This window comes from Providencia heimbachae ATCC 35613, from assembly GCF_001655055.1.
Taxonomy (GTDB): Bacteria; Pseudomonadota; Gammaproteobacteria; order Enterobacterales; family Enterobacteriaceae; genus Providencia; species Providencia heimbachae.
Map to the genome: position 1 here is coordinate 1 of NZ_LXEW01000031.1, position 188,517 is coordinate 188,517.

Annotated in this window: 159 protein-coding genes and 1 pseudogene; 68 read left to right on the forward strand and 92 right to left on the reverse strand. The window is 40.4% G+C overall.

The annotated features are described in order from the left end of the window. From M998_RS19655 to M998_RS10220, 14 genes are all read left to right on the forward strand, one after another. A partial coding sequence (locus tag M998_RS19655) for an O-antigen ligase family protein (protein WP_169817211.1) occupies positions 1-928 on the forward strand: 928 nt, incomplete at its 5' end. Then, positions 925-1,998 (forward strand): glycosyltransferase family 4 protein, encoded by a 1,074-nt coding sequence (locus M998_RS10160; RefSeq protein ID WP_068908684.1) that lies wholly within the window; start codon positions 925-927, stop codon positions 1,996-1,998. The genes M998_RS19655 and M998_RS10160, both read left to right, overlap by 4 nt. A gap of 6 nt (positions 1,999-2,004) precedes the next feature. Next, positions 2,005-3,081: a hypothetical protein gene (locus tag M998_RS10165; RefSeq protein WP_068908685.1), complete on the forward strand. Its 1,077-nt coding sequence runs from the start codon at positions 2,005-2,007 to the stop codon at positions 3,079-3,081. Between the two features lie 157 nt (positions 3,082-3,238). Continuing rightward, positions 3,239-4,189, forward strand: coding sequence for a glycosyltransferase (locus M998_RS19445; RefSeq protein WP_282956460.1), 951 nt, complete (start codon positions 3,239-3,241; stop codon positions 4,187-4,189). 122 nt (positions 4,190-4,311) lie between these two features. Next, complete coding sequence (locus M998_RS10175) at positions 4,312-5,466, forward strand: polysaccharide export protein (protein WP_068908687.1); 1,155 nt, start codon at positions 4,312-4,314, stop codon at positions 5,464-5,466. Positions 5,467-5,471: 5 nt separating this feature from the next. Next, positions 5,472-5,900: an arsenate reductase/protein-tyrosine-phosphatase family protein gene (locus M998_RS10180; RefSeq protein ID WP_068908689.1), complete on the forward strand. Its 429-nt coding sequence runs from the start codon at positions 5,472-5,474 to the stop codon at positions 5,898-5,900. A 34-nt stretch (positions 5,901-5,934) separates the two neighbouring features. Continuing rightward, complete coding sequence (locus M998_RS10185; protein WP_082913018.1) at positions 5,935-8,013, forward strand: polysaccharide biosynthesis tyrosine autokinase; 2,079 nt, start codon at positions 5,935-5,937, stop codon at positions 8,011-8,013. Positions 8,014-8,065: 52 nt separating this feature from the next. Next, positions 8,066-8,863 (forward strand): 3-deoxy-8-phosphooctulonate synthase, encoded by a 798-nt coding sequence (gene kdsA, locus M998_RS10190; protein ID WP_068908692.1) that lies wholly within the window; start codon positions 8,066-8,068, stop codon positions 8,861-8,863. Between the two features lie 82 nt (positions 8,864-8,945). Then, complete coding sequence (kdsB, locus tag M998_RS10195) at positions 8,946-9,695, forward strand: 3-deoxy-manno-octulosonate cytidylyltransferase (protein WP_068908694.1); 750 nt, start codon at positions 8,946-8,948, stop codon at positions 9,693-9,695. Next, the gene (locus M998_RS10200) at positions 9,695-10,618 is read left to right on the forward strand and encodes a KpsF/GutQ family sugar-phosphate isomerase (RefSeq protein WP_068908695.1); all 924 of its coding nucleotides are present in this window, start codon (positions 9,695-9,697) and stop codon (positions 10,616-10,618) included. Before kdsB ends, M998_RS10200 begins: the two co-directional genes overlap by 1 nt. Before the next feature lie 111 nt (positions 10,619-10,729). Further along, complete coding sequence (gene galE, locus M998_RS10205; RefSeq protein ID WP_068908697.1) at positions 10,730-11,755, forward strand: UDP-glucose 4-epimerase GalE; 1,026 nt, start codon at positions 10,730-10,732, stop codon at positions 11,753-11,755. A 160-nt stretch (positions 11,756-11,915) separates the two neighbouring features. Further along, positions 11,916-12,419 carry a tRNA (uridine(34)/cytosine(34)/5-carboxymethylaminomethyluridine(34)-2'-O)-methyltransferase TrmL gene (gene trmL / locus M998_RS10210; protein ID WP_068438120.1) on the forward strand — a complete coding sequence of 168 codons (504 nt, stop codon included), beginning with the start codon at positions 11,916-11,918 and terminating at the stop codon, positions 12,417-12,419. 85 nt (positions 12,420-12,504) lie between these two features. Then, entirely contained in the window at positions 12,505-12,759 is a 255-nt protein-coding gene (locus M998_RS10215) for a type II toxin-antitoxin system Phd/YefM family antitoxin (RefSeq protein ID WP_068438117.1), read from the forward strand. After that, positions 12,752-13,012: a Txe/YoeB family addiction module toxin gene (locus M998_RS10220; protein ID WP_068438114.1), complete on the forward strand. Its 261-nt coding sequence runs from the start codon at positions 12,752-12,754 to the stop codon at positions 13,010-13,012. The genes M998_RS10215 and M998_RS10220 overlap by 8 nt, the downstream gene beginning before the upstream one ends. Before the next feature lie 14 nt (positions 13,013-13,026). Here the strand turns inward: M998_RS10220 and cysE are convergent, their stop codons facing one another. The 4 genes from cysE to M998_RS10240 form a co-directional block, all read right to left on the reverse strand. Further along, complete coding sequence (gene cysE, locus M998_RS10225) at positions 13,027-13,848, reverse strand: serine O-acetyltransferase (protein WP_068438112.1); 822 nt, start codon at positions 13,846-13,848, stop codon at positions 13,027-13,029. Positions 13,849-13,857: 9 nt separating this feature from the next. Continuing rightward, complete coding sequence (gene gpsA, locus M998_RS10230; protein WP_068908699.1) at positions 13,858-14,892, reverse strand: NAD(P)H-dependent glycerol-3-phosphate dehydrogenase; 1,035 nt, start codon at positions 14,890-14,892, stop codon at positions 13,858-13,860. Then, positions 14,892-15,368, reverse strand: coding sequence for a protein-export chaperone SecB (secB, locus tag M998_RS10235; protein WP_068438107.1), 477 nt, complete (start codon positions 15,366-15,368; stop codon positions 14,892-14,894). Before secB ends, gpsA begins: the two co-directional genes overlap by 1 nt. A gap of 71 nt (positions 15,369-15,439) precedes the next feature. Next, positions 15,440-15,877, reverse strand: a complete 438-nt coding sequence (locus tag M998_RS10240; protein ID WP_068438104.1) for a rhodanese-like domain-containing protein — start codon at positions 15,875-15,877, stop codon at positions 15,440-15,442. 433 nt (positions 15,878-16,310) lie between these two features. Between M998_RS10240 and envC the strand changes: the two genes are divergently transcribed. Together envC and M998_RS10250 are read left to right on the forward strand one after the other, a co-directional pair. Next, entirely contained in the window at positions 16,311-17,603 is a 1,293-nt protein-coding gene (gene envC, locus M998_RS10245) for a murein hydrolase activator EnvC (RefSeq protein WP_068438101.1), read from the forward strand. 37 nt (positions 17,604-17,640) lie between these two features. After that, positions 17,641-18,669, forward strand: a complete 1,029-nt coding sequence (locus tag M998_RS10250) for a divergent polysaccharide deacetylase family protein (RefSeq protein ID WP_068908701.1) — start codon at positions 17,641-17,643, stop codon at positions 18,667-18,669. 67 nt (positions 18,670-18,736) lie between these two features. On the opposite strand, the gene tdh is transcribed toward M998_RS10250, so the two are convergent. After that, a complete protein-coding gene (gene tdh / locus M998_RS10255) occupies positions 18,737-19,762 on the reverse strand; it encodes an L-threonine 3-dehydrogenase (RefSeq protein ID WP_068438095.1) in 1,026 nt (341 codons plus the stop codon). Between the two features lie 11 nt (positions 19,763-19,773). Continuing rightward, the gene (locus M998_RS10260) at positions 19,774-20,970 is read right to left on the reverse strand and encodes a glycine C-acetyltransferase (protein ID WP_068908702.1); all 1,197 of its coding nucleotides are present in this window, start codon (positions 20,968-20,970) and stop codon (positions 19,774-19,776) included. A 289-nt stretch (positions 20,971-21,259) separates the two neighbouring features. Here M998_RS10260 and rfaD point away from each other — a divergent pair, with 289 nt between their 5' ends. The 3 genes from rfaD to rfaC are packed head-to-tail and all read left to right on the forward strand — an operon-like array spanning position 21,260 to position 24,216. Further along, positions 21,260-22,198, forward strand: coding sequence for an ADP-glyceromanno-heptose 6-epimerase (rfaD, locus tag M998_RS10265; RefSeq protein WP_068908704.1), 939 nt, complete (start codon positions 21,260-21,262; stop codon positions 22,196-22,198). Positions 22,199-22,207: 9 nt separating this feature from the next. After that, on the forward strand, positions 22,208-23,254 hold the full coding sequence (rfaF, locus tag M998_RS10270) for an ADP-heptose--LPS heptosyltransferase RfaF (protein WP_068438085.1): 1,047 nt from the start codon (positions 22,208-22,210) through the stop codon (positions 23,252-23,254). Next, entirely contained in the window at positions 23,254-24,216 is a 963-nt protein-coding gene (rfaC, locus tag M998_RS10275) for a lipopolysaccharide heptosyltransferase RfaC (protein ID WP_068908706.1), read from the forward strand. Before rfaF ends, rfaC begins: the two co-directional genes overlap by 1 nt. A gap of 67 nt (positions 24,217-24,283) precedes the next feature. Here rfaC and M998_RS10280 read toward each other — a convergent pair whose 3' ends face one another. Then, on the reverse strand, positions 24,284-25,744 hold the full coding sequence (locus tag M998_RS10280; protein ID WP_068438079.1) for an ArnT family glycosyltransferase: 1,461 nt from the start codon (positions 25,742-25,744) through the stop codon (positions 24,284-24,286). 227 nt (positions 25,745-25,971) lie between these two features. After that, positions 25,972-27,249, reverse strand: coding sequence for a lipid IV(A) 3-deoxy-D-manno-octulosonic acid transferase (gene waaA / locus M998_RS10285; protein ID WP_068908708.1), 1,278 nt, complete (start codon positions 27,247-27,249; stop codon positions 25,972-25,974). 214 nt (positions 27,250-27,463) lie between these two features. Here waaA and coaD point away from each other — a divergent pair, with 214 nt between their 5' ends. Continuing rightward, positions 27,464-27,955: a pantetheine-phosphate adenylyltransferase gene (gene coaD / locus M998_RS10290; protein ID WP_068438075.1), complete on the forward strand. Its 492-nt coding sequence runs from the start codon at positions 27,464-27,466 to the stop codon at positions 27,953-27,955. 4 nt (positions 27,956-27,959) lie between these two features. On the opposite strand, the gene mutM is transcribed toward coaD, so the two are convergent. Then, positions 27,960-28,769, reverse strand: a complete 810-nt coding sequence (gene mutM, locus M998_RS10295; protein WP_068908709.1) for a bifunctional DNA-formamidopyrimidine glycosylase/DNA-(apurinic or apyrimidinic site) lyase — start codon at positions 28,767-28,769, stop codon at positions 27,960-27,962. Between the two features lie 359 nt (positions 28,770-29,128). Here mutM and M998_RS10300 point away from each other — a divergent pair, with 359 nt between their 5' ends. Further along, positions 29,129-30,367 carry an O-antigen ligase family protein gene (locus M998_RS10300; protein WP_068908711.1) on the forward strand — a complete coding sequence of 413 codons (1,239 nt, stop codon included), beginning with the start codon at positions 29,129-29,131 and terminating at the stop codon, positions 30,365-30,367. A gap of 53 nt (positions 30,368-30,420) precedes the next feature. On the opposite strand, the gene M998_RS10305 is transcribed toward M998_RS10300, so the two are convergent. Beyond that, positions 30,421-31,395 carry a glycosyltransferase gene (locus tag M998_RS10305; protein ID WP_068438067.1) on the reverse strand — a complete coding sequence of 325 codons (975 nt, stop codon included), beginning with the start codon at positions 31,393-31,395 and terminating at the stop codon, positions 30,421-30,423. 525 nt (positions 31,396-31,920) lie between these two features. On the opposite strand from M998_RS10305, the gene M998_RS10310 reads away from it, so the two are divergent. Beyond that, the gene (locus M998_RS10310; protein WP_068908713.1) at positions 31,921-33,471 is read left to right on the forward strand and encodes a phosphoethanolamine transferase; all 1,551 of its coding nucleotides are present in this window, start codon (positions 31,921-31,923) and stop codon (positions 33,469-33,471) included. Between the two features lie 31 nt (positions 33,472-33,502). Here the strand turns inward: M998_RS10310 and M998_RS10315 are convergent, their stop codons facing one another. From M998_RS10315 to radC, 8 genes are all read right to left on the reverse strand, one after another. Continuing rightward, positions 33,503-34,480, reverse strand: coding sequence for a glycosyltransferase (locus tag M998_RS10315; protein ID WP_068908715.1), 978 nt, complete (start codon positions 34,478-34,480; stop codon positions 33,503-33,505). Between the two features lie 8 nt (positions 34,481-34,488). Then, complete coding sequence (locus M998_RS10320) at positions 34,489-35,493, reverse strand: glycosyltransferase (RefSeq protein WP_068908716.1); 1,005 nt, start codon at positions 35,491-35,493, stop codon at positions 34,489-34,491. Between the two features lie 23 nt (positions 35,494-35,516). Continuing rightward, complete coding sequence (gene rfaP, locus M998_RS10325; RefSeq protein ID WP_068908718.1) at positions 35,517-36,314, reverse strand: lipopolysaccharide core heptose(I) kinase RfaP; 798 nt, start codon at positions 36,312-36,314, stop codon at positions 35,517-35,519. Beyond that, a complete protein-coding gene (locus M998_RS10330; RefSeq protein WP_068908720.1) occupies positions 36,307-37,431 on the reverse strand; it encodes a glycosyltransferase family 4 protein in 1,125 nt (374 codons plus the stop codon). The genes rfaP and M998_RS10330 overlap by 8 nt, the downstream gene beginning before the upstream one ends. 1 nt (position 37,432) lies before the next feature. Next, on the reverse strand, positions 37,433-38,497 hold the full coding sequence (gene rfaQ, locus M998_RS10335) for a lipopolysaccharide core heptosyltransferase RfaQ (RefSeq protein WP_068438048.1): 1,065 nt from the start codon (positions 38,495-38,497) through the stop codon (positions 37,433-37,435). Between the two features lie 307 nt (positions 38,498-38,804). Then, complete coding sequence (rpmG, locus tag M998_RS10340) at positions 38,805-38,972, reverse strand: 50S ribosomal protein L33 (RefSeq protein WP_004265124.1); 168 nt, start codon at positions 38,970-38,972, stop codon at positions 38,805-38,807. Positions 38,973-38,983: 11 nt separating this feature from the next. After that, the gene (gene rpmB, locus M998_RS10345) at positions 38,984-39,220 is read right to left on the reverse strand and encodes a 50S ribosomal protein L28 (RefSeq protein ID WP_068438044.1); all 237 of its coding nucleotides are present in this window, start codon (positions 39,218-39,220) and stop codon (positions 38,984-38,986) included. A 250-nt stretch (positions 39,221-39,470) separates the two neighbouring features. Then, positions 39,471-40,136 (reverse strand): RadC family protein, encoded by a 666-nt coding sequence (gene radC, locus M998_RS10350; RefSeq protein WP_068438041.1) that lies wholly within the window; start codon positions 40,134-40,136, stop codon positions 39,471-39,473. Between the two features lie 186 nt (positions 40,137-40,322). On the opposite strand from radC, the gene coaBC reads away from it, so the two are divergent. The 3 genes from coaBC to slmA all read left to right on the forward strand — a co-directional run bounded on the left by coaBC (position 40,323) and on the right by slmA (position 42,813). Next, on the forward strand, positions 40,323-41,528 hold the full coding sequence (coaBC, locus tag M998_RS10355) for a bifunctional phosphopantothenoylcysteine decarboxylase/phosphopantothenate--cysteine ligase CoaBC (RefSeq protein WP_068908722.1): 1,206 nt from the start codon (positions 40,323-40,325) through the stop codon (positions 41,526-41,528). Further along, complete coding sequence (gene dut, locus M998_RS10360; protein WP_068438035.1) at positions 41,515-41,970, forward strand: dUTP diphosphatase; 456 nt, start codon at positions 41,515-41,517, stop codon at positions 41,968-41,970. Before coaBC ends, dut begins: the two co-directional genes overlap by 14 nt. Before the next feature lie 243 nt (positions 41,971-42,213). Further along, the gene (gene slmA, locus M998_RS10365) at positions 42,214-42,813 is read left to right on the forward strand and encodes a nucleoid occlusion factor SlmA (protein ID WP_068438301.1); all 600 of its coding nucleotides are present in this window, start codon (positions 42,214-42,216) and stop codon (positions 42,811-42,813) included. A 54-nt stretch (positions 42,814-42,867) separates the two neighbouring features. Here slmA and pyrE read toward each other — a convergent pair whose 3' ends face one another. Both pyrE and rph read right to left on the reverse strand, forming a co-directional pair. Then, the gene (gene pyrE / locus M998_RS10370; RefSeq protein WP_068438031.1) at positions 42,868-43,509 is read right to left on the reverse strand and encodes an orotate phosphoribosyltransferase; all 642 of its coding nucleotides are present in this window, start codon (positions 43,507-43,509) and stop codon (positions 42,868-42,870) included. Between the two features lie 109 nt (positions 43,510-43,618). Then, positions 43,619-44,332: a ribonuclease PH gene (gene rph, locus M998_RS10375; protein WP_068438028.1), complete on the reverse strand. Its 714-nt coding sequence runs from the start codon at positions 44,330-44,332 to the stop codon at positions 43,619-43,621. A 226-nt stretch (positions 44,333-44,558) separates the two neighbouring features. Here rph and M998_RS10380 point away from each other — a divergent pair, with 226 nt between their 5' ends. Together M998_RS10380 and dinD are read left to right on the forward strand one after the other, a co-directional pair. Then, complete coding sequence (locus M998_RS10380; protein WP_068438025.1) at positions 44,559-45,422, forward strand: YicC/YloC family endoribonuclease; 864 nt, start codon at positions 44,559-44,561, stop codon at positions 45,420-45,422. Between the two features lie 193 nt (positions 45,423-45,615). Further along, positions 45,616-46,439, forward strand: a pseudogene (dinD, locus tag M998_RS10385) (DNA damage-inducible protein D). 123 nt (positions 46,440-46,562) lie between these two features. On the opposite strand, the gene M998_RS10390 reads toward dinD, so the two are convergent. Genes M998_RS10390 through M998_RS10400 form a run of 3 tightly spaced genes read right to left on the reverse strand, consistent with a single transcriptional unit; the run spans position 46,563 to position 49,611 of the window. Further along, the gene (locus M998_RS10390; protein WP_068908723.1) at positions 46,563-47,822 is read right to left on the reverse strand and encodes a nucleoside permease; all 1,260 of its coding nucleotides are present in this window, start codon (positions 47,820-47,822) and stop codon (positions 46,563-46,565) included. Continuing rightward, positions 47,819-48,748 carry an EamA family transporter gene (locus M998_RS10395; protein ID WP_232007522.1) on the reverse strand — a complete coding sequence of 310 codons (930 nt, stop codon included), beginning with the start codon at positions 48,746-48,748 and terminating at the stop codon, positions 47,819-47,821. Before M998_RS10395 ends, M998_RS10390 begins: the two co-directional genes overlap by 4 nt. 44 nt (positions 48,749-48,792) lie before the next feature. Further along, positions 48,793-49,611: a purine-nucleoside phosphorylase gene (locus tag M998_RS10400; RefSeq protein ID WP_068438018.1), complete on the reverse strand. Its 819-nt coding sequence runs from the start codon at positions 49,609-49,611 to the stop codon at positions 48,793-48,795. A gap of 189 nt (positions 49,612-49,800) precedes the next feature. Between M998_RS10400 and M998_RS10405 the strand changes: the two genes are divergently transcribed. Then, positions 49,801-51,003, forward strand: coding sequence for an ROK family protein (locus M998_RS10405; protein WP_068438015.1), 1,203 nt, complete (start codon positions 49,801-49,803; stop codon positions 51,001-51,003). 82 nt (positions 51,004-51,085) lie between these two features. Next, entirely contained in the window at positions 51,086-51,865 is a 780-nt protein-coding gene (thiM, locus tag M998_RS10410) for a hydroxyethylthiazole kinase (protein WP_068908725.1), read from the forward strand. Between the two features lie 38 nt (positions 51,866-51,903). On the opposite strand, the gene M998_RS10415 is transcribed toward thiM, so the two are convergent. The 9 genes from M998_RS10415 to M998_RS10455 all read right to left on the reverse strand — a co-directional run bounded on the left by M998_RS10415 (position 51,904) and on the right by M998_RS10455 (position 63,889). After that, complete coding sequence (locus tag M998_RS10415) at positions 51,904-52,608, reverse strand: lipopolysaccharide core heptose(II) kinase RfaY (protein ID WP_068908727.1); 705 nt, start codon at positions 52,606-52,608, stop codon at positions 51,904-51,906. 214 nt (positions 52,609-52,822) lie between these two features. Then, positions 52,823-53,989, reverse strand: coding sequence for a nucleotide sugar dehydrogenase (locus M998_RS10420; RefSeq protein ID WP_068908729.1), 1,167 nt, complete (start codon positions 53,987-53,989; stop codon positions 52,823-52,825). A 58-nt stretch (positions 53,990-54,047) separates the two neighbouring features. Beyond that, positions 54,048-55,049 (reverse strand): NAD-dependent epimerase, encoded by a 1,002-nt coding sequence (locus M998_RS10425; protein ID WP_068438003.1) that lies wholly within the window; start codon positions 55,047-55,049, stop codon positions 54,048-54,050. Positions 55,050-55,359: 310 nt separating this feature from the next. Further along, the gene (locus M998_RS10430) at positions 55,360-57,018 is read right to left on the reverse strand and encodes an LTA synthase family protein (RefSeq protein ID WP_068908731.1); all 1,659 of its coding nucleotides are present in this window, start codon (positions 57,016-57,018) and stop codon (positions 55,360-55,362) included. A gap of 63 nt (positions 57,019-57,081) precedes the next feature. After that, positions 57,082-58,950: a selenocysteine-specific translation elongation factor gene (selB, locus tag M998_RS10435; RefSeq protein WP_068908732.1), complete on the reverse strand. Its 1,869-nt coding sequence runs from the start codon at positions 58,948-58,950 to the stop codon at positions 57,082-57,084. Further along, positions 58,947-60,338 carry an L-seryl-tRNA(Sec) selenium transferase gene (gene selA / locus M998_RS10440; RefSeq protein ID WP_068437995.1) on the reverse strand — a complete coding sequence of 464 codons (1,392 nt, stop codon included), beginning with the start codon at positions 60,336-60,338 and terminating at the stop codon, positions 58,947-58,949. Before selA ends, selB begins: the two co-directional genes overlap by 4 nt. Before the next feature lie 26 nt (positions 60,339-60,364). Then, on the reverse strand, positions 60,365-61,300 hold the full coding sequence (fdhE, locus tag M998_RS10445) for a formate dehydrogenase accessory protein FdhE (protein WP_068437991.1): 936 nt from the start codon (positions 61,298-61,300) through the stop codon (positions 60,365-60,367). A gap of 631 nt (positions 61,301-61,931) precedes the next feature. Continuing rightward, positions 61,932-63,125 carry a mannonate dehydratase gene (gene uxuA / locus M998_RS10450; RefSeq protein ID WP_068908734.1) on the reverse strand — a complete coding sequence of 398 codons (1,194 nt, stop codon included), beginning with the start codon at positions 63,123-63,125 and terminating at the stop codon, positions 61,932-61,934. Between the two features lie 17 nt (positions 63,126-63,142). After that, the gene (locus tag M998_RS10455; RefSeq protein ID WP_068437986.1) at positions 63,143-63,889 is read right to left on the reverse strand and encodes an FCD domain-containing protein; all 747 of its coding nucleotides are present in this window, start codon (positions 63,887-63,889) and stop codon (positions 63,143-63,145) included. A 277-nt stretch (positions 63,890-64,166) separates the two neighbouring features. Between M998_RS10455 and manD the strand changes: the two genes are divergently transcribed. From manD to M998_RS10475, 4 genes are all read left to right on the forward strand, one after another. Further along, positions 64,167-65,381, forward strand: coding sequence for a D-mannonate dehydratase ManD (gene manD, locus M998_RS10460; RefSeq protein ID WP_068908736.1), 1,215 nt, complete (start codon positions 64,167-64,169; stop codon positions 65,379-65,381). A gap of 41 nt (positions 65,382-65,422) precedes the next feature. Continuing rightward, a complete protein-coding gene (locus tag M998_RS10465; protein WP_068908837.1) occupies positions 65,423-66,436 on the forward strand; it encodes a Zn-dependent oxidoreductase in 1,014 nt (337 codons plus the stop codon). Between the two features lie 62 nt (positions 66,437-66,498). After that, positions 66,499-67,908, forward strand: a complete 1,410-nt coding sequence (locus tag M998_RS10470) for an MFS transporter (RefSeq protein ID WP_068908738.1) — start codon at positions 66,499-66,501, stop codon at positions 67,906-67,908. Then, positions 67,889-69,376, forward strand: coding sequence for a mannitol dehydrogenase family protein (locus tag M998_RS10475; protein ID WP_068908740.1), 1,488 nt, complete (start codon positions 67,889-67,891; stop codon positions 69,374-69,376). Before M998_RS10470 ends, M998_RS10475 begins: the two co-directional genes overlap by 20 nt. A 46-nt stretch (positions 69,377-69,422) precedes the next feature. Here M998_RS10475 and M998_RS10480 read toward each other — a convergent pair whose 3' ends face one another. The 10 genes from M998_RS10480 to fdnG form a co-directional block, all read right to left on the reverse strand. Next, the gene (locus tag M998_RS10480; protein WP_068908741.1) at positions 69,423-70,139 is read right to left on the reverse strand and encodes a YoaK family protein; all 717 of its coding nucleotides are present in this window, start codon (positions 70,137-70,139) and stop codon (positions 69,423-69,425) included. Beyond that, entirely contained in the window at positions 70,136-70,606 is a 471-nt protein-coding gene (locus tag M998_RS20080; RefSeq protein ID WP_197713315.1) for an ion channel, read from the reverse strand. Before M998_RS20080 ends, M998_RS10480 begins: the two co-directional genes overlap by 4 nt. A 520-nt stretch (positions 70,607-71,126) precedes the next feature. After that, positions 71,127-72,860 (reverse strand): nitrilase-related carbon-nitrogen hydrolase, encoded by a 1,734-nt coding sequence (locus M998_RS10490; RefSeq protein ID WP_068908745.1) that lies wholly within the window; start codon positions 72,858-72,860, stop codon positions 71,127-71,129. 296 nt (positions 72,861-73,156) lie between these two features. Further along, on the reverse strand, positions 73,157-74,413 hold the full coding sequence (gene frc / locus M998_RS10495; protein WP_068437970.1) for a formyl-CoA transferase: 1,257 nt from the start codon (positions 74,411-74,413) through the stop codon (positions 73,157-73,159). A 152-nt stretch (positions 74,414-74,565) separates the two neighbouring features. Continuing rightward, positions 74,566-75,510, reverse strand: a complete 945-nt coding sequence (gene yfdV, locus M998_RS10500) for a transporter YfdV (RefSeq protein ID WP_111751015.1) — start codon at positions 75,508-75,510, stop codon at positions 74,566-74,568. Between the two features lie 166 nt (positions 75,511-75,676). Beyond that, positions 75,677-77,380 (reverse strand): oxalyl-CoA decarboxylase, encoded by a 1,704-nt coding sequence (gene oxc, locus M998_RS10505; RefSeq protein ID WP_068437963.1) that lies wholly within the window; start codon positions 77,378-77,380, stop codon positions 75,677-75,679. A 64-nt stretch (positions 77,381-77,444) separates the two neighbouring features. Further along, positions 77,445-78,695, reverse strand: coding sequence for a formyl-CoA transferase (gene frc / locus M998_RS10510; protein ID WP_068437960.1), 1,251 nt, complete (start codon positions 78,693-78,695; stop codon positions 77,445-77,447). A gap of 701 nt (positions 78,696-79,396) precedes the next feature. After that, positions 79,397-80,062, reverse strand: a complete 666-nt coding sequence (gene fdoI, locus M998_RS10515) for a formate dehydrogenase cytochrome b556 subunit (protein WP_068908746.1) — start codon at positions 80,060-80,062, stop codon at positions 79,397-79,399. Next, entirely contained in the window at positions 80,059-81,003 is a 945-nt protein-coding gene (gene fdxH / locus M998_RS10520; protein WP_068437951.1) for a formate dehydrogenase subunit beta, read from the reverse strand. Before fdxH ends, fdoI begins: the two co-directional genes overlap by 4 nt. Before the next feature lie 11 nt (positions 81,004-81,014). After that, positions 81,015-84,062 (reverse strand): formate dehydrogenase-N subunit alpha, encoded by a 3,048-nt coding sequence (gene fdnG, locus M998_RS10525; RefSeq protein ID WP_082913019.1) that lies wholly within the window; start codon positions 84,060-84,062, stop codon positions 81,015-81,017. Positions 84,063-84,237: 175 nt separating this feature from the next. Here fdnG and fdhD point away from each other — a divergent pair, with 175 nt between their 5' ends. Then, positions 84,238-85,068: a formate dehydrogenase accessory sulfurtransferase FdhD gene (fdhD, locus tag M998_RS10535; protein ID WP_068908748.1), complete on the forward strand. Its 831-nt coding sequence runs from the start codon at positions 84,238-84,240 to the stop codon at positions 85,066-85,068. Positions 85,069-85,079: 11 nt separating this feature from the next. Here fdhD and M998_RS10540 read toward each other — a convergent pair whose 3' ends face one another. From M998_RS10540 to rpmH, 7 genes are all read right to left on the reverse strand, one after another. Continuing rightward, positions 85,080-86,399 (reverse strand): type II toxin-antitoxin system HipA family toxin, encoded by a 1,320-nt coding sequence (locus tag M998_RS10540; protein ID WP_068908749.1) that lies wholly within the window; start codon positions 86,397-86,399, stop codon positions 85,080-85,082. After that, positions 86,399-86,656, reverse strand: coding sequence for a helix-turn-helix domain-containing protein (locus M998_RS10545; protein WP_068437935.1), 258 nt, complete (start codon positions 86,654-86,656; stop codon positions 86,399-86,401). Before M998_RS10545 ends, M998_RS10540 begins: the two co-directional genes overlap by 1 nt. 157 nt (positions 86,657-86,813) lie before the next feature. Continuing rightward, entirely contained in the window at positions 86,814-88,178 is a 1,365-nt protein-coding gene (mnmE, locus tag M998_RS10550; protein WP_068437934.1) for a tRNA uridine-5-carboxymethylaminomethyl(34) synthesis GTPase MnmE, read from the reverse strand. 147 nt (positions 88,179-88,325) lie between these two features. Further along, positions 88,326-89,975 carry a membrane protein insertase YidC gene (gene yidC / locus M998_RS10555; protein WP_068437931.1) on the reverse strand — a complete coding sequence of 550 codons (1,650 nt, stop codon included), beginning with the start codon at positions 89,973-89,975 and terminating at the stop codon, positions 88,326-88,328. 2 nt (positions 89,976-89,977) lie between these two features. Continuing rightward, positions 89,978-90,238 carry a membrane protein insertion efficiency factor YidD gene (gene yidD / locus M998_RS10560; RefSeq protein WP_068437928.1) on the reverse strand — a complete coding sequence of 87 codons (261 nt, stop codon included), beginning with the start codon at positions 90,236-90,238 and terminating at the stop codon, positions 89,978-89,980. Then, the gene (gene rnpA / locus M998_RS19305) at positions 90,202-90,561 is read right to left on the reverse strand and encodes a ribonuclease P protein component (RefSeq protein ID WP_073889908.1); all 360 of its coding nucleotides are present in this window, start codon (positions 90,559-90,561) and stop codon (positions 90,202-90,204) included. Before rnpA ends, yidD begins: the two co-directional genes overlap by 37 nt. A gap of 21 nt (positions 90,562-90,582) precedes the next feature. Further along, positions 90,583-90,726 carry a 50S ribosomal protein L34 gene (rpmH, locus tag M998_RS10565; protein ID WP_068437925.1) on the reverse strand — a complete coding sequence of 48 codons (144 nt, stop codon included), beginning with the start codon at positions 90,724-90,726 and terminating at the stop codon, positions 90,583-90,585. Between the two features lie 853 nt (positions 90,727-91,579). Here rpmH and dnaA point away from each other — a divergent pair. The 6 genes from dnaA (at position 91,580) to M998_RS10595 (ending at position 102,624) form a co-directional block, all read left to right on the forward strand. Further along, a complete protein-coding gene (dnaA, locus tag M998_RS10570) occupies positions 91,580-92,974 on the forward strand; it encodes a chromosomal replication initiator protein DnaA (RefSeq protein WP_068437921.1) in 1,395 nt (464 codons plus the stop codon). Positions 92,975-92,979: 5 nt separating this feature from the next. Further along, the gene (dnaN, locus tag M998_RS10575) at positions 92,980-94,080 is read left to right on the forward strand and encodes a DNA polymerase III subunit beta (RefSeq protein ID WP_068437916.1); all 1,101 of its coding nucleotides are present in this window, start codon (positions 92,980-92,982) and stop codon (positions 94,078-94,080) included. Positions 94,081-94,089: 9 nt separating this feature from the next. Further along, complete coding sequence (recF, locus tag M998_RS10580; protein ID WP_068437913.1) at positions 94,090-95,184, forward strand: DNA replication/repair protein RecF; 1,095 nt, start codon at positions 94,090-94,092, stop codon at positions 95,182-95,184. Positions 95,185-95,201: 17 nt separating this feature from the next. Continuing rightward, positions 95,202-97,616: a DNA topoisomerase (ATP-hydrolyzing) subunit B gene (gene gyrB / locus M998_RS10585; RefSeq protein ID WP_068437910.1), complete on the forward strand. Its 2,415-nt coding sequence runs from the start codon at positions 95,202-95,204 to the stop codon at positions 97,614-97,616. A 280-nt stretch (positions 97,617-97,896) separates the two neighbouring features. Further along, positions 97,897-100,824, forward strand: a complete 2,928-nt coding sequence (locus M998_RS10590; protein ID WP_068908751.1) for an autotransporter domain-containing protein — start codon at positions 97,897-97,899, stop codon at positions 100,822-100,824. Positions 100,825-101,037: 213 nt separating this feature from the next. Then, entirely contained in the window at positions 101,038-102,624 is a 1,587-nt protein-coding gene (locus M998_RS10595) for a phosphoethanolamine transferase (protein ID WP_375342649.1), read from the forward strand. 103 nt (positions 102,625-102,727) lie between these two features. Here M998_RS10595 and asd read toward each other — a convergent pair whose 3' ends face one another. After that, positions 102,728-103,834, reverse strand: coding sequence for an aspartate-semialdehyde dehydrogenase (gene asd, locus M998_RS10600; RefSeq protein ID WP_068908753.1), 1,107 nt, complete (start codon positions 103,832-103,834; stop codon positions 102,728-102,730). 333 nt (positions 103,835-104,167) lie between these two features. On the opposite strand from asd, the gene M998_RS10605 reads away from it, so the two are divergent. Further along, positions 104,168-105,355: an MdtL family multidrug efflux MFS transporter gene (locus tag M998_RS10605; protein WP_068438284.1), complete on the forward strand. Its 1,188-nt coding sequence runs from the start codon at positions 104,168-104,170 to the stop codon at positions 105,353-105,355. After that, a complete protein-coding gene (gene yidZ / locus M998_RS10610) occupies positions 105,348-106,316 on the forward strand; it encodes an HTH-type transcriptional regulator YidZ (RefSeq protein ID WP_068908755.1) in 969 nt (322 codons plus the stop codon). The genes M998_RS10605 and yidZ overlap by 8 nt, the downstream gene beginning before the upstream one ends. A gap of 88 nt (positions 106,317-106,404) precedes the next feature. Here the strand turns inward: yidZ and ykgO are convergent, their stop codons facing one another. The 3 genes from ykgO to M998_RS10625 form a co-directional block, all read right to left on the reverse strand. Next, positions 106,405-106,545, reverse strand: a complete 141-nt coding sequence (ykgO, locus tag M998_RS10615) for a type B 50S ribosomal protein L36 (RefSeq protein ID WP_068437899.1) — start codon at positions 106,543-106,545, stop codon at positions 106,405-106,407. Further along, positions 106,542-106,808 carry a type B 50S ribosomal protein L31 gene (locus M998_RS10620; RefSeq protein ID WP_068437896.1) on the reverse strand — a complete coding sequence of 89 codons (267 nt, stop codon included), beginning with the start codon at positions 106,806-106,808 and terminating at the stop codon, positions 106,542-106,544. Before M998_RS10620 ends, ykgO begins: the two co-directional genes overlap by 4 nt. 176 nt (positions 106,809-106,984) lie before the next feature. Next, a complete protein-coding gene (locus M998_RS10625; RefSeq protein WP_068437892.1) occupies positions 106,985-107,545 on the reverse strand; it encodes a YagU family protein in 561 nt (186 codons plus the stop codon). Between the two features lie 276 nt (positions 107,546-107,821). On the opposite strand from M998_RS10625, the gene nagK reads away from it, so the two are divergent. The 5 genes from nagK to M998_RS10650 all read left to right on the forward strand — a co-directional run bounded on the left by nagK (position 107,822) and on the right by M998_RS10650 (position 117,630). Then, positions 107,822-108,733, forward strand: a complete 912-nt coding sequence (gene nagK / locus M998_RS10630; protein WP_068908758.1) for an N-acetylglucosamine kinase — start codon at positions 107,822-107,824, stop codon at positions 108,731-108,733. A 360-nt stretch (positions 108,734-109,093) separates the two neighbouring features. Continuing rightward, complete coding sequence (locus M998_RS10635; RefSeq protein ID WP_068908760.1) at positions 109,094-109,744, forward strand: OB-fold-containig protein; 651 nt, start codon at positions 109,094-109,096, stop codon at positions 109,742-109,744. A 77-nt stretch (positions 109,745-109,821) separates the two neighbouring features. After that, positions 109,822-112,017, forward strand: a complete 2,196-nt coding sequence (locus M998_RS10640; RefSeq protein WP_068908762.1) for a flotillin family protein — start codon at positions 109,822-109,824, stop codon at positions 112,015-112,017. Between the two features lie 93 nt (positions 112,018-112,110). Continuing rightward, the gene (locus M998_RS10645) at positions 112,111-117,051 is read left to right on the forward strand and encodes a DNA repair ATPase (protein WP_068908763.1); all 4,941 of its coding nucleotides are present in this window, start codon (positions 112,111-112,113) and stop codon (positions 117,049-117,051) included. 12 nt (positions 117,052-117,063) lie between these two features. Beyond that, a complete protein-coding gene (locus M998_RS10650; protein ID WP_068437877.1) occupies positions 117,064-117,630 on the forward strand; it encodes a rhomboid family intramembrane serine protease in 567 nt (188 codons plus the stop codon). Here the strand turns inward: M998_RS10650 and M998_RS10655 are convergent. Beyond that, positions 117,614-118,276: a helix-turn-helix transcriptional regulator gene (locus tag M998_RS10655; protein WP_068908765.1), complete on the reverse strand. Its 663-nt coding sequence runs from the start codon at positions 118,274-118,276 to the stop codon at positions 117,614-117,616. The two genes, M998_RS10650 and M998_RS10655, sit on opposite strands and share 17 nt — an antisense overlap. A 74-nt stretch (positions 118,277-118,350) precedes the next feature. Here M998_RS10655 and M998_RS10660 point away from each other — a divergent pair, with 74 nt between their 5' ends. The 8 genes from M998_RS10660 to M998_RS10695 all read left to right on the forward strand — a co-directional run bounded on the left by M998_RS10660 (position 118,351) and on the right by M998_RS10695 (position 127,284). Then, a complete protein-coding gene (locus M998_RS10660; protein WP_068437870.1) occupies positions 118,351-119,760 on the forward strand; it encodes an MFS transporter in 1,410 nt (469 codons plus the stop codon). 252 nt (positions 119,761-120,012) lie between these two features. Further along, positions 120,013-122,163, forward strand: coding sequence for a TonB-dependent receptor plug domain-containing protein (locus M998_RS10665; RefSeq protein WP_068908767.1), 2,151 nt, complete (start codon positions 120,013-120,015; stop codon positions 122,161-122,163). Continuing rightward, positions 122,105-123,004 (forward strand): heme/hemin ABC transporter substrate-binding protein, encoded by a 900-nt coding sequence (locus tag M998_RS10670; protein WP_074379436.1) that lies wholly within the window; start codon positions 122,105-122,107, stop codon positions 123,002-123,004. Before M998_RS10665 ends, M998_RS10670 begins: the two co-directional genes overlap by 59 nt. 5 nt (positions 123,005-123,009) lie before the next feature. Beyond that, positions 123,010-124,344 (forward strand): heme anaerobic degradation radical SAM methyltransferase ChuW/HutW, encoded by a 1,335-nt coding sequence (gene hutW, locus M998_RS10675; RefSeq protein ID WP_068908770.1) that lies wholly within the window; start codon positions 123,010-123,012, stop codon positions 124,342-124,344. Positions 124,345-124,355: 11 nt separating this feature from the next. Beyond that, positions 124,356-124,853: a heme utilization cystosolic carrier protein HutX gene (hutX, locus tag M998_RS10680; RefSeq protein WP_068908772.1), complete on the forward strand. Its 498-nt coding sequence runs from the start codon at positions 124,356-124,358 to the stop codon at positions 124,851-124,853. Next, the gene (locus M998_RS10685; protein WP_068908773.1) at positions 124,850-125,473 is read left to right on the forward strand and encodes an SDR family oxidoreductase; all 624 of its coding nucleotides are present in this window, start codon (positions 124,850-124,852) and stop codon (positions 125,471-125,473) included. The genes hutX and M998_RS10685 overlap by 4 nt, the downstream gene beginning before the upstream one ends. 54 nt (positions 125,474-125,527) lie before the next feature. Next, complete coding sequence (locus tag M998_RS10690) at positions 125,528-126,514, forward strand: FecCD family ABC transporter permease (RefSeq protein WP_068908775.1); 987 nt, start codon at positions 125,528-125,530, stop codon at positions 126,512-126,514. Beyond that, positions 126,514-127,284, forward strand: a complete 771-nt coding sequence (locus tag M998_RS10695; protein ID WP_068908776.1) for a heme ABC transporter ATP-binding protein — start codon at positions 126,514-126,516, stop codon at positions 127,282-127,284. Before M998_RS10690 ends, M998_RS10695 begins: the two co-directional genes overlap by 1 nt. Positions 127,285-127,337: 53 nt before the next feature. Here the strand turns inward: M998_RS10695 and M998_RS10700 are convergent, their stop codons facing one another. Beyond that, the gene (locus M998_RS10700) at positions 127,338-128,822 is read right to left on the reverse strand and encodes an MFS transporter (RefSeq protein ID WP_068908778.1); all 1,485 of its coding nucleotides are present in this window, start codon (positions 128,820-128,822) and stop codon (positions 127,338-127,340) included. 94 nt (positions 128,823-128,916) lie between these two features. Here M998_RS10700 and M998_RS10705 point away from each other — a divergent pair, with 94 nt between their 5' ends. Further along, the gene (locus M998_RS10705; protein ID WP_068437845.1) at positions 128,917-129,456 is read left to right on the forward strand and encodes a TetR/AcrR family transcriptional regulator; all 540 of its coding nucleotides are present in this window, start codon (positions 128,917-128,919) and stop codon (positions 129,454-129,456) included. Between the two features lie 78 nt (positions 129,457-129,534). After that, complete coding sequence (locus tag M998_RS10710) at positions 129,535-130,563, forward strand: hypothetical protein (RefSeq protein WP_068908780.1); 1,029 nt, start codon at positions 129,535-129,537, stop codon at positions 130,561-130,563. Positions 130,564-130,629: 66 nt separating this feature from the next. On the opposite strand, the gene M998_RS10715 is transcribed toward M998_RS10710, so the two are convergent. Then, entirely contained in the window at positions 130,630-131,706 is a 1,077-nt protein-coding gene (locus M998_RS10715; RefSeq protein WP_068908781.1) for a nitrilase-related carbon-nitrogen hydrolase, read from the reverse strand. Positions 131,707-132,261: 555 nt separating this feature from the next. Here M998_RS10715 and M998_RS10720 point away from each other — a divergent pair. After that, positions 132,262-133,551: an MFS transporter gene (locus M998_RS10720; RefSeq protein ID WP_068908783.1), complete on the forward strand. Its 1,290-nt coding sequence runs from the start codon at positions 132,262-132,264 to the stop codon at positions 133,549-133,551. Positions 133,552-133,605: 54 nt separating this feature from the next. On the opposite strand, the gene M998_RS10725 is transcribed toward M998_RS10720, so the two are convergent. The 3 genes from M998_RS10725 to M998_RS10735 all read right to left on the reverse strand — a co-directional run bounded on the left by M998_RS10725 (position 133,606) and on the right by M998_RS10735 (position 136,690). Further along, the gene (locus tag M998_RS10725; protein WP_068908785.1) at positions 133,606-134,253 is read right to left on the reverse strand and encodes a 3-keto-L-gulonate-6-phosphate decarboxylase UlaD; all 648 of its coding nucleotides are present in this window, start codon (positions 134,251-134,253) and stop codon (positions 133,606-133,608) included. A gap of 131 nt (positions 134,254-134,384) precedes the next feature. Further along, a complete protein-coding gene (locus M998_RS10730) occupies positions 134,385-134,852 on the reverse strand; it encodes a PTS sugar transporter subunit IIA (RefSeq protein WP_068908787.1) in 468 nt (155 codons plus the stop codon). A gap of 65 nt (positions 134,853-134,917) precedes the next feature. Beyond that, a complete protein-coding gene (locus M998_RS10735; protein WP_068908789.1) occupies positions 134,918-136,690 on the reverse strand; it encodes a PTS ascorbate-specific subunit IIBC in 1,773 nt (590 codons plus the stop codon). A 400-nt stretch (positions 136,691-137,090) separates the two neighbouring features. On the opposite strand from M998_RS10735, the gene ulaR reads away from it, so the two are divergent. From ulaR to M998_RS10750, 3 genes are all read left to right on the forward strand, one after another. Beyond that, positions 137,091-137,846 (forward strand): HTH-type transcriptional regulator UlaR, encoded by a 756-nt coding sequence (gene ulaR, locus M998_RS10740; RefSeq protein ID WP_068908791.1) that lies wholly within the window; start codon positions 137,091-137,093, stop codon positions 137,844-137,846. A 116-nt stretch (positions 137,847-137,962) separates the two neighbouring features. After that, entirely contained in the window at positions 137,963-139,030 is a 1,068-nt protein-coding gene (ulaG, locus tag M998_RS10745) for an L-ascorbate 6-phosphate lactonase (protein ID WP_068908793.1), read from the forward strand. A gap of 165 nt (positions 139,031-139,195) precedes the next feature. Then, entirely contained in the window at positions 139,196-139,411 is a 216-nt protein-coding gene (locus M998_RS10750; protein WP_145980636.1) for a hypothetical protein, read from the forward strand. 63 nt (positions 139,412-139,474) lie between these two features. Here the strand turns inward: M998_RS10750 and M998_RS10755 are convergent, their stop codons facing one another. The 29 genes from M998_RS10755 to asnC all read right to left on the reverse strand — a co-directional run bounded on the left by M998_RS10755 (position 139,475) and on the right by asnC (position 175,926). After that, on the reverse strand, positions 139,475-140,770 hold the full coding sequence (locus M998_RS10755; protein WP_068437834.1) for an SLC13 family permease: 1,296 nt from the start codon (positions 140,768-140,770) through the stop codon (positions 139,475-139,477). A gap of 396 nt (positions 140,771-141,166) precedes the next feature. After that, entirely contained in the window at positions 141,167-144,412 is a 3,246-nt protein-coding gene (locus M998_RS10760) for a type I restriction endonuclease subunit R (protein ID WP_068908796.1), read from the reverse strand. 12 nt (positions 144,413-144,424) lie between these two features. After that, complete coding sequence (locus tag M998_RS10765; RefSeq protein ID WP_068908798.1) at positions 144,425-145,738, reverse strand: DNA-processing protein DprA; 1,314 nt, start codon at positions 145,736-145,738, stop codon at positions 144,425-144,427. Next, complete coding sequence (locus M998_RS10770; RefSeq protein ID WP_068908800.1) at positions 145,735-147,849, reverse strand: RecQ family ATP-dependent DNA helicase; 2,115 nt, start codon at positions 147,847-147,849, stop codon at positions 145,735-145,737. The genes M998_RS10765 and M998_RS10770 overlap by 4 nt, the downstream gene beginning before the upstream one ends. A gap of 16 nt (positions 147,850-147,865) precedes the next feature. Then, positions 147,866-149,005, reverse strand: coding sequence for a restriction endonuclease subunit S (locus M998_RS19310; RefSeq protein ID WP_074379437.1), 1,140 nt, complete (start codon positions 149,003-149,005; stop codon positions 147,866-147,868). After that, positions 149,002-151,155, reverse strand: a complete 2,154-nt coding sequence (locus tag M998_RS10780; protein WP_068908802.1) for a class I SAM-dependent DNA methyltransferase — start codon at positions 151,153-151,155, stop codon at positions 149,002-149,004. Before M998_RS10780 ends, M998_RS19310 begins: the two co-directional genes overlap by 4 nt. 23 nt (positions 151,156-151,178) lie before the next feature. Then, positions 151,179-151,391: a helix-turn-helix domain-containing protein gene (locus M998_RS10785; protein WP_068908804.1), complete on the reverse strand. Its 213-nt coding sequence runs from the start codon at positions 151,389-151,391 to the stop codon at positions 151,179-151,181. A gap of 90 nt (positions 151,392-151,481) precedes the next feature. Then, positions 151,482-152,030: a PIN domain-containing protein gene (locus M998_RS10790; RefSeq protein WP_068908806.1), complete on the reverse strand. Its 549-nt coding sequence runs from the start codon at positions 152,028-152,030 to the stop codon at positions 151,482-151,484. Then, a complete protein-coding gene (locus M998_RS10795) occupies positions 152,030-153,133 on the reverse strand; it encodes a helix-turn-helix domain-containing protein (RefSeq protein WP_248846447.1) in 1,104 nt (367 codons plus the stop codon). The genes M998_RS10790 and M998_RS10795 overlap by 1 nt, the downstream gene beginning before the upstream one ends. Positions 153,134-153,220: 87 nt before the next feature. Further along, entirely contained in the window at positions 153,221-154,822 is a 1,602-nt protein-coding gene (locus M998_RS10800) for a Tn7-like element transposition protein TnsE (RefSeq protein WP_068908809.1), read from the reverse strand. Further along, positions 154,815-156,317, reverse strand: coding sequence for a TnsD family Tn7-like transposition protein (locus M998_RS10805; RefSeq protein WP_068908811.1), 1,503 nt, complete (start codon positions 156,315-156,317; stop codon positions 154,815-154,817). The genes M998_RS10800 and M998_RS10805 overlap by 8 nt, the downstream gene beginning before the upstream one ends. Then, on the reverse strand, positions 156,317-157,975 hold the full coding sequence (locus M998_RS10810) for an AAA family ATPase (protein ID WP_068908813.1): 1,659 nt from the start codon (positions 157,973-157,975) through the stop codon (positions 156,317-156,319). Before M998_RS10810 ends, M998_RS10805 begins: the two co-directional genes overlap by 1 nt. Further along, positions 157,975-160,047, reverse strand: coding sequence for a TnsB C-terminal domain-containing protein (locus tag M998_RS10815; protein WP_068908814.1), 2,073 nt, complete (start codon positions 160,045-160,047; stop codon positions 157,975-157,977). Before M998_RS10815 ends, M998_RS10810 begins: the two co-directional genes overlap by 1 nt. Then, positions 160,034-160,858, reverse strand: a complete 825-nt coding sequence (locus M998_RS10820) for a heteromeric transposase endonuclease subunit TnsA (protein WP_068908816.1) — start codon at positions 160,856-160,858, stop codon at positions 160,034-160,036. The genes M998_RS10815 and M998_RS10820 overlap by 14 nt, the downstream gene beginning before the upstream one ends. 140 nt (positions 160,859-160,998) lie before the next feature. Then, positions 160,999-162,831, reverse strand: coding sequence for a glutamine--fructose-6-phosphate transaminase (isomerizing) (gene glmS, locus M998_RS10825; protein WP_068437832.1), 1,833 nt, complete (start codon positions 162,829-162,831; stop codon positions 160,999-161,001). 183 nt (positions 162,832-163,014) lie between these two features. Then, on the reverse strand, positions 163,015-164,385 hold the full coding sequence (gene glmU / locus M998_RS10830; RefSeq protein WP_068908818.1) for a bifunctional UDP-N-acetylglucosamine diphosphorylase/glucosamine-1-phosphate N-acetyltransferase GlmU: 1,371 nt from the start codon (positions 164,383-164,385) through the stop codon (positions 163,015-163,017). A 125-nt stretch (positions 164,386-164,510) separates the two neighbouring features. Further along, positions 164,511-164,936: a F0F1 ATP synthase subunit epsilon gene (locus tag M998_RS10835; RefSeq protein WP_068437825.1), complete on the reverse strand. Its 426-nt coding sequence runs from the start codon at positions 164,934-164,936 to the stop codon at positions 164,511-164,513. A 21-nt stretch (positions 164,937-164,957) separates the two neighbouring features. Next, positions 164,958-166,340, reverse strand: coding sequence for a F0F1 ATP synthase subunit beta (atpD, locus tag M998_RS10840; protein ID WP_068908820.1), 1,383 nt, complete (start codon positions 166,338-166,340; stop codon positions 164,958-164,960). Positions 166,341-166,374: 34 nt separating this feature from the next. Further along, complete coding sequence (gene atpG, locus M998_RS10845; RefSeq protein WP_068437820.1) at positions 166,375-167,238, reverse strand: F0F1 ATP synthase subunit gamma; 864 nt, start codon at positions 167,236-167,238, stop codon at positions 166,375-166,377. 54 nt (positions 167,239-167,292) lie between these two features. After that, positions 167,293-168,834 (reverse strand): F0F1 ATP synthase subunit alpha, encoded by a 1,542-nt coding sequence (atpA, locus tag M998_RS10850; protein WP_068437817.1) that lies wholly within the window; start codon positions 168,832-168,834, stop codon positions 167,293-167,295. A 14-nt stretch (positions 168,835-168,848) separates the two neighbouring features. Beyond that, the gene (gene atpH, locus M998_RS10855; RefSeq protein WP_068437815.1) at positions 168,849-169,382 is read right to left on the reverse strand and encodes a F0F1 ATP synthase subunit delta; all 534 of its coding nucleotides are present in this window, start codon (positions 169,380-169,382) and stop codon (positions 168,849-168,851) included. Between the two features lie 11 nt (positions 169,383-169,393). Beyond that, complete coding sequence (gene atpF, locus M998_RS10860; protein WP_068437813.1) at positions 169,394-169,864, reverse strand: F0F1 ATP synthase subunit B; 471 nt, start codon at positions 169,862-169,864, stop codon at positions 169,394-169,396. A gap of 58 nt (positions 169,865-169,922) precedes the next feature. Beyond that, entirely contained in the window at positions 169,923-170,162 is a 240-nt protein-coding gene (atpE, locus tag M998_RS10865; RefSeq protein ID WP_004393045.1) for a F0F1 ATP synthase subunit C, read from the reverse strand. Between the two features lie 49 nt (positions 170,163-170,211). After that, entirely contained in the window at positions 170,212-171,030 is an 819-nt protein-coding gene (gene atpB / locus M998_RS10870) for a F0F1 ATP synthase subunit A (RefSeq protein WP_068437810.1), read from the reverse strand. 33 nt (positions 171,031-171,063) lie between these two features. Beyond that, positions 171,064-171,441, reverse strand: a complete 378-nt coding sequence (atpI, locus tag M998_RS10875) for a F0F1 ATP synthase subunit I (RefSeq protein WP_068908822.1) — start codon at positions 171,439-171,441, stop codon at positions 171,064-171,066. 600 nt (positions 171,442-172,041) lie between these two features. Further along, positions 172,042-172,665, reverse strand: coding sequence for a 16S rRNA (guanine(527)-N(7))-methyltransferase RsmG (rsmG, locus tag M998_RS10880; RefSeq protein WP_068908824.1), 624 nt, complete (start codon positions 172,663-172,665; stop codon positions 172,042-172,044). A 1-nt stretch (position 172,666) separates the two neighbouring features. Continuing rightward, on the reverse strand, positions 172,667-174,556 hold the full coding sequence (gene mnmG, locus M998_RS10885; RefSeq protein WP_068908826.1) for a tRNA uridine-5-carboxymethylaminomethyl(34) synthesis enzyme MnmG: 1,890 nt from the start codon (positions 174,554-174,556) through the stop codon (positions 172,667-172,669). Positions 174,557-174,932: 376 nt separating this feature from the next. Beyond that, positions 174,933-175,373 (reverse strand): FMN-binding protein MioC, encoded by a 441-nt coding sequence (mioC, locus tag M998_RS10890; protein ID WP_068437797.1) that lies wholly within the window; start codon positions 175,371-175,373, stop codon positions 174,933-174,935. A gap of 91 nt (positions 175,374-175,464) precedes the next feature. Beyond that, entirely contained in the window at positions 175,465-175,926 is a 462-nt protein-coding gene (gene asnC / locus M998_RS10895; RefSeq protein ID WP_068437794.1) for a transcriptional regulator AsnC, read from the reverse strand. A gap of 162 nt (positions 175,927-176,088) precedes the next feature. On the opposite strand from asnC, the gene asnA reads away from it, so the two are divergent. Beyond that, positions 176,089-177,081, forward strand: a complete 993-nt coding sequence (asnA, locus tag M998_RS10900) for an aspartate--ammonia ligase (RefSeq protein ID WP_068437791.1) — start codon at positions 176,089-176,091, stop codon at positions 177,079-177,081. Here asnA and viaA read toward each other — a convergent pair whose 3' ends face one another. Together viaA and ravA are read right to left on the reverse strand one after the other, a co-directional pair. Beyond that, positions 177,082-178,539 (reverse strand): ATPase RavA stimulator ViaA, encoded by a 1,458-nt coding sequence (viaA, locus tag M998_RS10905; protein ID WP_068437788.1) that lies wholly within the window; start codon positions 178,537-178,539, stop codon positions 177,082-177,084. Continuing rightward, positions 178,536-180,050: an ATPase RavA gene (gene ravA, locus M998_RS10910; protein ID WP_068908827.1), complete on the reverse strand. Its 1,515-nt coding sequence runs from the start codon at positions 180,048-180,050 to the stop codon at positions 178,536-178,538. Before ravA ends, viaA begins: the two co-directional genes overlap by 4 nt. A 299-nt stretch (positions 180,051-180,349) precedes the next feature. On the opposite strand from ravA, the gene rbsD reads away from it, so the two are divergent. The 6 genes from rbsD to rbsR all read left to right on the forward strand — a co-directional run bounded on the left by rbsD (position 180,350) and on the right by rbsR (position 186,244). After that, positions 180,350-180,769: a D-ribose pyranase gene (gene rbsD / locus M998_RS10915; protein WP_068437782.1), complete on the forward strand. Its 420-nt coding sequence runs from the start codon at positions 180,350-180,352 to the stop codon at positions 180,767-180,769. 7 nt (positions 180,770-180,776) lie between these two features. Beyond that, on the forward strand, positions 180,777-182,291 hold the full coding sequence (gene rbsA, locus M998_RS10920; protein ID WP_068908829.1) for a ribose ABC transporter ATP-binding protein RbsA: 1,515 nt from the start codon (positions 180,777-180,779) through the stop codon (positions 182,289-182,291). Next, a complete protein-coding gene (rbsC, locus tag M998_RS10925; RefSeq protein ID WP_068908831.1) occupies positions 182,288-183,250 on the forward strand; it encodes a ribose ABC transporter permease in 963 nt (320 codons plus the stop codon). Before rbsA ends, rbsC begins: the two co-directional genes overlap by 4 nt. 79 nt (positions 183,251-183,329) lie before the next feature. Then, positions 183,330-184,220 (forward strand): ribose ABC transporter substrate-binding protein RbsB, encoded by an 891-nt coding sequence (rbsB, locus tag M998_RS10930; RefSeq protein ID WP_068437773.1) that lies wholly within the window; start codon positions 183,330-183,332, stop codon positions 184,218-184,220. An 89-nt stretch (positions 184,221-184,309) separates the two neighbouring features. Continuing rightward, complete coding sequence (gene rbsK / locus M998_RS10935; protein ID WP_068908833.1) at positions 184,310-185,233, forward strand: ribokinase; 924 nt, start codon at positions 184,310-184,312, stop codon at positions 185,231-185,233. Between the two features lie 9 nt (positions 185,234-185,242). Further along, a complete protein-coding gene (rbsR, locus tag M998_RS10940; RefSeq protein ID WP_375342650.1) occupies positions 185,243-186,244 on the forward strand; it encodes a ribose operon transcriptional repressor RbsR in 1,002 nt (333 codons plus the stop codon). On the opposite strand, the gene mdtD is transcribed toward rbsR, so the two are convergent. Together mdtD and M998_RS10950 are read right to left on the reverse strand one after the other, a co-directional pair. Beyond that, positions 186,241-187,644 carry a multidrug transporter subunit MdtD gene (mdtD, locus tag M998_RS10945; RefSeq protein ID WP_068437767.1) on the reverse strand — a complete coding sequence of 468 codons (1,404 nt, stop codon included), beginning with the start codon at positions 187,642-187,644 and terminating at the stop codon, positions 186,241-186,243. The genes rbsR and mdtD overlap by 4 nt on opposite strands. Before the next feature lie 54 nt (positions 187,645-187,698). Then, positions 187,699-188,391 (reverse strand): FadR/GntR family transcriptional regulator, encoded by a 693-nt coding sequence (locus M998_RS10950; protein WP_068437764.1) that lies wholly within the window; start codon positions 188,389-188,391, stop codon positions 187,699-187,701. Positions 188,392-188,517 lie beyond the last annotated feature (126 nt).

Here is a 188,517-nt window from a genome sequence, read left to right on the forward strand (position 1 = left end):
ATCTAACGAGTATATTAATTTAAAATTAATCACACGAACATTTATTCTATTAAACTTAATCGGCCTTTTAGGATATATTATCACCCTCCTTTCATATAATTATGATGACATTATCACATATTGGAAATACAACGTAATTAGTAGGGCAGATATTGTCAATGACTTCCGCTCCTTCATTTATGGTGATTCGTTATTACCTAGATACAATGGATTTTATATAGATCCAAATAGATGGGCTTTTTGTTTACTGGTACAGCTAATTTTAATCGACTATTTATATAAAAAAACAATAAATATTAATTTAATTTCAAGGAAATTTTTATTCATTCTGATTTTTATATCGTTGCTTTTCACTAATTCTAGAGCCGGAATTATTGCAACACTAATTTATTATATTCTGACTAGAAGTAAAGGCAAAGTACTATTCTCTTTATTATTGTTATTAATCGCAACTGTATCATATTTAGGGTATAATCCTGAATTATACAATATAATTTATGATAAAATCACATATGGAATTTCTTTCAATAGTACAGGAAATAATCTCGGAGATAGCAGGGCTAGATTAGATATCTGGTATAATTACTTGCTCCATGTATTTTCAAATATCTCTACTTTTATAATGGGAGTCAATATGACTCTAGATCCATCTACAAGCATGGGAATCACCCCTCATAATTTATATCTTTATGCTCTTTATCAAGGTGGTATTGTTCTATTTACTATATGTATAATTACTCTATTCGTAACCTATATTAAATCTTCTAAATTATCTACCCATCTTAAGTTTGGAACTATTTCTATAATTATTATGACATTTACAGAAGATTATATAGCGCTACCTATTTTTTGGTTTTATGTTTTTCTTATATCTGCTTTATATAGGCATAAAATACAGAAAATACCAACCAAAGGTATAAATCAATGAAAGTATTAGTATTTTCTCATGAGTTTCCTCCATGCCTTGGAGGTGCAGGAACCATAGCTAATTTTTTATACCAAAATTTCACTGACGATAAAAATTTTGATGTAACTGTGTTAACATCAAAAAGATCCCCATCAGATTCAAATAATAAAATCTACACTCCAAAGTTATCTAAAAAGTTTTGGTTTTTTGCCTACCTACCTTGGTTACTTATAAATAATAAAAAATTCGATATTATCATTTTAAATGATCCAGCAGCTATTTATACAGCTGGAGTGATTTTATCAAAGAAACAACGAAAGAAGTCAATATGTATTATACATGGTGTAGAAAAACACTTAAAACCATCTAATTTTTTTATAAAATTAATTAATTTTCCATATTTTTTTAAAAAATCACTAAAAAATTCTAAAAAAGTTGTTTTTGTTTCCAACTTCATTAAAAAAAAATATGAAACAGAATATAATATAACTCCAACTAATGGCATTGTTATCCATGGAGGAGTAAATAAAATTTTTAGAACATTGAAGGAAAAAAGGCTTAATACTCTGAAGAAAAGCCCATTAAAGTTTATAACAGTATCTCGTATTGTTCGTGGTAAGGGTTATGACCGAATGTTAGCTATCTTTGAGATTTTATATACTATGGGTCTATCTTTTGAATGGCATATTGTAGGTGATGGAAATTATAGGGATAGCCTTGAAAAAAATATAAATAATAGTATAATCTCAGACCGCGTTATACTGTTAGGTAAACGTCCTGAAAACAAGCTACCTCATCTTCTTTCTTCTTATGACCTTTATATTTTATTATCTGAATTAGAAGAGTCATTTGGTTTAAGTTACCTAGAAGCATCTGCATGTGGACTAATACCTATTGGTTATGATAGTTATGGAATTAAAGAAGCATTTAATTATATTAAAACAGGTTACTTACTTAATAATAATGATGATAACTATATATTAGCAGAAAAAATTTATGCTATCGCAAAAAAAACTTCACTAATAAATAATGCTTGTTTTAGATTTGACGAATCGTTTTTTCACGATATAAAAAAAATCATTAAAGATTAATTAAATATGTTAAAAATACTATTCTCTGAAAGTGAAGAGTTTTACCGTGATCTAGGGTTAATTGATATTAAAAATCATCAATATATTTTTGATGGAATGAAGCTCTATAATAAAGACTATGATTCACTACGTAATTATGATTTATTTATCTGTGCTTTTTATACATTACCTCATAATACCATCTTGACTATTAAGTTTAATGAGATAAATAAAAAGACTGTTTTAGTGTGTGATGGAATAGTTGATATTTCAAACTCTTTAAATAATCCGATGGTGAAAAAATATAATCTTACTCAGTTTTTTCCAATAATCCAAGATTATTTTGTATTTCCTTATAATAAGGAAAATTTTTTGTTCAACGAACATGTAAGTATAATACATTATATGCCACATAGAATCATATCTCAGAAAAAAAAGCTACCCATTCCCTCAGAAAAAAAAATACTCATTACCACCGCAAACACAGCCTATTTTAATGAAAATGAATACTCCAATCTAATTGTATTATTAAAGGAAATATTAAGTTATTTTAACAATGAAAAAATCTTATATAGCATAAGATTATTTGATAAAAAAATACTAAATGATATAAGCAATCTAATTAAAAATATAAAAAATGATATTGACAAACCTTTTGAAGATACTTTACTGGATTATAGCTCAGTCATAAGTACACCAAGCTCAATTGTTATAACATCGATGTATCATAATAGAAGTGTAGGCCAATTAATCTATCGAGATACACCACAACTAATACAATCCGGCTGGCTATTTCCAAATTTAAATGTTCTTAAAAATTCTTTTTTTGATTTTTCAAATTTAAATATTGAAAGGATGACTATACAAGAAAAAATTCTTAATGGGTATTTAAAAAGCAATGATACTCTAAATAGTGCCATATCCAAAATAATAAAGGATAAAAAAACAACAGACAATAAACATATTATAAATCATATTAATCAACAACAATTCAACATGGTTAATTCAGTATTTAATTTTAATATAGAGTACTTTATTCGTAAGGCTTACAATAAATTAAAAAGAAATAAATTTATTCAATGGATAAGGCTAAGGGTAAAATGAAAAAAATAATTCATATTTTAGTAATTCCACAAATGACAGGATGCCAACAAATAACTTATGATATTTTAACTAGTTTACCATCAGATTCTTATGATAAATATGTTATGTGTTCCGGACCTATACCACAGCACTTTAGAGATATTTTGAAAAAAATAATATCACACTTTTTGAATCTAAAAATTTAACACGTGAGATATCTTTAAAAGATATCTATGCTTTTTTTGAGCTATACGCTTTTTTCAAAAAAAATAAATTTGACATTGTCCATACAAATTCAACTAAACCAGGAATAATTGCAAGAATTGCAGCTAAATTAGCAGGCCATAAATATGTTATTCATACTGTACATGGTATTGCTTTTCATCCCTTTATACCCATACCCAAGAGGGGAATATTCTACTTTTTAGAGTTGTTTTCATGCCTATTCGGAAATTTAAACATTACAGTCAACAAATGTTATTTAAAGTATTACCCGAAATGGTTGATAAAATCGAAATGTATTTATAATGGAGTAAACTTCGACCAACTAGAGGTAAAAAAAAATAATAAAAACAAACTCTGTGTTGCTTTTTTTGCACGTTTAGATGAGCAAAAAGCACCTTTAATCTATATAGAAATTATAAATAAATTAATAAATAGCTATAATTTAAAAAACATTAGGTATCTACTAGCTGGAACAGGAGATTTAATGCCACAGTGTCAACAATTAATTAAAAAATATTCTCTGTCAAGCTATATAGAAATATCCGGGTGGATTAGTGATAAATCAGAGTTTTTGAATCAAGTTGATTTACTTGTTCAGCCTTCTCGTTGGGAAGCTTTCGGATTAAATATTGTTGAAGCAGCACATTTCTCTATACCAGCAATTACATCAAAGGTCGAAGGTTTACCAGAGGTTGTTCTTAATGGTAAAACTGGTTTTACCTGTGACGTTAATAATATAGAAGAATTTAGCAAATGCGCTGCTTATCTATTGGAAAATCCAGAAATTCTTTCAATAATGGGAAATAATGCAAGAGAATATGTTAACAATAATTTTAGTCTACAATTGATGACTCAGAATTATATTAATTTATACGATAACATAAATGAAAATCATACATTGTAATTTATAAATATAACAAATTGTTATATTTAACTCTTATAATGCGTTTATTTGAATTTTCCCTAAATTAAGAACGAAACGATTTTGTATTTTAACTTGATACTTTGTCGTTTATAGGATATTCCATGACTAAAAAATTATTATCTCTTTTGAGTATAACATTAACAATCACATTAACTGGCTGTACCGTCGCCCCAGGCGCCTACATGTCAACATCTGGAAAAAATGTGGTTGATACGGGTGATAAAGATATAACTAAACTGGTTGATATCTACCCGATCTCACCTAAATTATTGGATGATATGTATGTTGCCCCCACTATCGCCAAGCCAAATGCATTGCTAGAAAAGCAGCTCGCTAATTATGATTATCGCATTGGCATTGGTGATGTACTGACAGTCACTGTTTGGGATCACCCTGAACTCACCATTCCGGCAGGCTCTTATCGTAGCGCACAAGATTCTGGTAACTGGGTACACTCAGATGGCACTATCTATTACCCTTATATTGGTAAAGTCAAAGTTGCAGGTAAAACCGTTACTGAAATTCGTACCCTAATCAGCAATCGTTTGGCCACTTATATTGAATCCCCGCAAGTGGATGTTAGTATCGCCGCATTCCGTTCACAAAAAATGTATGTCTCGGGCGAAGTTGCCAAACCGGGTACACTGCCGATTACCAACGTGCCTCTGACTATATTAGAAGCCTTTAATAATGCCGGCGGGTTAACGGAAAAAGCTGATTGGGACAATGTGGTTCTCACCCGTAATGGTAAAGAAATCAAAGTCTCGCTACAGTCTCTCGTTCAGTATGGTGATTTAACTCAAAACTACTTGATGCAACCAAGCGATGTTCTGTATGTTCCACGCAACGATGGCCAAAAAGTGTTTGTGATGGGTGAAGTGGGTCAACCAACAACGCTGACCATAGACCGTGCAGGGATGAGTATTACTGAAGCACTCAGTAAGGCCAGCGGTATCGACCAAACAACCGCTAATGCAACCGGTGTGTTTGTTATTCGTCCTATTAGAAACCAGAAAGCTGAAGATAAAGAACTCGAAGCCTTACTACCGAAGAAAATGGCAGCGGTTTATCAGTTAGATTTAGCAGATGCCACTTCATTGGTGATGGGAACCGAATTTAAACTGCAACCTTATGACTTGGTGTATGTGACTGCCGCACCAGTGGTCCGTTGGAACCGTCTGATTACACAGCTATTACCAACCATTGCAGCCTATAACCAGTTATCTGAAGGCACCAAACGTATTCATGACTGGTAATCGTGATGTTTAATAATATCCTAGTTGTATGCATGGGTAATATTTGTCGCTCCCCTACCGGGGAGCGTTTGATGCAAGTCCATTTCCCGCATAAAACGATTCACTCAGCAGGTATTATTGCCAAAAATGATATGCCGGCTTTTGATAGTGCTATTCGCATTGCACAACAGCACAACCTTTCCTTAGAAAATCACCAATCCCGTCGTTTAAACAGCGAATTGTGTAAAAAAGCAGACTTAATCCTAGTGATGGAAAATGACCATATTGATAAAATCCATCAACAGTTTCCTGAAACACGTGGCAAGGTGATGTTATTTGGTCAGTGGCTCAATAAAACTGAGATCCCAGACCCTCATAAGCGCAGTGATGAAATGTTTGAACACGTTTATCAGCTTATGGAAAAAGCCGCGATGGCATGGCAAGGAAAAATTTAATCTTACTTTTGGATGTCTTAACATTTAACCTATTATGAACACAACAAAAAATAGCGCTCCGGCTTCAGATGAAATCGATCTGCTTGCCTTATTTAAAGTTTTGAAATCCAACACCCTTAAAATTGGATTTTTTACGGTTATTTTTGCCGCCATTGCCGTGGCTTATAGCCTTTTAGCGACACCAATTTACCAAGCCAATGCCACACTGCAATACGATAAATTAGGTCAGGTTTCATTATTAGACCAAATGAGCGATGTAATGCCATTTTCGAATAGTAATAACCAAGTTGACTCTGAAATCGAAGTGATTAAATCACGCATGGTGTTAGGCAAAACGGTTTCTGACCTTAATTTAGATGCGCAAGTTACACCAACTGGCTTTGTTAATAAGCTATTAGGTGAAACTGTATCAATCAATATCGGCCTATTACAATTACCTGAAAGCTTGCTTGATCAACCCATTACACTTACCTATCTTGGGGATAATAATTACTCCCTAAATATTGATGGCCAAGTATTTGACGGCAAAGTAGGAGAGGTCTTTAAGCAGGGTGAAATCAGTTTGTTAATCTCTTCTTTTACCGCTAAAACGGGTGAAGAGTTTACATTAGTCAAAACTGCCCGCTACTCTACTATTGAAGAGCTACGAAATACCTTAGCCATCGCTGAAGTAGGTAAAGGAACCGGTATTATTAGCATGGCGATCAAAGGAGCTAATAAAACTGAAAACGTTCGAATCCTTAATAGTGTCATTCAAAACTATGTTGACCAAAACACTGAACGTAAAAAAGAAATGACCAATAATACATTGGTATTTTTAGATGAATATCTTCCAAAAATTAAAGCCAAACTGGATAACTACGAGAATCAGCTAAATGATTTCCGTAAAAAGAATGAGTCAATTGACCTTTCCTTAGAAGCTAAAGCGGCTCTTGATACCGCATTGCAGGTTGAAGAAAAACTGAATGAACTGACCTTTAAAGAAGTTGAAATTCAGCAGCTGTATACTCGTAACCACCCCGCTTACCAATCATTATTGGATAAGCGCCAGCAACTGTTACGTGAAAAAGAAAAAATCAGTAAAAATATTCAAAAACTGCCAAATACTCAGCAACAAATTGTCCGTTTAACCCGCGATGTTGCATCAGAACAAGCCATCTACACCCAGTTAGTTGGCAAACAGCAAGAGCTTAACGTATTGAACTCCGGGATCACCGCCGATGTGCGTATTATTGACTCCGCTGAATCACAACCAAAAGCAGTTGCACCGAAAAAATCACTGATTGTTGCTCTTGCTACTATTCTCGGCTTTATCGTCGGTTGTGCCTATGTGATTGCTCGTGAGTTCTTTAATAATAAAATTAAAGGCACTGAAGATATCGATGCGTTAGGGGTGAACGTTTATGCCACTATTCCATTCTCTGCCCACGAGAAAAAACTAATTGAAGCGGGTAATAAGCAGCCTTTAGCACTCGAGAACCCAGCCGATACGGCAATAGAGGCTATCCGTTCGTTACGCACCAGTGTTTACTTTTCAGTGATGAACCAAGGTAATAACTTGGTCATGGTGACCAGTGCTTCACCGGGTGTCGGTAAAAGCTTTGTCACTTCAAATATGGCCGTTGTATTGGCAAATGCCGGTAAAAAAGTACTCTTAATCGATACGGACTTGCGTAAAGGCCGTATTCACAAAGCTTTTGGGCTTAATAATAAGTCAGGTCTGTCTGAATACTTATCACAAAAAGATATGACATCACCGGCCATTCATTCAAGCGTGATTGAAAACCTTGATGTGATTTGTCGGGGTAAAAACGTATCACACTCCTCTGAGCTATTGATGAGTGAGCGCTTTAAACACATGTTAGATTCAGTGAAAAACCAATACGATATTGTGGTCATTGATACCGCTCCAATTTTAGCCATTACTGACTCGGCAATTATTGGTAAATACGTGGGGACTTCATTACTTATCGCATTCTATGGTGTAAATACCGTTAAAGATGTTGAGCTATCCTTAAAACGCTTTAAACAAAATGATATCGAAATTACCGGCGTGATACTCAATGGTATTGATGCGCGTTCAGATGACTATAACTATGTGTATGAATATTAATTAACAATACAAATCATCTATTCACCTATCTTATTTGTAAGTGAGGCTAAAAGTGTTTTTAATAGCAGGTCCATGCGTAATCGAGTCTGAGGGTTTAATTCTTGATACCTTTGGTAGACTGAAGGAAATAACAGATAAACTCGGTATAGAATATATTGCTAAATCATCATTTACCAAAGCTAATCGTTCATCTGTTAATGCATTTACAGGTTTAGGTTTGGAGGAGGGGCTGGCAATTCTTCAAAAAGCTAAAGAACAATTAGGGGTTAAAGTATTAACTGATGTACATGAGGACACCCCACTAGATGAAGTTGCCTCTGTTGTTGATGTTTTACAAACACCTGCTTTTTTAGTACGCCAAACAAGTTTTATTCAACGTGTTGCCTCCATGGGTAAACCCGTTAATATTAAAAAAGGTCAATGGATGCACCCCGCAGATATGGCTTCTGTAGTTGAAAAATGTCGAGCTGTAGGTAATGAAGATATTTGGCTATGTGATCGAGGTACCAGCTTTGGATTTGGTCAACTCATTAACTATATGCCTGGGCTAACTATCATGAAAGAAACAACAGGCTGTAAAGTTGTGATGGACGCAACACATAGTGTTCAAATGCCCGGTACTTTAAATGGCTCCACGGGTGGAAATCGATATCATGTTCCAGCAATAGCTCGTGCGGCTGTAGCTGTTGGTATTGACGGTTTGTTTATGGAAACACACCCAGATCCCGATAATGCATTATGCGATGGCCCCAATATGTTAGCACTTAAACATATGGAGGAATTATTAGAAACACTACTAGAAATTGATTTGATAGTGAATAAGCAGCCAAGAATTGAAACCAAATTCTAATCATTGCAAGCCATGTAAAAGATAAGAGTGAATATACTCTTATCTTTCATATTTATATCCCTACAATTTAGCCATCAATAAAATGAAAAATATAAAAATAGTAATTCCAGCTCGATATGGCTCTTCTAGGTTAGAAGGAAAACCAATGCTGGAAATTCTAAATAAACCGATATTTTGGCACGTTCATCAACGATGTATAGAAGCTGGCTTCAGTGAAAATGATATTTATCTAGCTACTGATGACGAACGAATTTTCCAAAAAGCACTTTCACTCAACCTAAATACTCTGATGACATCCCTCCAACATGAAAGTGGAACAGACCGAATTTATGAAGTAGCCAGAATAAAAGGCTGGGAATCTCAAGATATAATCATTAATGTTCAAGGTGATGAGCCAATGATTTCACCTGCATTAATTCGCCAATTAGCTGAGTTTTCATCTTCTAGAACCGAATTTGATATTACAACAGCCGTAGTTTCTATTGATTCACTCAGCGATTTTGAAAATCCTAATGTAGTGAAAGCTGTAGTTGGTTTAAATAATAGAGCATTATACTTCACTCGTTCTGCTTCACCATATAGACGTGATATTCCTACTTCTATTGACTTAGCTTTTAAACATATTGGAATTTATGCATATTCCGTCCAATCTCTATCTAAATTTTGTTCTTTTGGTGAAGCACCTTTAGAGGCCTATGAAAAATTAGAACAGTTAAGAGCATTATCTAACGGCTTAAGTATTGGTGCTTGGTATTACAATGGGGAAGTTGCCCACGGAATAGACACCCTATCCGACTATCAAAATGTAAAAAATCGAATGGAAGCCCTATAATGGATATTATTAAAATTGCACAAGATGTAATTAAAACAGAAATTGATGGGCTAAAATATATGAGTGAACGTCTTGGAGATGAATTCTCTAATGCCGTTAACTCAATCTTATCGACCAAAGGTCGCACTATTATTTGTGGTATGGGCAAATCAGGAATAATAGGTAAAAAAATTGCAGCATCTTTTGCGAGTACTGGAACACCAAGTTTTTTCATGCACCCCGGAGAAGCATTTCACGGTGATTTAGGCATGGTTAAACCTGAAGATATTTTTATTGCAATATCTAACTCAGGGGAAACCGAAGAAGTCTTAAAATTACTCCCGTTTTTACGAGATAATGGCAATCATATTATCGCTGTTACTGGACACTCAAATTCTACTTTAGCGAAAAATGCTCACTGTCACCTTGATATAGCTGTACCTAGCGAAGCGTGCCCATACCAACTAGCACCTACTGCATCAACAACCGCTACACTAGTGATGGGAGATGCTCTTACTGTTGCTTTAATGAATTCACGTAACTTCCAACCAGAAAATTTTGCAAGATTTCATCCTGGAGGAAGTTTAGGCCGACGTCTATTATCACGAGTAAGAGATGAAATGTGTACCGAGCTACCATTAATAGAGCCTAATACTGATTTCACATCCGTTATTCATTCGATTTCAAATGGGAAACTAGGTATTACATTAGTCAATACTCTTCCTAGCGTCTCTATTATTACTGATGGTGATGTTCGAAAAGCAATGAATGCTCATGGTAAGCAAGTATTTGATCTCAAAGCTGACAATATACTAACTAAAAACCCTATAACAATTTTAGCTTCTGCAAGCATCCAAAGCGCTTATGAACTTATGGAAACAAAAAAAATCACTTCTCTTCTCGTTTGTGAAAATGATGAAATCGTTGGTATTCTCAAAAAATGAGTATTGATAATATAAGCAATATCCATATTATCAATACTATGTCCAAAGATATAAAAATAGAATCAGTCGGTTACACTACCATTACGAATATTAAGACTCAGGGATATTGAAATGCATAGTAAACAAGTTTTAGTCACTGGCGGTCTTGGTTACATTGGTAGCCATACCTGTGTGCAGATGATCCAGCAAGGTATGCAGCCGATTATTTTAGATAACCTGCATAATGCTAATCTTGAAGTGCTTAACCGTATCGAGGCTATCACTGGTACTAAACCGACGTTTTACCAAGGGGATGTGCGTGATAAATCCATCCTTGATGCTATTTTTGCTCAGCACAAAATTACTTCGGTGATCCACTTTGCTGGGCTTAAAGCAGTTGGTGAGTCAGTACAGAAGCCGATTGAATACTATGATGTGAATGTTAATGGCACCTTAGTATTAATCGAAAGTATGAAAAAAGCCGACGTGAAAAGCTTGATATTTAGTTCCTCTGCGACTGTATATGGTGAACCAGAACATATCCCTCTGACTGAGGAAGCTTCGGTAGGCAATACTAATAGCCCATATGGCACCAGTAAGTATATGGTCGAGCGTATATTATCTGATCTCAGTATTGCTGATAATTTATGGTCAATTTCTATATTACGTTATTTTAATCCTGTTGGAGCTCATAACTCAGGCTTGATGGGTGAAGACCCTAATGGTATTCCAAATAATCTAACACCTTTTATTGCTCAAGTTGCTGTTGGGCGTAGAAATGAACTCACTATATTTGGGGGAGATTATCCAACCAAAGATGGTACAGGCGTTCGCGATTATATTCATGTGATGGATTTAGCTGATGGGCATATTGCTGCTCTAAACCATATGAATAAAAAACCAAAATTGTATATTTATAATCTTGGTACAGGGGCTGGTACTAGCGTTCTTGAAGTCGTTGCTGCATTTGAAAAAGCCGTCGGCAAACCCATTCCTTATAAAATTGCAGAGCGTCGTACTGGTGATATTGCAGAATATTGGTCAACTCCTGCAAAAGCTGCACGCGAGTTAGGTTGGATAGCAAAATATACTATTCAGGATATGGCCGATGATGTTTGGCGCTGGCAGTCAATGAACCCTAATGGGTATAAAAGCTAATTCTTCCAAATATTATACCCATCATTCAAAGGCGAGCTCAATATCAAGAGCTCGCCTTTTTATTTGTCTTGATAAAAGCTAACTTGATGCAACTTGCCAGTTTTGCGCGTAAACTCTGTACCATCTTTTTATAAACTCTCGTGAATATCAATTTAACGTTATGCCACATATTGTTTTATTCGAACCTGAAATACCCCCAAATACGGGCAATATTATCCGTCTCTGTGCCAATACAGGCTTTAGCTTACATTTAATTCACCCATTAGGTTTTACTTGGGATGACAAACGCTTACGCCGTGCTGGGTTAGACTACAGTGAATTTGCCGATATCAAACATCACCATGATTATTACGCTTTTTTAGAAAGCGAAGGCTTAAACCCTGACAATAATCAGTCCGCTAGTGGCGCTCGGGTATTTGCACTAACCACCAAAGGTAAACCAAGCCACAGTAATGTCAGCTATCAAGAGAATGATTATTTGATGTTTGGCCCAGAAACGCGCGGCTTGCCGCCTTATGTGCTTGATAATATGCCAATGGAGCAAAAAATTCGTATTCCAATGTTGGCAGATAGTCGCAGTATGAATTTATCGAACTCGGTAGCAGTTGTGGTGTTTGAAGCGTGGCGGCAGTTGGGTTATTCCGGGGCGTTGTTACGCGACTGATCTAGCAGCCATACATTGCTTGAACTTTCCTCATATCATCATTATACTTGTACAAAATTAGGTACAAGTATTAGGAGGGGAGTAAATGAAAACTATTTCTTTCAGTGATGCTAGAAACAATCTAAAAGCAGTATTAGATAGAGTTGTTGATGACGCAGATACAACTATCATCACTCGTCGTGACTCAGAAGACGCTGTAGTGATGTCACTGGAATATTATAATAGCCTTATGGAAACGATTTATTTATTACGTTCTCCAGCAAATGCCGAACATTTAAATAAATCCATCGCTCAATTTAAAGCAGGTAAAGCGAAAAAAAGAGAGCTGATAAATGAGTAGGTTTTTAGCATGGACTGATCAAGCATGGGAAGACTACCTATATTGGCAAACTCAAGACAAAAAAACTCTCAAACGTATTAATAAGCTTATCGATGATACTAAAAGAACACCATTTTACGGAATAGGAAAGCCCGAGCCACTAAAAGAGAATTTAGCTGGCTTCTGGTCTCGTAGAATAGATGAAACAAATAGGCTTATCTATTCAGTAGATGATACAAATTTAACTATTGTTGCTTGTCGTTATCACTACTAACTACAGCGGTAAGTTTAAATCCCATCCCCATCTTCAAAACCATAAATCGTACCATTAAAGTTTTGATCCATTTCTAAAGATGGCATATCACTGGTTGGTTTGCCGACAATTCGAGCTGGAACACCTGCGACGGTGGTGTGAGGGGGAACAGCATGAAGCACCACGGAACCCGCGCCAATTTTTGCACCACGGCCAATCTCAATATTACCTAAGATTTTAGCGCCTGCACCAATCATCACCCCTTCTCTCACTTTTGGATGACGATCGCCACAGGTTTTGCCTGTTCCGCCTAATGTGACCGACTGCAAAATAGAGACATCATTTTCCACAACTGCTGTTTCACCAATAACAATACCCGTTGCATGGTCAAGCATGATGCCACAACCAATACGCGCAGCAGGATGGATATCAACAGCGAAAGAAACCGAGATTTGATTTTGTAGGTAAACCGCTAAGGCCTGACGTCCCTCTTTCCACAACCAATTACCAATGCGATAAGCTTGCAAGGCATGAAAGCCTTTAAGGTATAACAGCGGTGTAGAGTACTTATCTACAGCAGGGTCACGCAGACGAACAGCGGATAAGTCCATGGCTGCGGAGAAAATCATTTGCTCATCATGACGATAAGCTTCCTCAACAATCTCACGGACTTCCATTGCTGGCATTATTGGTGAGCTTAATTTATTCGCTAACATATAACTGAGCGCACTGCCCAAGTTATCATGCTTAAGCAATGTCGCATTGAAAAAACTGGCTAGCAGCGGTTCGCAGTCAGCAAGGCATTTTGCCTCGTCCTTAATGAACCCCCAAATCCTATCCAATTCTTCACGAGACATAGTACTCACCTATATTTGATCTTGTAGTTTTGGCATATCCGCAATTTCATCTTTCGTCGCACGTCCCAAAAGGGCTTGCGCCGCCTCTAATACATTTTTATGACAATAGAGGATTTGATAAATTTGCTCAGTAATTGGCATCTCAACACCTGCTCGCTCCGCGAGGGCGCGAACTTCTTTAGTATTACGATAGCCTTCAACCACTTGCCCGATTTCTTTTTCCGCATCTTCAACGCTGATGCCATCCCCTAACATCATACCAAAACGACGGTTACGAGATTGGTTATCGGTACAGGTTAACACTAAATCACCAAGCCCCGCCATGCCCATAAAGGTAGATGGGTCTGCGCCTAATGCAGCGCCGAGGCGGCTCATTTCAGCTAAACCACGAGTAATCAACGCCGTACGTGCATTCGCACCAAAGCCCATACCATCAGAAATACCCGCACCGATAGCAATGACGTTCTTCACGGCACCACCTAGTTGTACGCCAACCATATCGGGGTTTTTGTAGACTCGGAAGCTTTTACCACAATGGAATAGTTTTTGTAGATCGTCACCAAATTGGCTATCACTTGCAGCAACTGAGATTGCCGTTGGTAAACCTGCGGCAAGTTCTTTTGCGAAAGTTGGGCCTGATAACACAGCGAGAGGAATTTCGTTACCTAATACCTCACGTGCGACATCCTGTAACAAACGCCCGGTATCCCTTTCAAGCCCTTTTGTCGCCCAAATAATGCGAGAGCCAGCCCGAAGATACGGTTGAATTTGTTTAAGTACATCCCCAAAAACATGGCTAGGTACTACGATCAAGATATTCAGACTCGCTTCAACGGCGCGTTTTAAGTCCGTTTCGAGAGATAAACTATCAGGGAAAGAAACGCCAGGCAAAAATGCCTGATTGCTGCGATCTTGTTGTAAGCGGTGAATATGGGCAGGATCGTGTCCCCATAACACCACTTGATGCGCATTACGTGCAAGAGTAATGGCTAAAGCGGTGCCGTACGAGCCGGCACCGATTACTGTCATTGAAGCAGTATTCATTAAGCGTCCTGTTGAGCTTCTGAGTTCTGCGCTTGGTCACCTTGTTGCTGCTGTAAATAATTCATGAACAGTGCATCAAAGTTAACTGGCGCTAAGTTCAATTGTGGGAATGTTCCACGACCCACTAGGCTAGTAATTGCTTCACGTGCATATGGGAACAGGATATTTGGGCAGTATGCACCTAGGCAATGCGCCATTTGAGTGCCTTCAATGCCTTCGATAGAGAATACACCGGCTTGCTGAACTTCGCACAGGAATGCCGTTTCTTCACCTAAAGTTGCCGTTGTTGTCACACGCAAAACAACCTCATAAACGCCTTCTGACAGCTGAGTTGAAGATGTGTCTAAATCTAATTTAATTTCTGGCTGCCACTCGTGTTGGAAAATTTGTGGTGCGTTAGGTGCTTCAAATGAAACGTCTTTTGCGTAGATACGTTGGATTTGAAATACCATTTCTGAGTTGTTTTGTTCTGACATAATTTAATACCTTACTTCCATATGAGTTTATCGAGATATCTTCAATTGCCGGTAATCTAGCTACCGAATAATTACTTTTTACCACGAGCTAGCGGTAGATTTTCACCTGCCCAACCAGCAATCCCTTCTTTCAGGACAAAGACTTTTTCAAAACCGTATTGCGTAAGTTGCTCAGCCGGTTTTCCTGATTCCATCCCACTTGCAGAAACAATAATTACCGGTTTCTGTTTATGTTTTTCTAACTCACCTAAATTATTATCTTTAATTTCAGACGGTGTTAAATTAATAGAATCAATAATATGCCCTTTGCGGAAATCTTCGCGAGTACGGAGATCTACAACAACAGCCTCTTCTTTATTTATAAGTGTAATCGCTTGAGAGCGAGCAATCACTTTAGATTTAGAGAAAAGGCCTTTAAAGGTCATCACGACCACGGCGACTAATAGCGCTATCCAAACCAGACTCAATAACATGTTCCGGCTTACAAATTGCATGATTTCTTGGATCATGGGGGGCAATTACTCCCGTTAGTTAAAAACGAATATCAAAGGGCTCAGAGTATACCTTTGTGCTGAGCTAATTACAGCCAGTTCACGCAAACTACATTGTTTTTTTTGCGGGAAGGTACGCAAAATTAACACCGTTTTACTGAAAATGAGTTTTTTTACTCGAAGCTGCTCGCAAACATTTTATCATAAACATTGCCAAACAGGGTTAAACCGTCGATTAAATAGACGTTCAAGAATAAAAAATTGCACAATACTGGCTATACAAAGGAAATCAGTGATAATGAAACCATAATATTTAACTTAATTATGAATTTTAAGGTAGCATAAATCCGAATTAACCCCTGTTTTCAGTGCATTTCTCATAGAATGCTGGAAACTAACACTTGCAGATGAAATAATCCGTTATTGCATTTAATTGAGGTGATCTATCACAATGGCCAGTACATATTATCGAATGAAAACAACATTTATTCGTCGGGCTATTACTTCTACCCTACTCAGCTTAGGGTTATTTGCATTGATTCCAAGCCAAGCCGCCATTGCAAATCCGATCACCGATAATAAAGGCCAGTTGCATGACCTTTTGAAAAATATCGCTGAAAAAGAAAAAAGCGTTAAAGAACAACAAGCAAAACGATCAGCCTTATTAACTCAACTTAAGCAACAAGAACAAAGTATTTCAGCTGCAGGCCGTGGGCTCCATGAAACACAAAACCAGTTAAAACAACTCGATAAAGAAATCACGTCTTTAAGTAGCAACATTAGCCGATTACAAAAAAAGAAAACCGAACACGAAAAACTGTTATCTGAGCAGCTCGATGCCGCTTTTCGTTTAGGAAAACATCAAGGGCTGACCCTGTTATTGAAAGGGGAAGAAGGTCAACGTGAAGAGCGAATTTTGGCCTATTACAGCTATTTAAATCAGGCGCGTGAAAAAACGATTATTGAGTTAGAAGAAACTACATTAGAACTTAATCAACAAAAGCAGCTAGAGCAAAAAAAGCAAGCGGAGCAAAAGAGTACGCTTGCTCGTCAACAACAAGAAAAAAATAAACTCGATAATGCAAAAGCCGCTCGTCAGAAAACCCTCGTTGTCTTAGAAAGTACCTTAAAAGAAGACCAAAAAAACCTTGCTGTCTTGAAACAAAACGAAGCGAGGCTGAGAGATAAAATTGTACGTGCAGAGCGAGAAGCTAAAGCGAGAGCAGACCGAGAAGCCAAAGAAGCCGCCCGTATACGTACTGAAGTTGCCCAAAAAGAACGCCAAGCTAAGCAAAAAGGGTCTACCTATAAGCCGTCTGAAAGTGAGCGTTCACTTATGTCCAGAACTGGCGGTTTAGGCCGTCCTGCGGGGCAAGCAATGTGGCCAGTTCGTGGTTCAACACTGCATAATTATGGCGATGTGATCTCAAGTGAATTGCGTTGGAAAGGCATGGTCATTGCCGCAAATGAAGGAACACAAGTTAAAGCTATCGCCGATGGGCGAGTCTTACTCGCTGACTGGCTACAAGGTTATGGGTTAGTTGTCGTAGTTGAACACGGTAAAGGGGATATGAGCCTTTACGGCTATAACCAGAGCGCCCTAGTGAATGTTGGCCAAGAGGTACGTGCAGGCCAACCAATCGCATTAGTGGGAAGTAGTGGCGGTCAGGAACGTCCTTCGCTGTACTTCGAAATTCGCCGGCAGGGTAAAACAGTGAACCCTCGCCCATGGCTAGGAAGGTAACCTAGACCATCAATATTTAAAAAGCAGGAAAATAATTATGTTAAAGCACTCGCCCTTTAAATTATTTATGGGTCTATCACTTTTAATAGTGTGTTTACAGGCAAGTGCAGCAAAATTAGCAATTGTGATTGACGACTTTGGTTATCGAGTAAAAGAAGATAACCAAATTTTGGCATTACCTATCCCCATTACAATTGCCATCTTACCTAGCTCACCCCATGGGCGAGAAGTGGCAGAAAAAGCACATCAGCAAGGACGTGAAATCCTTATTCATATGCCGATGAAACCGCTAAGTAAGCAACCTCTTGAGAAAAATACGCTAGCCCCTTCAATGAGTGCTGAAGAAATTGACCGTATTATCAAGAACGCAATTAGCAGAGTGCCTTATGCAAAGGGAATGAATAACCACATGGGAAGCGAGATGACCTCAAGCTTACCGGGGATGCGAAATGTGATGCGCTCATTGTCACAATCTAATTTATTCTTCTTAGATAGCGTCACAATCGGCAATACTCAAGCGGTTAATGCTGCAAAAGAATCCGGAGTACCAACAACAAAACGTAATATCTTTATCGATAATAATCAGTCGGAAGATGAAACACGCGTTCAGTTAAATAAAGCGGTGGCCTATGCTCGCAAACATGGCAGCGCGGTGGCGATCGGTCATCCACATCCCTCAACGGTGAGAGCCTTACAAAAGTATCTTCCACAACTGCCGGCTGATGTCGAGCTTGTTGCCGTTAGCGCATTAGTGGGTCAGCCGTCATCCAATAGCTCGCAACCGACTAAGCCGTTAAGAATGCAGCCAGAGGAAGTCAAAAAAGAGGCTCAACAACCAAAAATGATTGACTCTCAGAAGCCTGCGGAACAAATGCCTAATCCTAATGAAGTCGAAGCAGTGCAACCGATAGAAATAGGCGTTTGTGAATTTGAACAACCACAAACTCGTCGAGAAGGCATTCATTTTTTAATGTTTGTGGTGGAGTCAATATGCCAAGACAAAGCATTGCAGCCATTACTCGTCAACGAGCTGCCGAAGAAAAAACAGTCTTTGTTTGCAAAATAGCCACACTCAATGACTCCAACGATATTTCTTTATCGTTTGGAGTCATTTTTGACCCACCCAGCTAGCACTAATCCCAGTTCAGTATTACCTTACCCGACTGACCGGAACGCATGATATCAAAGCCTTTTTGGAAATCATCAATAGAAAATTGATGGGTAATAATCGGCGATAAATCAAGGCCAGATTGAACTAAAGTCACCATTTTGTACCAAGTTTCGAACATCTCTCGGCCATAAATCCCTTTAATAAAAAGCCCTTTAAAGATAACTTGGCTCCAATCCGTCGCCATCGATGCCGGCGGGATGCCAAGTAATGCGATGCGACCACCATGATTCATCGTATCAAGCATGGTTTGGAATGCGGCGGGTGCTCCCGATACTTCCAATGCCACATCAAAGCCTTCTTTCATGCCAAGCTCATTCATCACATCTTTAAGATTTTCGCGGCTAACATTAACCGCCCGTGAGACGCCCATTTTCTTGGCTAGATCAAGGCGGTAGTCATTCACATCTGTGATCACCACATGACGAGCCCCAACATGGCGACAGACTGCCGCCGCCATGATGCCAATCGGCCCCGCCCCTGAAACCAGTACGTCTTCCCCGACTAAATCAAAGGAAAGCGCCGTGTGAACCGCATTGCCAAAGGGATCAAAAATTGCCGCAATTTCATCGGGCACATTTTCAGGTATCTTAAAGGCATTAAATGCAGGGATAACTAAATATTCAGCAAAACACCCTGCGCGGTTTACCCCAACGCCTATTGTATTACGGCAAAGGTGAGTTCGCCCTCCTCGGCAATTTCGGCAGTGTCCACAAGTAATGTGCCCTTCCCCTGAGACTCTATCGCCGATTTTAAAGCCTTTGACTTCCTGTCCAATCGCAACAATTTCCCCTATATATTCATGGCCAATAACCATCGGAACTGGAATGGTTTTTTGCGACCATTCATCCCAATTATAGATATGTACATCCGTTCCACATATTGCTGTTTTACGGATTTTTATCATCACATCATTGTGCCCAAGCTCCGGTTCGGGAACTTCAGTCATCCATATACCGGGTTCTGCTTTTAATTTGGACAGTGCTTTCATAGGCAACCTTATTATTTAATTATGTTGAGTTTTTTGCCAATACGAGTGAATGCATCAACAGCGTGTAAAATATCCTCCTCACTGTGTGCTGCGGACATTTGCGTGCGAATACGCGCTTGCCCTTGAGGAACAACAGGATAGAAAAATCCGGTCACGTAGATGCCTTCATCAAGTAACTCATTGGCAAAAATTTGAGCAACTTTTGCATCCCCTAACATGACAGGAATAATGGCGTGGTCAGCCCCTGCGAGAATAAAACCGGCGGCCGACATTTTTTGTCGAAATAGTGCCGCATTACGCCATAATTTTTCACGTAATGCCTGGCCTTCACTCATCATATCAATGACTTTAATTGAGGCCGCGACGATGGCAGGCGCTAATGAATTAGAAAATAAATAAGGACGAGAACGTTGGCGTAACCACTCAACAACTTCTTTTTTAGCCGCGGTATAGCCTCCGGATGCACCACCAAGTGCCTTACCTAAGGTTCCGGTAATGATGTCGACGCGTCCCATAACATCGCAATACTCATGGCTTCCCCGTCCATTTTTACCAACGAAACCAACCGCATGGGAATCATCCACCATGACTAAGGCTTGGAATTCATCGGCAAGGTCACAAACTGACTTTAGATCAGCGATGACACCATCCATAGAGAAAACGCCGTCAGTGGCAATCATAATATGCCGTGCCCCTGCTAATTTGGCTTCTTCAAGTCGTTCTCGCAGTTCTGCCATATCATTGTTACTGTAACGATAACGTTTTGCTTTACAAAGACGGACACCATCAATAATCGATGCATGATTTAATGCGTCGGAAATAATGGCATCTTCAGGACCGAATAAGGTTTCAAATAAACCGCCATTGGCATCAAAGCAAGAAGAATAAAGAATCGCATCTTCCATACCCAAGAAATCAGCCAATTTTTGTTCAAGGATTTTATGGCTATCTTGTGTTCCACAAATAAAACGCACAGAAGCCATACCAAAGCCATGACTATCCATGCCTTGTTTTGCCGCATTGATTAATTCAGGATGATTTGCTAAACCGAGGTAGTTGTTGGCACAAAAATTGATCACTTTTTTACCGCCGGCAATTTCAATATCGGCATCTTGTGACGTGATGATAATCCGCTCATTTTTAAACAAGCCATCGGCTTGAGTTTGCGCTAATTGGTTTTTAATTTGCTGATAAAATTGATGTGCCATGATTTATTCCTATCGAGAGTCTATTTCCAGAGTTTAATAATAGTCTCTACAAGTGGCGACTCTCTCTGGACAAATAAGTTAAGTTTGTAGCCAAGATCACGATAATTGCCTTACTTTTATTCACTCAACCAGTGGGATTACCTGCGATCTATAACTCTACTGTCGTCAGCTCAAAGAAATGTTATTATATACCCGTCATTCTTCAAGTTGCTTGGGTGTTACATTCGCTCAGCTATCCGAATCACATAGTTTATTTCTATTTATTCTTAATCCACTAGAGGTATACCCAATGATCATAGTCACAGGCGGAGCTGGTTTTATTGGCAGCAATATTATAAAAGCCCTAAATGCGATAGGCCGCACAGATATCCTCGTTGTAGATAATCTGAAAGATGGCACTAAGTTTGCCAATCTTGTTGACCTTGATATTGCGGATTACGCAGATAAAGAAGATTTTATTATCAGCATTCTTTCCGGTGATGATTTCGGTGATATCGATGCCATTTTCCACGAAGGCGCTTGCTCATCAACCACAGAGTGGGATGGTAAGTACATGATGGATAACAATTATCAATATTCTAAAGAGTTGCTGCACTACTGCTTAGAACGGGAAATACCTTTCCTATACGCATCATCAGCAGCAACTTATGGCGGCCGTAGCGATAACTTTATTGAAGAACGTGAATTCGAAAAGCCGCTGAATGTATACGGCTACTCCAAATTTCAATTTGACCAATATGTTCGTGAAATTCTGCCTGAAGCTGAATCTCTAGTTTGTGGTTTCCGCTACTTCAATGTCTATGGCCCTAACGAAGAACATAAAGGCAGCATGGCGAGCGTGGCTTACCACTTAAACAAACAAATTAATGAAGGCCAAACGCCAAAATTATTTGAAGGCAGTGATTCATTCCGCCGTGACTTTATTTATGTTGCCGATGTTGCTGCGGTAAACCTGTGGTTCTGGCAAAACAATGTGTCCGGGATTTTTAACTGTGGTACCGGTCGTGCAGAATCATTCCAAGCTGTCGCTGATGCTGTCACTACGTTCCATAAAGATAAAAATGTTGCAATTGAATACATTGAATTCCCTGAAAAACTGAAAGGCCGTTATCAAAGTTTCACTCAAGCTGATATGACTAAATTGCGCGCAGCTGGCTACACCGCACCATTTAAAACGGTAGCAGAAGGTGTAACTGAATATATGCAGTTGTTGAATAAAAAAGACTAATTCATATTTATGAAGATACTCGTAATAGGTCCCTCTTGGGTGGGGGACATGATGATGTCACAAAGCCTTTATCGGACCATAAAGGCGCTACATCCTCATGCTCAAATTGACGTGATGGCGCCTCAATGGTGTCGTCCTTTATTGGCTAAAATGCCGGAAATTAGCAACGCGATTCCGATGCCATTAGGGCATGGAGTGCTAGCTATCGGTGAACGTCGTCAATTAGGGATTCAACTTCGTCAAAATAACTACGACCAAGCGATCGTTTTACCTAATTCTCTAAAGTCCGCTTTAGTGCCTTTTTTCGCCAAAATTGCCAAAAGAACTGGCTGGCGTGGTGAAATGCGTTATGGCCTTCTCAATGATATTCGCCCATTAGATAAACATGCTTTTCCATTGATGGTGCAGCGCTATGTTGCCCTCGCCTATGATAAGCAAAGTATTAAATCTGCCGCTGATATCCCGACACCAATATTGTGGCCTAAATTAGTTACAGATAAACAAGATGTTAGCGAAGCGGCCCTTGTATTCAAGATTGATAATACTCGACCAATTATTGGTTTTTGCCCCGGTGCTGAATTTGGCCCAGCAAAGCGTTGGCCACACTATCATTATGCTGCTCTAGCAGAAAAATTGATCAGCGAGAAAGGCTACCAAGTCCTGTTATTTGGTTCTCAAAAAGATAATGATGCAGGGGAAGAGATTCGTCACAGCTTAACAGATAATGCAAGGCAGCATTGCCATAACCTCGCAGGAAAAACATCATTAGAACAAGCGGTTAATCTTATCGATGCCTGCCAAGCAGTAGTCAGCAATGATTCCGGTTTAATGCATGTTGCCGCGGCTCTCGATAAGCCATTAGTGGCGCTTTACGGCCCGAGTAGCCCTGATTTTACCCCTCCCTTATCTGATAAGGCTGAAGTTATCCGCTTAATTACCGGCTACCATAAAGTCCGTAAAGGTGATGGCGATAGCGGTTATCATCAAAGCTTAATTGATATTCAGCCTCAATTGGTTATCGATGCATTAATACGCTTAAATATAGGTATTGAATAATGCGGGTGCTATTAGTTAAAACATCATCAATGGGAGATGTTTTACATTCTCTACCTGCGTTGACGGATGCCCAGCACGCAATTCCGAATATTCAGTTTGATTGGGCTGTTGAAGAGGGCTTTGCACAAATTCCAACTTGGCATAGTGCAGTTAATCAAGTCATCCCTGTCGCCATTAGACGTTGGCGAAAAAATTGGTTTTCAGCACCAATAAGAGCCGAACGAACCGCATTTCGGGATCAACTGCAAGCAACCCAGTATGATGCAATTATTGATGCACAAGGGCTATTAAAGAGCGCTTTTTTAGTGACTCGACTCGCCCATGGCCCTAAGCATGGTTATGACCGCCAAAGTATTCGCGAGCCGCTTGCAAGCTTTTTTTATGACCACCGTTACGCGGTTAGCAAACGGCAACATGCCGTAGAACGCATTCGTCAGCTATTTTCTGATAGCCTTGGTTATGCCCGCCAAACGACTCAGGGTGACTATGCCATTGCACATCACTTTTTGCAGTCATCGTCTGAGCCCGCCACCCCTTATGTTATTTTTCTTCATTCGACAACTCGCGATGATAAGCATTGGCCTGAAGCTCACTGGCGTGATCTCATCGCGCTGATGGCGGAGTCAGGCATTCATGTAAAGCTACCGTGGGGAACTGAACTGGAGTATCAAAGAGCTTTACGTTTAGCCGATGGATTTGATTTTGTTGAAGTATTACCGAAGTTAACCTTAGCGCAAGTTGCTGAGCAAATTGCCAACGCTAAAGCAGTTGTTTCTGTCGATACAGGATTAAGCCATTTAACCGCCGCGCTAGATAAGCCGAACTTCACGCTATTTGGCCCCACAGATCCGGGGTTGATTGGGGGTTATGGGCAATATCAAAATACGATTAAATCTTCGGATAATACAATGGCGAATATTTGTGCTCTTGAAGTATACCAGCAACTTGCTAGCTACCTTTAATCACTGCCAATAACGTTCTCGTGAAAAGCGGTCAGATGACCGCTTAATCGTGCAAACTTACTCTATCTTATTTTTCCGGTGCGATAAAACCAAAACACAAGGTTTCAGGCTGAGCATCAGGTTCAGAGCGGTAAATGATATCTTCTTTTTCAATGGTAAATTGTGGCCAAAAATGGCGAACCGTAGAAAAATCTTCATGAGCACAATCATCATATTTACGGCCTAATAACAATGCGCCATGCTGGCGAATTTCAGCCTCTGTTATCTCACGGTTATAAATATTAGGTGGCATGTGGTTTTCAAGCGTCCATGGCTGAATAACATGCGGCCTATCTTTTGCATAGATAATAAACCATTGGTATAAATTATCTTCGCCGCCGACATATTTTACTGGAGTACCGTAGCGCTTATACCAACGCTGCTCACCATCTGCTATCAATGTTTTCACGCCAATAAATTTCTGCCCAGCCCCTTGGATATTCATCCCTTGTACTATCATATAACCCAATACAACTAATACACCAAAAATAGCAAAACCAACCAACGATTTTTTGAATGGTTTTCGTGGCATAACCGTAACTGAGCCGACAAATAAAGGCGCACAAACTGCCATAAAGGGTTGTAGCCACTCGGTGATACGCCCACCATCATGGAAAGAGAACCAACCATAAATCACAACGAGAGGGAACAGAATAATAAAATTGGCCATACGATTTGCTAATGCTTTTGGCCAACCTAACTTTCCACCACTGCAGTATAAAATAATAGTGGCTATAACTAATGGATAAAAAACACTCAATGCCGCTTGAGTCGTATGAAAATTAAAACCAGGATCAATCTGTGAATCAACCCATTTGAAAGCGGAAAAATCGCTTGCCATCAACCAAAAAAAGTTTGGTAGTACAAGAGAAAACCAGAGTGCTATCGCAAGATAAAAAACAGGGTGACGATAACTTTGGCGGGCTTGCTTCACAAATATTGTCAGCAAAAAAACGGAACCAACCAATGCAAGTGTAGAATATTTACCCATGGTTGCTAATGCAGAAAATAAGGCAAAAAGTAGCCACCATGCCGGGTTTTCATAGACTGCACGTAAAAAGAAATAAATAATCCACGCCCAGAATGTGACTAAAATATAATTATCATTATAAGGAATAATATCGAAATTAATTACACCTGATAAATTCAACATTAACATAGCAAACCAAGCAAGATCTCGGCGCTCAGTTAAACGATAAGCTAATTTCCAAACACCTAATAACCCAAATGCAATGCCAATAAAATGACTAAGGTACCAATAAAAACTATACGATATACCGAGATGAATCGCCGGCCACATCATAACCCCAACAAACCAAGGGTTTTTAGGGGAGCCCCACTCGCCATTCATTCCCCAGTTAACGGCTTCAACCGTATCATAGGGAACGGTTGGGTCAAAATAAGTGCTCGCTAGGATCCATGCGATGGCATACCCGATGACCCATAAGTAAACATATTTATTTGAAATTGATTGGTTGATTGCTGGCATATTCTATTCTGAAGGTTCTTATTAAAGTTATTAGGATTAATTAAAATAAAATATTCATCGTTCTATTTGAGTATAAGCAGCCCATAATAGAATACCCAATAAAACGGAAAGAAATTAGCCGTGAAGTCTACTACAATTTATATGGAATAATAAGGAAAGGTGTAAAATAGTCAGCATTCATTGTTGTAATGTTCAAGTTCAGTTATCTGAAAAAGATTACAATTTTATTATTGCTCTTTTGGTGGTAAATAAGGTTGCAGTAATTTCAACAAACGTTGTAGAGCACCTTGGTTTTCATGTAAAACTTCCGCGGCATGTCGACCATAATATAAGCGATAATCTTCATCTGATAGTAAGCTCGTTACCGCTTGTGCCATCGATTCACTGTCTGTAACCGTAATTAAGCCATCTGCTTGGGTTAATTTCCCACAGATATCTTTAAAGTTAAAAGTATGTGGCCCCATCAAAACAGGCAAAGCATGCGCCGCAGCTTCAAGTGGGTTATGGCCGCCAGTTTCGACTAAACTCCCGCCCACAAAAGCAATATCGGCTATCCCGTATAGCAGCATTAATTCGCCCATAGTATCCCCAATAACAACCTGAATATCGGCTGCTGGGATCACACTGCTACTACGACGAATAAAGCGCAATCCAGCGTTCTGAGTTAACTCTTCAGCCTTTGCGAACCTTTCAGGATGACGAGGAACGAGGATCAATAATAAGTTTGGAAAACGTTTCAACAATTGCTTGTGAGCGTCGAGAACAATTGCCTCTTCGCCTTCATGTGTACTGGTTGCAATCCATACCGGTCGATGTGCAGCCCATTGCCTACGTAACGTAATTGCGCGAACAGCAAGCTCAGGAGTTACTGAGATATCAAATTTTAAGCTTCCCGTCACATTCAGCTGCATGCGTCTTAAGCCTAATTGTACAAAACGTTCGCCATCTTCATGATGCTGAGCTGCAACCATAGTGACATTACGTAGCATCCGTTTTACAAAACTACCTAATTTTTGATAACCCGCAGCCGAGCGCTCAGATAACCGAGCATTCGCAATCACTAAGGGAATATTACGTTTATGTAATTGGTTAATCATGTTCGGCCACAATTCTGTTTCCATAATAATCACCAGTTTTGGGTCAACTTGTTTTAGGAAACGCCGCATAGAGCCGGGTAAATCGTAAGGCAAATAAACGTGGTAAACATCGTCACCAAAAGCAGATTGAACCCGCTCAGACCCCGTTGGAGTCATCGTGGTAACGGTGATAGGTAATGAAGGATAGTGGTGGCGCAAGGCGCGAACCAGTGGAACGGCTGCCAGTGTTTCACCGACAGAAACAGAATGAAGCAAAATACCTTGAGGAACGACTTTTCCGGCACAAAAACCATAACGTTCACCCCAACGTTTACGATACGCAGGCGCTTTACGGCCACGCAGCAAAAGGCGAACCCAAATAAATGGCTGGATAAGATAAAGAAGTACCTGATATAAACGCAATAACATTCGATCTGATTCACTTACCAAAATTGGCGGTATCTTACCATAAACCTTTGATGAAAGTGTGCAGAATATGCAGCTAAAATAACCTTAAAGTTTAATGAGGGGATGCCATCTAATCTTGCAACAACGCCCAATAGCCGATAATGTAAATACTCACGATCGCTTATTCATGCTGATTTTTCGAATAAGTACTAACAAACAATGAGATATCATCACCATGAAACATAAAGCAATCTACCCCGGCACATTCGACCCAATTACATCAGGTCATGTTGACATCGTATCTCGCGCTGCGGCAATGTTTGATCATGTGCTATTAGCTATCGCCAATAGCCAACGAAAAAGTCCTATGTTTACACTTGATGAACGTGTAGAGCTTGCCAAACAAGTGACATCACATCTGGATAACGTTGAAGTCGTCGGTTTTTCCGAGCTCATGGCCAATTTTGCTCAGAAGCATGGCGCAAATATTCTTATTCGAGGTGTGCGCTCTGTCGCTGATTTTGAATATGAATGGCAACTAGCGAACATGAACCGTCACTTTGTCCCTGATCTTGAAACCGTGTTTTTATTACCCTCTCAGAGTTTGTCTTTTGTTTCTTCGTCTTTAATTAAAGATGTCGCGCTTCATGACGGGGATGTTTCATCTTTTTTACCCCCTATTGTGTCCGAAGCCATGATGAAAAAACTTAATAAACCCAAAGATTAGACGATTACTTTTGGCATTCTCGGCAAAAAAAAGTACTACGTTGCCCTTGCTTGATGCTTTCAATTGGTGTTCCGCACATTGAGCAAGGCTCACCTTTTTTACCGTAAACAAAAAGTTCCTGAGCAAAATAGCCCGGTTTTCCATCTGATTGCAAAAAATCTTTTAGCGTTGTTCCGCCCTGCTCGATAGAGCGTTGTAAGACTTTTTTTATCTGAGCGACTAGCTCTGTTGCTTGCGCGAGTGTCAGCGTATTGATGATTTTTTCAGGGGAAATTTTCGCAGCAAACAACGCTTCGTTAGCATAAATATTCCCTACGCCCACCACAATTTTATTGTCCATTAGCCACGGTTTAATCGCCGTTTTTCTTTTTGCAGATAATTCAAACAAATATTGAGCATTGAACTCTGCTGATAATGGCTCTGGACCTAAATGTGCCAGTACTGAGCTTGTTTCCAGATCTTCACACCATAACCATGCACCAAAACGCCTTGGGTCTGTATAGCGTAAAACTTTGCCATCTCTCATGATAAGGTCGACGTGGTCATGTTTCTCTTCAGGTAATTCTTCGGTCAATATTCTCACACTGCCAGACATCCCCAAATGTACAATAATCCAACCTCTTCCCAGTTCAATAAGCAAATATTTAGCCCGACGCTGAACACTGAATACCAGCTCATCGGATAAGCTTTTAATTTGCTCACTCACCGGCCAACGCAATCGACTATTTCTAACAATAGCATAAGATATTGTATTACCGACTAAATGTGGTTCAATTCCACGACGACTGGTTTCTACTTCAGGTAGTTCTGGCATGATTTATATCCAAATTTATCCAAAAATCCAAATACACTGTATTGCATATCTATCCTAAGAAGCAACCGAATACAGCCATCCGAGTAAATCCCTTTATTTTCTTTAAAAAATCATTAATAAGCAGAAGTTATTAGTACAGTATTTACATTCAAATCGCTTTCCCGCATGATAATTATGTGGATTTAACCATGTAAAATATAAAATCTTTTGTCGTGAGTTTAATGAGAATTAAAATAATTTCATATCTGATTCACTTTGATGACCATGTATAGAATCAAATACTTTATTTTAAGTTGACTAAAAAACAATCTAAGCATGCTGCCATACGGCGTATTGAATATAGAAAAATAGGCAATTTTGTGAAAAAATATAGTAATGCCGTTAATCAACTTCCTTTTGTTTTACTATTTTTAGTGACAATAGGAATGTTCACCAATGACACTCAAGGCGTATTAAATATTTCTGTTGCCTTACTTTTTGTGTATACAATTTATACAGTATACAAAAGTAAAATTAATATTATGCAAGATATCCTGACCCTCATTAAATCGAGAAAAACATTGTTTCTCTTCGGTGGTTGGAGCTTACTTTGCGCGACATTTTTTACCTATTCAAATTTCACGCTTGAAGCCCTGAAAGCTTTTTTTAATGATTGGCGTTATATTATAGTCATCACATTATTTTTGATTGTTTTTAAAAGTGATACACCTAAATCTAGAAAAACGATTACTTATGCACTGATTGCTACACTCGCTTTTATTATTTTCATCATTCCGGTATTAAAGCAATTTAAAAATAGTGATTTGCCTCTTTATCTACAACTTAGATATGGCTTTGCTCACTATATGACTTTGTTATTCCCTTTTACTTTTAGCGCATTTTTTTTATTTAAACGCACATTACTAAAAATCACCATGCTACTTCTTTGCGTACTAGCATTCGGCTTTTTATTATATACCGGTAGCCGTGGCGGATTTCTTTCTGTTGTTGTCGAGGCTATTCTAATTCTATTTTTACTTTCTCGTAGTTATAAAAAACTATTAGTTAATATGATTGGGTTTGGTGCACTTTCCGCAACTATTCTAGCCTTTTCTTACTTCACAATACCGCAAGTGAAAAATAAGGTAAATCAATCCTTATCTTCACAAAATATTACCTCGAATAGGGATAATATTATTACCAGTCGCTTCCCAATACTGATGAACTCTATTCCTAATCAAATTTCGGGGATTGGATATGGTTCCGTTGCTTATAATCAATTTCTGATGGACAACAATGCACCAAAAAATCAAGGTGGCATGGGATACTCTCGTAAAACCAAAGAAACTTTTTATAATAATGATGAGCCCTTTTTTCTACATATTACCTATAATATTGGGTTTATCGGTCTAGCATTATTTCTAGGTGCTTTTATAATTAACATGAAAGACCTATTTAAAGATATTAGGATCGATAAAAATATCTTAAATGTAGGAATATTTGTATCATCTATTGGCTATTTCCTTGTTTATTGTTTATTTGAATTTATTTTTTTAGATATCTTTATTTTATATAATATACTTACTGCTATTTTCATCAAAAAAATACTTTGCAAGTAGCCTGAGCTCCGTTTTATTTCAATCGAACGGAGCTTAATATTTAATTATAAATATCAATTAGATACTTTTTTTAGTAAGTACATTACTGTCGTCACTAAAAAGCGAAAATATTGCTTATTTTTTCTTAAATGTGATTTTTTTCTTGATAGTTGTTTATAGCCTTCGGGACTTATCAACGGTATATTTTTCCATGGTGAATTAGCTCTTGCAACCTCAAAAAATGCATATTCTTCATAGAAATTGGCCCATTCGTGAAATGGTTTAGTTAAACCTACAAAATGAATAAATACGACCTCTTCTGGAATTTTCGGAATATGTCCTTTTGTTCCAATATACCAATCCAAAGAAAACATAAAATTAAAATTCTCACTGATATTTATAAGCTTATTATTTAATAAGATATTAAGAGCATCCTGATCTGGGTGGCTAAATTTATTTTTACTAACAAGTTCAATAACGCGATTAGGAATATCATCCTTCGCCATTCTAGCAATGGACATATATAAAAAACCAGAATTAAAATACTTCGACATATCCATTGGTAATGATTTTTTATTACTACGAAATTTATCTTTTACCGCATATAGAAAAATATCATCATTAAATTCTAATGTTTTCAGGAAGAGTAAATTCCCTTTACAGATAATATCTGCATCTAAATACAATAGTTTATCAATTGTCTGTGATAAATAGGAGATAATAATTAATCTAAAATAAATAGCAGAACTCCACCCTTGAGAAGGCAAGGGCAAGGATTTGAATTTTTCATTGTTTATCAAATATATAGTTAGCTTATGCTGGGTATTTCTTAAAAGTTCATGGAAGATTTTTTCACATTTTAAATTATCAATAAAGATATGAAAGTGAAAATAAAGATTTTTATTATTAATTAAGATAGATGAAATAGACGTTCCTACACCGTATAGAAAATTCTCATCTATACCATATGAAATATGAAAATAACCTTCATCACTAGTGCAATTTGCATTTATTTCTATTTTTGCTTTTATCATCTCATTACTTATCATTGCAAACTATCCTATACCTAACTTTTTCTCTTCCATAAATTTGGACAAATCCAATTGGCAATCGAGTATGCCTAGTTGATAGTATAAACTATTCTTTGTATTTTTTAATTTAATTCAACTAGCTTTACATTTTTACTTGAGATTAAAAAATGAAAATAAAATAAATCAAGTAAAAACATATAGTTACAGATAACCATTGCCTCTATTGTAATGATTAAAACTTACAATTTCATTTCCTAGCACATTACTTAACACTTATTTTTTAACATTGACACGTATAACCGAGTCCCCATATCCTAAATAATCACGTAGTAATGGTACAGCTCTAATATTTCTACAGTTTAAAATGTAAATTTTTCATGATCACGAACAAGAGTAGTAGCAACTCTGTTTTTTACCCGAAAAATGGGTTAAAATTACACCATACTTATTTGATAGTTTAATTAATTTAAAGAACACATAAATCACAATAATCTTAATTATTGACATAATAAACAATTAAAATTCCTATTACGCGGCTGCTCAATGAAACAAAAACAAGCATTAAAAAATTGTATACTAATCATACTGACATTGGTTATTTTAATCATACTATCGAAACTTATGCTACTCGGTGCCGGAAATGCACACCCTACCGTAAGAGAGATTGCACTTATTTGTTTTTTTATAATCATATTAAGCTCATCAAATAAAGCTTATTGGTATATTGGATTTCCTATCATATTCATTAATGCCTTATACACACCAATAGGCCTTAATTTTGGTGCACCAACATATCAATATGTATCCTCTATCATTGCCACAGATGCAATGGAGTCTAAGGAATTTTTTACCCAAATATCTATAAAAAGCTATCTTTTTGCTATCTTAATCATTCTTTCTTTTATTTACTTCAGAAAAATAACAAAAAAAAATAACATTCAATTTTATAAAAATAAAATGCTACTTATATGCTTAGCAATTACCGCATTAATCAACCAATCACCATTTAAGCTTTTTGAAAATATTTATCATTCTACTCTAAATGTAAAAAATGAGATTAGTAATTTAAGTAATTTCACCAAAGAAAGTGAATGGGGGATATCTTCATTAAAAAAACACACTCCACAGTATGATGATTATATTTTAATTATTGGAGAGAGTGTTAGACGTGATTATATGCAAGCTTATGGCTATCCAATTGAAAACACTCCATTTATAAATAAAACCAATGGAATCATCATTGACGGATTAACTGCGGGTGGTACTAATACAGTTTCATCATTACGAATGATGCTAACGCTTTCAGATAAAGATAAATGGGAACCTAATTATGGTTTAAATTTTGTTGATTTAGCAAAATCAGCTGGATATAAAGTATACTGGATTTCTAACCAAGGTTTTTTAGGCGAATTTGATACACCTATCACCTTCATTGCAAAAAGAAGTGATATCAAAAAATTTAATAAAATGGGTGCTTTTAACTCTAAAGATACAAGTGACTTTAGCTTAATAGATACTTTCAAGAAAGAGCTAGATGAAAAAAATAATATTTCGCAAAAAAGACTATTTGTAATTCACTTATATGGTTCTCATCCAGATGCTTGCGCACGTATAGAAGATTATAAAAATAATTATATTACAAAGGATAGTAAGTTTAATAATATCGCCTGTTATGTCGCAAGTATAGAAAAAACAGATAAAATACTAAGTTCTATTTATAATTTATTAAAAACACAAGAAAGAGATAATAACCGCAGTTTTTCAATGCTGTATTTTTCTGATCATGGTGTTTCTCACTCCCTGATTGATGATGAAATTAAGCTAAATTTAAGTAACTCCTCTAAAAAGGTTTTAAACATACCATTAATGGTATTTAATTCTGATAGTGAAAAACAAGAATATATTAAAACAAATAAATCAGGGAAATTGTTTGTCGAGGGCTTAGCCAATTGGTTAAATATTAAAAATAAAGAAATATCACCAGACTATACTCTTTTTTCTGATATAGAAGATGAACAAGACTACCAATTTGAAAATAATTTCAAATCATTGCATGATAATAATGATGATGCCATTGATATTAGGAATAAATAGATTAATAGGCGAGAAAATCTCTCGCCTATATTTATTTAAATAGTTTATATTTGATAAGACTATTTATCCCTTTAATTATTTTACCTTGATTAAATTCATGCTTATATCTTTCTTGATATTCTACTTTTTTGACTGCATCAACTAATAAATCTTTTTTCCATGGGGAATGGTCAAATGCTACTTTAAATGTTTTACTCGATGGATAGTCAACTGCCCAATAATGCCATGGCTTGGTTGCCCCCGTATAATGAATTAATTTAGTTTCATTTGTGATGTAATCTTTATAATCTTTCTTCTCTAATTCATTTTTTAATGTATAAATACAATTATAATCTCTAGAAAGATAAATATTTTTACAATCAAATAAAATATTTAAAGCATCTTGATCTAAATATTTTAACCTTTTTCCGGTATGATTATGAGTAATTAAGTTAAATGCTTTATTGGTAAAATCATTACCATTCCAGGCCTTTAGATTTAAAAATATTACTCCCGCATTAAAATATTTACCTTTCAAATTAGGCATAGCTAAACGATCATCACATAATGATTGCATGTATTCAACATCAGGTATTACTGCTGCATATTCACCATTAAATTTAATTTTAGTGTAATTTTCTAGTTTTCCCTTACAAAAAACATCTGCATCCAAATAAAGAATTGAGGATAACGAATGACATAGGTGATCAAAAATAAAAAATCTAAAATAGGTCGCATATGACCAAACACTAGATGTTGGTAGTTTTTTTAATTCTTCAGAGTTAAGAATATAGACATCAATACCTATATTTTTATTTTCTATTAAAATTTTTAGTTTAGATAAGAAATCATCATCTATAAAATCTGTAAACAAGTGAAATTTTAATTTCATTTCTCTATTATTAATAATAATAGAATTCATCGATAACCCTGACCCAAATAAAAAACCTTTATCTACACCATATGCAATATTCAGATCGGCTTTGTCACTAAGATTACCTAATTCTATTTTGTCCTTTATTAAATTCACTTGAGTACCTATTTTAATTTACTGAAAAAATATTCGATGTATTTAATAAAACTCTGCAAATATTTTTTTTGCTTTGCTTTATGCTTCGCACAATAGCGTAAATGATTGCTACTTTTTGCTTTTAACAATGGAATATTCTTCCAAGGGGAGGCGGCTTTAGCATCAAGAAAAGGTTGCGCTGTTACATAATTAGCCCAGTCATGCCATGGCTTTGTTGGTCCAACATAATGAATAAATACCGTATCCTTTTGAATAGGAAAATTAAAGTAACCTTTTAATTCATAATTCAGGCTAAATTGCGTATTAAAGATTCTCTTAATAAATAGAATCTTATCTGTCAGTAAAATATTTAGTACATCTTGGTCTGGGTAACTAATTTTACTATTGATTTTTTCATTAGTGAGCAAAGACATAGATTTCTCTGTAATATTATTACAACACCAAGCTCGTAGATTTAGATACATGATACCACTATTAAAATAGCCTTTTGATATTGACTGAAATCCTAATGAATCCGCTCTTTTCTGCCACCATGCTTCATCTCGCTCAGTTACAACCGCTGCAACATGACTAGATAAATCCATATTAATAATTTCATCAATATTATTATTACAAACCACATCGGCATCTAGATAAAGCAAATAATCTATTTTGTCTTTAAAGTATTCTGCAATAATGAATCTAAAATAGATTGCATGGGTCCAATTTTTGGTCGTAGGTAACTTTTTGACGCTATTAGAATCAATAAAATAGATGGTAACTTTTGTATTATACGTCTTACAAATCTCTAAAAACTTGGTAATATCTTCATCACTCATTGTATTATCAATGAAGATATGGAAAGAAAAATTCATCTCAGGGTTGTGAACTAATAAAGAAACTACTGATACACCACATCCATATAGAAAATTAAGGTCTATACCATATGCTACATGGATGCATGATGCATCATCCATATTCACACTTCCAAGAGGAATTGTTTTCTTTATCATGCTATCAAAATCAATCGCCATAAATATTCTACATCCTCTTTGAACTATAGACCATGCTTTTGGGTACGCTCTTTAATTCTATCTGATTTTCTAGCTACCTTGCCGATCAAGCCTTGCTCTTTATTTAATATTTCTTTGAGGGGGCAGGCAAAATACCATTTCATAAACCGTAAAATATCTCTTTGCGTGAGACCGATATTTAAAGAAGAATAATATAGCCCTATCAAATCTTTGTCACGCCAACGGGTCGGAACGGTAGCTCTTAACTGTGCGCGATGTAAATCAATTACCGATATCTTTAACTCACTTTCATTACTTGTAAAAGGTAAATGGAGTAAAAAATGACAAATATAGCAGTCTCGATGATTGATTCCCGTGGCGTGCATTTTACGTACCATATCGGCTACACGATGAATAATCATCTGTTTAACTTTAAATGATGGAGGCGCTTTTTGCCAATTTTCGCAGTAATCTTCTAAACTAACCGTTGGCGTTAAATCTTCAGTAATAATAAACGAATGGCGGCGTAAAGGATTTAAACCTTTCTGACCAAATGCTCGTCCATTCATCGTGTCCACACCAACTTTAGTGAGTTGATGGATCGCATTCCATTCTCTATCTGCACCTAAAACAGGTAAACGAAATGAGATTAGATTTTTTATGACTTCTTTTAATGTTGTACCGTAATGGATCTTAATAAAATAGCTTTTATCTTCAACTTCAAAACGCAGGGTTCGGCGACTTTCTAGTGCACGAAAAACTTCACCGTGCAGCTTATCTGCTTCAATAAAAGGATCTTTATTTTCCCATAATTTACTAAATGGTGTTTTTAATTCAATCATGATGGCCTCTTAAAATAATATCAGCGACCTTCTCCGGTAAACTATACAGATCTTCTGTATCTGCAAAATACCTTGCATTATTAATCCACTGCGTTAGCTGCTCTTGATTCTGTAAACTCTTAAGCAATGCGTCATTCAATAAAGATTGATCAAATGGCTCTTTAATTACAATACCGCATTGAGCTTGCATAATAAACGGTGCATAACCACAAACCTCTGTCACAATAACAGGTAAACCTGCGGTGATGGCTTCTAATAATACAATGCCAGCAGCTTCTTGATAGGCTGGGTGCATAAGGATATCTGCCGCAGCCATTAGTTCTGCAACATCATTACGACCACTAAAAAATGAAACTTGCTCGCCAATACCCAATGACTCTGCTAACCGCTGATATTTTGCTGGTTTGTCTTGCCCCACAACCATTAACACCGTATTTTTCTTAATTGTTTCAGGTAAGGAAGCCATTGCGCGAAGTGTCCTATCAACCCCTTTGCGCTTAAAATCAGAGCCAACCTGTAGCAAGAAAAAAGCCGTCTGAGATATTTGATTTTTTTCTCGATAAATACGCCTAGCATCGAGAATTTGCTTATCATATTTTCTATCCTGAGCAATGCCAGGGGGCAACATATGAAAGCGTTCAGATTCTGTCGAATAGTGTTTCTTAAAATGTGTAATTTGATGGGGTGTTAACATGAGTAATTGAGTCGATTTTCCTATTTGGAAAACAGCCTTCTCAAATGCAGCATAATGTTTATAGCGAGGCGTCAGCCTGTAAAAAAAGCCTTTTTCATTGGCCACTTTTTCTGCATAGCAAACATCGGCTGCATAATAAATATCCAGCCCAGGCATTTTATTAAAACCAACGACTCTATCTGCAGGTTTCTGCTGAAGGTGCGCAAATACCCAGTCACAATACTGTGTGTTTCTACCATGATTAGTATTTGATGTAACAGGAACGATAATAACTTCAAAACCTTGAGGAATTCCGCCCTCCCAAGATTGAGTATATACCCTGATGTGATGACCTCGTGCTTGGCAAGCCATCGCAATACGCAAAAAATCACGTTGTAACCCACCAAAAGGAAAATACTTATACAGACAAAATGCCAATATCATATTAATACCTTGTCATCATGGAGCGGATATTCATAGGTAATATTTTTTCTGTCGCTTTAATCACGTCAGATGCAGGAATAATCGATAGATATTTTTTATTTCTATCCAGCTCTTCTCTTGGCGGCATAGCTTCATAATCCCCCGCCCAAAACTGTACTGCATTGTCAGTCCATGGTCGCCAAAATACATTATTTGTTGCACCAAACAAACATACAATTGGTGTGTTAACAGCAGCGGCAATATGCATCGGAGCGGAGTCTACACCAATAAATAATGCAGCATGGGCAATAAGTGCACCCAGTTCAGGAAAAGAAGTCTTACCGGCTAAATCAACGATCGGCTTTACTTTACACCCATCGGCAATATGATTAATACATTCAATATCTTCTTTACTCGGACCTGATGTAAGGACGACTTGGTATCCACGAGATTGTAATGCATCAATAACTTCTGAAAATTTTTCATCATCCCAACATTTGAAGATTTGGCGAGCCGTTGGTTGAATGACAACATAACTACTATGAACCCCGAGTTCTAAAAGCCTTTGGTCGATGTTTTTCCAATCTTGCTCCGTATAAGACATCGTCAGGTGTTTTTTTAGTTCTTTAATTCCTAACGGTTCCAGAACAGAAAGATTATTGATAACGACATGTTCCCCTTGAGGAACGGTCAAATGGGTAAAGCTATTGCACCAAAATTTAGAGCCTCGGTGGCCAAATTGATGGGATATTTTCATTTTAGCCGGAATGGCACGCACGAGCAGTGATACCATCCACTGATCCGCTAAATTTACCACTAAATCATATTTATTTTTGCGTAGTTTCAGTAACAGACTAATAAAATTACATGCCTTGCTCAGCCCACCACTGTTTTTCCCTTTCATGCCATATAATGTATTGATTTCATTATTTTCAGATAAAATAGGGATTGTGTCCTGGTACAATAAGACATCAATTTTCGCCTCAGGATACTGGTGTTTTAATGAACTAATAACAGGCGTTGTTAGTAGCATGTCCCCATGAAACCTCATCTTGATCACAAGAATTTTTTTAAACTGTTTTTCCACCGGGCACTCTTAATCAAGTCTATAAGTAAAATGACATAGTCATATGACAATAAATAACACTATTAATTCAATGAATATTATACATAAAACAAGTCGAGTTGCAGGTTGGTAATACTAGAAACGATATCGATAGAAAAGTATTGATATGCATAACTAAATTTTTTGCAATTACGAGAATTATAGCAGATATATGTATGTTACTACTTTAAGAATAAGGGTTATAGCATTGAATGCGTATATCTCTTGCTATCAAATTTTTGTATAAAAAAACCCAGCCGAGGCTGGGTTTTTTACGCAGAAGACAAAATTATTTGATTTTTGCTTCTTTGTAGATCACATGCTTACGAACAACTGGATCAAACTTTTTCAGTTCCAGTTTTTCAGGCATAGTGCGCTTGTTCTTCGTAGTGGTATAGAAGTGTCCTGTACCTTCAGAAGAAACCAGCTTGATTTTCTCGCGAATACCTTTAGCCATTTTTTAGCTCCTTAGTACTTCTCACCACGGGTACGCAGTTCAGCAAGAACTGTATCAATACCCTTTTTATCGATAACACGCATACCTTTAGCAGATACACGCAGTGTTACGAAACGTTTCTCAGACTCAACCCAGAAACGGTGAGAGTGCAGGTTTGGCAAAAAACGACGTTTGGTCGCGTTTAATGCGTGTGAACGGTTATTACCGCTCATTGGACGCTTGCCGGTAACTTGGCAGACTCGTGACATGTCTATTCTCCAAAAATCTAATCAGCTCGAGCTTTATTGTTCTGGGTATGGCCGCCTCGTCAGGCTTTGGAGCCCATCTCAGCAAACTTTAATTGACTAAAAAATCGTCATTACCTTAGTAAAAAACTTACTGAGATAGGCTCTTCTCGCCAAACCCGAGATCCTTAAAGGTGGCGTAGTATACGCTTTCAATCGTTTTCACTCAAGCCCAACACAGCAAAAGTTGTCATTTTTTAGTCAAAAAAATGATTTATAGCCATCCTCGTTCAGCGAATGACACACATTTTTTATGCCCAACTACAAAATGATCCAACAATTTGATGCCCATGATAGAACAAGCATGCTGAATACGTTCAGTTACTTGCCTATCGGCAACGCTTGGCTCAGGATTACCCGATGGATGATTATGCGCTAAAATAATCGCACTGGCATTCATTTTAATTGCAAAGCGGATAATTTCACGAGGATGGACTTCAACCTTGTTAAGCGTTCCCTTAAACATCTCCTCATGACAGATAATTTGATGCTGACTATTTAAAAATAGCACCATAAAAACCTCTCTTTCTTGCCCAGCAAAAAGTTCTAACAATCGAGTTTTTAATAAGTCAGGTTCGGATATCACTTCTTCATGAAGGAATTGTTCAGAAAAAAATCGGCGAGCCAACTCACTCACCGCTTGTAGCTGGGTAAATTTACAATCCCCCATACCTCTGCACTGCATCAGTTTTGCGTAATCGGCTTGGATCAATAAATAGAGTGAACCGAATTCGCTAAGTAACCGCTCAGCTAACTGCAAAACTGGCTCACCTTGACTCCCTGTTCTTAAAAAAATAGCTAATAGTTCTGCATCTGAGAGTGATGCGGCACCATAAGCCAATATTTTCTCTCTTGGTGGTAAATCGAGATAATTATTCATCTCTGCATCCTTTCGTTAGCAACTCCCTTTAATGCTTTTTATATATCAACGCACTTTATAGCAATTAACTAAAAAGGATTTTACGTAGCGCTTCGCAAAAATAATTGAGTGATGGTAAATCGAGCACTCTCCTCATTCGTTGATGTGGTAATATGCCGTCTATGTTGACCGAATCGGATAAAAACAATGACTCAGCTATTAGGTAAACAGATAGTTCTTGGTATTAGTGGTGGCATTGCCGCCTATAAAATCCCTGAGCTTACCCGCCGGCTACGAGACGAAGGCGCGATTGTTCGTGTCGTGATGACCCATGCAGCAAAAGCCTTTATTACCCCATTAACCTTACAAGCTGTCTCTGGGCATCCAGTATCTGATGATTTACTGGATCCTGCCGCAGAAGCTGCTATGGGTCACATTGAATTGGCAAAATGGGCTGATATTATTATTTTAGCGCCTGCAACGGCTGATTTAATTGCTAGACTAAGTACAGGAATGGCCAATGACTTGCTGACGACTGTTTGCCTTGCATCCGCCGCACCTATTGCAGTTGTGCCCGCGATGAACCAACAAATGTATCGCGCTGCAGCGACGCAAGATAATTTAATCAAATTGAAACAGCGTCAATATATGATATGGGGACCTGGTGAAGGTAGCCAAGCTTGTGGTGATGTCGGCCCTGGTCGTATGATTGACCCTCTCGAGGTTGTACGTCTAACACGTGAGTATTTTAACCCTCGATTAGATTTACAAGGCATTAAATTAATGATTACAGCGGGTCCAACGCGAGAAGATTTAGACCCTGTACGTTTTATTAGTAATCACAGTTCAGGAAAAATGGGATTTGCAATTGCCAAAGCAGCCAGTGTACGCGGTGCACAAGTCACACTCATAGCAGGCCCTGTAAACCTTGAAACCCCTAAAGGGGTAAACCGCATTAATGTCACTAGTGGCTTAGACATGTATGAAAAAGTACATCAATCCATTAATGAACAAGATATTTTTATTGGTTGTGCCGCAGTTGCAGATTATCGAGCTAAAATAGTTGCTGAAAATAAAATTAAAAAGCAAGGCGATGAATTCACGATAACGTTAGTCAAAAATCCTGACATTGTTGCGAGTGTAGGTAAACTTACGCAAAATCGACCTTATGTTGTTGGGTTTGCAGCTGAGACCCAAAATGTGGAAGAATACGCACGCCAAAAGCGCCAACAAAAACAACTAGATTTAATTTGTGCAAATGATGTTTCCCTTGCAGATAATGGGTTTAACAGTGATAACAATGCACTACACCTATTTGATGCCAATGGTGATGTCCGTTTGCCACATTGCAGTAAAATTGAATTAAGCCACTACTTACTTGACGAGATACTTCAACGTTATGAAAAAAATTGATCTGAAAATTCTTGATGCCCGCATCGGTAACGAATTTCCTCTGCCAACTTATGCAACTACTGGCTCAGCAGGCTTAGATTTGCGGGCATGCCTTGATGCACCAATTGAATTATCGCCGGGGCAAACAGAGTTAATTCCAACGGGGTTAGCTATCCATATCGCGGATGAACAACTCGCAGCCGTTATTTTACCTCGCTCAGGACTTGGTCATAAGCACGGTGTTGTATTAGGTAATCTCGTAGGGTTGATTGACTCAGACTACCAAGGCCAATTGATGGTGTCTGTATGGAACCGTAGTGACAAAACATTTACTGTTGAACCGGGCGAGCGCATGGCGCAAATGGTATTTGTTCCAGTCGTTCAAGCTGAATTTAATATTGTCGATGATTTTGATGCAACGCAGCGCGGTGAAGGTGGTTTTGGTCACTCAGGTCGCCAGTAACACGATTAATATTAAAATGAAATCTGCCCTAAATAATTTGAATTGCATGTAAACGGCGAGCAAAACTATCTTAGGGAGCACGTATCAGTATTTAACCTGGGTAGCTTAGTGATACCAGTAACCATACAGCTTAAAGTATAACGGGTATACACTTTTTAGACCTATTTTGCCCTGTAAATCTCTTTACTCTGGGCAAAATTTTGGATAGTTTGTTTTGCTGTTTTAGCAGGGGTCTTATTAGACATGGCAGAAAAAGCGATAACACAAAAACGTAATAGGCGGGATGAAATTTTACAGTCCCTCGCCTTAATGCTAGAAAGCAGCGATGGTAGCCAGCGAATCACGACTGCAAAACTTGCAGCAACAGTTGGTGTATCCGAAGCCGCGCTCTATCGCCATTTTCCAAGTAAAATGAAAATGTTTGATAGTCTCATTGGGTTTATTGAAGACTCTTTGGTTTCACGCATTAATTTAATTTTAACTGACGAAAAAGATACAATTGTCAGGATCAAATTGATTTTAGCGTTAGTTTTGGGTTTTTCAGAGAAAAATCCTGGCTTAACACGTATAATGACAGGTCATGCGCTCATGTTTGAGCAAGATAGACTCCAAGATCGCATTAACCAATTATTTGAACGTATTGAATCACAACTACGACAAGTACTAAAAGAGAAAAAAATACGTGATGGTCATGGATTTAACCACGATGAATCATTACTTGCCTCTCAATTACTTGCGTTCTGTGAGGGGATGCTTTCCCGTTTTGTTCGTTCTGAGTTTCGCTATCGACCAACCGTTGAGTTTGAAGCGCGCTGGCCTTTAATTCTAGCTCAGTTACAATAGCCAATTAGTTATACTACTCACCCCGCCCATTATTGGGCGAGGGCTTTTTTTTCATTAAATACCGTACTGTTCACGATACGCTTTCATTGCAGCCAAATGTTCTTCCATATCAGGTTGCTCTGTCAGGTAAACAATCAGATCGCTCATGGTAATGATAGAATAAACTTTGCACCCATAATCGCGCTCAACTTCCTGTACGGCAGAAATTTCCCCTTTACCTTTCTCTTGGCGATCAAGGCATAACAGTACGCCATTTAATGTCGCTTTTTGCTGCTTAATAATTTCCATCGATTCACGAATTGCTGTTCCTGCCGTGATAACGTCATCAACAACGACAACTCGACCTTGTAAAGGACTACCAACTAACATTCCACCTTCACCATGGTCTTTTGCTTCTTTACGATTAAAGCAATAAGGCATATCGATATCATGGTGTTCCGCTAATGCAACCGCCATCGTGGTGGCAATTGGAATACCTTTATAAGCAGGTCCAAAAATAACGTCGCATTCAATGGCACTATCTTGCAGTGCTTGCGCATAAAAACGACCGACAAGCGCCAGATCACGTCCCGTATTAAACAGCCCTGCATTAAAGAAATATGGGCTCTTACGACCTGATTTCAGCGTAAACTCACCAAATTTAAGTACCTGTTTTTTCATGGCAAGTTCAATAAAATCGCGCTGATAGGCTTTCATTGGTCATTCTCCTCATGGATGGTTAATAATATCTATTTTGTTATTACTATCTAATCGATTATTAGACATAAAAAAGGCGACTCATCAGCCGCCTTTTTTAATGATTAACTTATTTCAACGCTTCTCGCTGCGCGTCGAAAATAGTCTCTAGCCCTGTTTTTGCTAACGCAAGGAGTGCTAGCAATTCCTCATGGCTAAACGGTTCGCCTTCGGCTGTGCCTTGAACTTCAATCATACGTCCGTCATCCATCATGACAACATTCATGTCTGTTTCTGCTGCTGAATCTTCAACATATTCAAGGTCACATAAAGCGTCTTGACCAACAATTCCCACAGAAACAGCTGCAACCATGGATTTCAATGGGCTTTTTTTCAGTTTTCCCTGTGTAATCATGTTGTTCAGTGCGTCAACCAGTGCCACACATGCCCCTGAAATTGCGGCCGTACGTGTACCGCCATCGGCTTGAATAACATCACAGTCTAATGTAATGGTGTATTCACCCAGTTTTTTCAGATCAACTGCTGCACGTAAAGAACGGGCAATCAGTCGTTGAATTTCCATTGTACGACCCGTTTGTTTTCCACGTGCGGCTTCTCGTTGGTTACGAGAGTTCGTTGCGCGCGGTAACATGCCATATTCTGCGGTTACCCAACCTTGGCCTTGGCCTTTTAGAAAGCGAGGAACGCCTTCTTCAACGGTTGCGTTACATAACACCTTCGTATCGCCAAACTCAATAAGAACAGAGCCTTCCGCATGCTTTGTATAGTTGCGCGTAATTTTTATCGGGCGCATTTGGTCTGCTAATCTCTCTGCTGGGCGCATGGTGTTATCTCCATTATTAATTCGAATTGGGGCGTATTATACACAAAATCATTCAAGGTGCATGTAGGCGACAAGGGAAGATAATCGGATGAACATAGATAAACGCGATAATTCACCTTACAACGTGAAGTATTACGGGTATATACGTCCTCAAGGAGATAATGCCTATCCTGTCATCCTTCATAGCGCTATAATCTCTTTATCTTGATAATGATAGGAACGAATTATGATCCGTAGTATGACCGCTTTTGCCCGCCGTGATATCAAGGGTGAATGGGGGAGTGCGGCTTGGGAGCTGCGTTCCGTAAACCAACGTTACCTAGAAACGTATATCCGTTTACCTGAACAATTTAGAAGCCTTGAGCCGGTTATTCGTGAACGTATTCGCGCTCGCCTTACCCGTGGGAAAGTAGAATGTAACTTGCGTTTTGACTTAGATGGCGCTCATCGCAGCGAACTTATTCTTAATGAAGAACTCGCTCGCCAGTTAATTAGCGCAGCCAATTGGGTCAAAAATTACAGCCACGAAGGGGAAGTTAACCCTCTGGAAATTTTACGCTGGCCGGGGGTGATGTCCGCAGGTGAACAAGACTTAGACGTCATTAGCGAACAACTCCTTGCTGGGCTTGATGAAACTCTTGATGCCTTTATTCAAAGCCGTGAAGCTGAAGGCGCATCATTGCATGCATTGATCGAACAACGTCTTGATGGTGTTCTGGTCGAAGTTGCGAAAGTTCGTCAGCATATGCCTGAAATTTTGCAATGGCAGCGTGAGCGCTTACAAACTAAGTTGGAAGAAGCAGAAATCCAAGTTGATAGTAATCGACTGGAACAAGAACTTATTCTTCTCGCTCAACGGGTTGATGTCTCTGAAGAACTCGACCGATTAGAATCCCATGTTAAAGAAACACGCAATATTCTGAAGAAGAAAGAAGCCAACGGCCGTCGCCTTGACTTTATGATGCAAGAATTTAATCGTGAATCAAATACGTTAGCGTCTAAATCAATTAATAGCGAAGTGACTAAATCAGCCGTTGAATTAAAAGTATTGATTGAGCAAATGCGAGAGCAAATTCAGAACATCGAATAGTATTTCTCAGCATTTCAGAGCAAATCACTGAGCCAGCCGATACACTGTATTAGCTGGCTTTTTTTTAAACAAAAGCATAAAAAACAGCAAGAGCATACTGTTGGTAAAATTTTTTAGGATTCCGTAGCACAATATTTACTTTAGACTATAGAGATACATAGCCTTTAACATCCCACGATAAAAGGAATTATATATGGAGCACCCGCACCAACCTTTCGAAGAAATAAAAAAAATTGATGAATTTGGTATTGAATACTGGTCAGCTCGAGAGCTCTCTAAGCTCCTAGAATATTCGGAATACCGTCACTTTACCCCTGTGTTAGAAAGGGCTAAAGAGGCATGTTTACATAGTGGGCATAGCATTGATGACCATTTCGAGGATGTCCTCGATATGGTTAATATTGGGTCAGGTGCTCAACGAAAACTTAAGGATGTCATACTATCTCGCTATGCTTGTTACTTAGTTGTACAAAATGGCGACCCAAGTAAGCCTGTAATAGCGGCAGGGCAGACTTATTTTGCACTTCAGACAAGAAGACAAGAATTAGCTGATGATCAAACGTTTAAAAAATTACGTGAAGATGAAAAACGCCTATTTCTTCGTAACGAATTGAAAGAACATAACAAACAGTTGGTAGAAACGGCTCAACAGGCCGGGGTAGAAACAAGTATTGATTTTGCTATATTCCAAAATCATGGATACAAAGGCTTATACGGCGGTTTAGACCAAAAAGGCATCCACCAGCGTAAAGGTTTAAAAAAATCACAAAAATCTTAGACCATATGGGTTCGACAGAACTAGCCGCCAACTTATTTAGAGCCACACAAGCAGAAGAAAAACTAAAACGAGACAACGTACAAAGTAAAGCACACGCAAATCAAACTCATTTTGATGTTGGCAGGAAGGTAAGAGATACCATCCATGAACTTGGCGGAACAATGCCAGAAGATTTATCATCCCCAGACAAGAGCATTAAACAGTTAGAAACCGCCGAAAAGAAAAAACTCGGCAAATAGAGTTTAAATATCTTTAAAACAATTTAAAATAATTCTATCGATACCCGGTATTTTCGAGAATGTTATTTAAAAAGAGAAAACCTAGACTTTCTCTTTTTAATTGATATTAACGCTTACTTATTCCTAACCGAATTTCGCTTCTTTAAGTGCTGTACCACCTTTATCGTGGTGATAATGGAACGTGAACTGGAAAATAATCGCTAATATGACGGTATAAGAGGCGAAAACTAACCATATCATTTGCCAATCTTTGATACCGCCTACCGTGAAGTAATCGACAACTAAGCCACTGAGGATTGCACCGAAGTAAGCACCAACTCCGTTAACCATGGTCATAAACAGCCCTTGAGCACTTGCTCGCATTCTAGTATCAACTTCCCTTTCAATAAAAATTGAACCCGAAATATTGAAGAAATCAAATGCGCAGCCATACACAATCATCGACATAATTAAGAACATCAAGCCAATCGCAGAAGGGTCACCGAAGGCAAAGAAACCAAACCTTAGCGTCCATGCAAACATGCTCAGTAACATGACGGTTTTAATACCATAACGCTTCAAGAAGAAGGGGATCGCTAAAATAAAGCATACTTCCGCCATCTGTGAAACAGATAACAAAATAGAAGGGTATTGAACCACTAAGCTATCTTGATATAACGGATTTAAACCAAAGTCATGCAGGAATGGATTACCAAATGTATTGGTGATTTGTAATACAGCACCAAGTAACATCGCAAATAAGAAGAACACGGCCATGATTGGTTTTTTAAATAACACCAAAGCATCCAAACCAAATTTGCTCATCCACGTGGTTGAAATGGCTTTTTTATTAACGGCAATTTTTGGTAAGGTTAATGAATAAGCCGCCAACAGTAACGAACTCGCTGATGCAATATAAAGCTGCATACTGCTAAGCTCGAATTTCAGTAAGCTAATACTCCACATCGCCACAATAAAGCCAACCGTACCAAAGACACGAATAGGTGGGAAATTAGCGACAGAATCCAATTGATATTGGCTCAATGATGAATAACTAATGGTATTGGATAACGCTATGGTTGGCATAAAGGCCATCGCATTTATTAGCATTACCCAAAACATCATGGTCGAGTCCATCACAGTGGCAGCGTAAAATAAGGATGCGGCACCGATAATGTGGCAAATCGTATATAAGCGGTTAGCAGGGATATATTTATCTGCAATAATACCGATAAGCCCTGGCATTAAAATAGCGGCAATCCCTTTCGAGCTGTATACCATGCCAACTTCTGCACCGGAGAAACTCAACGTTTTCATCATGTACGAGCCGAGCGTGACTAACCAGCTTCCCCAGACAAAATATTGTAGAAAAAGCATCACTTTTAAGCGAGATTTAATATTCATACTAAGCTCCGTTTGGAGTTATCTTTATTTGTTTTTATCTTCAACTCAGCAACCGCGACACCGATTAAAATCACGGCAACGCCAACAAACTGAATGAATTCGAGGGGTAAGTGTAATACGGTAACGGAAAGTAATATGGTTACCGGTAGTTGCATCGAGCTCACTATTGTCGCCAGACTGGTTCCGATAAGGGGTGTGCCTTTTGCGAACATCCACATACCAAAAAAAGAACCAAAGAATGCTAATAGCAACCCATAGGATAAAAAGAGCTGTTGAAACGTTGAGAAATCGAGTAAAAATGTCGGTGGCACCACGATAGAAGTTAGAATTGCACCTCCAGTGACCATAATCGCCGAACGCATCATTGGATCTGTTTTTATGGCTAAAGCCCCGCTCACATAAACGCGAATGGCATTTGATAACGCTGCAAAAAGCCCTAAGACCACACCTAACCAATGAAAGGCAATACTGCCATTGTTCAAGATTCCAGTCGCCAATACCGTGCCAATTAAAATAACTACCACTGAGACTATCGTCATGACGGGTGGAACACGACGAGTGACCGCAGCATTGATGGCGACACCCATCCAAGTAAATTGCAAAAATAAAACCACGCCTAATGCAGGAGAAAGATACTGTAATGAGGCATAATACAATAACCCTGTTAAGCCTGTTGTCGTTCCCGTAATTAACATCAATAACGCTTGCTTACGAGACGGCCAGACTAAACGTGTTTTTCGGAATATTGCGCCGATAACAACAAACAACCACAACAAAAAAGCACCTAATACGGTTTGGCTGCCAATAACATCGTTTAAAGAAAAACCCGCTCGATACGCTAAAACGACTAACGTTGAAAGAATGCCATAGCTGCAAGCCCCTAAAGAAACTAAAATCAGACCTTTAAATTTCATTTCAATATTCACTCACCGTATTCCTATGACATTCTTTATATTATTTTGAGAAAAAGCTAGAAGCGTTCGATAACGCCAGTCACTAATTTCAAGAAGGTTGCTTTCACTCTTTCGGCCGTTTCAATGACTTCATCATGGCTCAATGGTTGCTCTAAAATGCCGCAAGCCATATTGGTCAAACAGGAGATACCCACGGTTTTGATTTGCGAATGATGTGCCACTAATGCTTCAGGAACAGTAGACATACCCACGGCATCGGCACCTAATGTTCTGATCATACGAATTTCGGCAGGTGTTTCATAAGTCGGGCCCGTCCACCATGCATATACACCTTCACGTACAGCAACACCCTGCTCTGATGCAACATCCTTGATTATTTGACGTAATTCCTTGTTATAAACTTCACTCACATCAAGGAAACGCACACCTAACTCTGGGTTATTTGGTCCCATTAATGGGTTATTTGCTGTCAGATTGATGTGATCATTAATAATCATCAAATCACCTGGGTTAAAGTCAGTATTCACCGCACCACAAGCATTAGTAATAATCAGTTTTTCAACACCTAACGCTTTCATTAAGCGCACAGGGAAAGTCACCTGATCCAGTGAGAAACCTTCGTAATAGTGGAAGCGACCTTTCATCGCCACAACGCTTTTACCTGCAATAGTGCCGATAACCAACTCATTGGCATGACCAACCGCTTCCGATTTAGCAAAGTGAGGAATTTCGCTATAAGGAATACGAACCGCGTTTTCTAATGTATCCGCGAAAGGGCCTAAACCAGAACCCAAAATGATACCCACCGTAGGCTTAACATCAGTGCGTGATTGAATAAAGTTTAAGGTCTCTAAAATATCTTTGGTGTTGTGCATGGCTATCTCCGAAAACATCAAATAAGGATTATTAATAGCCATCATAAAGTAATTTTAAAATCGAACCGCGATCTTAATCTCATTTTAAGAAAAAGTTTCTCGGTATGATGTGTGAATCATGGTGCATTACGCAATGCGTAAATCTGCTAATCTTTGCGGCAGTTGAAGAAACGAAAAGGAGGAGGTTGCTTGTTACATCTATTATTAAATGAATTTCGCACCTCGAAAAATTCAAAAATCCAAAAACTCAAAATGCTATATCGCCTCATTCTCAACCATGGGCCGATAAGGGCAGAGGTGTTAGCATCGCTTGCCAGTATGAAACCGGCAACTTGTGCGCGACTACTTGACGAACTTAGCAAGTGCCAGCTCATTTCAACATCCGAATTAGGTGAATCTACAGGAGGGAGAAAACCAATTCTGTATAGCATCAACCCTGCTGATGGTTATCTTGTTGGAATAGAAATGAGTGATATTTACTCCACTATCGTTCTGCAAAACCTCAAGCTGGAGATTTTAGGGAGGGTAAAAGTTAAATATGAGCATCAAGAAACGGCTGAGAACATGCTCGACCACCTATTAACCAAAGTCGATGAGCTACTCGCCGAACACCAGCTTACAACCGAAAAAATATTGGGGATAGGCATTGCAATCGACCATATTCTTGAGCGTGATAAACTGCCCTATCACCACTACAACGAAAGAATCAAAACCTTATACGCCTATATTACTCGTCAAGTACCTTGTTTCGTATTACTTGGTAGTGGGATCAGTTTTGCGGCTTTTGCTGAATATCGCTTACGCTATACCTCTGATAGCCAACGCTTTTTATTCACCACTTGTGATACTGACATTCGCAGCTCGACCATCATCAATAACCAATTTGCCCCCGCGCCAATTAGTACGGCGCAAGCATTTGGCCACACCACCATTGATATTAATGGGCAACGCTGTGAGTGCGGGTCATTTGGCTGCCTAAAACAATACAGCTCACTTTCCGCAATAAAATCTCGTGTTATTCAGCAATTACGCTTGGGGAAACCCTCAATTATCAATCAATTAGTCAGTTCAGAATCCGAGATAAACTACCATACAATTTTCCAAGCACTCACGCAAAATGATGCTTTATGTTTAGAAGCCCTTGAAGAAGCTGCCTATTACTATGGCATTGCAATTGCCAACGCGATACTGACGACGCAAGCCGATGTCGTTGTGTGTGGCGGAACATTAACGCCTAAAAATCAATTTTTCGCGATGACCAAAAAATCGATAGAAAATAAATTAGCCGCCTTTCCACATATCAAAACACGTATTTACGCTGCTAATGATTCTTATGAAATTGTTGCACAAGGGGCGGGGGGAATGGTGATGGAAAACTATCTTTCAGATTAGTCAATTTAGCGGTTAACTCACTCAATAAATTGCGTAGAATATTAATTGTTATTTAAGCAACTTATCATCAATGAGGAGCCTCATGTCTGAATTTGAAACGATCAACCCCGCGACGATAAAGCAAGCCTTACAACAGCTGCAATCACACTCGCCTCTCATACATTGCATGACCAATGATGTCGTTCAATCATTTACCGCGAATGTGTTACTCGCACTCGGCTGCTCTCCTGCAATGGTGATTGAGCCAGAAGAAGCCGAGCAATTTGCCGCTATTGCGAGTGGTTTACTGATTAATGTAGGTACACTCACCACAGATAGACGGCATGCCATGCGCCTCGCTGTGAAAAGCGCCAATAATGCAGGAAAACCATGGGTACTCGACCCTGTCGCGGCAGGCGGGTTAATTTTTCGCACACAATTTTGTCATGAGCTCCTCACACTGAAACCAACTGCGATCCGCGGTAATGCATCTGAAATTATGGCATTAGCTGGCATTAATCAAGGCGGTAGAGGTGTTGATTCGACTAATACTAGCTATGACGCATTATCTGCGGCGCAATCACTTGCGCAATCCGCAAATACGATTGTCGCGATTAGTGGTGAAGTCGATTATGTTACCGATGGTATCCGCACAGTCGCTGTCACCGGAGGACACCCTCTTATGACCCGCGTAGTGGGCACCGGTTGTGCGCTTTCGGCTGTCGTTGCGGCTTATTGCACATTATCAGGGGATTTATTGCTTAATGTCGCCAGTGCTTGCGCAAGTATGAAACAAGCTGGAAAAACAGCAACACAGAAGAGTAAAGGTACTGGAAGCTTTATTCCCGAATTTTTAGATGCACTATACCTTTCAAATCAATAGTTCACTGATGCTGAAATGAAAGCCTGACAAACCGCTAACTATAATCGGGTTTTCTTCCCTCTTATTTTTCGTGACCAATGCCGAAAATTATCTCTCAACATCACAAAGCGGTAGCTAAAACTCTTGTTATTCGGTTCAATACCATAGAAACGTTTAAGTGCAATCAAATCATTGGCTTTACAGATAGTTAAGTTTCCATAATCCGATAAATCAATAACTTTCACCCCTTCATCAGTTAAAACAAAATTGCCAACATGAATATCATTCGAAGATAATCCATACTCATGCAATTGATTAACAACGGATTTTATCTCAGCATAATAAGGTGTGATATCTTCAATTTCAGATAAAACGGTTCCCTCGACATATTCAGCGATAACCCACGTTTCCACTGATTCACCCCACTTCATTTTTTCGGCAACAAAATAAATGTCGTTGGTAATGGTACAACCTTGATTCTGAGCTTGAGTTAACCGAGATAATAAGCGTGAAAAATAAGGGCCAGAAATCATGCGCATGATGCGCTTTTCAAAACGCTTATCTCGCTCCTTTTCACATTTAATAATAAAATTCCGGCCATCAATATTAATGCGTGCGACGCTACGTTCAATATTGCCACTACCGAGATCTTTGCCAACGATATTGCCATGAATATAATCATCAATGACTTGCCAATAATCAATACTGCTCTCTTTTTGGTAGAGGTTAAATCCATTTTTTTGTGTTGTTATTATTTTTTGCATAACATCTAAGCCAATTATTTAAAGGTTAGATGAATGCTAACAAATGGATTTATCTATTTCTTAGCGATTATTGCACAATATGAGTGGAGAGGATAAAAGAAGACCAAGCCTACCCCTAAAAGGTAAGCTTGATATAGAAATAACAATAAAAAATCAATCAGCTAAATTATTTACCAACCAGCATCAACATGATTAATTTATGATAGTTAAATAATTAATCACTACCAAACAGATCGCGGGTATACACTTTCTCCGCGACATCCTCCAGCTCTGGCACCATACGGTTCGCTAAAATAATGTCACTTTCGGCTTTGAAAGTATCTAAATCACGGATCACTTTCGAACGGAAAAATTCGTCTTCCGTTAAAACTGGCTCATAAACCACCACTTCGATCCCTTTCGCTTTGATGCGTTTCATTATGCCTTGTACCGCAGAGGCACGGAAATTATCTGAACCTGTTTTCATCACTAGGCGATAAACGCCCACTTTACGGGGGGCTTTGGCAATAATGGCATCGGAAATAAAGTCTTTACGGGTACGATTTGATTCAACGATAGCGTTAATCAGGTTGTTGGGTACATCATCGTAGTTTGCCAGTAACTGTTTGGTGTCTTTCGGTAAACAATACCCCCCGTAACCGAATGACGGGTTATTATAATGACCGCCAATACGTGGGTCTAATGACACCCCTTCGATAATCTGACGGGCATTCAATCCGCGACTTTCTGCGTAGGTATCTAGCTCATTAAAGTAAGCCACACGCATCGCTAAATAGGTGTTAGCAAATAATTTAACCGCTTCGGCTTCAGTGCCATCGGTGAATAACACCGGAACATCTTTTTTGATCGCCCCTTCAAGCAGTAAATCAGCAAAAATTTGTGCACGTTCAGAACGCTCACCCACCACGATACGGGATGGATAGAGGTTATCCCACAGCGCACGGCCTTCACGTAGAAACTCCGGCGAAAAAATCACATTGGTATAACCAAATTCTTCACGCAGACGTTCAGTAAAGCCGACCGGAATAGTAGATTTAACGATAATGGTCGCATCGGGGTTAATTTTATTCACATCATGAATAACCGACTCGACCGAATTGGTATTAAAATAATTCGTTTTTGGGTCATAGTCCGTCGGCGTTGCCACAATCACATATTGTGCACCGGTGTAAGCGTCAATTTTGTCTTCGGTTGCGCGAAAATTGAGTGTTTTTTCCCGTAAGAACTGTTCAATTTCAGTATCAACAATCGGTGATTGCTTATTATTGAGCATCGCCACTTTTTCAGGAATGATATCGACAGCCACAACTTGATGATTTTGTGACAGTAACATGGCATTCGATAAACCAACGTAGCCTGTGCCTGCAATTGCTATTTTCAAACTTGCCTCTCAAATCTTTCTACGGATATAACGGATGTCGAATATGATTGATGGTTTATTATTGATGATAATAAGACCGATACCATTCAACAAATGCCGCCACACCTTGTTCAATAGACACCTGAGGGCGATATCCTGTGACTTTAAACAGGTCTTCAGTGTCTGCCCATGTCGTGTAAACATCCCCAGCTTGCATCGGTAAAAAGTTTTTAATCGCTTCTTTGCCCAGCGCTTTTTCCAATGCCGAAATAAACTCAATCAATTTCACGGGCTGACCATTACCAATATTATATATCCGGTATGGTGCACTGCTTTGTGCGGGTGAAATAGACGGATTTTGTGGGTCTGCTTGTGGAATTATATCCGAAATACGAATAACACCTTCGACAATATCATCAATGAAAGTGAAATCACGACTGAGATCGCCGTTATTATAAACATCGATAGATTCACCCGCTAAAATTGCTTTAGTGAATTTAAACAGCGCCATATCAGGGCGGCCCCATGGGCCATAAACGGTAAAAAAGCGTAGACCTGTTGTTGGCAATTGATAAAGATGTGAATACGAATGTGCCATCAATTCATTAGCTTTTTTAGTTGCTGCGTACAATGAAATCGGATGATCGGTTGGCATGTCAGTGGTAAACGGTGTTTTATCCGTAATGCCATACACTGAGCTTGAAGAGGCGTAGACTAAATGCTTCACTTTCGCCTGACGACAACCTTCTAGAATAGCAAGATGCCCATTAAGATTGCTGTCTGCATAAGCAAATGGATTTTGCAATGAATAGCGAACACCTGCCTGTGCAGCAAGATGGATGACACGATCGAAATCTTCTTGTGTACATAATACCAGCACTTTTTCCCTATCAGTAATATCGAGGGGAATAAATCGGAACTGGGAATATTGCTCAAGAATATGTAAACGAGACTGTTTAAGCCCCTGATCGTAATAAGCATTCATGTTGTCTATTCCAACAACTTCATGCCCACTTTCTAATAAACGCTGGCACAGCCTAAATCCAATAAAACCCGCACTTCCAGTGACCAAGTATTTCATGTTATTTATCTTCTAGCGTTAGTCGGTTTTCAAGACTCAATAGAGTCTTCATTTATGTCATTAAAATCAGTTGACCTGAGTATATGACAAATAAATTTATCAATGGTTTTATTATCAAGGAAATAAACAGAATAAACTATCAGTAATCTCTTTGATTACTGTATTAACCTGACAGCAAGCATTGCCAGTGAAAACTTAAAATAAGCGGGTTAAATTAAGGTTTCAAATGTTTTTTTTGCTGCACGAAAATAACCGTCAAATACATTTTAAGTTAAAATAGCAGGCATGATGACCCGCTATTTATTGAAATTTATTCGGCTACCACGTTATCCGCTGCTTGCAGAGTTTGATAAATATAGTGGCGATAGCTATCTAACAGTTTTTTATCTTCGCAATCATTCAACTTACCGTCACACAGATGGCGCATCTTAATGTTAGCTTCATAAAATGGCGATATCTTCAGGTTTGCACGCTCAAGTAATATCCCTCCTAAGAAAGAAATATCCGTCAGCTCGCCTGTTTTAATTGCTGTGCCTGATTTCAAATTATCTCTCAGTGTAAATTGGGTAATATAAGCAGGTGATGGGAACGTCGAATTATATTTATTTAAGCTAATACCGGGTTGATGGTCACCAAAGTACAAAAACATAAGAGGCCGGTCGCGCTTTTCAATAAAATTAGCAAAATCCTTCATCGCATCATCAGATGCCACTATTTTTTCCATATAATGGCTGAACTCACCCGCCGAATCTTGATTACTCAGTTTGTCTTTTATACCAAAATCATCACGATGGCTTTCTTTATAAGGGCCGTGTTCATACATAGTTAACGAAAAAATAAATACGGGTTTATCAGTCTCTTTAGCTAATATTTCCTTGGCATATTTCAGCATATCTTCTGTGCTGATGGACCATAAATTATCCTGTAGCTTTCCGGGATAGCCTAACTCTTGTGGCTGAATAATTCTATCTACACCTAATGTTTCATAGGCATGCCCAGAATGATAAGCACCACGATTAAAAGGTGTTAATACAACGGTATAATAGCCATTCGCTTTCATTTCTTTAAATAAGCTATTGTTTAGGTTATCCACAATAAAATAGAAAACGCCGCTTTTTTGAGAACCGAAATCATCACTATCAAGCCCAGTTAATGCTGAAAATTCAGATAGCCACGTTCCTCCACCAAAAGTTTGTACTCGCATCTGGCTATGAGCAATAACACCCGCATCTTGTTGGAACATAAATAATTCAGGTAATTTAGTCCCTTCGGGTAAATCATAAATTTTGGGGTTAACGGTAGACTCTTGTAATAACAGGACAATATCGGGTTTTTCTGTCGCTCCGTTATTCGCTAACGTCACTTTAGCCGCTTCCTGAGTGAAATAATCAGAAGTGCTCGAAAATTTTGGTGATTGATACGTGGAATTTTGAGCCGACATAATTAAGTTGGTTACTGTACCGCGCCCTTTAGGTAGCGTTTGTGTCCATACTTCATAATAATGAGTACTTGCCCACCCGGTGCCAAAATAGCCGCCAATCACGAATAATAACCCGAGAATGCGAGGGACGAATGAGGTACACGGCCGTAGTAAACGCCAGCTAATAATGGCATTGATAATAAATAAAATAAGTAGCCCAATCACGGCAACACCCGCAAGCCAATAATGGCTAAGCGTACCCATATTGGAGGCATCCGTCATAATATTAATATCAGTGAAAAAGAGCTGTTCTTTGTAATAATGTACTTTCAGCTGGTTGAAAAATTTTATAATAATAAACAGCGTACTCGTTACAATCGCTGAAAATAACCAGCGCGAAGTGAGTGTCAATAATGCACCAAATAAAACGGCATAGACTCCAATCGAAATAAATGCAGGATAAATAACGCCGCTTTTTTCAAATACCAAGAAAAGCGAGCCAATAAAAATCAATGCCAGATAAAAGCCTGCAAATAACCGTTTCTTCATCAAATTTACCACGAGTTGAGTATTAACTAAGAAGACATACTATAGCGGATTGAAGCAATCAATTTATTCAACAAAAATGCCTTTGTCACGTAAATAATGGCCATCACCTTTACGTCTTGTGAACCCGCTTTTATCGAAAAATTCCAAGATTTGAATAGCGAGCTTACGACCAATACCGAGTTCATTGCGGAAATCTGCCGCTAAAATAAAGCCATTCTCAGAGCAATAATGCAGTATCAGCTCAGCAAATTTTTGTATCTGTTCATGGTTATAATATCTATCGCGAACAACCGCGGTAACCAGCCCCATTTGTGCAGCTTTTTTCAATACCTTACGTACGACGTCTTCATTATGACCTGTTTCGGAGGCAAGATCACGTACCCACCAGGCTTCTGTACGGAAAAGTAGCGGTTGTATCTGTTGCCAAATTTGCTGCTGCTGTACATCAAACACCAATCCGTGTTGAGGCATATGTAACCAACCACGGGTTTGCTTAATAGATTCATCGCTGATGAGATCATTAATGAATTTGAATACAAGCCCTTCGCTCATGGTAGGTAATGCCATGCGTTTTAAACGCGCTTTTCCTACCCCTATTTGGTCACTGTGAATTTCATTGAAATTTTCAAGCACTTGGATTAATTTTTCTTTTGCTAACTGTGCTTTAAACTCAGAGAGAACGTAGTCTCCCACACGCTCAACTTCGACTTGCGCTAATAATGTATTCAGATTCGATTGCGTTAATTGTCGAGACCAACCATAACTATAAAGATTCAATTCACCATTCGGTAATTGCAATTTAAATTGCGCTAACTCGTCATTTGTTGCACATAAGCGAGAGAGCCAATCTAAGAATTCAGATAGTCTTTTACCTCGACGAGGAGATACCAAGCGGATAACTCGCGCACCTCCTAATGTTTGGCGAGCGCTAATATCACGAATAATTAGCCGATCATTGTCCACTAACCAAAGTGGTGTATCTAAAATAAGCTCAGCGAGCACAGGGGTTTCCCCTGGTTCGACCAATAAAGAAACACGTCCGGTAATATGGCTTGCACCATGGTACAAATGTACCGGTTGCCAATGTTTAATCGGCAGATCAGACATCAATTCAACAATCACCCGTGTTGCCACAAAAGCCGGTTGCTCAGATAATAGCCAATCACCCCGTGTAATATCCTCTTTATCAATATCACCCGTAAGGTTGATTGCAACACGGTCTCCCGCTTGAGCAAAATTTGCGGCCTGATTTTGTCGATGAATACCTCTTACTCGAACCTGCTTTTCGGCACCGGTGACCCACAAAGTGTTACCCACTTCGATTTTTCCTGCGAGAGCGGTACCGGTTACCACAATGCCCGCCCCTTTAACCAAAAATACACGGTCAATAGCGAGACGAAAACGGTGCGCGAGATTTTTATGGGTATCACTTTGCTGATGAAGTTGCTGCAAATAAAGACGTAAAGACTCGATGCCTCTGCCATCACTGGCGGATGTTACAAATAGAGCCGCATCAGCCCAACCCTGATGATACAGCTCAGACTTAACTTGCTCGGTAACTTGCGCAATGCGCTCATCATCGACCCTATCAGCCTTAGTTAAAATCAGCGTGATATCTTGGCAACCCGCTAGCCTTAGTATGGCGAGATGTTCAAGGGTTTGAGCCATAATGCCATCATCACATGCTACAACTAACAACGCATGATTAATGCCGCCAACCCCCGCCAGCATATTCGCTAAAAATTTCTCGTGTCCTGGAACATCGATAAAACCAATGGCACTACCATCCGGTTGTGGCCAATAGGCATAACCAAGGTCGATGGTCATTCCACGCTTTTTTTCTTCGGGAAGGTGCGCAGTGTTCACACCTGAAATCGCTTGAATTAAGGATGTTTTACCATGGTCAACATGGCCTGCGGTTGCAAAAATCATGAAAGTAAAACCTGTAATAACGCATGTTCATCATCAAGACAACGTAAGTCGAGCCATAATTTGCCATCCTTCAAGCGACCAATCACCGGGTGAGGTAATTGCCGCCACTTCGCTGCCAAAGATTCTACAGAACTGCCTTTTCCATCTAACGGGGCAAAAGTAATCGCAAAACTCGGCAGCCTATCAATCGGTAATGAGCCACTACCGATTTGCGAAAGGCAAGGTTCAACTTCAACAATAAATTTGTCACCATAAAATGCCTGCAACGTGACTAATATACTGTCCGCACTATTTTTAATTGTTTCTGATGAACGTGTTAACCAGCGCAGTGTTGGTAGGTCAGTGATCAGTTTTTCTGGTGTTAGATAGAGTTTTAATGTGGCTTCAAGTGCCGCTAATGTCATTTTATCAACGCGTAAGGCACGCTTGAGTGGATGTTTTTGAATGGCATCAATCCATTTTTTCTTACCGAGAATGATCCCAGCCTGTGGGCCACCAAGCAATTTATCACCTGAGATTGAAACTAAATCAATACCTTGGGAAAGATAGGTATGCGGCATGGGTTCTGCGGGTAACCCATAAGCGGTCATATCAATCATCGAGCCGCTACCTAAATCAATGGCGGTGGGTAATTGATGCTTTTTACCCAGCTCGGCTAATTCAGCGCCTTCCACCTCAGCCGTAAACCCTTCAATACTATAATTACTGGTGTGTACCTTCATTAATAGCGCGGTATGCTCATTAATTGCGTTTTCATAATCACGTAAGTGAGTACGGTTGGTGGTTCCTACTTCAATAAGCTGGCAACCGGCTTGAGCCATTACATCCGGTACCCGGAAAGCCCCACCTATTTCAACCAATTCACCTCGAGAAACAATAACTTGCTGGCCTTGTGCCACAGTGGCAAGTAGCAGTAAAACAGCGGCTGCATTATTATTTACGATACAAGCATCCTCTGCACCGGTTAATTTGCAGAGTAAATCGGCAATAGCGCGGTCGCGATGCCCACGCATCGCACCATCGAGAGAATATTCTAATGTGACTGGCGAACTCATTACTTGGCTTACTGCATCAATCGCCGATTTTGACATCACCGCACGCCCCAGATTGGTATGCAGTACCGTACCCGTCAAATTAAAGACATTTTTTAATGCACTTTCGCCTAATGCGCTATGACGTACCGATAATTCTTTTAGCCAATTTTCATGCCATTCAGGTAGCTGCCCTTTTTGTGAGATACAAGCGCGGGCTTGCGCCTGCATTTCACGCAAACATTCAGTTACCCAATGAATTCCTGATTGTTCAACCAGAATTTGCACTTCGTCGAGCTGCAATAATTTATCAATAGCAGGGAGTTGACGATACAACGCAAAATTGGGTTCAGCCATAGTCACTATTCTCTCTCTATCTATTTTTACTTTTCGCCGGGGAATAGGAATGGGTTAATGCTACTACGAGCAAAACCTTCTTCTTCCATACGCGCATCCAGTATGATTGAGGCTAAATCATCCGCTACGGCTTCCACTTTAGCTTCTTTTTCTTGATAAAGAATTTTGAGGTAGCTACCACAATCGCCACAACTTTCTGCTTTTACGGCTGCATTTTCATCATCAAGAGACCAATAATTCAAGTCACGAGTTTGTTCGCAATTACTGCATTTTACGCGCACCATATGCCATTCTGTTTCACACAGATTGCAATGTAGATAACGCAGGCCTTGTGAAGTCCCGATTTGAACAATACTTGAAACTGGCATGCTATTACACACTGGGCAAAAATGACGATGGTCACCATGTTCTGCACGTGCTTTACCTGGAATATTGGCCGCCATTTGCGCCCAATAAACGGAAAGAGCCGCCCAAACAAACATTGATTTGTCGGCTGGTACCTTCTCAAATTGCTCATTGAGTAACGCCGTTGCCATTTCTTCGAGTTCGGAGTCAGAGGCCTTATCTAAATTTTCTAACGCCGGGCGAACAGACTCAGGAACAACAGGCATCAGCTCTGCAATAATGGAATGCAATAATTTGTGCCAATGGGCTGTGCGTGGAAATGTTTTTATATCCAATGGTGGGTTATTGGTTGTCGCAGAGCGTGTTAGGACTTCCGCCATATCCATTTCTAATGGGTTATCGTGCTGCGCATTATTTTGTGCGATAGCCACTTCAGCAGCGAAATTCAGATAATCTGCAAAAGGATGTTCGCCAATACCGAGTTCTTTCAATCTTTCAGCACGTCGTTGATACAGACTCTTTAGGTTAGGAAATAGAACTGGAGGAATAAAACCAATTCCTTTTTCTTTTAATCTTTCTTGTCCTAACTCTTCTTTAGGAACGATACGAATACCCATTGCATTCTCTCTTTTCTATTCTTTATAACGACCAATTTTTATAACGACCAACCTTGAGAAATTCTATTACATTTTCTCAAGGTGTTTTTGCTCATCATATTTTATATCCGCAAAAATGCGGTTCTCTAATGTTCAGGATAAAACAAAAGTGGCTGATAGGCTACTCTAGCACTCTCATTATCAGGTGGTTAAACCCGTAGCAGATCAAGTGAAAGGCTAAAAAGTATCATGATTTATTTATTTGGTATAAATAATCTATTTTCACTATCTACTAACGATAAAATAACAAGTTCAGATGGTTGTCACGATGAATAGCAACTTGACGCTAGCCTTAATACAATTTTTTCTTGAGCCTAAACGAGTAGAAAACACATATTAAGGGTTAGATATATTTGTTCGGCTATTGGGATTTAGAAATAGAAAGGAATAAAAACATAAATATATTTAAGGGGTAATAGGGGGTGCTGATCTTTGCTGATTATTTTTATAGCATAAAAAGAGCAATAAATTGCACGACCCAAACAAGTTCAGCCGTGCAATCATGAAATAACAGTTTTTAGTTTTTAACGATATAACTGTACCTTAGTATTAAAAATACCCAATAAGAAAAGGTAAAATCGTTATTAACCGTCTACGCTTTTAGTAACTCAGGATAATACATACGCTTGAGCGCTAGCTCTAAACCTCTCACTTCAGCTAGACCTTTAAGGCGTCCAATCGCTGAGTAACCTGGGTTAGTCACTTTTTTCAGGTCATCCAAAATTTGATGTCCGTGGTCCGGTCTCATTGGAATAGGCGGTAACCCTGCTGCATGGCGTTTTTGCTCAATCGCTAAAATCGCTTTAACCACTTCAAACATATCAACATCACCGGCAATATGGTTGCCTTCGTGGAAAGTATTTGGGTTATCTTCACGAACAGTCGAGCGTAAATGGGTAAAATGGATCCGGTCACCAAAAGTATGAATCATTTTTACCAGGTCATTATCCGCTCTGACGCCGTATGAACCGGTACACATGGTGAAACCATTATGAATGCTGTCGCAGCTTTCTTTAATAAACTGCATATCTTCAATGGTTGAAACTATGCGTGGCAACCCGAGAATTGGGCGCGGTGGATCGTCCGGGTGAATGGCGAGTACTACATTTTCTTCTTCGCAAACTGGAACGATTTTCTGCAAAAAATAACGTAGATTTTCGCGTAGCTGGTTTTTATCAACATGATCATAAATGGCTAAGCGCTCACGGAACTGGTCTAATGTATAACCTTCTTCCGCTCCCGGTAAACCAGCAATAATCGTTTTAATTAGATTGTTAATATCATCAGATGACATGCGAGAATAATATTCACCTGCGGCATTAACTTCATCAGCAGAATAACTCTCTTGGGCATTCGGGCGTTTTAATATATAAATTTCAAACGCAGCAAAAGCGATATTATCAAAACGCAACGCTTTGGAACCATCCGGTAACGTATAAGCCAGATCAGTACGAGTCCAATCTAAAATAGGCATAAAATTGTAGCAAATTGTTCGGATACCACATGATGCTAAATGACGAATACTTTGCTGGTAATGTTGAATATATTGCTCAAAATTACCTTGCTGCGTTTTTATATCTTCATGAACAGGAATACTTTCCACAACAGACCAAGTTAAACCTGCTTCTTCAATGATTGCTTTGCGCTTAAGGATTTCCTCAACACTCCAAACTTCGCCATTTGGAATGTGATGGAGAGCAGAGACGATCCCCGTCGCCTCTGCTTGCCTTGCATCACTCAAAGAAACTGGGTCATTAGGTCCATACCAGCGCCACGTATGCTCCATGGGTGCTTCTCCTTCGATTATTCAAAAATAGTCTGATAAGGAATTGTTTCAAATAAATAACCATCAAAATTAGGGTCATCAAAATCCGAAAGCTGCATTAGCGTATTTTTGACATTCTCTAAATGCTGCCACATCTCTTTTTTCGCCAATTCCGGATCGCGTTTTTGCAATGCATTTAAAATATTTTCATGGTCAATCAACCACTTCTTTCTATAAGTCGTGTTATCGATATGCTCATGAAGTTTGTCCCACATTGGGCTATTTCGTCGAACAGCCCAAATATCGTCAATGATCTTCGCCATCATGTCGTTCTTGCTTGCGCGAGCAATTAACACATGGAATTTATGATCATTTTCGTCATCACTTTCATTATTAGCGACTTTCATTCGTTCATCTTCTAACAATGCGCGGATCTCTTGTATATCGGCTTTTGTGGCTGCCAAAGCAGCACAAGCCGCAATAGCACTTTCAATCACCTGACGAGCTTGCAGGATTTCAAAAGGGCCATGATCCAAATTTTTAACTTCATCAATAAATAGGTCAGGGTGGTTAATCACATAAACACCTGAGCCTTTTTTGATGGAAACCAATTTTTCAATTTCAAGCATGATGAGCGCTTCACGTACCAATGAGCGGCTAACATCATATTTTTTGGCGATCTCACGTTCTGGCATTAAACGACTTCCTATCGGATATTCACCAGATGCAATGAGCTCTTTTAACTGCTGACCTAGGTACTGGTACGAGCGGTATTGAGTTTTCATATATGTACAACGCGTTGTCGAATTAAATTTAGTTCTTCCATCCTAGATTATATCCCTCCACCGCAATGGTCAACCAATTTATCCGATATTTCCGCTTAATAAGTTAACCAATTTGTGATCACCTTCACTTATTGTCGTCTTTTTAGCCATTGTCTTTTATTTTTTTGATTGGTAGAGTGAAAAAAAGCAAATTTGGTTAACCAATAGATAAACCAGTTCAGTGAAATAAGCCCACTTTGGTTGATCAGTTGATTAACAACACACTGAGAGTGAAAACATGAAAATAGTTAAAGCAGAAGTTTTTGTGTGCAGTCCTGGCCGTAATTTTGTGACATTAAAAATTACCACCGATGAAGGTGTCTATGGTTTAGGTGATGCCACACTTAATGGACGTGAGTGTGCAGTAGCCTCATACCTTCAAGACCATCTCTGCCCACAATTAATTGGTCGAGACCCCCATCGAATCGAAGACATTTATCAATTTTTCTACAAGGGCGCTTACTGGCGCAGAGGTCCTGTCACCATGTCCGCTATTTCAGCTATTGATATGGCATTATGGGACATTAAAGGAAAAGTCGCCAACCTCCCTGTTTACCAACTCCTTGGCGGTGCATCGCGAGAGGGTGTCATGGTGTATTGCCATACCACAGGTAGAGACATCCCTGAAGCTCTTGATAATTACGAAAAACATAAAGAAAAAGGGTTTAAAGCAATTCGTGTCCAGTGCGGCATTCCCGGAATGGCAACCACTTACGGACAAAGCAAAGGGCAAAATTTAGCCTATGAACCCGCCACTAAAGGGCATCACCCTGAAGAACAACTTTGGTCAACTGAAAAATACCTCGATTTTATGCCCAAGCTATTTGAAGCCGTACGCGATAAATATGGCTTCAATGAACATCTCCTGCACGATGTTCACCATCGTTTAACGCCAATCGAAGCCGCTCGCTTTGGAAAAAGTATTGAAGATGCTCGCCTGTTTTGGATGGAAGATCCGACTCCCGCAGAAAACCAAGCTTGCTTTAGATTAATTCGCCAACACACCGTCACCCCGATCGCCGTCGGCGAGGTTTTTAACAGTATTTGGGACTGTAAACAGCTCATTGAAGAGCAATTAATTGATTATATCCGCACGACGATTACCCATGCTGGCGGTATTACGGGTATGCGCCGCATCGCGGATTTCGCCTCCCTTTACCAAGTCAGAACTGGCTCACATGGCCCTTCTGATCTCTCGCCTATTTGTCATGCCGCAGCTCTGCATTTTGACTTATGGGTTCCTAACTTCGGCGTACAAGAATTTATGGGCTACTCCGAGGAAATGTTATCGCTGTTCTCCATTAACTGGACGTTCAAAGACGGCTATATGCACCCCGGCAACAAGCCCGGTTTAGGCATCGATTTTGATGAAAAACTGGCAGCAAAATATCCATACAACCCAGCCTATCTTCCTGTCGCACGTTTAGAAGATGGCACTTTGTGGAATTGGTAATTTTTATTTAATTTTTGGAGTTCAAAATGAAATCGACCGTTATGAAGTCAATCGTGATTAAAGAACCAAATACCTTACTGATTGAAGAGCGAGCTATTCCAGAGCCCGCCGAAAATCAGGTCAGAATTAAAGTTCAACTCGCCGGTATTTGTGGATCAGATAGCCATATTTATCGTGGACATAACCCGTTTGCTAAATACCCTCGAATTATCGGGCATGAATTTTTTGGTGTTATCGATAAGGTCGGAGATGGCGTTAATAGCAAACGCATTGGTGAACGAGTCTCTATTGATCCTGTTTTAAGTTGCGGTCACTGCTACCCATGCTCAATTGGTAAACCAAATGTGTGTGAGACATTAGAAGTCCTTGGTGTGCACACGGATGGTGGCTTTGCTGAATATGTAGCAGTACCCGCAGACAATGCTTATCCCATTCCAGACACTATCACCGATGAATGTGCGGTAACCGTTGAACCTTACTCGATTGCAGCCAATGTAACTTCACATGTTCACCCAACCAAAGAGGATGTCGCCCTTGTTTATGGTGCTGGCACCATTGGCTTAACTTGCGCTCAAGTTTTAAAAGGCGTTTACCAAGTCAAAACCTTAATTGTGGTTGACCGCGTTGCTGAACGCTTAGCAAGAGCAACAGCATGTGGTGCTGATATCGTGATTGATAATTCCCAAATCCCGCTACCAGAGCAGCTGAAAGCGTTAAATATTCGCCCTACTGTGGTACTCGATGCAGCTTGCCATCCATCGATACTGCAAGAAGCAATTTTAATTGCATCTCCTGCAGCAAGAGTCTCTATTATGGGATTCTCGAGTGAAGTCAGTTCAGTGACACAACAGAGCATTACCAGTAAAGAGATTGCGTTGTTCTCTTCACGCCTTAATGCCAAAAAATTCCCAGAGGTTATTGATTGGATTGCCACTCACAAAATCGATCCGACCAAAATTTTGACGCATAAATTTGTATTTACTGATGCCCAAGATGCTATTTCAACCTTTGAAAAAGACCAAAAAACCTGCTGTAAGATTCTTTTAACCTTTTAATTTAATTATAAAAAATAAAAAAACTTTTGAACAATACCCGACGTGATTAATAGGATAATAATATGAACACTCAGTCAATAGACCCTACAGGGAAGGTTGAACGCAGCTCTGGTGATTTAACCAAAGCTGCGGTTTCAGGCTGGCTTGGAACCGCACTCGAATTTATGGATTTTCAGCTTTACTCACTAGGCGCAGCACTTGTTTTTCATGAAATATTTTTCCCCGAACAATCCGCTTCAATGGCATTAATCCTTGCCATGGGAACTTACGGTGCAGGCTATGTGGCTCGTATCGTCGGTGCCGTTTTCTTTGGTCAAATGGGCGACAGAATCGGTCGTAAAAAGGTCCTGTTTATCACCATCACCATGATGGGGGTATGTACGACCTTGATAGGTTTCCTGCCAACTTATGCACAAGTCGGTATCCTCGCGCCGCTATTATTGGTTTTACTGCGAATTATCCAAGGGTTAGGTGCAGGAGCTGAAATTTCAGGAGCAGGCACCATGCTAGCTGAATATGCCCCGAAAGGACGCCGAGGAATTGTGGCATCCCTTGTCGGCCTAGGCACTAACTGCGGAACACTCAGTGCTACTGCAATTTGGGCAGTGATGTTTTTTTGGTTAGATAAATCAGACTTACTGGCTTGGGGATGGCGCGTGCCTTTCTTGGCGAGCTTTGTGGTGATGGTTTTTGCCGTCTGGTTACGACTCAACCTCAAAGAAAGTCCCGTTTTTGAAAAAGCTCAGAACAACAAAGAACAAAAAATTAAAACATCGGCTCAAGTACCCGCGAAAGAAAGCTTCTTTGCCATGTTTAAAACGAAAGCATTTTGGTTAGCCACCGGTATTCGTTTTGGTCAAGCAGGTAACTCAGGATTGATCCAAACCTTCCTCGCCGGTTATCTGGTTCAAAGTTTACTCTTTGATAAAAGCATCCCCACCGATGCCATCATGATAAGTTCCGCAGTCGGCTTCCTCACCATTCCACTTATTGGCTTACTGTCGGATAAATTTGGCCGCCGTATTCCGTATATCATCCTGAGTTTGTCGGCGATGCTATTGGCTTATCCAATGCTATCGGTCATCGTTAATGGTGCAAATAGCGTCAGTATGATCACCATCTGCATTATTGTTATCCATAACAGTTCAGTTCTCGGTTTATTTGCGCTCGAAAATATTACCATGGCTGAAATGTTCAATTCCCGTAACCGTTTTACCGGTATGGCTGTCGCCAAAGAAATTGGTGGGCTCATCGCATCTGGCTTAGGCCCTGTTCTCGCGGGTATTTTCTGTAGCATTACCGGTAGCTGGTGGCCAATTGCTGTCATGCTCATCATTTACTCCGCTATTTCACTGATCACGGCGATTATTATGCCAGAAGTGAAAGATCGCGATTTAACCAGCACTCTCGATGCAGTTGAAGAAATAGAGCAACGCAAAGGTAAAGTAAAATATGCAACTATCAAAGAATAACCTCAATCAATTACCTGACTCTATCAATGTGCCTAACTATGATAGAAACCAGATTAAAACAAAAATGCTTCATCTTGGTTTTGGCGCTTTTCATCGCGCCCACCAGGCCATCTTTGCGGATATTTTAGCCTCAGAGCATCAAAGTGATTGGGGGTTTTGTGAAGTTAACTTAGTCGGGGGCGAGCAACAAATTGAAGATTTAATCGCTCAAGATTATTTATACAATGTCTGTGAAATGCAGGGAGATAACTGGCAAACCCGTACCGTGGGTATCGTTAAAGAAGCACTGCACCCAACTATTCACGGAATCGATGCGGTCATTAATCGTATGCTAGACCCTAATATTGCGATTGTCTCAATGACTGTGACTGAAAAAGGTTATTGCTATGTTCCGGCAACAGGCTCCATTGACTTCGAAAATGCAGCGATCGCTCACGATTTACAATCACCAGAAGCACCTAAATCGCTTCCAGGGTTAATTGTCGAAACGCTAAAACGTCGCAAAGAAAGCGGTATTGCTCCTTTTACCGTGATGTCTTGCGATAATATGCCGGAAAATGGGCATATTACTAAAAATGTTATCTTAGCGATGGCAACAAAACGTGATGTGGAATTAGCAAAGTGGATAGCGGAAAATGTTTCCTTTCCTTCCACGATGGTTGACCGCATTGTGCCTGCAATGACACCTGAAACGGCTGAAAAAATTCAATCTCAACTCGGCCAAATCGAGGATAAGGTTGCCATTGCTTGTGAACCCTTTAGGCAATGGGTGATTGAAGATAATTTTGTGGCCGGTCGTCCTGAGTGGGAAAAAGCAGGCGCTCAACTGGTTAATGATGTTATTCCGTTCGAAGAAATGAAACTGCGTATGTTAAACGGCAGCCACTCATTTCTGGCTTACTTAGGTTATTTAGCTGGGTATCAATATATCAATGAGTGCATGCAAGATAGCGCATATGAAAAAGCGGCTTATCATTTGATGGTCAGTGAGCAAGCGCCTACTTTATCAATCAAAAATGTTGATTTACCGGAATATGCAGATGCCCTCATTGCCCGTTTTAAAAATACGGGGCTTAAGCATCGTACATGGCAAATTGCAATGGATGGAACGCTAAAGCTATCCCAACGGTTACTTGATTCCATTCAAATCCATTTAAGCAATGGCAGTTCGTTCGATTATTTAGCCTTAGCGGTTGCAGGTTGGATGCGCTACGTTAGTGGTAAAGATGATCATGGTGCCGAAATTAAAGTTAGCGACCCACTCGCAGATAAACTGGCTGAATTAGTAGCGAACAGTACTGATGATGAACATCGTGTGAAAGCCTTATTTTCATTGGATACTTTGTTCTCCCCTGAATTGGTTAATAATGCCTTATTTACGGGGAAAGTAACTCACTTTTATTTGTCCTTAAGAGATCATGGCGCTAAAAAGACAGTGGAAAATCTGAATAACCATTCTTCACTGTAATTCCTGATGATTAGGCGGGGTCTCTCCGCCTAATCTTTATGACCCATCAATTTGAATCTATGGGTATTTCTTTATTTTCTTTTGAAAATTGACGCCCAGAAAGTAAGATCAAACACAATGGAATAAGTGTTGCCAATAGTGCATATTCCCTCGCATAATCTGCAAGTAAAACCATCATAAACGCACCACCAGCAAAACCAAATAAAGTCAGAAAGTAACAATAGCTTTTATACAATGCATTTTTTCTGGCCTTGCCTTTATAGGCAATAGATTCCGCTAATGAGCTAAACCCAAGTTGAACATTCAACGTCACTGCGATGTTGCCATATAACATCCCATTGATTTTATGAAATGCATTTCCTTGCATCCCCGCAATAAATGACAATGCCCAGACCGCATGAAACCCATTCGCCTGTACGTTGAAAAAATAAATATAAGCAATCAACAATAGCAAAAGAATAATTTCAAGAAACAGTAATGTGAACGTCCACGTTTTTTCATCCGTATTATAACGATAGCGGATCAGTGCCAATAACATTGCACCTGCGCCAAAAGAGATGATCGAGATAATATATGGGGTGACGGCGGCAAGCCCATTTTTAGCAAATTCATAGCCCAACATGATGATGTTTCCAGACTGGAAAGTGGCAAATGATTTCGTGGTAAAAAAAGCATAGCCATCCAACATACCCGAGGCGATGGCCAATAAAAATGCAATCGTCGGTAATTGCATAAAAGGAACTTGCGGGGAAGTGGTTGTCATGTTTTATTCACCTGTATTGCATTCTCTTTTTCCGACTGACTCAGCCGACTAATAACGGTGGTGATATACACCGTAAAAATAGGGAAAACGGTCATACCCGTAGCGGCAAGAATGGTGGTAATAATTTTACCCGCAGTGGTAACCGGAATAATATTTGATCCGAGTGTTGTGACGGTCATTGCTGCCCACCAAATAGCATCACTATAAGATTTAACGTCCGTATTACTGCCTCTCTCAAAAATAAAGAAAATTAAGCTAATAAAATACACCATGGAAAACAGTAAAATAATATAAGATAAAAAAAGTGCCGTTGTATTTCGCTTAACTACCATCATCATTAGCATAACAAGCGCTGCACCGCCACGAAACAACGGAATAAATCGAATTAAATAGATTTGCTCTTCGGTAAATTTTATCGAGGTATAATCTAAAATCGTCAAATAAGGAACAGATAGAAGAACAATCACTGCATATTTTTTAATAAACTTTATTTTATTTTTAGAAATAAATAAAAATATAAAAAAATCGACCGTAAAATAAATACAGATCCAAAATTGAATATCAAAATAAATAGATCGTTTTAAAAAAGGATCATGCCGAAAAGTTTCGATAGAGATACTAGCAATCAAAAATAAAGACGCCAACACCCCAAAAAAGTGCAACGTCTTTATCAATGTTTGCTTACTATCTAACCGTTTAAAAATAGGTGTATTCATTTTAATTATATTATTCCTATATACCCTAAATAATTCGTGTTGTAGGTAGGCGGCAAGCGAGTGAGACTCTAGGAGCATACACAAGTATGTGACTAGAGCGAACAAACGTAGCCAACACCCCTACAACACGAAGTATAACAAGTACAGATACCCTAAATAATTCGTGTTGTAGGTAAGCGGCAAGCGAGTGAGACTCTAGGAGCATACACAAGTATGTGACTAGAGCGAACAAACGTAGCCAACACCCCTACAACACGAAGTATGACGGGTATCAGTTGGTGAGAGGTGCAAACCATATTGCCTGCTGCCCACTAATCAGCCTCTCCTGATTAATCCACGTAAATGGTGCGGGCACTTGCGTTTGTAACCTAACCTCGGGTTCTCCCTTTTGGGCCGTTAATGTGGGTGTTAAAACCACAGGTTCTGGCCCATAGATTGCCGCTGAGGTTGAATCTCGCTCACTGCGGCCACCACAGACTACCCATAATTGGTTTAATGTTGCGATAGCATAAGGAATAAAGTCTGCACGCCCTGTTGGCGGGTTTTCAACCGAAAATAGATGGCTTTCAATCTCAACTTTCAAATCACTTGGTAAACCCGCTGGCGCAGCAATAATATCAGCACGCAATGTGCTATATAGCCCCGCAAGCTCCGGCACTTCGAGTTCATGAGCTGCGGCCAATGCGATACGCCCAATCGGCGTTACTGTGACACTTACGGCATTGCCTGCACTTGCCCAACCACTATCACGTTCATTGAGATGAGTCACCCGATAACGCGCCAATATTTCCCCTGCTGGCCCTGCTAGTACAACGGTATGATACAGCTTATCGACATCAATTTCAGGATAGCTCCCTACGATATAGCCTTGACCTGTAGAGGCAGCTTTACCCAGAGTTTGCTCAAAAATGCCGCCTTGTTTTTCCGCATGAGTGAGTAGCACGTTAGGGTCATTGGTATAGGGCAATGCTGAAAGCTCAGGTAATACCAATAATTCATTTTTACCCACTTTAATGGCGTCCAGCGCAGATATGGATTTTTCCCACTGCGCAGCAATCAGTGTGGTTTGCGCTATTGTCGTTGTTGCATTGATATCTGTTGGGCTACGATGGAATGCAAGCGTAGGGAAATACAAATCAGGTCGGCGTTTGGCTAGCAACGCATTACGCTGTTTATCCGCTTCATCTAAATCAATGGTTGCACTGTAAATACCGTTCAATCCCGGCTCAAGTTCTAAGGGGCTCAATACCGGGGATTGTGCAACTTTGTGCCCTGACGGTGCCCAAACACTTGAGCCACCATTGTAATAAAGTTGCCCTTTGGTGATAGGATTGGTTTCAATACCACTGCGTGTTGCACAAATCACCCATATTCCATTAAGGGCACTCATATGTTGAACATGCGCGACGGTTGAGTGATCTCCGAGCATTTCGGCCGGTGTTGCATTTGGCATCATACGGTCTGAAACTGAATGCCAACCAATGATCTGAGCACCTTCTAATGCCGCTAAACGAACATATTGCCAGTAGGTGTCGTCGTAGCAAATTAACAATGCAATACGGCCTATTAGGGTTTCAAAGGTTTTTACCCCGGTATTCCCCGGCGCAAATACTTTTTGATCTTGGGAATTCAGCCCAATTTTACGATATTTACCAATAATTCCTTCGGGTCCCATCAGTACCGCAGAATTATAAGCCAACCCGCTTTCACTATCACGCTCAGCAATACCTACGCTCATGTACATCCCAGTACGCGCTAATATTGGTAAAATTGCCGCTGTCGTTTTTCCCGGAATAGTATCTAAATAAGGGGCTAATTCAGTTGAGTCTGAAAATAAATATCCACTCACTGCTGTTTCGGGAAAAACGGCATAATTCACACCTTGTTCCGCAACTTTTTCTGTTGCTTCAACTAAACGTCGAATATTTCCCGTTAAATCGCCCCATGCAGGAATAAAATCAACCGCAGCAACTTTACTGCTTTTTTTAATTTCAGAAGGATTCATATTATAGCCCTTATTTTATTATGCTATTTAATAAAAATAAAAATACTCACCATTAATTAAGTTAAAAGTGAATAGCTGTTAAATTGATTTTTCGGCCAATTTATTGATGCATTTTGTGATATAAAATTGATAATGAAATTAAATAAAAATTAATTTAGATTGGTTATATTTCATGTTGTGACATTTAAATAAGATTGTCATTTTTGGATTTAATTATTATTTTTAATAACTGAAAGATGACGGAGATAATCACCATAAATAAAGAGCCTAATAAATTAAACTAGGCTCTTTTATCATTAAATCGCTTTATTCTTTCTCATTTCAGAAATTTGCTCATCGCTATAACCAAGTTCTTTCAAAATTTCATTATTGTGCTCGCCGAGTAATGGGGCACTTTTAATTTCAGGGGTAAATCCAGAGAATTTCATCGGACAGCCTACGGTTAAATAGGAACCTCGCTTAGGCTGCTGAACCTCAACAATCGAGCCACTACCTCGCAATGAAGGGTCTTCCATAATTTCTTTCATGCTTAATACCGCAGAGCAAGGCACATCAAATTGATCAAAATAATCGGTTAACTCATGCTTATCTTTATCTTTGGCAATTTCTTCAATGGCATCCCATACATCTTGAATATGGCTTACTCGTGCTTGCGTTGTTGCAAAAGCGGGATCCGTTTTCCATTCAGGACGCCCTATTGCATCACAGGTGTTTTCCCAGTTATGGTCTTGGTTAATAAAGTAAATATATGCATTTGGGTCGGTATCACTCCCTTTGCATTTGAGCATTGTACCCGGCTGGCCACCGCCACTGGCATTGCCACCACGAGGAACTGCATCACCAAACTCGCCGTTCGGATACTGAGGGTACTCTTCCAAAAAACCAAATTTATCGAGTCGCTGTTGATCACGCAATTTAACTCGGCATAAATTCAGTACCGCATCTTGCATCGACATGGTCACACGTTGCCCTTTACCGGTTTTTTCTCGGTGCAGCAATGCCGTTAGCAACCCAATCAATAAGTGCATCCCTGTATTGCTATCCCCTAATGCCGCAGCGCTGACTGTTGGGGGACCATCAGGGAAACCCGTAGTTGAAGCTGCACCTCCCGCCGATTGCGCGACATTTTCATAGGCTTTGACATTTGCATAAGGGGAATTTTCGTTGAACCCTTTGATCGAGCCAAAAATTAAACGTGGATTTAATTCTTGTATGTGCTCCCATGTAAATCCCATATGGTCGATAGCACCAGGATGAAAATTTTCAACTAATACATCAGCTTGACGTATCAATTTTTCCATTACCTCTTTGCCTTCAGGGGTTTTGGTATTTAACTCTAAAGAACGTTTATTGCTATTTAGCATGGTAAAATATAACGCATCCACATCTGGAATATCGCGCAGTTGAGTACGCGTAACATCCCCGACTTCTGGCCGCTCAATCTTAATCACATCAGCACCAAACCACGCTAACATTTGAGTGCAGGATGGACCCGATTGAACCCCTGTAAAATCAAGAACGCGTATCCCATCAAGCGGTTTTGAAGAAGCCATGATTTACCTTTTTGTGAAATTGCTATGTACCAAAAAAAATTCAAGTTGCTTGTAGGCGCAGAGTAAAGATAACCGAGAGCCGCGATAAACTCTATGATTCGGGTAACTGAGCAAATGCAACACCCAAGCAACTTGAAGTATGACGGGTATCGTTATGAAACCATCCGTGCAATATATATCCATGCCGGAGCGGCGATAACAAAGCCAAGCACACTTACAGCGAGTGAAGCGGTTCCTGTTCGTGTGTAGAGGTTAAAGCGGCTTGCGATAATAATTCCTGAGAACGCCGGTGGTAACGCGCCTGCCAATACCATCATCTGCAATTGCTCTGAACCCATATTGAACATCATTCCGGCAAGCAACATCAATCCCGGCATTAGCACTAATTTTAATAAGGTGTTGTAAACAATTTCCCCATCAAACTCGAACTTATTCGCTGCTAATGTTAGACCCGCAGCAAAGACGGCAACACCTGAGTTTGCTTTTGCAATTAAATCGAATGTTGGGTCCCAAACTGTTGGAACTTTCACACCTATCAGCACTAATGCTGTTGCTAATACCGGAGCCCATACCACTGGTTCTTTAAATGCAGAGATGAGTGCGTCCATACCACCACCCCCTTTCTTACCTTCCGCATCAGCAGGATTGAGTAAAAAGAGGCCTATCGGGATGGTAATCGCATTAACAATGATAGAGATAATTGCAATCACTAAACCTGTTGAGACGGTTTCGCCATAAATAGGGTCGAGTACCGCAAAACCTAAAAAACCAATGGTCGGAGAACCTGCAATTAATGCGCATACTGCGGCTTCGCCACGCGTATGTTTAAAGATATATTTACAACTGAAGAATGAGAAAAAGAAACAAGCCAACAACACAACAAACGAAATAATAGTCAGCTTGGCATCCGCAAATATCATTTCTCGATTAGCGCGAGCGATTGATACAAATAATGCTGCAGGTAATGCGTAATTCAATACCAGCTTATTAAATGCTTTAGCCTGATCGCTAGTAAACACATTGCGTTTACCACTCACATAACCTAAAGCCATAATAATAATGATAGGCAATAGGTCACTCATAAAAATTTTATACATAAAGTCAGCCATAAGACCCACCTATTTTTGGCAACAAAGATGCTTACGCCACTTATTTAAAATGAGTGGCGTGGGTTAAAATTATATCCATCACTCTTCAAGGTACTTAAGTGCTACATTCGCTCTGCTCTGACAAGCACCTTGAATTATTTGCGGTATATAAGCGTTAATTCTTCACAACAGATTTCGGATTTAAGTTACCAATATGGCCGCTTTCCGTTCCAACCGCAGGGTCAATAACCACATTTATTAAGGTTGGATTACCCGATGTTAAACCGGCTTTCAGCGCTTGCTGAATCTCGGCTGGTGTCGTCGCGTTATAGCCAATTCCACCAAAAGCTTCTATCATTTTGTCGTAACGAGCCGCGCCCATTAAACTGGTTGGCGAAGGGTCTTGATCCCCATGTAAGTTCACACCGTCACCACGGTAAATTCCGCCATTATTGAAAATTAAAATGGTTACGGGCAGCTTATAACGGCAAATGGTATCGATTTCCATACCACTAAAACCAAATGCACTGTCACCTTCAATCGCGACAACTGGTTTACCGCTCGTAACGGCGGCACCCACGGCATAACCCATACCCACACCCATTACACCCCATGTGCCACAGTCTAAGCGTTTACGAGGTTCATACATATCGATGATATTACGTCCATTATCGAGTGTGTTAGCGCCCTCATTGACGACATAAGCATCTTTATGATCCACCAGCACATCACGAATAGCCCGTAATGCATTGAAATAGTTCATTGGTGAAGTGTCGGTATTGAGTTTAGAAGCCATTTTCTCGACATTGGCTTTCTTGTGTTCATCAATACTTGCCAGCCAATCATTCGGAGATTTCACTGGCGTTGATTTTAATCCCGCCAATAAGGCCTCAATACTTGAATAAATATCGCCAACAATCGGCGCTGTAATTGGGCGATTACTATCAATTTCAGTTGGCTCTATATCGAGTTGAATAAATTGGGTTTCTGATGACCAGTGTTTGCCTTTACCGTGATCAAGTAACCAGTTCAGGCGAGCACCCATCAAGACAACCACATCGGCGCTAGAGAGTGCATATGAACGCGCGGATGCCGCGGATTGAGGATGCGTATCAGGTAACAATCCTTTTGCCATCGACATCGGCAGATAAGGAATTCCTGTTGTTTCAATAAATTGACGAATATTATCATCCGCTTGTGCATACGCTGCACCTTTACCCAGAATAATCAGTGGGCGCTTAGCCGATGCCAACAATTTTAGGGCTTTATTCACCGATGCAGGTGAAGGAAGCTGCCTTGGCGCTGGGTCTTCAACGACAAAAATCGTTTTATCCGCTTCGTCTTTATCCATCACTGCGGCTAATACCTCAGTGGTTAAATCAAGATAAACGCCGCCCGGACGACCTGAAACTGAAGCACGTATTGCTCTTGCTAACGCAATACCCAAATCTTCCGGTTTATTCACACGATAAGAAGCCTTCACAAATGGCTTCGCCGTATTCATTTGGTCTAACTCTTCATAGTCGCCCTGCTGTAAATCAATAATCGCTCTATCGCTCGAGCCACTGATTTGGATCATTGGGAAACCATTAGTTGTCGCATTTGCCAGAGCAACTAATCCGTTTAAAAAGCCGGGAGCAGAAACCGTAAGGCAAATTCCCGGTTTTTGGGTAATAAAACCGCTAATCGCTGCGGCATTTCCCGCCGACTGTTCGTGACGAAATCCGATGTAACGTATGCCTTCTGCTTGTGCATGTCTTGCCATGTCAGTGACTGGAATACCAACAACACCGTAGATTGTATCGATGCCATTTTTTTTCAGCGCATCAACAATAATATGCATACCATCAGTCAGGTTTTGGGTTTGATCAGCAGACATATCTACCTCATAAATAACAACGTAAAAGATTGTTGGAAGCGACTAATCACTTCCAACTTTAAAACTAAATCGCTTTACTGGCTCGCATAGATGCAATTTCATCTGCGCTATAACCTAGCTCAGTCAGGACTTCGTCAGTGTGCTCACCTAACAATGGCGCACTTTTTATCTCGGGGGTAAATGAAGAGAATTTCATTGGGCAGCCGACCGTGAGGTAAGTACCGCGCTTTGGTTGCTCAACTTCAACAATACTGCCACTGCCACGCAGAGATTCATCTCGAGCAATTTCACGCATACTCAATACGGGTGCACAAGGAACACCATATTTACTCAAGTATTCAACGGCTTCATGCTTATCTTTCGTGGCCAAGAATTTTTCAATTTCAGCAAAAATATCAAAAATATGCGGTTGGCGAGCTTTAGGCGTACTGTAAGCAGGGTCGGTTGCCCATTCCGGTTTTTCAATGGCAATACAGGTTTGCTCCCAGTCTTGCTCTTGAATGGTGAAATAAATATAGGCGTTCGGGTCAGTTTCCCAGCCTTTACATTTTAAAATCCAGCCCGGTTGACCTCCGCCTCCCGCATTACCGCCACGCGGTACCGCATCACCGAATTCACCATTTGGATACTGCGGATACTCTTCAAGGTAACCTATTTTCTCTAAACGTTGCTGGTCACGAAGTTTTACACGACATAAGTTCAAGACCGCATCTTGCATCGACATGGTGACACGCTGGCCTTTACCCGTTTTCTCACGGTGCAGTAGCGCAGCTAATAAACCAATTAACAGGTGCATGCCGGTATTGCTGTCACCCAGAGCCGCGGCACTCACTAACGGTGGGCCATCCCAAAAACCGGTTGTAGATGCCGCACCACCCGCCGCTTGAGCGACGTTTTCATAGGCTTTAACATTCGCATATGGGGAATTATCATCGAAACCTTTGATTGAACCAAAAATTAAGCGGGGATTAAGTTCTTGAATGTGCTCCCATGTGAAGCCCATATGATCGATTGCGCCGGGATGGAAATTTTCAACAAGGACGTCGGCTTGTTTAATCAGCCGTTCCATCACTTCTTTCCCTTCTGGCGTTTTGGTATTTAATTCAACGGAACGCTTATTACTGTTTAGCATTGTAAAGTAAAGCGCATCAACATCTGGAATATCTCTTAATTGATTGCGCGTCACATCACCGACGCCAGGACGCTCAATTTTGATTACGTCTGCGCCGAACCACGCTAACATTTGAGTACACGATGGGCCGGATTGCACACCGGTAAAATCAAGTACTTTAATGCCTTGTAAAGGAAGATCCATACGTTACCTCTTTATTTAGCTATCATGAATGGCATAAATTGAATTTCTATTATTTAGCTGTATTAAAAAGATATTTTTTAAATAAAAATCATTATATTAAAATGTATTACCTAAGTAATACTTATTAACTATTTGTATTAAATATTGCCGCTAATGTCCAGTCATTCATTTTACTTGCATCTATTTAAGCCATTCACCTAAAATCAATCTAATTACAGTCATTAATCTTTTCACTATTCAATAATTGATAATAAAAAAATTCAAATCATCTAAATAAGCCATTTAAGATAATCAATATTAGACTAAAAAATAAAACTTAACTTAAATTGCTTAAATAAAAAACAAATGAAATTATTATATAAATAAATAACAACACTGAAAATAACAATTAAATATCAATTAGATAACTGCAATTATAAATATAATTATTAGATTGTAAAAAATAATTCAATAATATCGTACTTATTGTTGATTTAAATTCAACACATAAAATACGCATAATATGAACATCAATATTTGATATATATTTTCAATTACGTCTTATTTAGATTAAATTTAAATATTCTAATTTAGTGCTAAATATAAATTAAGTGATTTTTAATGCCGCTGTTTATTTCACCTAAATTCTATATTTTTTAAATATAAAAAAACCCACAAACAGGTTTTATTGTTTGTGGGTTCGATATTAGCGACAAAGAAATTTAGTTCTTCTCTTGCTGCTGTTTTTGCTGCTTTTGCTGCTTTTCTTTTTCAACGATTTCACGATACCAACGTGGGTGATGTTTTCTCGCCCAACCCCGTGTTACCCATCCTTCAACCATCGCACGCACGGAACCTTTCACCCACATCGCTGCATAAGCATGCACAATAATCATAATGATCAGCGCAATAGCAGAAAGTGAATGCACTAAAATAGCGGCGCGGTATAGCGGGATTGGGAAATAGTCGGCAAAATAAGGACGCCACATAATCACACCGCTAATCACTAAAAGTAATAAGCAAATTGTGACAACCCAATATACCCCTTTTTGACCAAGGTTATATTGGCCAACATCTCCAGCCTCTTCATTTTTAAGTACTTTACCGATATTTTTTGCCCACTTAATATCTTCTTTATTAACAAAGTTATGGTGGAAATAACGGAAGAACATAAAGACGAATAACAGGAACATCGCCGTTCCCACGAATGGGTGCAAAATCCGAGACAGTTGCGGCGTACCTAAAATGTTCATAAACCAGTTTAGTGATGGGAAAAAGAAACCCAGCCCGCTAACGGCAGTGAACAAAAAGCAAATCACAACCGCCCAGTGATTGATCCTTTCTATCGGCTTATGACGGATAATTTTATCATTATCATCTGGTATCATTTCTGATCCTCCCCTTCTTTTGATTTCGAAGTGTCGGATGACATTGCGTTATGCAAATCTTCCAGAGCCTCTTCTTCATCTTTCTTGGAGACGCGGTTCGGACCAATACCCACATAGTGGAAGATGGCCGCCGCAAATGTTGCAGCAAAACCGACCGCTGCCAACGGCTTCCAGATACCTTTCCAGAAAGTCACAGTTGGGCTGATTGTCGGGTTTTCCGGCAATCCATGATACAACTGAGGTTTATCCGCATGATGTAGTACATACATCACGTGAGTACCACCCACGCCTTCTGGGTCATATAAACCAGCATTTGCATAGCCACGAGTTTTCAACTCATCAACACGCTCACCAGCCATGTTGATCATGTCTTCTTTGCTACCAAAATGGATAGCACCCGTTGGACAGGTTTTCACGCAAGCGGGTTCTTGGCCGACTTCAACACGGTCAACACACAGCGTACATTTGTATGCACGGTTATCGTCCTTATTGATGCGCGGTACGTCGAACGGACAACCTGCGATACAGTAACCACAACCAATACAGTGCTCTGATTGGAAATCAACGATACCGTTTTTGTATTGAACAATTGCCCCTTCTGCTGGACACGCCTTCAAACAACCCGGATCAGCACAGTGCATGCAACCGTCTTTACGAATAAGCCATTCGAAACGGTCATTCTCTTCAACTTCAGAGAAGCGCATTACCGTCCATGATTTAGCGGTCAAGTCCGTTGGGTTATCATATACCCCAACGTTAGTCCCGATTTTGTCACGGATATCGTTCCACTCTGAACACGCGACCTGACAGGCTTTACAGCCAATACAGGTCGTGACGTCAATCAGCTTAGCAACCTCTTCCTTGTAGTCCCGCACCTGAGGTGCGGGCGTCAGGGAATTGGTGGCCGAGCGACGAATAATGTCCTGTGATTGCATTGACATAATTTATCTCCTTACACCTTTTCCACATTGACAAGGAATGATTTAAATTCCGGCGTCTGAGTATTCGCATCACCCACATATGGCGTCAGCGTATTTGCAATAAAGCCTTTCACCGCCAAACCTTCAAAGCCCCAGTGAATTGGAATACCGATAGTATCGATATCTTTTCCAGCCACTTTAAGGGTTTTAATTCGTTTGGTAACAACCGCTTTCGCTTTGATATAGCCACGTTTTGAGCTGACTTTAACCGTATCGCCTTGCTCGATGCCTTTTTCTTTCGCTAAGCGTTCACCTATTTCGATAAACTGCTGCGGTTGAATAATGGCATTTAACAATGCGTGTTTTGTCCAGTAGTGGAAATGCTCAGTTAAACGATAAGTGGTTCCAACATATGGGAATTCTGTTGCTTTACCCATTTGCGCCCAGTCATCTTTAAACACACGCGCTGCTGGGTTTGACACCACATTTGGATGCAATGGGTTGGTATCAAGCGGCGTTTCGATAGGTTCGTAATGCTCAGGGAATGGGCCTTCGGCCATTTTATCCAAGGCAAATAAACGCCCCATACCTTCTGGCTGCATGATAAACGGCCCTACGCCACTTCCCGGAGCGGCATTGCTGTAGTCCGGTATATCCATACCAGTCCACTTGCTGCCATCCCATTCAAGAATTTGACGTTTTGGATCCCATGGTTTGCCCATCGGGTCTGCTGATGCACGGTTATAAATAACGCGGCGATTAAGCGGCCATGCCCATGCCCAACCTAATGTGTTACCTAAGCCTGTTGGGTCAGAGTTATCACGATTAGCCATTTGGTTGCCTTTCGGCGTCCAGCTACCCGCGAAAATCCAACAACCACTTGATGTCGTCCCGTCATCACGCAATTGAGCAAACGAACTAAGCAATTCGCCTTTTTTCACGATAACTTTGCCATCAGCGTCTTTTAGGTCAACTAATGCGTAACCGTTGTTTTCTTGCGCCACTTCTTCTGGTGTTGGGTTATCGCGGTCAAAGTAGTTCCATGTCATGCTGAGAACTTGCTCAGGAACCGCACCACCTTCAGTTTCGTACAATTGGCGCAGACGATGATAGATACCCGAGAGGATCTCACCATCACTGATGGCTTCACCCGGTGCATCCGCACCTTTCCAGTGCCATTGTAACCAACGTGCCGAGTTAACAATCGAACCATTTTCTTCAGCAAAGCAACAAGATGGCAGACGGAATACGGTGGTTTGAATTTCCTCTGGTTTCACATCATTCAGTTCACCGTGGTTTTGCCAGAAATTCGAAGTTTCCGTATTCAGTGGGTCAACAGTAATCAAGAATTTCAGTTTCGACAGCGATCTAACCACTTTATTTTTATTCGGGAATGAGGCTAATGGGTTGAAGCCTTGGCAGATATAGCCATTCACTTCCCCTTTATCCATCATTTCGAAATAGCGCAGTACATCGTAGCCCTGATCCCACTTAGGTAATAAATCAAAGCCCCAATCATTTTCTTTTTGCGCTTTATCACCAAAGAATGTCTTCATCATACTGACAAAGAATTTCGGGTAATTACCCCAATAGTTCACCTGACCTTCAACGGTGGCTTTTGGTGTATTCGCTGCTAAGTAACTTTCAAGAGTGGTTTGCTTTTCTGAAGGTAATGTCAAATACCCAGGAAGGCTTTGAGATAACAGACCTAAGTCAGTCAAGCCTTGGATATTAGAGTGACCACGCAGTGCGTTAACACCACCGCCTAGCATTCCCATGTTACCCAGAAGCAATTGGATCATCGCCATCGTACGAATATTTTGCGCGCCGACGGTATGCTGTGTCCAACCCAGCGCATACAAGAATGTTGCTGTTTTATCTTTTACACTGGTTTCTGCTAGAAGCTCACAGACTTTTAAGAAGTCTTCTGTTGGCGTTCCACAGATGTTATTTACCACTTCAGGCGTATAGCGGCTAACGTGCTCTTTCAGTAAGTTCAAGACACAACGCGGGTTTTTGAGTGTAGGATCGCGCAGCGCAAGGCCGTTCTCATCCATCTCGTAATTCCACGTGGTTTTATCATACTGACGTTTTTCAGCGTCATAACCGGTAAACAGACCATCATCAAAACCATAATCTTCGCGGATCACCAAACTTGCGTTGGTATACGCTTCAACGTATTCACGTTGAACTTTTTCATTATCAAGTAAGTATTTGATGACACCCGATAGGAATGCGATATCAGTACCAGAACGAATAGGCGTGTAAAAATCCGCCACCGCTGCAGTACGGGTAAAGCGTGGGTCAATAACGATAAGTTTGGCTTTATTATGGATTTTAGCTTCCATCGCCCAGCGGAAACCCACTGGATGCGCTTCTGCCGCATTACCACCCATAACAACAACTAGGTTTGCATTTTTAATATCAACCCAGTGGTTGGTCATCGCACCGCGACCAAATGTTGGAGCAAGACTTGCTACCGTTGGTCCGTGTCAGACACGCGCTTGGTTATCAACGGCAAGCATGCCGAGGGCGCGAGTAAATTTTTGGGTTACAAAACCGCTTTCGTTGCTTCCAGCTGACGCACACAGCATACCGGTCGTTAACCAACGGTTAACGGTTACACCGTCTTTATTCTGTTTAATAAAGTTAGCGTCGCGGTCTTCTTTCATCAACTTAGCAATTCGGTCGAATGCTTCATTCCAAGAAATACGTTTCCACTCATTGGTGCCTGGTTCGCGTACTTCTGGATACTTAAGACGACTTTCACTATGAATGAAGTCGATCAGTCCTGCACCTTTAGGACAAAGTGCACCACGGTTTACCGGATGATCCGGGTCCCCTTCAATATGAAAAATACTTTCTTTTGCATTTTTCGCGCCATCGCCAAGACTGTACATTAACAGTCCACAGCCGACAGAACAGTAGGTACAGGTATTTCTGGTTTCACGCGCACGCAGTAATTTATACTGACGCGTTGACGCTAGCGCAGTCGAGGGTGCAAACCCTAACGCTGCTACCGTCGTACCTGCCATACCGCCAGCGCAGATCTTAAAGAACCGCCTTCTGCTGACTTGCATGGGGATCTCCTCTTTTACATTGCTCATGTTTACCTAACTTCAATGCAGATAATCAGGTAAACTCTTCTTATTTAACGTCTTCCCTATCGTATCCAGGTTCATTGCCCGGCAAATGGTGTAAATTCTTTTTACCCATAATTAATATTATGTATCATTAATGCTAGGAATTCATCTAATGTATGAAACAAATACTACAAATGAGTCGAAATTAATCAAAATGATCGGCGCAAATCAAACAAGCGTGCAACAAAAAAACAACCTCGGTACCCCAGTTGATGATTGGGTGGCAGAAGAAATCCCTGTTGCTTTAGTTTTTAACGGAATATCCCATGTGGTAATGATGGCAACACCAAAAGATTTGGAGGATTTTGCCGTTGGATTTGCGCTTTCCGAAGGAATAATACAATCAGGTGATGAAATCCGTGGAATTGATATTGTCCAAGGCTGTCATCGCGGAATTGAAGTTCATGTTGAATTATCCAGCCGCCGTTTTATGGGTTTAAAAGAACGTCGACGTAACCTTGCCGGCCGTACTGGCTGTGGTATTTGTGGCACAGAGCAACTCGATGAAATTTTCAAGCCAATCCCCCCTTTACCTTTTACGCAAACTTTCTCGCTTTCTTATCTCGATAACGCCTTACACGAACTAAAAAAAGTCCAAGAAATCGGCGCGTTAACGGGTTGTACCCATGCCGCAGCGTGGATCTCCCCTGAAGGTTTATTGGTCGGAGGTTGCGAAGATGTGGGCCGTCACGTGGCATTAGATAAACTTTTAGGTATGAAGCACCGAAATAATTGGCAGCAAGGTGCTGTGCTGGTTTCCAGCCGTGCGAGTTATGAGATGGTGCAAAAAGCCGCCAGTTGTGGCGCAGAAATTTTATTCGCTGTTTCTGCGGCAACATCGCTAGCGATTGAAGTGGCTGAGAAAGCCAATTTGACGCTGGTGGGGTTCTGCCGCCAAGGGAAAGCGACGGTGTTTACCCATGCGAGCCGGGTTATTGACTGAGGGGTAAACCCTCAATCCCACCCTTTCTTTAATCGTATTGCTTTGCTCTGTAATCCCGACAAAATTGAGTTTGCAATATGTTCAGGAAAATCAGCAGGAAGTTGATCCCTGACTTTCGTAATGACACTTTCCATTTGCTCATCAAACTCAATGAATATTCTTTCCATTTCAGTACGGTCAAATCCAACCGCTTTAGCTGTCGCGAAAAAATGTCTTGGAAAAATCTGTTCTATTTTATCCTTATTGCCTTTCGTGCCTTTTAAGCTCATGGCTAATTTTGCCTCTCTTGGATTAAGTCCTTTACCGCCAAATACGGGATATACTGACAAAATATCGTAAAAAGGTGTTAATTTATAACGCCCTTCAGGTTCAATAAATAATGAGAAGTTTTTAGCATGTCCATCAGTGGCAGCAAGTAACCAAAATAGAACTTGGCTCTTCATAAATTGATATCTATCTTTCTCTGTATTTATTGACCCTAAAAGATAAGTCATTATGTCGTAAATCCCTGGACCGCCATCCTTTTGATATTTATTTTCAGAGAGCACATTTAACGTTTGGCAGAAGTCTTCTTGGGGTAAACGCATAATCCATGCGTTATCGGCCGAAAATTTACGGTCAAACCGTTCAACCGCAAGTGCCTTCGTTTCTCCCACATTGATAATAGTGCATTTAGGCACATCAAAACCAAACTCTGCGGCTATCAATAAACATAGAAATTCATTTTCTACACTGTCTGACATATCAAGAGTATGAGAATGACTTTGTATTTCACCTATAGGCAATTTGATAATGTGGGTTGTAGGCGTAGTTCTAAGTGGCAAGTACCACTGGTCATTGAAATAAAGTAAGGCAGTTTTTTCTTGAGCCCCTGCAATAGAAATCCTAAAATCATCAACCTCTTCAATCATTCCGAGTGGACTATCTGATTTATATCCGTTTAATACTTTTTCCAACGCTTCATCGGATAATGGTCGATATTCTATTTTTTTAATATCGCTAACATTAAGTTCGTTAGGAACAAGTTGTAATGCACCAACACTGTCTTGTCCTATCTTGGATAGTAAATCAAAAGGCTGTGTCGATTCCGCTCTATATCGCCTAACAACCCGCTTTCGGATCTCTGAATTATCAGGCAATAAGTTATCAAAAAAATTATAAACTTCGTCCCCTTTGTATTCTTGATGCTGAAGTGGCATTGATAAAGAGATAGGACGAGCACCCGGCGTTTCCAACCAGTGAATATCATATTTAAATTGATGCGCTCCAGTACTTAAGCGAATAAATTCACCCACAAGATAACCATTCATATACACATGCAAAGTCGCCATTACCACTCTTCCTTCCATCCGGAGTCTGTGTTTGATGAACCACTTTCATTTCTGGGTTTAATATCGAGTTCTAAATTTAATGCAGATAAAATCTTAAAGAAGGTTTCTAATTTGGTAGAGTCTGGAGAAAGTTCAAAATTGGAGACAGTATCTTGCCGAATACCCACTTTACTCGCAACTTTGCTTTGGGATAGTTTTTTTGTTTCTCTGACATCTTTCATGTAAGCACTAAGTTGCCGAGTATTGGTGACTTTCATTTTGGTACCTACCTTAAGCTCAATAACGTTACACGCTAAAACCGGTAAATATTAGATTACACGCTACAACCGGTAAATGCAATATTACACGCTTTAGCAGGTAAACTAAAATTTACACGTTAGACCGTGTAGAATCGATAGGTATCACGCAAAGCGATTATTTCCCAATACAGAAACTGGAGAAAATGCGACCTAACAAATCATCAGAGGTAAATTCGCCAGTGATTTCGCTGAGTTCGAGTTGAGCTAAACGTAATTCTTCCGCCAATAGTTCGCCAGAACGAGCCACAACCAATTGTTCATAACCTTGAGCCAAGTGAACCGCAGCCGCATTGAGCGCTTGCAAATGGCGACGACGGGCAAGAAAACCGCCCTCGGTATTACCACTAAAGCCCATGGTTTCTTTCAGGTGATCGCGCAGCAAATCAATCCCTTTTTCTTCGCGAGCCGAAAGGCGGATCAACGGATGAGCCGTGTTTTCGATAAACTCAATTGGTTCACCCGTCATATCTGCTTTATTGCGAATCACAGTGACTGGTAATGACTCCGGTAAACGTGCCATAAACTCAGGCCAAATTTCCAGTGGTGTAGTCGCATCGGTGGTGGTGCTATCCACCATAAATAACACGCGATCTGCTTGCTCGATTTCATTCCATGCACGTTCAATACCAATGCGCTCCACTTCATCACTAGCTTCACGTAACCCTGCAGTATCAATAATATGCAATGGCATACCATCAATATGAATGTGCTCACGTAGTACATCACGAGTTGTTCCCGCAATATCAGTGACAATCGCCGCTTCACGACCCGCTAATGCATTAAGCAAGCTCGATTTGCCCGCATTTGGACGACCTGCAATCACCACTTTCATTCCTTCACGCAACAAGCTGCCTTGGCGAGCTTGAGAACGAACGGCTTCTAGGTCAGCCACCACTTCATTCAGCTTGGCTTCAATTTTCCCATCAGATAGAAAATCAATTTCCTCATCGGGGAAGTCGATAGCCGCTTCAACATAGATGCGCAAGTGAGTGAGTGCTTCCACCAATTGGTGGATATGTGAAGAAAATGCCCCTTGCAACGAATTCATTGCCGAACGTGCCGCTTGTTCCGAGCTTGCATCAATCAAATCAGCAATGGCCTCAGCTTGTGCTAAATCGAGCTTATCATTTAAGAATGCACGTTCAGAAAACTCACCCGGATTGGCGATACGAATACCGTCAATGGTCAAAATTCTTCTGAGTAATAAATCTAAAATGACAGGACCACCATGCCCTTGAAGTTCGAGGACATCTTCACCAGTAAACGAATTTGGCCCCGGAAAATAAAGCGCAATACCTTGGTCAAGAACAGAGCCATCCACATCACGAAAAGGGAGATAATCCGCGTAGCGCGGCTTTGGCAATTTACCCAATACCGTTTCTGCAATCAATGCCGCTTTTGGACCTGATACACGTAAAATACCCACACCACCACGACCGGGAGGAGTTGCTTGTGCGACGATAGTCTCGTTGGTTAACATGATGTTTCTCTGTCTCTGAATGAAAAAATTAAGGCGACCTAATTGGTCGCCTTAATACTATGCATATCCCCACCATACTTCAAGTTGCCACCTTCATGCCACTCGAATTATTTAGGGGATACCTTCTTAGGTTTCCCTAAGATTTAATTATTTTTTCGCTTTCTTATCGCGACTATGCAGACCACGTTTTTCCAGACCACGATAGATAACCTGTTGCTGGATAATAGTGACTAAGTTACTCACGATATAATACAGTACCAGACCTGACGGGAACCATAGGAAGAAGATGGTGAACACGACAGGCATGTAGGTCATAATCTTCTGCTGCATTGGGTCAGTAACGGCAGTTGGTGACATCTTCTGAATAACAAACATCGTCACACCCATTAATACTGGCAGGATGTAGTACGGGTCTTGTGCAGACAAGTCTTGGATCCAACCAATGAACGGTGCATGACGCAGTTCAACAGAACCCATCAACATATAGTAAAGTGCAAGGAAGATTGGCATCTGAATAACCAAAGGTAAACAACCACCAAGTGGGTTTACTTTTTCGGCCTTATACATCGCCATCATTTCTTGGCTCATACGTTGTTTATCATCACCAATACGCTCACGCATTGCAGCCAATTTTGGTTGCAGTAAACGCATTTTCGCCATCGAGGTGTATTGCGCTTTAGTCAGCGGGTACATGATACCACGAACGATAAAGGTGATAACGATGATGGAGAAGCCCCAGTTACCAACGTAATCGTGAATAAATTTCAACAATTTAAACAGTGGTTGAGAGATAAACCATAACCAACCGTAATCAACGGTTAAATCTAAATGAGGAGCAACCTCAACCATTTCTGATTGAATTTCAGGTCCAATCCATAAAGTAGATGAATATGCACCCGCGCCGTTAGCGGCGATTGTCACAGGTTCACTCTTGTAACCTATGATAGCGGAGTTTTTATCTAAATCGATGGAATAGAACGTGCTCTTCTCTGAGCTTGCAGGAACCCACGCTGTTGCAAAATATTGCTGCAACATCGCTACCCAGCCGCCTTTTGTGGTGATGCTCAGGTTTTTATCTTCGATATCTCCAAAGCTATATTTTTTATAGTTTGTTTCATCTGAAGAGTATGCCGCGCCACGATAAGTGTGCAATGCAAAGTTGCTGCTACCCGTATCACGATCTGAAGGCAATTGAATGGTTTGTTTCAATTGACCAAAGAAAGCTAAACTTAAAGGTTGAGCGGTTGGGTTTTGAATATTGTATTCAACATCAACGCTGTAATGACCACGTTTTAAGATATACGTTTTCTGATAAACAACACCGTTGTTATCAGTGAAAGTCATCGGTACGCGTAATTCATCTTGCCCATCTTTTAACGCAAAGCTTGCTGCTTCTGCTGTATAAAGAGGACGAACGCCATTGTTATTTGCTGGGTTGTCAGGACCATGAAGGCCAATCAGACCACTTTGAGCCTGATAAACAAAACCGGGTGTCGTTTCCAGTAAACGGAAAGGGTCTTCCGAATGAAGGGTCGCAGGATAGGCTAACAAGTCAGCCTCATCAATATCACCACCTCGTGTATTAATACGAATATCTAATACATCGGTTTTAACCGTGATGAGCTTACCTTGCCCACTGTTTGTCACAGCTTGAGCATCACTGCTTGGCATATCCGTTTGTTGCGTAGTTTGGACAGTTTTTACGTCCTGAGCAACTTTATCGCTCTCCCAGGCCTGCCAAACTAAGAACGATACGAACAACAAAGCGATGAGTAGAAGATTGCGTTGCGAATCCATCGTTATAATTCTCTATTATCATCAGTTTTTTTAGGCGGAACAGGATCGTCTCCACCAGCGTGTAAAGGATGGCATTTTAATATGCGTTTCGCTGTTAACCAACTACCTTTTAACATACCAAACCTGCGCAATGCCTCAATTCCGTAATTCGAGCAAGTTGGATTGAACCGACAACGAGGCCCTAACAACGGGCTAATTGCCAGTTGGTAGCCTCTGATCAACATAATCAGGAGTTTTGAGCCAAGCGACGGTGACGACGCCATAATTTATCCAAAGCTTCGGTGATTTGTCGATTGTCGAGATTAGCGACCCCTTTTCTTACCAATAGCACAAAGTCCATTGGAGGCAACTCGTGTTGATGCAAACGAAAGTATTCACGCGCTAATCGTTTAATACGATTTCGCTCATGAGCTCGTTTAACATTTTTTTTGGCGATGGTAAGACCGATGCGGGGATGCCCCAGCTCGTTTAGGCGACCAAGGATTGTTATCTCTGGGGAACTCGCCCTCTGCGGCTGCTTAAAGACACTGTCGAAATGCCTGGGAGTTAACAAACGTAACTCCCGGGTAAAAGCGAGCGTAACCACTTGTATAGAGGGCTAGCTTTATTACTTAGATGAAACGGTCAGACTAGAGCGGCCTTTCGCACGACGGCGAGCCAGAACTTGACGACCATTTTTAGTAGCCATACGAGCGCGGAAACCGTGTGAACGGTTACGCTTCAGTAGGGACGGTTGAAAAGTGCGTTTCATAACGATTTCTACCTAACTTTAAAATTTATTACTGATTCAGTAAACGCGTTGGCAACCAGTGAAAACTGATTTTACACCTGTGCCTCAGTCGCAACAATATAGAAAGAGGCAGGATTGTAATAAAACATAGGGGGTCACGTCAATAAAATGACGCAATCAAACCACTTTTATTTATAGCCTGGCTGACAGGTTTGCTGACATATGCCGTGACAGTCTACTAATGAGACGATTTTTATACTTACTGACGACTGGCTTTACATTTGTTCTTATAACTAAAAAAACTAAAAATTTTAGTTTTAATCGCAATGCAAAGTTGTTTTATCGCAGCTCGCCGTAAAAATCACATCAGCGCCGCACATCGGGAGAAAGATTATACGGACTCCACCCTAAAGCGCAAGGATCTTAGCGGGATCTAAAAATATTTTTTGATAGTGCAGAATATTTCCAATAAATCGTCTAAAGTTATCCCCAGCCATGTGGAAAAATAATGGCGAATTACGATCAATCAGTGGGTTTAGTCCTTCCAAGAGGTGCCCTAACACATTTACCTGTGGATAAAAAGCATAAAAACTGTGTAAAAGAATGGAGATCTCTTACGAATTTTACGGTATGATCTTGGGTCTAATTATGATCCTAGGATCAATAATATTCGGCAGTGGGTAACACGTAGCGGTTGAAAGTTAATCAAAAAACTTCTCTGGCTCTCTTTTTATGTAAATCTGCCAGTAAAAAATTCTTTGTTATACGCAAAATACTTTAAGCAGCAATGACACTTTCGAGCATGCATCTTGAAGTATGAAGAGTGTAAATCCGTAATTCTTGTTTTATTGACCTTAGTTTAGGGGAGTCCAACGTGTCACTTTCGCTTTGGCAGCAATGTCTTGCCCGATTGCAGGATGAACTACCTGCCACAGAATTCAGTATGTGGATACGTCCTCTTCAAGCTGAATTAAACGATAACACACTGGCACTTTATGCCCCGAATCGTTTCGTCCTTGATTGGGTGAGAGACAAGTACATCAATAATATCAATGAACTGCTCAATGATTTTTGTGGTTCTGACGCACCTGCCCTACACTTTGAAGTGGGCAATAAACCGCTTTCCGTTGCACCTGTGACCCCTCAGGTACGTAACACAAATAATACGCCAGCATTTGTGATGCCGTCATCTGCACCAGTCAGGCCAAGTTGGGATAACTCAACCAAAGCACTACCAGACGTTGCTTATCGTTCAAATGTAAACCCTAAGCATACTTTTGATAACTTTGTTGAAGGTAAATCGAACCAACTCGCTCGCGCAGCAGCAAGACAAGTCGCAGAAAATCCGGGGAGTGCCTATAACCCACTATTCCTTTATGGTGGAACAGGTTTAGGTAAAACGCACTTATTACACGCAGTTGGCAACAGTATCATGCAGCATAAAGCCAATGCCCGCGTGGTTTACATGCACTCTGAACGATTTGTGCAAGATATGGTCAAAGCTTTACAGAACAATGCTATTGAAGAGTTCAAACGCTACTATCGTTCTGTTGATGCATTACTTATCGATGATATTCAGTTTTTTGCCAATAAAGAGCGTTCACAAGAAGAATTTTTTCACACATTCAACGCACTGCTTGAAGGCAATCAACAAATTATTTTGACATCGGACCGCTACCCTAAAGAAATAAATGGGGTAGAAGATCGCTTAAAATCCCGTTTTGGTTGGGGTTTGACTGTTGCGATAGAACCACCTGAATTAGAAACACGTGTTGCCATTCTAATGAAAAAAGCAGATGAGAATAAAATCCAACTGCCTGGCGAAGTGGCCTTTTTCATCGCAAAACGCTTACGCTCGAATGTCCGTGAGCTAGAAGGCGCATTAAACCGTGTTATTGCCAATGCGAATTTTACAGGCCGTGCAATTACCATCGATTTTGTTCGAGAAGCATTGCGTGACCTACTTGCTCTACAAGAAAAGCTAGTAACTATCGATAACATTCAGAAAACGGTTGCTGAGTATTATAAAATTAAGGTGGCCGATTTGCTTTCCAAACGTCGCTCTCGTTCTGTCGCTCGTCCGCGTCAGATGGCGATGGCGCTGGCGAAGGAACTGACAAATCATAGTTTACCTGAAATCGGGGATGCCTTTGGCGGTCGTGACCATACTACGGTACTACACGCTTGTCGTAAAATTGAACAATTACGAGAAGAAAGCCATGACATCAAAGAAGATTTTTCCAATCTAATCAGAACATTATCATCTTAATTGCTATGAAATTTATAATCGAACGCGAGCAGTTATTAAAACCGTTACAACAGGTTAGTGGTCCTTTAGGTGGACGTCCGACTCTACCTATTTTAGGTAACCTTTTATTACAGGTAAAAGAAGGCACCCTCCAACTCACAGGAACCGACCTAGAAATGGAGATGATGGCCAACGTTTCGCTAACTCAAGAACATGAAGTTGGTGCAACGACGGTTCCCGCACGCAAATTTTTTGATATCTGGCGTGGCTTACCTGAAGGTTCTGAAATTCAAGTAGAGCTTAATGATGACCGGTTACTCGTCCGCTCAGGTCGTAGTCGCTTCTCATTATCAACTCTACCTGCAGCCGACTTTCCGAATTTGGATGACTGGCAAAGTGAAGTTGAATTCTCTCTGCCGCAATCAATACTGAAACGGTTAATTGAGGCGACTCAGTTTTCAATGGCGCATCAAGACGTCCGTTATTACCTTAACGGCATGCTATTTGAAACTGAAGGGCAAATGCTCAGGACCGTTTCAACTGATGGGCACCGACTCGCGGTCTGTGCAATGGATATTGGCCAAGAATTGCCTTCTCATTCAGTCATCGTGCCTCGTAAAGGGGTAATGGAATTAATGCGCCTATTAGATGGCGGCGATGCCCTGCTGCAATTACAAATTGGCAGTAATAATATTCGCGCCCATGTTGGCGACTTTATTTTTACCTCTAAGTTGGTTGATGGCCGTTTCCCTGATTACCGTCGTGTTCTGCCAAAAAGTCCGGATAAAACCTTAGAAGCGCGCTGTGATTTACTTAAACAAGCGTTTTCACGAGCGGCAATTTTATCGAATGAAAAATTCCGTGGTGTTCGCTTATATTTCAGTGAAAACCAATTGCGTATCACGGCAAATAACCCAGAACAAGAAGAAGCTGAAGAAATCGTTGATGTCAGCTATCACGGTACGGAAATGGAAATTGGCTTCAACGTCAGTTATATACTCGATGTTTTGAACGCCCTAAAAAGTGAAAACGTGAAGCTTCTGTTAACCGATGCGGTTTCCAGTGTTCAAATTGAAGACGCTGCTAGCAATGCTGCTATGTATGTCGTCATGCCAATGCGTTTGTAATCGTTCCTTATGATTTTTTCGCGTTTATTGATCCGCGATTTTCGTAACATTGAAGATGCCGATCTCTCCCTTGCTAATGGGTTCAATTTCTTAATTGGCCCGAATGGGAGTGGCAAAACCAGTGTACTGGAAGCGATTTACACATTAGGGCATGGACGTGCGTTTCGTAGCATCCAAGCAAACCGAGTGATCCGTCATGAACAAGAACAATTTATTTTACACGGAAAACTCAGTCACTTAGATGCGGAACGCAAAGACCTGTCATTGGGGCTGAGCAAGAACCGTGAAGGCGAGAGCAAAGTCAGAATCGACGGTACTGATGGTCATAAAATTGCAGAATTAGCAAAATTATTGCCAATGCAACTGATCACCCCAGAAGGATTCACGCTGTTAAATGGGGGCCCTAAGTACCGACGTGCATTTATTGATTGGGGTTGCTTTCATAATAACTCGCTGTTTTTCTCCGTTTGGTCTGATTTAAAACGGTTATTAAAACAACGAAATGCCGCTTTAAGGCAAGTGACTCGCTATGACCAAATTCGTCATTGGGATAAACAATTAGCGCCTCTTTCAGAACAAATAAGTCAGTGGCGTCATGAATACATTGCAGGCATTGCCGGAAATATTGAGCAAACCTGCCAACAGTTTTTACCCGAATTTTCATTATCGGTATCCTTTCAACGTGGTTGGGATAAAGACATTGATTATTCGGTGCAATTAGAGCGCCAATTTGAGCGTGATAGAGCACTAACCTATACAGCCTCCGGGCCACATAAAGCTGATTTGCGCATAAGAGCAAATGGTACTCCCGTTGAAGACATGCTTTCACGCGGTCAGCTAAAACTTTTAATGTGTGCATTAAGGTTAGCGCAGGGTGAGTATTTCACCCAACAGAGCGGGCAACGATGCCTGTATCTACTGGATGATTTTGCCTCGGAACTTGATTCAGGCCGCCGTCAATTATTGGCAGCACGTCTCAAGGCTACGCAAGCTCAGGTGTTTGTCAGTGCCATAACATCAGAGCAAGTAAATGACATGATTGATGTAAACAGCAAGATGTTTAGCGTAGAACATGGCAAAATAGAAGTTCAACCTCAGGAATAGAAGAGCAGGAAACGTTGATGTCGAATACATATGACTCCTCAAGTATCAAGGTATTAAAAGGACTGGATGCGGTGCGTAAGCGCCCGGGCATGTATATCGGTGATACAGACGATGGAACAGGTCTTCATCACATGGTCTTCGAGGTTGTCGACAACGCTATCGACGAAGCCCTCGCAGGTTTTTGTGACGACATCCTTATCACTATCCATGCTGATAATTCTGTCTCCGTTCAGGATGATGGGCGTGGTATCCCTACGGGTATCCATGAAGAAGAAGGCGTGTCCGCAGCAGAAGTTATTATGACTGTTCTGCATGCTGGCGGTAAATTTGACGACAACGCTTATAAAGTCTCCGGCGGTTTGCATGGAGTTGGTGTTTCTGTTGTTAACGCCTTATCTGAAAAACTCGAATTAATCATTCGTCGTGACGGTAAAGTTCACGAGCAAATCTACAAACATGGTGAGCCACAAGGCCCACTAACGGTTGTCGGTGAAACTGATATAACCGGAACTCGCGTTCGCTTTTGGCCGAGTATGGATACCTTTAAAGGGATCACTGAGTTCGAATATGACATTTTAGCAAAACGCTTACGTGAGCTGTCATTCCTAAACTCAGGTGTTTCTATCAAACTCGTTGATAAACGTGATGGAAAAGAAGATCACTTCCACTACGAAGGCGGAATTAAAGCCTTTGTTGAGTACTTGAGCCGCAATAAAACCCCTATTCATCCAAACGTGTTTTATTTCTCTACTGAAAAAGATGGTATTGGTGTAGAAGTTGCGATGCAGTGGAATGACGGTTTCCAAGAAAACGTTTACTGCTACACTAATAATATCCCTCAGCGCGATGGGGGGGCTCACCTTGCCGGTTTCCGTGCAGCGATGACGCGTACGCTAAATAACTACATGGAAAAAGAAGGCTATCAGAAAAAAACTAAAGTCAGCGCTACAGGTGACGATGCCCGTGAAGGTCTGATTGCAGTTATTTCTGTTAAAGTTCCTGATCCAAAATTCTCCTCTCAGACCAAAGAAAAATTGGTTTCATCAGAAGTGAAAACTGCGGTTGAAACTCAGATGAATGAAAAACTGGTTGAGTATTTATTGGAAAATCCAAGCGATGCAAAAATCGTTGTGGGTAAAATTATTGATGCTGCCCGTGCTCGTGAAGCTGCACGTAAAGCACGTGAAATGACACGTCGTAAAGGCGCATTGGACTTAGCAGGTCTGCCGGGTAAACTGGCTGACTGTCAGGAACGCGACCCCGCATTTTCTGAACTCTACCTTGTGGAAGGGGACTCTGCGGGCGGCTCTGCAAAGCAAGGCCGTAACCGTAAAAACCAAGCAATCCTGCCGCTAAAAGGTAAGATTTTGAACGTTGAGAAAGCGCGTTTTGATAAAATGCTGTCTTCTCAAGAAGTCGCCACCCTGATCACCGCATTAGGTTGTGGTATCGGTCGTGATGAATATAACCCAGATAAACTGCGTTATCACAGCATCATCATCATGACGGATGCTGACGTCGATGGTTCACACATTCGTACGCTACTATTAACCTTCTTCTATCGTCAAATGCCTGAAATCGTTGAACGAGGCCATATTTATATTGCTCAGCCACCACTGTATAAAGTGAAAAGAGGCAAGCAAGAACAATATATTAAAGATGATGAAGCGATGGATGATTATCTTATCTCAATCGCCCTTGATGGTGCCGAGTTGCATGTCAATGCAGATGCGCCTGCAATGAAAGGCGAGCAACTGGAAAAATTAGTTGTTGAGTATACTGCTGCGCATCGTATTATCCGTCGTCTTGAGCGTCTCTATCCACAAGCGCTACTCAATAGCCTTGTGTATCAATCAACACTGGTTGAAGATGACCTTAAAAACAGTGAACGTGTTGACGAATGGACAAAAACATTAGTTCAGCGCTTAGAAGATAATGAGCAAGCAGGTAGCACTTATAGCTATTTTGTTACTGAGAATCGTGAACGCCAATTGTTTGAACCGACCATTCGCATCCGTACTCATGGTGTCGACACGGATTATAACCTCGACTTTGATTTTGTTCACGGTAGCGAATATCGCCGTATCACTCACTTAGGTGATTTAATCAGTGGGTTGATTGAAGAAGGCGCATACATCCAACGTGGTGAGCGCCGCCAAAACATTGAAAACTTCGAAGATGCGTTGACTTGGTTAACCCGTGAATCACGCCGTGGTCTGTACGTACAGCGCTATAAAGGTCTTGGAGAGATGAACCCAGACCAACTATGGGAAACTACCATGAACCCAGAGACACGCCGTATGTTGCGAGTCACGGTTAAAGATGCGATTGCAACTGACTTACTGTTCACCACCTTAATGGGTGATGCCGTTGAACCTCGTCGTGCCTTTATCGAAGAGAATGCACTGAAAGCAGCGAACATCGATATCTAATAACAATATTGAATGCTCAATATTGATAAATAGCCCCTCGTTAAACTGAGGGGCTATTTTTTTAATTTATTTTTCTTGTCGTTATATATTAAAAAACAATTAATTTATAAAATTGAAAAATGGAACAAATCAAAATTCCAATGTAGATTACCAATAAAATGTTCGATTAAAAAACCAATGAATAACGAATGAAATCTGAATATTATTGTCATTTAAACTTAACACTCTATAAATAAAATCTGGCGTACCAAAAATCACCACTTTTTATTATAGGACTATCATGAATATAAATTTTATTTCCTCGGTTCTAATATCGATTTCAATTTCATTTATTAACCCATCCGCCGCCAACACCGACCAATTAACCATTGAAAAAGACATTATTAATAAGAGGAATGGCTGGCTTGATAATATTAAAAAAAATATTATTAATGAAACGCCTGTCAACGATTCAAAAATCGCACAATGGGATAAATTAATTAGTAATGAGTACACTAAAACTTCAGGAGAACGAAAAGCACTCGCCGAAAGAGACAAATCACAAAATGAAAATTATCTTTTCAATACTTATCAAGATAAAATATTTGGAGAAAATAAACATCCGATTAGTTTAAATAAAAATATCGATTATCATAACATTAGGATTTTGTATGATTCAGCAACGCGAGCCTATGACAATAATAAAAAGCGGCTACGCTCCATAGACTTTATACTTAAAGATCACTTTCAGAGAGGACGTCCCTACCAAGTTATCGATGATAATGGAAACTATCACGATAATTATTCTAAAATAAAAGGCTCATCCTACCCCAGTGGACATACTTGGAATGGTTTTAAACAGGCTTCTACCCTCGCCGTTATCTTTCCAGAAAAAGGCAGTGAGATTTTTGCACGAGCCATTGAATATGGGGAAAGCCGCGTGATTGTTGGCGCACATTTCGCAACAGATACCATTGCATCACGAGTGGGTAATTATTATCTATTAGCCCAACTACTATCTAATGATGAAATAACAAAATCATTTGTAGCATCCGCCAAAAATACACGAAGCCAGATATCTTCCTTATGCCAAAAAGAGATTAAACATTGTTTAGCGCCATCCGATCATAATATCAAAAGCAATTTAGGTGATTACGAACGAGGTAGTAATCAAATAGCATCAAAAATAATGCCTAATGACCTACCTAAAGAATCAAATTATTTACTACGCTTACGCTTTCCTTATCTTAATGAAAAACAGCGACAAAGCATTTTAGCGAGTACCGCTTACCCGAGTCATTCAATTGCAGGCTGGAATATTAAAAAAGGCAACCCTAATAGCTATTGGGGATTGATTAACTTACCTAAAGCTTATAATGGCCCCGCTTATTTATACGATGACTTTATTGTAAATCAAAGCACCAATGATTTTGATATTGCTAATTTTGGTGAATTTGATGAATGGAAAAACAACATTAGTGGAAATGGTAAGTTAATTAAAAAAGGGAATGGTACACTTATCTTGTCAGGTGAAAATAACTTTTCTAGTATTGATGTTACTCAAGGTCAATTAATCTTAACAGGAAAAAATAGTTATACCCAAAAGTCGACCATTAATAGTGGGTCATTACTTGTCAAAGGCCAACTCAATTCACCATTAGAGGTCAATCATGGCCAACTCATATTAGGTGATGGACAGATTAACGCCCCCGTTAGCGCTAATAACATGGCTATTATTACCGGCAATGGGCATGTACGTCAGCTAATGGTTAATCGTGGTGCAACTGTTTCTCCAGGACACTCAATTGGTACAATTAAAATCTTCGATACCGTGACTTTCCAGCCCGATAGCAACTATTTAGTAGAGATTAATACCAAAAATAAAAGTGACCAAATTACTAGCCAAGGCGTTGCTATCCTCAAAGGTGGCACAGTTCAGGTTTCACTCGAGAATAAACAAGACAGCCTTACTCAGAAAAACATCAATGACATGTTCAATACTCAATACACAATTTTATCCGCCGATAAAGGCATTGTGGGTAAATTTGATCATGTAAAGCCCAATTATCTGTTTATCGGTGCAACATTAGATTACTCACCGAAAGATGTGACGCTTAAATTAGGTCGTAATCACACGACTTTTGCCAGTATCACAGCAACTGAAAACCAAAAATCGGTAGCACACGCCCTCGATAATCTTCCGGCAAGTCACTCTCTTTATCAACGTATCTTAAAAAGTGATTCAAAACGGGATGCACAAACGGTATTTAGTACTCTAACAGGACAAATACATGCAGATGTATTATCAAACCAAATAAATCATAGCCGACAAATTAGAGAAACGCTGTTAGAACAGACGCGCTTATCTGAATCATTAAATAAAACAAAAGAACTGAATGATAACAGAGGGAATGTATGGACAAAAATTCTCTATGATTGGGATAAAACGACTCATGATGGTAATGCTAACGGCTACACATCATCGACTTATGGTGTATTTGTCGGGGCAGATCAACACTTATTAAACGATAAGGTCACTCTCGGTTTAGCGGCGGGCTTTACGCAAACTACGCTATCTGCACAACAGAGTCAAAGTCACAGTAATAACAGCCATTTAGCGGTTTATGGCGGGTTATTACTAGACCCTATCATCCTTAGAGCTGGGTTAGGGCATAGCATTCATCGCATTCAGACTAACCGTTCAGTTTACAATGGATCACAATTAGCCAATAACTCGGCTAATTATTATGCAAATACAAGCCAATCGTTTATTGAAATCGCATATCCATTTAGTCACAAAGCAGTCAATATCGAACCGTTCACCCGCTTCGCCTATATTAATGCAACAAATAATGCCTTCAATGAACAGCGTCGCGAAACATCCCTACAAGGGCGTAAACAACATACTGATACCGTATTATCCACATTAGGTCTTCGTATTGGTAATCAATGGAAGTTAGGTCAAAAATCAAGTATTGACCTGAATGGGGAGGCCAGCTGGCAGCATCAATATGGTCGTCTAGATAGACGTATCAAGCTGAACTTCACGGATACAACATCATCATTTATATCACAGTCCGTACCCGCATCACCTCATGGACTCACAATGAAAATTGGCGCAAATATCAATATAAATGAAAGCACTAAGCTAACATTTGACTATAATAAACTCATATCAAAATATTATAGTGACAATAATATTGATGCAAAAATATCAATCGTCTTTTAATTAAGCTATCCCTCTCATTTTATTGGGGGGGATTCTTTGTCATGACTTAACATCACGCTATTTTACAGTTTTTTACGCCACTATTTTGATTATCTTATCTTTTTTCATGTTATAAACACTCCGTACTCAACGTTAATCAAATGTAATATCAAAAAACGATATAGCATCTTTAAACAGAAAACAAAGCAAGGTCAGCGATACATAAAAAGACAAATGATGATACGCCAATTAATTGTTCCACTTTATTTTTTATTGATATCCATTATTCCAATGTTATTCAGTGGGGATATCAGTCTAGTAGCAAACATCGCGATAGTGGTTTCAGGCACACTGATCATGATGTTATGTGCCGGTGTCTATCGCTTTATACTCGGTAAGGTCTTTACTGCCTTTGCTGGGATATTGTGGGCGCTAAACTTATCAGTCTCTTTCTTCTTTTATCAAAAACACGATATTCAATTTTCATCTTCTATTGCCGAAACATTTATCAACACCAATAGCAGTGAAACTGTCGGCATGCTTTCTTACAATATCGGTTATGTGATTTTTTATCTTCTTGTTTTTGCAGTTTATTTTATTAGCATTCATCATTTTTCCAAATATGTCACTCGCCAAGGTATTATCGCCAGTAGCGCGCTGTTATGTGGATATTTACTGTCTATACCCCTGTACTATTCTTCTTTACTAACAAAACCCGATAGCCATTTGCTGCTCGGGGAAAAATACTTACTTCATACTCCTTTTTATAATGCTGCGGCACTCGTAAAAAATTTATATGAAAACCGTGGGATCCGAAAAATATCCTCACAAATTGTCTCTTTTAACTATGATAAAAAAGAAACTGATGCTGAAATTTATGTTTTGGTGATCGGTGAGTCTGTGCGTCGCGATCACATGAGCCTGTATGGCTACCAATATGACACAACACCAAACTTGAATAACCGTAAGCCTCAAATGTTAAATTTTGAGCAGGCCTATTCCCCTGCGCCTGTCACCATTTTATCTGTTCCTATTTCATTATCTAATATTCGCTTTGAGCAAATGCAGGATAAAAAACACTATGCCGATAACATTATTTCTTTAGCCAATCATGCCGGTTTTAAAACCTATTGGCTGAGTAATCAAGGGAAAACAAATAAAAAAACCAGTGTGATTTCAGCAATAGCAAGCATGGCTCAAAAGAAAAAATGGAATGAATTTGTCGGTTATGATGAAGAGTTATTCGACTACTTTGATGAGGTACTCAACGATACAACATCGCAAAAAAAATTAATTGTTTTGCATACCTATGGAAGCCATGAACCGGCTTGTAATCGCTTCCCTCAAGACGAGTTAAAAACATTTAGTGGGCTAGAAGATGACGATTGTTACGATAGTTCTATTGCCTATACTGATAAATTTTTAGATAAATTAATGCAACAACTTGATGGTAAACCCGCGACACTGATGTATTTCTCTGATCACGCCCTGCAACGATTAGATAAAGATAATAATGTGCATTATCATCATGGGGTGAATAACCCAAGAAAAGAGTCGTATGAAATCCCATTATTTATTTGGTATAGCCAGACGACCTCAAAACCATCATTAAATACTGCGGCACTCAATGCACCCTATTCAACTGCCAATAATTATTGGCTAATCAGTGATTGGCTAGGAATAAAACAGCGTGCTTCACAAGCCTGCTTATCGCCACTAAGAAGTTGCTATCAACCCCAAAAACAGATCAAGGTCATTGATGGGAACCGAAACCCTTTACCCATAGGGACATTACCTTCGGAAAAAATAGATCCCCAATGATAAGTATTCAATAAAAAACTGTACCCTAATCAGTCATCATTAACTTTTCGGATACAGTTTTAATGTTTCAAATATCACGTGCTACCCGTGATAAATTAAAAACCTACAATAAGATCCTTAACATACGGCGTAGGGGCTCAGCAGCTCCCCACAACAATTGGTCACCGACCGTAAAGGCTGATAAGTATTCTGGCCCCATATTCAATTTACGCAGACGGCCTACTGGTGTACTTAGTGTTCCGGTTACTGCCGCAGGAGTTAACTCACGCATGGTAATTTCACGGTCATTAGGCACTACTTTTACCCATTCGTTATGGGAAGCAAGAAGTTGCTCAATTTCTTTCAGCTCAATGTCTTTTTTCAGCTTCAGCGTGAATGCTTGGCTATGACAACGTAATGCCCCAACACGAACACACAAACCATCGACCGGAATGATATTTTTCCCCGTCGCTAAGATTTTATTGCTCTCCGCTTGGCCTTTCCACTCTTCACGGCTTTGACCATTTTCCAATGCTTTATCAATCCAAGGGATCAGGCTACCCGCTAACGGAACACCAAACGCATCGGTAGGCATTGAACCGCTACGGGTAAAGTCTGTGACTTTTTTCTCAATGTCTAAAATAGCAGAAGCTGGGTTTTGTAACTCTTTCGCCACTTGAGTGTGCAAAGACCCCATTTGGGACAGCAGCTCACGCATATTACGTGCACCCGCCCCTGATGCGGCTTGATAGGTTGCTACAGAAGCCCATTCAACTAAGTTGTTAGTAAACAAACCACCTAAAGACATCAGCATCAAGCTGACCGTACAGTTACCACCAACAAAGGTCTTAATGCCGTTATTTAATCCATCTTGGATATGCTGATGGTTAACTGGGTCAAGAATAATAATCGCATCATCTTTCATACGCAAAGAAGAGGCAGCATCAATCCAGTAGCCATTCCAGCCGGATGCGCGCAGTTTTGGGTATACTTCATTGGTATAGTCACCGCCTTGGCAACTAATAATAATGTCTAATGATTTTAGTGCATCAATATCAAAGGCATCTTGTAAAACGCCGCGATGACCGCCGAAAACAGGGGCTTCAGTACCCTGTTGAGAGGTCGTAAAAAACACAGGATGAATCGCATTAAAGTCACCTTCTTCAACCATTCTCTGCATCAACACTGAGCCGACCATGCCTCGCCAGCCGATAAATCCTACATTTTTCATTCTATTCACCCTGTCTATTTAAAATTTTGACTCAAGAAATTTCTAGTTTCGACTTTATTGCCCTTAATAAGCCGTATTTTTACAAAACTTATCCGCAATAATGAAAATCGAAGCTGGAAACTTATCGGCTGTATTAAAACTGACAAAATATGCACCGGTGTGCAAGTGAATTTCATCACTAATAATAAGAAGATTAGTAATTACGCTAATGATCGAAAAAATTTAAGTCCTTTTTTCCAAATTGGAAAACCGCCTTTTACAATTAATCAATATATTGATTAGCTACTTGAGCTTAAAATCAGGCTTATTTATCATCAAGATATGGTTGTAATCATGAACAAATATGTTCTTTTTAGTTTTTGGATAATCCTTATTTATCCTTTAGGCGTTGATTTACACTTAACAGGCATCCCACTTATCGCAATTGATTTACAAGCCAATGAAAGCCAACTGCATATGGCTTTTTCTATCTATCTTGCTGGAATGGCATCAACCATGCTCGTTGCAGGCTGGTGCGCGGATCATATAGGACGAAAACCGGTCATACTCGTTGGCGCTACCTTTTTTGCAATCGCATCCATAATGGCGGGGTCTGCCTCAACCATTACCGTATTTTTAGCGGCTCGTTTCTTACAGGGAATTGGGGCCGGTTTTTGTTATGTCGTAACATTCGCATTATTACGTGATGTGCTATCTGCACAAGTGCGAACAAAAGTTTTATCGGCAATGAATGGAGTCACCTGTATTGCCCCGGTACTTGCGCCTGTTATTGGTTTCGCTATTTTGTTGTTTTTTCATTGGTCAGTTATGTTCTACTTTATGGCGGCCTATGCCATATTAAGTATCATATTCTGCTTAGTGAGCATCAAAGAAACCAAACCGACTATCGCCTTAAATACCGCAAAAACTTCATTAGAGGTTAATGATTCGAGTGAAAACTTACTCAACCACTTTTTTGTTTCTCGTTTAATTATTTCCTGCTTTGGTATGGCAGTGATCTTAACCTATGTAAACGTATCGCCAATTATTTTGATGGGTAATCTCCACTTTACAACGGGGCAGTATTCTACCGCGATGACCTTATTGGCGATGGTTAGTATGGCAACCTCCTTTTTAATGCCAACGCTAATTTCTATTTTTAGAAGCCAAGCTATTTTATATGTCGCTCTTTGCTTATTTTTATTTAATGCCTTAATTTTATTGATATATCTATTTTCATTCGATCACTTAGCGCTGTTATTCATTGCTTTTGCTTTTTGTGGCGTTGGTTTTTCGATGCTATTCGGGATAATCATGAGCCAAGCCCTATCGCCTTTTACTAAAAGAGCAGGAATTGCCAGTTCTGTTCTCGCCATTTCTCAGCTCAGCTTTGCTTCATTTTATATTTGGATGATGGGTTGGATTGGCGTACAGTCACTCAATATGCTTTTTATCATCTTACTTGCAGCTGGTACGCTAGGAATAATATTACTAAAAATACCCGCTCCTCAGGCCAGTAAAAAGGTAGCCATCTGTGAATAAGTTATTGCATCGACTCGATTTAAATTTACTCGTTATTTTGCAATATTTGGTTGAAGAGCGCAGTGTCAGCTTAGCCGCAAATCGGCTGTCAATTACACCATCTTCTGTCAGTAAATCATTGGCAAAGTTACGTAATTGGTTTGATGACCCATTGTTTATTCGAAGCCCGCAAGGGCTTGTCCCAACACCACTGATGCACCAAATTGAAAAGTCTTTACCTGAGTTTTTGAATTTATCTAATTATATTGCAGGTATTCGCGACACCGAAAAGCCAAGGGGAATGAAATTTCGCTTAATGATGGAAGCACCGCTTAATCTTCTCATGTTGCATGATTTATCATTGAAAATACTAAACCAATACCCAGAATCAAATGTGAGTGTCCGTGATTGGGATTACAACTCCCTTGCCAGTATTATCGCTGGTGATGCGGATATCGGGGTTTTAGGACGAGAAAGCTACTACAAGTCTAAAGAATCGATTAGTGCTATTCCTAATATTTTAAATTTTGATTTATTATTCACCGACCGGCCTCTCGCCTTTATTCGGCGAGATCATCCTCTATTAGATGAAGAGTGGAACTTAGCTAATCTATTAAAATACCCGCATATTAGTACTGAATATGGTAACCGTATTCCTTGGGCTCTCGATGACCTATTACAAAGTATGGGGTTAACCCGTCATATTCATTTATCTTATTCATCATTCGAACAATCGCTATTAATGTCCTCTCATTCAGAACATTCATTGATCACCTGCGCACCAGGCTACTGCCAACACTATGTGAATGAATTTAATTTGAATTTAGTTTGCCGCCCCCTTCCTATTGATGAAAGCTTATATCAACAATTAGAAATTCCTTTCTTAATGCTTTGGCACAAACGAAATGCTTATAATTCAAAAACTCAGTGGCTAAGAGAACAAATAAAAATCGGCGTATCCTCCTTTATAAATCCACAATAAAAAAAGCCACTACAGTGAGCATAATCTGTAATGGCTAAATCGATAAAAAATACAAAGATACAGGTATGTTTAACAGGAAAAATAATCGCTAACGCTTTTTCTTACCGCCTTGCACCGCCTTAAAGCGTGGGTCCGTTTTGCAAATAACATATACTCGGCCACGGCGACGCACCACTTGGCAATCTGGATGACGCTGCTTTGCCGTTTTCAATGAACTCAATACTTTCACGCTGGCTTGTCCTCTTTCTGTAAAAATCGAGCAAAACGCTTCTGGAATTGAGCCGTTTTACCTTCTTGTGAAATCATTTTTTGTTTGCCGGTATAAAACGGATGTGATTGAGAAGAAACATCCAAAGTGACATACGGAAATGTTTGCCCTTCAAACTCGATTGTTTTCGCCGTTTTAATGGTTGAACCGACTTTAAAATATGCATCAGCACTCGTGTCATGAAAAACCACAGTGCGATATTGAGGATGTATACCCTGTTTCATAATGACCACCATATGTAATGTTATAATATAACAATATCTAATTTAAAATAATGGTGCAATCATTTTATGCGAAGCTGAACAAGTTTTCGTGTCTTCATTCCACATGTAAAAACAAAAAGGGTTAGCTTTTCAATTAGCTAACCCTTTTATTAATACGTTATTTTAAAATAATTTAATTAACGATAACTCTGTGATAGCGGAATTTCGGGATCTGGCTGATGAGTAATGCGATTTCGCAGATCTCTACGGATAATCTCAATAGACCAAAACCATACGATATGACCAAATATTTCCGAGAAATATTCATCAAAAGGTAATTCAGTTAAAGGCGGCGTTAAATTTAATAATGGGAAGCTAATACCATGCACTGCAACAGTTGCAAGTAAGCCTGCCATAGCACCTTGCCACATTTTTACCTTAGGAAAAACTTCCGCGACAACGCAGTAACCGATAGCAAATACCAATGAAAAAATAATGTGCGTTATCATCACTGGATTAATTATATGCTCTGAAAAGGTATAAACCGTTGAAGTGGGGTCAATGCCAAGATAATCCCGTAAAAATAGATATGGCGGATTAAATTCATTGCGCCCTCCGGTAAATGTTCTTGGTGGAAATGGCACTTCCGCGCCCCATTTAACAAAAGCCGAAACTATTCCCCCAATAATCCCAACAATAAATGCAACACCAAATCGACGTCGACACTTATCAGTAGTAAAAAAGAATTTACTAGACATAAACCACCATAATTTAAGTTAAATAGAGATTTACTTATCTTCTTTTTTAGCCACTCAGTAAATGATTAACATCAATAAAAAGGTAATAATGAAAAATATATTTGAATTAATCACCTTAAATGATGCCCTTTATGCTTAATTAAAAATAAATATCAAAACACTAATTTATCCTAAGACAATCTTTTGTATAATTGAGTCATTACATTCTTACATTTATTATTTATCAAATAGATACGTTAATCTTCATGATAAGAAAACCACAAAGGAAAGATGAAAATGTATTACGGCTTTGATATGGGCGGTACAAAAATTGAACTTGCGGTATTCAGTCAAGATTTAAATCAGATATGGCAAAAACGTGTTCCTACACCAAAAGAAGATTACCAAGCGCTTCTTAATGTATTTCGTGATTTAACCGCAGAAGCGGACAAAAAATTTAATTGCCAAGGAAAAGTCGGGGTGGGTGTACCCGGTATTGTTAATCATACAAAAGGGACGGTATTCACCACGAATGTCCCTACCGCACAATATAAACCCTTAATTCATGATTTAGCCCATATCTTACAGCGCTCAGTCAAAGTTGATAATGATGCGAATTGCTTTGCCTTGTCAGAAGCTTGGGATCCTGAATTTAAACATTACCCTAGTGTACTTGGCTTAATTTTAGGCACTGGCGTAGGGGGTGGATTTGTCATAAATGGAAAAGTGCTACCCGGAAAAAATGGCATTGCAGGTGAAATTGGCCATATGAATCTAAGCGTTCGCGCAGCCAAACTTTTAGATGATAAGGTACCTGAAATCACCTGTGGATGTGGCCAAGTTGCCTGCTTTGAAACCTATCTATCAGGTCCTGGTTTTGAGCGTATCTACTCCGCTTTTACCGGTGAAAAACGTAGTGCAATTGAAATTATTCAACTTTATAAACAAGGTGATAACCAAGCTAAACAGCATGTTGAACGCTATATAACTGTACTTGCCATGTTTATGGGACAGGTCGTCACCGTGCTTGACCCTGATTTGGTCGTCATTGGTGGTGGATTATCACAATTCGAAGATATCTATCGGTTATTGCCTGAAGTTCTTCCTCAATATCTCTATGGCATCGCAACCTTACCCACTATCGAGAAAGCACGTTATGGCGATTCTGGCGGAGCTCGAGGCGCAGCTTTTCTCAACTTAATCGACTAAACCGACTAAACCGACTTTTACACTCCATTTCGAAATTTTTGTGATGGAGTGTTTATTTCCTCTCTTATTATTTACCACCAAAACGCGTCTCACAAAACCATCACCACAAGTGATAATAATTATCATTTAAAATTAAAAAGTGATAAAATTACCATCAATCAATGACTTCCCATTATAGATGTTATTTTAAGAATAACTTTTCTGAATTGTTTATAGAAATCAGAGGGATATTATTAGAGACTTAAAGACTTGTCTGATACTGCAATTGATTAAAAACGATATGATTGCATCAGCGTGATAAATTAAATGCCATAGAGTTATGGGTTGATTAAATCAAACCCAAAATAAAGAGAAAATCCTATGAATTTATTTTTCCATAACAGCTTGGCTTTCCCCACTATTATTTTTAGCGGCCTACTAATCATTGTTCTATTTTATTGGCTTTGTGCGGCATTTGGCTTATTAGATATCGACCTATTCAATCTTGATACTGAAATTGATAGTGGCATCGAGGGGAATAATTTAGATGTGACAGGTTTCGCCGGTTGGCTCACTAAATTAGGGCTCGCAGGTATCCCCGTTACCATTATTTTAACATTATTCACCCTATTCGGTTGGATAATCAGCTACTTCTGTGTCCATTTGTTTATTCGTTTTATTGATATGGACATACTACGCTACCTTGTTGGCTTTGCCATTTTCACCATTACCCTATTTATCTCCCTCCATTTAACTGCGTTTTGCCTAAAACCTATCCGTAAAAAGTTGGCGAGCCTAAATAGACCCAAAACAGTGCATCAGCTGATCGGAAAACTGGCAACGGTTCGTTCGGGCACCGTGACAGAACACAATGGTGAAGCCATTTTAGAAGATGGCGGTGCAGGCTTGATATTACAAATCAGAGCGGTATCGACAGAAAATATTAAACGTGGTGATCGCGTCATTATTATTAGTTATGACACGCAATCCCATAGCTATCAAGTCGTTACAGAAGATGAGTTTCGCCTTTAATAATAAATATTGATAAAACTTAGATCAAAAAACAACTTTAAATATGACGGCATCGTCAAAACCTATGGAGAGAGAGTATGGACTTGGCTGCTTTAATGCCTTTTTTAACCATTGTCGGGGGGATCATCCTCGTCATTCTAGGATTCTTTGGATTATTCAAAGCCTTCTATATTAAAGTTCCACAAGGTACTGCGTTGATTGTCAACGATATGTCGTCACAGCCTAAAGTGCATTTTACAGGGGCTTTAGTTTATCCGGTTATCTATAAAAAAGAGTTCATGCGAATTTCTCTTTTGACATTAGAAGTCGACCGTCGTGGTAAAGATGGCTTGATTTGTCATGATAACTTACGTGCTGATATCACCGTCGCTTTCTATTTACGCGTTAATGAAACCACCGAAGACGTGTTAAAAGTGGCGAAAGCCATTGGTGTTGAACGCGCCTCAGACCACCAAGCTGTTAGCGCCCTATTTAGCGCTAAATTTTCTGAGGCATTAAAAACCGTGGGTAAACAACTTGATTTAGCCACTTTATTTGAAAACAGACAAGACTTTCGCGATCGCATCGTCGATGTCATTGGCAAAGATCTCAATGGTTATGCACTTGAAGACGTCGCTATTGACTATTTAGAGCAAACACCAAAATCCGCCCTTGATCCTAACAATATTTTTGACTCTGAAGGTATTCGCAAGATAACTGAAATTACTGCGATTCATAATATTGAAACTAACCAAAAAGAGCGTGATCAAGAGTTAGCCATTCAGAAGAAAAATGTCGAAACTCGTGAGGCAAGCTTAGCGTTAGAACGCCAACAAGCGGATGCAGAAGCCCGTCAAAAACGTGAAATTGATAATATTCGCTCCCGTGAAACCGCAGAAACATTACGCGTTCAAGAAGAAGAGCGTCTAAAATCTGAGCAAGCGCGTATTCAAACACAGCAAGAAATTGAAATTCGTGAAGAAAATCGGATGCGTGAAGTTGAGGTTGCTCAGCAAAACCGCACCCGTGCAGTGGCTATCGAAATCGAACGCGTTAGTCGTGCTCGCGAACTTGAAATCGTTGCTCGTGAACGAGAAGTCGAACTACAGCGCATTGAAAAAGAAAAAGCATTAGAAGAAGAACGCAAAAATATTGCTAATGTGATTCGTGAACGTGTTGTCGTCGAAAAAACCGTGGCTCAAGAGGAAGAGCGTATCAAAGAAGTTCGTGAAATCTCTGAAGCTGACCGTATGAAACAAGTCACTATTATCAATGCGGAAGCAGAAGCTGAAGAGTTACTGGTTCGCCAAGTGAAGAGAGCCGAAGCGGACGAAGCCAGCGCAAAATTCAAGGCAGAAGAAATCAGTACCATGGCGCAGGCAGAATTAGAAGCTTCCGCCAAACAAGCGGAAGCTAAAAAACGCCTAGCAGAAGGTATTGAAGCCGAGCATGCAGCCTTAGGCCTTGCGGAAGCAAGAGTTCGCCAAGCAACCGCCGAAGCAGAAGAAAAAGAAGGTTTAGTACAAGCCAATGTCACCGCGGAAAAACTGCTGGCTGAAGCTCGTGGTATGAAAGAAAAAGGCTTTACCGAAGCACAAGTGATGGAAGCGAAAGCCCATGCAGAGCAACAGCAAGGCCTTGCAGAAGCGAAGATTTTAGAAGAAAAACTTATCGCTCAGGCTCGTGGTGATGAGCAACAAGCCAATGCAAAAGAGAAATTGGGTCTTGCTGACGCGAAAGTACTTGAAGAGAAACTCGCGGCTCAAGCTCGTGGTGAAGGCCAACTAGGATCGGCACAAGCGGAAGTTATTCGCCAACGCCTGAAAGCCGAAGCGGATGGTTTGACTGACAAATTCAAATCAATGGATCACCTTAGTGATACGGCAAGAGCACACGAAGAGTTCCGTATGCGCCTTGAGAAAGAGTTTGAACAGTCCATGGCAGCGATTGACGCAAATAAAGAAATTGCTCGTGAACAAGCGGATGTATTGGCCGCCGCACTGACGAAAACCAATATTGAAATTGTCGGCGGTGATGGCAGTTTCTTCAATACCTTCTCTAAAGCACTGAGTTTAGGTAAAGCCGTTGATGGTTTTATGGATAAAAGCAGCTTCGCCAAAGAGAACTTTGAAAAATTAGTCAATCGCAGTACTGAAGACAAAAAAATTGATATCGCAGCATTGCTCAAAAATCCAGAAGTACAAGATTTAATCAATGGATTTATGGCAGCGAAAGGGACTGGGGCACTAGCTAAAACGGTAACAGCGAAACCCGTTCCACCTATAGATGAATAGTACTAATTAATGCATATCTAAGGGATACCTCACTAATGTATCCCTTTACTTTGTTTTCTTTTTTATTGTCTAGTTAAGGGAATTCGCTGCACAATGTCAGATATTCAGGATACCAATCGCGAACAAGAAATACTCGATAGCGCTGTTGCAGAAGGAGGGGCTTATGAAATATTACGTAAGCGCCTCACTGAACAAGGGCAACAGCTGCATCAAAAAGCGGCGCAGTTAAATCAAAGTCGGCTAGATGAGTTCGGCCAAAGCCAAATGGATATTATTGGCCGAGTCCGTATTCGAACCGAAAATAACTGCCAAGCAAGGGATATTGTTCGTGTTGGTGAATGGTTACTGTTTGGCTATAACGTTTTTCTTGGCCTAAAAAAAGAAACCCATCTTGAAGATGTGTTTTCTTTGTATCGGCTGATCGAAAATGCCGATGAGTTCGATGTTGAAGCAATACCGTATGAAGAGACTTTCCTTAACGATACTCGCTTCATTCAGGACTTCACTGAACTCTATACCTATTATAAAAACACGCAATTACTGCAACTTGTCGAACGTGACGGCAAACTTCTCGCCAGTTTCCAAATAGGCGAGCGTATTACGGATGTCCGCGTTTTTCGCTGGTCAATCTCCAGTGATAAAAGCAAAATTGAATACATCGACAACCGAGGTGAGCGGGATATCGCACTGCCCCCTGCCTATGACTTTAATTGGCTAAAAACCTCACGAGAAGATACCGTTAATGGCCGTTTTCCTCATATCAATATCCTCGATACTGTATTTGTTGAGGCTATCGGTGGTGACCTTACGATTAAGTGTGAAAACAACACCGAAGATGGCTTAGGGATTTACCGTGAAGCGGTGCTCGATAAAAATCAATCCCTTGATGATGCACAAATTGAATATGCTCAAACAGGCAGCTTAATTTTATTAAAAATATTACCTTATCGGGAAGAAAGCTGGCGCTACTTGGTTTACAACACGCTCACACAGTCAGTACAACGTATCGATGCTATTGGGCAAGCTTGTGTACAACTTCCTGAAGACCATGGCATTATCTTCCCGGGTGGCTATTACCTACAAAATGGCGATTATAAAACCTTTGAGCAACCGATGGATGGTATGCGTTTTCGCCGTTTGCGCCGCTCACCAAATGGGGAAGATGTACTGTATGTTTTCTATTCACCAAACCAAGGTCGCTTATCCCTATTCAATTATAATTTAATTGAGCGAAAGTTGGCTGTCCCCCTGATTGGTCACGGCTATGCCATGCTAGAAGATGGCAAAATGGTGCTATTTGAAGGTGAAGGTGATGAACCTACGCGTGTTCACCCAATGCAAGTTTGGCAAACCCCTTTTTATACTGAGGAATTTGCAGACCAGCAGCAGCCTCGTGGCGGCTTTTATGGCCGAATTGGTAACGCAGATTTAGTGCGTGGTATCTCTGAAATACTCCATATCGCCAAAGAAATTGAAGGCAACCAAGTTTCTGTTGCACGTTACGAACAACTCAGCCAGCAGCCCAAAAATTTATTGGATATCTATTATTGGTTTACCGATGAACACTGTTTAGGCATAGGTAAATTACTCAAAGAAATAACGCAAACCAGTGAATTGGTTCTCGACGAATATGAAAAAGTTGAGAGTATTCGCCAACAATCTGTTAAATCAATGAATGAGGCAGTTAGTCGCCAACAATCCTTACTTTCACTGACGTTACCCGAAAGTTGGACGGATATTCAACAATTTGTTGATGGGCTAAATTCACTAAGTACACAGCGTGGGCATTTAATTTCATTACGCGAATTCCGCTATATGGATTTAACCAAGCTCAGTGCAATGGAAACTGAGATAAGTGATGCTCAACAGCGCGTATCTCAGGCAACTGCCATTTTCTTAGCCAGTGAAAAAGCATTACAACCTTTCAAAGCTCAACTAACCACTTTTGAACAACAAATAGAAAATGCACAAAATAGTGCACAGCTCGATATTCCGATGAAAGACATGGAAAAAATGTCTACCGACTTGGATATGCTATCGAATTTAATGGCGTCACTAACCTTTAATGATGTCACTCAACAGACTCAGATTATTGACTCAATTTCGCAAATTTATGCGCAATTAAATCAATCACGCGCACGCTTACAACAAAAAAGAAAATCACAAAGTAGTGTTGAAACAGTTGCACAATTTGGCGCCCAATTTCGTTTATTTAGCCAAGGGATCACCAATGCTCTTTCCCTTGCTACCGACCCCGAACGTTGTGATGATCAGCTATCACGATTATTGGTGCAGTTAGAAGAGCTTGAAGGTCAATTCAGTCATCAAGAAGAATTCCTCGATGACATATTGGCAAAGCGCGAAGAGTTAGTGGAAACCTTTGAGTCCCATAAACAGGTTTTGCTTGATGAACGCCAACGCCGCTCACAAAACCTGTTAACCGCAGCAAATCGTTTGTTAGATAGCCTGCAACGCCGAACCGTCCGTTTACAATCACAAGACGAGCTTAATGCCTTTTTTGCCTCAGACCCATTAGCGCTAAAAACCCGAGAAATCATTGAAAAATTAAGGGAAATTAACGATAACGTTAAAGCTGATGATATTGATGCGCGATTAAAAGCCTCACGTGATCAAGCCATTCGTATTTTACGCGATAAAACCGATATTTTTGAAGATGGTGGCAACATCATCAAATTAGGCCCTCGCCACCGCTTTAGTGTGAACACTCAAGAACTTGACCTCACTATTCTCCCTAAAGATAATCAACTTTGGTTATACCTGACAGGCACTGATTTCCAAGAGTCCATAGAAAATGCCGAGTTAGCCGAACTACAACCTTATTGGACAGCAACGCTAGAATCTGAATCTGAAACTGTTTATCGAGCAGAATATCTTGCTTATTCAATAATATACTCTGCATCAAAACGCCAAGATGGCCTTGACTATGCGTCACTAAAAAGTGCCTTAACCTCTCCCGATAAACTTGAAAAGCTGGTCAGAGACTTTGCCGCTCCGCGCTATAAAGAAGGTTATGAGAAAGGGATTCATGACCATGATGCTATCGCTATTTTGAAAAAGTTGATCCCAATTGGGGAAAGCGCAGATTTACTGCGTTATAGCCCAACCGCTCGGGCAATCGCGGCTATTTTTTGGGATACTGTACAAAATGGTGACTTCCCTGCGCTTTGGCCAGAACGCGCCAGAACAGCAATGAATATCCACCAGCTCTTTCATAACGACGATGCATTACTTGATCTTCAAGCTGAGATTGAAGCCGATATTAGTTTGTTTTTACAGGATAACCCGATTGAATGCCAAAGCTATGAGCAAACTCAAGCCGCTGAATATCTTAGCTTTGCACTGTCTAGAACACCGATTGAACTCATTTATAGTAAGTATGCACGGGAATTAGTTGTCGCTCTGCAAAGCCGATTAGAAGAAGCGCATATGTGGCTTGATTTTAATCGCTCACAGCAAAATTTAGGCACACGCTACGCCCAGCGTTGGTCTCTCATTCAAAATTGGCTACAAGGGTTATGTTCTATTCCTGAATTTGCTCACCTAATGCCTTATATACCGGGTGCCATTGCCATTATCATTTTAGATAAAGTTGCCTCTGCCCGTTATAGCGAAGCAGATCTTTACTTTAAAGTCAGTGGGTTACTCGGTGAGCATCCAACCATTGAAAACCAAACACTTTCACTCAGTTTGGACAACTACTTTAGCCGTATGCGTGGTCAAAGAAAACGCTTTGTTCCTGCCTTTCGTCGGTACCAAACACTACGCCAACGTATTGCAACCCAAGAACGTAGTCGACTCAAGCTACATGAATTCAAAGCTAAACCCTTAAGCTCTTTTGTCCGCAACAAGCTGATCAATGACGTCTATTTGCCGATTATTGGCGACAATATGGCAAAACAAATCGGTGCGTTAGGGGAAGGAAAACGTACTGACTTAATGGGGTTATTGCTGATGATCTCTCCCCCTGGTTACGGTAAAACCACGTTGATGGAGTATGTTGCCGACCGTTTGGGACTAATTTTTATGAAAATTAACGGCCCTGCTTTGGGTCACGATGTGTTATCTCTCGATCCTGAGCAGGCTCCGAATGCAACCGCAAGGCAAGAGCTTGAAAAACTGAATTTATCCCTTGAGATGGGTAATAACGTGATGTTATATGTGGATGATATTCAACACACCCATCCTGAGTTTTTACAAAAATTCATTTCTCTGTGTGATGGAACTCGACGCATCGAGGGAATTTGGAAAGGTAAAACCCGAACCTATGATATGCGGGGTAAAAAATTCTGTGTTGTAATGGCAGGTAACCCTTATACCGAATCGGGGGAAGTATTCCGTATTCCTGACATGTTAGCGAACCGCGCCGACATTTATAACTTAGGTGAAGTATTAGGTGGGATGGATGACGCATTCGCACTAAGCTATATCGAAAATAGCCTAACCTCAAACTCTGTACTCGCACCACTGGCACTACGCGATTTAAATGACCTTTATCTTTTAGTGGATAAAGCCATGGGTAAATCCGTTTCAACCAATACCCTAAGCTACCCTTATTCAGATGCGGAAATTAGCGAAATTGTTTCTGTCATCAAGCGGTTAATGACACTTCGAGACGTGGTATTAAAAGTCAATCAGCAATATATCGCGAGTGCAGCTCAGTCAGATAAATACCGCACAGAACCAGCCTTCCGTTTGCAAGGTAGCTACCGTAATATGAATAAGCTCAGTGAAAAAGTGTCATCCGTTATGAATGATGACGAACTTGAACGTCTTTTAGACGACCACTACCTCGGTGAAGCACAGCTACTGACCACAGGCGCAGAAGAAAACCTGTTAAAATTAGCCGAATTACGTGGAACCTTAACAGAAAAAGACGCGGCTCGTTGGCAACAAATCAAGAAAGACTTTATGCGCAATAAAGCCCTTGGGGGTGATAATGCCGATATTGGCGATCGCGTTGTGGTACAGCTTGCATCTCTGGTTGAAAGTGTTCAGGCGCTAAGCCCAAACTAGTAGGATAAAATAATGAAACCTTGGTTAAACACGCGAATTAAATTGTTAGCCGTTTTAGCGGGGTTTTTGCTCTTAATACAACTTATTAATAGCCTGACTGGGGGTTCATTAATACATTTAGGTATTATTCCACGAACATTAAATGGGCTCATTGGGATCCCTCTTGCACCCTTTATTCATGGAAGTTGGGGGCACTTACTGGGTAACCTCCCCCCTTTAATGGTACTCAGCGCATTACTGCTTCACCGCGCTATTAAAGAATATTTATATGCATCGCTATTTATCATCATCACAGGCGGTCTTGCTGTTTGGCTTGTTGGGCGTGATGCCGTACATGTCGGTGCTAGCGGTTGGGTTTTTGGCTTATGGGGGCTATTGATCGCACAAGGCTTTTTTCGCCGCAACCTCATCGATATTTTAATTTCACTATTAGTCTTATTTTACTTCGGTGCCATGGCTTCCGGCTTACTGCCCGTTCATCAATATATTTCCACTGAATCCCATATTGCTGGGGCTCTTTCAGGTGCTTTGTATGCTTGGTTGATGAATAAGCATCATAAAACTACGCCTTCAACTTAACGCGATAGACACAGCGCCCTGCACCATTGAGCAAATATTGCTCGCGTTCAATCGTTACCTTTTCCCCCATCACGTCACGAAATAGTTCAAGCTCGGAGCGGCAAAAGTTTTGACAAGCTGTGGCGGCGGCACAAATTGGGCAGTGATTTTCAATAAATAACCAGCTGTCCTCCTGCTGCTCAACTTTCGCCATATAACCTTCTTCGCTGCGCACATCTGCAAGGGCATGAAGCCGTTCAGTAAAAGATAAATTGTTACAACGTGCTAAATATTTAGCCCGACTTTCCGCTTCTCGCTGGCTAATCAGCTTTTCTAAACCTTCATCACCAAAAATAGTTCGCACTGAATCTATTAGCTGTAATGCAAGCTGAGCATGGGTATCAGGAAAACGCTGATGCCCTAATTCGGTTAGTACCCAATTTTGTCGAGGTCTGCCCGCACCAGTCTGTGAAGGGCATTGAACCCCTTCAACTAACCCTAAAGAGGTCAATTTTTGAATATGCTGACGAGCGGCTTCTCCGGTCATATTCAAATCGTGAGCAATCACGGCAGTGGAGATTGGCCCTTTTGTTTTAATACAAAACAGCACTTTATCGACTGCTTGAGTCAGGTTTAAGTTATCAAAGTAATTACTTGCATTAATCATTATGTGACTCTAATATCCAAGATAATACTTGGATATTACCTCTTTTCTAACCCTTTAGTCCAGCAGGCCTTTATATGAGCAATGAACCATCAACTGCACCACAAGCCAAATGGGCTGATTTACTCAGTGGTACCAATGCATTATTGACCATCGCTCTCACGGGTGGTGTTGCATTACATGCTATTAATATTTATATCGTTACCACCATATTACCCAGTGTGGTTAACGATATCGGTGGCCTAGAGTACTATGCCTGGAACACAACCATATTTGTCGCAACCTCCATTGTTGGGTCAGCTTTATCGAGTAAAATTCTCGACAGCTTTGGCCCTAAATTTGCCTATCTCACCGCATTATTTTTATTTTCATTAGGTTCTATTTGGTGTGCATCATCCCCTTCAATGTTGATGTTACTGGGTGGACGAGCACTTCAAGGTTTCGGCGGTGGTATTTTATTTGCACTGAGCTATGCATTAATCCGGGTGGTATTTACCCCAAATCTTTGGTCACGCGCAATGGGGGTCGTGTCTGGTATGTGGGGTATTGCCACACTATGTGGACCTGCTATTGGGGGTATTTTTGCGCAAAGCGGCCATTGGCGCTGGGCTTTTTGGTCACTTTTACCGGTCGCAGCGCTACTTGCTATCATTGTAATTAATCAACTTCCCGGGAAAAAAGCCCAACAAACCCAAAATAATAAAATTCCATTTTTAGCTATCTCATTACTGGTGATTTCTGTTTTAGCTATTTCCATTGGCAGTTTATCTGAAAAGCTCATCGCAAATCTGGCGGGTTTATTGATTGGTATTATTCTAATTATTACCATTGCTCGTATTGATGGTAAAAATGGAAAGCGCCTATTACCGACAGGGGCTTATTCATTAAAACACCCTCTTGGAATTATATTTCTAACCATGTGTTTACTGGTTGGCGGGATGACAACTGAAATTTATGTGCCTTACTTCCTGCAAACTATTCATCAATTTTCGCCACTTTCTGCAGGATACCTGACGGCAATTATGGCGGCAGGCTGGACAGTCGGGGCGCTCTTTAGTGCCAATAAAACTGGTTCGATTGTTTTGCGAATTCTTAGAATTGGGCCTGTGATCATCTTTATTTCACTAATTATACTGGCCGTTTTAACACCGAATCGACAACTAGTAGAATCGATACCCTTATTTGTTCTCTATTTACTCGCCATGGCTGGGGTTGGTTTAGGGATTGGTGTTTGTTGGCCTCACCTTGTTCTTCGTGTGTTTAATGCCGCACCAGAGGGTGAAGAAAACATTGCTTCATCATCGATTATTACTATCCAGCTTTATGCCACAGCGCTGTCTGCCGCTCTTGTTGGGGTAGTTGTCAATAATAGTGGACTAATAAACCCTGGCGGTATTGAAGGTGCACAACAATCATCTGTTTGGTTATTCGCGATATTTGCTATCTGCCCATTATTTGGTGCATTACTGATCCGAAAAGTGAAATAGCTGACATAAATAGGGCAAGCAAGGATGCTTGCCAAAAAACTGTTTTATTTTCCTTATTGAATAAGTCATCACCTTGTCTCGCTTCTTTTTAAGAATAGAGATTGGTCACAAAACTCCCTCCACTCTTTTATCTTCTGTTTGATACACATCAAAGATGTAGATTATTTGCAACTTTATCTCTTGACCCTTTACGCATCTTTAACTATAAATCGGAATGATACTAATTATCATTCCGATTACCAAAGGTTATCTATGAACGCCGCCATCAAAGGAAAGCTGTTAATCTCCACATTAGCATTGTTTGTTAGTCAAACTGTCTTTGCTGCACAAACCGTACCAGAAACTAATTTGTCTGAAAAAAATGACATTATGGTTGTGACAACCAACCGTCTGGGATCCAGCCTTTGGAATAGTCCTGCAACTATTCAGGTAATTGATAAACAAGAATTAGATAATTCAACAAACACTTCGATTGCGGATGATTTACAAGACATTCCAGGGGTCGAAATTACCGATAATGCCCTTGCTGGACGTAAACAAATTCGGATTAGAGGGGAAGCGTCCTCTCGTGTCTTGATCCTAATTGATGGCCAAGAAGTCACTTATCAAAGAGCAGGACAAGATTTTGGTGCAGGGTTATTAATTGATGAATCTTCTTTAGAGCGCATCGAGGTTGTCAAAGGCCCTTATTCTGTCCTTTATGGCTCACAAGCCATTGGTGGCGTTGTCAATTTTATTACCAAAAAAGGGGGGGATAAGCCTTTTGGTGGTGCGCTTAAAGCCGTTTATAGCTCGGCAACCAAGGGATGGGATGAATCTGCGGCGGCATGGGGAAGTGTGGGTAATTTTGATTACCGCCTTAATGGTAGCTATTCCGATCAAGGTGATAGAGATACACCCGATGGCCACCTAAAAAACACTAATCACCGCAATAACAGCCAAGGTTTATGGCTAGGCTATACCTTAGATAAACACAAATTTGGATTGTCTGTCGATCGCTATAAACTCACCACACAAACTTGGTATGACGACCCCTCTTATGAACATTTCAGTGTCAAGATCCCTGATTTAACACGGGAAAAAGTTGGCCTATTTTATGATTATGCTATCGAGGGTGATTATTTAAAAAATATCCATGTTGATGCCTATCAGCAAACGATTGAACGAGACTTTAAAAATGAAGTCGCCGTCAATACCCCGACGGGTAGTCCTATGATTGGCAACTTACGCGTTACCAACCAAACTCACTCGAAAGACAAACAATATACTCAAGGGGTGACATTACAGTCGAACCTTACCCTACCCTTTGATAATCAATTAATAGTAGGCGCACAATATCAGCGTGATAGAGTAAAACAAGCCTCTGATAGTGATAGTACATCGGCAAGCTCGACAAAATTCCCACCCGCCGTCAATTATACAAAAAGTACACAGACGCATAATCGAACTGAACAGACTAACTGGTCTTTATTTGCACAAAATGACTATGCCTTTGCCGATAACTGGAAATGGACGTTAGGTGCTCGCCAATATTGGCTCAATTCAGAGCTAACCAGTGGCAATGAAAATATCCAGCATTCAATGACAGGCAGTACTTACCGTAATTTAGATAATAGCAAAACTAACGATAACCAATTTATTGCATCGAGTAGCCTGCGCTATTCAGGTTTTGAAAATACAGAGCTCCGCCTCGCCTTTGCTCAGGGCTATGTTTTCCCAACACTCAGTCAATTATTTATGCAAACTTCTGCGGGCGGCAGCATTAATTATGGTAATACCGACCTAAAAGCGGAACACTCAAATAACTACGAAATTGGTGCACGTTATAACGGTAATCAGTGGTATCTCGATAGTGCGCTGTATTATTCAGAAGCTAAAGACTATATCGCTTCGGTGGCCTGTTCCGGTCAATCTGTTTGCAACGGCAATACCAACACATCAAGAACAGGTTATTACTATTACGACAATATCGATCGAGCAAAAACCTACGGATTAGAGCTCACCGCTGAATATCACGGCTGGGATATCGCACCTTATGTCAGTGGTAACTACCTACGTCGTCAATTTGATGGTGTAAATATCAAAACATGGGATACCGGAGAGCCGGCACTTACCGGTCGAGTTGGTGCAAAACACACCTTACTTTTTGACCAAGTGAACTTAACATCCGACCTCTTTGTACGAGCCGCTTCCCACGCAAAAAATAATACCAATGACAAAGCAACTAATTATGCGGGCTGGGCAACATTAAACCTCGCATTCAATACCGAGTTTGGAATAGAAGACCAATATCAATTCAATCTGTCCTTAAATAACCTCACCAATAAAAAATATCAAACCGCCCATGAATCTATCCCTGCTGCCGGATTTAATACCGCTGCTGGCTTTGTATGGAAATTCTAAGATGAAAAAAATACTGTTAGCTTTACTGGCCTTAAGCTGCTCCTACACGACATTAGCAAACGAAAGGATTGTTGTTGCGGGTGGGTCATTAACTGAATTGGTTTATGCATTAGGTGCGGGTAAGCAGGTTGTTGCCGTTGATGAAACAACCACGTGGCCCCCTGAATCGGCAAAACTTCCTCATATTGGTTATTGGAAACAATTAAGTGTAGAAGGCATTTTATCGCTTAATCCATCCTTGTTTATCACCTGGCAGGACGCAGGCCCACAGGTTATTTTTGACCAACTAAAAACCCAACAAATTGAGGTACTGACCCTACCGCGCATCCCTGCCACGGTTGAACAAATGTACAACAATATTGGCACACTCGCACAAGCCCTTAACCTTAAACCTGAAGGAGAAAAGCTCGTCACACAACTTCGCGAGCGTTTGGCCAATGTCACCCAGAAAAATACCGCGAGAGGGCAAACGGTGAATGTGCTGTTTATTCTTTCGGCGGGTAGCAGCGCACCACAAATTGCGGGAAAAGGCAGTGTTGCAGATATTATTCTAACTTTAGCGGGTGCGAATAACTTGGCTAGCCACTCGCAATATAAAAGTTATAGCGCTGAAGCAATTATTGCCGCAAACCCCGAAGTGATTATTGTCACAAGCCAAATGGCTGAAAACGGGATTGATAAACTCAACCTAGTGCCGGGTATTACCCACACCTCTGCATGGAAAAACAAACGCATAGTGACCATTGATCAAGCCTTGATTTTAGGAATGGGGCCACGAATTGCCGATGCAGTAGAGCAGTTAAATCACGCATTTTGGCCTGATGCTCATGAGCAAGAGTGACAATAATGAAATCTGAACTAAATTTAGCCGCGCATTTTGCACAAGAAGGCAATCAGCCATTCAAAGATAGACATGCCACTATGCCATGGCGTAGTGCAATGCCAATTAACCCAGAAAAACGCCAAGAAACTTGGCAACAACTCATTTCATCAAAAATTGAATCCCGTAAACGACTGGTTTATTTACATATTCCTTTTTGTGCTACCCATTGTACCTTCTGTGGCTTTTATCAAAATCGCTATGACTCCGACCAATGCCATAGCTACACCGATGTGTTGATACGTGAAATTGAAGCCGAGGCTGATAGCCAACTTCATCAATCATCCCCCGTTCATGCGGTTTACTTTGGCGGGGGAACGCCTTCTGCATTATCAGCGCATGATCTCGCTCGTATTATTACCACCATTAGGCGTTGCCTGCCTTTAGCGCCAGATTGTGAAATCACCATTGAAGGACGGGTATTAAATTTTGATGATGAGCGTATTGATGCTTGCTTAGATGCAGGTGCCAATCGTTTTTCTATTGGTATTCAATCTTTTAACAGTAAAATTCGTAAGAAAATGGCTCGCACCTCGACAGGGGAAGAAGCTAGAGCCTTTATGGAAAATTTATGCCGCCGTGATCGTGCTGCCGTTGTTTGCGATTTACTGTTTGGTCTCCCTGAACAAAATGCACAAATTTGGGGGGAAGATCTGGCTATTGCACGTGATATTGGCCTAGATGGTGTCGATCTCTATGCCCTTAACCTGATACCCAATACCCCACTCGGCAAAGCCGTAGAGAATGGCCGTACTACTATCCCAAACCCTGCTGAACGCCGTGACCTCTATTTACAAGGTTGCGAATTTATGGATAAAGAAGGCTGGCACTGTATTAGTAATAGTCACTGGGCTCGTACCACACGAGAACGTAACCTTTATAATTTACTGATAAAACAAGGGGCTGATTGCTTTGCTTTTGGCTCAGGCGCAGGAGGTTCGGTTAACGGTTATTCCTGGATGGGAGAGCGTAACTTAACGGCTTACTATGATGCGGTTAATGCAGGGAAAAAACCGTTGATGATGTTAATGCACACCACTGATTCACAATATCAATGGCGCCATCAGCTTCAAGCAGGGATAGAAACAGCACGCATTGTTCTCGACCAATTCACACCACACACAGCGCAACTCATCCCATTATTACAACAATGGCACCAAGCTGGGCTCACTCTAGATAACTCAAGTTGCCTTCGACTCACTAATGAAGGACGTTTTTGGGCCAGTAATATTTTACAGTCACTCCAAGAACTGATTATACAACTCAATTTGCCGCAACCTGCGGGCGAAAAAATAATTTAAAGGAGCTTTTAATGAGCAACGCTAGTTTATCTGATTTTTTAAAAACTGAACCCGACGGCACGTTAGAAACCATTGCAAAACAATATAATACAACCCTACTTGAAGTCGTGAAAAATCTTCCCGTTCATGTATTAACTCAAGGCGGTTCTTTTGACCTTGTCTGGGATACCGTAAATGAATGGGGAAATGTAACAACCTTGGTGCATACCGATGATGTTATTCTCGAGTTTTCGGGTGAACTTCCTTCGGGCTTTCATCGCCATGGCTACTTTAATTTGCGCGGCAAAAAAGGTATGACAGGGCATATCAAGGCTGAAAATTGCACACATATTGCTTTGGTAGAACGAAAGTTTATGGGAATGGATACCGCTTCAATCCTTTTTTTTAATCAATCAGGTAACGCCATGTTTAAAATATTCTTAGGTCGCGATGAGCATCGCCAACTCCTCATCGAACAGCTAGAAGCCTTCCGCTCTCTCGCTAAAACCTTAAAAGGGGCAATTCAATGAGTCCTTGGTTAATTTTTGGTGCCGGTGGTAAAGGGGTTGGCGCCTTGGCAGCTAGCCTTGCTTTCGCTGAAAAACGGCCTGTGATTGCCTTAGTGCGTAACCAAGATGCCGCCGATAAATTAACCGCACTTGGTGCTCAAGTGTTTGTTGGCGATGCCTGCGATGAAGCCATCGTGACTAAAGCTTGCCAAGCAGCAGGGGTGTCCGCAACGATCATATCGACCATGGGGGGCTCGCAAGATTATCTGGCTCATCGAACCGTCATTGATTGTGCTGAAAAAGCAGGAATTTCTCGCATGATATTAGTCACATCTCTCGGATGCGGCGATTCTTGGCAGTATTTATCCCCTCGAGCCCGCGCAGCATTTGGCCAAGCCGTTCGGGAAAAATCACTCGCGGAATCATGGTTACAAAGTAGCCAACTGGATTTTGCTATCTTACGCCCCGGAGGGCTTCTTCATGGGGATGCGACGGGTAAAGCGATACGCCAACAAGATAATGAAGCTCATGGCTTAGTTATGCGTGCCGATGTTGCCGCTCATATCCACCAATTAGCGCTTGAGACTGAATTAAAAAAACAAATTTATAGCCTAGTTCAACCCGCGTTAACGCCGGCTTAAAACATCGCGGTCAGCTCAAATCTGGCCGCTTTATCTTTTGTGAGATAATGGAATATGACCGATTTACGATCCCCTCTTCATACACTGATTGGACTCAGTATTCTACTTGCCGCATTGGTCTTTATTGCATCAGGACAGGGGGCTCTGAAGCTCACCTTCTCTTCATTACAAGATGAACGTTATTTTGATATTTGGCTGAATATTAGGCTTCCTCGGGTATTACTTGCCGTACTCGTTGGAGGTGCGCTTGCTGCATCAGGGGTGATTATGCAAGGGCTTTTCCGTAACCCAATGGCAGATCCTGCATTACTTGGTGTGAGCAGCGGTTCCGCATTAATGGTTGGGATTGCGATCGTTTTTCCTTTTTCATTTCCTGCCATTTTAGCGCTCTATGAGCAGATGATTTACGCTATCGTTGGTAGCTTGGTCGTCTGTTCCATTATCTATCTCATTAGTCGTCGTTATACCCACGGTGGCGTCATGCAATTATTACTCGCTGGTATTGCGATTAATGCCCTTTGTGGGGCAGCAATTGGTGTACTGAGCTATGTTGGCGATGAGCAGCAACTGCGCCAACTCACGCTGTGGATGATGGGAAATTTGGGTCAGGCACAATGGCCAACATTGCTGGTATGTACCTCCTTTATTTTTCCTGCACTGATTTTTGCCAATAACCTGAGTAAACGCCTAAACCTATTACAACTCGGTGATGAGGAAGCCCACTACCTCGGCATCAATGTTCGTCGTACCAGACAACAATTGTTATTAATAAGCTCGTTACTTGTTGGTGCCGCCGTTGCAGTCAGCGGTGTAATTGGCTTTGTTGGTTTGGTTATTCCTCACCTTGTCCGTATGACGATTGGTGCTGATCACCGCTGGTTATTACCTTGCTCAACACTGGCAGGGGCTTGTTTATTATTAGGCGCCGATACACTAGCCAGAACCGTTGTCCAACCTGCGGAAATGCCTGTTGGGCTGCTCACTAGCCTTATTGGTGGCCCCTATTTTTTGTGGCTGATTTTACGTGTGCGGAGACAATAATGATTGTTGCTAATAACTTAAACTATCGTGCTGGTGGGCGACAAATTACCCATAATGTCTCTTTAACTTTACCTAATGGTGAAATAACCGCTATCTTAGGCCCAAATGGTGCAGGAAAATCAACCCTATTACGCCAACTCACCGGCTATCTACCCTCAGATAGCGGCGATTGTTCATTATTGGGAAAATCACTCAAAAGTTGGCAACCCGAAGCTCTTTCACGTGTTCGAGCCGTTATGCGCCAAAGTAGCCATATGGCTTTTTCATTTTGCGTTCATGATATTGTTCGTATGGGATGTCACGCCTATTCTTCATCAAAAAATAAGGATAATACACGCCATATCATGGCGTTATGTGATTGTGAGAGTTTAGCACGACGTGATTATATGAGCTTATCTGGGGGTGAACAGCAACGTGTTCAGTTGGCGAGATTACTGGCGCAGCTTTGGGAAGATGAACCTTCACCTAAATGGTTATTTCTCGATGAACCCACTTCTGCCCTTGATATTCATCATCAACAACATCTTTTTAGGTTATTACGCCATTTAGTACAGGCTCAAAAATTAAACGTCTGTTGTGTACTTCATGACTTAAACCTTGCAGCTCGCTTTACTGATAGAGTTATATTGATGGAACAAGGACGTATTGTGGCTAATGGCAAACCAAATGAAATTCTTACTGAACAACATATTAGCCCCCTTTATCAAGCAGACATTTCCATTATTCCAGACCCAAATTATGGTGTTCCGCTCATTACTTTAAATCCTTAATGCATTAATAGCGTCGGCTTACTTAATGCAAGCCGACGCTATTAACGTTCTAATCATCTGTTTTTACGGAAAAATAGAGGAATGAAAGTAATACACAACACTAACACCACTATCGTTGCGACCATCACCGCAAAAAATGCCTGATCAAATGCCATACTGGCTTGGTTAAGTAATAAATGCGCATCTTGTTTAGGCAATTTCTCTGCCACAATCAAGGCTTCATCAAGGCTATCATAGGCTTTGTTATTGAATGCCAAACGCTCAGGTAAAGATAATTTAATGGTGTACATCGCACTCATTAAACCGCCCATAAAAGTGACACCCAATACGCTACCCAATTCATAAGCAACACCTTCAATCGAGGCCGCCATTCCCGTTTTTTCATCTGGTGCATTGAGCATGACAGCCGTAGATGCGGTTGTAAAAATAGCGCCTAAACCAAAGCCAATTAAGAATAAGAAAAACAACAGCATAATTCCGGTAGATATTTGATAACTATACGCTAACCCAATAACACCGATTAATGTACAACCAAACCCCAGTATGGTAAGTCGGCCTTCGCCAATTTTATGTAAAAAGACACCGGCCAGTGGTGAGGCCAGTACCGAGGCAATTGGAATTGGAATAATGTACAAAGCCGCTTGAAGTGGCGTATATCCCAAAACTAACTGCAATCTTTGGCTTAACAATAATTCAACGCCAACGATAATGACGATGGAGAGTATCGCCATGATGATCCCAGCGCTAAATCTCGGATTGCGCATTAATGCAAAATCAATCATCGGTGATTCAGAGGTCACTTGTCGACGACTGAAAATTGCCAAGAAAAAGATACCTATCGTCCCGGAGACAACCACTGTTAGCCAATCCGTATAAGGTTTACCGAGTTCTTTTATCGCATAAATCGAACTTATTAGCCCAATCAACACCAGAACTGAACCAATATAATCAATTTTTTTCTGGCTAGGCTCCCCACATTTAGGGATCACGTAGTAAGCAAATGGCAGCACCAACAGTACAACGGGAACATTAATTAGAAAGACCGAACCCCACCAAAAATGGCTCAGCAGCGCTCCGCCGACTAAAGGCCCTATTGCAGCGCCGCCAGATGCAACCGCAGACCAAATACCAATCGCTAACGCCCTTTCTTTTGGATCTAAAAAGACATGTCTGACAATCGCTAGCGTTGCGGGCATACTCACCGCTGCACCGACAGCCAGAAAGCCTCGTGATAAAATTAAGCTCATCGCTGTGGGGGAAAATGCCGCGCACAATGATGCAAGAGCAAAAAGAGGAAGCCCCAGCAAAAACATACGTTTATGACCCACTTTATCACTTAACATACCCGCCGCTGGCAATAGCCCAGCAACAACCAGTGGGTAAGCATTCATAATCCACAATTTTTCAGACGCGGTTGCCCCCAAATCATGGGTTAATTTAGGTAATGCGGTATAAAGTACCGTGACATCAATAACGATAAGAAACAGTACACTCGAGACTAAAAGAAGAACAATCCAGCGTTTATAATCTGCTAACATAAAATCATCTCAATAAGTTTATTTGACCGCCATTTAGTGGTGATCGTGCTACAATATAAATCCATACGTATGTATTGAAAAGAGGTTTTTCTAAATGGGACGTCAACGAACAATCGACAGAGAAAAATTATTAAACATGGCGGAAGAGATTGTCGTCACTCAAGGCGCTTCCGCCCTCACCATTGATGCGGTTGCTAAAGCAATGGGGATATCAAAAGGTGGCGTTCAATACTGCTTTGGAAATAAAGATGCCTTAATTGATGCCATGTTTGAGCGCTGGGGACAATCTTATGACGAAGTTTTTGAAAAAACGATAAAAGGCGATGATTCACCCGAAGGCCATGTTTTTGCCCATATGCAAGCCACCCACCAGCACGATAAAGTGGCGATGGCAAAAGGCGCTGCACTGATGGCTTCTTTATTACAAACCCCTGAATACCTAGAAAGCACCCGTCAATGGTATCGTGAACGGATCGCAAATTTAGATACCAGCACAGAAAAAGGGAAACGCGCCAGACTGATCTTCTTAGCCACAGAAGGGGCTTTTATGATGCGTTATTTTGGGCTAATGGAAATTGATGATAATGAATGGCAATCAATGTTTTCAGATATGAATAACTTATTGAATATATAAGATAAATAATCTTTTTTTGATATCAGTATTAATCGCCATTTTATAAACTAATGAAAACAAACATAAATGGAGGTTGTTATGATATTTTTCGATAAAAAAGTAATACCGAGTCATCATTATCCCAAACCGACCCCACCAAAGAAACGAAACTTTATTCTTGAAAACATAATAAAAATCAAAGTATTATATTCAAATAACAAGAAAAACAAAATTAAAACTGAAGAAAAACAAAAAATCAAAAACCAAAAAGAACAATTACCAATTAAATCCATAAAAAATTACGTTGTTGATAGTAAAACGATTACGTTATCAACACATAAAGAACCGATTAAACCCGTAAAAAATCACATTATTGATAATAAAAAAATTAAGTTATCAATACATGAAGCACCTTTAATTAAGGCGAATTCAATTCAGAGCACAGTAAAAAAAGAAACAAACATCAGTGAAATAGATGTTTTTTCTGAAAAATTAAAAAACATAAATGTCATATATAAAAACAATGATTTTGGAACGAACCATAAACCTAAATATTTAATCAAAAACCATAATAAACCTATTCCTCGCTATAATAATTCAGATAACACAATAAGGATCACTAACGCTAATTACCTTGGTAAAGGCGAGTATGGTTCAGCTTATAGGATAGGCAAATTTGTCATTAAGATCCCCCATGAACATATAGATTTTAAATATAATAAGCATGCTGATTATGACCGTTGCTCAAGAATATTAAATGATATAAATCATGATATTAATTTTTCTCGTGTTATAACCTTAAATAATGGTAACCAAATTTTAGTAACTCAATTTATTGATGGTAAATCGGTAGAAAATAAAAAAGCATTTGATTTTGTTCGATCACAAGGACGTATTATTTTTGATTATGGTTCAAAAGGAAATGTCAGAGAGGACAAGCAAGGTAAGCTTTATTTAATTGATGCGGACTTTATTGCTCAACCAAGAAGGCTATACAGAACACCTTCATTAGGAACATTTACGATACATCATATCTATAGTAGTCACTTAAAAAAACACCCAATAAGATTAAACGAAACAACGCCATTATATTATCCGGAAATCAATTATTTATTAACTAATAAATAAATAATCTAAAATATAAATCCGGTTTAATATTAATAAACACCGGATTTATATTTATATATTCGATTATTATTTTTTATCATAAACACTTGGAACAAAAACATTTTTTTCAATCATTTTTTCAATTTGTTTATTCAAAATCGTTTCACGATAGTGTTGATGATTACCTTGTGGCTCATGTAAATAGGTGTTTTTCGGGTAGATCGGATTTTCATAAATCAGCTGAGCACATTCGGTACGAATATCTTTCAGCCAGTTACTCACTGAGGCATTAGAGCGATGATAACGCATTGCTTCAATATCAATCACACCGTAGACATAGGTTGAACCGTTCGTATCTTCTTGTTTACCGACAATTTTACCTTTGTAATCCACGATCAATGAACGCCCACCACCACAATCTATTGGCGCTTTGGTGGTTGGAAACATATACATAGAGCCGATATTAGGCGCAACTACATAAAAATTATTTTCAAGCGCTCTGGCTCTATTAGAAATTTCAAATAGGTCATTCTCAGTAAACGGGGTAGGCAAAGAGGCGCGATATACCACTTCCGCACCATTTAAAGCCAACCCGCGACCATTTTCAGGGAAGTTACCTTCCATTGCCATCATAACGCCTAAACGACCTATTTCAGTATCGACTACTGGCCAAAACGATTGTAGCGAACGCCCATATTTTTTAATCCATTCATCATATAAATCGTGAGGAGAAGCGGAGCGCTCACAAGGTAATAGCGATGACATTTTATGATGCTTCAGGATAATGTTGCCTTTCGGATCGATAACAAACCCTACATTGAACATAATTCCCGGCCAATCAGGATCACGAGTCTTGGCCTGCGCCATAATGAATACATTTTGAGATTTAGCGAGTTCCCCTAATCGATCAGTTTCTGGTCCCGGTATATCGATTGCGCCATCATTTAAAAATTCTGAAATAGGCAAATCCAGCGCTTCATCATTGAAACCTTGTAAAGCGCCCTCAGGAAGAACTAACAATCGGACAGGAAGATCTAATGAGGATAACCATAACGCACCATGGGATAACTCCTCAAGATGGTCGATATTTTTCATAATATCGCTACGTGTTTGTATACCCCAAGTTGTAGGCACTAAACCAACTACACCATATGGTTTGATCATAATAATTCTCCGATTTTATTTTTGTGTTATCTACATTTGTATCGTTCAAAAATTAAACTTATAGAATATTATGCATATGTTAATTTTATGTCAAACAAATATTAAATCTACGTTTTGGATATTTAATATTTATTTTAACTCGATTGACAGTCCATAATTTAAAATATAAAAAATAGTATTAATATATTAACAAAAAACAGAATAGCTTATTTTTTATAAATATAACCTTATGTTATCATTTTAAATAAAACTTAAATATCAATTAGATACAGGTATGCGTGTTTTTTTGTTTTAAATAAAAATTAATTAAGGAAATCAATTTCATTCTTAAAAATTAAAAATAAAATTAAATAAAAATTAAGTTTAATTAATAAAAGAACAAAAACAAAAGCTGCATACAATATCCAAATACTGCGTTTATTAAACAATTAATTAACATTTACATTGTGATTTTGATTAAAAAAGTAAATGGTAGATACGGCTTTTCAGATTCTAAAAAAAATAACAATACCTGCTATTGATAATATCAGTCGAACTACGATTAGAGAGTTATTTATGACAATACAAACATCTGAAATTACATCTGTATCCTCAAAACGCACCACATTTAAAGTTATGTTAGTTTGTTGGATGAGTATTTTATTTGAAGGTTATGACGTTGGCGTTATGGGCGCCGTTTTGCCAACATTATCTGAGTATAGAGAGTGGAATTTATCCCCAATACAATTAGGTGCATTAAGTAGTTATACCTTAGTCGGTATGTTTTTTGGCGCTTTTATTATCGGTACATTAAGTGAATTATATGGTCGAAGGCGCATGCTTTTAATTTGTGTAACGCTCTTTTCGTCCACAATGTTAGCGACCGCTTTAGCGCCAACACCTTGGTTTTTTGGTCTAATGCGTTTCATCGGTGGTGTTGGGTTAGGTGGCGTGATCCCCGTTGCCGCAGCACTCACCATTGAATACTCGCCAACCGAAAAACGCTCTTTTAATTATGCAATTATGTATTCTGGCTACTCTTTAGGTATCTTATGTGCCGCATTAGTCGCTATCTGGCTACTCGGCCAGTTTGGCTGGCGCGGCGTTATGATTGTTGGGTCGCTACCCTTACTACTTATCTGGCCAATGTCTCGGCTACTTCCTGAATCTATCGAATATCTCAGTAACCGAGGGTTACACGATAAGGCGAAAAAGTTAGCTCAGAAGCTTGAAATCACCTATCACGAACCCGTTAAACTGGAACAAAAGCGCCATAGTTTAAAAGAAGTCGTCGCAATCATTTTTTCAAAAGACTACTTGCGCGCTACTTGCTGTTTTTGGGTGGCGCTATTTTGCGGTGGATTTATTGTTTATGGCTTAAATACTTGGTTACCTTCAATCATGCGCAAAGAAGGTTACGACCTCGGTTCAAGCTTAACGTTCTTAGTGGTATTTAGCTTGTCTTCGGCAATAGGCGGTTTATTTCTCGGAAAAGTCGCCGACAAATGTGGTGCGAGAGGTACTGTTGCCTTTTTCTTCATGCTAGGTGCTCTAGGGATCGGTCTGATGGTCTTCAAACAAAGTATCTATATGAATTATCTGCTCGTCGGTATTGCTGGAATCGGTTGTATTTCCGCACCTTTGATTTTAACTGGCTATGTGGCACATTTTTACCCATCGAGTGTTAGGGCATCAGCGACAGGCTGGACTATGAGTATTTCCCGTATTGGAGCAATGTCAGGTCCTATGTTTGGTGCCTATATAGCCAGTTTAGGCGTCGCCAGCAGTTGGAACTTTGCGGCATTCTCTGCGGTCACCGTGATTGGCGGCATTGCCGTGATGTTATTACCAAACAAACGGCTGTAGATGGGGTAAACTCATAATCCCCTCAGGATATTAGAGGGGATTTATCCGCAGATTTTATTTCCAAAAACGATCTATTTGCGCACGTAAGGCTTCGGCGGTGGATTTTCCTTTATCCCCCACTAAAGCACGCCCAGCAATAAATGCTTTTGCTTTAATTCCTTCAAATAAATGAATATCTTCCGGTACAATTCCACCCGTTATCGATAGTTCGAGTCCTAAATCTGAAAGTTGGTGCATTTTGGTCAAATCATCAGATCCCCAACCCACTCCAGCCAGCTCTGCATCTCTTGAACGATGATAAATAGCTTGTTTAATACCTAAATTAACCCATTTTTTGGCATCATCTAAAGTCCAATTGCCATATAACTCAATTTGTATTTCACGATTAAACTCATCAGCAATTTTCTTGCATGCCGCAATCGTGGCAATATGCGCCGCAGCAGATACCGTGATCCAATCCGCTCCCGCTTCAAATGCCATACGCGATAAAATTGCCCCACCGTCTGTCGTTTTCATGTCACAAACAATAATATGTGATGGGTGGTCTTTGCGTAACGTTGTGACCGCATTCATTCCCTCAGCAAAGGCTAAAATAGTACCAATTTCAATGATATCCACAAAGGATTCCACATTATTGGCAACTTCAATCGCATCATTGAGATTCGTTTGGTCTAGCGCAATTTGAATCAGAGGCTTAGTCATATGATTATCCTAATATTTTTTAACGTATTAGATGGGAAAGCCCACCCTAGTTGTTGTCTGTTGGGCAAGTGATATCCGCACGAGCTCTAACGCCAACACCTTTACCTAATGTTTATAAAATGAATAGAAACTTAGGCCAATGCCTCATCGATAACCTTATAAACATCTTCGGTATTGATACAACGGCGAATTTTGTCGAGATCAATCCCCGTTTCACTCTCTTCATCATCCAAAATCTGGGTTACTTCCATTAACCCTTCCATATGTTCATCTGAAGAACTGCCCGCCAAGGTAATCAACACATCCACTGGCTCATTTTCCCCCTCAAATAAAATAGGCTCCTTAAGGGTTACAAGAGCAAATGCAGTCTTTAAAACACCATTTTCAGGGCGGGCGTGAGGTAATGCTAAATTAGGAGCAATACAGATGTAAGGACCTAACTCCTTAACACTATTAATAATTGCTTCATGGTAATCAGGTAGAATAGCGCCAGAGGCAATCAACATATCAGTACCGATTTTGATCGCATCCTGCCAATTATTTGCCGAGACTTGTAGCTTAATTGAATTATTATCAATCAATGATTGTTTAAAACCCATGACATGCTCTCCTTGGGAATGTTGAATTTTAATGACCTATTTTTATTCAAACTTAATTATTAAATTTATTTCGACCCACTAAAATTATTATGAATAATATCGAGTAACTCGTCGCCAAATGAGTGTGGATTCAACATATTTTGCACACCTAGAACGAACTTACCTTCTCCCGCATCCATTTCGGCAGAAAGGTGTTTTGATGACACAATAATGTCTGTATTCGCCAACTTAGATTTGTAATCCGATACCGCACAGGAATCCATGACATGAGGAATACCTTTGCTTTCTAGGTATTTAGCAATTTTCATCTTCATCATCATTGATGAACCTTGCCCATTACCACACACAGCGAGAATACTGACAGGTCTTGCACTACTATTTGATAGTACATCTATTGGTGCAACAGGTGCGCACTCTTCAGGTTGGACATTCTTAGCGATTACAACGTCAGCCACTTGCGCATCTTCCTCTGCACGTAATCTTTTCGATGCAAAATACATGTATACAAACGATAGAGCGATAATGACAAAGAAGAAATATTTAGAGAATGAAAGTCCTTGCATCACTGGCGGGAAGACTAACGCCCAATCAGCCATTCCCATCCAACCACTAAAATTGGTATCTTGCTGACTAAACAACTGGATAGCCCATGCAGAGCCCACAACTTCGATGATCCCCATGACAAAACAGATTTTCATCACCGCTTTCCAACCGCCAAAGTGGTTTGCAAACACCCCAATAGTCGCGTTCGAAAAGAACATCGGAATAAAGCCAGGAATAATCATGATCGGGGAACTGAAGACCAACATAATCAGCACTGCCGTAAATTGCCCTAATGCCCCCCACATAAAACCAAACACCATCGCATTTGGCGAAAATGCATAGATAGCGGCACAGTCAATTGCAAGCACTGCATTGGGGATAACTCGCTCAGAAATTCCTTTAAATGCTTCTGAAAGTTCAGCAACAAACATACGAACACCGGTCACAATAATTTGAATTGCAACGGCAAATCTCAAACCTGTTTCTATAACATAGATACTCCAATGGGTTTTACCAGCCATATCCTGCAAATTGGTTAACCCGAAGGAAAGCAATATAATGCCGAAGAAAATTGTCATCACTATCGCTGTTGCTGCGATACTGTCATGGAAAATATGCAGCCATTTTGGTAATTTTAAATTATCAACGCTATCATTTTTATCACCTAACTTCGGCGCAACTTTGGTTGCTATCCATGAAGCAAACTGCTGTTGGTGACCAATAGAAAACCCTGCGCCTCCCGTCACTGCTTCAGTAGGCTTAAACATGATATTGGATGAAATTCCCCAATATAACGCCATCAAAATAGCGGAGTAAATAATGGTTTCCCACATACTAGTTCCGAGTACAAAGTAGAATACCGCGATTAATCCGGCTTGCTGGAACATGATATGCCCAGTCAGCATGATGGTGCGAATACCTGTAATACGACGAAAAAGCACAAGAAGGATATTAATGGCGAGGGCAATTAGAACGGTATATCCCACCCATGAATAGTTATCTCCCATAGTCTCCATGGTTGCCATCATTGAGGTATAGGGGTCAATCACTGAACCGGTGAGATTATGGTACTCTGACATTTTTGCAATGACAGGTTTAAAACTAGAAACTAACGTATCGGCACCGACCTGTACTAACATAAAACCGACAATAGTTTTGATTGTTCCTTTGAGGATGGTGGTTCCATCTCTTTTTAGTAGCCAATAGCCAATGAATGTTACTAAACCCAGTAATAGAGGGGCTTTAGTCATCACTTGGCTGTAAAAAATATAGAATGCATTGTACAAAAAATCCATATTTTCACCCCTAAATCAAATTAAATTTGAATTATTATCTAATTAAAAAAATCACCCTGATCACAGACAAGCATTATCACGCTATAATCAAACAAACCATTAATTCAATCACTAAAACGCACATTACAATCACAAGTAATCATATTGAGCTCATTTATGATTGTTTTATTTAACGCTTTTTGACCAGAAAAAAACCGTACAATTGTTGCACAGATCACAACAAATATAATAAAACATTAAATTACAATAGATTATATAATTAACTTAACATGAGACTATTTTTATTTTTAGCTAGTTGACAATATTCATCATGATCATTAGAATCAAATCTAATCATTTTTAATCATAACTTGTCATAACTAAATGCTGAAAATGATTATACATAAATAAGGTTCTAGATATGAATGAGACACAAAGACATTACGAAATATTGTCTTTACTTAAAGAGAATCAAATAATTAACGTATCTTTTATTACGGATCATTTTAAGATTTCTCCCGCAACTGCACGTCGGGATATCGCTAAGCTCGATGAACAAGGAAAGTTAAAAAAAATACGTAATGGTGCAGAACGCATTGAAGAAAAAAAATACAAGTGGTCTCCACTAAACATCAACAGTACCGACCACTACGAAGAGAAGTCTCAAATAGTCGTAAAAGCAGCAGAGCTTTGCCAACCTGGGGATAGCGTAGTGATCAACTGCGGTTCCACTGCCTTTCTTCTTGGGCAACACCTGTGTGGCAAAAGTGTGCAAATAGTCACTAATTACTTTCCTCTTGCTAACTATTTAATAGAAGAAGAACACGAGGATGTCGTACTGATTGGCGGGCAATATAACCGAGCACAAGGTATTTTTCTGAACCCAGCCCTCAATACTTTAATAGGTTATGCCGGTAACTGGATGTTCACTTCTGGAAAAGGTTTAACAGAAATAGGGTTGTACAAAACCGATATGCTGACTGCAGTTGCTGAACAACAAATGCTCGATCGTATCGATAAACTGGTCGTCGTCGTCGATAGTTCAAAAGTGGGAAGTCGTACTGGCATGCTATTTTGTCCCACTGATAAAATTGATTATCTGATCACAGGGAAAAATGCCGATGCCAATATTATCCAAGCGATTGAAGCTCAGGGCACTCAAGTCATACTCGTATAATTAAATTTAACTATTTAATTCAATAGATTAACGATTTTATTATATATTTCGCCTTATTTTCATTAATAAGGCGCTCATCCCTTACATTTGAAATTCTAGATAAAAAAGGTGTTGCTATGAGTAAAGTAAATGAAATTACCCGTGAGTCTTGGATTTTAAGCACATTCCCTGAGTGGGGTACATGGCTCAATGAAGAGATCGAAAAAACAGTTATAGAACCAAACACATTTTCAATGTGGTGGCTTGGATGTACTGGTATTTGGTTGAAAAGCGCAGGTAACACCAATATTTCTATCGATTTTTGGTGTGGTACAGGTAAAAAAACCCAAAAGAATCCACTCATGAATCAGCAGCATCAAATGATGAGAATGGGTGGTGTTGAAGCACTACAACCGAACCTACGCACCGCCATTTTTCCACTCGACCCATTTGCAATTAAAGACGTTGACGCCATTTTAGCGTCCCATGACCATGCCGACCATATCGACATTAACGTTGCTGCGGCAGTACTAAAAAACTGTGGTGAGCATGTGAAATTTATTGGTCCACAAGCCTGTGTTAATTTATGGATAGGCTGGGGTGTACCGGAAGACCGTTGTATCATTGCCAAAGTAGGAGATGTTATTGACATTGGCGATATGAAAATCCGCGTTCTTGACTCTTTCGACCGTACCGCACTCGTGACTCTCCCCAAAGGTGTTTCTTCCTATGATAAAGAAATTTTAGACGGTATGGATGAGCGTGCGGTTAACTATCTTATCGAAACGACTGGCGGCACAATTTACCACTCTGGTGACTCCCACTACTCAAATTACTATGCTGCACATGGTAACCGTTACAATATCGACGTCGCATTGCTCTCGTTCGGAGAAAACCCTCGAGGTGTGACCGATAAAATGACCTCATCAGATATTCTTCGTGCCGCAGAATCCTTAGACTGCAGCACAGTGATCCCATTTCACCACGATATTTGGGCAAACTTCCAAAATGACCCTCGTGAAATTGAAGTACTGTGGAATATGAAAAAAGAGCGCCTGCAATATACATTTGCACCTTTCTTCTGGCAAGTAGGTGGTAAATACACTTATCCAACAGATAAAGGTCGCATTCATTATCAGCACTTTAGAGGCTTTCAAGATATATTCAAAAACGAACCAGAACTGCCATATAAAGCATTCTTATAATCGTCTTTTATGAAAAATAAATGCCTGTGAGGAGATAATCTAATCAGGCATTTTGCTATAAAAAAATAAAGCTAAAAATATTTTGCATCTACTGCATCCAAATCCATTTCCTTGTCGTCTCTATTCAAGACATTCAAATACAAACAAGGAAATATGGCGAGCGCCATGATTTGGGCAAAAGACAGAACTACAGGGCAAATATCATTATTAGGGCACTTCAGCGAACTACAATCAGTCCGCCTACTCACTCCGACGGAGTGGCAAATGATAAAAAATAGTGGTGAATTGTTTATTACCGAAAATAACGACCCTAACAGTAAAATATTGTTTAAAGGTGCATGTATTGAACTGCTCGATACATCCAAGCTAGATAATACATAGCTAACTCAGTTACTCTGAAGCCAAAAGGTCAGTTCCGATAATAACGGTACTGACCTTTAATATTTAAGGAATAACACCCATCAATTTAAACCAAAAATAATCGAGAGGAACTAAAAAAACAAACGTCATAACAAATAGGATAAAACATAAACGGATCCCATCCATTAGAGGTACTCTCCCCATTCCCATCGCCACCACAATTGGAGAAGCTTGGTAAGGTAATAATGGCGTTGAATAGCCAATCACTTGGATCATCAAAACAGCAATCAATGGTAGGCCCGTTGCTGTAGAAAGTGATTCTGCTAGCGGCGTATACAGTGCCGGCACTCCATTAGCGGTAACAATAAAGTTTAAGCCACTCGTTAGCCCAACTAAACTACCAAAATCCATCAAAGGGCTATCAGGATCTAACGGCAACATTTTTTGTAAGTAATTTCCCAAAACCATTCCAACATTTGAATAACTGACTAATGTTGCTAAACTCAGGATCCCTGCCACATAGATACAAGTTCGAATATTCACCGCTTTCGCAAATTCATCATTAGTAAGAAAACCGATTTTTGGCAATAAGCATATGCAAGCCGCAACTAAGCCAACCCATGCAGGTGAAACCCCATGAGTGGTATCTGTGACCCAAAATAACAGCGTAATCGCCAACAAAGCCCCTAACTTTTTCTCGTCACGGCTCATGGGTTTTAATATTTTTTGCTCAGTAATTGGTTGAAGCTTTGCCGGAAATAGAAAATAAATACATCCAACAATCAATGCCCCTTTCACTAGCCCCAAAATTGGCATATGAAGGAATAAGTAATTCAGATAGGATAATTTAATGCCATAGGTGGTTTCCACTGCTCCCGCCATCACTAGATTAGGCACATTAGCCGGTAAAACTGTCGCTGAAAGTTGAAAAGTACCGAACCCGACGGCTAACGCCAAACCAATCCGCCCACGACTGCCGCTTTCTAATCCAACTTTATCCGCAATCGCCATCACTATCGGCATTAGTAGCGCAATTCGCCCCATATTTGATGGCATAATAAATGCCAGCCCATAGGCTAGGAGCACTACACCAATAATCAATTTCAGCCACGACTGGGTAAATCGCCCCGATATCTGCTGGGCAATACGTTCCGCCAGCCCCACTTTATTAATAGCAAATCCAAGAATAAACCCGCTAAGAACTAACCAAAATGCCTCTGAAGTAAACCCTGAAAATAGAATACTTGTAGGTGCCAAGTGTAAACATGCAGCAGTAGCAAAAAAGAGTAACGCCACCAAATATTCAGGCAGTTTTCCTGTCGCCCAAAATCCAATGGTTACCGCAATAACCACTGCACTTAGCCATTCTAATTCTGTCATCTACTTTGCCTTTTTATAATTTTTAATGGTCAGAACCTATCATCGAAGACTTATCGTTCAATATGACACCCAGAAAATAGGGTATCACCTAAAATTGAGCGTAAATAATTAATCAATAAAATATAGTCGAATTTTTATCATTTAATCGCTTTAAAGCTTATACATTAAATACAATATTTACATTGGCCAAAAAAATAAAAAACCGGTGTAACTTTATAGGTTACACCGGCTATGTCTTATTGTTGGTTAACAATAAAGTTGCTAACAAATAGATTTGTAAACCATTGATTTTAATGGGGCGCGATTATATCTAATAAAAATAAAGTTGTTAATTTTTAAGGCTCTAAGGAATAACCCCAACAAAAATATCACAATAAAGTTGTTAACAAATCAATATCACGTACTATATATGGGCGATGGCAATTCTGGATAAGCCCGATAGATATGTAGAAACACTCTATCCGTAATATCGGAAATTTCATCTTCTTCGTACTGCTCAATAGGCAGCCCCGTTCTCTCGTCATAAAGAAAATCATAAATCTGCTGCTTTACCGCATCCCGCGATGATTCTTTCTGCTGCCAATTAGCGACCTTCAGTCGCTCAGCCTTAAGTGTCGAAAGTAAAGCCGTCGCCACTTGCTTAATCTTCGCTATCTCTCTAGGTTTCAAATTTGGCTTGCTCAGTAAGTCAAACAACACTAGAGACTCTTCGTCCACTCCTTCCCTAAGCGCACGTTTTTCTTCATGCGAAAGTTCTTCATTGAACTTTATGAGCGCCTCAAATGTCTTCTCAATTACAACGCGATCTTTTTCCTGATTGTATTCTCTAACAAGTTTTTCGTAGTGCTCTTGATAATCTGTGCGTAACGGATTTTGCATCATTAAGCGAGCAAGTTTATTCTCAACAGCATGCTTCAGAGATTGCACGGTTGTATTTTTTCGTTCTGATTTTGCAAACTCCTGGCGCAAACGTTCAAAATCGATCTTGCTAATATCGTAAATTCGCTCGCTATCCGGTTTTGGCTCTTTGATTTTAAATGTAGTGTCTATACTACCGTCAACGATTTCATACAGCTCTTTCATGATATCGGAAATATCAGCTTTCTCTTTATCTGCCTGTAAACTCTTATAAAGAACATTAATAGCATCACGCAGATCACGATAATCATTAATACCCGGCACGTTGATACAAGCCTTGAATTTGTTGAATACCTCTCTGGCAATCACTTCAAATCGTTTTCTGGTTTCATCATTTATATTGATGACTTCTTTGGCCTGTGCAATCGCCGCATTCTTGGCAAATCCAGTTTCGGTGATTATTCGACTCAATTCAAAATCATGCTTCCGTAAAAACTCAGCGGCAAAACTAATCGACTCATTTAGGCTTTCTAAAAGTTCCTCATTGGGTTTGGCTGGTTCATTTTCACCTTCTTCACCACCATGCCCTTCGTCACCTGCACCAGCAAATGTTGCCAGCGCTTTACGTAAGTTTTTGAATATGCCGCTGTAATCGACAATCAAGCCATTGTTTTTGCCTTCCGCCACACGATTTGCCCTAGCAATGGCCTGCATTAAAGTATGAGCCTTAAGGGGTTTGTCTAAATACAGAGTGGAGAGTGTTGGTACATCAAAGCCTGTTAACCACATAGCACAAACAATCGCGACTCTGAAAGGGTGTTCGTTAGCCTTGAACGCCTCTTCCATATCCAAACGCGAGCCATCCTGTAACTCAAAACCTGTTTTAATTAGCAGGCGATGCGGTCTAATATCCAAATCCCACTTTTCAAACTTCGCAACCTCACCCTGTTCCTCACTAACCACAACGGCCATCAGCGTTTCTTTCATCCACGCCAATTGTCGTTCTCGCCAAGCTAAATCTTGCTCATCTGCGGCCGATGAAAGCTCTTTCTCTTTTGCTTTAATTTCTTGCAGCCAATAAAAGTCGATCAGTTTGTGCATTCGCACGCAGGTGATTTTATCAAGGCAAACAAACATGGCCTTGCCCGTTTCCCAACCATTGGCATAATGAACAACAAAATCTTGAGCAATCTGATCAAGCCTGCTAGTTGAAGTAATGATGTGGTAGTCGCGTTTAAGCTCACGCTCCAATCGTTGCTGTACATCCACATCATCAATTTCTAGCTCTTCAAGTTTTTCTGCTATGCGCTCATTAATTCCTTTGGGGTCAGCTACTGTATGCTCGTTACCATCCTCATCAGTAAATATTAATTCTTCACCACGAGCATCGTAATACAAAGGTACCGTAGCTTTATCTTCAACTGCACGTTGAAAATCATAAGTGGAAACATAATCACCGAATACCTTCTTGGTTATCTCGTCATCTTTGAACAATGGAGTGCCCGTAAAGCCGATAAAGCTGGCATTAGGCAGAGCATTACGCATATTTAGAGACAACGTTCCGTACTGTGTGCGGTGAGCCTCATCGGTTATAACAATAATGTCATCGCGTACAGAATAAGGCTTCAGAGGATCAATTTTTTCATTAAATTTTTGAATCAAAGTAAAAACAAAAGCTTTCTGCTGGCCTATTAGTTCTTTAAGGGTTTTACCACTATCGGCACGACATGGGTCTTTATCATTGTCGACGACGCCACTTCCTGCGAAAGTTTTATAAATCTGCGTATCGAGATCTTCCCGATCAGTCAGCACTACAAAGGTATAATTCCCCCCCAACTTTCGATGCACCATCTGCGCAAAAAATACGATTGAATAAGATTTCCCTGAACCTTGGGTATGCCAAAAAACACCCAATTTACCCAAACGTTCACCACGATTAATAACCGCATCTATGGCTCGACTGACACCGAGATACTGATGATTGCGGGCGACAATTTTCACTAGCCGTCCAGAACTTTGGTCGAACAGGGTAAAATTTTCAAAGATATCCATGAGGTTGGTTTTGGAGCAGGTACCTTTCAGCAGGGTTTCCATATCCACAACACCAGGCTCGTTCTCTTTTAATCGCTTCCAGTCATTGAAATGCTCAAATTTGCTGGAGACAGATCCAATCTTGGCATCAATACCATTTCCCAAAATAATGAAAGCATTGTGATAAAACAGGTGCGGAATAGTGTCTTTATAATCGGCGAGGTTTTGTTCGTAGGCAGCCCTAATATCCTTGTGGACGTTTTTCACTTCCATAAACAGTAGCGGAATACCATTCACAAACCCAACCAAATCAGCTCTACGACGATAAATATCGCCCTTAACCCAAAACTCACGTACTAATAAAAAGTGATTGTTTTCATAATTATCAAAATCGAAAAGACGTAGACGTTTCTTTACCCGATCACCTTTATCATTGAGGTAGCTGACTTCCACCCCATTCTTGTGCAACAAATATTTTTCTTTATTAACAGCAAGAATATTGGTTGAAGATGGCATTTCGCAAACAAGACGAAGTGCCTCTTGGTAAACCGCCTCTGGCAAACCAGGGTTCAACGCTATCAGCTTCTCTCCTAAGTATCGGGTAAGAACAACGTCCTTCTCTGACTCTCGCCCAAAGTCCCCTTCTTTGCCTAAACGCTCATACATGCCCATGACAGAGGCATCCCACTGTAATTCATTTAATAAGTAATCGGCTGTTACTTGTTGAACCAGAGTATCTTCTGTCATCGCCATGGCTAAATCCTTTTATTTTTTGTTTTCGAATTGATAACGTACGGGCCGATTAAGCTTATTCACCAAACCGTCTTCCTCAGCGCGTTTCAACCACTCATTTAGCTGCGACTTGTGCAGCCCTGTGCCTTCAATTAGTTCATCGACAGATACAGCCTCTCTAGCAAGCCTATTAAGCTCTGCTATGAACAATTGGTAAAAATCGATAGGGTTTGACGCTGGTTCTATTTCAACAATGTGCGCAGAGAGACTCTCTTTATCTGCTTGTTGTTCAGCAGGTGAAATATCGTGCTCAGTATAAGAAGCAACCTTTTCTGGCTCAGGCTCAGTAAATAATCCAGACTCTGCCGGCATTGAAAATAAATCGGCCTGCACTTCCTTAGGAGGGCTCATCTGGTTGCCTTCATTTATCATCAAATCAGCAACAACCAAACTTTGAAGTTCAGTCCCTAACCATTGGCCCCCTTTAACCACCAAATCAGCATTGGCCGCGTCCTTATCCGTGGTTGGTTTAATCCACAGCGGTACCCATGCCTTTTTCAGGTTTTCTTCTGCTCCGTTAAGTGTTCCACCTTTTTTACCCGAATGGATAACAAGGGAGCTGTCAGCTAAACAGTAAATATATTTATTGCGTGCCATGGCATTACCTGCATTAAATCCGGCTTCCGGATAAAATGGCGAAATCAGCACAGCATTATTATCCATTAAGCCTTTGCGCCACTTAGCACTCGTCGCCGCTTTCAATAAGCTGTCTGCCATAATACCTATTACAAATCCACCTTGCTGCATTGCTCCTAGCATAGCCGTTTCATCAACCCCACGAGCGCCACCGGAAACAATCGCGACACCTTCACTCGCAGCTTTAGCACCAACTTGCTGAGTAAAAAACAAATCGTCATCGCTGGCATTTCGAGAACCAATTACGGCCAAACCACCCTCATTCAGTAATGCCTTATTACCACAACCAAACAGTACAGGAGGGCAAGCGGTCTTCAACCGTTGTTTTAAGCGTTTTGGATATTCAGGATCAGAACGTGTAACCACCCAGAGGCCAGCCCTCTGCCATTTTTCTACTGCTAAGGCTAGACTGTGACCACGATTGAGCAATTGCATAATCCGCTCTGCACTAACGCGATCATCATGCCAACCACTGAGTAAAGCGTAAGGATCTGCTCCCAACAAATCAGCCGGGCTTGTAGATTTTTCTTTTAGCCATAACGCAAAGCGGCCCCATTCAGCATTTGTAAGGGGTTTAGCATTTTCGTTACTCGCTTTGGAAAAATAGCAAGTAAGTAGTAATGTAGCTTGAGCCGTTGGCGATAAATTCATGAGTCTTTCACCGAAGAGGAAGCAAGTGCCACGGGATACACGACACCGCTACCTGCTTGTTGTAATAATGCTGATATAACGGTCAGCGTCCAACCAGAATCTACTATGTCATCAACAAGTAACACTGGAGTAGTTGGAATATCTCGATTAACAGCAAATACCCCATCCAAATTACGACATTGATGGAAGCTATTTTGCTGGCCCTTCTGCTGTTGATTATTTTGCACCTTACTGACAGCATCAACAAAAGGCAAACCTAAACGAGCCGCTAGCCTGAGAGCAAAATCTGGCACCAGTTCTGGGTGGTTGCGCGAAGGCACACAACATACCCACTCTGGCGGAGGATTGGACTGCCAGCGTTCTAGAATCATTTCAGCCATAGCTCCAACAAGTTCGTCTGAAAATTTACCGTTGTGTTTATCATCTGCAACCGTGTGTCCCCATCCTGCATCACCCCATCTCGAAAGTACTCGCCCAGGTTGTGACGCCAATGCACCGAGTAAACGTGGAAATTGATAAGTGGGGAAAGCACGAATGGTCTCTGCATTAGAAGGCGCGATTTGCTTTCTAGGCTGAATGACCATTTCTGCGTGCCTAAGGAAGGTTCCTGCACTATGCGCCAAAGTTGGATCAATATTCTGGTGAATTATCGGGGTTCCGATACAAGATGCGCACTTACCGCAGGGCGTTGGATTAAGATCGTCAAGCGCTCGACGAAGAAAGGCCATCTTACAATCAGTATCTGCAAGGTATGCCTGAACTTCTTGCCATTCCTGAACACGCTGGCCTGTTAAATGAGCGATTCGGGCATGATCCATTTGATAGCGAACAGGGGTTCTGAACCAACGGCTGCCGTCTTTGATTACAGGAGCCGGATTTTCCACACTCAATAATTTAAGAACTTTTTCAATTTGACCATGACGCAGGTTGGTTTGCTCTTCAATACTGCGCAATGACAAACCATCGCTTTGTTCCAGTACGTGTAAAATTTCATTCACCTGCGCCTCAGATGGGAACGCCGACTCGCGGAAAAATTCATGAATATCCTGATCTTCCACACCTGACATCAATACGCCAACTGCATGGTCAATGCCTCGCCCAGCTCGACCTACCTGCTGATAATAACCAACGATAGAGCCCGGCGCTTGGTAGTGGATAACAAAACTTAAATCCGGCTTGTCATAGCCCATGCCCAAAGCCGAGGTTGCGACTAACACCTTTAACCGATTGTTGAGTAACAACTCTTCCAAGTGTTGGCGATACGTATTGCTATTTTCAAAGCCTTCTGCCTCAACGCTGCCATGATAAGCCTTAGCATCAATACCATTATTAGTGAGCCAGTTGGCGACTTGCTCAGCATCGCGCACCGTTAAAGTATAAACGATCCCCGTACCCAGTAATGTCGGAATGACTTGAGCCAACCAAGCCAAGCGAGATGCTTGATCAGGCAATAGCATGGTTTGCAGAGTAAGGCTTTCGCGAGTCAGTGGGCCACGGTGGATTTGAATGTCACCAATCTGCTCTTGAATATCAGCGACGACGCGATTGTTCGCGGTTGCAGTGGTGCCTAAAACCGGTGTGTTAGCGGGTAGCTGGCGCAGGATATTTACTATACGGCGATAGTCGGGGCGGAAGTCGTGGCCCCAATCAGAAATACAGTGCGCCTCATCAATCACCATCAGGGCGATACGGTCGGCAATAGGCTGTAAGACGGTTTCAATGAAGTTATCGTTGGCCAGCCGCTCAGGAGAAATCAGCAAACAATCGATTTGATTATTAAGAATCCGTTGAGTAACCGCCTGCCAATCAGCGGTATTAGTGGAGTTCATGGTTTCAGCAACGATACCTAAACGCGCAGCAGATTCAATTTGATTGCGCATCAACGCCAGCAAAGGCGACACGATAATGGTCGGCCCCATACCGCGATCACGAAAAATTTTTGTGCTGATAAAGTAAACCGAGCTTTTACCCCAACCTGTACGCTGCACCACTAACAATTTCTGTCGATGATTGACCAGAGCATCAATCGCTTCCCATTGGCCATCACGGAAATCGGCGTCAGTATTTGCCAAAGCAGTTTGCAGGTGGAGCTTAGCTTGATCTCTATTCATTTCATCAGTCCTTTGATTACACGGTCAGTTCGCCGCTCATAAGTTTGGGTAGTAACAGGTCGCGAGCTTGAGCAAGCTTATTGTTGTAGTCCTGTAAGTTATTAATTTGTTTTTGTATTGGTTGAACCTCTGACAAAAAGCGCTGATAATTCTTGTCGTCAGGGATAAGAATTTCTCGACTGTAAGCCATATCGCGATTTAACCCCGGAACAGCAACATCAGTATTAATAAACTGAACATTTTGCAGCGCGTGATATAGGAATAAACTGCTTTCGTCAGCGGAAATAAAATACACTGTATCAATAGGGTAAAAGTCAGTATTGACCCAAAAGATGCTCCCCACATTGCCTTTTCTTCCAACGACTATGCCAGGCCCTTTTACCAAGGCTTTCTCGTGGTTTCCAACCTCACCACTTGAACCATAAACAGGAAATGGTCCAGGCACACGCACTTCGGCTTTGAGAGCTTTGCCATAATTGAGTGTTGCAATTTGCTTAATTGGTTTCTTTTCCCACCCCTCTGGCACACCATCGGTAATCTTAACTTGCTCATGGCCGGGGAAGCGCAGGTGAACAAACCATTCCTGATACAACAGTCGAGCAGATTCTTCCAGTAACTGCATACGGCGGCGGTTGTTTTTTAACGCAATGTCATAGTCCGCTATTACAGACGCTATATTTCTTTGAATATTCTCTGGAGGAAGCTCAATTGATATTTCCTTAAGGCGTTCAATCGTGTAAGCAGGTTGAGCTGCACCAATAGTGCACTTTGAAAGCTCCGCCTTGCCTTGTGGGGATTGAAGCCAATAATATAGGAAGTTTTGATCTACACCATTAAGCTTTCTAAACCATGTTAAATTTCCATCTTTGAAATAGAAATCAAACTCTCCGGTAACCCGATATGGAACTCCTATTGTCCCGACAGATGTGAGTAACAAGTCCCCTTTTTCTGGAGCACCAAACCTATGCTTTATTTCTTCAAATCTATTCTCTGAAATAAATAGAGGGTCACTAACATTACCTCCTGAGAAGCTAGCAACAACTTCCTTCCCTCTATAAAAAGGCACACCTGAATCAATATACTCTTTCGCATATATGCGCTTGCTGGAAGTGATTTCACAGTAATCAGAGAGCTTTACAGGTCCGTATAACCTCATAGCCCCAACTCCTCAAAGTTACGGGCAATTTTTTCGGCCAGTTCTATGGCCTCAGAATTTAAGCCTTGCAGCTCAATGTGAATATCACGTAAGGTTTCTTCAAAGTCGAAATCTTCATCCACTTTTTCAGGTGCCACGCCCACATAGCGACCAGGCGTTAAGCTCCAATCGGCTGTTTCAATAGCTTTAATATCTACTAGCTTAACTAGTCCTTCAACATCCCTGAGTTTTCCTTCAGGGAAACGGCTTAACAGCCAGTGTGCTTGCTTGTAGAAGTAACGGACTTGTTTGAGTTGCTCAACTGCCAATTTTCGCGCTTCTTCAGCAGATTTTTTAAGGTTACTTTTTTTGGGGCCATGACCACGACTATTGAGAATGCTGTTATCCCAAAGCTTACTGTCTTTAGCATCATTGGTTTCAGCCTGCTCAATCACACGGGTTGCCAGCTTGTAAGCCAGGTCAATTTCTTTAATCAGGTTACGGCTTTGCTCGGCTAAATCTTTTAAGCAGACATCTTTGTCGATAAAGTCCAGCAGGTTGGTGGCATCGTTATATTGGTTGTCATTCCACCACGTTTGCAGATCGTTCGCTAGGATCTGAAACCTTGACCAACCGCCTTCAACGGTACCCTTGGCATTGAGAAAATCTACATAGGCTTCAACAGAAGTGCCGTCTTGTTCTAGCTTATCCATGAAAGGTTTGAAGGCATTGCTGAGTTTATCCAGCTGCTCAACAAAATCGGGGATAGGTTTGCACATGAGCTCTTCTGAGAACTCACAATAACATGCTTCAAATAAGGTCTTGTCGATATACTGCTGAACCAACTCAATAAATCGTTCACCCTCGCCGCGATAGAGCCAGACCACAGCGGTCAGGTTTTGTTGCTGCTCGGGGCTGAAATCGAAAATCTTACGAGTCACTTTGCGATAGACGTTGCGAGCATCCAGCATCAGCACCTTATCTTTTAAGTGCGCTGGTTTATTTTTATTTAAAAACCACAACTGGCAAGGCACAGATCGGGTATAAAAGAAGTTGCCGCGAATATCGACCATAATGTCAACATCGCCGGTTTTTACTAACTGCTCGCGCACCTTAGCTTCATCCCGACCGGCACTGGATGCTTGAGATGACATGACAAAACCGGCACGACCAGTCTCATTCAGGTAACTGTAAAAATACTGAATCCAAAGATAGTTACCATTACTGACCTTTTTATTTTTGTTAACACCGGGCAAACCAAACGGTAATCGATGCTTATCGCCTTTGATTTTATCTGCATCGACTTCATCCACGTTAAACGGCGGGTTGGCCATCACGTAATCGACAGTGCCAAACAAACCTTCATGTGGGTCATTGTAGTAGGTAATCGCACTCTCACCACCTTCAACATTACCTTCTAAGCCATGTACAGCAAGGTTCATCTTCGCTAAGCGTGTCGTGACTCGATTTTTCTCATGGCCATAAAAGGTGAGTTCGTGTGGGTCTTGAGCGTGACGCGCCATAAAATGGGCACTTTGCACAAACATACCGCCAGAACCACAAGCAGGGTCAAAAATTTTGCCGTGATCGGGCTCAATCACATTTACCAATAACTGTACTAGCGATACGGGGGTAAAGAATTCACCGCCGTCGTGGGCACCTTGATCAGCAAACTGAGTAAGGAAGTATTCGTAGATACGGCCAAAGATATCGCCAGTGGCTTTTTTTAACTCTTCTGGATTTAACGTACGTAACAACATACCCAAAACATCATTAGGAATATTGTTGTATTCCTGCTTGGGTAGCTGATGGCGTAGATTGGTATAGTCAGCCTCGATAGAGTCCATCGCATTTATGATGGCTTCGGCGCGATTATCGGCATCAGTTAAGGCGATAAGCGCATCAAACTGAGCATCAGGTTTTAGAAAGATAGCGCTCTTTTTCGAGAAGTCTTCTTTAGTTAATTCGCGCGTTTTACCACCACGGCTGGGCAGAGTTGTGATGATTTCATCTTTTACCGATAAATAGCGGCTGTAAGCGTGACGTAGAAAAATCAGTCCCATTACCGGTAAAAAGTATTCATTGCTAGCCAGCTCTGAGTTGGCGCGTAAGGTATCAGCCGATTTCCAAAGGCGTTTTTCAATTGCTTCAATATTTTCTAGTTGTGCCATGGGGCCAAATTCCTAATTATCACTTAATTACTTTTTGGTGATTTGATTGTTTCGATGGTATTCGCGCGGTTATGTTGAGAAGCGATGTAATGATCTAACTCACTTTGTTTAAAGCGCCACGAATTGCCCACCTTAAAACCCGGCAGTTCACCGTTAGCGGCAAGTCGATAAATCGTCCGTTCATTGACCTTTAGGTAATTAGCCACATCTTTGATGGTCAGTATGGGAGTGCTCATGACGAAAAGTATTACCAATGTCGAGAAAGTACAAGACTGTCAATATATCGTATATGGGAAGGAGTACAAGAAAGAATGTAATATTTTGAGCTACTTGGCACCAAATAAACGTTTGTAATCAGAATGAAATCGAGCAGGCATATCTGAAATGTAACGCCAGTAATCACATAAACCATCAATCGTTTTCATATCGGTATGGCCACAATCTAACATGATTTTAAGGAGCTCAAGTGTAGACATGACTTGCACGTCAAAAACATTAGCTAATTCAGCCATATCTTGATCATCAGTAATCAGTGGGACTCCAAGCTCCAACGCATAAGCAACATACAGGGTATCTACTCTCGATGGACCCGGATTATCCTGAACATAATCCCATAAGTAATCAAATGTTTGTTGGATAGCTTTTTTTTGCTTTTTGCTAATAACAGGGAAGCATTTGCGGTTTTCTGAAAACTCTTGTTCCTCTACCCAAGGAAATTTGCTTTGTAGTGTTCGATTACCAAGCTCTTTATTCAACTCTGGTAAAATATACAAGCAATATTCATTAACGCCAAAAGGCATAAACAATAGTGGCTTTATTGTTTTTGCTAATCTTAAGTAGGTATTAGTATCGACCAGTATTTTCGATTGAGGCATTAGGTTAGCTCTGTATGGATACTTCGCGCATCAAGAAGTGGCATATCCAGTACAGTTTGAACAAAACCAGGGCCTTTATCGTGTTCTTTGAGGTACTTTCTGAGTAGTTCAAAAAATGGCGTATCAAATGCTGTTTCAGCTTTATTTATATACTCTTTAGCACTTGGTTTTCCGTGTTCATCAAGCTCAACACTACCAAATAGAGCATCACTTAAGTTTTTATAGCGCTTATTAAAGTTAGTTACAGCACCATGAAATGATTTACTTAGCTTAATTTCATTCCGCCCAGTTAAAAGTGCATACTTATTTGCTTGACCAAGCACGGTATAAGGTGAAATGGTAAATTGATCCGCTAAGTCTACAACGTGTGCAATTTTTGCAGCTGGAGATGGTTGTGCATTGATAGAGGTATACGCTTTCTCTGCCAACTCATGTGGATACAATAAAGTTGCTGCAAAAGCATCTGCAAAATCTTCAGCATTGTCGCCTTCTAAACTTGGAGATAAACAATGCCCTAGCTCATGCGCCATCCAAAATTTGAAATCATGAATATTGGTATCAAGATTTAGATAAACCCAAGTACTTTGTGAGTCTGGTAAGTGTATGTGAACAGCATTTTCATGGCGTTGTTTAACTCCCCACATTACAGGGACAACAACCGCCTGTAACTCAGAGAAACGACGAATAAGGTGTGAAAAGTCAATGCACTCAGCGGTTCCAACATTAATGTCTTCTCTAACTTTTGCTGTAACTTTACAAAGATAATCATATTCACAACTTGGAGACTTAAGTACTGGTGGCATCTCCAAAGTATCAAAAGGCAAGTAAGCCACTAGATGGCGCAAGAAACGGCCCATTTCCTGAGCTTTTTCTATATGGTGATCTTTTGTCTTTGTTCCAGCTTTCTTACGAAAAGCAACTTTAGGAGCAAAAGGATCTTCTTTGATAACCAGTTCATCAAAAGGGAGGCCCAACAACTTACCCAGCTGTAGAAGTTTATTTGGACGTGGAAAAGATTTAGAGCTTAGCCATTGTGAGACGGCTTCTTTTGAGACAGCAAGACTCTCTGCCACTGCTGTTTGTGTCAGTCCAGCTCGTTCCATTGCCAAATTGGCTTTTTTAGTATTAAGTGTTTTTTGCATGTGCGAAGTATATTCTTAAGTCAAGTTTTGTCAAGTTTGATTGCGTTTTTATGAACGACTTGCCCAATTAGCAAAACGCTGTGCCCATGGGCCGATTTCTTCAGGGGGTAAGGAGCCAGGATTTTTAGATTTAGGGTGAGGGATACCCGCAAATCCATCTTTCGTGAATGCAGTTTTAAAAAGAGCTGTTGGCCAACCTAACGACTTTTTCATTATCTCCACCATAACTTGATTTAAATTTTGGCTAATCCATGCGTCTTTATTAGCGCCCTTTATCATCATTGTTGATAATTTTGCAGCGTTATCTGAAGTATCAATCTCAAATAGAGTTATGTTTTGGTTAGTATGTCTTAGATTTACAACAGCCATACACCTAGGGTTCTGTGTATCGGATAGCCAGTGTTTTTTGCCTTCACCAACTCTCGGCAACTTGATAATTTCTCTGCTTAATATTTCATAACCATGTACCAATTCAAGTACATCAACCATATTAATAAATGACTGAAACTTACCAAGATAAAGATGAGCATCATCTGTTTGGTCGTCGATATTATTCCAAGCCCCACCAGAAAGTTCACCAGAATCTTCTTTTTCATTGGTACTAAGCTTTGAGTCTAAAACTTCTGTTTCATCCGCCCCAAATACATTGTTTACAGATTTTATTCTTCTACTTACGCGATTGGTTATGAATGGAGTCTTAAATGAAATGCTGACACGCTCTGATGCTAATCCCATTGTGGGTTTGTCGGTATCCGACAATTCATCATCATCGAGTTCATACTGTTCCGGTGCTTGAGCTTGCTTTCCATCACCCATTGTTGGTTTGCCACCAACTTGTCGCTCATAGCCAGGATGAAAAAAATCAACTTCACCAGTAACTTCAGATGGCAATCCATTTAAACTTATTATTTCCCATACAAAGAAGCTTTTTGACTCCCGATCTTCCCAACCTCGCAATCCAATATCTACACCATCAAGAGGTGGTGGAGTGAATTGAAAATTCCAATATTGATATTTATTTTTCTGATACTGATTTCTTACTAAGTTTGTACTGATACTTTCAAATGATGCTCTGGCAGCGCTATCTAATAGGACCCAAGTTAAGAATCGTCTATTATCATCTTGGTTAAAATATGTAATTGGATATTCAGCGCCTTCACGAACTGTCACAACTGGTTGACCGTTGTCATTTTCACTAAGAAAGAAATCTTCTATAAGCGCATTGTGCTGCAAACTTAAACGAGCTAAAAATGGATCGTGATAGAATAATACTCGCGCCATTTCAAGTTGTGGAATATAAACTTGAACATCGTCTAATTGAACGACAAAACAAAGTTGATTTGAGTCTTTTCCATGCCGATGAGCCTGATAGGCAGGGCAATCTGTCGCGTTCGCAACAGTCCACTGTTGAGCATTTGAAATGGTAAACGAAAAAGGTAACCCAGCTAGGTCATAAGGTTTTGTGGCATTTAACACCCGTTTACGGGCTAGCACTGGAATATTACTGAATTGTAGGCTTTGTGACGTATTGCCATTAAAATCCAGGTTAATGGCCCAAGACTTGTTACCGATACTTCGAAACAACGCACCAATGCCCAAAATCTTTGCATCATCGTTTAATTTTTGAAACTTTACTTCACTCTTACTCACTCAAAATTTCCTCTAATAGCTTACTCACAATACCTGTCATCCGCTCATCACTTAAACCTGCTGCACGCAATAGCGACCATCGTTTAATATGTTTCTTATTTTTCAGCATATCGAGGTAGGTACGAGTAAGCCTTCTTGCTTGATATTCATCCGTACTTTCAGAATAAAGAGCCAGTAAATGGCTGCTACGAGGTAGCCGATGCAAATTTTTTTCGACCGTTGCTCTATTTTCAAGTTGGTGAATTAGGAATGTTCTGCTCAGGTGTGGTGCGTTTAAATCTTCAGATAGATTTTTACAAACACGACGAAGATTTTGAGCAATTTGTCTATCTCGTTGTGGCCAGTCGACGCGGTTATTGACCACTACTTTTTCAGCATGAAATAAACTATTGATGTGAATTAGCCAATCGTAGTGGTTTCGATAAAGCCTTGCGTAGAGAGCTTTATTTAGCAGGCGGGCAGCCTTTGGTGGTACAACTTCAATTAACACCTTCCAATCTATTTGGTCTGGGCTAAGCGTGTTTAAAGTGTTTAGATCCCGCTTTTGGGGAGGAATATTGTTTTCGCTTTTTATTACTATACTCGAGGCTTTATCAATTGCCTCACAGATACTGAACCTTCCATTTGAAAGAGCTGTGATTACCACTATATGCTCAGCAAAACTAAAACTTTTTCTGTGTTTTCGAAACAACGCTTTAAGCCAAGAAGTTTCAATAAAAGAAGGTAAAATACCGGCTTTATGAAGCCAACCTTTACCCCAAAACCTTATTACGGAATCATAAATCCTAGAATGATCAATCCTTAGACCATTTAAGTAACCCAGGTTTGATGCAAATTGCTCATAAAATACTGTCCATTGAGCGGGGCTTATACCTTGACTGATAACCTGCATTAATTGAGAGACTTGATGCGAAAATAACTTGTCGATATTAGTTGCGTTAACTTTATCAAGTACTTCAGCGTCCTCTATTACAGTGAAGGTATGCCGGTGTTCACCATCGATGACGATAGTAGTCTTATTCAAAGGTCCATGTTTTGGGCATGTGTTTACTATAGGAATTTGCCAAAAACGTTCCCAAAAACATTCACCGTATTTTATTTTTTGTTCTTTTAAACACTCTACGCAGACATAAAGTCTGCCCTTTGTCTTTACTCTCGAAGCTACATTACCACTTGCTAAATGCGCCGCTCCCTGGGAGCTTCCGCTCATCCACTTTATTACCTTATCATTTCTCTCTGGTGGTAAAAAAGGAGCATAAATAGGCCAGAGTGTATGGCGATATATTAAAGTTTTAGCATCCAAGCCTAACAAATTAGGATACTGGTTTGCTAAAGCCTGCACATGACTTGGCAAATCGACAGTAGCAATCACCCTGCGATTATTAAACACCTTTTCCAATAACTGCTTTGGTGAGATCTCCCCATCATGAACACCAGATCTTGCTATAGTGCTATAAAGTAGCTCCTCAGAATAAGGTATCGGAAATCCAAGCATTAGAAGCCAGCCGCCCAGCTATCAAGATCAAACATCTGGCCGTTTTGCTCAAGCCTCTCTACCAGTGATAGTCTTTCTTCTTTGCAATAGGCATATTGATACCTTAAGTCACTGACGTCTAAATCGTGCCAATCTTTCTGCTTAACTTTAGTTTTTGTTTTTTCTTTCCGTACTGGTTCTTCATACGATTGATACCAATTAACCAAAATAGGGATCATTTCATGAATACTTTGTCCTGGATGTTCTTCAAAAATCCTTTCAACGAGTTTTACGACGTTCTGCTCGTCAAAGTTTTCCTCTATTTGCAAAATCACATTGTACAAGCGTAAGGCTTCCTGATTGCCGCCAAAAAGTCGTTCTTCTTGTTTTTGAACGACCTCCATAATTTCAGAGCCAAGTTGGATGAGACGTTTATCAAGGTCAACGACACGCATATCAGAATACTTCACAATTTTATCTGCATCACCTGAGCGCAAAGCATCAAGCATTGGATGAACGGGTTTCAATTCCTGCTTATATACTGATTTTAATATACCAACAGTGATGCGCTCTTTCTTATTAGCTATTGCACGAAGTTGAGCTAGCACAAAAAGCTTTACAACAATGTCTAGTACCCCTTGTGATAGATCATACCAACAATCTCTAATCTCATCAGTGAGTGGATCATCTCCGTGTTTTAACCATTGATGCTTCCAAAGGTTATCTGAGAATCTAGTCCAATTTAGGTTTGGTACCTTTCCGCTACTTTTATCTACATTTTGTTGTATGGTTTCCCAATATATTGAACCAAGGCCTGCACTCCGCCTTCCAGACTGCAATTCCAACTCGAAAATTGGGCGAGCCTTTGGGGTGCCAACTAAAACAATAGGGATGCCGACCGTATTCACTAATTCGACAAAGAATTCCAACATCTGCTCCTTGCCGCCAGAGCGCACCTGGCTTAAGCGTTGGATTTCGTCGATAACCAAAATTCCAATTGCACGATTGTTCGCAGTTTGACGCATCAGAGCCAGCATTTTAGGAACTGAAAGACGTTGTTTTGCATAACGGCGTTCATAATCAGTGCCCAGTACACCATCAACAGCACTGAAGAAATTCAGACAAAGACTCTCGAGATCGCCGTTACTAGGGCATTCAATTTTTAAATAAGTAACTTGAAAAAAGTTTTGTTGTTCGTGGTAGATAACTTGCGGATAAGTTTCCAGCACCCGTATTAAAGAACTGGTTTTACCGCTGCCAGAAATACCCACTAAAGACATACTTCTAGCTGTTGTTTTTTCAACACTAAAATTTGCAGTAATTTCTCCGCCTGACTTGATCAGATCATAGCCTTCTTGAAGTTTCCTGTTTAATGAACCGTCGCTGATATTTCGACCGACATACCCCATACGTAACATCATGTCGATTTTCTCTTGCAACAGTACATGTTGTGAGAGAGGCTGGAAATAATCATCCAACAGCGAAACGGCCATGTGCATTCTGGATTTTGGACTGGATAGCCGATCGGAAGGATGGAAATCTACCTTTCCCTTGATACTGTTGCCTGCTTGAGCAACAGACAATATAGGAGGAAGCGCTTCAATAAATGGATTACCATCGTAACGCTTAATGCCCGTAGACTGGTAAGATGCTATAACAAAGTGATTGGGTTGTTCCATCAAGAGTCTCCACCATCAAACAATTCATCTTCAAAATCAGGGTATTCATCACTATCTTCAGGCTTAGTTAGATGAACTATCTTTCCTGTTTGCTGGCGTTCTGCTCTTTTTGGTCGGCGCAATTCCCGTTCTTTAGCAAGCTGATCAGACCTAGCATGACTAACTCCTTTCATACGATCTACATTTGTAGCAGTCTGTTTCGGGGTTTGCTTAATTGCCGACGAAATAATGTCTTCTACACGAGTTTCATGTTGTTTTCGAAGTTTGTCAGCGTGTAGCTGATCTTTCGATGCCTGCATCTTGATCTGTTTCTGTTTTCGCCAAACTTCCCAAAATGTTTGCCCTCTAAACTCCCGCGATAAATCAGTAATGCGACAGACCCAGTGATCTCGACTTCCTACTGTATGAAATAAATAAATCTCATCAGCAAAGTTTGGGTCGAAAGCTACCTCAACTTTTTTAGGCCTGTTTGATTTGTCCGAACGGTGCATCCAGCCAAGTTCAACAATTTCAGGTCCGGAGTAATAAACCCCAAATATACATATACCTTGCGCTGACACACTAGCTTGATTTCTAGGCAATAATGCAATTCGCACCGATTCTGCGTTAGCTTTACGTAACCGCCCTGACCTATTTTGAAGGCCCCAGTTCCAAAGATGAATAGGTATTGAAGGTAAATCCGCAGGCATATCTTTTGCTCGATCATACTTTGACATAGGATCTACAAAATTTCTCATCACAATAGATGAAACTATGATTTCGGTAAACTCTGAAATAGTTAACTTCCCATCAAGCCAATAGTTCTTACCGCCCCTCTTTCTTACTGTAGGGCCAATCACTTCCCCTGGCGTAAATTTTTTGAATTCTGCCTGTAGCGTTCTAAACCTTTGTTCGACAATTCCTTTTGCATCTCCTCTATACGGGGGCGTATTTTCGATTCGAACTCTGTAACTTGATTCTAGACCTTCAATTTGATGACCGATAAGTTCGCCTCTATCTGCAAGTATGGCTTCTGGTAAGCCAGGAGTAGGCCAAGAAAAATTATCAGTTTCAATATCTAAATCTTTGAATAAATGCTTTTTGTCATTTAATGCCAAATAAAGTGATTGTATTGCCGCTACGTAAGATGGTTTTTCAAAACCGATGTACCAGCCAACAATTAGTCTAGAAAAAACATCAATTACAATATATACAGTAGGTCGCCCGACAGGCTGATTTCTATCATGATCTGATACTAATATTACGTCTGCAATGGTGGCATCTATCTCATAACGAGAACCAGGCCCTAAAGCTTGAATTGTTGCAGTACTATGCAAAGGGCGGACATCTTTTTTATAAATAATATCCGATACACCAGCTTTAATTTTATCTACACTCTTGTATTCACGGTCAAAGAAGTAGCTTAATTGGCGTTTTGTTGGTTTTTCTGATTCCGGAACACCTGGAAATATGTTGTCATAAAGACCTTTGAATTTACGATGTGCACGAGCAATAGAGAATTGTTTATTGAAAATATATTTATCAATAATTATTCGAAATAGTTTTTCAGTTGGCTCATCTACCAAGGCACCAGTTCCATCCATAATTTTTCTTGGACGGCCGAGTTTTTTGACATTAGCAACACGTTTCTGACCTTTAGCTCCAGAATTTCTGTAATCAGGCAATAAGGTATTGGAAACCTGTCCTCTTTGCCAATAACGACGAATCAACTTATAAATGTGTGGCCTTGATATTTCACCAGTTTCGAGAATAGTCGCTACATGTTTTGCTCTAACTTTTTTTATATAAAAATTAGGATCTTCTACAAGCGGTTTTATGATTTGATAATTTCTATTTCGAATTGTTGTTTCTTTGGAGTCAGGTTCAGGCAAGAGGTTTACTATATATTCAAATGGATCATCAACGCGAGTTAGCTTTTCTTCTAATAAAAGATCTTCGAGTTGTGAAAGCTCAACAAGATCTGGGAATGCCTTTTGATCTTCAAGGGAAATCCATACAGCATGCGTATTTGTAGTTACAAGCACTCTATAAAGCTTGTCTTCTAGCTTGATCACCTCGTTAACTTGAAACACGCCCCCCCTCCTGCAAAGCATTGAAAGTTTCAGCTGTTATGTCAGAACACCTTAGCTCTGTAAATGGTTTCGTTATATCAAAATGAAAATAGCGATGTGCAAGCAATCGTTTAATTTGATATAAAGCCTCACCAGGTTCATGACCATAGGAAGCGTCGAGTTTCATACATAACTCTTTAACCCTCAGGTTTTCACTCTGTCGTATATGTTTACTAAAAACGTCTAATTGAACTAATAGCTCATTCTGATCGGTATCATCGTCAATATGGTTATAAAGAAGGTTAATATTCTCAAATACAATTGGTGGAATCTGATTTTCAGTGACCCAAAAAAAAGGTACTCCTTTCTCACGCCAATATAAACTTTCAATTTCAAGCTTTTCAATTGTTCTAGAGTCATTAAAGGCTTCAGTAGCTTTAACTTGAATAACAAATCGCCGCCTATCTTTTTCTTCAGTATCTACAACAAAATCACTACTCATATATTGATCCACCCCGTGATGGTTTGGATGTTCTATTCCTAATAGTTTACTGATATCCAGCGTCACTGTACGATCGAGGGGGAATTGTTCACGAATATCTATAGTAGTTGAGCGCCATTGAAGCAAAAGAAATGTTGCAAGCTCTAGATCAGATAGTAGATGATGGGTTCGTTGAGAAAGATGTCCAAAAACACGATGAGAGCGCCCTTCTGAAGCTACATCTCGAACGGTAAGCCATGGTTTATAGTCTGCTCCGGTGCCTTGACCTCGACCTTCTTTAATCCAACGTCGATTTTTAACCTCAGAGTTCCAGTATTGTTTCTTACCCATAGTAAAATGCCATCTAAACTAACTTATTTTAAAAGTAGCTTAGATGGCAATAATTAACAACTAAATTGTAAAGTTAACAACTATATTGTGTACGTAACAACTTTATTGTTAACCAACACTTATTTTAACACAATGCGTTATTACTCAACCGTTACTGATTTCGCCAGATTACGTGGCTGGTCAACATCGGTGCCTTTAATTAAGGCCACATGATATGACAGTAATTGTAGCGGTACAGTGTAAAAAATCGGGGCAATTAGCTCTTCAACATGTGGTAATGAAACAATTTTCATATTTTCACTTGCGGTAAAGCCGGCATCTTGGTCAGCAAATACATACAGCAAGCCACCGCGTGCACGCACTTCTTCAATGTTAGATTTAAGTTTTTCGAGCAACTCATTGTTAGGAGCAATGATAATAACCGGCATATCAGCATCAATCAGCGCTAATGGACCATGCTTTAATTCACCCGCCGCATAAGCTTCAGCATGAATATACGAAATTTCTTTTAATTTCAGCGCCCCTTCAACTGCAATCGGGAACTGATCGCCACGACCTAAGAATAAGGCATGGTGCTTATCAGAAAAATCTTCAGCCAGTGCTTCAATCACTTTATCTTGTGACAACATGCTTTCAATACGAGCTGGCAATGCATGCAGTGCATGAGAAATATTTTCTTCAAGCTCTGGTTTTGCACCTTTCAAGCGCCCCATATAGGCCACCAGCATCAACAAAACAGTCAATTGCGTTGTGAATGCTTTGGTTGATGCAACGCCAATCTCAGCGCCGGCTTTGGTCATCAAAGCAAACTCAGATTCACGTACCAATGAAGAACCCGCTACGTTACAAACGGCTAATGATGTCAAATAGCCAAGCTCTTTCGATAAACGTAAAGCGGCTAATGTATCTGCGGTTTCCCCTGATTGGGAAAGGGTGATCATCAAACTATTTTTACGATGTGCGGGGTTACGATAGCGATATTCTGAAGCAATCTCAACATCACAAGGAATACCCGCCAATGATTCAAACCAATAGCGTGCAACCATTCCGGCATTGAACGATGTACCACAAGCAACGATTTGAATATGCTCTACCTGTGAAAGAATTTCGCTCGCTCTTGGGCCTAATTCACTAAGGTCGATACCATTGTCTTTACTAAAACGCCCTTCAAGCGTGTTTTTAATCGCTAATGGCTGCTCATAAATTTCTTTTTGCATATAGTGGCGATAAATACCTTTATCACCGGCATCATATTGAACATTAGACTCAATTGTCTCACGTTCAATTGCTGAGCCTTGTTTATCAAAAATACGCACAGAACGACGCGTTACCTCAGCGATATCTCCTTCTTCAAGGTAGATAAAACGACGAGTTACCGGTAAAAGAGCGAGTTGGTCAGAGGCTAAGAAGTTTTCACCAACACCAAGGCCTATCACCAATGGGCTGCCCGAACGTGCGGCGACTAATAATTCAGGAATACGGCTATCCATCACGACAGTACCGTATGCACCCCGTAATTGTGGGATAACGCGCTGAACCACTTCCAGTAATGTGCCACCTTTTTCTTGTTCGTGATGAACAAGATGGGCAATCACTTCGGTGTCGGTATCAGAACTAAACACATAGCCAAGCTTTTTAAGCTCGTCTTTTAGTGTTAAATAATTTTCAATAATACCGTTATGCACAACGGCAATGTAACCGGATGTATGCGGGTGAGCATTACGCTCACTTGGAACACCATGAGTCGCCCAACGGGTATGTGCAATCCCCATTCCGCCAGATACAGGGCTTTTCTCTACTTCATCCGCTAGCATCTGCACTTTACCGACTTCACGTAAGCGTTGCAGATGACCTTCATGATCAACAACAGCCATACCGGCCGAGTCATAACCACGGTATTCAAGACGACGAAGACCTTCTAACAGAATTTCTGCGATATCACGTTGTGCAACAGCACCTACGATTCCACACATATTTATTAATTCCTAAACAAAAGAATATCCTTTAAGGATTATTCTTTATTTTGTCGCAACCTGATTATTATTCAGTTTTCACTGTTCCCCAGCCTTGTAGAAATGGGGATATTTTTATATGAATTATTTTACTAACATTTTTATAATAGGAGAGACAAAAAGCATGCTCTCCTTAAAATTGACTTACTTTTTCTTTACTGGTCGTTGCCAGTTTTTAATATGCATTTGCTTAACGCGGCTGACGACTAACTCGCCTTCATTAACATCGCGAGTCACTGTCGTGCCTGCACCAATGGTTACGCCATTAGCAATCGAAACAGGTGCAACTAATTGCGTATCTGAGCCAACAAATACGTCATCGCCAATAATGGTTTTATGTTTATTCGCACCGTCATAGTTACAGGTTATTGTGCCTGCACCAATATTGACGTTTTCACCAATTTGAGCATCCCCTAAATAAGAGAGGTGTCCCGCTTTTGAACCAAGACCCAAAGACGCATTTTTTATTTCAACAAAGTTACCAACGTGCGCTTTTGCTGCTAATTTAGCACCGGGACGTAAACGAGCAAAAGGACCAACAGTACATTCCGTCGATAATTCAGAATTTTCTATTACGGAATAAGGGCTAATAACCGAGTTATCACCAATCACACAATTTTTCAAAATACAGCCAGATTGGATATGAACGTTATTCCCTAAAGTGACATTACCTTCAATAATAACATTGGTATCAATGATAATATCGCGACCATGAGTTAAGGTTCCGCGAATATCAAAGCGCGCAGGATCGATTAACATCACACCCGCTAACAGTAATTTTTCGGCTTGCTCTTTTTGGTAAATACGTTCAAGAGCCGCAAGTTGCAGACGGTTATTAACCCCTTCCATCTCACTAAGACGGTTTGGATGAACCGTGGCAATCTTGTTCCCTTCTTTATGAGCTAACGCAATTATATCAGTGATATAATATTCGCCTTGTGCATTGTTATTATTGAGTTGAGCTAACCAGCGTTTAAAATCTTTACCGCTTGCAACCATGATCCCGGTATTAATTTCTTGGATTTTGAGTTGTGCTTCAGTCGCGTCTTTTTGTTCGATAATACCAACGACTTCATTGTTTTCACGAATAATACGACCATAGCCTGTCGGATTATCTAAAATAACAGTCAGTAAACCAATTCCACCTTCGGGCTTCACGTCAATAAGACGCTGTAAGGTGTCCTGAGCAATTAAAGGAACATCACCATATAACATGATGATATCTTCATCATCATGAAAGCTTGGGGCTGCTTGTTGCATTGCATGGCCCGTGCCAAGCTGTTCAGCTTGTAAAACCCAATTTAAGTTTTGCTCGCCCAGTTTTTCTTTCAGTAAATCGCCACCATGCCCGTATACCAGATGGATATCTGATGCACCGATAGATTTTGCTGTATCAATGACATGTTGAACCATCGGTTTACCTGCAAGCAAATGCAATACTTTAGGCAACTCTGAATACATCCGTGTGCCTTTACCGGCAGCTAAAATCACGACACTTTTTCTTTGCACAGTCATATTTTCCTGAAACTCCAACTTTGGGGTGAAAGTAAACCTATTTCCTGTATAAATTACTACATATTTCGCACAAATAAAAAAGCCAGTTAGGTTTAACCAACTGGCTTTTTTTTATACTGCTATCATTACATTAGCTTTTTAGTCAATTCGATTACTCGAAGTTTGGCTATCGCTTTTGCAAGTTCTGCCGATGCCTGAGCATAATCAACATCACCGTGCGCTTTGCGAACATGTTCTTCCGCTCTACGTTTAGATTCCACTGCACGAGCTTCATCTAAATCTTTACCACGGATCGCTGTATCAACAAGTACGATTACACCAGTTGGTTGTACTTCTAACATACCGCCGGAGAGGTAAATTAGTTCTTCTTCACCAAACTGCTTGGTAATACGTATCATGCCCGGTTTTATGGCAGTCAGCAGTGGGGTATGCTGTGGATAAATCCCCAGCTCACCTTCACTACCTGTCACCTGAATTTTCTGTACTAGGCCTTCAAACATCTGTTTTTCAGCACTAACAACTTTCAGGTAGTATGTCATTGCAGATACCATATCAACCTCCTGTCAGCTGGATTAAAGCTTTTTAGCTTTTTCCACGGCTTCGTCAATGGTACCAACCATATAGAACGCCTGTTCTGGCAGGTGATCATAATCGCCGTTCAGGATACCACTGAAGCCACGAATAGTGTCTTTCAGGGAAACGAACTTACCTGGTGAACCAGTGAAGACTTCTGCAACAAAGAATGGTTGAGACAGGAAGCGCTGGATCTTACGAGCACGAGCAACAACCAGTTTATCTTCTTCAGACAACTCATCCATACCTAGAATTGCAATGATATCTTTCAGCTCTTGGTAACGCTGCAGAATAGACTGAACGCCACGTGCAACATCATAGTGCTCTTGACCAACAACGAGAGGGTCAAGCTGGCGGCTTGTCGAATCCAGAGGGTCAACCGCTGGGTAAATACCCAATGATGCGATTTGACGGCTCAGAACGACGGTTGCGTCCAAGTGAGCAAATGTGGTTGCTGGTGATGGGTCAGTTAAGTCATCCGCAGGAACGTAAACCGCTTGTACAGAAGTGATTGAACCTGTTTGGGTTGATGTAATACGTTCTTGTAGAACACCCATCTCTTCTGCCAGTGTTGGTTGATAACCTACCGCTGAAGGCATACGACCTAACAGAGCTGATACTTCAGTACCTGCCAGTGTATAACGATAAATGTTATCAACGAACAGCAGTACGTCACGACCTTCGTCACGGAATTTTTCAGCCATAGTCAGACCCGTCAACGCAACGCGCAGGCGGTTTCCTGGTGGCTCGTTCATCTGGCCATAAACCAGTGATACTTTATCCAGAACGTTTGAGTCAGTCATTTCATGATAGAAGTCGTTCCCTTCACGGGTACGCTCACCAACACCGGCAAACACTGAGTAACCTGAGTGCTCAATCGCGATGTTACGGATAAGTTCCATCATATTTACTGTTTTACCAACACCCGCACCACCGAACAGACCGACTTTACCACCTTTCGCGAATGGACAGATTAAGTCCATTACTTTGATACCGGTTTCGAGTAGTTCTGCTGAGCTTGATAGCTCTTCGTAGCTTGGTGCTGGACGGTGAATAGACCAGCGCTCTTCTTCGCCGATATCACCTTTCATATCAATAGGGTCACCTAGAACGTTCATGATACGTCCCAGAGTTGCTTTACCTACTGGTACTTCAATTGGGTGCTCTAGGTTTATAACTTCTAAACCACGGCGTAGGCCGTCTGATGTACCCATTGCGATACAACGGACAACACCACCGCCTAACTGCTGCTGAACTTCCAGCACCAGTTTTTCTTTACCGTTCATCACCTCAAGAGCGTCGTACACTTTTGGTACGCTATCTTGAGGGAACTCGACGTCCACAACAGCGCCGATTACCTGGATAATCTTTCCAGTAGCCATCTTGAATCCTCTACGTAATTCGTATACCTAGCTGTTAAACCGCGGAAGCGCCCGAAACAATTTCGGTAAGCTCCTGAGTAATGCTGGCCTGACGAGCTTTGTTGTAAACCAACTGTAACTCTTTGATCAGGTCTCCACCATTATCAGTAGCGGCTTTCATCGCTACCATTCGTGCGGCCTGCTCACTAGCCAGGTTTTCAACGACGCCCTGATAAACCTGCGACTCGATATAACGACGCAGCAGGGTATCCAGCAACGCCTTAGGATCGGGTTCATAGATATAATCCCAAGATTTCTTCTTCAGTGTTTCGTCATTGCTTGGAGGCAATGGCAATACTTGAAGAATAGTAGGCTCCTGAGACATTGTATTGATGAACTTATTAGTCACAACATACAGTTTATCCAAACGCCCTTCATCATAGGCTTGTAGCATCGTGTTAACTGGACCAATCAAGTCCGAAAGCGTTGGGTTATCCCCCATTCCAGTTACCTGTGTCACGACATTGCCGCCAACAGAACCAAAGAATGAAACCGCTTTAGAGCCGATTAAAGCCAAATCAACCTGAACATTTTTTTCAGACCATAATTTCATATCTGAGAGCAGTTTTTTAAACAAGTTAATGTTCAAACCACCACACAGACCACGGTCTGTTGAAACAACCAAATACCCGACACGTTTAACTTCACGCTCTTCGAGATAAGGATGTTTATATTCCAGATTACCTAACGCTAGGTGACCAATCACACTGCGCATGGTCTCCGCATAAGGACGGCTAGCCGCCATGCGTTCCTGCGATTTACGCATTTTGGACGCAGCGACCATTTCCATCGCTTTAGTGATCTTCTGCGTGTTTTGCACGCTGGCAATCTTGGAACGTATCTCTTTTGCGCCGGCCATTACTGCTTCTCCTTATTAACCAGACGGCCCATAAAATTCATAGGCCGAATAGTATTACCAGGACTGAGTTGCTTTAAATGACTCGAGGAGTTTTTTCAACTTACCTTCGATATCATCGTTATAGTTACCCGCCTGGCCGATTTCGTTTATAAGGTCAGCATGCTCGCGCAGTGCAAAAGAAACTAATGCAGCTTCAAATGCACCAATTTTCGCTAACTCAACATCATCCAAATATCCACGTTCCGCAGCGAACAGAGAAAGAGCCTGCTCTGCTACTGACATAGGTGCATATTGTTTCTGTTTCAGCAACTCAGTTACTTTCTGACCATGGCTCAACTGTTTACGAGTTGCGTCATCGAGGTCGGAAGCAAACTGAGCAAACGCTGCCAGTTCACGATATTGAGCAAGTGCAGTACGGATACCACCAGACAATTTCTTAATAATTTTAGTCTGAGCAGCACCACCAACACGAGATACTGAAATACCTGGGTTAACCGCTGGACGAATACCAGAGTTAAACAGGTTAGATTCCAGGAAGATCTGACCATCTGTAATCGAGATTACGTTAGTCGGTACGAATGCAGAAACGTCACCGCCTTGAGTTTCAATGATAGGCAGAGCTGTCAATGAACCTGTTTGGCCTTTAACTTCACCTTTAGTAAAGTTTTCAACATAGTCAGCGTTAACACGAGCAGCGCGCTCAAGTAAACGTGAATGCAGATAGAAAACATCACCTGGGTATGCTTCACGTCCTGGTGGACGACGTAGCAACAGTGAAATCTGACGGTATGCAACCGCTTGTTTAGACAGGTCATCATAAACAATCAGCGCATCTTCACCACGGTCACGGAAATATTCACCCATTGCGCAACCTGAGTATGCAGATAGGTATTGCAGCGCAGCTGATTCAGATGCAGTTGCAACAACAACAATGGTATTTTCCAGAGCGCCGTGCTCTTCAAGTTTACGTACTACGTTAGAAATCGTAGAAGCTTTCTGACCGATAGCAACGTAAACGCATTTGATGCCAGAGTCACGCTGGTTAATAATGGAGTCGATCGCTAGCGCAGTTTTACCTGTCTGACGGTCACCGATGATTAGCTCACGCTGACCACGGCCGATTGGGATCATCGCATCGACTGATTTATAACCAGTTTGTACAGGTTGATCAACAGATTGACGCTCGATAACACCTGGAGCAATAACTTCGATTGGAGAGAAGCCATCATTCTCAACAGGGCCTTTACCATCAATAGGTTGACCCAGTGTATTCACGACACGTCCAAGTAGACCACGGCCTACTGGAACTTCAAGAATACGACCTGTACATTTAACTTTCATGCCTTCTGCCAAATCGGCATACGGACCCATAACAACAGCACCCACAGAGTCACGCTCTAAGTTCAGTGCAATTGCATAACGGTTACCAGGCAGTGCGATCATCTCACCCTGCATGACTTCGGCTAAACCGTGAATACGAATGATACCGTCATTAACGGATACAATCGTACCTTCATTGTGAGCTTCACTCACAACATCGAACTGAGCAATACGCTGTTTGATCAGTTCGCTGATTTCGGTGGAATTCAGTTGCATATGCTCCAGTCCCCTTAAGACTGCAAGACGTCAGTTAAACGCTCTAAGCGACCGCGGACACTTCCGTCAATGACGAGGTCTCCCGCACGAATGATCACTCCAGCAATAACAGACTTGTCAGTTTTGCAATTCAGCTTAACTTTGCGTGACAGACGTTTTTCCATCGCGGCAGAAATTTTAGCTGACTGCTGTTCATTCAATTCGGTAGCAGAAATAACATCAACTTCAATCGTTGATTCCAGCGTATCGCGCAATTGTATAAATTGAACAAGTACTTCTGGAAGCGTGGTTAAACGCCCGTTTTCAGCCATAATACGAATCAGATTTTGAACATGCTCGTCAATTTCATCTCCGCAAACAGAGATAAACGTTTTAGCTAATTTTTCTGGTGCCATAGAACCAGAAAGCAGCTCACCAACCTGTTCATTGCGCGCCACCTCAGAGGTGAATGCCAGCATTTTCTGCCATTTTTCAACAGATTGGTTTTCGACAGCAAAGTCAAAAGCTGCTTTGGCGTAGGGGCGAGCTACAGTAGCAATTTCAGACATGCCCCTCCCTCCTACAGTTCAGCGACTAGTTTATCAACGATGTCGCTATTAGCAGCTTCATCCACGGAACGTTCAATGATCTTCTCGGCACCTGCGATAGCAAGCATCGCAACCTGTTTACGTAACTCTTCACGTGCACGTTTACGCTCAGCATCAATTTCGGCTTGCGCTTGTGCTACGATTTTTGCACGCTCTGTTTCAGCTTCGGCTTTCGCTTCGTCAATCATCTGACTGCGTTGTTTATTCGCTTGTTCGATGATGACTTGCGCTTCAGCTTTCGCTTTTTTCAGTCGGTCGGTTGCGTCGGTTTGCGCCAGTTCCAGGTTCTTTTTAGCACGTTCTGCGGAAGATAAACCGTCAGCAATTTCTTTTTGACGTTTTTCTATGGCCGCCATAATCGGTGGCCATACATACTTCATACAGAACAAAACAAACAGGACAAACGCGATAGCCTGGCCGAGGATTGTTGCATTCAGGTTCACAGACAATACCTCTTATTCATTAGTGAGTTAATGTTCTTAATGTGTTCCGTAACGTAAATTAAGCAACAGCGAACATTACATACAGGCCCAGACCAACAGCAATCATCGGAATAGCATCAACTAGGCCCATTACGATAAAGAACTGTGTACGCAGCAAAGGAATTAAATCCGGCTGACGAGCAGCACCTTCTAAAAATTTACCACCTAGGATGCCGATACCGATCGCAGCACCGATCGCCGCTAATCCCATCATAATAGCGGCAGCCATGTACAGCAGATCCATATTCAGGTTTTCCATGACAGTCTCCAGTTTGTTTCAGTTAATTCAATTATTTATTGATAGTTAATTAATGTTCTTCAGATGCCATCGAGAGATAGACAACAGTCAGAACCATAAATATAAAGGCTTGTAGCGTAATAATCAGTATGTGGAAGATAGCCCACGGTAGGCTTAACAACCACTGTGACCACCACGGTAACAGTGCCGCGATAAGAATAAAGATCAATTCACCTGCATACATGTTACCAAACAGTCGCAGACCGAGTGATACAGGTTTTGATAGCAGGCTTACCCCTTCAAGAATCAAGTTAACAGGAATAAAGATCGGATGATTAAAAGGCTGCATAGTGAGCTCTTTCGTAAATCCGCCAATTCCTTTCATCTTGATGCTATAAAAGATTATTAGGATAAACACACCAACCGCCATAGATAAAGTCACACTAACATCTGCTGTCGGAACTGCACGCAGAGCAGGTAACCCTAAATAATGTTCACCTATGTAAGGAAGGAAGTCGATTGGGAGTAAATCCATAAGGTTCATTAAGAAAACCCAGATGAACACGGTTAAAGCCAGAGGGGCAATAACTTTGCTCTTACCGTGATACATATCACGGACTGAATTATCAACGAAACCAATGATCAGTTCTATTGCAGTCTGTAACTTACCGGGTACGCCACTAGTCGCATTAACGGCAACTTTTCTAAATAGCCACAGGAACAGAACCCCGAGAACTACCGAGAAAAAAAGCGAGTCAATGTTCAACGTCCAAAATGTTGGACTAGCTTGGGGATCGACCAACTCAAAGGTACGTAAGTCTAACTGAAGGTTATTCAGATGGTGACTTATGTACTCATTTGTAGTCATCACTTCTCCTGATGCAGACATGATGCCTCTTACCCTTTTGTAGTTTAAAAATACTTACCGTTTTAAAACGGCTGGTGCAACAATCTGAACAATTAGCACCGCTAAATAGGTCAAACCCAGTGGTGTCAATGACGCTTTAAACACACCGAAAGCAACAACTAATACAGCGATAGTTGTAACAACCTTCAGCCCTGCTCCTAATGCAAAGAACCAGGCAATGCGGACAGGTTCATCCTCTTCTTTTGCTTTCTGAAAGTGCGCTAGCAACATAAATACGATATTTGGTAACCAGCATGCTAACCCACCCGCAAGAGCAGAGGCCCCCCATTCTATACTATTTGCACAGAAAGCCCCACTGAGGATAACAAAAGTTATTAACTGAACAGACAAATACTTTGCAGCATTGTTGTTGTCATAAAGGGATACAGACATAACTTTTGATGTTCTCCCAGCTTTTCTCAGCCACAGAAACGCTAAGTGTTGTATAAAACTGCCTTTGCTTAAATGTGTCAAGAGACAAAAACGAGCAAATTATACGGGCAGGCGAAATGAATTCAATCAGTAAGTAGCGAAAAGGTGAATAAATATTTAATTTTTTCGAGATAGCGCAGAATTGACGCAGTAATTATTAATAAATAGTTAACAACTTAACAGCAACAAACATTTTTATGTGATGAATATCACATTCTGTATTTTACCCTTTGTTTGATTCACCGCTATTTACACAATAAAAAAAGGGTTTTAGCCAGTAAATCAAATAATTAAAGATAGCAATTTTTAACCAAAAAAATGATGAAAAAAATGAAATATTTCATTATTAATTATTTAGCTAGCTAAAACGATTAAGTAAAAATAGGCAGTTAGGATTCATTTTTTCTTTCAACGCATTATTTTTGCTATTTATTCGTTATTATCCTGTAAACATAACGTAAATAATGAAAAAAAATAAGCGGAATAAAATAAAAATAGCCGTAACATTGTAAATGCACGGCTACAGCTCAAAAAGGTAAATTTATTTGATAAAAAGTAACTTTATTTTATAGATAACTTAACTAAATGACGCTGCCCATCAAGTTCTGGAATTTTCAGTTCAGTGATCGATTCCACGATAAAACCTTCTGGTAATTCAGTAATTTCCTCACCACGGATCACACCTTTTAATGCGTAGAATTTACCATTTGAAGACGGTAAATGATGGCACCAGCTCAACATGTCATTCAAAGATGCAAAAGCACGGCTTATAACGCCATCAAACCCATTTTCTTGTTGATATTCTTCAACACGAGATTGAACAGGTTCAATATTATTTAACCCTAACTCATGCTGTACCTGCTTTAAGAAGCGTATACGCTTCCCTAGGCTATCTAACAATACAAAATGTGCATTAGGTCTAACTATCGCTAAAGGAACCCCTGGTAAGCCAGGACCTGTTCCTACATCGATAAAGGTGGTGCCTGATAAGTGATCGTTCACCACAATACTATCCATAATATGACGAATAAGCATTTGTTGAGGTTCACGAACAGAAGTCAGATTATAGGCTTTATTCCACTTAACTAACATTTCAACATAACCAACAAGCTGCTGTTTTTGTTGTTCTGTCAGGCTAATATTGGCTTTTGCAAGCAACTGAGTCAGTTTTGATAATAAATCCATATTAAGCGCTCCGACGCAGTATCTCTTGTTTTTTTAGCCAAACGAGTAAAATCGAGATTGCCGCAGGGGTGATCCCCGAGATACGAGATGCTTGGCCTATCGATGTTGGTTTATGATCGTTGAGTTTAGCCATCACTTCATTGGACAGGCCTTTAACTTGCTTATAATCGAGATCCAGCGGTAATAATGCATTTTCATTACGTAATTGTCTTTCGATCTCTTCTTTTTGGCGAGCAATATAGCCTTCATATTTAACTTGAATTTCAACTTGATCTGCGGCTTGTGGATCTTCAATGCCTGGCGAAAATCGACTTAAAGAAGTAAGCAAACGATAATTCATTTCAGGACGACGCAGCAAATCTTCACCGCTGGCTTCTTTTGATAACGGTACGGTTAAAATTTGGTCAACTTCATCATGACCTTCTGATTTAGGATGAACCCAAATATCTTTTAAGCGTTGGCGTTCTTTTTCAATCAGTTCAACTTTACGATTAAAGTGTGCCCAACGAACATCATCAACTAAACCTAATTCACGGCCTTTTTCCGTTAAACGTAGATCGGCATTATCTTCTCTGAGCATCAAGCGGTATTCTGCACGGGAAGTAAACATGCGGTATGGTTCTTTCGTTCCTAATGTGCACAGATCATCCACAAGAACCCCCATGTAAGCTTCATCACGACGAGGGAACCAACCTTCTAAGCCAAAGGCATGTTGAGCAGCATTGAGTCCAGCAAGCAAGCCTTGAGCGCCTGCTTCTTCATAACCGGTTGTTCCGTTAATTTGACCAGCAAAGAAAAGGCCATGGATAAATTTGCTTTCTAGAGTTTGTTTTAGATCTCTGGGGTCAAAAAAATCATACTCAATGGCGTAACCAGGACGGATGATCCTTGCGTTTTCCATTCCTTTCATGGAATGCACAATTTTCATTTGTACATCAAATGGCAAACTGGTGGAGATACCATTTGGATAGATTTCATTACTCGTTAACCCTTCCGGTTCTAGGAAGATCTGATGAGAATCTTTATCTGCAAAACGCATCACTTTATCTTCGATCGAAGGGCAATAGCGAGGGCCGATCCCTTCGATGATCCCTGCATACATTGGGCTGCGATCCAGATTATTTCGGATCACATCATGCGTTTTTTCATTGGTATAGGTGATATAACAAGGCATTTGTTGTGGATGTTGATCTTGTGAACCTAAAAACGAAAATACGGGCATTGGATCATCGCCTAGCTGTTGCGCTAGTTGACTAAAATCGATAGTTCTTGCATCGATTCTTGGTGGTGTACCTGTTTTTAAACGATTAACACGTAAAGGCAATTCTCTCAAACGTTGTGAAAGCGAAATCGAAGGTGGATCACCTGCACGTCCACCACTGTAGTTTTCTAAACCAATATGAATTTTTCCATCAAGGAAAGTTCCAACGGTTAGTACAACGGATTTTGCTTTAAATTTTAACCCCATGCGGGTTACAGCACCGGTTACAGCATTATTTTCAACAATTAAATCTTCAACCGGTTGTTGAAAAATCATTAAGTTTGGTTGATTTTCTAACGCGGTTCTAACGGCTTGTCTGTACAGAACACGGTCTGCTTGAGCTCTGGTTGCTCGAACAGCGGGTCCTTTGCTGGCATTGAGTGTTCTAAATTGAATACCAGCCTTGTCAGTTGCAGTAGCCATTAGGCCACCTAAGGCATCAATTTCTCTGACCAGATGTCCCTTACCGATCCCACCGATGGCTGGGTTACAAGACATCTGACCCAAAGTATCAATATTGTGAGTCAGTAATAGGGTTTGACGCCCCATACGTGCAGCTGCCATTGCTGCTTCAGTACCGGCATGACCACCACCAATTACGATGACGTCAAAGTGTTCTGGATAAAACATGTGTGAACCTTACGTTAGAAAAATGCTGACTGTGCATTTGAGAAATGAATTCTACTTCAAGTTTAAAGGATAGACCAACCTCTGCCTTCCCAGCCTTATAGTATTAAGATCTTTTTATTTAAAGATCTCTTTATTAGATCTACTATTAGGATCACCGTTTTCTGTGGATAAGTGGATTTTCACTTTAAAGATCATCTAAGTGTAAAGGATCATATACTGTGAATGACACGTGATCCTATTGCGTATAAGCTGGGATCAAAAAGGGTACTTATGCACAGGCAGTGTGAGGCCTAAAAGTTATACTCTGGATAACTACCGGTTAATACCGGGATACTCCCTGAGTTATCCACAACTGAGTGTTGCTTTTTTGAACAAATCACAGTTCGTTTGCCCAAATTTTAACCCACTCTCCGGCGGGATCTTCTGGAATTTCGTGTTTTTGGATATCGATTTCAAAGCATTCACCGATCCTTTTAGCCCCTTTTTCGAGTAATAAAGCATCAAGGGAATGGATCGCACCACAAAAAGTGTCATATTCAGAACTGCCGATCCCGACAGCGCCAAACTTCACGTTACTGAGATCAGGAGATGTCTCTTTAATAGCATCTGCGAGAGGTTGAATATTTTCAGGAAGATCCCCCGCGCCATGTGTTGAGCTAACCACCAGCCATAACCCGTCAAGAGGCAGTTCATCAAGTGTTGGACCGTGTTGAATATCCGTTTCGAAACTGAGTTCTTCTAAAATCTCAGCCATATGTTCTGCAACATATTCAGCACTGCCCATGGTGCTGCCACTTATTAGGGTTATTTTTGTCATGGTGACTCTCTTTCACTATAATTGGACGCTATTGTACGCTGTGAATGAGCTGGGATCTACCTGTGGATAATATGGTTATATCATTTTTTTTCTAAGGCTTGATTGTCCGCATGATCGGGTTTTGTAAGGATATTAGTGTTTCTGTGGATTGAATTTCGTCAATGGTTTGAATTTTGTTGATAAGTACGTCTTGTAGCGCATCGATCGATCGACACATTACCTTAGTAAAAATACTGTATTGTCCTGTGGTATAATAAACCTCAACGACTTCTTCTAATTCATCGAGCTTCTTTAAAGCGGTATGATAGTCTTTAGCGCTTTTTAGAATAATGCCGATAAAACAGCACACATCAAAACCAAGTTGTTTCGCACTGATATCAATTCGTGTTCCTTTAATGATCCCCGCTTGTTTCATTTTCTCAACGCGTACATGAATTGTTCCGGGGCTCACTGCGAATTTTTTAGCTAATTCAGCATAAGCAATACGCGCATTTCCCATTAATTCGTGAAGTATGTCACGATCGAGATTATCGATTTGATAATTTTCCGGCATTATTAGCTCTCCATTTTAACGATTATTCAATTTTATAGCGCTTTTATTGATTAATATAAACAGTAAAGGGTTTTTTTGATGAAGTATATTGAATTTATACCTCATTTTGTTGCTTAATCTATACATCAGCTAATACAGCAAACAAATTATGGGTAATTAATTATGGACAAGTCATTCATCGAACATCAGCAACAAATTAGTTTTGTTAAATCTTATTTCTCACGTTTACTTGAAAAAGAGCTTGGCTTGATTGAAGTTCAAGGACCGATTCTCAGCCGTTTAGGTGATGGTACTCAAGATAACTTATCAGGCTGTGAAAAAGCGGTTCAAGTAAAAGTGAAATCAATTCCAGGAGCAACGTTTGAAGTGGTTCACTCTTTGGCTAAATGGAAACGCAAAACCTTAGGTCGTTTTGGTTTTAGCGAAGGCCAAGGTCTTTACACTCATATGAAAGCGTTGCGCCCGGACGAGGATCGCTTAACGCCAATCCACTCTGTTTATGTCGATCAGTGGGATTGGGAAAAAGTGATGGCAGATGAGGAACGTACACTTCCTTATCTGAAACAGACAGTGGGTAAAATATACAAGGCAATAAAACAAACAGAAGCTGCCGTAAGTAAAGAGTTTGGACTGGCACCGTTCCTGCCAGACCAAATTCACTTTATCCACAGTGAAGAACTGCTACAACGCTACCCTGATTTAGACGCAAAAGGCCGTGAACGTGCGATTGCTAAAGAACTTGGTGCCGTATTCCTTATCGGTATCGGTGGTAAGCTATCTAGCGGTGAATCTCATGATGTTCGCGCACCGGATTATGATGACTGGACGACTGAAAACGAAGAGGGTTTCCGTGGTTTGAACGGTGATATTTTAGTGTGGAACCCTGTACTGCAAGACGCATTTGAGCTGTCTTCGATGGGGATCCGCGTCAGCCCTGAATGTTTAACTTATCAGTTAGGTCTAACCGGTGATGAAAAACGTATGGAATTAGAATGGCACCAAGCACTCGTTAAAGGCGATATGCCGCAAACCATCGGTGGTGGTATTGGTCAATCTCGCTTGGTAATGTTACTTCTACAACGTCAACACATTGGTCAAGTCCAGTGCGGCGTTTGGGCTCCAGATATGCAAGAGTCTGTTGAAGGTATGCTTTAATTAGCGACTAAAACGGCGTAGTAGTCTGCTTTTTAGTCCTGTATCAAAACGCCAGATATGATCAAATATCCTCATGATACTGGGCTTCCCATAATTTGAGACTGATACCGCATGGAAGCGGTATTTCCCAATTTTTTGAAGGGATTTTATTTTCTGTACTAAATCATCCGGTAAACGTTGTGCTACAAAATCAGATATCACTACGGCATCTGCATCTACCCATTGTTTTGACTCTAATTTAATCGTCGTTTCTTGCAAACAGGCGGCAAGATCGGTTCCTCCCCGAAACGTTTGCTGTAAAAAACGAATACATTGTTCTAAGCCATCCGCAGATAACAGATCATAGTGAATAATTTCAGTTGAAAATAACATGATGTGGCAGGCACGGTTATCCGCCAGCGCGATTTTCATTAAAGCGAGACAAAAGGCCTTAGCACATCGCTCATTAAGTCCACCCATTGACCCTGATGTATCGATACAGACAATGAATGGGCCTCTTGGTTGTTCTTCATCTTGATGATGGGTGACAGGACGTAGTATTTTCCTTTCTTGCCAGCTTTCACCTTGTAAGCGATAAGTGAGTAACTGTTTTTCTAACAATTTACGATAAAATTCAAATTCAATATCTTCGAGACCTAGCATCGCTAATTCAGCCGGCAATAACCGTAAAATATCATCACTTTGACCTAAACCATTAACTTGCTCGGGTACCGTTTCAGGCACTTTCTCCATCACTGTCATCGGCTCAAGTACCACACTATCATCAGGAATGGCTCGAGCTGATTGGCTTCGACCCAGTAGCTGGGCAATTTTTTCTAACTCGGGTTGTTGACGTAAAAATTCACTGTAGCGATTTAATAACTGGTCGTTATAAGCTGAATGGGTATTGATACCTTTACTTAAATCCCATAACCGACCCGCTGCTCGCTCATTTTCACCTAAAACTTCTTCCAAATTACCACTTAAGGCAAGGCGTCTTTGTAATTCGGCCAACAGTTGCTCTTTTTCTTGCTCTAACAGATCTTTATGCAAGGTAGTAACTTGCAGGATTAAATTAATTCGCCACCGCTGGACAAATAAAGATTGGCGAGCACTACGGTTTTCTATTTTGCCTTTCTGTAACTGATAGGCTTCATGATAAAAGGGAGAATCAAGCTGATTAAGTTTTTCAATCACGGAAGGTAATTGTGTGAAAAAAACATCTGTAGATAATCCAAGCGATTGCTGATAGAGCATAAACTCTTCGGATAGTTGCTGCGGTACTAATGCATCTTGCAGTTTTTGTTTGAGATCTTTTTTCCAGCCCGATAAATCTTTTAATAATGCTTTTTTTAAGCGAGGATGTTTTTCAAAAAATGCCGCTAATTGTGGCGTTGCCAGAAGGGAAATAATAATTTCTTCAATTAATTGGCTTTCATTCACTGAAAGCAATAAATCGAGCGTGGCTAAACTCATCATAAGGATGAGGTCACTTTGCCAGAAATTTGGTTACGTAACTGAGTGAGCTTATCCGACAACTTGATAAAACTTTCTTCAATACTTGCTAGCCAATGGGATTCAATAAATAAATTAGGTTGTTGTTTTTCAAATTGATAACGGGCAGTTTGAATTTCAGTTTGAATTTTATCTAGCTTATCTAACCATTCGGTATGGTCAGGTACCGCTGTCATTTTTTCTTGCATATATAAAGTTGATGATTGATGGCTTACATCTAATAACTGAATTTGGTTTAAATTATTCACTTCAGCAGCAATTTCTTGCGCAAAACCAATCCCATTTAAGTGAGCGGATAACGTTGTTCCCTTATTCAAAAAGGTTAAAAGTGATTTTTTATCCGTCGTGATAAACGTAATTTTCATGTTGTGTAACTGTAATGGCCGATGCAAAAAAAAGGTTAATTGCCCTTCATGAAGATTATCTGATAATAAATAAGAGGCTTTACGAGCAAACATGGCATTATTTTTACTGACTTTAAAAGCGTCTTGATTATGTTGATCTTGTGTTGATGACATCCACTGTTGGTAGACTTGATCAATTTCTCTGGTTAATTTCCTTTGCTGCCATCCATCTTCTTGCAACATAGATTTGAGAATTTGAGGTAAAGTATTCATAGATTGCATGTCATGCCATAAACAATCTTTCAGTAATATAATATCAAGGGGGGAAACGGTGCTTCGGCCATTAAAAAAAGCACTAGCTTGTAATAAATAAACCGCTTTCTTCCAACGCCTATCTGAAACATAAAGGCTTTTATCTATCGCATCCAACTGCTGGCGTAATTGATAAATTAACTCAAAACAGTGATCGGGTAGCGTAATTTTGGGAATTTCTTTTTGCCATGCGTAATATTCTTCATCACTGATTTTAAGATGTTCCGGAACTAAAGTTTCATCTGATGACGATTTTCCGGTTAGTAGCGCACGAAAATTCTGCTTTTCTTGCACTTTATCTAGCCAGATACGGACTAGCATCCGATCAAAAAGTGCTTCAAGGCTATTATCGGCATCTGGAAGTTCATTGGATGCAGCCACTAATAAACGCATTGGAATGGTTTTTTCTTCATCCCCATTACGGAATTTACGCTCATTAATGGCCGTTAATAACGTGTTGAGAATAGCGGGGCCCGCTTTCCATATTTCATCGAGAAAAACCACTTCAGCATCTGGTAAATAACCTTTAGTGAGTCGCTCATAACGGCCTTCATCTTTTAATGCTTGAATAGATAAGGGGCCAAAAATTTCTTCTGGTGTTGAGAAGCGAGTCATTAAATACTCAAAAGCATTAGCGTGGCGAAAAGCAAATTTCATTCGTCTTGCTATTAAACTCTTGGCGATCCCTGGAGGACCTAAAAGGAAAACGCTTTCACCACTGAGAGTTGCTAACAAACATAAACGAATAGCGTGCTGGCGTTCATATAAGCCACCTTCGAGGTAATTACTAAGTTGGGCTATCCGTTCAGATAATTGCATGCGTGTTTCCTTTAACCTTTCGATATATTAATAGTTAACCCTATCAATCATTAGAATTGCCATCCTTTTATTCATTGTGCAATCAATTTTTCTTTTGTTCTTTGATATATTCCAAATAATAAGAAAAAACGATTCAGCTATAAATGATTCAATAAGTTATTGTTTTTGGTCTTATCTTAAGGTAACGAAACGTTTCGATAGCGATCACAAATATCAAATAAGAAAGTTGAGTTGTGATTATTCTTAACTACTATTAGTTTAGCGAAACGTTTCGCTAGGAATGAAAATGGCAGGGAACAATGAAAAAAGGTGTTTTGCTTAACGCAAATATCGTATCCGTTATTGCTAAAATGGGTCATACCGATCATATCACTCTAGCCGATGCTGGGCTTCCTATCCCTCAAGGGCCAGAACGTATTGATCTCGCAATAACACAAGGCTTACCCAATTTTATGTCAGTGCTAAGCGTAGTGACACAGGAAATACAAGTTGAAAAGGCGATCCTTGCGGGAGAAATAACCACGATGAATCCACAAATGGAAAAGGTTATTTTGGCGCATTTACATGAGCTTGAACAAGTTCAAGGTAATTGTATTGAAATTGTTTATTGCAGTCATGAAAGCCTTAAACAAATGACCCATAACAGCAAAGCAGTTATTCGGACAGGAGAGTGTTCGCCTTTTGCCAACGTGATCCTCTGTTCTGGTGTGACTTTCTGAGGTGAGTATGCAACCGTTATTAGAACTTATCGGTATTGATAAATCATTTCCTGGCGTGAAAGCGCTTTCCGGTGCTGCATTAAAAGTTTATCCAGGAAAGGTTATGGCGCTGGTGGGGGAAAATGGCGCAGGTAAATCGACGATGATGAAGGTCCTAACAGGTATCTATAATAAAGATGCAGGGGAAATTCGTTATCTCGGAAAAACAGTCTCTTTTCATGGACCTAAAAGTTCACAAGATGCGGGTATTGGTATTATCCATCAAGAGTTAAATCTCATTCCAGAATTAACCATTGCGGAGAATATTTTTCTTGGTCGCGAGTTTGTAGGCATGTTTGGCAAAATCGACTGGAAAAAAATGTTCAGCGAATCAGACAAACTGCTAAAACGGCTAAATCTGGACTATGACAGCCATCAAACCATTGCAGAGCTCTCTATTGGTGAGCAACAAATGGTTGAAATTGCAAAGGTAATTAGTTTTCAATCCAAAGTAATTATTATGGATGAGCCTACAGATGCACTGACTGATACAGAAACAGCTTCATTGTTTAGGGTGATCGAAGACCTAAAAGCGCAAGGTTGCGGTATTGTTTATATTTCTCATCGTTTAAAAGAAATTTTTGAAATTTGCGATGACGTAACTGTTTTTCGTGATGGACAATTTATTGGCGAAAAATCAGTTAGCGAATTAGAAGAAGAAAAACTCATCGAGATGATGGTTGGACGCAAATTGGAAGATCAATACCCAAGGGTGCAAGTCCCCGTAGGGAATGTTCGCTTACAGGTCGATAACATTTCAGGGCACGGCGTTAGTCAGGCAAGTTTCTCTCTCAACAGCGGTGAAATACTGGGTATTTCTGGTTTGATGGGAGCAGGTCGTACTGAATTAATGAAAATTATTTACGGCGCAGCACCTAAAAAAGCGGGTTCTATCTTGCTTGAAGGTAAGGCGATTACCTTAAAAACACCACAGGATGGTTTAAATAACGGCATTGTTTATATTTCAGAAGACCGTAAGCGTGATGGATTAGTGCTTGGCATGTCTGTCAAAGAAAATATGTCATTAACAGCACTTCGTTATTTTAGTCGTACGGGTGGAAATCTTAAACATAAAGAAGAACAACAAACAGTTGGTGATTTTATTCGGCTATTTAATATCAAAACGCCATCAATGGATCAGATTATCGGCAATCTGTCGGGTGGTAATCAACAAAAAGTCGCTATTGCTCGGGGATTGATGACCAGACCAAAAGTTTTGATCCTCGACGAGCCTACTCGTGGTGTAGATGTCGGTGCTAAAAAAGAAATCTATCAACTCATTAATCAATTCAAAAAAGAAGGCCTGAGCATCATTCTTGTTTCATCAGAAATGCCTGAGGTTATTGGAATGAGTGACCGTATCTTAGTGATGCATGAAGGTCATATCAGTGGTGAATTTTCAGCCAAAGAAGCAACTCAGGAGGCCTTAATGGCAGCCGCAGTGGGTAAAAATTATGGCGCAGTTCAGGAGTTATCAGCATGAGTTCAACTACCGCATCGTCAAAACGCTGGTTTAGCAAAGCATGGCTAATGGAGCAAAAATCATTAATTGCGCTATTAGTCTTAATTGCCATCGTATCAACATTAAGTCCTAATTTTTTTACGGTTAATAATTTCTTTAATATTCTTCAACAAACCTCTGTTAACGCCATTATGGCGGTAGGGCTGACGCTAGTCATCTTAACATCAGGTATTGATCTTTCTGTTGGCTCATTATTGGCTTTGACTGGTGCAGTCGCGGCATCAATGGTCGGTGCTGAAGTTAATGCATTCGTGGCTGTTGCCGGCGCTTTAGCACTTGGTGCTGCAATCGGCGCTTGCACGGGGATCATTGTTGCAAAAGGGAAAGTCCAAGCTTTTATCGCAACACTGGTGATGATGTTACTTCTACGCGGTGTGACTCGAGTTTATACCGATGGTAGCCCAATCAGTACCGGTTTTACTGATAATGCCGACCTATTTGGTTGGTTCGGTATTGGTCGCCCATTAGGGATACCTACGCCGGTTTGGCTAATGGTTATTGTTTTTGCTGCCGCGTGGTATTTACTTCATCACACCCGGTTAGGCCGTTATATCTACGCATTAGGTGGCAATGAATCTGCGACTCGCTTATCGGGCATTAATGTCGATCGTATTAAAATTATTGTTTACGCATTATGTGGACTATTAGCAGCACTGGCCAGTGTGATTGAAGTTGCACGTCTTTCTTCTGCTCAGCCAATGGCAGGTAATGGATATGAATTAGATGCTATTGCTGCGGTTGTACTTGGTGGCACAAGCCTTGCGGGTGGTAAAGGTCGTATTGTTGGAACCTTGATTGGTGCTCTTATTCTCGGTTTTTTAAATAATGGCTTAAACTTACTGGGCATTTCTTCAAACTATCAGATGATTGTTAAAGCGCTCGTCATCTTGCTTGCTGTACTTGTTGATAACAAAAAATAATTTTATTCGCCCTACTTAGCGCGGCAGTCTGCCGTAATGCTAAGTAAATTGAATATATGTCCCCTACAGGAAAACGATTATGAAACTAAATAAATTAGCAACTTTATTATCTGTAGTTGTACTGAGTGCAACAGTGAGTGCCAATGCGATGGCAAAAGATAGCATTGCATTAGTTATTTCCACATTAAATAACCCCTTCTTTGTGACGATGAAAGATAGCGCACAAAAAGAAGCGGATAAACTGGGTTACGAATTAATTGTTTTAGATTCTCAAGATAATCCAGCTAAAGAGCTAGCTAACGTCCAAGATTTAACGGTTCGTGGAACTAAGTTGATGTTAATCAACCCTACAGATTCAGATGCGGTTGGTAACGCTATTTTGATGGCAAATAAAGCGAAAATTCCGGTGATTACACTTGACCGAGCGGCAAACAAAGGTGAGGTTGTCAGTCATGTTGCTTCTGATAACCGCATGGGCGGAAAAATGGCGGCAGACTATATTGCTCAAAAAAATGGTAATGATGCCAAAGTTATTCAATTAGAAGGTATTTCTGGAACGTCAGCAGCGCGTGAACGTGGTGAAGGTTTTAATACGGGCGCTAAAGAACATAAACTCAATGTACTCGCTAGCCAGCCAGCTGATTTTGATAGAACTAAAGGGTTGAATGTTATGCAAAACTTGCTGACAGCACATCCTGCGGTTCAAGCCGTATTTGCTCAAAATGATGAAATGGCATTAGGTGCATTAAGAGCATTACAAACAGCAGGTCGTGATGATGTTTTAGTGGTTGGTTTCGATGGAACAAATGACGGTATCAAAGCTGTTCAAGGTGGAAAATTAGGTGCAACAATTGCTCAGCGTCCTGATCAAATCGGCATTGTTGGTATTCAAATAGCCGATAAAATCCTAAAAGGTGAAAAAGTAGAAGCAACAGTGCCTGTTGAACTAGAACTTGTAGTAAAAAAATAAAATTAACTTACCGCCGTTAGTCATAGCGGCGGTTTGCTTTATTTGTGAAGAAAATAAGTTGAGCAAAATATCAAAAGGAAATAAATGTTATGTGTGCAGCTAAGCTTGTGGTTTTAGGGAGTATCAATGTTGACCATATCTTGAATGTTCAACAATTTCCTCAGCCAGGGGAAACCGTAAGAGGTGATAGTTATCAGGTCGCATTTGGCGGAAAAGGTGCTAATCAAGCTGTTGCCGCAGGGAGAAGCGGTGCTGACATAACCTTTATTGCTTGTGTTGGTGATGATGATATTGGTGCTAACGTTAAAAAGCAGCTTCAACAAGATAATATTAAAACCGAATGTATTGACACAATTGAAGGTGAAACAACAGGCGTTGCATTAATTTATGTAAACCAACAAGGTGAAAATGTTATTGGTATTAACGCTGGGGCCAATGCCCATCTTACTATTGAAAGGTTAACCTGTTATCAGCAAAAAATTATGGATGCAGATGCGGTGCTTATGCAGCTAGAATCACCCATAGATACAGTACAGTTAGCCGCTGAAATTGCACAAAAAAATCAAACAAAAGTGATTCTTAATCCTGCACCTGCACAATCATTACCTGATTCATTATTAGCGTTAGTTGATATTATTACTCCAAACGAAACTGAGGCGGAGCATTTAACTGGTATCGCGGTTAATGACAACCAAGGCGCTCAAGCGGCTGCAGAAGTGTTGCATAAAAAAGGTATCGCTAAAGTTATGATTACTTTGGGTTCTCGTGGTGTTTGGTTCAGTGAAAAAGGGTGTCAGGGGAAAATAATTCCCTGTTTCCGCGTTAAAGCAGTGGATACTATCGCGGCAGGTGATACATTTAATGGCGCTTATGTTACGGCATTGCTTGAAGGTAAAGCTGATGAAGAAGCCATTATTTTTGCTCACGCAGCTGCGGCGATTGCAGTGACTCGCTCTGGTGCTCAGCCGTCTGTGCCTTGGCGTAATGAGATTGACCAATTTCTAATTCAATAGGATTAACTTGTGGCAACAATGAAAGATGTTGCACGCCTTGCTGGCGTGTCAACATCCACAGTCTCTCATGTTATCAATCAAAATCGTTATGTTAGCGAAAGTATTACGTTACGCGTTAAAAATGCGATTGAGGAATTAAATTACGCGCCATCGGCGTTGGCGAGAAGTTTAAAAATGAACCGTACCAATACCATTGGTATGTTGCTGACAACAAGTAACAACCCATTTTATGCAGAGGTTGTTCGTGGGGTGGAACGTAGTTGCTATGAGCGTGGGTATAGCTTGATTTTGTGTAACACTGAAGGCGATCTTCAGCGCATGGATCATAGCTTGGAAACATTGCTGCAAAAGCGCGTAGATGGGTTAATTATTATGTGTACCGAGGTACAAGGGCCATCAAAACGTGTTCTTTCTCGTTATCCTTCTGTTCCGACTGTAATGATGGATTGGTCGCCGTTTGAATCAGGAGGGGATGTGATACAAGACAATTCGTTTCTTGGTGGTGAAATAGCAACCCGTTATTTAATCGATGCAGGGTTCACGCGAATTGCTTGTATTGCAGGGCCCCAAGATAAATCACCGGCTCGGTCACGTCATGAAGGCTTTATTGAAACCATGAATCAGGCTGGTCTTCAAATTATTGATGAGTATATTATTTTTAGTGATTTTGAATTTGCGGGTGGCTTTGAATCAATGAATAAATTGCTTGAATTACCCAATCCACCACAAGCTATTTTTGCGGGTAATGACGCAATGGCGGTTGGTGCATATCAAGCTATTTTTCGCAAAGGAATGAAAGTGCCTGAAGATATCTCCATCATTGGCTATGATGATATCGATTTATCTCCTTATATGATCCCACCACTTACCACCATCCATCAGCCAAAAGATAAACTTGGTCAGCAAGCGGTTGATCAGCTTATATATAGAATGGATAACCCCGAAGCGGACGCAATGGTTCTGGTTTTAACACCTAAACTCATTGAGCGCCAATCAGTTAAAAAGCATTAGTCTACGGGTGTTTTAATTTTACTCTTAATAAGGTTATCACCATCGGTCTTATTTAAGAGTAAAAAGACAAAAGCAGAAGCTAAGGTAATTACACCTACAGTAATAAAAGTATAGTGGAAGTTATCTACGGTATTACCGCTAGGTTGACCATCATAATAACTCAGAATGGCGGCACTCACCGCAATCCCAAAGCTTATGGATAACTGTTGCGTGACAGCAAGCATACTGTTACCTGCACTTGCATTATTATCCGTTAAATCAGCCAAACAAATTGTATTCATGGCCGTAAATTGGATAGACATTGCCATACCTAAAATAAATAAAGGAATAACAAGTAGGTAGATAGACATATTTGGCGATTGCAAAGAAAACTGTGTGATCATCAAACCAATGATGATTGTGATAACAAATAAGGTTTTCCGATAGCCAAAATGAGTTAGGATCTTAGTAACACCTGATTTAGCTGTAATAGAACCTATCGCCAAAGGTGCCATCATCATACCTGCTACCACAGCTTCATAACCGAAGCCCACTTGCAACATTAATGGCATAAGAAAAGGAATACTCCCAGTTCCTAAGCGAGTTGCTAAGTTACCACTAATACCGATAGAAAAAGTACGTGTCTTAAAGAGGTTTAAAGGAATAATTGCATGCTTAACACGCCTTGCATATAAAATATAAAATAATAAAAAAAGAAAACCGGTTAAGACAATTGCGATAGGTATATAGCTAGGAAGTGACTTATCACTGAACAAATCTAAGCTGACGGATAACATCACTAAACCAAAACCAAAAAGAATAAACCCGAAGGTATCAAATTTACGTTTTGGCATTTTAAAGTCAGGCATATGCTTCAATGCATAAAAAATACCTAAAACGCCAATCGGAATATTAATAATAAATATCCAATGCCATGTTGTATAAGTTACAAGTATCCCACCTAAAAGCGGTCCTAAGATAGGCCCGACTAAACCTGGAATAGTGACGAAATTTAAAATCGGCAGTAGCTCACTTCGTGGATAAGCTCTAATTAATGCAAGGCGGGCCACAGGCATCATCATTGCCCCACCAATACCCTGAATAACTCGAGATGCAACTAAGAAATCGAGTGTTGGGGAAAGAGCGCATAATAAAGAACCAGATGAAAATAAAGTAACAGCTAGAATAAAAACACGGCGAGTTCCAAATCTATCTGCAAACCAGCCACTAACGGGAATGAGCAAGGCAACGGTCAGTGTGTAGCTGACAACCGCAGATTGCATGGCAAGAGGAGAGTGATGGAGGCTTTTGGCTATGTCAGGTAAAGCCGTATTTAAAATAGTGGCATCGAGCGCTTGCATAAAAAAAGCCATTGCAGCAATCCATGGAAGGCCTGACATATTTTTCGCTGTTTTTAGCATTTGTTACCTATCTAAAAAGTAAAAGCCAAATATAAAGACATTATTTTGTTGGCTTTATTTTTGGGTAATCGTGAGTAGTTTATAGCAGAGATCGAGTGCATTAGTACTCTTGCCATTAATTATAGCTTTAGCAAGTTGCTGGTGGATATCAACCTCAATGACATCATCCAGTGTAATGGCATCAAAATAACGCTGATAAACGGAACGAAATAAATTAGCAAAAGAGATCAAAAAAGGGTTAGAGCAAGCTTGATAGATGGTGAGATGAAAATGGTAATCGACTTTAATCCAAAGTTCTCTATCAAACGTATTCGCAAGCGTTAACATTTCATTTGCTAAAAGTTGTAGTGACTGTTTTTGTTCTTCCGTTGCATGTAATGCGGCAAGATAACAAGCCTGGGGCTCAATTGCGAGGCGGACAACTTGGAAATGCTTGATCACAACAGTTTGTTCTTCGCTATTTATCCACCAATTCAAAAGGTCTTGATCCAAAAAATTCCAATTAGAAGAAGGCATGACTCGAGTACCTATTCTAGGGCGTGCTAATAACATGCCTTTTGCCGCCAATATTTTGATAGCTTCCCGTATTGCAGTACGGCTTGCTTGGAATTTTTCTGACAGCTCCAATTCGCTAGGCAGGATTGAACTAGGTAAATAGCTACCTTTTAAAATTAGTTGCCCAAGATTTTCTGCAATAATATAAGAAAGGTTCTTCTGCGAAGCCGTTTGCTGTTTACTCAATTCCATAATTAATCTCAATACTTATCATTAGATAGCTATATTACGTGAGTAAATGGATAATTGCTGCTGAAATAGTCAATATACAGAGGCTATTTACCTTAAATACCTATATTTGGTGAAAAAAAACGCGAA

Bases quoted from the DNA above. Each gene is read 5' to 3' on its own strand.
- M998_RS10160 (WP_068908684.1), top strand. From the start codon at position 925: ATGAAAGTATTAGTATTTTCTCATGAGTTTCCTCCATGCCTTGGAGGT.
- M998_RS10165 (WP_068908685.1), top strand. From the start codon at position 2,005: ATGTTAAAAATACTATTCTCTGAAAGTGAAGAGTTTTACCGTGATCTA.
- M998_RS10175 (WP_068908687.1), top strand. From the start codon at position 4,312: ATGACTAAAAAATTATTATCTCTTTTGAGTATAACATTAACAATCACA.
- M998_RS10180 (WP_068908689.1), top strand. From the start codon at position 5,472: ATGTTTAATAATATCCTAGTTGTATGCATGGGTAATATTTGTCGCTCC.
- M998_RS10185 (WP_082913018.1), top strand. From the start codon at position 5,935: ATGAACACAACAAAAAATAGCGCTCCGGCTTCAGATGAAATCGATCTG.
- kdsB (WP_068908694.1), top strand. From the start codon at position 8,946: ATGAAAAATATAAAAATAGTAATTCCAGCTCGATATGGCTCTTCTAGG.
- M998_RS10200 (WP_068908695.1), top strand. From the start codon at position 9,695: ATGGATATTATTAAAATTGCACAAGATGTAATTAAAACAGAAATTGAT.
- galE (WP_068908697.1), top strand. From the start codon at position 10,730: ATGCATAGTAAACAAGTTTTAGTCACTGGCGGTCTTGGTTACATTGGT.
- trmL (WP_068438120.1), top strand. From the start codon at position 11,916: ATGCCACATATTGTTTTATTCGAACCTGAAATACCCCCAAATACGGGC.
- M998_RS10215 (WP_068438117.1), top strand. From the start codon at position 12,505: ATGAAAACTATTTCTTTCAGTGATGCTAGAAACAATCTAAAAGCAGTA.
- M998_RS10220 (WP_068438114.1), top strand. From the start codon at position 12,752: ATGAGTAGGTTTTTAGCATGGACTGATCAAGCATGGGAAGACTACCTA.
- cysE (WP_068438112.1), bottom strand. From the start codon at position 13,848: ATGTCTCGTGAAGAATTGGATAGGATTTGGGGGTTCATTAAGGACGAG.
- gpsA (WP_068908699.1), bottom strand. From the start codon at position 14,892: ATGAATACTGCTTCAATGACAGTAATCGGTGCCGGCTCGTACGGCACC.
- secB (WP_068438107.1), bottom strand. From the start codon at position 15,368: ATGTCAGAACAAAACAACTCAGAAATGGTATTTCAAATCCAACGTATC.
- M998_RS10240 (WP_068438104.1), bottom strand. From the start codon at position 15,877: ATGATCCAAGAAATCATGCAATTTGTAAGCCGGAACATGTTATTGAGT.
- envC (WP_068438101.1), top strand. From the start codon at position 16,311: ATGGCCAGTACATATTATCGAATGAAAACAACATTTATTCGTCGGGCT.
- M998_RS10250 (WP_068908701.1), top strand. From the start codon at position 17,641: ATGTTAAAGCACTCGCCCTTTAAATTATTTATGGGTCTATCACTTTTA.
- tdh (WP_068438095.1), bottom strand. From the start codon at position 19,762: ATGAAAGCACTGTCCAAATTAAAAGCAGAACCCGGTATATGGATGACT.
- M998_RS10260 (WP_068908702.1), bottom strand. From the start codon at position 20,970: ATGGCACATCAATTTTATCAGCAAATTAAAAACCAATTAGCGCAAACT.
- rfaD (WP_068908704.1), top strand. From the start codon at position 21,260: ATGATCATAGTCACAGGCGGAGCTGGTTTTATTGGCAGCAATATTATA.
- rfaF (WP_068438085.1), top strand. From the start codon at position 22,208: ATGAAGATACTCGTAATAGGTCCCTCTTGGGTGGGGGACATGATGATG.
- rfaC (WP_068908706.1), top strand. From the start codon at position 23,254: ATGCGGGTGCTATTAGTTAAAACATCATCAATGGGAGATGTTTTACAT.
- M998_RS10280 (WP_068438079.1), bottom strand. From the start codon at position 25,744: ATGCCAGCAATCAACCAATCAATTTCAAATAAATATGTTTACTTATGG.
- waaA (WP_068908708.1), bottom strand. From the start codon at position 27,249: ATGTTATTGCGTTTATATCAGGTACTTCTTTATCTTATCCAGCCATTT.
- coaD (WP_068438075.1), top strand. From the start codon at position 27,464: ATGAAACATAAAGCAATCTACCCCGGCACATTCGACCCAATTACATCA.
- mutM (WP_068908709.1), bottom strand. From the start codon at position 28,769: ATGCCAGAACTACCTGAAGTAGAAACCAGTCGTCGTGGAATTGAACCA.
- M998_RS10305 (WP_068438067.1), bottom strand. From the start codon at position 31,395: ATGATAAGTAATGAGATGATAAAAGCAAAAATAGAAATAAATGCAAAT.
- M998_RS10310 (WP_068908713.1), top strand. From the start codon at position 31,921: ATGAAACAAAAACAAGCATTAAAAAATTGTATACTAATCATACTGACA.
- M998_RS10320 (WP_068908716.1), bottom strand. From the start codon at position 35,493: ATGGCGATTGATTTTGATAGCATGATAAAGAAAACAATTCCTCTTGGA.
- rfaP (WP_068908718.1), bottom strand. From the start codon at position 36,314: ATGATTGAATTAAAAACACCATTTAGTAAATTATGGGAAAATAAAGAT.
- M998_RS10330 (WP_068908720.1), bottom strand. From the start codon at position 37,431: ATGATATTGGCATTTTGTCTGTATAAGTATTTTCCTTTTGGTGGGTTA.
- rpmG (WP_004265124.1), bottom strand. From the start codon at position 38,972: ATGGCTAAAGGTATTCGCGAGAAAATCAAGCTGGTTTCTTCTGAAGGT.
- rpmB (WP_068438044.1), bottom strand. From the start codon at position 39,220: ATGTCACGAGTCTGCCAAGTTACCGGCAAGCGTCCAATGAGCGGTAAT.
- radC (WP_068438041.1), bottom strand. From the start codon at position 40,136: ATGAATAATTATCTCGATTTACCACCAAGAGAGAAAATATTGGCTTAT.
- coaBC (WP_068908722.1), top strand. From the start codon at position 40,323: ATGACTCAGCTATTAGGTAAACAGATAGTTCTTGGTATTAGTGGTGGC.
- dut (WP_068438035.1), top strand. From the start codon at position 41,515: ATGAAAAAAATTGATCTGAAAATTCTTGATGCCCGCATCGGTAACGAA.
- slmA (WP_068438301.1), top strand. From the start codon at position 42,214: ATGGCAGAAAAAGCGATAACACAAAAACGTAATAGGCGGGATGAAATT.
- pyrE (WP_068438031.1), bottom strand. From the start codon at position 43,509: ATGAAAGCCTATCAGCGCGATTTTATTGAACTTGCCATGAAAAAACAG.
- rph (WP_068438028.1), bottom strand. From the start codon at position 44,332: ATGCGCCCAGCAGAGAGATTAGCAGACCAAATGCGCCCGATAAAAATT.
- M998_RS10380 (WP_068438025.1), top strand. From the start codon at position 44,559: ATGATCCGTAGTATGACCGCTTTTGCCCGCCGTGATATCAAGGGTGAA.
- M998_RS10390 (WP_068908723.1), bottom strand. From the start codon at position 47,822: ATGAATATTAAATCTCGCTTAAAAGTGATGCTTTTTCTACAATATTTT.
- M998_RS10400 (WP_068438018.1), bottom strand. From the start codon at position 49,611: ATGCACAACACCAAAGATATTTTAGAGACCTTAAACTTTATTCAATCA.
- thiM (WP_068908725.1), top strand. From the start codon at position 51,086: ATGTCTGAATTTGAAACGATCAACCCCGCGACGATAAAGCAAGCCTTA.
- M998_RS10415 (WP_068908727.1), bottom strand. From the start codon at position 52,608: ATGCAAAAAATAATAACAACACAAAAAAATGGATTTAACCTCTACCAA.
- M998_RS10425 (WP_068438003.1), bottom strand. From the start codon at position 55,049: ATGAAATACTTGGTCACTGGAAGTGCGGGTTTTATTGGATTTAGGCTG.
- M998_RS10430 (WP_068908731.1), bottom strand. From the start codon at position 57,018: ATGAAGAAACGGTTATTTGCAGGCTTTTATCTGGCATTGATTTTTATT.
- selB (WP_068908732.1), bottom strand. From the start codon at position 58,950: ATGATTTTTGCAACCGCAGGCCATGTTGACCATGGTAAAACATCCTTA.
- selA (WP_068437995.1), bottom strand. From the start codon at position 60,338: ATGGCTGAACCCAATTTTGCGTTGTATCGTCAACTCCCTGCTATTGAT.
- fdhE (WP_068437991.1), bottom strand. From the start codon at position 61,300: ATGGGTATTCGTATCGTTCCTAAAGAAGAGTTAGGACAAGAAAGATTA.
- uxuA (WP_068908734.1), bottom strand. From the start codon at position 63,125: ATGGAGCATACGTGGCGCTGGTATGGACCTAATGACCCAGTTTCTTTG.
- M998_RS10455 (WP_068437986.1), bottom strand. From the start codon at position 63,889: ATGAAAACTCAATACCGCTCGTACCAGTACCTAGGTCAGCAGTTAAAA.
- manD (WP_068908736.1), top strand. From the start codon at position 64,167: ATGAAAATAGTTAAAGCAGAAGTTTTTGTGTGCAGTCCTGGCCGTAAT.
- M998_RS10465 (WP_068908837.1), top strand. From the start codon at position 65,423: ATGAAGTCAATCGTGATTAAAGAACCAAATACCTTACTGATTGAAGAG.
- M998_RS10470 (WP_068908738.1), top strand. From the start codon at position 66,499: ATGAACACTCAGTCAATAGACCCTACAGGGAAGGTTGAACGCAGCTCT.
- M998_RS10475 (WP_068908740.1), top strand. From the start codon at position 67,889: ATGCAACTATCAAAGAATAACCTCAATCAATTACCTGACTCTATCAAT.
- M998_RS10480 (WP_068908741.1), bottom strand. From the start codon at position 70,139: ATGACAACCACTTCCCCGCAAGTTCCTTTTATGCAATTACCGACGATT.
- M998_RS10490 (WP_068908745.1), bottom strand. From the start codon at position 72,860: ATGAATCCTTCTGAAATTAAAAAAAGCAGTAAAGTTGCTGCGGTTGAT.
- frc (WP_068437970.1), bottom strand. From the start codon at position 74,413: ATGGCTTCTTCAAAACCGCTTGATGGGATACGCGTTCTTGATTTTACA.
- yfdV (WP_111751015.1), bottom strand. From the start codon at position 75,510: ATGTATAAAATTTTTATGAGTGACCTATTGCCTATCATTATTATTATG.
- oxc (WP_068437963.1), bottom strand. From the start codon at position 77,380: ATGTCTGCTGATCAAACCCAAAACCTGACTGATGGTATGCATATTATT.
- frc (WP_068437960.1), bottom strand. From the start codon at position 78,695: ATGGATCTTCCTTTACAAGGCATTAAAGTACTTGATTTTACCGGTGTG.
- fdoI (WP_068908746.1), bottom strand. From the start codon at position 80,062: ATGATACCAGATGATAATGATAAAATTATCCGTCATAAGCCGATAGAA.
- fdxH (WP_068437951.1), bottom strand. From the start codon at position 81,003: ATGTCAATGCAATCACAGGACATTATTCGTCGCTCGGCCACCAATTCC.
- fdhD (WP_068908748.1), top strand. From the start codon at position 84,238: ATGTATGAAACAAATACTACAAATGAGTCGAAATTAATCAAAATGATC.
- M998_RS10540 (WP_068908749.1), bottom strand. From the start codon at position 86,399: ATGGCGACTTTGCATGTGTATATGAATGGTTATCTTGTGGGTGAATTT.
- M998_RS10545 (WP_068437935.1), bottom strand. From the start codon at position 86,656: ATGAAAGTCACCAATACTCGGCAACTTAGTGCTTACATGAAAGATGTC.
- mnmE (WP_068437934.1), bottom strand. From the start codon at position 88,178: ATGTTAACCAACGAGACTATCGTCGCACAAGCAACTCCTCCCGGTCGT.
- yidC (WP_068437931.1), bottom strand. From the start codon at position 89,975: ATGGATTCGCAACGCAATCTTCTACTCATCGCTTTGTTGTTCGTATCG.
- yidD (WP_068437928.1), bottom strand. From the start codon at position 90,238: ATGGCGTCGTCACCGTCGCTTGGCTCAAAACTCCTGATTATGTTGATC.
- rpmH (WP_068437925.1), bottom strand. From the start codon at position 90,726: ATGAAACGCACTTTTCAACCGTCCCTACTGAAGCGTAACCGTTCACAC.
- dnaN (WP_068437916.1), top strand. From the start codon at position 92,980: ATGAAATTTATAATCGAACGCGAGCAGTTATTAAAACCGTTACAACAG.
- recF (WP_068437913.1), top strand. From the start codon at position 94,090: ATGATTTTTTCGCGTTTATTGATCCGCGATTTTCGTAACATTGAAGAT.
- gyrB (WP_068437910.1), top strand. From the start codon at position 95,202: ATGTCGAATACATATGACTCCTCAAGTATCAAGGTATTAAAAGGACTG.
- M998_RS10590 (WP_068908751.1), top strand. From the start codon at position 97,897: ATGAATATAAATTTTATTTCCTCGGTTCTAATATCGATTTCAATTTCA.
- M998_RS10595 (WP_375342649.1), top strand. From the start codon at position 101,038: ATGATGATACGCCAATTAATTGTTCCACTTTATTTTTTATTGATATCC.
- asd (WP_068908753.1), bottom strand. From the start codon at position 103,834: ATGAAAAATGTAGGATTTATCGGCTGGCGAGGCATGGTCGGCTCAGTG.
- M998_RS10605 (WP_068438284.1), top strand. From the start codon at position 104,168: ATGAACAAATATGTTCTTTTTAGTTTTTGGATAATCCTTATTTATCCT.
- M998_RS10620 (WP_068437896.1), bottom strand. From the start codon at position 106,808: ATGAAACAGGGTATACATCCTCAATATCGCACTGTGGTTTTTCATGAC.
- M998_RS10625 (WP_068437892.1), bottom strand. From the start codon at position 107,545: ATGTCTAGTAAATTCTTTTTTACTACTGATAAGTGTCGACGTCGATTT.
- nagK (WP_068908758.1), top strand. From the start codon at position 107,822: ATGTATTACGGCTTTGATATGGGCGGTACAAAAATTGAACTTGCGGTA.
- M998_RS10635 (WP_068908760.1), top strand. From the start codon at position 109,094: ATGAATTTATTTTTCCATAACAGCTTGGCTTTCCCCACTATTATTTTT.
- M998_RS10640 (WP_068908762.1), top strand. From the start codon at position 109,822: ATGGACTTGGCTGCTTTAATGCCTTTTTTAACCATTGTCGGGGGGATC.
- M998_RS10645 (WP_068908763.1), top strand. From the start codon at position 112,111: ATGTCAGATATTCAGGATACCAATCGCGAACAAGAAATACTCGATAGC.
- M998_RS10650 (WP_068437877.1), top strand. From the start codon at position 117,064: ATGAAACCTTGGTTAAACACGCGAATTAAATTGTTAGCCGTTTTAGCG.
- M998_RS10655 (WP_068908765.1), bottom strand. From the start codon at position 118,276: ATGATTAATGCAAGTAATTACTTTGATAACTTAAACCTGACTCAAGCA.
- M998_RS10660 (WP_068437870.1), top strand. From the start codon at position 118,351: ATGAGCAATGAACCATCAACTGCACCACAAGCCAAATGGGCTGATTTA.
- M998_RS10665 (WP_068908767.1), top strand. From the start codon at position 120,013: ATGAACGCCGCCATCAAAGGAAAGCTGTTAATCTCCACATTAGCATTG.
- M998_RS10670 (WP_074379436.1), top strand. From the start codon at position 122,105: ATGAATCTATCCCTGCTGCCGGATTTAATACCGCTGCTGGCTTTGTAT.
- hutW (WP_068908770.1), top strand. From the start codon at position 123,010: ATGAAATCTGAACTAAATTTAGCCGCGCATTTTGCACAAGAAGGCAAT.
- hutX (WP_068908772.1), top strand. From the start codon at position 124,356: ATGAGCAACGCTAGTTTATCTGATTTTTTAAAAACTGAACCCGACGGC.
- M998_RS10685 (WP_068908773.1), top strand. From the start codon at position 124,850: ATGAGTCCTTGGTTAATTTTTGGTGCCGGTGGTAAAGGGGTTGGCGCC.
- M998_RS10690 (WP_068908775.1), top strand. From the start codon at position 125,528: ATGACCGATTTACGATCCCCTCTTCATACACTGATTGGACTCAGTATT.
- M998_RS10695 (WP_068908776.1), top strand. From the start codon at position 126,514: ATGATTGTTGCTAATAACTTAAACTATCGTGCTGGTGGGCGACAAATT.
- M998_RS10700 (WP_068908778.1), bottom strand. From the start codon at position 128,822: ATGTTAGCAGATTATAAACGCTGGATTGTTCTTCTTTTAGTCTCGAGT.
- M998_RS10705 (WP_068437845.1), top strand. From the start codon at position 128,917: ATGGGACGTCAACGAACAATCGACAGAGAAAAATTATTAAACATGGCG.
- M998_RS10710 (WP_068908780.1), top strand. From the start codon at position 129,535: ATGATATTTTTCGATAAAAAAGTAATACCGAGTCATCATTATCCCAAA.
- M998_RS10715 (WP_068908781.1), bottom strand. From the start codon at position 131,706: ATGATCAAACCATATGGTGTAGTTGGTTTAGTGCCTACAACTTGGGGT.
- M998_RS10720 (WP_068908783.1), top strand. From the start codon at position 132,262: ATGACAATACAAACATCTGAAATTACATCTGTATCCTCAAAACGCACC.
- M998_RS10725 (WP_068908785.1), bottom strand. From the start codon at position 134,253: ATGACTAAGCCTCTGATTCAAATTGCGCTAGACCAAACGAATCTCAAT.
- M998_RS10730 (WP_068908787.1), bottom strand. From the start codon at position 134,852: ATGGGTTTTAAACAATCATTGATTGATAATAATTCAATTAAGCTACAA.
- M998_RS10735 (WP_068908789.1), bottom strand. From the start codon at position 136,690: ATGGATTTTTTGTACAATGCATTCTATATTTTTTACAGCCAAGTGATG.
- ulaR (WP_068908791.1), top strand. From the start codon at position 137,091: ATGAATGAGACACAAAGACATTACGAAATATTGTCTTTACTTAAAGAG.
- ulaG (WP_068908793.1), top strand. From the start codon at position 137,963: ATGAGTAAAGTAAATGAAATTACCCGTGAGTCTTGGATTTTAAGCACA.
- M998_RS10750 (WP_145980636.1), top strand. From the start codon at position 139,196: ATGATTTGGGCAAAAGACAGAACTACAGGGCAAATATCATTATTAGGG.
- M998_RS10755 (WP_068437834.1), bottom strand. From the start codon at position 140,770: ATGACAGAATTAGAATGGCTAAGTGCAGTGGTTATTGCGGTAACCATT.
- M998_RS10760 (WP_068908796.1), bottom strand. From the start codon at position 144,412: ATGGCGATGACAGAAGATACTCTGGTTCAACAAGTAACAGCCGATTAC.
- M998_RS10765 (WP_068908798.1), bottom strand. From the start codon at position 145,738: ATGAATTTATCGCCAACGGCTCAAGCTACATTACTACTTACTTGCTAT.
- M998_RS10770 (WP_068908800.1), bottom strand. From the start codon at position 147,849: ATGAATAGAGATCAAGCTAAGCTCCACCTGCAAACTGCTTTGGCAAAT.
- M998_RS19310 (WP_074379437.1), bottom strand. From the start codon at position 149,005: ATGAGGTTATACGGACCTGTAAAGCTCTCTGATTACTGTGAAATCACT.
- M998_RS10780 (WP_068908802.1), bottom strand. From the start codon at position 151,155: ATGGCACAACTAGAAAATATTGAAGCAATTGAAAAACGCCTTTGGAAA.
- M998_RS10785 (WP_068908804.1), bottom strand. From the start codon at position 151,391: ATGAGCACTCCCATACTGACCATCAAAGATGTGGCTAATTACCTAAAG.
- M998_RS10790 (WP_068908806.1), bottom strand. From the start codon at position 152,030: ATGCCTCAATCGAAAATACTGGTCGATACTAATACCTACTTAAGATTA.
- M998_RS10795 (WP_248846447.1), bottom strand. From the start codon at position 153,133: ATGGAACGAGCTGGACTGACACAAACAGCAGTGGCAGAGAGTCTTGCT.
- M998_RS10805 (WP_068908811.1), bottom strand. From the start codon at position 156,317: ATGCTTGGATTTCCGATACCTTATTCTGAGGAGCTACTTTATAGCACT.
- M998_RS10810 (WP_068908813.1), bottom strand. From the start codon at position 157,975: ATGGAACAACCCAATCACTTTGTTATAGCATCTTACCAGTCTACGGGC.
- M998_RS10820 (WP_068908816.1), bottom strand. From the start codon at position 160,858: ATGGGTAAGAAACAATACTGGAACTCTGAGGTTAAAAATCGACGTTGG.
- glmS (WP_068437832.1), bottom strand. From the start codon at position 162,831: ATGTGTGGAATCGTAGGTGCTGTTGCACAACGTGATATCGCAGAAATT.
- glmU (WP_068908818.1), bottom strand. From the start codon at position 164,385: ATGACTGTGCAAAGAAAAAGTGTCGTGATTTTAGCTGCCGGTAAAGGC.
- M998_RS10835 (WP_068437825.1), bottom strand. From the start codon at position 164,936: ATGGTATCTGCAATGACATACTACCTGAAAGTTGTTAGTGCTGAAAAA.
- atpD (WP_068908820.1), bottom strand. From the start codon at position 166,340: ATGGCTACTGGAAAGATTATCCAGGTAATCGGCGCTGTTGTGGACGTC.
- atpG (WP_068437820.1), bottom strand. From the start codon at position 167,238: ATGGCCGGCGCAAAAGAGATACGTTCCAAGATTGCCAGCGTGCAAAAC.
- atpA (WP_068437817.1), bottom strand. From the start codon at position 168,834: ATGCAACTGAATTCCACCGAAATCAGCGAACTGATCAAACAGCGTATT.
- atpH (WP_068437815.1), bottom strand. From the start codon at position 169,382: ATGTCTGAAATTGCTACTGTAGCTCGCCCCTACGCCAAAGCAGCTTTT.
- atpE (WP_004393045.1), bottom strand. From the start codon at position 170,162: ATGGAAAACCTGAATATGGATCTGCTGTACATGGCTGCCGCTATTATG.
- atpB (WP_068437810.1), bottom strand. From the start codon at position 171,030: ATGTCTGCATCAGGAGAAGTGATGACTACAAATGAGTACATAAGTCAC.
- atpI (WP_068908822.1), bottom strand. From the start codon at position 171,441: ATGTCTGTATCCCTTTATGACAACAACAATGCTGCAAAGTATTTGTCT.
- rsmG (WP_068908824.1), bottom strand. From the start codon at position 172,665: ATGGATTTATTATCAAAACTGACTCAGTTGCTTGCAAAAGCCAATATT.
- mnmG (WP_068908826.1), bottom strand. From the start codon at position 174,556: ATGTTTTATCCAGAACACTTTGACGTCATCGTAATTGGTGGTGGTCAT.
- mioC (WP_068437797.1), bottom strand. From the start codon at position 175,373: ATGACAAAAATAACCCTAATAAGTGGCAGCACCATGGGCAGTGCTGAA.
- asnC (WP_068437794.1), bottom strand. From the start codon at position 175,926: ATGCCGGAAAATTATCAAATCGATAATCTCGATCGTGACATACTTCAC.
- asnA (WP_068437791.1), top strand. From the start codon at position 176,089: ATGGACAAGTCATTCATCGAACATCAGCAACAAATTAGTTTTGTTAAA.
- viaA (WP_068437788.1), bottom strand. From the start codon at position 178,539: ATGATGAGTTTAGCCACGCTCGATTTATTGCTTTCAGTGAATGAAAGC.
- ravA (WP_068908827.1), bottom strand. From the start codon at position 180,050: ATGCAATTATCTGAACGGATAGCCCAACTTAGTAATTACCTCGAAGGT.
- rbsD (WP_068437782.1), top strand. From the start codon at position 180,350: ATGAAAAAAGGTGTTTTGCTTAACGCAAATATCGTATCCGTTATTGCT.
- rbsA (WP_068908829.1), top strand. From the start codon at position 180,777: ATGCAACCGTTATTAGAACTTATCGGTATTGATAAATCATTTCCTGGC.
- rbsC (WP_068908831.1), top strand. From the start codon at position 182,288: ATGAGTTCAACTACCGCATCGTCAAAACGCTGGTTTAGCAAAGCATGG.
- rbsB (WP_068437773.1), top strand. From the start codon at position 183,330: ATGAAACTAAATAAATTAGCAACTTTATTATCTGTAGTTGTACTGAGT.
- rbsK (WP_068908833.1), top strand. From the start codon at position 184,310: ATGTGTGCAGCTAAGCTTGTGGTTTTAGGGAGTATCAATGTTGACCAT.
- mdtD (WP_068437767.1), bottom strand. From the start codon at position 187,644: ATGCTAAAAACAGCGAAAAATATGTCAGGCCTTCCATGGATTGCTGCA.
- M998_RS10950 (WP_068437764.1), bottom strand. From the start codon at position 188,391: ATGGAATTGAGTAAACAGCAAACGGCTTCGCAGAAGAACCTTTCTTAT.